The organism is Streptomyces sp. NPDC001231 (assembly GCF_042896885.1).
Taxonomy (GTDB): domain Bacteria; phylum Actinomycetota; class Actinomycetes; order Streptomycetales; family Streptomycetaceae; genus Streptomyces.
This window is the reverse complement of the sequence record NZ_JBIAXS010000014.1, coordinates 1-207,373: the sequence shown is the minus strand read 5'-3', so window position 1 is coordinate 207,373 and position 207,373 is coordinate 1. Positions and strand designations below refer to the sequence as shown.

General features: G+C 71.8%; 179 protein-coding genes, 4 tRNA genes, 2 pseudogenes and 1 riboswitch. Of the genes and pseudogenes, 77 read left to right on the top strand and 108 right to left on the bottom strand.

The genetic code is table 11. The annotated features are described in order from the left end of the window. Nucleotides 1-161: 161 nt before the first annotated feature. Nucleotides 162-611: a metallopeptidase family protein gene (locus ACFY3J_RS19290; protein WP_361412064.1), complete on the top strand. Its 450-nt coding sequence runs from the start codon at nt 162-164 to the stop codon at nt 609-611. Nucleotides 612-672: 61 nt separating this feature from the next. Here ACFY3J_RS19290 and ACFY3J_RS19285 read toward each other — a convergent pair whose 3' ends face one another. The 3 genes from ACFY3J_RS19285 to ACFY3J_RS19275 form a co-directional block, all read right to left on the bottom strand. After that, entirely contained in the window at nt 673-2,214 is a 1,542-nt protein-coding gene (locus tag ACFY3J_RS19285; RefSeq protein ID WP_384179159.1) for a DUF5719 family protein, read from the bottom strand. Continuing rightward, nucleotides 2,211-5,975 (bottom strand): glycosyltransferase, encoded by a 3,765-nt coding sequence (locus ACFY3J_RS19280; RefSeq protein WP_390841324.1) that lies wholly within the window; start codon nt 5,973-5,975, stop codon nt 2,211-2,213. The genes ACFY3J_RS19285 and ACFY3J_RS19280 overlap by 4 nt, the downstream gene beginning before the upstream one ends. Before the next feature lie 193 nt (nt 5,976-6,168). After that, nucleotides 6,169-6,432, bottom strand: coding sequence for a WhiB family transcriptional regulator (locus ACFY3J_RS19275; protein ID WP_003975777.1), 264 nt, complete (start codon nt 6,430-6,432; stop codon nt 6,169-6,171). A 657-nt stretch (nt 6,433-7,089) separates the two neighbouring features. Between ACFY3J_RS19275 and ACFY3J_RS19270 the strand changes: the two genes are divergently transcribed. The 4 genes from ACFY3J_RS19270 to ACFY3J_RS19255 all read left to right on the top strand — a co-directional run bounded on the left by ACFY3J_RS19270 (nt 7,090) and on the right by ACFY3J_RS19255 (nt 11,095). Beyond that, nucleotides 7,090-7,629, top strand: coding sequence for a cysteine dioxygenase (locus tag ACFY3J_RS19270; protein ID WP_390841323.1), 540 nt, complete (start codon nt 7,090-7,092; stop codon nt 7,627-7,629). Between the two features lie 100 nt (nt 7,630-7,729). Further along, on the top strand, nt 7,730-8,713 hold the full coding sequence (gene cofD / locus ACFY3J_RS19265; protein ID WP_390841322.1) for a 2-phospho-L-lactate transferase: 984 nt from the start codon (nt 7,730-7,732) through the stop codon (nt 8,711-8,713). Further along, on the top strand, nt 8,710-10,047 hold the full coding sequence (locus ACFY3J_RS19260) for a coenzyme F420-0:L-glutamate ligase (RefSeq protein WP_390841321.1): 1,338 nt from the start codon (nt 8,710-8,712) through the stop codon (nt 10,045-10,047). The genes cofD and ACFY3J_RS19260 overlap by 4 nt, the downstream gene beginning before the upstream one ends. Before the next feature lie 46 nt (nt 10,048-10,093). Then, nucleotides 10,094-11,095 carry a DNA-3-methyladenine glycosylase family protein gene (locus ACFY3J_RS19255; protein ID WP_384179149.1) on the top strand — a complete coding sequence of 334 codons (1,002 nt, stop codon included), beginning with the start codon at nt 10,094-10,096 and terminating at the stop codon, nt 11,093-11,095. Between the two features lie 106 nt (nt 11,096-11,201). Here the strand turns inward: ACFY3J_RS19255 and ACFY3J_RS19250 are convergent, their stop codons facing one another. Together ACFY3J_RS19250 and ACFY3J_RS19245 are read right to left on the bottom strand one after the other, a co-directional pair. Next, nucleotides 11,202-12,284 carry a sugar phosphate nucleotidyltransferase gene (locus ACFY3J_RS19250; RefSeq protein ID WP_384179147.1) on the bottom strand — a complete coding sequence of 361 codons (1,083 nt, stop codon included), beginning with the start codon at nt 12,282-12,284 and terminating at the stop codon, nt 11,202-11,204. Between the two features lie 47 nt (nt 12,285-12,331). Continuing rightward, nucleotides 12,332-13,666, bottom strand: coding sequence for a peptidoglycan recognition protein (locus tag ACFY3J_RS19245; RefSeq protein ID WP_384179145.1), 1,335 nt, complete (start codon nt 13,664-13,666; stop codon nt 12,332-12,334). A gap of 132 nt (nt 13,667-13,798) precedes the next feature. Here ACFY3J_RS19245 and ACFY3J_RS19240 point away from each other — a divergent pair, with 132 nt between their 5' ends. The 3 genes from ACFY3J_RS19240 (at nt 13,799) to ACFY3J_RS19230 (ending at nt 18,558) form a co-directional block, all read left to right on the top strand. Then, the gene (locus ACFY3J_RS19240; RefSeq protein WP_384179143.1) at nt 13,799-14,554 is read left to right on the top strand and encodes a TIGR03089 family protein; all 756 of its coding nucleotides are present in this window, start codon (nt 13,799-13,801) and stop codon (nt 14,552-14,554) included. Nucleotides 14,555-15,051: 497 nt separating this feature from the next. Beyond that, nucleotides 15,052-16,800 (top strand): LCP family protein, encoded by a 1,749-nt coding sequence (locus ACFY3J_RS19235; RefSeq protein WP_384179141.1) that lies wholly within the window; start codon nt 15,052-15,054, stop codon nt 16,798-16,800. Nucleotides 16,801-16,893: 93 nt separating this feature from the next. Continuing rightward, entirely contained in the window at nt 16,894-18,558 is a 1,665-nt protein-coding gene (locus ACFY3J_RS19230) for an LCP family protein (RefSeq protein ID WP_390841320.1), read from the top strand. A gap of 57 nt (nt 18,559-18,615) precedes the next feature. Here ACFY3J_RS19230 and ACFY3J_RS19225 read toward each other — a convergent pair whose 3' ends face one another. Then, complete coding sequence (locus ACFY3J_RS19225; RefSeq protein WP_390841319.1) at nt 18,616-19,644, bottom strand: glycosyltransferase family 2 protein; 1,029 nt, start codon at nt 19,642-19,644, stop codon at nt 18,616-18,618. Nucleotides 19,645-19,769: 125 nt separating this feature from the next. On the opposite strand from ACFY3J_RS19225, the gene ACFY3J_RS19220 reads away from it, so the two are divergent. Continuing rightward, complete coding sequence (locus ACFY3J_RS19220) at nt 19,770-21,251, top strand: LCP family protein (protein WP_390841318.1); 1,482 nt, start codon at nt 19,770-19,772, stop codon at nt 21,249-21,251. A 20-nt stretch (nt 21,252-21,271) separates the two neighbouring features. Here ACFY3J_RS19220 and ACFY3J_RS19215 read toward each other — a convergent pair whose 3' ends face one another. Further along, nucleotides 21,272-21,832 (bottom strand): acyl-CoA thioesterase, encoded by a 561-nt coding sequence (locus ACFY3J_RS19215; RefSeq protein WP_384179133.1) that lies wholly within the window; start codon nt 21,830-21,832, stop codon nt 21,272-21,274. A 119-nt stretch (nt 21,833-21,951) separates the two neighbouring features. Between ACFY3J_RS19215 and ACFY3J_RS19210 the strand changes: the two genes are divergently transcribed. Next, a complete protein-coding gene (locus tag ACFY3J_RS19210; RefSeq protein ID WP_390841317.1) occupies nt 21,952-23,262 on the top strand; it encodes an LCP family protein in 1,311 nt (436 codons plus the stop codon). 75 nt (nt 23,263-23,337) lie between these two features. Here the strand turns inward: ACFY3J_RS19210 and ACFY3J_RS19205 are convergent, their stop codons facing one another. Further along, the gene (locus ACFY3J_RS19205; protein ID WP_376400967.1) at nt 23,338-23,700 is read right to left on the bottom strand and encodes a four-helix bundle copper-binding protein; all 363 of its coding nucleotides are present in this window, start codon (nt 23,698-23,700) and stop codon (nt 23,338-23,340) included. 210 nt (nt 23,701-23,910) lie between these two features. Beyond that, complete coding sequence (locus ACFY3J_RS19200; protein ID WP_141360443.1) at nt 23,911-25,068, bottom strand: acyl-CoA dehydrogenase; 1,158 nt, start codon at nt 25,066-25,068, stop codon at nt 23,911-23,913. A gap of 171 nt (nt 25,069-25,239) precedes the next feature. Between ACFY3J_RS19200 and ACFY3J_RS19195 the strand changes: the two genes are divergently transcribed. Next, nucleotides 25,240-26,583, top strand: a complete 1,344-nt coding sequence (locus ACFY3J_RS19195) for a UDP-glucose dehydrogenase family protein (RefSeq protein WP_390841316.1) — start codon at nt 25,240-25,242, stop codon at nt 26,581-26,583. 144 nt (nt 26,584-26,727) lie between these two features. On the opposite strand, the gene ACFY3J_RS19190 is transcribed toward ACFY3J_RS19195, so the two are convergent. After that, on the bottom strand, nt 26,728-27,234 hold the full coding sequence (locus tag ACFY3J_RS19190; protein ID WP_384179126.1) for a CGNR zinc finger domain-containing protein: 507 nt from the start codon (nt 27,232-27,234) through the stop codon (nt 26,728-26,730). Nucleotides 27,235-27,352: 118 nt separating this feature from the next. Here ACFY3J_RS19190 and ACFY3J_RS19185 point away from each other — a divergent pair, with 118 nt between their 5' ends. Further along, on the top strand, nt 27,353-27,712 hold the full coding sequence (locus ACFY3J_RS19185) for a VOC family protein (RefSeq protein ID WP_384179124.1): 360 nt from the start codon (nt 27,353-27,355) through the stop codon (nt 27,710-27,712). A gap of 72 nt (nt 27,713-27,784) precedes the next feature. On the opposite strand, the gene ACFY3J_RS19180 is transcribed toward ACFY3J_RS19185, so the two are convergent. From ACFY3J_RS19180 to ACFY3J_RS19170, 3 genes are read right to left on the bottom strand one after another with little or no spacing between them, the layout of a single operon-like run. After that, nucleotides 27,785-28,963, bottom strand: a complete 1,179-nt coding sequence (locus ACFY3J_RS19180; protein WP_384179122.1) for a dipeptidase — start codon at nt 28,961-28,963, stop codon at nt 27,785-27,787. Nucleotides 28,964-28,968: 5 nt separating this feature from the next. Next, complete coding sequence (gene purE / locus ACFY3J_RS19175; RefSeq protein ID WP_141360438.1) at nt 28,969-29,496, bottom strand: 5-(carboxyamino)imidazole ribonucleotide mutase; 528 nt, start codon at nt 29,494-29,496, stop codon at nt 28,969-28,971. Next, the gene (locus ACFY3J_RS19170) at nt 29,493-30,644 is read right to left on the bottom strand and encodes a 5-(carboxyamino)imidazole ribonucleotide synthase (RefSeq protein ID WP_384179119.1); all 1,152 of its coding nucleotides are present in this window, start codon (nt 30,642-30,644) and stop codon (nt 29,493-29,495) included. The genes purE and ACFY3J_RS19170 overlap by 4 nt, the downstream gene beginning before the upstream one ends. A gap of 283 nt (nt 30,645-30,927) precedes the next feature. Here ACFY3J_RS19170 and ACFY3J_RS19165 point away from each other — a divergent pair, with 283 nt between their 5' ends. Continuing rightward, nucleotides 30,928-31,473, top strand: coding sequence for a GtrA family protein (locus ACFY3J_RS19165; RefSeq protein ID WP_384179204.1), 546 nt, complete (start codon nt 30,928-30,930; stop codon nt 31,471-31,473). Between the two features lie 22 nt (nt 31,474-31,495). Here ACFY3J_RS19165 and ACFY3J_RS19160 read toward each other — a convergent pair whose 3' ends face one another. Further along, on the bottom strand, nt 31,496-32,767 hold the full coding sequence (locus ACFY3J_RS19160) for an ATP-binding protein (RefSeq protein ID WP_384179117.1): 1,272 nt from the start codon (nt 32,765-32,767) through the stop codon (nt 31,496-31,498). Between the two features lie 35 nt (nt 32,768-32,802). Then, nucleotides 32,803-33,480 carry a response regulator transcription factor gene (locus ACFY3J_RS19155; protein ID WP_100571005.1) on the bottom strand — a complete coding sequence of 226 codons (678 nt, stop codon included), beginning with the start codon at nt 33,478-33,480 and terminating at the stop codon, nt 32,803-32,805. 536 nt (nt 33,481-34,016) lie between these two features. On the opposite strand from ACFY3J_RS19155, the gene ACFY3J_RS19150 reads away from it, so the two are divergent. Further along, complete coding sequence (locus ACFY3J_RS19150; protein WP_390841315.1) at nt 34,017-35,555, top strand: peptide MFS transporter; 1,539 nt, start codon at nt 34,017-34,019, stop codon at nt 35,553-35,555. A 136-nt stretch (nt 35,556-35,691) separates the two neighbouring features. Here ACFY3J_RS19150 and ACFY3J_RS19145 read toward each other — a convergent pair whose 3' ends face one another. Together ACFY3J_RS19145 and ACFY3J_RS19140 are read right to left on the bottom strand one after the other, a co-directional pair. Then, nucleotides 35,692-36,240 (bottom strand): ATP-binding protein, encoded by a 549-nt coding sequence (locus ACFY3J_RS19145; protein ID WP_384179112.1) that lies wholly within the window; start codon nt 36,238-36,240, stop codon nt 35,692-35,694. A 253-nt stretch (nt 36,241-36,493) separates the two neighbouring features. Continuing rightward, the gene (locus ACFY3J_RS19140) at nt 36,494-36,871 is read right to left on the bottom strand and encodes an STAS domain-containing protein (RefSeq protein ID WP_100571008.1); all 378 of its coding nucleotides are present in this window, start codon (nt 36,869-36,871) and stop codon (nt 36,494-36,496) included. Nucleotides 36,872-37,110: 239 nt separating this feature from the next. Here ACFY3J_RS19140 and ACFY3J_RS19135 point away from each other — a divergent pair, with 239 nt between their 5' ends. Beyond that, a complete protein-coding gene (locus ACFY3J_RS19135; protein ID WP_384179109.1) occupies nt 37,111-38,046 on the top strand; it encodes an RNA polymerase sigma factor SigF in 936 nt (311 codons plus the stop codon). Between the two features lie 269 nt (nt 38,047-38,315). Beyond that, on the top strand, nt 38,316-39,881 hold the full coding sequence (locus ACFY3J_RS19130) for a ricin-type beta-trefoil lectin domain protein (RefSeq protein ID WP_390841314.1): 1,566 nt from the start codon (nt 38,316-38,318) through the stop codon (nt 39,879-39,881). Between the two features lie 94 nt (nt 39,882-39,975). On the opposite strand, the gene hutI is transcribed toward ACFY3J_RS19130, so the two are convergent. From hutI to hutU, 4 genes are all read right to left on the bottom strand, one after another. Continuing rightward, nucleotides 39,976-41,148 (bottom strand): imidazolonepropionase, encoded by a 1,173-nt coding sequence (hutI, locus tag ACFY3J_RS19125; protein WP_384179105.1) that lies wholly within the window; start codon nt 41,146-41,148, stop codon nt 39,976-39,978. A 26-nt stretch (nt 41,149-41,174) separates the two neighbouring features. Then, entirely contained in the window at nt 41,175-42,563 is a 1,389-nt protein-coding gene (locus ACFY3J_RS19120; protein ID WP_384179103.1) for a formimidoylglutamate deiminase, read from the bottom strand. Next, on the bottom strand, nt 42,560-43,762 hold the full coding sequence (locus ACFY3J_RS19115; protein WP_390841332.1) for an allantoate amidohydrolase: 1,203 nt from the start codon (nt 43,760-43,762) through the stop codon (nt 42,560-42,562). Before ACFY3J_RS19115 ends, ACFY3J_RS19120 begins: the two co-directional genes overlap by 4 nt. Before the next feature lie 83 nt (nt 43,763-43,845). Next, nucleotides 43,846-45,510, bottom strand: coding sequence for a urocanate hydratase (hutU, locus tag ACFY3J_RS19110; RefSeq protein ID WP_225074841.1), 1,665 nt, complete (start codon nt 45,508-45,510; stop codon nt 43,846-43,848). A gap of 218 nt (nt 45,511-45,728) precedes the next feature. On the opposite strand from hutU, the gene ACFY3J_RS19105 reads away from it, so the two are divergent. The 5 genes from ACFY3J_RS19105 to ACFY3J_RS19085 all read left to right on the top strand — a co-directional run bounded on the left by ACFY3J_RS19105 (nt 45,729) and on the right by ACFY3J_RS19085 (nt 49,440). Continuing rightward, complete coding sequence (locus ACFY3J_RS19105; RefSeq protein ID WP_390841331.1) at nt 45,729-47,126, top strand: diaminopimelate decarboxylase; 1,398 nt, start codon at nt 45,729-45,731, stop codon at nt 47,124-47,126. A 167-nt stretch (nt 47,127-47,293) separates the two neighbouring features. Further along, the gene (locus ACFY3J_RS19100) at nt 47,294-47,686 is read left to right on the top strand and encodes a hypothetical protein (protein WP_384179099.1); all 393 of its coding nucleotides are present in this window, start codon (nt 47,294-47,296) and stop codon (nt 47,684-47,686) included. After that, on the top strand, nt 47,683-48,531 hold the full coding sequence (locus ACFY3J_RS19095) for a transcriptional regulator (protein ID WP_390841313.1): 849 nt from the start codon (nt 47,683-47,685) through the stop codon (nt 48,529-48,531). The genes ACFY3J_RS19100 and ACFY3J_RS19095 overlap by 4 nt, the downstream gene beginning before the upstream one ends. 13 nt (nt 48,532-48,544) lie before the next feature. Then, nucleotides 48,545-49,045: a roadblock/LC7 domain-containing protein gene (locus ACFY3J_RS19090; protein ID WP_390841312.1), complete on the top strand. Its 501-nt coding sequence runs from the start codon at nt 48,545-48,547 to the stop codon at nt 49,043-49,045. A 20-nt stretch (nt 49,046-49,065) separates the two neighbouring features. Then, nucleotides 49,066-49,440 (top strand): hypothetical protein, encoded by a 375-nt coding sequence (locus ACFY3J_RS19085; RefSeq protein ID WP_384179093.1) that lies wholly within the window; start codon nt 49,066-49,068, stop codon nt 49,438-49,440. Nucleotides 49,441-49,662: 222 nt separating this feature from the next. Here the strand turns inward: ACFY3J_RS19085 and ACFY3J_RS19080 are convergent, their stop codons facing one another. Then, nucleotides 49,663-50,265, bottom strand: a complete 603-nt coding sequence (locus ACFY3J_RS19080; protein WP_390841311.1) for a hypothetical protein — start codon at nt 50,263-50,265, stop codon at nt 49,663-49,665. A gap of 107 nt (nt 50,266-50,372) precedes the next feature. After that, complete coding sequence (locus tag ACFY3J_RS19075; RefSeq protein ID WP_376401022.1) at nt 50,373-51,215, bottom strand: MurR/RpiR family transcriptional regulator; 843 nt, start codon at nt 51,213-51,215, stop codon at nt 50,373-50,375. Between the two features lie 304 nt (nt 51,216-51,519). Here ACFY3J_RS19075 and ACFY3J_RS19070 point away from each other — a divergent pair, with 304 nt between their 5' ends. Beyond that, on the top strand, nt 51,520-51,948 hold the full coding sequence (locus ACFY3J_RS19070; RefSeq protein WP_384179198.1) for a hypothetical protein: 429 nt from the start codon (nt 51,520-51,522) through the stop codon (nt 51,946-51,948). A 418-nt stretch (nt 51,949-52,366) separates the two neighbouring features. On the opposite strand, the gene ACFY3J_RS19065 is transcribed toward ACFY3J_RS19070, so the two are convergent. Next, complete coding sequence (locus ACFY3J_RS19065) at nt 52,367-53,758, bottom strand: cystathionine beta-synthase (RefSeq protein WP_390841310.1); 1,392 nt, start codon at nt 53,756-53,758, stop codon at nt 52,367-52,369. A gap of 159 nt (nt 53,759-53,917) precedes the next feature. On the opposite strand from ACFY3J_RS19065, the gene ACFY3J_RS19060 reads away from it, so the two are divergent. The 3 genes from ACFY3J_RS19060 to ACFY3J_RS19050 all read left to right on the top strand — a co-directional run bounded on the left by ACFY3J_RS19060 (nt 53,918) and on the right by ACFY3J_RS19050 (nt 57,548). After that, complete coding sequence (locus ACFY3J_RS19060; protein ID WP_384179196.1) at nt 53,918-54,976, top strand: SGNH/GDSL hydrolase family protein; 1,059 nt, start codon at nt 53,918-53,920, stop codon at nt 54,974-54,976. A 219-nt stretch (nt 54,977-55,195) separates the two neighbouring features. Beyond that, on the top strand, nt 55,196-56,416 hold the full coding sequence (locus ACFY3J_RS19055) for an acetyl-CoA C-acetyltransferase (protein WP_390841309.1): 1,221 nt from the start codon (nt 55,196-55,198) through the stop codon (nt 56,414-56,416). A gap of 310 nt (nt 56,417-56,726) precedes the next feature. Beyond that, on the top strand, nt 56,727-57,548 hold the full coding sequence (locus tag ACFY3J_RS19050) for a hypothetical protein (protein ID WP_390841308.1): 822 nt from the start codon (nt 56,727-56,729) through the stop codon (nt 57,546-57,548). A gap of 75 nt (nt 57,549-57,623) precedes the next feature. Here ACFY3J_RS19050 and ACFY3J_RS19045 read toward each other — a convergent pair whose 3' ends face one another. After that, nucleotides 57,624-57,935: a hypothetical protein gene (locus tag ACFY3J_RS19045; protein ID WP_361411775.1), complete on the bottom strand. Its 312-nt coding sequence runs from the start codon at nt 57,933-57,935 to the stop codon at nt 57,624-57,626. A gap of 98 nt (nt 57,936-58,033) precedes the next feature. Here ACFY3J_RS19045 and ACFY3J_RS19040 point away from each other — a divergent pair, with 98 nt between their 5' ends. Further along, nucleotides 58,034-58,261: a DUF4287 domain-containing protein gene (locus tag ACFY3J_RS19040; RefSeq protein ID WP_141360416.1), complete on the top strand. Its 228-nt coding sequence runs from the start codon at nt 58,034-58,036 to the stop codon at nt 58,259-58,261. A 125-nt stretch (nt 58,262-58,386) separates the two neighbouring features. Here the strand turns inward: ACFY3J_RS19040 and ACFY3J_RS19035 are convergent, their stop codons facing one another. From ACFY3J_RS19035 to ACFY3J_RS19025, 3 genes are all read right to left on the bottom strand, one after another. Continuing rightward, nucleotides 58,387-59,298 (bottom strand): Bax inhibitor-1/YccA family protein, encoded by a 912-nt coding sequence (locus tag ACFY3J_RS19035; RefSeq protein WP_390841307.1) that lies wholly within the window; start codon nt 59,296-59,298, stop codon nt 58,387-58,389. A gap of 205 nt (nt 59,299-59,503) precedes the next feature. Further along, nucleotides 59,504-60,679: a 4-hydroxybenzoate 3-monooxygenase gene (locus ACFY3J_RS19030; RefSeq protein ID WP_390841306.1), complete on the bottom strand. Its 1,176-nt coding sequence runs from the start codon at nt 60,677-60,679 to the stop codon at nt 59,504-59,506. A 330-nt stretch (nt 60,680-61,009) separates the two neighbouring features. Further along, nucleotides 61,010-61,096, bottom strand: a tRNA-Leu gene (locus tag ACFY3J_RS19025). Nucleotides 61,097-61,519: 423 nt separating this feature from the next. Between ACFY3J_RS19025 and ACFY3J_RS19020 the strand changes: the two genes are divergently transcribed. Then, on the top strand, nt 61,520-62,320 hold the full coding sequence (locus ACFY3J_RS19020; RefSeq protein ID WP_384179076.1) for an ABC transporter ATP-binding protein: 801 nt from the start codon (nt 61,520-61,522) through the stop codon (nt 62,318-62,320). Nucleotides 62,321-62,385: 65 nt separating this feature from the next. Continuing rightward, on the top strand, nt 62,386-64,917 hold the full coding sequence (locus tag ACFY3J_RS19015; RefSeq protein ID WP_384179074.1) for an ABC transporter permease: 2,532 nt from the start codon (nt 62,386-62,388) through the stop codon (nt 64,915-64,917). A 285-nt stretch (nt 64,918-65,202) separates the two neighbouring features. Here the strand turns inward: ACFY3J_RS19015 and ACFY3J_RS19010 are convergent, their stop codons facing one another. From ACFY3J_RS19010 to ACFY3J_RS18955, 12 genes are all read right to left on the bottom strand, one after another. Further along, nucleotides 65,203-66,513 carry a class I SAM-dependent methyltransferase gene (locus ACFY3J_RS19010; protein WP_384179194.1) on the bottom strand — a complete coding sequence of 437 codons (1,311 nt, stop codon included), beginning with the start codon at nt 66,511-66,513 and terminating at the stop codon, nt 65,203-65,205. A 232-nt stretch (nt 66,514-66,745) separates the two neighbouring features. Further along, nucleotides 66,746-68,128, bottom strand: a complete 1,383-nt coding sequence (locus ACFY3J_RS19005) for an NAD(P)/FAD-dependent oxidoreductase (RefSeq protein ID WP_384179071.1) — start codon at nt 68,126-68,128, stop codon at nt 66,746-66,748. Between the two features lie 441 nt (nt 68,129-68,569). Next, nucleotides 68,570-69,511: an exopolyphosphatase gene (locus ACFY3J_RS19000; protein WP_376607139.1), complete on the bottom strand. Its 942-nt coding sequence runs from the start codon at nt 69,509-69,511 to the stop codon at nt 68,570-68,572. Beyond that, a complete protein-coding gene (locus tag ACFY3J_RS18995; protein ID WP_384179069.1) occupies nt 69,508-70,113 on the bottom strand; it encodes a DUF501 domain-containing protein in 606 nt (201 codons plus the stop codon). Before ACFY3J_RS18995 ends, ACFY3J_RS19000 begins: the two co-directional genes overlap by 4 nt. Nucleotides 70,114-70,138: 25 nt before the next feature. Next, nucleotides 70,139-70,615, bottom strand: a complete 477-nt coding sequence (locus ACFY3J_RS18990; protein ID WP_384179067.1) for a septum formation initiator family protein — start codon at nt 70,613-70,615, stop codon at nt 70,139-70,141. 145 nt (nt 70,616-70,760) lie between these two features. After that, entirely contained in the window at nt 70,761-72,047 is a 1,287-nt protein-coding gene (gene eno, locus ACFY3J_RS18985; protein ID WP_141360407.1) for a phosphopyruvate hydratase, read from the bottom strand. A gap of 246 nt (nt 72,048-72,293) precedes the next feature. After that, the gene (locus tag ACFY3J_RS18980; protein ID WP_390841305.1) at nt 72,294-73,031 is read right to left on the bottom strand and encodes a transglycosylase family protein; all 738 of its coding nucleotides are present in this window, start codon (nt 73,029-73,031) and stop codon (nt 72,294-72,296) included. A 4-nt stretch (nt 73,032-73,035) separates the two neighbouring features. Next, nucleotides 73,036-73,203, bottom strand: a riboswitch (cyclic di-AMP (ydaO/yuaA leader). Between the two features lie 181 nt (nt 73,204-73,384). Beyond that, entirely contained in the window at nt 73,385-74,425 is a 1,041-nt protein-coding gene (locus ACFY3J_RS18975; protein WP_390841304.1) for a transglycosylase family protein, read from the bottom strand. Between the two features lie 222 nt (nt 74,426-74,647). Further along, entirely contained in the window at nt 74,648-75,901 is a 1,254-nt protein-coding gene (locus ACFY3J_RS18970; RefSeq protein ID WP_384179061.1) for a cytochrome P450, read from the bottom strand. Nucleotides 75,902-76,017: 116 nt separating this feature from the next. After that, the gene (locus ACFY3J_RS18965) at nt 76,018-77,007 is read right to left on the bottom strand and encodes a nucleoside triphosphate pyrophosphohydrolase (RefSeq protein WP_384179059.1); all 990 of its coding nucleotides are present in this window, start codon (nt 77,005-77,007) and stop codon (nt 76,018-76,020) included. A gap of 112 nt (nt 77,008-77,119) precedes the next feature. Then, the gene (locus ACFY3J_RS18960) at nt 77,120-77,767 is read right to left on the bottom strand and encodes a SurA N-terminal domain-containing protein (RefSeq protein ID WP_384179057.1); all 648 of its coding nucleotides are present in this window, start codon (nt 77,765-77,767) and stop codon (nt 77,120-77,122) included. 223 nt (nt 77,768-77,990) lie between these two features. Beyond that, nucleotides 77,991-78,818: a glycoside hydrolase domain-containing protein gene (locus ACFY3J_RS18955; protein WP_141360401.1), complete on the bottom strand. Its 828-nt coding sequence runs from the start codon at nt 78,816-78,818 to the stop codon at nt 77,991-77,993. Nucleotides 78,819-79,148: 330 nt separating this feature from the next. Here ACFY3J_RS18955 and ACFY3J_RS18950 point away from each other — a divergent pair, with 330 nt between their 5' ends. Next, nucleotides 79,149-79,532, top strand: coding sequence for a hypothetical protein (locus ACFY3J_RS18950; protein WP_384179192.1), 384 nt, complete (start codon nt 79,149-79,151; stop codon nt 79,530-79,532). 81 nt (nt 79,533-79,613) lie between these two features. Here the strand turns inward: ACFY3J_RS18950 and ACFY3J_RS18945 are convergent, their stop codons facing one another. The 3 genes from ACFY3J_RS18945 to ACFY3J_RS18935 all read right to left on the bottom strand — a co-directional run bounded on the left by ACFY3J_RS18945 (nt 79,614) and on the right by ACFY3J_RS18935 (nt 84,391). After that, a complete protein-coding gene (locus tag ACFY3J_RS18945) occupies nt 79,614-81,158 on the bottom strand; it encodes a protein kinase (RefSeq protein ID WP_390841303.1) in 1,545 nt (514 codons plus the stop codon). Beyond that, nucleotides 81,155-81,955, bottom strand: coding sequence for a hypothetical protein (locus ACFY3J_RS18940; RefSeq protein WP_390841302.1), 801 nt, complete (start codon nt 81,953-81,955; stop codon nt 81,155-81,157). The genes ACFY3J_RS18945 and ACFY3J_RS18940 overlap by 4 nt, the downstream gene beginning before the upstream one ends. A 213-nt stretch (nt 81,956-82,168) precedes the next feature. Further along, complete coding sequence (locus tag ACFY3J_RS18935) at nt 82,169-84,391, bottom strand: N-6 DNA methylase (RefSeq protein WP_390841301.1); 2,223 nt, start codon at nt 84,389-84,391, stop codon at nt 82,169-82,171. Between the two features lie 190 nt (nt 84,392-84,581). Here ACFY3J_RS18935 and ACFY3J_RS18930 point away from each other — a divergent pair, with 190 nt between their 5' ends. Further along, a complete protein-coding gene (locus ACFY3J_RS18930; protein WP_384179048.1) occupies nt 84,582-85,049 on the top strand; it encodes a hypothetical protein in 468 nt (155 codons plus the stop codon). A 206-nt stretch (nt 85,050-85,255) separates the two neighbouring features. Beyond that, nucleotides 85,256-86,038, top strand: a complete 783-nt coding sequence (locus tag ACFY3J_RS18925) for a hypothetical protein (protein WP_390841300.1) — start codon at nt 85,256-85,258, stop codon at nt 86,036-86,038. 155 nt (nt 86,039-86,193) lie between these two features. On the opposite strand, the gene ACFY3J_RS18920 is transcribed toward ACFY3J_RS18925, so the two are convergent. The 4 genes from ACFY3J_RS18920 to ACFY3J_RS18905 all read right to left on the bottom strand — a co-directional run bounded on the left by ACFY3J_RS18920 (nt 86,194) and on the right by ACFY3J_RS18905 (nt 94,221). Then, on the bottom strand, nt 86,194-86,910 hold the full coding sequence (locus ACFY3J_RS18920; protein ID WP_384179044.1) for an HNH endonuclease family protein: 717 nt from the start codon (nt 86,908-86,910) through the stop codon (nt 86,194-86,196). A gap of 163 nt (nt 86,911-87,073) precedes the next feature. Continuing rightward, nucleotides 87,074-90,616 (bottom strand): transcription-repair coupling factor, encoded by a 3,543-nt coding sequence (gene mfd / locus ACFY3J_RS18915; protein ID WP_390841299.1) that lies wholly within the window; start codon nt 90,614-90,616, stop codon nt 87,074-87,076. A 240-nt stretch (nt 90,617-90,856) separates the two neighbouring features. After that, nucleotides 90,857-93,436: an ABC transporter permease gene (locus ACFY3J_RS18910; RefSeq protein WP_390841298.1), complete on the bottom strand. Its 2,580-nt coding sequence runs from the start codon at nt 93,434-93,436 to the stop codon at nt 90,857-90,859. Then, complete coding sequence (locus ACFY3J_RS18905; protein WP_225074806.1) at nt 93,433-94,221, bottom strand: ABC transporter ATP-binding protein; 789 nt, start codon at nt 94,219-94,221, stop codon at nt 93,433-93,435. The genes ACFY3J_RS18910 and ACFY3J_RS18905 overlap by 4 nt, the downstream gene beginning before the upstream one ends. 459 nt (nt 94,222-94,680) lie before the next feature. Between ACFY3J_RS18905 and ACFY3J_RS18900 the strand changes: the two genes are divergently transcribed. Next, entirely contained in the window at nt 94,681-96,174 is a 1,494-nt protein-coding gene (locus tag ACFY3J_RS18900; RefSeq protein WP_384179037.1) for an MFS transporter, read from the top strand. A gap of 19 nt (nt 96,175-96,193) precedes the next feature. Here ACFY3J_RS18900 and ACFY3J_RS18895 read toward each other — a convergent pair whose 3' ends face one another. From ACFY3J_RS18895 to ACFY3J_RS18885, 3 genes are all read right to left on the bottom strand, one after another. Further along, nucleotides 96,194-97,081 carry a cellulose-binding protein gene (locus ACFY3J_RS18895; RefSeq protein ID WP_384179035.1) on the bottom strand — a complete coding sequence of 296 codons (888 nt, stop codon included), beginning with the start codon at nt 97,079-97,081 and terminating at the stop codon, nt 96,194-96,196. Nucleotides 97,082-97,249: 168 nt separating this feature from the next. Further along, nucleotides 97,250-100,000: an SUKH-4 family immunity protein gene (locus ACFY3J_RS18890; protein WP_390841297.1), complete on the bottom strand. Its 2,751-nt coding sequence runs from the start codon at nt 99,998-100,000 to the stop codon at nt 97,250-97,252. A gap of 8 nt (nt 100,001-100,008) precedes the next feature. Next, nucleotides 100,009-101,028, bottom strand: coding sequence for an SMI1/KNR4 family protein (locus ACFY3J_RS18885; protein WP_384179031.1), 1,020 nt, complete (start codon nt 101,026-101,028; stop codon nt 100,009-100,011). 312 nt (nt 101,029-101,340) lie between these two features. On the opposite strand from ACFY3J_RS18885, the gene ACFY3J_RS18880 reads away from it, so the two are divergent. Next, complete coding sequence (locus tag ACFY3J_RS18880; protein ID WP_384179029.1) at nt 101,341-101,856, top strand: YwqJ-related putative deaminase; 516 nt, start codon at nt 101,341-101,343, stop codon at nt 101,854-101,856. Nucleotides 101,857-101,961: 105 nt separating this feature from the next. Continuing rightward, entirely contained in the window at nt 101,962-102,498 is a 537-nt protein-coding gene (locus tag ACFY3J_RS18875) for an SUKH-3 domain-containing protein (RefSeq protein ID WP_384179027.1), read from the top strand. Nucleotides 102,499-102,561: 63 nt separating this feature from the next. Here the strand turns inward: ACFY3J_RS18875 and ACFY3J_RS18870 are convergent, their stop codons facing one another. Then, complete coding sequence (locus ACFY3J_RS18870) at nt 102,562-103,941, bottom strand: sensor histidine kinase (protein ID WP_384179025.1); 1,380 nt, start codon at nt 103,939-103,941, stop codon at nt 102,562-102,564. Between the two features lie 237 nt (nt 103,942-104,178). Here ACFY3J_RS18870 and ACFY3J_RS18865 point away from each other — a divergent pair. The 6 genes from ACFY3J_RS18865 (at nt 104,179) to ACFY3J_RS18840 (ending at nt 108,924) form a co-directional block, all read left to right on the top strand. After that, a tRNA-Gln gene (locus ACFY3J_RS18865) sits at nt 104,179-104,251 on the top strand. Nucleotides 104,252-104,379: 128 nt separating this feature from the next. Continuing rightward, the gene (glmU, locus tag ACFY3J_RS18860; protein WP_390841296.1) at nt 104,380-105,828 is read left to right on the top strand and encodes a bifunctional UDP-N-acetylglucosamine diphosphorylase/glucosamine-1-phosphate N-acetyltransferase GlmU; all 1,449 of its coding nucleotides are present in this window, start codon (nt 104,380-104,382) and stop codon (nt 105,826-105,828) included. A gap of 84 nt (nt 105,829-105,912) precedes the next feature. Continuing rightward, nucleotides 105,913-106,887 carry a ribose-phosphate diphosphokinase gene (locus ACFY3J_RS18855; RefSeq protein ID WP_365422601.1) on the top strand — a complete coding sequence of 325 codons (975 nt, stop codon included), beginning with the start codon at nt 105,913-105,915 and terminating at the stop codon, nt 106,885-106,887. Nucleotides 106,888-107,075: 188 nt separating this feature from the next. Continuing rightward, a complete protein-coding gene (locus ACFY3J_RS18850) occupies nt 107,076-107,666 on the top strand; it encodes a 50S ribosomal protein L25/general stress protein Ctc (protein WP_384179020.1) in 591 nt (196 codons plus the stop codon). A gap of 102 nt (nt 107,667-107,768) precedes the next feature. Beyond that, nucleotides 107,769-108,365 (top strand): aminoacyl-tRNA hydrolase, encoded by a 597-nt coding sequence (gene pth, locus ACFY3J_RS18845; protein ID WP_384179018.1) that lies wholly within the window; start codon nt 107,769-107,771, stop codon nt 108,363-108,365. Between the two features lie 52 nt (nt 108,366-108,417). Continuing rightward, nucleotides 108,418-108,924: a hypothetical protein gene (locus tag ACFY3J_RS18840; protein ID WP_384179016.1), complete on the top strand. Its 507-nt coding sequence runs from the start codon at nt 108,418-108,420 to the stop codon at nt 108,922-108,924. A gap of 81 nt (nt 108,925-109,005) precedes the next feature. Here the strand turns inward: ACFY3J_RS18840 and ppc are convergent, their stop codons facing one another. Further along, the gene (gene ppc, locus ACFY3J_RS18835) at nt 109,006-111,747 is read right to left on the bottom strand and encodes a phosphoenolpyruvate carboxylase (RefSeq protein ID WP_390841295.1); all 2,742 of its coding nucleotides are present in this window, start codon (nt 111,745-111,747) and stop codon (nt 109,006-109,008) included. Between the two features lie 290 nt (nt 111,748-112,037). Here ppc and ACFY3J_RS18830 point away from each other — a divergent pair, with 290 nt between their 5' ends. Continuing rightward, nucleotides 112,038-113,045 (top strand): acyl-CoA desaturase, encoded by a 1,008-nt coding sequence (locus ACFY3J_RS18830; RefSeq protein ID WP_384179012.1) that lies wholly within the window; start codon nt 112,038-112,040, stop codon nt 113,043-113,045. Next, nucleotides 113,042-113,716 (top strand): TetR/AcrR family transcriptional regulator, encoded by a 675-nt coding sequence (locus ACFY3J_RS18825; protein WP_141360380.1) that lies wholly within the window; start codon nt 113,042-113,044, stop codon nt 113,714-113,716. The genes ACFY3J_RS18830 and ACFY3J_RS18825 overlap by 4 nt, the downstream gene beginning before the upstream one ends. Nucleotides 113,717-113,738: 22 nt before the next feature. Here ACFY3J_RS18825 and ACFY3J_RS18820 read toward each other — a convergent pair whose 3' ends face one another. Together ACFY3J_RS18820 and ACFY3J_RS18815 are read right to left on the bottom strand one after the other, a co-directional pair. Then, nucleotides 113,739-114,101, bottom strand: a complete 363-nt coding sequence (locus ACFY3J_RS18820) for a VOC family protein (RefSeq protein WP_384179010.1) — start codon at nt 114,099-114,101, stop codon at nt 113,739-113,741. A 3-nt stretch (nt 114,102-114,104) separates the two neighbouring features. Then, on the bottom strand, nt 114,105-114,923 hold the full coding sequence (locus ACFY3J_RS18815) for a trans-aconitate 2-methyltransferase (RefSeq protein ID WP_384179190.1): 819 nt from the start codon (nt 114,921-114,923) through the stop codon (nt 114,105-114,107). Between the two features lie 128 nt (nt 114,924-115,051). On the opposite strand from ACFY3J_RS18815, the gene tamR reads away from it, so the two are divergent. Beyond that, nucleotides 115,052-115,549, top strand: a complete 498-nt coding sequence (gene tamR, locus ACFY3J_RS18810) for a MarR family transcriptional regulator TamR (protein ID WP_141360378.1) — start codon at nt 115,052-115,054, stop codon at nt 115,547-115,549. Nucleotides 115,550-115,561: 12 nt separating this feature from the next. Here the strand turns inward: tamR and ACFY3J_RS18805 are convergent, their stop codons facing one another. Continuing rightward, the gene (locus tag ACFY3J_RS18805; protein WP_384179007.1) at nt 115,562-116,335 is read right to left on the bottom strand and encodes a LuxR C-terminal-related transcriptional regulator; all 774 of its coding nucleotides are present in this window, start codon (nt 116,333-116,335) and stop codon (nt 115,562-115,564) included. A gap of 274 nt (nt 116,336-116,609) precedes the next feature. Between ACFY3J_RS18805 and ACFY3J_RS18800 the strand changes: the two genes are divergently transcribed. Continuing rightward, complete coding sequence (locus ACFY3J_RS18800; RefSeq protein WP_225074786.1) at nt 116,610-117,053, top strand: N-acetyltransferase; 444 nt, start codon at nt 116,610-116,612, stop codon at nt 117,051-117,053. Between the two features lie 245 nt (nt 117,054-117,298). Here the strand turns inward: ACFY3J_RS18800 and galK are convergent, their stop codons facing one another. Genes galK through galT form a run of 3 tightly spaced genes read right to left on the bottom strand, consistent with a single transcriptional unit; the run spans nt 117,299 to nt 120,480 of the window. After that, entirely contained in the window at nt 117,299-118,453 is a 1,155-nt protein-coding gene (gene galK / locus ACFY3J_RS18795) for a galactokinase (protein ID WP_390841294.1), read from the bottom strand. After that, the gene (gene galE / locus ACFY3J_RS18790; protein WP_384179003.1) at nt 118,454-119,422 is read right to left on the bottom strand and encodes a UDP-glucose 4-epimerase GalE; all 969 of its coding nucleotides are present in this window, start codon (nt 119,420-119,422) and stop codon (nt 118,454-118,456) included. Further along, entirely contained in the window at nt 119,419-120,480 is a 1,062-nt protein-coding gene (galT, locus tag ACFY3J_RS18785) for a galactose-1-phosphate uridylyltransferase (protein ID WP_384179001.1), read from the bottom strand. Before galT ends, galE begins: the two co-directional genes overlap by 4 nt. A 238-nt stretch (nt 120,481-120,718) precedes the next feature. Between galT and ACFY3J_RS18780 the strand changes: the two are divergent. After that, nucleotides 120,719-121,021: pseudogene (locus tag ACFY3J_RS18780) on the top strand (Na+/galactose cotransporter); the annotation flags it as partial. Between the two features lie 49 nt (nt 121,022-121,070). Here the strand turns inward: ACFY3J_RS18780 and ACFY3J_RS18775 are convergent. From ACFY3J_RS18775 to ACFY3J_RS18760, 4 genes are all read right to left on the bottom strand, one after another. Continuing rightward, complete coding sequence (locus tag ACFY3J_RS18775; RefSeq protein ID WP_384178999.1) at nt 121,071-121,742, bottom strand: LuxR C-terminal-related transcriptional regulator; 672 nt, start codon at nt 121,740-121,742, stop codon at nt 121,071-121,073. Between the two features lie 263 nt (nt 121,743-122,005). Further along, complete coding sequence (locus ACFY3J_RS18770; protein WP_390841293.1) at nt 122,006-123,823, bottom strand: PQQ-binding-like beta-propeller repeat protein; 1,818 nt, start codon at nt 123,821-123,823, stop codon at nt 122,006-122,008. 102 nt (nt 123,824-123,925) lie between these two features. Further along, a complete protein-coding gene (locus tag ACFY3J_RS18765; protein WP_390841292.1) occupies nt 123,926-125,779 on the bottom strand; it encodes a PQQ-binding-like beta-propeller repeat protein in 1,854 nt (617 codons plus the stop codon). Between the two features lie 268 nt (nt 125,780-126,047). Then, nucleotides 126,048-127,862: an ABC-F family ATP-binding cassette domain-containing protein gene (locus ACFY3J_RS18760; protein WP_390841291.1), complete on the bottom strand. Its 1,815-nt coding sequence runs from the start codon at nt 127,860-127,862 to the stop codon at nt 126,048-126,050. A gap of 157 nt (nt 127,863-128,019) precedes the next feature. On the opposite strand from ACFY3J_RS18760, the gene ACFY3J_RS18755 reads away from it, so the two are divergent. Next, a complete protein-coding gene (locus tag ACFY3J_RS18755) occupies nt 128,020-128,610 on the top strand; it encodes a Uma2 family endonuclease (RefSeq protein ID WP_384178991.1) in 591 nt (196 codons plus the stop codon). Between the two features lie 12 nt (nt 128,611-128,622). On the opposite strand, the gene ACFY3J_RS18750 is transcribed toward ACFY3J_RS18755, so the two are convergent. The 6 genes from ACFY3J_RS18750 to rsmI form a co-directional block, all read right to left on the bottom strand. Further along, the gene (locus ACFY3J_RS18750; RefSeq protein WP_384178989.1) at nt 128,623-129,516 is read right to left on the bottom strand and encodes a 4-(cytidine 5'-diphospho)-2-C-methyl-D-erythritol kinase; all 894 of its coding nucleotides are present in this window, start codon (nt 129,514-129,516) and stop codon (nt 128,623-128,625) included. Continuing rightward, entirely contained in the window at nt 129,513-130,382 is an 870-nt protein-coding gene (gene rsmA / locus ACFY3J_RS18745; protein WP_141360365.1) for a 16S rRNA (adenine(1518)-N(6)/adenine(1519)-N(6))-dimethyltransferase RsmA, read from the bottom strand. Before rsmA ends, ACFY3J_RS18750 begins: the two co-directional genes overlap by 4 nt. 123 nt (nt 130,383-130,505) lie before the next feature. Continuing rightward, nucleotides 130,506-132,071 (bottom strand): ubiquitin-like domain-containing protein, encoded by a 1,566-nt coding sequence (locus tag ACFY3J_RS18740; protein ID WP_384178987.1) that lies wholly within the window; start codon nt 132,069-132,071, stop codon nt 130,506-130,508. Nucleotides 132,072-132,124: 53 nt separating this feature from the next. Further along, nucleotides 132,125-133,003 carry a TatD family hydrolase gene (locus tag ACFY3J_RS18735; RefSeq protein WP_390841290.1) on the bottom strand — a complete coding sequence of 293 codons (879 nt, stop codon included), beginning with the start codon at nt 133,001-133,003 and terminating at the stop codon, nt 132,125-132,127. A 59-nt stretch (nt 133,004-133,062) separates the two neighbouring features. Beyond that, nucleotides 133,063-133,515 (bottom strand): hypothetical protein, encoded by a 453-nt coding sequence (locus ACFY3J_RS18730; protein WP_390841289.1) that lies wholly within the window; start codon nt 133,513-133,515, stop codon nt 133,063-133,065. Between the two features lie 238 nt (nt 133,516-133,753). Continuing rightward, nucleotides 133,754-134,602, bottom strand: coding sequence for a 16S rRNA (cytidine(1402)-2'-O)-methyltransferase (gene rsmI / locus ACFY3J_RS18725; RefSeq protein WP_384178981.1), 849 nt, complete (start codon nt 134,600-134,602; stop codon nt 133,754-133,756). 97 nt (nt 134,603-134,699) lie between these two features. On the opposite strand from rsmI, the gene ACFY3J_RS18720 reads away from it, so the two are divergent. The 5 genes from ACFY3J_RS18720 to ACFY3J_RS18700 all read left to right on the top strand — a co-directional run bounded on the left by ACFY3J_RS18720 (nt 134,700) and on the right by ACFY3J_RS18700 (nt 142,308). Beyond that, a complete protein-coding gene (locus ACFY3J_RS18720) occupies nt 134,700-136,448 on the top strand; it encodes a dolichyl-phosphate-mannose--protein mannosyltransferase (RefSeq protein ID WP_390841288.1) in 1,749 nt (582 codons plus the stop codon). Between the two features lie 400 nt (nt 136,449-136,848). Further along, a complete protein-coding gene (locus ACFY3J_RS18715; protein WP_384178977.1) occupies nt 136,849-137,442 on the top strand; it encodes a DUF5819 family protein in 594 nt (197 codons plus the stop codon). After that, nucleotides 137,439-138,650: an HTTM domain-containing protein gene (locus ACFY3J_RS18710; RefSeq protein WP_390841287.1), complete on the top strand. Its 1,212-nt coding sequence runs from the start codon at nt 137,439-137,441 to the stop codon at nt 138,648-138,650. The genes ACFY3J_RS18715 and ACFY3J_RS18710 overlap by 4 nt, the downstream gene beginning before the upstream one ends. Before the next feature lie 226 nt (nt 138,651-138,876). After that, nucleotides 138,877-140,502, top strand: coding sequence for a penicillin-binding transpeptidase domain-containing protein (locus tag ACFY3J_RS18705; RefSeq protein WP_390841286.1), 1,626 nt, complete (start codon nt 138,877-138,879; stop codon nt 140,500-140,502). A gap of 135 nt (nt 140,503-140,637) precedes the next feature. Then, on the top strand, nt 140,638-142,308 hold the full coding sequence (locus tag ACFY3J_RS18700; RefSeq protein WP_384178971.1) for a penicillin-binding transpeptidase domain-containing protein: 1,671 nt from the start codon (nt 140,638-140,640) through the stop codon (nt 142,306-142,308). Nucleotides 142,309-142,408: 100 nt separating this feature from the next. Here ACFY3J_RS18700 and ACFY3J_RS18695 read toward each other — a convergent pair whose 3' ends face one another. Beyond that, nucleotides 142,409-142,768, bottom strand: coding sequence for an SsgA family sporulation/cell division regulator (locus ACFY3J_RS18695; RefSeq protein WP_384178970.1), 360 nt, complete (start codon nt 142,766-142,768; stop codon nt 142,409-142,411). Nucleotides 142,769-142,934: 166 nt separating this feature from the next. Between ACFY3J_RS18695 and ACFY3J_RS18690 the strand changes: the two genes are divergently transcribed. From ACFY3J_RS18690 to ACFY3J_RS18675, 4 genes are all read left to right on the top strand, one after another. Continuing rightward, a complete protein-coding gene (locus ACFY3J_RS18690; protein WP_390841285.1) occupies nt 142,935-143,990 on the top strand; it encodes an energy-coupling factor ABC transporter permease in 1,056 nt (351 codons plus the stop codon). Nucleotide 143,991: 1 nt separating this feature from the next. Then, the gene (cbiQ, locus tag ACFY3J_RS18685) at nt 143,992-144,753 is read left to right on the top strand and encodes a cobalt ECF transporter T component CbiQ (protein WP_384178966.1); all 762 of its coding nucleotides are present in this window, start codon (nt 143,992-143,994) and stop codon (nt 144,751-144,753) included. Then, complete coding sequence (locus tag ACFY3J_RS18680; protein ID WP_384178964.1) at nt 144,741-145,499, top strand: energy-coupling factor ABC transporter ATP-binding protein; 759 nt, start codon at nt 144,741-144,743, stop codon at nt 145,497-145,499. The genes cbiQ and ACFY3J_RS18680 overlap by 13 nt, the downstream gene beginning before the upstream one ends. A 133-nt stretch (nt 145,500-145,632) precedes the next feature. Then, nucleotides 145,633-146,802 carry a serine hydrolase domain-containing protein gene (locus ACFY3J_RS18675; protein ID WP_390841284.1) on the top strand — a complete coding sequence of 390 codons (1,170 nt, stop codon included), beginning with the start codon at nt 145,633-145,635 and terminating at the stop codon, nt 146,800-146,802. Nucleotides 146,803-146,815: 13 nt separating this feature from the next. Here the strand turns inward: ACFY3J_RS18675 and ACFY3J_RS18670 are convergent, their stop codons facing one another. The 3 genes from ACFY3J_RS18670 to ACFY3J_RS18660 form a co-directional block, all read right to left on the bottom strand. Then, on the bottom strand, nt 146,816-147,091 hold the full coding sequence (locus ACFY3J_RS18670; RefSeq protein ID WP_225074761.1) for a DUF1876 domain-containing protein: 276 nt from the start codon (nt 147,089-147,091) through the stop codon (nt 146,816-146,818). A gap of 5 nt (nt 147,092-147,096) precedes the next feature. Further along, nucleotides 147,097-147,303 carry a hypothetical protein gene (locus ACFY3J_RS18665; protein ID WP_390841283.1) on the bottom strand — a complete coding sequence of 69 codons (207 nt, stop codon included), beginning with the start codon at nt 147,301-147,303 and terminating at the stop codon, nt 147,097-147,099. 95 nt (nt 147,304-147,398) lie between these two features. Beyond that, nucleotides 147,399-148,253 carry an EamA family transporter gene (locus ACFY3J_RS18660; protein ID WP_384178960.1) on the bottom strand — a complete coding sequence of 285 codons (855 nt, stop codon included), beginning with the start codon at nt 148,251-148,253 and terminating at the stop codon, nt 147,399-147,401. A 128-nt stretch (nt 148,254-148,381) separates the two neighbouring features. On the opposite strand from ACFY3J_RS18660, the gene ACFY3J_RS18655 reads away from it, so the two are divergent. Beyond that, nucleotides 148,382-149,209 (top strand): MurR/RpiR family transcriptional regulator, encoded by an 828-nt coding sequence (locus ACFY3J_RS18655; RefSeq protein ID WP_384178958.1) that lies wholly within the window; start codon nt 148,382-148,384, stop codon nt 149,207-149,209. A 117-nt stretch (nt 149,210-149,326) separates the two neighbouring features. Here ACFY3J_RS18655 and ACFY3J_RS18650 read toward each other — a convergent pair whose 3' ends face one another. The 3 genes from ACFY3J_RS18650 to ACFY3J_RS18640 all read right to left on the bottom strand — a co-directional run bounded on the left by ACFY3J_RS18650 (nt 149,327) and on the right by ACFY3J_RS18640 (nt 152,931). Next, nucleotides 149,327-149,866 carry a YbaK/EbsC family protein gene (locus tag ACFY3J_RS18650; protein ID WP_390841282.1) on the bottom strand — a complete coding sequence of 180 codons (540 nt, stop codon included), beginning with the start codon at nt 149,864-149,866 and terminating at the stop codon, nt 149,327-149,329. Nucleotides 149,867-150,009: 143 nt separating this feature from the next. Next, nucleotides 150,010-152,226 (bottom strand): MMPL family transporter, encoded by a 2,217-nt coding sequence (locus ACFY3J_RS18645; RefSeq protein ID WP_390841281.1) that lies wholly within the window; start codon nt 152,224-152,226, stop codon nt 150,010-150,012. A 105-nt stretch (nt 152,227-152,331) separates the two neighbouring features. Continuing rightward, on the bottom strand, nt 152,332-152,931 hold the full coding sequence (locus ACFY3J_RS18640) for a TetR/AcrR family transcriptional regulator (protein ID WP_384178952.1): 600 nt from the start codon (nt 152,929-152,931) through the stop codon (nt 152,332-152,334). A 155-nt stretch (nt 152,932-153,086) separates the two neighbouring features. Here ACFY3J_RS18640 and ACFY3J_RS18635 point away from each other — a divergent pair, with 155 nt between their 5' ends. Further along, nucleotides 153,087-156,551, top strand: coding sequence for a S41 family peptidase (locus ACFY3J_RS18635; RefSeq protein ID WP_390841280.1), 3,465 nt, complete (start codon nt 153,087-153,089; stop codon nt 156,549-156,551). 244 nt (nt 156,552-156,795) lie between these two features. Here the strand turns inward: ACFY3J_RS18635 and ACFY3J_RS18630 are convergent, their stop codons facing one another. The 4 genes from ACFY3J_RS18630 to ACFY3J_RS18615 all read right to left on the bottom strand — a co-directional run bounded on the left by ACFY3J_RS18630 (nt 156,796) and on the right by ACFY3J_RS18615 (nt 160,629). Continuing rightward, a complete protein-coding gene (locus ACFY3J_RS18630) occupies nt 156,796-156,996 on the bottom strand; it encodes a hypothetical protein (protein WP_390841279.1) in 201 nt (66 codons plus the stop codon). Nucleotides 156,997-157,091: 95 nt separating this feature from the next. Further along, complete coding sequence (locus tag ACFY3J_RS18625; RefSeq protein ID WP_384178946.1) at nt 157,092-157,985, bottom strand: SDR family oxidoreductase; 894 nt, start codon at nt 157,983-157,985, stop codon at nt 157,092-157,094. Continuing rightward, on the bottom strand, nt 157,982-159,046 hold the full coding sequence (locus ACFY3J_RS18620) for an alpha/beta fold hydrolase (protein WP_390841330.1): 1,065 nt from the start codon (nt 159,044-159,046) through the stop codon (nt 157,982-157,984). The genes ACFY3J_RS18625 and ACFY3J_RS18620 overlap by 4 nt, the downstream gene beginning before the upstream one ends. Before the next feature lie 23 nt (nt 159,047-159,069). Then, nucleotides 159,070-160,629: a flavin-containing monooxygenase gene (locus ACFY3J_RS18615; protein ID WP_384178944.1), complete on the bottom strand. Its 1,560-nt coding sequence runs from the start codon at nt 160,627-160,629 to the stop codon at nt 159,070-159,072. A gap of 204 nt (nt 160,630-160,833) precedes the next feature. On the opposite strand from ACFY3J_RS18615, the gene ACFY3J_RS18610 reads away from it, so the two are divergent. After that, nucleotides 160,834-161,454, top strand: coding sequence for a MerR family transcriptional regulator (locus tag ACFY3J_RS18610; RefSeq protein WP_141366551.1), 621 nt, complete (start codon nt 160,834-160,836; stop codon nt 161,452-161,454). Nucleotides 161,455-161,460: 6 nt separating this feature from the next. Here the strand turns inward: ACFY3J_RS18610 and ACFY3J_RS18605 are convergent, their stop codons facing one another. Next, complete coding sequence (locus tag ACFY3J_RS18605) at nt 161,461-162,264, bottom strand: exodeoxyribonuclease III (RefSeq protein ID WP_384178942.1); 804 nt, start codon at nt 162,262-162,264, stop codon at nt 161,461-161,463. 81 nt (nt 162,265-162,345) lie between these two features. On the opposite strand from ACFY3J_RS18605, the gene ACFY3J_RS18600 reads away from it, so the two are divergent. Continuing rightward, entirely contained in the window at nt 162,346-162,828 is a 483-nt protein-coding gene (locus tag ACFY3J_RS18600) for a GNAT family N-acetyltransferase (protein WP_384178940.1), read from the top strand. Nucleotides 162,829-162,921: 93 nt separating this feature from the next. Here ACFY3J_RS18600 and ACFY3J_RS18595 read toward each other — a convergent pair. The 7 genes from ACFY3J_RS18595 to galU all read right to left on the bottom strand — a co-directional run bounded on the left by ACFY3J_RS18595 (nt 162,922) and on the right by galU (nt 168,517). Next, nucleotides 162,922-162,995 (bottom strand) — tRNA-Ala (locus tag ACFY3J_RS18595). A 75-nt stretch (nt 162,996-163,070) separates the two neighbouring features. Next, nucleotides 163,071-164,282 carry a gephyrin-like molybdotransferase receptor GlpR gene (gene glpR / locus ACFY3J_RS18590; RefSeq protein ID WP_384178938.1) on the bottom strand — a complete coding sequence of 404 codons (1,212 nt, stop codon included), beginning with the start codon at nt 164,280-164,282 and terminating at the stop codon, nt 163,071-163,073. A gap of 195 nt (nt 164,283-164,477) precedes the next feature. Beyond that, entirely contained in the window at nt 164,478-165,104 is a 627-nt protein-coding gene (locus ACFY3J_RS18585) for a GNAT family N-acetyltransferase (RefSeq protein ID WP_384178936.1), read from the bottom strand. A gap of 20 nt (nt 165,105-165,124) precedes the next feature. Continuing rightward, nucleotides 165,125-165,667 (bottom strand): molybdenum cofactor biosynthesis protein B, encoded by a 543-nt coding sequence (locus ACFY3J_RS18580; RefSeq protein WP_384178934.1) that lies wholly within the window; start codon nt 165,665-165,667, stop codon nt 165,125-165,127. After that, complete coding sequence (gene moaC / locus ACFY3J_RS18575) at nt 165,664-166,176, bottom strand: cyclic pyranopterin monophosphate synthase MoaC (RefSeq protein ID WP_141360336.1); 513 nt, start codon at nt 166,174-166,176, stop codon at nt 165,664-165,666. Before moaC ends, ACFY3J_RS18580 begins: the two co-directional genes overlap by 4 nt. Before the next feature lie 86 nt (nt 166,177-166,262). Then, nucleotides 166,263-167,585 (bottom strand): gephyrin-like molybdotransferase Glp, encoded by a 1,323-nt coding sequence (gene glp / locus ACFY3J_RS18570; protein WP_384178931.1) that lies wholly within the window; start codon nt 167,583-167,585, stop codon nt 166,263-166,265. 5 nt (nt 167,586-167,590) lie between these two features. Continuing rightward, nucleotides 167,591-168,517, bottom strand: coding sequence for a UTP--glucose-1-phosphate uridylyltransferase GalU (gene galU / locus ACFY3J_RS18565; protein ID WP_384178929.1), 927 nt, complete (start codon nt 168,515-168,517; stop codon nt 167,591-167,593). 61 nt (nt 168,518-168,578) lie between these two features. On the opposite strand from galU, the gene ACFY3J_RS18560 reads away from it, so the two are divergent. Further along, on the top strand, nt 168,579-169,235 hold the full coding sequence (locus tag ACFY3J_RS18560; protein ID WP_384178927.1) for a 5-formyltetrahydrofolate cyclo-ligase: 657 nt from the start codon (nt 168,579-168,581) through the stop codon (nt 169,233-169,235). A gap of 97 nt (nt 169,236-169,332) precedes the next feature. Here ACFY3J_RS18560 and ACFY3J_RS18555 read toward each other — a convergent pair whose 3' ends face one another. Beyond that, nucleotides 169,333-172,185 (bottom strand): penicillin acylase family protein, encoded by a 2,853-nt coding sequence (locus ACFY3J_RS18555; RefSeq protein WP_384178925.1) that lies wholly within the window; start codon nt 172,183-172,185, stop codon nt 169,333-169,335. 214 nt (nt 172,186-172,399) lie between these two features. On the opposite strand from ACFY3J_RS18555, the gene ACFY3J_RS18550 reads away from it, so the two are divergent. The 4 genes from ACFY3J_RS18550 (at nt 172,400) to ACFY3J_RS18535 (ending at nt 176,707) form a co-directional block, all read left to right on the top strand. Next, nucleotides 172,400-173,911 (top strand): potassium/proton antiporter, encoded by a 1,512-nt coding sequence (locus ACFY3J_RS18550; RefSeq protein ID WP_384179185.1) that lies wholly within the window; start codon nt 172,400-172,402, stop codon nt 173,909-173,911. Nucleotides 173,912-174,114: 203 nt separating this feature from the next. Continuing rightward, nucleotides 174,115-175,410 carry an MFS transporter gene (locus tag ACFY3J_RS18545; protein WP_390841278.1) on the top strand — a complete coding sequence of 432 codons (1,296 nt, stop codon included), beginning with the start codon at nt 174,115-174,117 and terminating at the stop codon, nt 175,408-175,410. 67 nt (nt 175,411-175,477) lie between these two features. Then, a complete protein-coding gene (locus ACFY3J_RS18540; RefSeq protein WP_390841277.1) occupies nt 175,478-175,798 on the top strand; it encodes an FmdB family zinc ribbon protein in 321 nt (106 codons plus the stop codon). Nucleotides 175,799-175,873: 75 nt separating this feature from the next. After that, entirely contained in the window at nt 175,874-176,707 is an 834-nt protein-coding gene (locus ACFY3J_RS18535) for an S-methyl-5'-thioadenosine phosphorylase (RefSeq protein WP_384178919.1), read from the top strand. Between the two features lie 85 nt (nt 176,708-176,792). On the opposite strand, the gene ACFY3J_RS18530 is transcribed toward ACFY3J_RS18535, so the two are convergent. Next, nucleotides 176,793-177,017: a hypothetical protein gene (locus ACFY3J_RS18530; RefSeq protein ID WP_390841276.1), complete on the bottom strand. Its 225-nt coding sequence runs from the start codon at nt 177,015-177,017 to the stop codon at nt 176,793-176,795. Nucleotides 177,018-177,066: 49 nt separating this feature from the next. Between ACFY3J_RS18530 and ACFY3J_RS18525 the strand changes: the two genes are divergently transcribed. Then, nucleotides 177,067-177,570: a hypothetical protein gene (locus tag ACFY3J_RS18525; RefSeq protein ID WP_384178915.1), complete on the top strand. Its 504-nt coding sequence runs from the start codon at nt 177,067-177,069 to the stop codon at nt 177,568-177,570. A gap of 63 nt (nt 177,571-177,633) precedes the next feature. Continuing rightward, a complete protein-coding gene (gene mscL, locus ACFY3J_RS18520) occupies nt 177,634-178,092 on the top strand; it encodes a large conductance mechanosensitive channel protein MscL (RefSeq protein WP_384178913.1) in 459 nt (152 codons plus the stop codon). A 28-nt stretch (nt 178,093-178,120) separates the two neighbouring features. On the opposite strand, the gene ACFY3J_RS18515 is transcribed toward mscL, so the two are convergent. Continuing rightward, a complete protein-coding gene (locus ACFY3J_RS18515; RefSeq protein WP_384178911.1) occupies nt 178,121-178,303 on the bottom strand; it encodes a hypothetical protein in 183 nt (60 codons plus the stop codon). A gap of 95 nt (nt 178,304-178,398) precedes the next feature. Between ACFY3J_RS18515 and ACFY3J_RS18510 the strand changes: the two genes are divergently transcribed. Together ACFY3J_RS18510 and ACFY3J_RS18505 are read left to right on the top strand one after the other, a co-directional pair. Then, nucleotides 178,399-179,427 (top strand): P1 family peptidase, encoded by a 1,029-nt coding sequence (locus ACFY3J_RS18510; RefSeq protein ID WP_384178909.1) that lies wholly within the window; start codon nt 178,399-178,401, stop codon nt 179,425-179,427. A 206-nt stretch (nt 179,428-179,633) separates the two neighbouring features. Further along, complete coding sequence (locus ACFY3J_RS18505) at nt 179,634-180,380, top strand: DUF6227 family protein (RefSeq protein ID WP_384178907.1); 747 nt, start codon at nt 179,634-179,636, stop codon at nt 180,378-180,380. 67 nt (nt 180,381-180,447) lie between these two features. On the opposite strand, the gene ACFY3J_RS18500 is transcribed toward ACFY3J_RS18505, so the two are convergent. The 5 genes from ACFY3J_RS18500 to ACFY3J_RS18480 all read right to left on the bottom strand — a co-directional run bounded on the left by ACFY3J_RS18500 (nt 180,448) and on the right by ACFY3J_RS18480 (nt 186,655). Then, on the bottom strand, nt 180,448-180,702 hold the full coding sequence (locus ACFY3J_RS18500) for a hypothetical protein (RefSeq protein WP_384178905.1): 255 nt from the start codon (nt 180,700-180,702) through the stop codon (nt 180,448-180,450). 113 nt (nt 180,703-180,815) lie between these two features. Further along, complete coding sequence (locus ACFY3J_RS18495) at nt 180,816-183,083, bottom strand: fructose-specific PTS transporter subunit EIIC (RefSeq protein WP_390841275.1); 2,268 nt, start codon at nt 183,081-183,083, stop codon at nt 180,816-180,818. A 136-nt stretch (nt 183,084-183,219) separates the two neighbouring features. Further along, nucleotides 183,220-184,167 (bottom strand): 1-phosphofructokinase, encoded by a 948-nt coding sequence (gene pfkB, locus ACFY3J_RS18490; RefSeq protein ID WP_390841274.1) that lies wholly within the window; start codon nt 184,165-184,167, stop codon nt 183,220-183,222. Continuing rightward, the gene (locus ACFY3J_RS18485) at nt 184,164-184,925 is read right to left on the bottom strand and encodes a DeoR/GlpR family DNA-binding transcription regulator (RefSeq protein ID WP_384178899.1); all 762 of its coding nucleotides are present in this window, start codon (nt 184,923-184,925) and stop codon (nt 184,164-184,166) included. The genes pfkB and ACFY3J_RS18485 overlap by 4 nt, the downstream gene beginning before the upstream one ends. Before the next feature lie 185 nt (nt 184,926-185,110). Next, entirely contained in the window at nt 185,111-186,655 is a 1,545-nt protein-coding gene (locus tag ACFY3J_RS18480) for an MFS transporter (protein ID WP_390841273.1), read from the bottom strand. 62 nt (nt 186,656-186,717) lie between these two features. Here ACFY3J_RS18480 and ACFY3J_RS18475 point away from each other — a divergent pair, with 62 nt between their 5' ends. Continuing rightward, nucleotides 186,718-187,716 carry a helix-turn-helix transcriptional regulator gene (locus tag ACFY3J_RS18475; RefSeq protein WP_384178895.1) on the top strand — a complete coding sequence of 333 codons (999 nt, stop codon included), beginning with the start codon at nt 186,718-186,720 and terminating at the stop codon, nt 187,714-187,716. Nucleotides 187,717-188,112: 396 nt separating this feature from the next. On the opposite strand, the gene ACFY3J_RS18470 is transcribed toward ACFY3J_RS18475, so the two are convergent. Together ACFY3J_RS18470 and ACFY3J_RS18465 are read right to left on the bottom strand one after the other, a co-directional pair. Further along, nucleotides 188,113-189,111: an RNA polymerase sigma factor RpoD/SigA gene (locus ACFY3J_RS18470; protein ID WP_384178893.1), complete on the bottom strand. Its 999-nt coding sequence runs from the start codon at nt 189,109-189,111 to the stop codon at nt 188,113-188,115. Between the two features lie 436 nt (nt 189,112-189,547). Continuing rightward, a complete protein-coding gene (locus ACFY3J_RS18465) occupies nt 189,548-190,339 on the bottom strand; it encodes a dioxygenase (protein WP_384178891.1) in 792 nt (263 codons plus the stop codon). 101 nt (nt 190,340-190,440) lie between these two features. Here ACFY3J_RS18465 and ACFY3J_RS18460 point away from each other — a divergent pair, with 101 nt between their 5' ends. After that, nucleotides 190,441-190,974, top strand: coding sequence for a MarR family winged helix-turn-helix transcriptional regulator (locus ACFY3J_RS18460; protein ID WP_384178889.1), 534 nt, complete (start codon nt 190,441-190,443; stop codon nt 190,972-190,974). Nucleotides 190,975-191,115: 141 nt separating this feature from the next. Here ACFY3J_RS18460 and ACFY3J_RS18455 read toward each other — a convergent pair whose 3' ends face one another. Together ACFY3J_RS18455 and ACFY3J_RS18450 are read right to left on the bottom strand one after the other, a co-directional pair. After that, on the bottom strand, nt 191,116-192,663 hold the full coding sequence (locus ACFY3J_RS18455; RefSeq protein WP_384178887.1) for an MFS transporter: 1,548 nt from the start codon (nt 192,661-192,663) through the stop codon (nt 191,116-191,118). Between the two features lie 245 nt (nt 192,664-192,908). Then, nucleotides 192,909-193,562 carry a TetR/AcrR family transcriptional regulator gene (locus tag ACFY3J_RS18450; protein ID WP_384178885.1) on the bottom strand — a complete coding sequence of 218 codons (654 nt, stop codon included), beginning with the start codon at nt 193,560-193,562 and terminating at the stop codon, nt 192,909-192,911. Between the two features lie 397 nt (nt 193,563-193,959). Between ACFY3J_RS18450 and ACFY3J_RS18445 the strand changes: the two genes are divergently transcribed. The 3 genes from ACFY3J_RS18445 to ACFY3J_RS18435 all read left to right on the top strand — a co-directional run bounded on the left by ACFY3J_RS18445 (nt 193,960) and on the right by ACFY3J_RS18435 (nt 197,226). Next, nucleotides 193,960-195,249 (top strand): M6 family metalloprotease domain-containing protein, encoded by a 1,290-nt coding sequence (locus ACFY3J_RS18445; RefSeq protein WP_390841272.1) that lies wholly within the window; start codon nt 193,960-193,962, stop codon nt 195,247-195,249. Between the two features lie 346 nt (nt 195,250-195,595). Further along, nucleotides 195,596-197,095, top strand: a complete 1,500-nt coding sequence (locus ACFY3J_RS18440; RefSeq protein ID WP_390841329.1) for an IclR family transcriptional regulator C-terminal domain-containing protein — start codon at nt 195,596-195,598, stop codon at nt 197,093-197,095. A gap of 55 nt (nt 197,096-197,150) precedes the next feature. Further along, nucleotides 197,151-197,226: transfer RNA gene (locus ACFY3J_RS18435), tRNA-Arg, on the top strand. 67 nt (nt 197,227-197,293) lie between these two features. On the opposite strand, the gene ACFY3J_RS18430 is transcribed toward ACFY3J_RS18435, so the two are convergent. From ACFY3J_RS18430 to ACFY3J_RS18415, 4 genes are all read right to left on the bottom strand, one after another. Next, nucleotides 197,294-198,442 carry a tyrosine-type recombinase/integrase gene (locus tag ACFY3J_RS18430; RefSeq protein WP_390841271.1) on the bottom strand — a complete coding sequence of 383 codons (1,149 nt, stop codon included), beginning with the start codon at nt 198,440-198,442 and terminating at the stop codon, nt 197,294-197,296. Continuing rightward, nucleotides 198,442-198,642 (bottom strand): helix-turn-helix domain-containing protein, encoded by a 201-nt coding sequence (locus ACFY3J_RS18425; RefSeq protein ID WP_390841270.1) that lies wholly within the window; start codon nt 198,640-198,642, stop codon nt 198,442-198,444. Before ACFY3J_RS18425 ends, ACFY3J_RS18430 begins: the two co-directional genes overlap by 1 nt. 426 nt (nt 198,643-199,068) lie before the next feature. Further along, nucleotides 199,069-200,541, bottom strand: coding sequence for an ATP-binding protein (locus tag ACFY3J_RS18420; RefSeq protein ID WP_390841269.1), 1,473 nt, complete (start codon nt 200,539-200,541; stop codon nt 199,069-199,071). A 2-nt stretch (nt 200,542-200,543) separates the two neighbouring features. Next, entirely contained in the window at nt 200,544-201,404 is an 861-nt protein-coding gene (locus tag ACFY3J_RS18415; RefSeq protein ID WP_390841268.1) for a bifunctional DNA primase/polymerase, read from the bottom strand. 207 nt (nt 201,405-201,611) lie between these two features. Between ACFY3J_RS18415 and ACFY3J_RS18410 the strand changes: the two genes are divergently transcribed. The 3 genes from ACFY3J_RS18410 to ACFY3J_RS18400 are packed head-to-tail and all read left to right on the top strand — an operon-like array spanning nt 201,612 to nt 202,617. Continuing rightward, nucleotides 201,612-201,959, top strand: a complete 348-nt coding sequence (locus ACFY3J_RS18410) for a hypothetical protein (RefSeq protein WP_390841267.1) — start codon at nt 201,612-201,614, stop codon at nt 201,957-201,959. Then, nucleotides 201,956-202,315 carry a hypothetical protein gene (locus ACFY3J_RS18405; protein ID WP_390841266.1) on the top strand — a complete coding sequence of 120 codons (360 nt, stop codon included), beginning with the start codon at nt 201,956-201,958 and terminating at the stop codon, nt 202,313-202,315. The genes ACFY3J_RS18410 and ACFY3J_RS18405 overlap by 4 nt, the downstream gene beginning before the upstream one ends. Further along, the gene (locus ACFY3J_RS18400) at nt 202,312-202,617 is read left to right on the top strand and encodes a hypothetical protein (RefSeq protein WP_390841265.1); all 306 of its coding nucleotides are present in this window, start codon (nt 202,312-202,314) and stop codon (nt 202,615-202,617) included. Before ACFY3J_RS18405 ends, ACFY3J_RS18400 begins: the two co-directional genes overlap by 4 nt. Here ACFY3J_RS18400 and ACFY3J_RS18395 read toward each other — a convergent pair. Both ACFY3J_RS18395 and ACFY3J_RS18390 read right to left on the bottom strand, forming a co-directional pair. Beyond that, nucleotides 202,614-203,081 (bottom strand): hypothetical protein, encoded by a 468-nt coding sequence (locus ACFY3J_RS18395; protein WP_390841264.1) that lies wholly within the window; start codon nt 203,079-203,081, stop codon nt 202,614-202,616. The genes ACFY3J_RS18400 and ACFY3J_RS18395 overlap by 4 nt on opposite strands. A gap of 204 nt (nt 203,082-203,285) precedes the next feature. Continuing rightward, nucleotides 203,286-205,403 carry an ATP-binding protein gene (locus tag ACFY3J_RS18390; RefSeq protein WP_390841263.1) on the bottom strand — a complete coding sequence of 706 codons (2,118 nt, stop codon included), beginning with the start codon at nt 205,401-205,403 and terminating at the stop codon, nt 203,286-203,288. 190 nt (nt 205,404-205,593) lie between these two features. Between ACFY3J_RS18390 and ACFY3J_RS18385 the strand changes: the two genes are divergently transcribed. Then, nucleotides 205,594-205,812 (top strand): hypothetical protein, encoded by a 219-nt coding sequence (locus tag ACFY3J_RS18385; protein ID WP_390841262.1) that lies wholly within the window; start codon nt 205,594-205,596, stop codon nt 205,810-205,812. 50 nt (nt 205,813-205,862) lie between these two features. Here ACFY3J_RS18385 and ACFY3J_RS18380 read toward each other — a convergent pair whose 3' ends face one another. The 3 genes and pseudogenes from ACFY3J_RS18380 to ACFY3J_RS18370 form a co-directional block, all read right to left on the bottom strand. Further along, nucleotides 205,863-206,180 carry a hypothetical protein gene (locus tag ACFY3J_RS18380; RefSeq protein ID WP_390841261.1) on the bottom strand — a complete coding sequence of 106 codons (318 nt, stop codon included), beginning with the start codon at nt 206,178-206,180 and terminating at the stop codon, nt 205,863-205,865. 1 nt (nt 206,181) lies between these two features. Further along, entirely contained in the window at nt 206,182-206,529 is a 348-nt protein-coding gene (locus ACFY3J_RS18375) for an RRQRL motif-containing zinc-binding protein (RefSeq protein WP_390841260.1), read from the bottom strand. Further along, nucleotides 206,529-207,281, bottom strand: a pseudogene (locus ACFY3J_RS18370) (conjugal transfer protein); the annotation flags it as partial. The gene ACFY3J_RS18375 and the pseudogene ACFY3J_RS18370, both read right to left, overlap by 1 nt. Between the last annotated feature and the right edge of the window lie 92 nt (nt 207,282-207,373).

The following is a 207,373-nucleotide window of genomic DNA, read 5'->3' as shown; positions in this document are numbered from 1 at the left end:
ACGGGGTCCGGCACGGGGTCCGGCACGGGGTCCGGCACGGGGTCCGGCACGGGGTCCGGCACGGGGTCCGGCACGGGGTCCGGCACGGGGTCCGGCACGGGGTCCGGGATGACGCGCGGGACCGGGCACCCGGGGACGCCGGGGACTACCCTTCACCAGTGATGGACAACCGTGTACCGCCCCGTGCCGCCGGCCCCGGGCCCCGCCGACGTGATCGCCACGGCCGGGGCATGCGCGGCCCGATCGCCCCGCCGCAGGTGCCGCTCGCCGCGAGCCGCGCCGAGGCGTTCGCGGATCTGGTGCAGGACTCCGTGGACCGGCTGGAGCGGCGCTGGCCGCAACTGGCCGACGTCGACTTCTTCGTGGTGGAGGTGCCGCGGCTGGACGGGCCGGGGCAGCCGTGGAGCGACGAGGCGGTGCCGCTCGGGGGCACGGTCGCGTCGCGTGAGGGGCGACGCGCACGCGTGGTCGTCTACCGGCGGCCGGTGGAGATCCGCACCAAGGGCCGCGACGAGCGCGCCGCCCTGGTGCACGAGATCGTCGTCGAGCAGGTGGCCGAGCTGCTGGGGCTGACCCCGGAGACGGTCGACCCCCGGTACGGCGAGGACTGACCGCCCCGGTACGGCGAGGACCGGCCCGGCCCGTCGCCGGGCCGCCCCCAGACCGCCAGGCTCACTTCTGCAGCACCGACAGGTCCTGCTCCGCGTGCGGCACCGACACCATCCCCCGGTCGTCCGGCAGCGTCTGGATCGTGAAGCCGGGGTTGCCCTCCCGCGACGCCGTGAGGGTGCGCGCCCCGTAGACCGGGCCGCCGGAGATCCGCTCCACCGTGAGCGCGTACGTCCCCTTCAGGCCGGACGGCACCGGCGGGGCGATGTCCTGGGTCGTGCCTTCCTTGATCGTGTAGGTCTTCGAGACGGCCGTGCCGCCCCCGCTGCCCGCCGACGCGGTGACCTTGACCTGTGCGGTGGCGGTGGGAGCCGTCAGCGACAGCGTCGAGCCCTTGGCACTGTTGTCGGGCGAGGTCGCCCGGGTCATGAACGGGCCGGCCGCCGGGATGAACGCCGTCTCCTGCCGGTCGCCCTTGCCCCTGAGCACCCGCAGCGCCGCGACCACGGGCACCGACCGCGAGGTCGGGGTCAGCACCAGAGACCCCGCCTCCTCGCGCGTGACCTCGCCGAGGTCGACGGCGGTCGTCATCCCGCCCTTGAGGTGAACCGTCTCGTGCCCGGCGGGCGTGATCAGCCCGGACGGGGAGGCGAGGCGCACCTTCAGGTCGGCGTCGGAGTCGGCGGGTGTGAAGGCGACCAGCCGTACGTCCGTGGCGTCCTTGGGGATGCCCGGGAGCACGAGGCTGCCCGCCGGGTCCGCGGACGCCGCCAGCCAGTCCCCGCCCAGACTGTTGTCGAGGGCCTGCACCGCCGCCCCGACCCGGCCGCTGCGCACGCTCACGTGCACCGTGAGGTCCTGCTGCGCCGAGTCGGTGAGCGTGGACAGCAGGAGCGGCTCGCTGGAGTGCGGCGCAACGGTGACGCCCTCGCCGGCGGGCGACTTCACGACGCCCTCCGCGCCGTAGAGCTCGATGTCGACGACGGCCGGGGAGTCGTCCGGGTTGGTCAGGTGGATGTAGTCGGACCGGGCGGCGGCCGTGCTCGCGCCGGGGAACCAGAACTGGGTGTCCGGTGCGGTGCAGGTCACGCCCAGCACCCCGCGGCCGGCGCCCGCGGCGACCTCGGTGGTCTGCTGCACCGTCCAGCCGGGCGCGAACTTGCCCTCGGCCGTGCCGATCAGCGCGGGCGCTTCGCCGCCCGAGGTGTCGCCGGTGACGGGTGTGCCGGGCTCCTTGGGTTCCAGGATCGACTTGGCGGTCTTGTTCTTCCCGCCGTCCTTGGTCTTGCCCGTGGAGCCGCCCTTGGCCGTGTCCTTCCCGTCCTTCCCGTCGCCCGTGTCCGACTGCTCGGTGGCGGGCATGAGCTGGGCCTTGCCCGTGCCCCCGGTGCCCGTGGTCACGGGGGTGAAGGACGTGTACGCGGTGTCGGCTATGTCGGAGGTGCTCGGCGTCGGGCACACCAGGGTCGTGCGCTCGACGGGCAGCTGCGCGGCCGCCGTGGCGGGGCCGGCGCCCGCGGCGTCCGGCGTGTCCAGCGCGGCGAATCCGGTGACGGCGGCGAGCGCGGTCACGCCGGCGATCAGGGACAGGGTCGTGCGGTTCACTGCTGGCTCCCGTCGGGGCGCTCGTTGCCGTTGCCGTGCGGGTGGTGCTGAGCCGGGTCGTACGGCTCCTCGTATCCCTGCTGGTACGTCTGGTCGTAGGGCGCCGCCGGGGTCTGGCCGCCGTAGCCGTACGGGTCGTACTGGCCGCCCTGGTACGGGTCGGCCTGGTACGCCTGGTCGTAGCCGCCCGCCGGGTACTGCTGCGGCTGGGCGCCCTGGTACTGGCCGTCGTCGTAGGCGCCGTACTCGGTCGGGGCTCCCGCGTAGGCGGTGGTGTCCCACTCGTCGTAGGACTGCTGATGCGGGACGGCGGCGGGCTCCTCGTCCGCGGCGGGAGGCGGCACGGTGCCCGGTTCCGCCGCGAACTCCTGGCGCCCGAACTCCTCCTGACCGAACCCCTCCTGACCGGCTTCGCCCTGTCCGGCCTCGTCTGCCTCGGCCTCGGCCTGGGCCCGCAGCCTGCGGGCCCGGCGGCCCTCCCCGGCGACGGCCTGGGCGGGAACGAGCTCCTCCTCCGGCAGGTCGTCGTCGACGTCGCGGCGCCGGCCGGGCAGCGCGAGCACGACGAGGAAGACGGCGAGGGCGCCCTGGGCCCACAGCCAGGCCGTGTGGGCGAACGGGTCCTCGAAGGTGACGTCCAGCTTGCCGCCGGAGGCGGGGAGCTGGAAGCCCTGGGCCCAGTCGTCGACGGTGGTGCGGGTGAGCGGCCTGCCGTCCAGGGTGGCCGTCCAGCCCGCGTCGGCGGAGTCGGCCAGTCGCAGCACGCGGCCCTCGGCCCCGGACGGGATCGTTGTGTGGATCTCGACGGGTCCGGCGGCGACGGGCTGGGCGGTGCCGGAGCCCGCGGCGGGCACGATGGCGGCGCGCGAGACCTCCTGGTTCACCCGCCACAGGGCGCTGCCGTCCTGCTGGCTGAGCCGGGTCAGGCCGGGCGTGGCGTCCAGGACGCGGCTGACGTCACGGGGCGCGCCCTTGTGGACCAGGACGTAGCGCACGGCGAAACCGCCGAGCTGGCCGGCCTGGTCGGCGCCGGAGCCGGCGACCAGGTTGGCGACGACCTTGTCCAGTTGCTTGTTCCCGCCGTTCACCGCGGCGAGTTCGGCGTCGCCCATGCGGGCGCCGGAGCCGCGTACGAGCATGTAGCCGACGTGCGCGGGCGAGTCGCTGTCGAGCACCAGGGTGCGGGCCTGGTCGCGGGTGCCGCTCTCCTCGGCGACGAACGCGGGCACCTGCACGGGGTCGCGCCGCTCCACCGGGCCGTCGGCGCCGCGGATCATCCAGCCGGCGGCGACGAGCAGGGGTCCGGCGGCCGAGGCGAAGGCGATCAGCGCGGCGACCGGCTGGCGCCAGCCGAAGCTCTGCTCGGCCACGCGCGCGCGTGCCCCGTCGGCGCCGAGCGCGGCGGCGGCGAGCAGGGCGAGGCCGTAGACGAGGGTGGCCGGGCCGGCCCAGGTGGAGCCGTTGGACAGCACGGCGAAGACGAGCGCCACCAGGGCGACCGCCCAGGCCGTCCAGATCGCGAACTGGCGCTCGGAGCGCAGCAGGGCGGCCAGCGCGGCCAGGACGATGCCGATGAGCATCAGCCCGTGCACCGTGCCGGGTCCGCCCGGGCCGGCGCCGAGCAGATCGAGAGCGGAGGCCGCCGAGGAGCCGTACTCCAGGCCGGCCTCGTGGAAGAAGCCGAACGGCAGCAGCGACAGCGACCAGGGCGCGAGGACCAGCAGCGGGGTGCCCAACTGCGCCAGGAAGCGCAGCCCGTGGGCCACGATGTCGTCGCGGCGCACGACCAGCACGCCGAGGCCGAGCAGGAGCGCGATGGGCCACACGATCGGCGTGAACGCGGTGGTGACGGTCAGCAGCAGCGCGTACGCCCAGGTGGCCCGCCAACTGCCGCGGCTGCCGGGGGCTTTGGCCAGGCCGGCGGCCGCGACTCCCGCACGGGCGATCAGCGGCAGCAGCACGGCCAGTACGGCGGTGCCGATGCGGCCGCCGGCCAGCGCGCCGGTGGTGGCCGGCAGGAAGGCGTAGGCGACGGCGCCCCAGGCGCGCAGCAGGCGGGAGGGAACCAGCGGGCGGGAGGCGAAGTACGCGGTGAATCCGGCCAGCGGTACCGAGCCGACCAGCAGGACGGTGACCGCGAGCCCGGTCGAGCCGAGCAGCAGGGAGGCGAGCGTCGCGACCATCGCCAGGTACGGAGGCGCGGACGGGGTGCCGCCCGCGCCCACCGGGTGCCAGGAGTCGAGGTAGCGCGACCACAGTTCGGAGGAGTCGGCGGGCGCGGGCAGCAGGGCGCCGCCCGCGAGCGCGCCGCCGCCGAGCAGACCGCGGCAGGCGGCCAGGGAGACGAACAGCAGCACCAGGAAGAGCACCGGGCCGGGTTTGCGGGCGATGCGCTTGAGACGGGCGAACTGCTCGATCTCCAGGAAGTCGGCGTCGTCGCCGCCGGGCCCGGACTCGATCGCGCCGCCGTGCCGGCCGGCCGAGGACGCCTCGGCGTCGGAGCCGCCCACGAGGTTGCCCGCGACCTGTTCCACCGTGACGCGGATGGTGGCGCCCGGCGGCGGGAGCAGCGCCCGCAGCTCCCCCTTGTCGATCTGCGGCTTGCCGCGTCTGCCGCGGCCCGCGATGATCCGCTCGGGCCGCAGCAGGACGCCCATCAGACCGCGGATCTCGTCGACGGCCTGCCCCGGCACCTTGCCGACGAGGTAGGCGACGGTCCGCAGCAGGGTGCCCAGGACCAGGCGCAGCAGCACCCAGGGCAGCGCTGCCGTGCTGGTGTTGACGAGCAGCGTGTAGACGGCGCCGGCCTTGTCGACCTTGTGCGGGGAGGCGGCGGTGCGGCCGACGCAGTCGACGGTGCGGCGCTCGCGGGAGGCCGCCTCGGCGTGCCGTACGACGGCTTCGGGGGCGACCAGGACACGGTGGCCGGCGGAGAGGGCACGCCAGCACAGGTCGACGTCGTCGCGCATCAGGGGGAGCCGGCGGTCGAACCCGCCCAGTTCCTCGAAGATGTCACGCCGGATCAGCATTCCGGCGGTGGACACCGACAGCACGGGCCTCACGTGGTCGTGCTGGCCCTGGTCCTGCTCGCGCCGGTCGAGGCCGGTCCAACGGCGTCCGGAGTTGGCGATGCTGACGCCCACTTCGAGGAGCTGCCTGCGGTCGTACCAGCCGCGCAGCTTGGGGCCGACCACCGCCACGTCGTCCCGGCCGAGTTCGTACTCGTTCTCCACGACGCGCAGCAGCTGGGCCAGGGCGTCGGGTTCGGGGGCGCAGTCGTCGTGCAGCAGCCACAGCCACTGCACCGGCTCCCCGTACGGCAGTTCGGGCAGGTCGTAGGTCTCGTCGCGCCAGGTGCGCGTGACGGGGTCCCAGCTGCTGGGGCGCTTGAGGTACGGCAGGTCGTCCGGGGTGAGGACCGGGGCGCTGTGGACGGCCTCCTCGACGGCCTGTCCGAAGCCGGTGCGCCGGGCGAGGTGCAGGACGCGGTCGGCGCCGAGGGCGTCGGTGACCACCTGGGCCGACTCGTCAGCGCTGCCGGTGTCGGCGGCCACGGCGTACTGCACGGGGCGCTCCTGGCCGAGCAGGCCGGCAAGCGCGTCGGGCAGCCAGCGCGCGCCGTCGTGGGAGACGAGCACGGCGGTGACGACGTGGCGCGGGTACTCCGGTGTGCCGGTCTGGTCGGACACCGTCGCGCGCGCGGGGTCGGGCACTGGGGCAGCGCCGTCGTAGTGGGCTGCCGTATGGCTGTGCACGGACATCGAGATACGGGCCCCGGTTCGGTGGACTTCGGTGGACGCCTGTGCCCGGTGGGGGCAGGGGGGCGTGTCGGACGAGCGACCACACTATCGGCTGGCCAACAAGGCGGCCCGCCGCCTGTGGATAACCCACCTGCGACGGGCCGTTCGTGACGTTTTCCGGGGGATGTGAGCGGAGCCTGCGGCGGTACGGCGGTCAGACGGCCGCCTTCTTCAGCCGGCGGCGCTCCCGCTCGGACAGGCCGCCCCAGATGCCGAAGCGCTCGTCGTTGGCGAGGGCGTACTCGAGGCACTCGGAGCGGACCTCGCAGGCGAGGCAGACCTTCTTGGCCTCGCGGGTGGAGCCGCCCTTCTCGGGGAAGAAGGACTCGGGGTCGGTCTGGGCGCACAGCGCGCGCTCCTGCCAGCCGAGTTCCTCGTCCGCGTCGTCGACCAGCAGTTGCTGCACCAGCTCGGTCATGTGCGCCCCTCGTCTGTCTTTCGCGTCCCCGTGATGCAGCCGTTATCTGTCCGGCTGAACGACACGAGTGAAATTACAAGTGTGCTGCTCCGGGCGAGTCAAGCCGAGATCTGCTATTGAGCCCCTTATTCACTCTGCGGAACCAAGGCCATACGGAAAGTGTTCAAATCGGCATAAACCCTGACACACGGCCGAGGCTCCGAAGGTCTCGCACCCCACGCGGAGCCCGCACAGGGAAGGACGCCCCGGACTTCGATCTCGTTCCGACACGCACACCGAAGCGACCTGGATCACGGTCTGATCACGGGATCGCAACGGGGCTTGCGCGCCCGGCATGAGCGCCATGTGTCCCGGTACCCACACGAGCAAACCTTTCGTCTGCGAGATGAACCGGATGAGGTGAAACATGTCCCACATTCCGGGCGCCAAGTTGACAGTGGGGGTGTGAGCCGCTTGCCTAGTGGGCATGCTCGCGAACTCGGCACTCACCACGACCCGCACCGCCGGGTCCCTCGGTGCTGCCCACGCTCGCTGCAGCTGTCGCTGTTGCGGCTGTTGAGCCCCCGCGCGTCACGCGTGCTCCAGCCGTCGTCCGGACCTTTTCGGCCGGGCCCCTGTTCCCTCTGACCTTCTTTCACCGAGGAACCTCCCACCCTCATGAACAGCGACAGTGACCTCCAGATCGCCGGCGACCTCCTCGACGTCCCGCACCTGCTCCAGGCCCCCCGCGAACACCCCTCCACCGTGGCCGAGTTCGTCGGCCTGGCCCGCTCCCTCGCCGCCGACCGCGCCCAGTGGGCGCACCTCGTCCGCTACGACGCGACGACCCGCTGGTACCACCGGCTGCGCACCGGCCCGGGCTACGAGGTGTGGCTGCTGTCCTGGGTGCCCGGACAGGGCAGCGGACTGCACGACCACGGCCCCTCCTCCGGCGTGCTCACGGTCCTGGACGGCGAGCTGACCGAGCGCACCGCGCGGGGCACGCGCGCGCTGGGCGCGGGCGCGCAGCGCGTGTTCGCACCCGGCTACGCGCACGAGGTCGTCAACGACACACTGGAGCCGGCGGTCAGCCTGCACGTGTACTTCCCCGGCCTGACCGAGATGCCCATGCACGCCCGGTCCTCGACCGCGGCGGCCCACACCGCCGCCCAGTGCGCGGGGGTCCTCCCCGGCCCGGCGGGCGCGGCCGGAGCCTGAGCCGCCGGCGAGGGACGTGTCCCTTGTCCACAGGCCGCTGTCCACAGGCCGCTGTCCACAGGCCGCAACGAGTCGGCCCGGCGGCTGACACACTGTGTCCATGCGGATTGTGGTTCTGGCAGGCGGCATCGGTGGTGCCCGGTTCCTGCGCGGCCTGAAGCGGGCCGTGCCGGACGCGGACGTCACGGTCATCGGCAACACCGGCGACGACATCCACCTCTTCGGGCTGAAGATCTGCCCGGACCTGGACACGGTGATGTACACGCTCGGCGGCGGCATCGACGAGGAGCAGGGCTGGGGCCGGACCGACGAGACCTTCCATCTCAAGGAGGAACTCGCGGCGTACGGCGTCGGACCGGACTGGTTCGGTCTGGGCGACCGCGACTTCGCCACGCACATCGTGCGCACTCAGATGATCGGCGCCGGGTATCCGCTCAGCGCGGTGACCGAGGCGCTGTGCGACCGGTGGAAGCCGGGGGTGCGGCTGATCCCGATGACCGACGACCGGGTGGAGACGCATGTCGCGGTCACGCTGCCCGACAGCGGCGCCGCCCCGGGCCCCGGCGAGCGCAAGGCCGTCCACTTCCAGGAGTACTGGGTGCGGCTGCGGGCCTCGGTACCGGCGGAAGCCGTGGTGCCGGTCGGCGCGGAACAGGCCAAGCCGGCGCCCGGCGTGCTGGAGGCGATCGCCCAGGCCGACGTGATCCTCTTCCCTCCCTCCAACCCCGTCGTCTCCATCGGCACCATCCTCGCGGTGCCCGGCATCCGGGAGGCCATCGCCGACACAGGGGTACCGGTGATCGGTCTGTCCCCCATCGTCGGGGACGCGCCCGTGCGCGGCATGGCCGACAAGGTCCTCGCCGCGGTCGGCGTGGAGTCCACGGCCGCGGCGGTGGCCGAGCACTACGGCTCGGGGCTGCTGGACGGCTGGCTCGTCGACACGGTCGACGAGGCCTCGGTCGAGCGGGTCGAGACCGCGGGCATCCGGTGCAGGGCGGTGCCGCTGATGATGACCGACGTCGACGCCGCCGCCCGGATGGCGGGCGAGGCGCTCGCGCTGGCCGAGGAGGTGCGCGGAGCATGAACGGCACGACGGAGGAGTCACCGGCCGCCGCCCCGGAGTTCCGGGTCTGGGCGGTGCCCGGGATCCCCGAGGTCGCGCAGGGGGACGAGCTGGCCAAGCTGATCGCCGGCGCGGAGCCCGGACTGGCCGACGGGGACGTGCTGCTCGTCACCTCGAAGATCGTCTCCAAGGCCGAGGGCCGGCTGGTCCGGGCGGCCGACCGGGAGGCCGCGATCGACGCCGAGACCGTACGGGTCGTGGCCCGGCGCGGAGCGCTGCGGATCGTGCAGAACCGGCAGGGGCACATCATGGCGGCCGCCGGAGTCGACGCGTCCAACACCCCTCCCGGCACGGTGCTGTTGCTCCCGGAGGATCCGGACGCGTCCGCGCGCGCGATCCGGGACGGGCTGCGCGACGCCCTCGGCGTCACCGTCGGAGTGCTCGTCACCGACACCTTCGGGCGGCCCTGGCGCGCGGGGCTCACCGACGTCGCCATCGGCGCCGCGGGCGTACGCGTGCTGGACGATCTGCGCGGCGGCGCGGACGCGCACGGCAACCCGCTGAACGCCACCGTCGTCGCCACCGCCGACGAACTCGCCGCCGCGGGCGACCTGGTCAAGGGCAAGGCCGCCGGGCTGCCGGTCGCCGTGGTGCGCGGGCTGCGGCATGTGGTGGTCGAGGAGAACGGTGAGGACGGGGGAGGAGCGCGGGTCATGGTGCGTGACGCGCGCGACGACATGTTCCGGCTGGGGACCTCCGAGGCCGTGCGGGAGGCGGTGACCCAGCGGCGTACCGTGCGGTCCTTCACCGACGAGCCCGTCGATCCCGGCGCGGTACGGCGGGCGGTGGCCGCGGCGGTGACCGCGCCCGCGCCGCACCACACCACGCCGTGGCGGTTCGTGCTCCTCGAGTCCGCGCAGTCGCGCGCCCGGCTGCTCGACGCGATGCGGGAGGCCTGGACCGCGGACCTGCGGCGGGACGGAAAGAGCGAGGAGTCGATCGCCCGGCGGATCCGGCGCGGGGACGTGCTGCGCAACGCGCCGTACCTCGTGGTGCCGTGCCTCGTCATGGACGGCTCGCACGAGTACGGCGACGAGCGGCGGGACGGCGCCGAGCGGGAGATGTTCGTGGTCGCCGCCGGGGCCGGGGTGCAGAACTTCCTGGTCGCGCTGGCCGGCGAGCGGCTCGGCTCGGCGTGGGTGTCCTCGACGATGTTCTGCCGGGACGTGGTGCGCGAGGTGCTGGGGCTGCCCGCGGACTGGGATCCGATGGGGGCGGTCGCCGTCGGGCATCCGGCGGAGCAGCCGAAGCCGCGGCCGGAGCGGGACGCGGGGGCGTTCGTCGTCTCCCTGTGACCGCATAGGCTCGTACGGCACCTCAAGGCAACCCTGGATCTCATTCGTGGCAGGACGATTCGCTCCGCGGCCCCCGCGTCCCACCGTGCGCGGTGGGCAGGCCGGCGCGCCCGCGGCCGTGCCCCGGCAGGCCGCCGCGCCGGGGCGGGTCCGCACCTGGGTGCCGGACGGGCCGCTGGACCTGGGGCTCGTGCTCGGACCGCTGCGGCGGGGGCAGGGCGATCCCACGTTCCGGGCGATGCCCGACGGTTCGGTGTGGCGCACCGGCCGCACACCGCTCGGGCCCGGGACGCTGCGCGTGTCCGCTCATGGCGGGACGGTGCGCGGTGAGGCGTGGGGACCGGGCGGCGAATGGCTGCTGGAGCAGCTGCCCCAGTTGCTCGGGGCCGCCGACGACCCGTCCGCGTTCGTACCGCGGCACCGGCTGCTCGCGCTGACCCGGCACCGGCGGCCGGGGTTGCGGCTGACCCGGACCGGCCTGGTGCTGGAGTCGCTGATCCCGTCGGTCCTGGAACAGAAGGTGACGACGGTCGAGGCGTACGCGGCCTGGCGGATGCTGGTGCGCACGTACGGGGAGCCGGCGCCCGGACCCGCCCCGGGACGTATGTACGTCATGCCGGCGCCGCGGACATGGGCGCTGATCCCGTCGTGGGAGTGGCACCGGGCCGGGGTCGACGACAAGCGGGCGTCGACCGTGCTGCGGGCGGTGCGGGTCGCCGCGCGGCTGGAGGAGGCGGCGCGGATGCCTCCGGAGCGGGCGCGGGAGCGGCTGGAGCTGGTGCCCGGCATCGGACCGTGGACGTCGGCGGAGACGGTGCAGCGCAGTCATGGCGCGGCGGACGCCGTGACGGTCGGCGATCTGCATCTGCCGGGCATCGTGGGGTGGGCGCTGGCCGGGGACCGGAACGCGGACGACGCGCAGATGCTGCGTCTGCTGGAGCCGTACGCCGGGCAGCGGCATCGGGCGGCCCGGCTGATCCTGCTGAGCGGGCGGGTGCCGCCCCGGCGGGCGCCGCGGATGCCGAAGGGCGACATCGGGCGCCTTTGAGCCGGGACTCCCGCCCGCGTCGACAGGCTCGCGCGGTGGGGTCGACGCGGGGCGGGCCGGCTCACCGCGCTCTCGGTTTCGTACCCGGTCCCGCCCACCCGGCCGGCTACTGGTCCGAGGAGAACCTCACGGACCCGGCCGGGATTCTCGCGTCGCACCACACTCTCGCGCCGTTTCTGAGCTCGTTGTCGGCGCCGACCACCGCGCCGTCGCCGATGACCGTGCCGTTGAGGACGGAGCGTGTGCCGACGCGGGCACGGCTGCCGATGAGGGAGTCGGTGACGACGGCACCGGGCTCGATGACGGCACCGGGCAGGATCGCGCTGCCGAACACCCGCGCGCCCTCGGCGACGAACGCGCCCTCGCCCACCACCGTGCCGCCGGTCAGCTTGGCGCCGGGGGCGACGACCGCCGTGGGCAGGATCAGGCGGTCGCCGCAGCGACCGGGTACGGCCGGGGAGGGCGCGCGGCCGAGGACCAGGTCCGCGGAGCCGCGCACGAAGGCGGCCGGGGTGCCCAGGTCCAGCCAGTAGGTGGAGTCGACCATGCCCTGCAAGTGGGCGCCCGCCGCGAGCAGTTCGGGGAACGTCTCCCGTTCCACCGACACCGGGCGGCCCTGCGGGATCGTGTCGATGAGCGAGCGCCGGAAGACGTACGCCCCCGCGTTGATCTGGTCGGTGACGATCTCCTCGGGGGTCTGCGGCTTCTCCAGGAAGGCCAGGACGCGGCCGGTTCCGTCGGTGGGGACCAGGCCGTAGGCGCGGGGGTCCGGCACCTTCGTCAGGTGCAGGGAGACGTCCGCGCCCGTGGTCTCGTGGGTGCGCACCAGGGCCTGGATGTCCAGCCCGGTCAGGATGTCGCCGTTGAAGATGAGCACCGGCTCGTCGGGGCCGGAGCGCAGGCGCGAGGCGACGTTGCGGATGGCGCCGCCCGTACCCAGGGGCTCCTCCTCCGTCACGTACTCCAGGTGGAGTCCGAGCGAGGAGCCGTCGCCGAAGTACGGCTCGAAGACCTCGGCCAGATAGGAGGTGGCGAGCACGACGTGCTCGACGCCCGCCGCTCTCGCCCGCGCCAGCTGGTGGGTGAGGAACGGCACTCCCGCCGCCCGCACCATCGGCTTCGGCGTGTGCACCGTGAGGGGGCGCAGCCGCGTGCCCTTGCCGCCGACCAGGAGGATCGCTTCTGTCACCTGTCGTCTCCGCTTCCTGTTCGTCCTCGGTCCGTCCTCGTCCGTCCTCAGCGGCCCTGGTAGCGCGCCGCGGCCGAGCGGGCCGTGGCGAGCTTGCCGTAGAGCTGCTGTCCCGGGCAGTCGGTGGCAAAGCCGTCCCGGTGGCCGGAGATCACGTTCAGGCGTACGCTCTTTCCTTTTTGGTAGAGGTTGCCACCGCCGGAGGTCAGATATGTCTTTCCGCGCGGATTCATCCCGTAGAGCCCGAGCTTCCACGCGGTCAGCCGTGCGACGGCCGTCACCGCGGCCGAGGAGGGCTTGGACGTGCCGTAGGTGCCGATGACGGCGATCCCCGCGCTGTTGCTGTTGAACCCCATGGTGTGGGCGCCCAGTACGGGCTTCGCCACACCGCCGGCCCGGCCCTCGTAGATGGTCCCGCACTTGTCGATCAGGAAGTTGTAGCCGACGTCGCGCCAGCCCATGCTCTTGACGTGGTAGCGGTAGATGGCGCGGATCACCGCCGGAGTCTGCGCGCAGCTGTAGTTGTTGCCGGAGGCGGTGTGGTGCACGAACGCCACCTTGACCTTCTTGCTGTAGACGAAGCCCCGCTCGCGCAGGGACTCGTCCGCGCCCCAGCCGCGGCGGGTGACGATACCCGGGCGCGGTCCGACGTGGGGCTGCGCGCGCCGGTCCGCCGTGGGCTCGCCGCCGGGCGGGGCGGGCAACTCGCGCCCGGTGTCCTCGCGATCGAGCGCGGGGAGCTCGACGGCGCCGACCGCGGAGCCCCGCGCCGCGGGCCGTGGGCCGGGGCCGGCGGTTCCGGGATCGACGAGTTCCAGGCGCAGGCCCGAGGGCAGCGGGACCGGCCGGGCGGCCGGGTCACGGCTCCCGGCATCGGCGCGGACGCGCACGTCGACGCCGTCGCAGTCGCCCACCCACAGCGGCGAGGTGGCGCCGCGCACGTGCCCGGAGGTGCGTTCGGCCGTGCCGGGGTCGGCGCCGTGGTCGGCGTTGTGGGTGTCGATGTCCTGCCAGCCGGACCAGACGCCGGTGGCGGCGGAGCGGGTGCGGATCCGGACGCTGCCGTGCAACTCGGTGTCCGGGTCGTCCCAGACGACGCCGACCAGGGAGAAGTGGCGGACGTCCGTGCGGCGCAGGCCCTGTTCGAGGGCGGCACCGTGGTTGGGGCCGGGGCCGGGGCCGGGGCCGGGGTCGCGGGTGAGCGGGGCGAGGGGCAGGGACCGGGTGCTGCCGGGGACGGCTGCCGACCCGGTCGCCGACGCCGGCTCCGCGCTCGCCCGACCTCCCGTCAGGCCGGGTGCGAGGGTGAGGGCAGCCGTGCACGTGACACCGATCGCGCACGCAAGGAATCCGTATCGACGCATGCCGCAGATCCTGGACATGGTCAGACAAACCTGTCCATCGGGGACTTGACGGTCCGTCGGCTGCCGTTGCGCCGAACCGGTGGCCCGGCACTCACCCGCACGTGGCCAACCACGCGGCGGGCAGGGCCGGCGCCGCGTACGCTTGCGCGGGTGAACGCCACCGAACGCACCCCTGCCGACCTGCTGCGTTCCGCGCTCGCCGCGGATCCCGGACGCCCGCTGGTGACCTTCTACGACGACGCCACCGGCGAACGCGTCGAATTGTCCGTGGCCACCTTCTCCAATTGGGTGGCCAAGACCGCGAACCTCCTCCAGGGGGACCTCGGCGCCGGACCCGGCGACCGGGTCGCGCTCATGCTGCCGGCGCACTGGCAGACGGCCGTGTGGCTGCTGGCGTGCGCGTCGGTGGGCGCGGTGGCGGACGTCGACGGGAATGCGGGCGTCGCCGATGTCGTGGTCAGCGGACCGGACACGCTGGACGCGGCCCGCGCGTGCTCCGGGGAGCGGGTGGCGCTGGCGCTGCGGCCGCTGGGCGGGCGGTTCCCGCAACCGCCGGAGGGTTTCCTGGACTACGCCGTCGAGGTGCCGGGGCAGGGCGACGTGTTCGCGCCCTTCGCGCCGGTGGACCCGGAGGAGCCGGCGCTGATCGTGGCCGGGGCCGAGTACACGGCGGCGGAAGTCGTGGAGCGGGCCCGCGGCGACGCCCCGGAGCTGAACCTGACCGGGCCGGCCTCCCGCCTGCTGTCGGCGCTGCCGTACGACACCTGGGAGGGCCTCAGCGCCGGCCTGTACGCGCCGCTCACCGCCGGCGCCTCGGTCGTCCTGTGCCGCAACCTCGACCGCCTGCCCGAGGACACCCTGGCGAAGCGCATCGAGTCCGAGCGGGTCACGGCCACGGCCAGATGACGCGACCGGGCTCCGAGCCCGGATCTCCGCGCAACACGCTCGCCCCGAATCCCGCGGAATGCGGGATTCGGGGCGAACGGCGCGAATTCGGCCGCCGCGGATTCGGATTCCGGACCCGAAAGGGATTCGTCTGCGCAGTCGTGCGACTACGGTGGGTATTTTCCGGGGGTTGTGCACGACGCGGCGCGCGCCCCGGCGATCCGCGGCTCGCACCCTGGCCCACGACGTCGTTCCGCGACGACACGGCCAACTTGGGGGCCCCTGCGGGTAAAGCCACGGCCAAAGGCGAACTTTTGTCCAAGGAAATGGGCGGATTGCCCCCTTGTAGGGAAGTGGAATTTGTCACCAGCGTCGCTCGATGTTGAATCTGCCGGATAGTGTGAGCGATCCGGTGCGACTGGCCGCGAGGTCTTCCTGGGGTCGCGCACTATGCGAAGCAGACCTGGCGCCAAGAGGGGCAAGGCGCCGCGTGGCCCCGACGGAGGATTCGGACAACCGTGGACGCGCAAGGCCGTGGGCGGGCGGACAATGTCGACCCCGCAGACCAGTGGGTGCTCAATCCGGACACCGGCGAATACGAACTGCAACTGACCCCTTCCGCTCCGCAGTCGGCGGTACCGGGTCCCCGTCGGCCCTCCTCCCGCAGAGCCGGAGGCACGGCGACCGGGCAGCGCCCGGCGGCGCCCGGACGGCAGCAGACCCGCGAGGCCGCCCCCTCCGAGACCGTGCCCACCCCGCGTCGGCGCCGGGCGGCGCCGCCGGAGGAGCCGCCCGGGCGGCGGGGACGCCGGCCGGAGAAGAAGTCGAAGACCAAGAAGGTCCTGATGTGGACCGGCGGCACCATGGCGCTCGTCCTGATCGGCGTCGGCACGGCCGGCTACCTGGTCCTCAAGCACCTCGAGGGCAACGTCACCACCACCGACGTGGGCAGCGCGGCCAAGAACGGCTTCAGCAAGGACGAAGCCTTCAACATACTCATCATCGGCACCGACAAGCGCACCGGCGCCGGCAACGAGGGCTACGGCGACAAGGGCAGCGTGGGCCACGCCGACACCAACGTCCTGCTGCACGTCGCCAAGGACCGTACGAACGCGACCGCGTTGAGCATCCCGCGCGACCTGATCGCGAACGTGCCGGACTGTCCGACCAAGCAGCCCGACGGCAGCACGAAGGTCGTCCCTGGAACGGCCGGCGTCCGCTTCAACACGAGCCTCGGCCAGGACGGCCGCGACCCGGGCTGCACCATGCGCACGGTCAAAGAGGTCACCGGCATTCAGCCCGACCACTTCATGATGGCCGACTTCAACGCGGTCAAGACGCTGACGACGGCGGTCGGCGGAGTCGACGTGTGCCTCAAGCACGCGGTGAAGGACAAGGACTCGCACCTGGACCTGCCCGCCGGCGAGTCCACCGTCGAGGGTGAACAGGCCCTGGCCTTCGTCCGTACCCGGCACGCCTGGGGCAACAAGGGCGACCTGGACCGCATCAAGGTGCAGCAGCAGTTCCTCAGCTCGCTGATGCGCAAGATGGCCTCCGGTGACACGCTCACCGACCCGACCAAGCTGTACAAGCTGGCGAACGCGGCCACCAAGGCCCTGACCGTCGACAAGGGCATCGGCAAGGGCACCACCCTCATGGAGGTGGCGCAGGAGTTGCAGAAGGTGCCGCCGAAGAACATCACCTTCCTGACCATGCCGGTGGTCGACAACCCGGCCGAAAAGGTCCACGCGACAGTCGTCGTCGACAAGAACACGGCCCCCCAGGTCTTCGACGCCATCAACAACGACGTCTCCTTCACCGAGGTGAAGAAAAAGAAGAAGGCCGACAAGAGCGCCGAGGCCGCCCGTCTCAAGGGCACCCAGTCCGAGGCCTCCGAGGTGCGGGTCCGGGTCTTCAACGGAGGGGCCGCCGGCGGTGCCGCCCAGGAGACCGTCAGCTGGCTGCAGACCTCCGTGGGCGTGCTCAAGTCGGAGAACGCGGCCAACGCACCCGAGGACATCGCCAAGACCACGCTCGAGTACGCGCCCGACCAGGCTCCGCAGGCCCGTAAGCTCGCCGCGCTCATGGGACTGTCCGGGGCCGCGCTGAAGCCGGGCAAGAGCTTCACCAACTCCCAGGGGATGCCCACGATGACGCTGACCCTGGGCAAGGACTTCAAGGGTGCCGGTGTGCCGCTCACGCCGCCGACGAAGGCCCCGGAGGTCGAAGGGAAGTCCACGGCGGACAAGGTCGAATGCGCAAGTTGAGCGCACAGCACCACCTTATGGGCCTGTCATGCGTCTAACCCGGCGCACGACAGGCCTGTTTCATGGCATGGCACCAGGGTGGGAGGACGGGGAGTGACGCAGAGCAGTCTGCGCGGGGAGGGGTCGGCGGTCGAGGAAGCGATACCTCCCGCGCCGCGCAAGGGCAACGCATCGGACGGCCGCGGCCGGCACGGCGGAGGAGGACGCGGCGGGAAGGAGCGCGATACCAAGGGCAGAGGCCCCGCGCGGCGCGTACTGCGCTGGTCGGCCATGGTGCTCGCGCTGGTCGTACTCGGCACGGCCGGCGCCGGATACCTCTACTACCAGCACCTGAACGGCAATATCCGCAAGGGCCAGCGCAGCAGCGGTGACTCCAAGGCGCAGAGGTCGAGGCCCAACTCGGCCGGCCAGACACCCATGAACATCCTGCTGATCGGCTCCGACAGCCGTAACTCCGACGCGAACGTCGCGCTGGGCGGCAGCCGTGACAACCGCGGCACCCCGCCGCGGGGCGATGTGCAGATGCTCATCCACCTGGCCGCGGACCGCAAGAGCGCCGCCGTGGTGAGCATCCCGCGGGACACCCGGGTCGACATCCCCAAGTGCACCGACCCCGGCACCGGCAAGGTCTATCCGCCCGTCAACGAGATCATCAACGAGTCGCTGGCCCGCGGCGGCGCCGGCTGCACGCTCGCCACCTGGGAGAGCCTCACCGGTGTGTACATCGACCACTGGATGACGATCGACTTCGCGGGCGTGGTGAAGATGGCGGACGCCATCGGCGGCGTAGAGGTCTGTGTGAAGCAGAACGTGTGGGACCGCCCCACGCCCCTGGCGCCCGGGGGCTCCGGCCTGAAGCTGACGGCGGGCAAGCACAAGGTCAAGGGCAAACAGGCCCTCCAGTGGCTGCGGACCCGGCACGCCTGGGGCAGCGACCTGCTGCGGGCCAGGGCCCAGCACATGTACATGAACTCGATGATCCGCACCCTGCGGAACCAGAACGTCTTCACCGACTCCGGCCGGCTGATGGGCCTCGCGGAGGCGGCCACGAAGTCGCTCCAGGTATCCGAGGAGATCGGCACCGTCGAGAAGCTGTACCACCTGGCCATGCAGCTCAAGACGGTCCCCACCGACCGCATCACCATGACGACGATGCCCAATGTCGCCGACCCGCAGAACGCCAACCACGTCGTCCCGGACGGCGCCGGCGCCACGAAGGTGTGGAAGATGCTCCGCGACGACGTGCCCTTCGACGACAAGGGCCCGGCGCCGGACGCGAAGAACGCGAAGAACGCGAAGAAGAGTACGGGCGAGAGCGCGGCGGACAGGACTCCCTCGGTCGCGGCCGACCGGCTGGGCGTCCTGGTGCAGAACGGCACCCGCACCGCCACACAGGCCCCGGTCGGCGGCCGGGCGCGCGAGATCGGCCAGGAACTGGCGGGCAAGGGCTTCACGCGGGCCACCGCCGACACCTCGGCGGCGCTGTCGGAGGAGGAGACGCTCGTGCGCTACCCGAGCGCGGACCTGGAGGGCGACGCGCAGAGCGTCGCCAAGGCCCTCGGGATTCCGCTGAGTTCGGTGCGGAAGTCGACCGACGTCTCCGGTGTCACCGTCGTCGTCGGCGCCGACTGGCGTACGGGGAGCACCTATCCGAAGGAGGCCACCCCGAAGGCCGGCGACCTGCCCGACAACTCCGACGCCATCAACGGCTCGGACGAGAGCCAGTGCATGGACGTGTACGCGCCCTACCGCTGGTAGCGCGAGCAGGGCCCCTCTCCAGCGGAGAGGGGCCCTGAGAACGCTCGGCGCGAACGCTCAGTCGGCGGCGGGAACCGCCGGCCTCCGGGCGGCGATGACCTTCCTGGCCAGCGACTTGGGACTGGTCAGGAAACCCCAGCCCCAGGACATGTGCATGGTGGCCAGGGCGACCGGGATGCGCAGCCGTGCCGCCAGGGGAAGGCCCTTGCCCGCGGGGACCGATCCGGCGGCGATCGCCGCCAGGTAGCCACCGGGGACCACCAGGGCCCACGGGGTCAGGGCCGCGCCCACCACGATCCCGGCCGCGATGGCGCACACCGCGGCCGGCGGGGCGAGGTAGCGCAGGTTGATGGAACCCTGGTGGTAGCGGGCGACGACGTGCCGCCAGCGGCCGTAGTCCTTGTACTGCCTGGCGAGGGCCTTGACGTTCGGGCGGGGCCGGTAGGACACCCGCAGCTCGGGCGAGAACCAGATCAGGCCGCCCGCCTCGCGGATGCGGAAGTTGAGCTCCCAGTCCTGGGCGCGGATGAACTCCTCGTTGTAGCCGCCCTGTTGCTCCAGGGCCGAGCGGCGGAAGACGCCCAGGTACACCGTTTCGGCCGGGCCGGCCTGGCCGCCGGTGTGGAAGGCGGCGTTGCCCACCCCGACCTTCGAGGTCATCGCGGCGGCGACGGCGTGCTCCCAGGCGTTCTCGCCCTCGGCGTGCATGATGCCGCCCACGTTCTGCGCCCCGGTCTCCTCCAGGAGCCGTACCGCGGTGGCTATGTAGTCCGGCGAGAGCATCCCGTGGCCGTCGACACGGACCACGATCGGATGGCGGGATGCCTTGATCGCGGCGTTGAGCGCGGCGGGGGTGCGGCCGGTGGGGTTCGGGACCGTGTGCACGCGCGGGTCCTCGGCAACGAGTTCGGCGGCGATCTCGTCCGTGCGGTCCGCGGACGGACCGAGGGCGATCACGACCTCCATCTCGCCGCCGTACTCCTGCGCGAGGATCGCTTCGACGGCTCCGCGCAGGTGCCGTTCCTCGTTGAGGACGGGCATGATCACAGAAACGGCGGGGAGCCGCACGTCGGGCTTGGCGTTCATCGGTGCTCACGTTACCGCGAACGGGGGACACCGGTGCGCGCCGTGGGGATCACTGCGCCGGTCAGCAGATCGTATGGCCCTACGGTGCTCACGGTGCCCACCCACGCCCATGCGGAGGTGTCCCCATGCCCCCCACGCCGTCCCGGCCCCGCCCGCGGCCACCGCGTGCCCCGCAGCGCCGTGCCGCACCGCCGCGGCCGGCCCGGGTCCCGTACGCGTCCGCACCGCGCCGGAGGCCGCGCTGGGCCATGCGGGCGGCGACCACGCTGTCGGTGGTGGTGCTCGCCTCCGCCGGGATCGGGCACGCGGTGGTCTCCAGCCTGGACGCGGACATCGCCCGGGTCGACCCCTTCAAGGACATGAAGAACCGCCCCCGGGCGGGCCACGGCATGAACGTCCTGCTGGTCGGCACCGACGGCAGGGACCGCATCAGCGAGCGGGAGCGGCGCCAGTACCGGCTGGGCGGCCAGGCCTGCCACTGCACCGACACGATGATGATCGTGCATGTGTCGCAGGACCGGCAGCGGGCCAGCGTGGTGAGCCTGCCCCGGGACTCCTACGCCGAGCTGCCCGGTCACGTCGACCAGAACACGGGCCGGCGGCACGGGCCGCACCCCGTCAAGCTCAACGCGGCGTACGCCGAGGGCGGCCCCCACCTGACCGTGCGCACGGTCGAGGACCTGACCCAACTGAAGATCGACCACTATCTCGAGGTGGACTTCACCACTTTCATGAGGACCGTGGACGTCCTCGGCGGGGTGCAGATCTGCACCTCCGAACCGATGAAGGACAGCTACTCCGGCCTGGACCTGGCGGCCGGCACGCACACGCTCTCCGGCGGCCAGGCACTCCAGTACGTCCGCTCGCGGCACGTCGACGGGGCCAGCGACCTCGGCCGGATGAAGCGCCAGCAGCGGTTCCTGGCCGCCCTGATCGAGCGGGCGACCTCCTCCCAGGTGCTGCTGAACCCCATGAAGTTCCGGAACGTGGCGTTGACCGTGCTGGGCTCGGTACGGGCGGACCAGGGTTTCCACACCGACGAGCTGCTGGACCTCGGGCGGGCGATGCGCAGCTTCTCCCCGTCGTCCTCGGAGTTCGCCACCGTCCCGATCGCGCAGCCGTCCTATCCCGTCAACGGCGTCGGCTCGACGGTGAAGTGGGACCGGGCCAAGGCCGACCGGCTCTTCCGGGCGCTGCGGGAGGACCGGCCGCTGACCGTGCGGCGGCCGCGGCAGGCGGACCCTTCGGTGACCGTGCAGGTCGCCCCGCAGCAGATCCGTGTCCAGGTGGAGAACGGCACCGGCGCGGCCGGGCTCGGCAAGCAGGTGGACCAGGCGCTGGCGGCGGCCGGGTTCCGTACGACGGGGGCGCCCGCGGACGCCAAGGAGCCCACCGTGCGGCGGACCGTCGTGCTCTACGACCCCCGGTGGGACCGGTCGGCGAACTCGCTCGCCGCGGCGCTGCCGGGCAGTGAGCTGCGGGCCGTGCCGGGGCAGGGGGCCATGCTCAAGGTGGTCGCGGGAAGCGACTACCGGCAGGTGCGCCAGGTGCGGGTGGAGCAGGGTGCCGCCGCGGTCGTGACGGGCGACGAGGTGCTGTGCGGCTGATGTAGTGAGGGCCTGCGGCGTCAGTCCTCGTAGCCCTCGGCCGCGCGCTTCTCGCGCAGTTCCCTGATGGCGCGGCGGCGGGCCAGGCGGTGGGTGCGGCGGATCTGGGCCTCCTGGTAGCGCCGCCGGTCCCGGTCGGTCTCGGGCAGGACGGGCGGCACGGCGCGCGGCTTGCCGTCGGCGTCCACGGCGGTGAAGACCAGGTACGCCGAGCCGACCTGAGTGGTCGGGGTGGACTCGTTCCAGCGTTCGGCGAGGACCCGCACGCCGACCTCCATGGAGGTCCGGCCGGTCCAGTTGACCTGGGCCTTCACATGGACGAGATCGCCGACCCGGACCGGTTCGAGGAACGCCATCTCGTCCATGGACGCCGTGACGGCGGGCCCGCCGCTGTGCCGGCCGGCCACCGCGCCCGCCGCGTCGTCGACCAGCTTCATGATCACACCGCCGTGCACCGTCCCCAGCAGGTTGGTGTCGTTGTGGGTCATGATGTGGCTCAGGGTGGTCCGGGACGCCGAGATCGGCTTGCCGGGGATGTCCGGAATCTCGGCGGATTCCGCGGTGGAGGCCTGCTCTGTCATGACCCCCACCTTATGCCGCGGCGGCATCCGGGAAATTTGTGTCAGCTTCGCAACAGCGGTGCCCCTATTTCCTGACGCCTCTTGTAAGGGACACGGCGGTGCCCTGCACACTGGGGCGCATGAATGATTGGCCCGAGGGGTGGTCCGGCGGCAACCGCGGACCCGGATACGGACGCGGCAGCGCCGGCGCGACGCCGGAAGGGGCGCGTGTGATGCGCCAGGTACGGCGCGGCGGCCCGGGGGCCCCCGGCGGGCAGGGCGGGTACCCGCCGCCCGGCGGCCCGGGCCCCTCGGCGCCGCCGTACGGCATTCCGCAGCAACCGTCGTACGTCGACGGCCGCGGATACGACGACCCCGGCGCCTACGACGGGTACGACAGCGGCTACAGCTCCGGCCACGTCTACGGCGGGCCGGGGGGACCGGGCGGGGGTGACCCGCGCGCCTACCGTCCCGCGCCGAACTGGCGGCGCCGCTTCAAGTGGTCCGTGATCACCCTGGTCACGCTGTTGGTGGTGACCTCGGTCGCGACCTACTTCTGGGCCGACTCCAAGCTCCGCCGCGAGGTCGACCTGTCCAAGGTCATCGACCGGCCGGAGACCGGCAAGGGCACGAACTACCTGATCGTCGGCTCCGACAGCCGTGAGGGCATGTCCTCGGAGCAGAAGAAGCAGCTGCACACCGGGTCCGCCGAGGGCAAGCGCACGGACTCGATGATGATCCTGCACGTCGGCGACAACGGCGACACGCTGATATCCCTGCCGCGCGACTCCAACGTCACGATCCCGCAGTTCCGCGGCTCGGAGTCCGGCAAGATCAAGGGCCCCCTCGGACCGAACAAGCTGAACGCGGCCTACGCCTTCGACGGCCCGGAGCTGCTGGTCCGCACCGTCGAGTACAACACCGGCCTGCACATCGACCACTACGTGGAGATCGGCTTCGCCGGCTTCGCGAACATCGTGGACGCGGTCGGCGGCGTGGAACTCACCATCGACAAGGGCTTCAAGGACAGGTACTCCGGCGCCGACTTCCAGGCGGGCAAGCAGAAGCTGGACGGCCAGCAGGCCCTGGCCTTCGTGCGCACCCGGCACGCGTTCGCCACCTCCGACCTGCAGCGCACGAAGAACCAGCAGAAGTTCCTCGCCGCGCTGTCCCACCAGGTGGCGACCCCCTCGACGATCCTGAACCCGTTCAGGCTCTACCCGACGATGGGTGCGGGCCTGGACTCCCTGATCGTCGACAAGGACATGAGCCTGTGGGACCTGGCCTCCATGTTCTGGGCGATGAAGAACGTCAACGGCGGCGACGGCACCTCCATGAACATGCCGATCTCCGGCTCCACGGGCGGCAACCTCGTCTGGGACAAGGCGAAGGTCAAGACGCTGGTCGACGAACTGAAGAACGACCAGAAGGTCACGGTCACGAGCGGCTGACCCGGACCCCCTGCCAGGAGGGCCCCGCGGTGCCGGCCGGCACCGCGGGGCTTTCGCCGTCCGGCCGGGCTCAGATCACATCCTGACGCCCGCCATCGCGCGGCACATCTCCGCACAGCGGCGACACGCCTCCGCGCAGCGCTTCATCATCTTGTCGTCGGGCATGGACATACACGCCTCGGCGCACATGTCGCATGCCTTGGCGCACATCGCGCACATCTCCGCGGCCATGGGCGAGCGGCGCATCATCATGTCCGCGCACATGCGGGTCATCTCGGAGCAGTCCATGAGCGCGCGCATGATCTGCATCTGCGCCTGGCCTCCCATCTGCATGCAGGAGCTCATGGCCTCCTCGCAGATGGTGTGGCACGACATGCAGGCCTGGACGCAGTCCTGCATCTCCTTGCTCATGGGGGTCATGGTTCCGGGCTGGGTCATGGCTCCTCCTGGGGGGGGACGAAGGGCACCGGGGCGGGGCCCTGCTCCCTTCCGTCGTACGCCCGCCCGGGTCCCCCCGCCATCCGGCCCGGACGTCGGACCGCCTACCGCCGTTCGGCTTACGGCCCGCGTCCTGCGGACCTCTCCCGGCGCATCGCGAACGGCCCCCGGCACAGTGCCGGAGGCCGTCGGACGCGCGCGAAGAGCTTGCTAGGGAAGGTTCCTGGCCATCACGATCCGCTGGACCTGGTTCGTGCCCTCGTAGATCTGCGTGATCTTGGCGTCGCGCATCATGCGCTCGACCGGGTAGTCGCGGGTGTAGCCGTAACCGCCGAGGAGCTGGACGGCGTCCGTGGTGACCTCCATGGCGACGTCCGAGGCGAAGCACTTGGCGGCGGCACCCTGGAAGGTGAGGTCGGAATCACCCCGCTCGGACTTGGCGGCGGCCGCGTAGGTGAGGTTGCGGGCGGCCTCGATCTTCATGGCCATGTCGGCGAGCATGAACTGGATGCCCTGGAAGTCGGCGATCGGCTTGCCGAACTGCTTGCGCTCCTTGACGTAGCCCTTGGCGTAGTCGAGGGCGCCCTGGGCGATGCCGAGGGCCTGGGCCGCGATGGTGATGCGGGTGTGGTCAAGGGTCTTCATCGCCGTGGCGAAGCCGGTGCCCTCGGCGCCGATCATGCGGTCGGCCGGGATCCGGACGTTGTCCAGGTAGACCTCGCGGGTCGGGGAGCCCTTGATGCCGAGCTTCTTCTCCGGGGCGCCGAAGGAGACCCCGGGGTCCGACTTCTCGACGACGAACGCCGAGATGCCCTTGCTGCGCTTGTCCGGGTCGGTGACGGCCATCACCGTGTAGAAGTCGGACACGCCCGCGTTGGTGATCCAGCGCTTGACGCCGTTGAGGACGTAAGTGTCGCCCTCGCGGACCGCCTTGGTCTTCATGCCGGCCGCGTCGGAGCCCGCGTCCGGCTCGGACAGGCAGTACGAGAACATCGCGTTGCCCTTGGCGAGCGGGGCCAGGTACCTCTTCTTCAGGTCCTCGGAGCCGGAGAGCATCACCGGCAGCGAGCCCAGCTTGTTCACGGCAGGGATGAGGGAGGAGGACGCGCACACGCGGGCCACCTCCTCGATCACGACGACCGTCGCGAGGGCGTCCGCGCCCGCGCCGCCGTACTCCTCGGGCACGTGCACGGCGTGCAGGTCGTTGGCGACCAGCGCCTCCAGGGCCTCCTGCGGGAAGCGGGCCTCCTCGTCCACCGCGGCGGCGTACGGCGCGATCTTCGCCTCGGCCAGCGAGCGGACGGCGTCACGGAGCATGTCGTGCTCCTCGGACGGGCGGTACAGGTCGAAGTCAGCCGATCCGGCCAAGGTCTCTCACGCTCCAACGCTAATTACCGTTAAGTAACCCAAATTTTAGGCGCCCGCCCACGCCAGTGATACGTGAGCTTGGCGACAGCGGAGACATTGCCCGGCGAGGGCCCCGCGCATGCCCCCGATATGCTCGGGCACCGCATCACCGTCGTCTCTCCTGGAGCACCCATGAGCCTCAAGATCACCGTGATCGGCACCGGCTATCTCGGCGCGACGCACGCCGCGGCCATGGCCGAGCTCGGTTTCGAGGTGCTGGGTCTGGACGTCGTCCCCGAGAAGATCGAGATGCTCCGGCGGGGCGAGGTCCCGATGTACGAGCCCGACCTGGAGGAGCTGCTGCGCCGGCACGTGGCCGGGATCGAGGGCTCGACCGGGCGGCTGCGCTTCACGACGGACTACGCGGAGGTGGCCGCGTTCGGCGACATCCACTTCGTCTGCGTGAACACCCCGCAGAAGCACGGCGAGTACGCCTGCGACATGAGTTACGTCGACTCCGCCGTCACCTCGCTCGCCCCGCACCTGAGCGGTCCCGCGCTCGTCGTCGGCAAGTCGACCGTGCCCGTGGGATCCGCCGACCGTCTGGCCCGCATGATCGCCGAGCTGGCGCCCGCGGGCGCGGACGTGGAGCTGGCCTGGAACCCGGAGTTCCTGCGCGAGGGCTTCGCCGTGCAGGACACGCTGCACCCGGACCGGATCGTGGTCGGCGTGCGCAGCGAGCGGGCGGAGAAGCTGCTGCGCGAGGTGTACGCCACACCGGTCGGCGAGGGTTCCCCGTTCGTGGTCACCGACTTCCCGACCGCGGAACTGGTGAAGACCTCCGCGAACTCCTTCCTGGCCACGAAGATCTCCTTCATCAACGCGATGGCCGAGGTCTGCGAGGCCGCCGGCGGCGATGTGGCCAAGCTGGCCGAGGCCATCGGGCACGACGACCGGATCGGCAGGAAGTTCCTGCGGGCCGGGATCGGCTTCGGCGGCGGCTGCCTGCCCAAGGACATCCGGGCCTTCATGGCGCGCGCCGGTGAGCTGGGCGCGGACCAGGCGCTGACCTTCCTGCGCGAGATCGACTCGATCAACATGCGCCAGCGCGGGCAGATGGTGGAGCTGGCCCGGCAGGCGCTGGGCGGCGGGCCCTTCCTCGGCAAGCGCGTCGCGGTGCTCGGCGCCACCTTCAAGCCGGACTCGGACGACGTACGGGACTCCCCCGCGCTCAACGTCGCCGGTCAGATACACCTCCAGGGCGGCCAGGTGACGGTCTACGACCCCAAGGGCATGGACAACGCCCGGCGGGTGTTCCCGACGCTCGGGTACGCCGACTCCGCGCTGGAGGCCGTGCGCGGCGCGGACGTCGTCCTGCACCTGACCGAGTGGCGGGAGTTCCGCGAGCTGGACCCGGCCGGGCTGGGCGAGGTCGCGGCCGCCCGGGTGGTCCTCGACGGGCGCAACGCGCTGGACCCGGAGCTGTGGCGGCGGGCCGGGTGGACGTACCGGGCGATGGGACGCCCGACCGCGTAGCCCCGCGCCGGCGGGCACACCCGGACATGCACAGACACACGCGGAAATGTGACGCCGGTTCGGCCGAGGCTCAGTCGGCCGAACCGGCGTCTGCACGCATTGTGCACCACCGGAGCGCGGCGTGAGCGGCGAACTCCTCGTGGATCACGTCTGCTTCGCCCGGTAGCGGCGCATCTTCGCGCGCGCCCCGCACACTTGCATCGAGCACCAGCGGCCACGGCCGGCCGGGCTGCGGTCGTAGTACGCCCAGTGGCACGTGACCGCCTCGCAGGCCTTCAGCCGGGCCCAGGTGCCCGCGACGAGGGCCTCGGCGACGGCGGCCGCGACCCGGGAGAGCAGGGGGCCGCCGTCGGCGGGGGCGAGCGTGGCGGAGCCGTCCCGGGCGTCGACGGCCACCAGCAGGGGCGCCCGCGCCAGCAGCTCGCCCAGCGGTGTCACCTTCCGGTGGGGCGGGTGACCGGCGTGGGCCAGCAGCGTGGCGCGCAGCGACTCGCGCAGCTCGCGCGCCTGCGGCAGTTCCGCCTCGGGGATCCCCAGGCGCGCCCGGCCCTCCGCCGTGGCGAGCGAGTCGGCGCCCGTCTCGATGTCCAGCGTGTTCACCAGGGACTCGACCAGCGCCAGGCCTCCGGGCGCGGACGATCTCTCACTCATGTCAGCGACGGTACCTCGCGAATCCGGTTGCGCTGTTACCCGCTATGCGCGAGCATGCAGTAACCGTTACCGGTTGCCCGCACCAATGGGTAACACCGTCCCCGACTGGGAGGAAGTCATGGCTCTCGCCAAACTGGGTGTCGTCGTCCTGGACTGTCCCGACCCGCACGCCCTCGCCGGCTTCTACGCCGAGGTGCTCGGCGGGACCGTGGAGGGCGAGGGCGACTGGGTGGACCTGAAGGTGCCGGGCGGGTCCGCGCTGGCGTTCCAGAGGGCGCCGGGGTACGTGCCGCCCAAGTGGCCGGCCGCGGACGCCTCGCAGCAGTCCCACCTGGACCTGGTGGTGGAGGACCTGGACACGGCGGAGAAGGGGGTACTGGCACTCGGCGCGCGGCCGCTGGACGCGACGGACCGGGCGCGCGGCTTCCGGGTCTACGCCGACCCCGCCGGGCACCCGTTCTGCCTGTGCGCCTGCTGAGAGGCGTCCGTCAGCCGTCCTACGCGCCGGACGGCAGGAGGTACACGGCCTCCCGCCGTCCGGTACTGGAACTCATCCGTCCAGTTCGGCGATCGTCGCGTTGGACGGCGTCCGGGTGGCCCGCAGGTCGCGGGCGACGTCCTCCGCGGCGCCCAGGACGCGGACCGCGTTCTGCCAGGTGAGCTTGGCCAGGTCGGTCCTGGACCAGCCGCGGTCCAGCAGTTCCGCGATCAGGTTCGGGTAGCCGGAGACGTCGCCCAGACCGTCGGGGGTGAAGGCCGTGCCGTCGTAGTCGCCTCCGATGCCCAGGTGGTCGATGCCGGCGACCTCGCGCATGTGGTCGAGGTGGTCGGCCACCGTCGCGACCGTGGCGACCGGGCGCGGGTTCGACTCCTCGAAGGCGCGGTGGACCTTCATCGCCTCGGCGGTGGTGTCGAGGTGGTGGAAACCGTGCGCGCGCATGTTCTCGTCGGCGGCGGACGTCCAGTCCACGGCCGCCTGGAGCACGAACTTCGGCACGAACGTCACCATCGCGATCCCGCCGTTGGCGGGCAGCCGCTCCAGCACGTCGTCCGGGATGTTGCGGGGGTGGTCGCACACGGCCCGCGCGGAGGAGTGCGAGAAGATCACCGGCGCGCTCGTGGTGTCGAGCGCGTCCCGCATGGTCGTCGCGGCCACGTGGGAGAGGTCGACCAGCATGCCGAGCCGGTTCATCTCCCGGACCACCTCGCGGCCGAAGGCCGACAGGCCGCCCACGCCCGGCTCGTCCGTCGCCGAGTCCGCCCAGGCCACGTTGTCGTTGTGGGTGAGCGTCATGTAGCGCACGCCGAGCGCGTACAGCCCGCGCAGCGTGCCGAGGGAGTCGGCGATGGAGTGTCCGCCCTCGGCGCCCATGAGGGACGCGATCCGGCCGTCCGCGCGCGCCGCCTCCATGTCGGCGGCGGTCAGGGCGGGGGCCAGATCGGCCGGGTGGCGGGCGAGCAGCTGCCGTACGCAGTCGATCTGCTCCAGCGTCGCCGGCACCGGGTCGGGCAGGTCCGCGCGGACGTAGACCGACCAGAACTGGGCGCCGACGCCGCCCTCGCGCAGGCGCGGCAGGTCGGTGTGCAGGTGGGCGTTCTGGGGGGTGGCGATGTCACGGGCGTCGAGGTCGTAGCGGACCTGCTCGCGCAGCGCCCAGGGCAGGTCGTTGTGGCCGTCGACGACCGGGAACTCGCGCAGCAGGTCCCGGGCTTCGTTCAGCGAGGACACCGGCGTCACTTCCCCGTGCCGAAGCCGAAGGCGCCGGAGTTCTCGACCTTGGCGCGCAGCCGCTTGCCCTTCTCGGTGGCCTGGTCGTTCAGCTCCTGCTGGAACTCCCGCATCCGGGCGAGCAGTTCCTCGTCGTGCGCGGCGAGGATCCGGGCGGCGAGCAGACCCGCGTTGCGGGCGCCGCCGACGGACACGGTCGCCACCGGGACCCCGGCGGGCATCTGCACGATCGAGAGCAGCGAGTCCATGCCGTCCAGGTACTTCAGCGGGACGGGCACGCCGATCACCGGCAGCGGGGTGACGGAGGCGAGCATGCCGGGCAGGTGGGCTGCCCCGCCCGCGCCCGCGATGATCGCCTTCAGTCCGCGGTCCGCCGCGCGCTCGCCGTACGCGATCATCTCGCGCGGCATGCGGTGCGCGGAGACGACGTCCACCTCGTAGGAGATCTCGAACTCGTCGAGCGCCTCGGCGGCGGCCTCCATGACGGGCCAGTCGGAGTCCGACCCCATGACGATGCCAACAACTGGGCTCATTCGGTGATGGTGCCTCTCAGGTAGCCGGCTGCGTGACGGGCGCGTTCCAGCACGTCGTCCAGGTCGTCGCCGTAGGTGTTGACGTGGCCGACCTTGCGGCCGGGCTTCACGTCCTTGCCGTACATGTGGATCTTGAGCTGGGGGTCACGGGCCATGCAGTGAAGGTACGCGGAGTACATGTCGGGGTAGTCGCCGCCGAGGACGTTCACCATGACGGTCCACTTGGCGCGCGGGCGGGGGTCGCCGAGCGGCAGGTCGAGGACCGCGCGGACGTGGTTGGCGAACTGGGAGGTGATGGCGCCGTCCATCGACCAGTGGCCGGAGTTGTGCGGGCGCATCGCCAGTTCGTTGACGAGGACACTGGAGGACCCGTCGTCATTGCGGGTCTCGAACAGCTCGACGGCGAGATGGCCGACGACATCGAGTTCCTTGGCGATGGTCAGCGCGAGCTGCTCGGCCTGGAGCGCGAGGCCCTCGTCCAGGTCGGGGGCCGGGGCTATCACGGTGTCGCAGACGCCGTTCACCTGCTGCGACTCCACGACCGGGTAGGCCACGGCCTGGCCGTGCGGGGAGCGTACGACGTTGGCGGCCAGCTCCCGGACGAAGTCGACCTTCTCCTCCGCGAGGACGGGCACGCCGGCACGGAAGGGCTCGGCGGCCTCCTCGGCGGAGTCGACCACCCACACGCCCTTGCCGTCGTAGCCGCCGCGGACGGTCTTGAGGACCACGGGGAAACCGTCGCCCTCGGCCGCGAACGCGGCCACGTCCCGCGGGTCGCTCACGATGCGGTGCCGCGGGCACGGCACACCGATCGCGTCGAGCTTCGCGCGCATCACGCCCTTGTCCTGGGCGTGCACGAGCGCATCGGGGCCGGGGCGTACGGGGATGCCGTCCGCCTCCAGGGCCCGCAGGTGCTCGGTGGGGACGTGCTCGTGATCGAAGGTGATCACGTCGCAGCCCCGCGCGAACGCGCGCAGCGTGTCCAGGTCGCGGTAGTCGCCGATGACGACGTCGCTCACCACCTGCGCCGCGGAGTCCTGAGGAGTGTCACTGAGGAGCTTGAACCTGATGCCCAACGGGATGCCCGCCTCGTGTGTCATACGAGCGAGCTGGCCACCGCCGACCATGCCGACTACGGGGAACGTCACGCTCCTAGGGTATCGGCCGCCGCGGCGCGGCCCGCTTCCGTGCCCGCCGGCGCCGTACCGGCGCCTCGCGGGGATCGTCACCCGCCGCACTGACGTACGAGCCCGACCGCGCCGATGTGCCCGTCGGCGCTCTTACCAGTCGCTTCGACGGCTCTTTCCCGCCTTTTCCCGGACTCTTTCCGACCCGTTCCCGAGCTGATGCCTTGTCCACAGGCGCGGGCGTGGAGCGCTGGTTAGCATGGCCGGGTTGACCGAGCCGACCGAGACGGGGGCCTGCACGACCATGGAACATGGTTCCTCGGGGCATCGACCGGCGCCCCCCGCGCCCCGCGGCGCGCTGCGCAGACGCGTGGACCAGCTGTGGCGCGAGGTCGTGAAGTTCGGCGCGGTGGGCGGAGCGGGGCTGCTGGTCAACCTGCTCGTGTTCAACCTGATGCGGCACGTGACCGGACTTCAGGTGGTGCGGGCCAGTGTCATCGCGACCGTCGTCGCCATCGTCTTCAACTACATCGGCTTCCGCTACTTCACGTACCGGGACCGCGACAAGAGCGGACGCACCCGGGAACTGACGCTGTTCCTGCTGTTCAGCGTGGTCGGCCTGGTGATCGAGAACGGCGTGCTGTACCTGGCGACGTACGGCTTCGGCTGGGACAGCCCGCTGCAGAGCAACGTCTTCAAGTTCCTCGGCATCGGCATCGCGACCCTGTTCCGCTTCTGGTCGTACCGCACCTGGGTCTTCCGCACCCTGCCGGCCCGGCAGACCGTGGCGGGCGCGGAGTCCTTCCTCCAGACCGAGTCGAAGCAGCCCCGGCCCGAGGTCTTCCGCTAGGGCCCGCCGGTCCTGTCGGCGGTCAGCGCACCGTCGGGTGGTCCTCCGACCGCTTCTTCGGCGGCGGGGTGCGGGACAGGAACAGGCCGAAAACGGGCGGCTGGGCCTGGAGCAGTTCCAGGCGGCCGCCGTCGGCCTCGGCGAGATCGCGGGCGACGGCGAGCCCGATGCCCGTGGAGTTGCGGCCGCTGATGGTGCGCTCGAAGATCCGGGCGCCCAGGTCGGCGGAGACGCCGGAGCCCTCGTCGGTGACCTCCACCACGGCCTGGTTACCGGTCACGCGGGTGCGCAGCGCGACCGTGCCGCCGCCATGCATGAGGGAGTTCTCGATCAGCGCGGCCAGCACCTGTGCGACGGCGCCCGGCGTGCCCACGGCCTGGAGGTGCCGCTTGCCGGAGCTGACGATCGCCCGGCCGACGCTGCGGTAGGCGGGGCGCCACTCGGCGATCTGCTGCTGGATGACCTCGTCGAGGTCGAAGGAGACGGCGGAGCCGGTACGGGGGTCGCGGGAGTTGGTCAGCAGGCGGTCCACCACGTCGGTCAGCCGCTCGACCTGGGCGAGCGCGACGTTGGCCTCCTCCTTCACCGTGTCCGGGTCGTCGGTGAGGGTGATCTCCTCCAGGCGCATGGACAGCGCGGTCAGCGGCGTACGCAGCTGGTGGGAGGCGTCGGCGGCGAGCCGCCGCTCGGCGGTCAGCATGCGGGCGATGCGCTCGGCCGATCCGTCGAGCACGTCCGCGACCCGGTCCAGTTCCGGAACGCCGTAGCGCTTGTGGCGGGGGCGCGGGTCGCCGGATCCGAGGCGCTCGGCGGTCTCGGCGAGGTCGGTCAGCGGGGAGGCGAGCCGGTTGGCCTGGCGGACGGCGAGCAGCACCGCGGCGACCACCGCGAGCAGCGCCACCAGGCCGATGATCAGCAGGGTGCGGCCGACCTCGCGGGTCACCGAGGAGCGGGGCTCCTCCACCCGGACGGTCTCGCCCTGCTCTCCCTTGGCCGTGGAGTGGATCACGTCGCCGGACGGTTTGGCCCCGACCTTGATGGGCTGCTGCCCGGGGATGCCGATCACGGCGTACTGGCCGTCGGCCATCTGGTTGCGCAGGACGTCGGCGTTGACCGTCGCCGCGCCGAGCAGCCTGCTGTCGACGATGCTGGCCAGCCGCAGCGCCTCGGAGTCGACCCGCTCCTGGGCGCTGCTGCTGATGGTGCGGGTCTCGACGATCACCAGGGAAAGGCCGAAGACGGCGATCACGACGAGCACCACGGCAAGCGTGGACTGGATCAGTCGGCGGCGCATGTCCTCCTACCTGACGAAAGTGCGGGGCGGCCGGCTCAGCTCTTCTCGAATCGGAAGCCCACGCCGCGCACGGTCGCGATGTACCGGGGGTTCGCCGCGTCGTCGCCGAGCTTCTTGCGCAGCCAGGAGATGTGCATGTCGAGGGTCTTGGTGGACGACCACCAGGTGGTGTCCCAGACCTCGCGCATCAGCTGGTCGCGGGTGACGACCCGGCCCGCGTCCCGCACGAGCACCCGGAGCAGGTCGAACTCCTTGGCGGTGAGCTGGAGCTCCTCGTCGCCCATCCACGCGCGGTGGGACTCGACGTCGATGCGCACGCCGTGCGTGGCGGGCGGCTGCTGCGGTTCGGCGGCGCCGCGCCGCAGCAGGGCACGGACACGGGCGAGCAGTTCGGCGAGCCGGAAGGGCTTGGTGACGTAGTCGTCGGCGCCCGCGTCGAGGCCGACGACGGTGTCCACCTCGTCGGCGCGCGCGGTCAGGATCAGAATGGGCACCGTGTGGCCGTCGGAGCGCAGCCGGCGGGCGACCTCCAGGCCGTCCATGCCGGGCAGCCCGAGGTCCAGCACGACCAGGTCGACACCGCCCTGCATTCCGGCGTCGAGCGCGGCGGGTCCGTCCTCACGCACCTCGACCTCGTAACCTTCCCTGCGCAGTGCGCGGGCCAGCGGCTCCGAGATGGACGCGTCGTCCTCGGCGAGCAGTACACGGGTCATGAGCCGATGGTAGTCCGCCGGCGCCGCCCGCTGGGGTGGTCCCGCGGTGTGATCGACACACGCGGTTCTTACCTTGTGGCCGGTCGGGTGCCGCCCGTGCGGATCCGCGGCAAGGACCGGTCGGCGCGGAATGCGATCCTTTGAGGCCTTGGTAATAGACCTTCGAAAGCCGGGCGAGGTTCCCGAGCGGCCTGTGATCCGTGTCTCAAGTCCTTCCATATCCGGCAGTGTCCTGCCGTATGGTGGCTTGAACGTCTGATGCACACAGGGGACCTTTGGCGATCGTCTTGACGCTGAAGGTCTCTTTTGTGAGCGGGTCGGCCCCAACCGGCCCGGGAAGAATGACCTAGGGCCGGGCCTCGTACGCGCGTCGACGCGGGCAGAGGTGTGGATCCCGGTGGCCGTCGTCCGCCGCTTCGTGATCCGGAGCGGGATCCCTCTGGGCGTGGGGTGGACCTCGGGCCTGCCGGTGCCGGCCACCCCCACCGGGCGCGTACCCGCCGAGGGCGGCGCGTCCCGATCAGCAAGGAACGACCATGGCGTCCAGCCTGACGAAGGACTCGGTCCATCCGGGCACCCCCGGTTCCGAGAAGACCTTCTTCGGCCACCCCCGCGGCCTGGCCACACTCTTCATGACCGAGATGTGGGAGCGCTTCAGCTTCTACGGTATGCGGGCCCTTCTCGTCGTGTACCTGCTCTCCGGCGGCCCCGACGCCAAGAAGGGGAGCATGAGCGGTGGGCTCGGCATGGATCTGGCCACCACCACCGCCATCTACTCCGTCTACCTGTCGATGGTGTACCTGCTCGCCATGCCCGGCGGGTGGCTGGGCGACCGTGTCTGGGGCCCCCGCAAGACGGTGGCGATCGCCGCGGTCACGATCATGGCGGGTCACGCGGTGCTGGCACTGCCCGGCGGCCAGGCGCCCTTCTTCGCCGGTCTCGCGCTGGTCGCGCTCGGCTCCGGCCTGCTGAAGGCCAACATCTCCACCATGGTCGGCCACCTCTACAAGGGTCCGGACGACCCGCGCCGCGACGGTGGCTTCACGATCTTCTACATGGGCATCAACATGGGTGCCTTCTTCGCGCCGCTGATCATCGGCACCGTCGGCCAGCAGGTCAGCTGGCACCTGGGCTTCGGCCTCGCCGCCGTGGGCATGGCGATCGGCCTCGCGGCCTTCCTCATCGGCACCCGGAACCTGAGCCCGCAGAGCAACGTCGTGCCCAAGCCGCTGGACGCCGCCGAGCGTGCCTCCTGGCTGCGCAAGGGCCTGACCTGGCTCGCCATCGCCGCCGTCTTCTACGGCATCGTCGGCTTCACCGGCCACTTCACCCTGAACTGGGCGATGATCCCGCTCACCGTCATCGGTCTGGTCATCCCGGCCGGCGTCCTGCTGCGCATCAAGCGCGACAAGGAACTGTCGGCCGTCGAGCAGTCCAGGATGACCGGCTACATCTGGTTCTTCGTCGCGGCCGCCGCCTTCTGGATGATCTACGACCAGGGCGGTTCCACGGTCCAGGCGTTCGGTGAGACCAAGACCTCCTCCTCGCTGCTGGGCTTCGACTTCCCGTCCTCCTGGTACCAGTCGCTGAACCCGGTGTTCATCATGGCCCTGGCCCCGGTCTTCGCCTGGTTCTGGCTGTGGCTGAGCCGCAAGGGCAAGGAGCCGAGCACCGTCGCGAAGTTCGCGGCCGCCCTGTTCTTCATCGGCGTCTCGTTCTTCTTCTTCCTGCTGCCGCTGGGCATGGCCAACGGTGACACCCTGGTCAGCCCGATGTGGCTGGTCGGCATCTACCTGATCCAGACCGTCGGCGAGCTGTGCCTCTCGCCGGTCGGCCTGTCGGTGACGACGAAGATGGCGCCGGCCAAGTACGCCAGCCAGATGATGGGCGTGTGGTTCCTCGCGGTCACCGCGGGCGACTCCATCACCAGCCTGCTGTCCAACCCCGCCGTGGCCGGGGTCGACCTCAGCGGCACGGGGGCGGTCGCCCTGGAGGCGGTCCTCGCCGCCCTCGCCGGTGTCGCGGTCTACATGTACCGCCGCAAGGTGCAGTCCCTGATGGGCGACGTCCACTGACGTCACCCTCCGATCGCCGAAAGGGCCGCCCCGTGAGGGGCGGCCCTTTCGTGTCGCGGTCTTCTCTGTGTCACGTTCCTGGTGCCGCGCTCCTGGTGTTGCGGTCGCCGTCGGGCCTTGCCGAGCGGCTCCGCGCTCAGGCGGGTGCCCCCAGCTCGGCCCACACTCTCTTGCCGGTGACGCCGGGGGCGCGGACGACGCCCCAGTCCAGGCACAGCCGCTGGACGATGAACATGCCGTGGCCGCCGGGGCGGCCGGCGCGGTGCGGGGTGCGCGGGGCGGGCTGGCCGGTGCCGCGGTCGGAGACCTCGATGCGGATCACCTTGTTGTCGCAGGTGATCTCCAGCTGGTCGGGGCCCTCGGCGTGCAGGCAGGCGTTGGTGACCAGTTCGGAGACGACGAGGAGTACGTCCTCCGCGGCGGCCCGCCGGTCGGCGGTCGCGGCGGGCAGCCAGCCCCACGCGTACAGCGCCTGGCGGGTGAAGTCGCGGGCGAGCGGCACGACGCCGCTCTCGCCGTCGAAGCTCAGCCTGCGGATCTGGCGACTCCCGGAGGGGGCCGCCGGCACGGCCGTCGCACCCCCTGTGGGTACCGCGCCCGTCGGCGCGTCCCCCTCGGACGCCCCGGAAGCGCCGCTGGGCTCCGGGCCGCGGTCGCCCGGCGAGTAAGACCGGGTGGTGCTCATCAGCGCTTCACCTCACCGATTCACCAGTTCACGATTCAAAAGTCACCAGTCACTTCACACGTACACGCTCGGTACGTCCGTACACACGCCGGAACCCCGGTCGCCGGCGCCCGCGAGGGCAACCGATCCACTCAGGATGTCTCCTGCCCGACCGATCGGGGGGAACACCCCCGTTTTCGGCCCGCCGCGCGTGCGCCCGGCATACGCCGGGCGCGGAATACGGAAGGGGCACGTCGACGAACCCGAGGCCGGCTCAGCCGGCCTCGTCGGCCAGGGCGTCCTCCAGGGAGTCGTGCACGGTGAAGACCGCATCCGCCCCTGTGATCTCGAACACGCGGGCCACCACCGGCAGCATCCCGGCCAGATGCACACCCCCTCCGGCCGCCTCCGCCTTCAGCCGCGCGCCCAGCAGCACGTTCAGCCCCGTGGAGTCGCAGAACTCCAGGCGCGAACAGTCCACCACCAGGCGCGAGCGCCCCTTGTCGAGGCACTCCTCGAGTGGTTCGCGCAGCAGGTCGGCCGTGTGGTGATCGAGCTCACCCGCCGGCGTCACGACGGCACTGGAGCCCTCTTGCCGCACCTCCACCAGAAGCCGGCCCGACTGTGCGCTGCCGACCGTCCCGCGGTCCATGCCGTCTCTCTCTCCCGGGGTCTTGGCTGCTGACTGACGCCCTCGAACACTACGCCTTCCCTCACCGCTCCGACAGCCGAACATCCGCACACAAACGGACATACCCCCACATAAGGAACTTGCGGCGGTGTTGGGAAAGCGGGTAGGGCTAGTAGAGACCCGCAACCGACACGGCCGGCTTTGGAGGCGCCGCACACCGCAGTGCACGAATTGGCTTCGGCAGCCATATGCCGAGAACGATGGAGGACATCATGTCACCCCGGCTCGACGCATCGCATACCCCGATGGCGACGTCGGCATCCCCAGCGGAGCACCTGGATCCCATCGAGTTCCACGACGTACGCGCCGAGCGGGCCGATCAGGCCGACGCACTGGCCGGACTCCCGGACATCCCCCCGTACGACGAAGTGGCCCCCGACGACGCCCGGGCCTTGTCCAAGGCCCTCTTCGAGCGACTGGAGTCCCTCGAGGAAGGCACCCACGCCTACTCGTACGTCCGCAACACGCTCGTCGAGCTCAACCTCGCGCTCGTCAAGTTCGCCGCCTCCCGCTTCCGCTCCCGCAGCGAGCCGATGGAGGACATCATCCAGGTCGGCACCATCGGGCTGATCAAGGCGATCGACCGGTTCGAACTGTCCCGGGGCGTGGAGTTCCCGACGTTCGCGATGCCCACCATCATCGGGGAGATCAAGCGCTTCTTCCGCGACACCTCGTGGTCCGTGCGCGTCCCGCGCCGGCTCCAGGAACTGCGCCTCGACCTCGCCAAGGCCGGTGACGAACTGGCCCAGCGGCTCGACCGCGCCCCGACGGTCGCCGAACTCGCCGAACACCTCGGCCTGTCCAACGACGAGGTGGTGGAAGGCATGGCCGCCTCGAACGCCTACACCGCGTCGTCACTGGACGCCCAGCCCGAGGACGACGACTCCGAGGGCGCCCTCGCGGACCGCATCGGCTACGAGGACCACGGGCTCGAAGGCATCGAGTACGTCGAGGCGTTGAAGCCGCTGATCGCCCAACTGCCCTCCCGCGACCGGAAGATCCTGTCCCTGCGGTTCGTGGCCAATATGACCCAGTCGGAGATCGGCGAGGAACTCGGCATCTCGCAGATGCACGTCTCCCGGCTGCTCTCCCGGACGCTCGGACAACTGCGCAAGGGCCTGACACTCGAAGAGTGACGGCGTGACGGGGTGACGAGGCGAAGGGGACGTTTCCGTCCGGTGCCGTCGGTGGCGCCGGGCGGACCACGCCCCCCCAGCGCCTCGGCACGTCCGGGGCGCGTGCGGGGCATATGCCGAGAAGCCCACCGTCGTGGCGACGTTGTCCCGGGAAACCTTGGGCAACCTCTTTCCCCCGGGGCCCGCTTCCCCCACTATGGGTCACCCCCATACCGGCCGGTACGTCCGGAGTCCGGCCATGCCACCGGGGGTGCGAGGAGGGCGGGTCAATGGCTCGGGCCGACGGGAGCGACGACGGCGTCGAGACCGGGGACACGGGCGGGGGACCGCACGCGGACGCCTCCGACACACGGCTCACCGAACTGCTGCGCGCCGACACCGCGACCGTCTGTCCGGCGCTGCGCGAACTGCGCGCCCGCCACCTACCCCGGGTCCTCGCCCACGCCCGGCACTGCACCGCCGGCGAGTCGGCCGCCCGTCAACTCGCGGCCCAGGCGTTCACCCTCGCCGCCCGCGAGGCGGCGCGCGGTGCGGAGCCGGGCGTCCCGATCCGGCTGCGCCTGCTGCTGCTCACCGCCCGGCTGACCGCCGCCTGGGCGCGCGACGAGCGGTCCGGCGGCGTGGACGCCGGGCTGCTGCTGGTCCTGAACACGGCCGGCCCCGAGGGTCCCGTACCACCCCTGCTCGCCGCCTTCCGGTCGCTGCCGACCCGCGTCCAGGGCCTGGTCTGGTACGGGATCGTGGAGCAGGAACCCGAGGAGCGGACCGCCGGGTTCCTCGGTCTCACCCGCCAGGACGTGGTGCACGGCACCCCGCAGGCGCTCAAGGCGTTGGCCCAGGCCTGTCTGAGGGCGCGTCTGGCCGCCTCGGACGACCCGCGCTGCGGCGACTTCCGCCGGCTCATCGAGGAGGCGGTACGGCCGGACCACCCCCGCGCGAGCCTGGACCTGCACGCCCACATGGCGCGCTGCGACCACTGCTCGGCGGCGTTCGAGGAGCAGTCCGCCCTGCGCGACCACCCACGCACCGCGGTGGCCGAGGGCCTGCTGCCCTGGGGTGGCGCCGCCTACGTCGCACGGCGTCCGGCCGATCCGCCTCCGGGAGCCCGGGCGCGGGCCGCCGCCCGGCCGCCCTCCCGCCGCTACGCGCTGGCCTCGGCGGCGCTCGGCGTGGCCCTCACGCCGTTGCTGCTGTTCCTGCTCACCTCGAACGACGGCACACCGCACCAGCGGGCCGCGGGCGCAGTGACCGTGCCCACGCCGCCGGTGCGGGTCACGGTGACGGCCACGGTGTCGGCGACCCCACCCGCGCCCTCCCCGTCCGCGACCTCCCGGCCGCCCTCCCGGCATCCGGCCCCCGAACCGACGCCGCGCCACTCCCGGACGGCGCGCCCGAAGCCGCCGCCCGGCCCGTCGCCCTCGCCGGTGCATCCGCCCGGCGCGGCCTACGCGCAGATGGTGAACGCCGCCTCGGGCCGCTGCCTGGACGTGGCCGGCGACTTCGACAACGGCACGGACGTCGTCACCGCCCCGTGCGGGACCGCGTCCAGCCAGCGCTGGCGGTTCGACGCCTCGCGCCAGGTGCTCCAGTCGGCGGCGGACCCCGATTTCTGCCTGGACAGCCGCGGCTCCGTGGACAACGGCGTCGGCATCTGGAGGTGCTCGTCGGTCGACGGCAGGAACGGCCGCAACCTGCGCTTCACCGTCGACCCGGACGGCGTGATCCGCCCGGACATCGCCACCGGGACCGCCCTCACCCCGCACCCGGACGGCTACCTCTCCCTCGACCCGCGCGGCGGAGGTACGGCGCAGAAGTGGCGGGCGGGCAGCGCCTGACCTGACCCGCGCGGGGACCAGGGCCGGGACCCGGACGGCCGGCGGGGCGCCTTCCGTCGGCCTCCTGCGGCTCGGTTCGCCGGACAGGCCCTGCTCAGACCTCGCGTACGCCGCGCCGCCAGACCTGGGTGACCAGCGGAACGCCCGGCCGGTAGGCCAGGTGGACGTGGCTGGGCGCGTCCAGGACCGCGAGGTCGGCGCGGGCGCCCGGGGACAGACGGCCGACATCCTCGCGGCGCAGAGCCCTCGCACCGCCCGCCGTGGCCGCCCAGACCGCCTCGTCCGGGGTCATGCCCATGTCCCGTACGGCGAGCGCGACGCAGAAGGGCACCGAGGAGGTGAACGACGAGCCGGGGTTGCAGTCGGTGGACAGGGCCACCGTGACACCCGCGTCGAGGAGGCGGCGGGCGTCGGGCCACTGGGCGCGGGTGGAGAACTCGGCGCCGGGCAGGAGCGTGGCGACCGTGTTCCCGTTCGCCAGCGCGTCCACGTCCGCGTCGGTCAGGTGGGTGCAGTGGTCGGCGCTGGCCGCGTCCAGTTCGACGGCGAGCTGGACGCCGGGGCCGTAGGTGAGCTGGTTGGCGTGGATGCGCGGGAGCAGGCCCTTGGCCTTGCCCGCGGTGAGGATCGCCCGGGCCTGGTCGCCGTCGAAGGCGCCCTTCTCGCAGAAGACGTCGATCCAGCGGGCGTGCGGGGCGCAGGCGTCCAGCATCTCCCCGGTGACCAGGGCGACGTACGCCGCCGGGTCCTCGGCGTAGTCCGGGGAGACGATGTGGGCGCCGAGGTAGGTGACCTCGTCGGTGTGCGCGGCGGCGATGCGCAGGGCGCGGGCCTCGTCGGCGACGGTGAGGCCGTAGCCGGACTTGGTCTCGAAGGTGGTCGTGCCCTGGCGCAGGGCCTCGGCGAGGTAGTGGGTGAGGTTGGCCTCCAGCTCCGCGTCGGTGGCGGCGCGGGTGGCGGCGACCGTGGTGCGGATGCCGCCCGCGCTGTAGGCCCGGCCGGACATGCGGGCGTTGAACTCCTCGGTGCGGTCGCCCGCGAAGACCAGGTGGGAGTGGGAGTCGACGAAGCCGGGGATCACCGCCCGGCCGCCGGCGTCGACCCGGTTGTCAGTGGCGGGTGCTTTGCTGGATTCACCGGTCCACGCGACGCGGTCGCCCTCGATGACGACGGCCGCGTCCCGGACCAGTCCGAGGGGGGATCCGTCACCGAGGGAGGGGTCGTTGGTGACCAGCGTGGCGATGTTGGTGATGGCGGTGCTGCTCATGGTGTCCTCAGGGGTGACGGGGGGATTCATCCGCGCAGTGCCTCGACGGCGCCTGCCAGCGCCGACGGCACGTCGGGTACGAGGGTGTGGGCGCCGTCCCGCACGATGTGCCGACCGGCCACGACCGTATGGCGTACGTCCGCGGCGGTCGCCGCGAATACGGCCGTCTCGGCGCCGAGCCTGGGCAGCGTCCCCGCTGTCCTGACCGAGTCCAGCGCGATCGTCGTGAAGTCGGCGAGGGCGCCGGGGGTGAGGCTGCCGGCGTCGGACCAGCCGAGGGCGGCGTGCCCGTCGGCGGTGGCGGCCCGCAGCAGGGCCGCGGCCGTCCAGTGGCCGCGGGTGCGGGTGCGCAGCCGCTCGTTCAGCTCCATCGCGCGGGCCTCTTCGAGCAGGTCGACGACGGCGTGGCTGTCGGAGCCCAGGGAGAGCGGGGAGCCGGCGCGCTGGAGGGCGGCGGCGGGCCCGATGCCGTCGGCCAGGTCCCGCTCGGTGGTCGGGCACATGCAGGTGCCGGTGCCGGATCCGCCGAGCAGGGCGATGTCCTCGTCGCTCAGGTGGGTGTTGTGCACGCCGGTCGTGCGCGGGCCGAGGACGCCGTGGTCGGCCAGCAGCCGGGCCGGGGAACAGCCGTGGGCGGCCTGGCAGGCGTCGTTCTCGGCGGTCTGCTCCGACAGGTGCACATGGAGCGGGGCCCGCCGCTCCTCGGCCCACCGCGCCACCGTCGCCAGTTCCCGCGCGGGCACGGCCCGTACGGAGTGCACGGCGGCACCGATCCGCGCGTGATCCCGTTCCTTGAGAACTGAGCAGCGTTCGGCCCAGGCCTCGGCCGTCCCGTCGGAGAAGCGGAGCTGGTGGGTGTCGGGCGGCTGACCGAATCCGGAGGACAGGTAGCAGGTGTCGAGGAGGGTGATGCGGATTCCGGCTTCGGCGGCGGCCTCGATCAGGGCCTCGCCCATCGCGTTCGGGTCGGCGTACCGAGCGCCTCCCGGAGCGTGGTGGACGTAGTGGAACTCGCCGACGGCGGTGATGCCGGCCAGCGCCATCTCGGCGTACACCGCGCGGGCCAGCGCGTGGTACGTCTCGGGGGTGAGCCGGTCGGCGGTGGAGTACATGACCTCGCGCCAGGTCCAGAACGTCCCGGAGCCGACCTGGACGGTGCCGCGCAGAGCCCGGTGGAAGGCGTGGCTGTGCGCGTTGGCGAGTCCCGGGATCGTGAGTCCCCGCAGCACCTCGGCTCCCGGCGGCGGGACGGGCACGCCGCTGCGGACGGCCGCGATGCGGCCGCCGCGCACGTCGAGCGCCACGCCCGGCTCGATGGGGGTCCCCCCTGCTCGAGCGCCGTCGAGAGCTGGGGGGAGGGTGCCGAGCCAGGCCTGCTCCAGCCAGTACGTCCGCGTCTGCTCGGTGGGGGTCACGTGCAGGCCAGCCCTTCCAGTACGTCGGCGAGCGCGCGCACCCCGGCCACGCAGTCGTCCTCGGCCGCGAACTCGGCCGGGGAGTGCGAGACACCGGTGGGGTTGCGCACGAACAGCATGGCGGTCGGGACGCTCCCGGACAGGATTCCGGCGTCGTGTCCGGCACCCGTGCCGAGCACCGGCACCTTAAGGTCGGTGTCCGTGCCCAGGAGGCGGGCGAGCTCGTCGCGCAGGGCGTGGTCGAACTCGACGACGGGCGTGAAGGACTCGCGGACCACGTCCAGGTCGACGCCGTGCGCCGCGGCGTACTCGCGGGCCGCCTTCTCGACGCCGGTGACCACGGTGTCCAGGGTCGCCTGGTCGGCGGCGCGGGAGTCGAGCCAGCCGCGCACCAGGGACGGGATCGCGTTGACGCCGTTCGGCTCGACGGCGATCTTGCCGAAGGTGGCGACGGCACCGGCGAGCGTCGCCTCGCGCCGGGCGGCGAGCACGGTCTCGGCGTACGACAGCATCGGGTCGCGCCGGTCGACGAGCCGGGTGGTGCCCGCGTGGTTGGCCTCGCCCCGGAAGTCGAACCGCCACCGCCCGTGCGGCCAGATGGCGCTGGCCACGCCGACGCGGTCGCCGGTCAGGTCGAGGGCGCGTCCCTGCTCGACGTGCAGTTCGACGAAGGCGCCGATGCGCGCGAGCCGCTCCGGGTCGGGGCCGATGGCGTCGGGGTCGTACCCGGCGGCCTCCATGGCCCGGGGCAGCGTGACCCCGTCGGCGTCGGTGAGCCGATGCGCCTGCTCGACGGTGAGCTGCCCGGCGGTCAGCCGCGAGCCGGTGCAGGCCAGCCCGAAGCGGGCGCCCTCCTCGTCGCCGAAGTTGACGACGGCCAGCGGCTTGGTGAACCGCGCGTTCCGGCCGCGCAGTTCGTCGAGGGCGGCGAAGGAGGACACGACGCCCAGGGGCCCGTCGAAGGCCCCACCGTCGGGCACGGAGTCGAGGTGCGACCCGGTGACCACGGCGTCCCCGGCCGCGGGGTCCCCGAGCCAGGCCCACTGGTTGCCGTTGCGGTCGACCTCGTAGGCCAGCCCGCGGTCCTCGGCCTGCCGCCGGAACCAGGCCCGGCACTCGGCGTCGGCCGCGGTCCAGGCGAATCGCCGGTAGCCGCCGGACTCGGGGTGGCGCCCGATGGGGAGCAGCTCCCGCCACATCGTGTGGAAGGAGTCGCCCACGGCGGGCGACGGGGTCCGCGTCGCGGCCGGGCGGACCTCGCTCGGGTCGGCCGGATGCCGCGTCACGCCTCCTCACCCTCGCGCATGGGCACGCGCACTCCGCGTTCGCCGGCCACCGACTCCGCGATGTCGTACCCGGCGTCCACGTGCCGGATCACGCCCATGCCGGGGTCGTTGGTGAGCACCCGCCGGATCTTCTCCCCGGCGAGCGCGGTGCCGTCGGCGACCGTCACCTGCCCGGCGTGGATGGACCGTCCCATGCCGACGCCGCCACCGTGGTGGATCGACACCCACGACGCGCCCGACGCCACGTTCACCATCGCGTTCAGCAGCGGCCAGTCGGCGATCGCGTCGGAGCCGTCGAGCATGGCCTCGGTCTCCCGGTACGGGGAGGCGACGGAGCCGCAGTCGAGGTGGTCGCGGCCGATCACGATCGGCGCCTGGAGCTCACCGCTCGCGACCATGTCGTTGAACCGCTCGCCCGCCTTGTCGCGCTCGCCGTAGCCGAGCCAGCAGATGCGCGCGGGCAGGCCCTGGAAGTGGACGCGCTCGCCGGCCATCTTGATCCAGCGCGCCAGGGACTCGTTCTCGGGGAACAGCTCCAGGATCGCCTTGTCGGTCTTGGCGATGTCGGACGCCTCACCCGACAGCGCGGCCCAGCGGAACGGGCCCTTGCCCTCGCAGAACAGCGGCCGGATGTAGGCGGGGACGAACCCGGGGAAGGCGAACGCCCGCTCGTACCCGGCGAGCTGGGCCTCGCCGCGGATCGAGTTGCCGTAGTCGAAGACCTCGGCGCCGGCGTCCATGAAGCCGACCATGGCCTCGACGTGCCGGGCCATGGCCTCGCGGGCCCGGGTGGTGAAGCCGGCCGGGTCCTTGGCGGCGGCGTCGGCCATGTCCTCGAAGTCGACGCCCAGCGGGAGGTAGGCCAGCGGGTCGTGGGCGGAGGTCTGGTCGGTGACGATGTCGATGGGCGCGCTCATCGCGAGCAGCTGCGGGACGAGCTCGGCCGCGTTGCCGAGGACGCCGATGGACAGGGCCTTGCGCTGGTCGCGGGCCTCCACGGCCAGCTGGAGGGCCTGCTCCAGGGAGTCGGCCTTCACGTCGAGGTAGCGGTGCTCGATACGCCGCTCGATGGCACGCGGGTCGCAGTCGATGCAGATGGCCACGCCGTCGTTCATGGTGACTGCGAGGGGCTGGGCGCCGCCCATGCCGCCGAGGCCGGCGGTCAGGGTGATCGTCCCGGCGAGCGTGCCGCCGAACTTCTTCGCGGCGACGGCGGCGAAGGTCTCGTAGGTGCCCTGGAGGATGCCCTGGGTGCCGATGTAGATCCAGGAGCCGGCGGTCATCTGGCCGTACATGGTCAGGCCGAGGGCCTCCAGGCGGCGGAACTCCTCCCAGTTGGCCCAGTCGCCGACGAGGTTGGAGTTGGCCAGCAGCACGCGCGGGGCCCACTCGTGGGTCTGCATGACACCGACCGGGCGGCCGGACTGGACGAGCATGGTCTCGTCGGCCTTGAGGGTCCGCAGCGTGCGGACCATGGCGTCGAAGGAGCGCCAGTCGCGGGCCGCCTTGCCGGTGCCGCCGTAGACGACGAGCTTGTCGGGGTGCTCGGCCACCTCGGGATCGAGGTTGTTCTGGAGCATCCGCAGGGCGGCTTCCTGCTGCCATCCCAGGGCGCTCAGTTCCGTACCGCGCGGTGCTCGTACGGGGCGGGGTCCTGACATGGTCTGCCTCCTGGTGGGTGCTCCCGGCGGATTGTTACTGCGGCTATTCACATCCTGGCGTGATGAATAGAGCTAGTCAATACATGTGCACGGGCCGGGCCGCACGACCGGCGGATGTTTGGCCCGCTCCAGGTCAGGAAGGCAGGACCTGAAGACACACCGACGGGACCGGGGGACGCGGCATGGACGACGGCATGAACGACGGCATGGACGACGGCATGGACGACGGCATGGACCAGAACCACGGCGACAGGATCGGCGAGGCGGACCGCGAGCGGGCGGTGCGACGGGACGAGGCGGTGCGGGCCGCGGTGGCGCAGGGGCTGCTCGGCCCCGGCTCCCCCATCGTGGGCCTGCTCGACGTCACCGGCATCCGGGAGTCCGCGGCGGCGCTCCGGGCGGCGTTCGAGGCGGTGCTGGCGCCGGGGACTCCGGTGCTGCACGCCTTCGCGGTCAAGGCGACCCCGCTCGTGCCCGTCCTGCGGCTGCTGCACGAGGAGGGCATCGGCGCCGAGGTGGCGAGCCCGGGGGAACTGGCGCTGGCACGGGCGGCCGGGATGCCGCCCGCCCGCACCGTCCTGGACTCACCCGCCAAGACGCCGGCCGAACTGCGCGAGGCACTGGAACTCGGTGTCGCCGTCAACGCGGACAACCCGCAGGAGCTGGCCCGCATCGACGCCCTCGTGGGCTCCGCCACCCCTCGCTCGCCGCTCGGGATACGGGTGAATCCGCAGGTCGGCGGAGGTTCCATCGAGGCACTGTCGACGGCCACGGCGACCTCGAAGTTCGGGGTGGCGCTACGCGACGAGGGCGCCCGCGAGTGGGTCGTGCGGGCGTATCTGGACCGCCCGTGGCTGACCCGGCTGCACGCCCACACCGGGTCCCAGGGCATCCCGCTCTCCCTGATGGCGCAGGGCGTGGCGCGGACGTACGAACTCGCCGAGGAGATCAACGCGCGCGCGGGGCGGCGGCAGATCGACACCCTCGACATCGGCGGCGGGCTGCCGGTGAACTTCGGCTCCGAGGCGACCGCGCCGACGTACGCGCGGTACGCGCGGCTGCTGCGCGAGGCGGTGCCGGGGCTGTGCGAGGGGCGGTACGGGCTGGTGACCGAGTTCGGGCGGTCGCTGCTGGCCAAGCAGGGCACGATGGTGGCCCGGGTGGAGTACACCAAGAGCGCCGGGGGGCGGCCGGTCGCCGTGACCCACGCGGGCGTGCAGGTCGCGACGCGCACGGTCTACGTGCCGGAGGCCTGGCCGCTGCGCCTGGCCGCGTACGACGCGAAGGGGCGGCCCAAGCCGGGACCCGAGGTGGTGCAGGACGTGGCCGGGCCCGCCTGCTTCGCGGGCGACCTGCTCGCCGAGGCCCGCGCGCTCGCCCCGCTCGAACCGGGCGACCACGTGGCGGCGCTGGACACCGGGGCCTACTACTTCGCCCACCACTACGCCTACAACTCCCTGCCCCGGCCCGGGGTTTACGGCTACGTCCCGGACGGCCACGGGGGTGCCGCCTTCGCGGTCGTGCGCGAGCCGCAGCCGGTCGAGGAGATCGTGGCCGAGTCAGGAGGGGCGCACGCGTCGGCGCTCACCACCCTGCGCGCACCCGAGCGCGCTTGAGGCGCGCCGAAGACACGGCGAGCCCCGCCTGAAACCCGGTTCAGTCGACCCACATTAGCCCCTCGGTCGCATGTTCCACCGGAAAATGCCGTAACCCTCACCACCGACGTACACCGTGCGTAGCGTCGGCATCACTCAGCCGAACCCCCGGTGGGAGAGGAACAACGGTGCCCGGAATCGACGAGTGCCTACTGGAAGCCATGCGGCTGCCCGGTGCCAGAGGCGCCGCGCTGGTCGACTGGACGAGCGGACTTGCCCTGGGCACCGTCGGGGAGTCCCCGGGCGGCGACCACGAGACCACCGCGGCGGAGGCCGCCGAACTGGCCCGGCTGGCCGCCGAGCACGGCGCCTTCGCCGCCGCCGAGGACCCCGACGGCGAGCGTCCCCCGGTGGAGGACCTGATCGTCAGCAACCGCGACAGCTACCACCTGCTGCGGTTCGTGGACACGTCCTTCGACAGCAGCGTGTTCCTGCACCTGTGGCTGACCCGCGCCGAGGGCAACCTCGCCCTGGCCCGCATACGCCTGGGCGAGATGGCCGAGCGGCTGGTGCTGGGATGACCGTGGTCGACACCCCGCCCCCACCCCAGCTGCCGGTGCGCAGCAAGCCGGCCGCCGACGACGCGGCCTGGGGCGGCCTCTCGCCGATGCTGACCCGGCTCGCCGCCGAGCACGCCACCGGCGTCCTGGTCCGCGAACACGGCACGCTCCACCTCGCCGAGGGCCGTGTGGTGCACGCCGAGAGCCCCCTGAGCCCCGGCCTGGACCTGCTGCTCACCGCCCACGGCACAGTGACGGCCGAGGCGTGGCGGGACGCGGTCACCCGCGCCGACGACCGGCACGGCGCCGCACGCCTGCTGCTGGACGGCGGCCATCTGGCCGAGGGCGCCCTGGAGCTGTGCCACCTGGGCGCGCTCCACGACGCCGCCTACTTCGCGCTCGCCCCGAGCAGCACCCCGGGCCGGTTCCGCTACGGCATCGCCCACCCGCTCGGCCCCGTCCTGCCGGTCCCGGTGGCCGCCCTGGAGCGCGAGATCCTGCGCCGCCGCGAGCTGCTGCACCGCGTCTGGCCCGACGCCGCGCCGGACAGCGCCCCGCTGGTGCGGACGCACGCCGCCGCGGCACCGAAGTTGACGCCCCGCCAGCGGAAGCTCCTGGAGCGGGTCGACGGCACCCACACGGCCACCGACCTGGCCCGGGAGCTGGGCCGGCAGGCGTTCCACACCCTGGTGGACGTACGGCGTCTGGCGGCCGCGGGGCTCGTCGCGCCGGTCGTCGCGCCACGGGACGCGCCCGTACCGGACGGCGCCGGACAGACCCCCGCGCTCGCCGACCGGCTGGCGTACACCACCGACCCCCACATCACGCTGCTGAAGAGGCTCAGGGATGCGCTGGAGGCCCTTTGAAAGGAGACACCGGATGGCAGCCGAGCCCGAGATCCTGGACGAGCTACGCCGGCTCAGAGCCCGGGTACCCCAGCTCACCGGCGCCCTCGCCGCCAGTGTCGACGGCCTCGTACTGGCCCACGACACCCCCGGCGTGGAGCCGGAGAGCGTGGCGGCACTCACCGCGACCGCGCTCGGCGTCGCCGTGCGCATGTCGGACGTGACCGGCCTGGGCGATCTGCGCGAACTGCTCGTGCGGGGCGTCCACGGCTATGTCGCGACCTACGCGGCGGGCCGCACCGCGGTGCTGACCCTGCTCGCCCAGGACCGCGTCAACGTCGGCCGCCTCCATCTGGAGGGCCGCCGTGCGGGCGCCCGCATCGGGGAACTGGTCGACGCCGAGGCGGCCGACGCTTCCGGCAGGACGCCCGCGAAAGCCGTGAAACCGGCCACCAGGACCGGCACCGCACGGACCAGAACCACCCGCGCGCCACGCACCACTGCCACCAACGCGCGTACCACCACTGACAGTTGACAGAACAAGGAGACCCGGCCATGGCCAACACCGAGACCTGCCTGAAGGAAGCGCTCGCCTCCATCGAGGGAGCGACAGGCGTCGCGCTCGTCGACTACACCAGCGGCATGGCGCTGGGCACGATGGGCGGCAGCAAGAGTTTCGACCTGAACGTCGCCGCCGCGGGCAACACGGATGTCGTACGGGCCAAGATGCGCACCATGGAGCACCTCGGCCTCAAGGCGCAGATCGAGGACATCCTGATCACCCTGAGCGACCAGTACCACCTGATCCGCCTGATCAGCGGGCGCGGCGGGAACGGCCTGTTCCTCTACCTCGTCCTCGACGCCAAGCGGGCCAACCTGGCGATGGCCCGCCACCAGCTGAAGAGGATCGAGGAAGACCTGGAGGTCTGACCCGGCCCGCCGGACAGGCCCCTGGACCTTTCCTAGTGCCCGACAGGCAACGTCTGCCCCGTCGCGACGCCCGGCACGCCCTCTCACCGCACCGGCCGAAAGCCCAAGTACGTCCAGTACGAGGACTTCCGGCCGGCACTCCCCAAGCTCTTCGAGCAGGGGGACCCCCAGAGCACGCACCGGACGCCGCTCCTTTACGGGCAAACGTTGCCTGCCGCGGCACTAGCCGAGCGCCGCGGTGCGGCGGCGTGCTCCGCCCGGGGCCGCGTCGCCCGCTGCGAGGCCGGTACCGCGGTAGCCCCGCACCGCCTTGCCCGCGGGATGCCCGCCCCGCTTGCCCAGCCAGTCGACGCGCACCCACAGCAGTGTGTCCTCGGCCCGCTCCAGCCGCCCGAGCCAGGCGGCCTTGAGCCACAGCCCCACACCGGCGCCGGCCAGCAGCAGGCCGCCGGCCGCGGGCAGGGCGAAGGAGCCGCCCAGCGCGGCCAGGAAGGCCGGGGCGAACCACCAGCGGTGCCCCCGGCGCCAGACGCGGACGCTCACCGCCCGGTCCTGGAGCACGTCGTGGCGTCCGGCCCGGGCGGCGCCCCGGGCAAGGGCCCGGTAACGCCGACGCCGGGCACAGCCCACGACGGCCGCCGTCACCAGGAACAGCGCGGCCCCCGCCAGGACCCCGATCCGGCGCCCGGTCAGCCCCGGCACCAGCACGCCGATCCCCGCCGCGAACACCCCGAGCCACCACAGCGGCGCGGCTCCGGCCCGCACCACGACGGCCACCCGGGCCAGGCCCTGACCTCCCCGACCTGTGCGACCAGCGCGCGCCATGCCCTGCCTCCTCGTCGTCCCCGCACCCTCGTTCGGGCGGGCAGGCTAACGAGCGTTGGTGAGACGAGTCTGAGAGCGCCCGGCCCCGGGCGTCACGCCACGAGGTGTCACTCCACGAACAGCCCTCGTGCCGCCGCCCTCTGGTCGAACTCCTCCAGGCGGGCCTGCGCGTCGGGCAGGTCGTCGCACATCGCCTCCAGGAGCACCCGGCCGAGCAGCATCGGCGCACACGCGGTGTCGAAGGCGAGGCCGGTACCGACGGCGGCGGGCAGCAGCAGGTCGGAGTGCTTGGCGACCGGCGCGAAGGCCGAGTCAGCGACCGTGACGACGGTCAGTCCCGCGTCCTTGGCGTAGGCGAGGGTGTCCACGACCTCGCGCGGATGGCGCGGCAGCGCGAAACACAGCAGCGCCGAGGCGCCCGCCCGTACGGCGCCGTCGATGCGGTCCTGGATCATCGTGCCGCCCTCGTCGAGCAGCCGTACGTCCGGGTGGACCTTGCCGGCGAAGTACGCGAAGCCGTAGGCCTGGGCGGCCGCGGCCCGCAGACCGAGGACCGGCAGCGGACGTGAGGCGGCGAGCACCTGTCCCGCCCTGCGCACCGGCCGTGGATCGGCCAGCGCCTGAGCGAGGTGCCTCAGGTTCTCGATCTCGGCCTCGACCGCCTGCTGGTACTCGTTGTACGAGGCCGGCTGGGCCGCCGGTTCGGCGGGCGCGACCTCGCGCAGGTGCCGGCGCAGCGCCGGGTAGCCGTCGAAGCCCAGGGCGACCGCGAAGCGCGTCACCGACGGCTGGCTGACCCCGGCCAGTTCGGCCAGCTCGACGCTGGACAGGAAGGGCACGTCGGCGGCCCGCCGCACCATGCTGTGCGCGATGCGCCGCTGGGTCGGTGTGAGCCGGTGCCCCTCGAAGAGCGCCTGCAGCCGCGCGGCAGGGCTGTCGGTCACGCTCATGACGTGCTCCCCCTCCAGATGTCGTCGACGCCCCGGGAGGGTATCTCCTCGACCAGTTTCTATTCAGACACCAAGAACTCTGCATGAAGCCATACAGTCAGGGCAAGGGATCGACCAAGTGTTATTAAACCCGTCCAGACCTACACGGAACGCGACAATCAGTCTGCTTAGTGTGAGCAGGCCCCGTCGGTGTCGCCGGCCGCAGCCCCGGCGACACCGACGGCGGACCGCCCCCGCTCCGACAGGGGGGCTAGCACCAGTGCGGCGGGCACCCCGGCTCCCTAGCCTGGTCCGTATGACCGGAATGGACGCGCGGGACACGGACTTGAAGAAGGACCTCAACGCCTCCCTGCAAGCCCGCAGGGAGCTGGGCGAGGAGTACGAGTCCGCGCTGGTCGACTCGTTCCTGGAGAAGGTCGACCAGCGCATCGACGGGGCCGTCGAACGCCGGATGCGCCGGCAGTTCGCCGAGCAGCAGATGACGGTGGCGCGGGGCTCCCGCTCGCCGAGGGCCACCGACTCCTGGGGCGAGCGCTTCGGCTTCGGCATCGTCTCGTTGGTGCTGGCCGTGCCGCTGTCCGCGATCGGCGGCGGCGTCGCGCACCTGCCCGGCCTCATCGTCGCCTGGTTCGGGATCGTGGGCGTCAACGCCGTCCAGGCCGCCCGCACCAACCCGGGCCTGTTCACCGGCCGCCGTCGCGACCGCGCCGAGGACGACACCTGGAAGGACTGAGCGGCCGCGCCGGCCCGGCAGGAGCCGGCGGCAGCGTCCCCGGCACGACCGCGCGCGGGGCAAGGCGTATGCGCGGGGACCGCCGCACCCCCGTGACCGGGGGGCGGGACGACGGCGGTCCCCGCGAGGGACGCGGGCCGGGTCAGGACCGGGCCTTCGCGTCCGTGGCGTCCATGGAGGTCCGGGAGCCGCTCCGGAGGTCCGCGACGCCGCACGGCGCCGGCCGGGGCGGACGGCCTCCCCGGCGCTCGGCGCCCGGGAGGCGATCCCCCGCCCCTTCCGACGTCCACCAATGTGCCGGACGCGTGTTAAGCGGGTGCTGCGTGCACGTGACACGCTCGTACCGTTTCCACGACTGCCTCTCAGCCGCGGGTCACCGCACGTTCCCCGCCGGCACGCCGACCGCGGCGGCGACGCGTCAGTGCTTTCCGCCCTTGGCCAGGAAGGAGAGCAGGTCCTGACGGCTGACGACGCCGGTCGGCTTGCCCTCCACCAGCACGATCGCCGCGTCCGCCGTGCCCAGCACCGACATCAGGTCGGCGACCGGCTCGCCGGAGCCGACCTGGGGCAGCGGGGCCGACATGTGCTTCTCCAGCGGGTCCTCCAGCGCGGCCCGCTTGGTGAACAGCGCGTCCAGCAGCTCCCGCTCGACCACCGAGCCGACCACCTCGGCCGCCATGACGTCCGGGTGACCGGCGCCCGGCTTCACGATCGGCATTTGGGAGACGCCGTACTCGCGCAGCACCTCGATGGCCTCGCCGACGGTCTCGTCCGGGTGCATGTGGACCAGGGAGGGGATGGAGCCGCCCGCCTTGTCGCTCAGCACGTCGCCGACACGGGCGCTCGGGCCCTCGTCGTCCAGGAAGCCGTAGTCGGCCATCCACTCGTCGTTGAAGATCTTCGACAGGTACCCTCGCCCGCTGTCCGGCAGCAGGACCACCACGACGTCGTCCGGGCCGAGCCGCTCGGCCACCCGCAGCGCCGCGACGACGGCCATGCCGCAGGAGCCGCCGACCAGCAGGCCCTCCTCCTTGGCGAGGCGGCGGGTCATCTGGAAGGAGTCCTTGTCGGAGACGGCGACGATCTCGTCGGCCACGCTCCGGTCGTAGGCGGTCGGCCAGAAGTCCTCACCGACGCCCTCGACGAGGTAGGGCCGCCCGGAGCCGCCGGAGTACACCGAGCCCTCCGGGTCGGCACCGATGACCTGGACCTTGCCGTCGCTGGCGTCCTTCAGGTAGCGGCCGGTGCCGGAGATGGTGCCGCCGGTGCCGACGCCGGCCACGAAGTGGGTGATCCGCCCCTCGGTCTGCTCCCACAGCTCGGGACCGGTGGAGTGGTAGTGCGACAGCGGGTTGTTCGGGTTCGAGTACTGGTCGGGCTTCCAGGCTCCGGGGGTCTCACGGACCAGCCGGTCGGAGACGTTGTAGTAGGAGTCGGGGTGCTCCGGCGCGACGGCCGTCGGGCACACGACCACTTCGGCGCCGTACGCGCGCAGCACGTTGATCTTGTCCGTGGAGACCTTGTCCGGGCACACGAAGATGCACTTGTAGCCCTTCTGCTGGGCCACGATGGCCAGTCCCACACCGGTGTTCCCACTGGTCGGCTCGACGATCGTGCCACCGGGCTTGAGCTCCCCGCTCTGCTCGGCCGCCTCGATCATGCGCAGGGCGATGCGGTCCTTCACGGAGCCGCCGGGGTTGAAGTACTCGACCTTCGCCAGGACGGTCGCCTTGATCCCCTCGGCGACGCTGTTGAGCCGCACCAGCGGGGTGTTGCCGACGAGGCTGATCATCGAGTCGTGGAATTGCACCGTTGTCTCCGGTTGCTGCAAAAGATGTGGTCGTAGTGTGCCGCCAGCCTAAGGCCAGGGGGGACCGTCCGGGGTGGGCGTTCACTCCCCGTCGAGATTGGACGACGGTCCGTACGGGGCAAGGAGTGGATGTACGGCTACGAGGAGGTGCCGGCGGGCATGACGAACATGTCGAGGGCGAGAGTGGCCCGGCGGATCGCGGCCGGTGCCGCGTACGGCGGCGGCGGCATCGGTCTGGTCGGTGCCGCGGCCGTCGGTCTGCTGCTGGCCGAGGTGCAGATGGCCAAGCGTCACGTGGGCAACGGCTCGGACAACCACGTGCCCGTCGCGGACGGACTGTACGGCCGTGCCTACGACACCCCCGGCGAGCCGCCGCTGAGCCTGGTGATGCTCGGCGACTCCACGGCCGCGGGACAGGGCGTGCACCGGGCCGGGCAGACGCCGGGCGCGCTGCTGGCGTCGGGCCTGGCGGCGGTGGCGGAACGTCCGGTGCGGATGCGCAACGTGGCGCAACCCGGTGCCCGGTCGGACGACCTGGACCGCCAGGTGGCGCTGGTGCTGGGCGACCCGGAGCGGGTGCCGGACATCTGCGTGATCATGGTCGGGGCGAACGACGTGACCAACCGGATGCCGCCGACGCGCTCGGTGCGCCACCTGTCGGCGGCGGTGCGGCGGCTGCGCACGGCGGGCGCCGAGGTCGTCGTGGGCACCTGCCCGGACCTCGGCACGATCGAGCCGGTCCAGCAGCCCCTGCGGTGGGTGGCCCGGCGGGCCTCGCGTCAGCTGGCGGCGGCGCAGACGATCGGGGCGGTGGAGCAGGGGGGCCGGACCGTGTCGCTGGGCGACCTGCTGGGTCCGGAGTTCGCGGCGAACCCGCGGGAGCTGTTCGGTCCGGACAACTACCACCCCTCCGCGGAGGGGTACGCGACGGCGGCGATGGCGGTGCTGCCGACGGTGTGTGCGGCGCTGGGCCTGTGGCCGGCGGAGGAGGAGCGTCCGGACGTGTCCCGGAGCGAGGGCTTCCTGCCGGTGGCACGGGCGGCGGCCGAGGCCGCGTCGCAGGCGGGCACGGAGGTCACGGCGGCACTGCCGACCGGTCCGCGCGGACCGTGGGCCCTGCTCAAGCGGCGCCGGCGGCGCCGGGTCCCGGAGCCCGATCCGGCCTCTTCCGGCCCGTCCGAGGACGCCCCTCAGTTCGAGGAGCTGGGGGGAGTCTGAGGGCGGCCCGAGAGCGAACCCGGCCGCGTGGGGGAAGCGAACAGGGAAAGCAAGCGCTTAGAAAATTGCGGTCAGGGTCACACCCCGGTTGGAGTGACCCCGGCCGTACGTACGGGTAACTTCCAAGCAGCCCGCCCGTCATCGACCACGCGGCCGCCCGGTCGCCCGACCACCGCCCTCCACGAGCGTTGCGCGCCGCCCTATCGACATGGAGTCGTGATGCCCGAAGCCGTCATCGTCTCGACTGCCCGCTCCCCCATCGGCCGCGCCTTCAAGGGCTCCCTCAAGGACCTGCGCCCCGACGACCTCACCGCCACGATCATCCAGGCGGCGCTCGCGAAGATCCCCGAGCTGGACCCCCGGGACATCGACGACCTGATGCTCGGCTGCGGCCTGCCCGGCGGCGAGCAGGGCAACAACCTCGGCCGGATCGTCGCCGTGCAGATGGGGATGGACCACCTGCCCGGCTGCACCATCACCCGCTACTGCTCCTCGTCGCTCCAGACCTCCCGGATGGCCCTGCACGCGATCAGGGCCGGCGAGGGCGACGTGTTCGTCTCGGCCGGCGTCGAGATGGTCTCCCGGTTCACCAAGGGCAACTCCGACAGCCTGCCGGACACGCACAACCCGCTGTTCGCCGAGGCGGAGGCCCGTACCGCGGCCAGGGCCGAGCAAGGCGGCTCGACCTGGCACGACCCGCGCGAGGACGGCCTGGTCCCGGACGCCTACATCGCGATGGGCCAGACCGCGGAGAACCTGGCCCGCCTCAAGGGCGTCACCCGCCAGGACATGGACGAGTTCGGCGTGCGTTCGCAGAACCTCGCCGAGGAGGCCATCAAGAACGGCTTCTGGGAGCGGGAGATCACCCCGGTGACGCTGCCCGACGGCACCGTGATCGGGAAGGACGACGGCCCGCGCCCCGGCGTGACCATGGAGGGCGTGGCCGGCCTCAAGCCCGTCTTCCGCCCGGACGGCCTGGTCACCGCCGGCAACTGCTGCCCGCTCAACGACGGCGCCGCCGCGGTCGTCATCATGTCCGACACCAAGGCCCGCGAGCTGGGCCTCACCCCGCTCGCCCGGATCGTCTCCACCGGCGTGTCCGCCCTGTCCCCGGAGATCATGGGCCTGGGTCCGGTCGAGGCGTCCCGGCAGGCCCTGAAGCGGGCCGGACTGACCGTCGGCGACATCGACCTGGTCGAGATCAACGAGGCCTTCGCCGCCCAGGTGATCCCCTCCTACCGCGACCTCGGCATCGACCTGGACAGGCTGAACGTCAACGGCGGCGCGATCGCGGTGGGCCACCCCTTCGGCATGACCGGCGCACGCATCATGGGCACACTCGTCAACTCCCTCCAGTTCCACGACAAGCAGTTCGGCCTGGAGACGATGTGCGTGGGCGGCGGCCAGGGCATGGCGATGGTCATCGAACGCCTCAGCTGACGCATCACTCCACAATGGCCATTTGAGAGACCGTCAGTGGCCGCTTTACCACCCGCTGTGACCGAATGGCCCGGAATCCAAGAAACCTCTTGGTTCCGGGCCATTTTGTGATCCAATCTCCCTCAGGATGTGACCTATCTCCCTCACTGGAGAGGTTTACGCAGGTCAGCGCTTTACCCCAGAGGGCCCCGGGGCCGCATCGGACCACAATTCTGTCCGTTTCGTGACATTACGCACTGACACTTGGATAGTCCGCCCTTCAAGCTGATGTAGGAAGTCGGGGGTCGACCTTGAACCCGGGAGTACGTCAGTGAGCGCCATGCCCATCGCCTTGCTGCTCACCACGGCCGCCACCGGCGCCGTGGGCGTCGCCGTTCTGCGCGCCTTGTGGGTGCTGCGCCGCCAGGTCGCGGCCCTGCACACGCAGCTCGCGGCGAACCACGCCGCCACCGCGCGCGCACTGGTGCCCGCAGCCCGCAGCCACGCGGACGCGGAGCAGATACGTGCCGCCGTGGTGCAGGCGCTCGCCGAGGAGCGGGAGCGTGAGCTGGCCGAGGCGCGCGCCTTCTGGGCCGCCCAGGAGGCCCGCGACGCCGCCGACGCGCCCTCCCTGCTCGGGCTCCCCGACAGCGAGCTGTTCCTGCCCCGGCAGTCCGACTTCACCGGCCTCGAGCACCTGGAGCCGGTGGCCGAGCCCGCCCCGGAGGCCGACGAGCTCTCCGGCAAGGACTGCGTCCAGGGCGGTACGTCCGGCGAGTCCCCGGAGCTGGCCGCGGCCCGCCGCCGGCACCCCTCGCACCCGGACTTCACCCCGCACCCGTCGCCCGTCGGGGGCGACCACGAACAGACGCTCGCCACGCTGGAGGACCTGGCCGAGTCCCGCGTGGAACTCGCCGACGTCCGCCCGGGCCCGCTGGGCACCCTCGACGTCTACGTCTTCGCCGACGGTACGACCCTGTGCATGACCCCGGGACACCGCGAGACCGCGGAACGCCTGGCCGACGCCCTGCGCGCGGGCGAGACCCCGGTGCTGCTCGGCGGTTCGGGCGTCTCCGGCGCCTACACGCTCACCTTCACCTGCGGTGCCGAGCAGGTGTACATCCTGGCGGACCGGGTCATCGCGTCGCTGTAGCGGGGGCCGCCGGCTCCCACTCACGTCAGCGCCCCGTCCGCCTCGGCCCCGCCCGCTCCGGACCAGGACCGCGGCTCAGACCCCGGCGCGCTTCAACGCCTCCTGCACCAGACGTACGGCCTCCTCGACCTCGTCCTCGCTCTTCAGTACGAGCGCCAGGTCGTGTCCGGCGACCGTGACCTGGTCCGCCGCCGCGAACATCCCCGCGTCGGGCATCTCCCGCGGCTCGCACCCGGGGCACTCGGCGAGCTGGGCCCGCCGGGCGAACTCCCTGGCCAGCGCCAGCGCCTCTGCTGCGCCCGCCCGTTGCAGCCGGCTCTGCGGCGCCGCCCTGAGGCGGTCGGCGAAGTGATCCACTGCCCGGGTCAGAGATGTCGTGTCAACCACGCCGCGAGACTACGCGCCGCGGCACGACTGTTGCCAATACGCGAACCCTCAGGCACGGTGACGTGAAGGACCGGCTTCGAATGCGTCCGGAGGCGCCGATGTCCCAAGTCTTCTCCGAAGAGACCCATCGCAATCTGCTCGCCCGCATCCCCCACTGCACCGGCCGTGATATCTCCGACTGGCTGCGCACCGTCGAAGAAGGCCCCGCGCTCCGCTTCGAGGAGAAGGTCAGCTGGCTCCGCCACGAGCACGACCTCGCGTACGGCCACGCCAAGGCGCTCATCCACGAGTACGACCTGAGGAGGGCCGCGCGCAAGCTGCTCTAGACCCTGGGCATGCAGCGCAGCGCCGGCGCCGCCGGACGGACACGGCGCCGGAACGCCGAAGGGCCCCGGGAAGACCCGGGGCCCTTGCGTTCGTCGCGTTCGTCCGGCGCGAGGTGCGCTGGGGACTAGTCGCTCTGGTTGAGGATCGCGATGAGACGCAGGAACTCCATGTAGATCCACACCAGCGTCAGCGTGAGGCCGAAGGCCGCGAGCCAGGCCTCCTCGCGCGGGGCGCCGTAGGCGATGCCGTCCTCGACCTGCTTGAAGTCCAGGGCCAGGAAGCAGGCGCCGAGGATGATGCCGATGACACCGAAGAGGATGCCGAGCGGACCGCTGCGGAAGCCGAGGCCGTCACCGCCGCCGAACACGGCGAACAGCATGTTGACCGCCATGAGGAGCAAGAAGCCGAGCGCCGCCGCCATCACGAAGCCGTAGAACCGGCGGGTGACGCGGATCCAGCCCGCCTTGTACGCCAGCAGGACGCCGACGAAGACGGCCATCGTGCCGAGCACGGCCTGCATGGCGGCGCCACTGGCGACGTGGGTGTCGACGATGTTGGAGACGACGCCGAGGAACACGCCCTCGACCGCGGCGTAGGTCAGGATCAGCGCGGGTGAGGCCTTGCGCTTGAACGACTGCACCAGGGCCAGGACCATGCCGATCACCATGGCGCCGACACCGATCCCGTAGGAACGGCTGATGTTGGCGCTGTCGACCGGCAGCAGCGCCCAGGCGAGCGCGGCCGTCACTACCAGGGTGCCGAGCGTGGACGCGGTGCGCAGGACGACGTCGTCCATCGTCATCCGGCCGGTGGTGGCCGGGGCCTGCGGCGGCGCGCCCTGCTGAAGGTCTTGCTGAGCGTAAGGGTTCTGCGCGTAGGGGTTGCCGCTCGGCTGGGCGTACGGGTTGCCCTGCGCGTACGGATTGGCCTGCGTGCCGACAGCGGGACCCCCGGCCTGCGGCGCGGCGTTGAAGCCCGCGTAGCCGTTGTCGCGGCTGAACCCCCGTCGCGAGAAGACCGGGTTTCTGCTCCTCATCTCACTCCTCCATGGCCGCACGGCGCGGCCTTGGCCTCAAGAGTAATGGAAAGGCAAAGGGCTGACCCCAGTACCTCGGAAGGATCTTTCCCTCGCCATGCTGCGGAACACGCTACGTCGCCGCATGATTCCCGGCCAGGGAGGGCCCCGTTCATGACCGACCCGGAACACGTCCGGAACCGGCCGGAGACCACCCGGATGTCCGTCAGCCGATCGGGAACCCGGTGTAGCTCTCGGCGAGGTCGGTCTCGGCGGCCCGGCAGGAGCCGATCCGGTCCAGCCGGGCCAGTTGCAGCCGCCCCTCGAAGGCGGTGGCGTCCGGGTCGCGGTGCAGCATCGTCGTCATGTCGTAGCTGAAGCGCTCGGCCTGCCAGACGCGCCTCAGGCAGGTCTCCGAGTAGGCGTCGAGGAGTTCGGCGGAGCCCGCCTCCTTCTCGTGGACGAGCGCCCGCGCGAAGGTGACGACGTCGCCGACGGCGAGGTTCAGACCCTTGGCCCCGGTCGGCGGCACGATGTGGGCGGCGTCCCCGGCCAGGAACAGGCGGCCGTGGCGCATGGGCTCGTGGACGTAGGAGCGCATCGGGGTCACCGACTTCTGGGTGATCGGGCCGCGGTGCAGGGCCCAGTCGTCGGCGGTCTCCAGCCGCCGTTCGAGCTCGTCCCAGATCTCCTCGTCGCTCCAGGCCTCGGCGTCGGTGTCCGCGGGCACCTGGAGATAGAGGCGGGAGACGGACGGGGAGCGCATGGACAGCAGGGCGAACCCCCGGTCGTGGCGGGCGTAGACCAGCTCGTCGTGCGAGGGGGCCACGTCGGCGAGGATGCCGAGCCAGCCGAAGGGGTACGTCCGCTCGAACACCCGGGAGAGCGAGTCGGGGACGGCCTTGCGGGCCACGCCCCAGAAGCCGTCGCACCCGACGACGTAGTCGCACTCGAGGACGTCCTCGCGCCCCTGGTGGCGGAACCGGACGGAGGGGCGGTCGCTCTCCGCCCCCTCCACGGCCAGCGCCTCCGCCTCGAACAGCAGCGGGCCGCCCTCCTCGAGGTGCAGGGCGATAAGGTCCTTGCAGACCTCGGTCTGGGCGTAGACCATCACCGACCGCCCACCGGTGAGCGCGGGGAAGTCGACGCGGTGCCGGCGCCGGTCGAAGCGCAGCTCGATCCCGTCGTGCCGCAGCCCCTCGCGGTCCATCCGCTCCCCCGCCCCGGCCGCGCGCAGCACGTCCACGGTGCCCTGCTCCAGGATCCCGGCCCGCTGCCGGTGCTCGACGTAGGCGCGGTCGCGGCTCTCCAGGACGACCGAGTCGATCCCGGCGTTGTGGAGCAGCCGGGCGAGGAGCAGGCCGGCCGGTCCGGCTCCAATGATGCCGACGGTGGTGCGCATCGGTCGTTCCCTTCGGATGGGCGTCGTCGCCTGGGTGGATGACGGGGTGGATGACTGAACGGACGGCAAAGACGTTCGCCTGGTGAAATTTCTTTCACTGTGATGTGCCCCTGAGTTTCCGTCCGGACCCACCCGATGTCAATGGTTGTCCGCGGCAATGGGGGTTCGCGTCGATGAGCGCCGGCGTCGACGGGGGTTCGCGCGCACAGAAGCGTGCTGCCGCGAGTGAGGTGAAGTGAGAGCGCGCGGGCCCTGGATGCGGGGAGACCTGCTCGGACCCGCCCTCCTGCCTCGAGGCACGACCCGTTGGCCGGACCGTGTGCGAGGTGGTGGTGCCCGGAGCCGGACTTGAACCGGCACGCCCGCGAAGGGGCAGCGAGGTTTAAGCTCGCCGTGTCTGCTTTCCACCATCCGGGCAGGCCATGGGCTCCGCGCTGCGGCTCCGACCCTATCGGGATGCCTTCCCCGAACAGCGGGCGGGTGGACTCATGTTGTCTTATTTTATTGGTAACTGAGGGAGCATCAGCGCTCGGGGGTGGCCATCGGCACTTGCCAACAGCCTTGCGGGCGAGCGCCGGACGCGCACGTGGAATGACGGAATTTCACCGTCCGAACCAGGGGGCTCCACCTGTTCTCGACGAACCGGCCCGGAGAACGCGTCTCGGGGAGGCCTCCTCCCCGGGTATCAGGGACGGTCCTCATCCCCAGGTATGACGTGCCCGGCCCCGGTCCGACCCCAGTCGGCCCCCGGAACGGGAACAGCGGCTGACTGCACGGGCCCGATCGGCGGCGACGATGGTCTACGTCCCGCGACCATCGTCCCGTCAGGAGCACCCACCCGTGACCACCTCCTCCATCGCCGGCCCGACCACCGCCGTGGCCGCGCGTGCCACGGATCTGTCGAAGATCTACGGACAGGGCGAGACCCAGGTGGTCGCCCTCGACCGGGTCTCCGTCGACTTCCGGCAGGCCGAGTTCACCGCGATCATGGGCCCTTCCGGGTCCGGCAAGTCCACGCTGATGCACTGCGTGGCGGGCCTGGACACGTTCTCCTCCGGTTCGGTGCGCATCGGCGACACCGAGCTGGGTTCGCTGAAGGACAAGCAGCTCACCAGGTTGCGCCGGGACAAGATCGGCTTCATCTTCCAGGCGTTCAACCTGCTGCCGACGCTCACGGCCCTGGAGAACATCACCCTTCCGATGGACATCGCCGGCCGCAAGCCGGACCGGCAGTGGCTCGACTCCGTGATCGCGATGGTCGGGCTCGCCGACCGGCTGGGCCACCGGCCCTCCCAGCTGTCCGGCGGTCAGCAGCAGCGCGTCGCCGTCGCCCGGGCGCTGGCCGCCAAGCCGGAGATCATCTTCGGCGACGAGCCCACCGGAAACCTCGACTCGCGCGCCGGGGCCGAGGTGCTGGGCTTCCTGCGCAACTCCGTGCGCGAGCTGGGCCAGACGGTGGTGATGGTGACCCACGACCCGGTGGCCGCGGCGTACGCGGACCGGGTGGTGTTCCTCGCGGACGGACGGATCGTGGACGAGGTGTACGAGCCCACGGCGGACGCGGTCCTCGACCTCATGCGGCGTCTTCCCGGGGGGAACCTCCGGACCCCCGAGTCCGGCGGCAAGAGCAGCGCCGGCTGACTTCCCGCCCGCCTCCCGCCCCCCCCCTCGCCGCCCCCTCGTACACCCTGGACTGAGACGAACCCATGTTCCGCACAGCCTTGCGCAACGTACTCGCGCACAAGGCCCGGCTCCTCATGACCGTGCTCGCCGTAATGCTCGGCGTCGCCTTCGTGTCGGGGACCCTGGTCTTCACCAACACCATCTCGAACGCGTTCCAGAAGAGTTCCGCCAAGGGCTTCGACCATGTCGACGTGGCCGTGCGGGCCAAGTTCCAGCAGAGCAAGGGCGACCAGGTCGGCCGGCGGCCCGAGCTGACCCAGGCGCTGCTGGACGAGAGCGCCCGCGTCCCCGGCGCCGGCTCCGCCATCGGCGTCGTGCACGGCTTCACCGCGATCGCCGACAAGGACGGCAAGCTGATCGGCGGCGGCTTCCAGTCGCAGGGCGGGAACTACTGGGGCTCGAACGACCCCCGCTACCCGCTGAAGTCCGGCACCGCCCCGCACGGCGAGGGCCAGGTCCTCATCGACTCCGAGACCGCCCGGCGCGCCGGGTACAAGGTCGGCGACACCATCCGCGTCTCCGTCGACGGCCCCGTCCTGACGCCCACCGTCAGCGGCGTCTTCACCACCGACGACGGCAACGTCGCCGCCGGCGGCAGCCTCGCCCTGTTCGACACGGCGACCGCCCAGAAGCTGTTCGGCAAGCCGGGCACGTACGACGAGATCGACGTGCGGGCGAAGGCCGGCACCAGCCAGGCGGCGCTGAAGGCGCAGCTGGACCGGGTGCTGCCGAAGGGGAAGACCGAGACGACCACCGCCAAGCAACTCGCCGACGACCAGGCGCGGATGATCTCGGACTCGATGAGCGGACTGCGTCAGGGCCTGCTGGTCTTCGCCGGCATCGCGCTGTTCGTCGGTACGTTCATCATCGCCAACACCTTCACCATGCTGGTCGCCCAGCGCACCAAGGAGCTGGCGCTGCTGCGCGCGGTCGGCGCCTCCCGTCGGCAGGTCACCCGGTCCGTGCTGATCGAGGCGTTCCTGGTGGGCGCGGTGGCCGCCGTGACCGGTCTGGTCGCGGGCATCGGCATCGGCGCCGGGCTGAAGTCCCTGCTGGGCTCGATGGGCGCCACCGTGCCCGACGGGCCGCTGGTCGTCACGCCCGGCACCGTGGCCGCCGCCCTCGCGGTCGGCGTCCTCGTGACCATGCTGGCCGCGTGGCTGCCCGGCCGCCGGGCCGCCAAGATCCCGCCGGTGGCGGCGATGAGCAGCCTGCACGCGCAGGCGACCACCAAGTCGCTGGTGCTGCGCAACACCATCGGTGCCCTGTTCTCGGCCGCCGGTGTCGCCGTGGTCCTGGTGGCCACCTCGATGGACGACATCGAGGCCGCCCAGGCGCCCATGGGTCTCGGCGCGGTGCTGCTGATCATCGGCGTGTTCATCCTGACCCCGCTGCTGTCCCGTCCGCTGATCGCCGCCGCGGCCCCCGTTCTGCGCGCCTTCGGCGTCTCCGGCAAGCTGGCCCGGCAGAACTCGGTGCGCAACCCGCGCCGTACGGCGGCCACCGCGTCCGCGCTGATGATCGGCCTGACCCTCATCACCGGCATGACGGTGATGGCGGGCAGCCTCCAGCACGCGATCGACAAGATGGCCTCGTCCGCGATCCGCGCCGACTACGTGGTGTCGATGGCGAACGGCAACTTCCTCTCCCCGGACGTCGACAGGAAGCTGCGCGCCGCCGAGGGCGTGACGGCCACCAGCCCGCTGCGCAACGCGCCCTCCCGCATCGACGGCCGGACCGAGTTCCTGACCGGGGTGAACGGGGAGGCGATCGGCAAGCTGACCGACCTCCGCGTCGACGACGGCTCCTTCACGGTCGGCGGCACGAAGGTCGTCGTGGACGCCAAGACCGCCAAGTCGCACGACTGGAAGGCCGGTTCGGTCTTCACCGCCGCCTTCGAGGACGGCAAGAAGCAGCGCCTGACCGTCGCCGGGGTCTACGAGGGCAACGAGATGATCCGCGGGATCATGCTCGACAACGCCACCCTCGCGCCGCACCAGCCCGACCCGACCGACATGCAGGTCATGGTCAAGACCGCCGACGGCGCGTCCGACGCGACCAAGGACCGACTGGTGAAGGCCCTCGGCTCCAACCCGGCGATCAAGGTCCAGGACAAGAAGGACATCTCCAACGGCATCGCGCAGATATTCACCCTGATGCTGAACCTGCTCTACGGCCTGCTCGCCATGGCGGTGATCGTCGCGGTCCTCGGCGTCATCAACACCCTGGCGATGTCGGTGTTCGAGCGCTCCCAGGAGATCGGCATGCTCCGCGCGATCGGCCTGGACCGCAAGGGCATCAAGCGGATGGTCCGCCTGGAGTCCCTGGTGATCTCCCTGTTCGGCGGCGTCCTCGGCATCGGGCTCGGCGTGTTCTTCGGCTGGGCGGCCGGTGAGCTGCTGGGCTCCAGTCTGTCGACGTACGAACTGGTCCTGCCCTGGTCGCGGCTGGCCGTCTTCCTGCTGCTCGCGGCGGCGGTCGGCGTGCTGGCGGCGCTGTGGCCGGCCCGGCGCGCGGCGCGGCTGAACATGCTCCAGGCCATCAAGTCCGAGTAGCGGCGCCTCCGTGCCGAAGGGGCCCCTTCCATGGCGGAAGGGGCCCCTTCGGCGTGTGCGCGCGTGCTGTGACCGGAAAGGTTTGCCGGGAAGCTCGCGGCGCCCGGTGCTGGGGGCACCTCCCACGCCGTTCAGGCAGTGGGGGAACATCGCAAGGCGGAGCATGACCCTCGTACTGGACGTACTCGGGTGATGCGACAACGCGGCTGGGGGTCCCCCCTGCTCGAAGAGCTTGGGGGAGCCGTGCCGGGCGTCGCGAGCCCGTGAACCTATCCGGTCGCAGCACTAGGCGGCGGGCGCGCCCCAGGTGCGGGCCCGCAGCGGCATCCCCGAGTCACCGGATCCGGGGGTCCGCACGGCCAGCACCTGGTTGACGCCGATGCGGTTGCGTTCGAAGGCGAGCGCGGAGGCCGCCATGTACAGGCGCCAGACGCGGGCGCGGCCGGGACTGGTCAGCCTCGTGGCCCGGACCCAGTCCGCCTCCAGGTTGGCCACCCAGCGGCGCAGGGTGAGCGCGTAGTGCTCGCGGATCGACTCCACGTCACGCACCTCGAAGCCGGCCCGCTCCAGCTGGGTGACGGTGGTGCCGACGGGTGCGAGCTCACCGTCCGGGAAGACGTACGCGTCGATGAACTCGTCCACGCGGTACGACGATTCGTCCCGCTGCGGGCGGCGGCCGATCTGGTGGTTGAGCAGCCGTCCGCCGGGCTTCAGCAGGGCGTGCAGCTCACGCGCGTACTCCAGGTAGCGGGCGGCGCCGACGTGTTCGGCCATGCCGATGGAGGAGATCGCGTCGTAGGGGCCGTCCCGCACGTCCCGGTAGTCCTGGACGCGGATCTCCACCCGGTCGGTGAGCCCCTCGTCGGCGACGCGCTTGCGGGCGTACGCCGCCTGTTCCTGGGACAGGGTGACGCCGACGACGCCCACGCCGTGCTCGCGGGCCGCGTGGACGGCCATGGACCCCCAGCCGCAGCCGACGTCGAGGAGCCGCTGACCGGGCTTCAGGTCCAGCTTGCGCGAGATCAGTTCGAGCTTGTCGTGCTGGGCCTGTTCGAGAGTGGCGAGGGGTTCGGGGGCCGGCCAGTAGGCGCAGGAGTACACCATGGAGGGGCCGAGGACGAGCTCGTAGAAGTCGTTGCCGACGTCGTAGTGGTGGCTGATGGCGCTCTTGTCGCTGCGCCGGGTGTGCAGGTGGCCGTGACGCCTGCGGGCCTCCTCGCGGGGCGGGGCGGGCGGCAGCGGCGGGCCGGCCAGCTTCACCAGCCCGCGGACGGCGGCGCGGGCCTGCGGGTCGCGCAGCGTCGCGGCGAGGCCGCGGGCGTCCTCGTCCCGCTCCCAGATCAGGCCCGAGAGCAGTTCCAGGGCGGCGTAGAAGTCGCCCTGGACGGTCAGGTCGCCGGCCACCCAGGCACGGGCCAGGCCCAGTTCGCCCGGCTTGAACAACAGCCGGCGCAGGGCCCGGCGATGGTGTACGACGAGCATCGGTGCGTCCGGCGGCCCCGCCTCTGAACCGTCCCAGGCGCGAATGCGCAGGGGAAGCGGGGACCCCAGCAGCTGTTCGAGGAGTCGTGTGAGCCGCAGCGCGGCATCGGGCATGGTGCACACCTCCATGACGACGAACGCCGGAATGTCATCCACCACGTAAACACCGGGACGCGCCGGGCGCAGTCCCGCAATGGAGTTACGACTGGGCAAACACCACCGTTCCACCGCAACGGCCCCGGGTCACGCCGGACGGAACGCCGAAGGACCTCCCGCACCACGGATGGCGGGAGGTCCTTCGGTTCGTTCGTCGGACCGGGGGGCCCGAAGACCTGGGGCCTGAAGGTCAGGAGGCCTTGGCCTTCTCCTCGGTCTTGCTCGCGGCGGGCACCGGCGCGGGCTTGGCGGCCTCGTAGAACTCCTCGCGGGGGTTCTCCATGGCACCGAGGGAGACGACCTCGCGCTTGAGGAACATGGCGAGGGTCCAGTCGGCGAAGATGCGGATCTTGCGGTTCCAGGTCGGCATGGCCATGCCGTGGTAGCCGCGGTGCATGTACCAGGCGAGGCGACCCTTGAGCTTGATCTTCATCTTGCCCATGACGATCATCGCGACGCCCTTGTGCAGGCCGAGACCCGCGACCGCGCCCTTGTTGGCGTGCTCGTAGTCCTTCTGCGGGAAGCCCCGCATCTGGGAGATCACGTTGTCGCCGAGGACCTTGGCCTGGCGCAGCGCGTGCTGGGCGTTCGGCGGGCACCAGGCGTTCTCGTTGCCCGCCTTGCGGCCTACGAGGTCCGGAACCTGGGCGTTGTCACCGGCGGCCCAGATGTAGTCGGTGCCGGTCACCTGGAGGGTCGGCTGGGCGTCCACGTGGCCGCGCGGGCCCAGCGGCAGACCGAAGCGGGACAGCGCCGGGTTGGGCTTGACGCCCGCGGTCCACACGATCGTGTTGGAGTCGACCTCGAGGCCGTTCTTGAGCACCACGTGGCCGTCGACGCAGGACTCCATGGAGGTGGAGAGGTAGACCTCCACACCGCGGCCCTCGAGGTGCTCCTTGCCGTACTGGCCGAGCTTCGGGCCGACCTCGGGGAGGATCTTGTCGGCGGCGTCGACGAGGACGAAGCGCATGTCCTCGCGGGACACGTTGTTGTAGTACTTGGCCGCGTCCCGGGCCATGTCCTCGACCTCACCGATGGTCTCGGCGCCGGCGAAGCCACCGCCGATGAAGACGAAGGTGAGGGCCTTGCGGCGGATCTCCTCGTCCGTGGTGGAGTCGGCCTTGTCGAGCTGCTCCAGGACGTGGTTGCGCAGGCCGATGGACTCCTCGATGCCCTTCATGCCGATGCCCTGCTCGGCCAGGCCCGGGATCGGGAAGGTGCGGGACACCGCGCCCATCGCGATGACGAGGTAGTCGAAGGGCAGCTCGTACGCCTCGCCGACCAGCGGGGCGATCGTGGCGACCTTCCGGTCCTGGTCGATGGTGGTGACCCGGCCGGTGAGGACCTCCGCCTTGGGCAGCACGCGTCGCAGCGGGACGACGACGTGCCGGGGGGAGATGCTGCCGGCTGCGGCTTCGGGGAGGAAGGGCTGGTAGGTCATGTACGAACGGGGGTCGACGACCGTGACGGTCGCCTCTCCGTAGCGCATCTTCTTGAGGATGCGCCGAGCTGCGTACAGGCCTACGTACCCACCGCCTACTACGAGGATCCTGGGACGCTCCGTGGTGCTCATGGCATCGAGTATCCACCTGCCTCGGGGGGGTCGCTCGTGCGCCCCTTCACAAGGTTGGGCGGGCCCTGTGCTAAACTCCGCGCCCCCCGCTCGCCAGGCCCTGGCGGCCACAGGTGGCCGCCGTCCGGTTCGGACCGTTGTCAAGGCCGCGTGAGCTGCTCCTCTGACCGAAAAAGGTCCCCCCCGGAGGAGCCCAGCGGCCCTTCCGGAACCGCCTCCCGACGCTCACCCGAGCACGGTTTTCTGCCTGCTGAGACCCCGAAAAGGCCGCCGGAGGCCCTTTCGGCCCTTGACAGGGCCGAATTCCTTGTGAAGAACTTCACGAAGTTTTCCTGGCGGAGCGTCACCGAGGGGTGTCCGGCGACCCCCCGGGTGCGCTCACACGGTATCCGGACTGCTCAGCCGGATGCTACCGACCAGTAGAACCAGGGGGAAACGAGCCTACGCCACGGACCACGCGATGCCGTCGAGGATGTCGTGTTCGCTGACGACGACCTCCCGCGCGCCGATGCGCTCCATGATCGCCAGCAGGACCAGGGCGCCCGCGCCGATGACGTCGACACGGCCCGGGTGCATGGAGGGGATCGCCGCGCGCTCGGCGTGCGTGGAGTGCAGGAGGCGTTCGCTGATCTCGCGGACGCGCTCGCGGGAGACGCGGGAGTGGTGGATGGCCGCCGAGTCGTACGCGGGCAGCTCCTGCGCGATCGCCGACACCGTCGTCACCGAGCCGGCCAGGCCCACCAGGGTGTGCGCCTCGCGCAGCGGGACCGTTTCCTCGGCGAGGTCGAGCGCGGCCTCGATGTCGGCCCGTATGGCGGCGATCTGCTCCTCGGTCGGCGGGTCCGTGACCACCCCGTCCCGCACCAGGTGACGCTCCGTCATACGGACGCAGCCCACGTCCACCGAGCGCGCCGCGCGGACGTGGTCGTCGCCCACGACGAACTCGGTCGAGCCGCCGCCGATGTCCACCACCAGGAAGGGCCGGGCGAGGTCCGCACGGCCCGTCAGCTCCTTCGTCGCACCGGTGAAGGAGAACTCCGCCTCCTGGTCACCGGAGATCACCTCGGGCTCGACGCCGAGGATGTCCATCACCCCGCGCACGAACTCGTCCCGGTTCTCGGCGTCCCGGGAGGCGGAGGTGGCCACGAAACGCAGCCGCTCGGCGCCGTGCTCCTTGATGGCCTCGGCGTACTCCCGGCAGGCCGCGAAGGTCCGCTCCAGCGCCTCGGGGGCGAGCCGGCCGGTGCGGTCCACGCCCTGGCCGAGCCGCACGATGGTCATGCGCCGGTCCAGCTCGAGAAGTTCACCCGTCGCCGGGTCGGCGTCCGCGACCAGCAGCCGGATGGAGTTCGTACCGCAGTCGACGGCGGCGACCCGGGTCATGCGCGGTCCTCCTCGGTCCCGACGGGCCCGGCGACGAACCCGCCGTCCTCGGAGGCCTCGGCCTGCCGCCCCTCGCCGGACGACGGCGCCGCGGGCGTCACGCACGGGCCCTTGCGCCACCACTCGGGCAGCATCGCGATCGCCTCGTCACCGAGCGGGTTCACGCCCGGCCCGGCGGCCAGCGAGTGGGCGACCAGGACGTGCAGGCACTTCACCCGGTCCGGCATGCCGCCCGCACTGGGGAAGCCCGTGAGCTTCTCGATCTCGTCCCGGCGCCGGATGTAGTCCTCGTGCGCGGCCCGGTACGCGGCCGCCAGCTCCGGGTCGGTGGCCAGCCGCTCCGTCATCTCCTTCATCACGCCGTCGGCCTCCAGCGTGCCGATGGCCGAGGCGGCGCGCGGGCACGTCAGGTAGTACAGCGTGGGGAAGGGCGTGCCGTCGGGCAGCCGCGGGGCCGTCTCCACGACGTCGGGCTGACCGCAGGGGCAGCGGTGCGCGATCGCGCGCAGCCCGCGCGGCGGCCGCCCGAGCTGTTGCTTGAAGGCCTCGACGTCCGCCTCGGTGGGTTCGGTGCGCTCGGTGGGCGGCGGTGGGGTTTCCATGCCTTGCGTATGTCTCTCTGTCAGTTCACTGGTCGGAGGCGTCGGACTTGTCGACCCCGTCCCAGACGTTGGCGTACCAGGGGCGGCGGGCCGTCCCCCGCTCGGCGCGGGACCGCTCGGCCGGGCCCGGGTCGACCACGACGTAGCCGGTCTCCCCGGGCTTCACGTAGTGCAGCCGCCGCCGGATCTGCTGCTCGGCATAGGCGTCGTCCTGCCAGCGTGCCTTGAGGTCGCGCAGTTGTTCCACCCGCTGCTGGGCCTGCCGCTTCTGCCGTTGCAGGTCGGCGATGTCGGCGCGCTGGGTGACGTACTGCCGCATCGGGTAGGCCAGGGCGACCACCATCGAGCAGAGCACCAGCACGAGCAGCGCCGCGCGGCCGGTGAGACGGGAACGGCGGGCCTGGCGGCGGGTCTGCGAACGGTAGACACGGGCCGCCGTCTGCTCACCGAGCAGCCTGAGCCTGGTCGTGGTGGAGAACCGGTCCCGGTCCTTGACGGCCATCGTCCCGCCTCCCGTTCGTGCCCGTGCACACACGTGCGTACGTCCCCGGACACGGTACGGGACCGGGTACGGGGACGTACGTGCGACTGGCGAAGCCTTACGCTTCGCGGCTCAGCCTCCGGGGCGGCTCGGCCCTCGAAGCGGCTCAGCCCTTGAAGCGCGGGAAGGCCGAGCGGCCGGCGTACACCGCGGCGTCGTCGAGGATCTCCTCGATGCGCAGCAGCTGGTTGTACTTGGCGACGCGCTCGGAGCGGGCCGGGGCGCCGGTCTTGATCTGGCCGCAGTTGGTGGCGACGGCCAGGTCGGCGATCGTGACGTCCTCGGTCTCGCCGGAGCGGTGGGACATCATGCACTTGAAGCCGCTGCGCTGGGCCAGCTCGACGGCGTCCAGGGTCTCGGTGAGAGAACCGATCTGGTTCACCTTCACGAGCAGCGCGTTGGCGGCGCCGTCCTCGATGCCGCGGGCGAGGCGCTCGGGGTTGGTGACGAACAGGTCGTCGCCGACGAGCTGGACCTTGTCGCCGAGCTTGTCGGTGATGACCTTCCAGCCGGCCCAGTCGTCCTCGAACAGCGGGTCCTCGATGGAGACGAGCGGGTAGGCGGCCACCAGCTCCTCGTAGTACTCGGTCATCTCCGCCGCCGAGCGCTCCTTGCCCTCGAAGACGTACTTGCCGTCCTTGTAGAACTCGGAGGCGGCGACGTCGAGCGCGAGGGCGATCTGCTCGCCGGGGGCGTAGCCGGCTTCCTTGATCGCCTCGAGGATGAGGTCGAGGGCCTCGCGGTTGGAGCCGAGGTTCGGGGCGAAGCCGCCCTCGTCGCCGAGGCCGGTGGACAGGCCCTTGCCCTTCAGGACCTTCTTCAGCGTGTGGTAGACCTCGGTGCCCCAGCGCAGGGCCTCGGAGAAGGACTCCGCGCCGATCGGGGCGATCATGAACTCCTGGATGTCCACGTTGGAGTCGGCGTGCGAGCCGCCGTTCAGGATGTTCATCATCGGCACCGGCAGCAGGTGCGCGTTCGGACCGCCCAGGTAGCGGAAGAGGGGGAGGTCCGAGGCCTCGGAGGCGGCGTGGGCGACGGCGAGGGAGACGCCGAGGATGGCGTTGGCGCCCAGCGAGCCCTTGTTGTCGGTGGCGTCCAGGTCGAACATGGCCTGGTCGATCAGGCGCTGCTCGGTGGCGTCGTAACCGACGAGCTCCGGGCCGATCTGCTCGATCACGGCGAGGACGGCCTTCTCGACGCCCTTGCCCTGGTAGCGGTTGGGGTCGCCGTCACGGAGCTCGATGGCCTCGAAGGCACCGGTGGAGGCGCCGGAGGGGACGGCGGCACGACCGGTGCTGCCGTCGTCGAGGCCGACCTCGACCTCGACCGTGGGGTTGCCTCGGGAGTCCAGGATTTCCCGGGCTACGACGACGTCGATGGACGGCACGAGCATCTCCTTCTGGGATGTGACGCTGGAAGTGCGGGGCGTGAGCCTTGCGACTAGAGCCTAACCGTCCCGGGGCGGCGACCGGCCGACCGACCGCCTCGTGGACAGAGTGACGGTACCCTTTGTTCCTGCTCGGAACAAAGGGGAGGGGAAGGTTCGGGAACGGCCGGGCGTCCGGGAGACGAAAAACCCGCCCCGGCGCGTAGGGGGGAACGCGCCGGGGCGGGGGCCCATGAAGGGCGGCACGGGCCCTTACTTCAGGTGGAGCTGCTGGCCCGGGTAGATGAGGTCGGCGTTGTCGACGATGTCCTTGTTCAGCTCGAACAGCTTCTTCCAGCCGCCCTGGACGCCGTGCTCGGCGGCGATGGAGCTGAGGGTGTCGCCGGAGAGCACCTTGTACTCGCCGTCGCCCTTCTCGACCTTCTTGCCGGTGGGCGTGGTGACGGTCTTGCCCGGAGCGGGACGCGTCGCGGAGCGGCTGGCGGCCCGCTGCTCGGTCGAGCGGGTGGTGGTGCTCTTGGCGGAGCTGCCGCTCGACGACGAGGAGGAAGACGACGACGAAGACGAGGACGAGGACGAAGACGAGGACGAGGACGAGGGGGCGCTGCCGGTGTAGGCGGCGCCGGACAGGCCCTTGCCGCAGACCGGCCAGGCGCCCTTGCCCTGGCCCGCGAGGACCTTCTCGGCGACGGCTATCTGCTGCGACTTGGAGGCCAGGTCGGCGCGCGACGCGTAGGCGGTGCCGCCGTACCCGGCCCAGGTGGAGTTGGTGAACTGGAGGCCGCCGTAGAAGCCGTTGCCGGTGTTGATGGACCAGTTGCCGCCGGACTCGCACTGGGCGACCGCGTCCCACTCGGAGGCGGTGGCGGCGGAGGCGTTGCCGACCGCCATCAGCGGGGCGGCGACCGCGGCACCGGCGACACCGGCGAGCGCGATGACACGGGTGGTCCTGGACGTACGACGGTGCTTGGCCTTGCTGGAGAACAGCATGGATGGATCCCCTCACCGACGCCTGCGAGGTGAGCTGTCGGGTTCGGGCCGGTTGAGTTGCCCGGCCGTGCCTCGTACACGAGGCACGGCTCCACCCCTAGCCGCTCCGGTCAACTGCCCGGCGCGGCACTTACCTTGGGTCCCCCGCTCCTGCCCACGGCGCTTGACGCGACGACTGTTCCCGTGCGGCCGCTGGCAGGATTCGGCGTTGCGGCAGCCGGGGCTCGCGGTGACGAGCGGTCATGACCGTAGGCACGCGCTCCGCCGAATTCCAAAGACGATCAGGGCTTCTGAGACTCATCCCACACTTCCCCGAATGGGACATTCGGTGCGAAGCGTGACGTGAACTTCCGCTACTTTTGGGGCGTTTCGGTAGGGACATTCAGGGTCTGACCGGCAGAGATGTGATTCGGGTCGGACCCGATCGCCCCCCTGTTCGCCGCATACAGCGCGTCCCATCCACCCGGGACGTCAAGGGAGTCGGCGATGGACTCGAGCGAGTCGCCGGCGCGGACGGTGTAGGAGTCGGCGACGACGGCGCGCGCGGAGCCGCCGCGGGAGGCGTGACGGCCGGAGGAGGCGGCCGCGTGACTGTCGGCCGGATCCTCGACGGCACTGCCGCCGCGGTGCCGCCCACCGCCGAGCGCGCCGGTGTCGACCAGGGCCGAAGTGCCGCCGATCTGCCACGAGTTGTCCGTATCACCCGGCTGCGGCGTGATCGAGGGCGAGGCGTCGGGCGACTGGGACCCGCCTGCCGCGACATCGGAGGACGTGTCGGACTCGGCCGGCTTGCCCTTCTCGGCGGGCGAGGACGGCGAAGGGGAGGACGTGGTGGGGGACGCGGCCGGCGAGCCGGAGGAATCGGTCGAACCGGGGTCGACGTCCGACGATCCGGACGGGTCACTCGACGACTCCTGCGACGAGTCGGACAGGCCGAGGTCGTCCGTGACGGACTTTCCGGAGGAGTTGGAGGTTCCGGACGAATCACCCACGCCGGTGTCGACCTTCGCCGCCCCGGACTTCTTGCTGAGCCCGGAGAGCAGCCCGCACGTCGGCCAGGCACCGGGGCCCTTGTCGGCGAGCAGCTTCTCGGCCACGGCTATCTGCTGGGACCGGCTGGCCTGGTCGGCGCTCGAGGCGTAGTCGAGGCCGCCGTACTTCTCCCAGTCGTCCTGCGTCAACTGGAGGCCGCCGTAGTAGCCGTTGCCGGTGTCGGCGCTCCAGGCGCCGCCACTCTCGCACTTGGCCACCTTGTCCCACGCGTTGCCGTCGGCCGCGCTGGCGCCGCCGGCGCCGATCAGCGGGATGGCGATGGCGGATCCGGTCACTCCGGCTGCGACGAGGAGGGCCGGAGCCTGACGGGGCCGACGGTGACGACCGTTCCCGGAGAGCATACGGAGACCTTTCGTGCGACAGCGGTGACCCGCGTGGCGACCGCAGACTCGGCGCCACGCTGATGGGTGAAAGTATCGGCTGTCGATCGCTTGTCACAAGTTCATGCCGCACAGATCACGTGAAGATCACACCGTTGAACATTGTCGTCTTCGTGTCCGTCAGTGGGTAGGCGTGGTGCGGCGGCAGGCGCCTTTTCCTGCCTTGTCCGGCTTCCCCGCGACTTACCGACCGGGTGTGAACCGCACCGGCAGCGTCCGCAGTCCGCGCATGATGAGCCCGCCGCGCCAGCGCAAGTCGGCCGGATCCGTGCCCAGTTGCAGGTCCGGGAGCCGGGTGAGGAGGGTGGCCAGCGCGGTCTGGCCCTCCAGGCGGGCGAGCGGTGCGCCGAGGCAGTAGTGGATGCCGTGTCCGTAGCCGAGGTGTTGATTGTCACGCCGCCCGAGATCGAGGACGTCGGGGCCGGCGAACCGCTCAGGGTCCCGGTCGGCGGCGGCGAGGACGACGAGGACCGGCTCGCCTGCGGCGATGTCCTGCCCGCCGATGGTGAGCGGCCGGGTGGCGTAGCGCCAGGTGGCCAGCTCCACCGGCCCGTCGTAGCGCAGGAGTTCCTCCACTCCCGTCTCCAGCAGGCCGCCGTCCCCCTCGGCGAGGGACCGCTGGAGCCGGTCCCGCTGTTCGGGGTGGGTGAGCAGGGCGTAGGTGCCGTTGCCGATGAGGTTGACGGTGGTCTCGAAACCGGCGAACAGGAGGATGAAGGCCATGGCTGCGGCCTCGTTCTCGGTGAGGTGCTCGCCGTGGTCGGAGGCGCGGATGAGCGCGGAGATGAGGTCCTCGCCGGGGGCGGGCTCGGCCGGGAGCGCCTCGCGCTTGCGGTGGATGAGGTCCGCGAGATAGCCACGCATCTTCTTCACCGAGCGGGCGACCCCGCCGCGCGGGCCCTTGCCGTGGCGGATCATCATGCCCGCCCAGTCCCGGAAGTCGTCCTGGTCCTCGCGGGGGACGCCGAGCAAGTCGCAGATGGCGTAGATGGGCAGCGGGAAGGCGAACTCGTGAATGAGGTCGGCGGTGCCACGCTCGGCGAACCCGTCGATGAGTCCGTCGGCCAGTTCCTGCACACGTGGGGCGAACTCGGCGACGCGGCGCGGGGTGAACGCCTTGCTGACCAGCCGGCGCAGCCGGGTGTGGTCCGGCGGGTCGATGTTCAGCAGGTGGGTCATCAGCTCGGCCTTGCGCTCGCCGGGGATGCCGGTCCTGCCCTTGGCGTGCGCGGACTCGGCGTGGTGCGCCGGGTTCTTGGACAGCCGCTGGTCGGCCAGGGCCTGCCTGGCGTCCGCGTACCGGGTGACCAGCCAGGCCTCCACTCCGCTGGGCAGCCGGGTCCTGTGCACGGGGGCGTGCTCGCGGAGCCAGGCGTAGGCCGGGTAGGGGTTGCTCGCGAACTCCCAGGTGAACAGGGCGGGTGGCTGGTCGTGCATACGGTTGACCCTAGCGTCGGAGGTTCGGTGCGAGGGCTTCCGCCCCTGCCGCCGCTATGGCACTCCCCGTCCCCGGCTGCGATGCCCCCGGCACCCTGCCGCCCCGCCCGCGCGCCTCAGGGCCTTCGGTCGCCTTCTGTTTCCACGATCGCGTCCCGGTACGCGCGCGCCGCCGCACGCAGTGCCGCCTCCGGGTCGACGCCCTCCGCCTCGGCGCGGGCGGCCAGCGCCAGCAGCTCGTATCCGAAGCCCTCCCTCGCCGGGAGGGGCACCTCCAGACCCGCCGTGCGGACCCGGGAGGCCAGCTTGGCGGCGAGGGCGAGGCCGGGCTGGCCGAGGGGGACGCCCTCGGTCACGGAGGTGCGCCGCTTCTCCTCCGCCTTGGTGCGCAGCCAGTGCTCCTTGACCTCCTCCGGGGTGGTGGCGGTCTCGTCGCCGAAGACATGCGGGTGGCGGTGGATCAGCTTGGCGACGATGGTGCCGGCCACGTCGTCGATGGAGAACGGCTCCTCGGGGTCCTCCTCGGCGATACGGGCGTGGAAGACCACCTGGAGCAGGACGTCGCCCAGTTCCTCGCGCAGCTCCTCGCGGTCGCCGTCCTCGATCGCCTCGACCAGCTCGTACGCCTCCTCGATGCCGTACTTGGCCAGACCCTTGTGGGTCTGCCGGGACGACCAGGGGCACTCGGCGCGGATGCGGTCCATGACCTGGACGAGGTCGAGCAGGCGGGCGCCGGGCAGGTCGTAGGAGGCGGGCAGCAGCTCCAGCTCCGGCATGTTCACACGGCCGGAGCCGGCCAGGCGGGCCAGTCCGTCGGTCAGGGCGGGTTCGCCCTCGCCGGTGGCCACGACGACGACCGTACGGCCGCCGGCGCCCGCGTCCACCAGCTCCTCGGCGCTCGGTGCCGCCTCGTCCACGGCTATGCCCGCCTCGCGCAGATACGGCAGCTGCGGATGGGCACCGTCCGCGCACAGCACCCGGTCGGCCGCCCGCAGCACCTGCCAGGCGGGCCAGGACAGCAGCCCGGGGGCGACCCGGTGACTGGTGGTGAGCAGGACGATCCGGCCCGAGGCCGCTGCGGAGGTGGTCGTGCTGGTGGTGTTCACGGTCCGAACGTAACGCACACCCGCGACGGCACCCCTGGTTGTCCACAGGCCGGGGGCCGTCCCCCCGGCCCGGTTGTCCGGTTGTCCACAGGTCCGGCCGTCCGGCGTCCGGTCAGGCCGACTGCTTCGCGTCCACCGCGGAGACGTCCCGCAGCCACGGCGTCCTGGCGTTCACGAGGGTGCTCTTCTCGACGTCCCACGTGCCGTAGCGCGGGTTGAGGTCGACCCGGAGTTCGGCGGAGGCCTCGGACAGCGCCTTCCAGAAGGCCGGCTGGCCGGCGTCGGTGTGCAGATGGGCCGCGAGCTTCTGCGCCTCCAGCTGGAGGCGGAGGTTGTCGTCGAGGCGCCGCGGCGGCACCCCGTACCGCTGGAGCCAGGTGTCCTCGAGCGCCTTGGCGCCGCCCGCCTGCTGCTCGAGACCGGTGCGCAGCTGCTGGATCTCGCGGCGGCTGACACGGAGGCCGGCGTTCTGGGCGGCGCGGTCCAGCACCCGGTCGAGCACCATCTGGTGCAGCGTGTCCCGGGTGAGGGTGCCGGTCGCGGCGACGGCCTGCTGGTACTGCGCCTCGTCGGCCACCGCGGCCCGCTGCGCGTCGCGCACCTCGCTCACCCGGCTCTGCAACTGCCCGAGGGTGATCCGCTGGCCTCCGATCACGGCCGCCGCGCCCGGACGCGCGTCGCTTCCACAGGCGGTGAGCAGGGGTGCCGCCGCGAGGATCGTGGCGGACAGGACGAGCGCGGTGCGACGGCGGCGGTGCAAGGAAACCTCCCGTTGTGGAGATTGTGCGGCGGTGCACAAAGTCTTGCGATGATCGATGGTAGGCAGCGGCCGGGCTCTGGCCAACCCATTCGACCAACGATTCACCACGACTTCGGGCACCGTCGCGCCCCGTCCCCTCGGACGGGCGGCGCGCCGTCACGCCACACCCGCCCGAGCGGACGCCGGCCGACGCGGAAGCCCGGCGTCACCGCCCGGTTCCGGTTCAGCCGGTGATGGCGACCGGAGCGTCCCACCAGTCGCGGTCGACGGTGATGGTGACGCCGCCGCGCGTCTCCTTGCTGTTGACCATGTACTGGTGGGCGCGGCTGTGGTCGGTGAACTGGTTGGAGCCCCAGGGCCAGTCGGTGGTGGTGGTCTCCTTGCCGTCCCAGAGGGCGTACCAGAGGTTGCCCGGCAGGTCGGTCTTGTTGGTCGCGGTGGCGATGGCCTTGGCGCTGGAGCTTGTGAAGCCGTAGTAGCCGGCGCGGTAGGTCTTGTCGCGCAGCACCTTGTCGAAGGCGCGGACGTAGGTGAGCACGGCGTCGTTGCACGCCTTGTCGGTGATGTCGTACGGCTCCATGTCGAGGTAGACCGGGCTGCCCGCCTTGATGCCGAGCGCCGCCGACTTGGCCACCGCGTCCTTGGCGTCGCTGGTGCCGAGGGAGGCGGCCGTGGCGGCGGTGAGCCGCTCGGGGTTGGCGCTCTTCTGGCAGGGCGGCTGGGCGCCGACGTACAGCGGGATGAGCTTCCAGCCCATGGAGCTGACCGACTTCACCCAGGAGGCGGTGAGGTTGGGCTGGGCGCAGCCGCGGTTCTTGCCGCCGATGTAGACGGCCGCGGCGCCGTAGTAGCCGGTGTTCCAGGCCTTCATGGCGCTCAGCGAGGGTGCCGAGCAGGTGTCGAAGGCACGGCCGGTGAAGGTCTTCTGGGCGGGCCAGGCGGTGGCCGCCATGGAGGTCTGGGCCGCGATCCCGGCGCCGGCGACGACGACGGCTCCCGCCGCCGCCCACGTGATGTACCTGCGCTTCTTCGACTGCCGGTGCTCGGCCATCCCCACCCCTGTTGTCGTGTACGTGCTGTGCGCGTGTGCGGAGGCACGCTAACCGACGGAAGGTCTCCGGCCTGAAATGTGATCGTCTCGCAGCGCACAAGAATCACTCAAGGCGCAGCAAAAAACATACGTGTCACCTGCGACGCGGAGGCTCACGCCCCGGATCGTCGCCCTGCGCGAGGCGTCCTGAGCCCGCGCGCTCCCCTGCGCCCCTCGCCCCTTCCCGCCGCCCTGGCCGTTGTCCACAAGCGGCCTTCACACCCCCCGCCGTGGCCTAATCTTGCCCTGCGACGACTCCGTCCCCGAGCGGCGGAGCGCTTGGGGGTGGAGATGGACAAGCGGCTGGAGGCCGGCTGGTTCCAGCGGATCGCCTGGTCCGTCCTGGTCTGGGGCTCGCTGGGCATGCTGGTGTGGGTGCCGTTCCTGTACGTGGCGATCCGCCGCGGACGCGGGTCGGACTGGGGCGCCTTCGCCGCGTTCGTCCTGTACGAGTGCACCGTGATGCCGGGGCTGTCCGTCGTGCCCGACGACAGCGACGCCGCCGCGGTGCTCGGCGGCGTGATCATCCTGTGCCTGCTGACGGCGACGTGGATGCTGCTGTTCGCCGTGTTCGACCGGCGGATGCCGCAAGCGGTGGCAGCGGCCGGGTACGGGGCGGCCCCTTCCTCGCCCACGGTGCCGCAGGGCACGTACGGCTACCCCTACGGGCGCTGAAGCGCACCCCGTACGGGCGTTGATCCGCATCCGCGTACGGACGTTGAGCCTCGGCCCCGTACGCGCGCCGAACCGCACCGGTCAGCCGTGCACCTGGCCCAGCCACTGCAAGGTGCGCTGGATCTCGGCCGGGAAGGGATGCACGGGTCCGTGCCGGCGTTCCGCGTCGTGCAGCAGGCGCAGCAGGGTGTCGTGGGCGGCGGTCCGGTCGCCGAGGGCAAGCAGCAGGTGCCCGATGCGGCGGCGGATCTCGAAGGGCAGGTCGGGGTCGGCGGCCGTGTACGGGTTCTCCGCGAACCGGTTCTCGAAGTAGGGCAGCAGGGCCCGGTACTCGGTGAGCGCCGCGGCCGGCTCGCCGAGCTGTTCGAGGCACTGCGCCGCGTCGTAGCGGAACCGGAGGGACTGCGGGTCGGCGGCGCCCGCCTCGGTGGCCCGTTCGTCGGCGAGGCGCCGCAGCTCGGGCAGGGCGCGCCGGTACTGGCCGTCGTCCATCAGCGTGGCCGCGTACTGCTTGCGCAGGGTGCGCACCACCGGTGAGTGCTCGCCGTGTTGGGCGGCGGCGGCCGGGAGGATCGCGCCGAGGATGTCGACGGCCTGCGTGATACGGCCCTCGCCGAGCAGCCGCTTGACCTCGTCGACGGCGGTGGCGACATCGTGGTGGCCGCCGGTCCCGGTGGTGGACGGTTCGGGGCGCGGCGCGGGGGTGACGGCGCGGTCGGGCCAGGGGGCGTGCGGGCGCAGGAAGGGGCGGGTGGGATCGAGGGGGCCGCCGGTGTGCGGCCCGCGCGGGGGCAGCAGCGGCAGCAGGTCCTCGTACACCGCCTGGGCACTGGCCGGGCGGTGCTGGGGGTCCTTGGCGAGCAGCCGCAGCAGCAGGGATTCGAGGGCGTCGGGGATCTCGGGGCGCAGCCGGCGCACGGGCACCGGCGGCTCGTGGAGGTGGCGGTGCAGCACGCCGACCGCGGTGGAGGCGGCGAACGGGACGTCCCCGCTGAGGAGTTCGTGCAGCACCACACCGAGCGCGTACAGGTCGGTGTACGGGCCGACGGCGCCGCCCATGGCCTGTTCGGGGGCCATGTAGGCGGGGCTGCCGATGGGTGAGCCGGTGCGCGTGAGGCGGGTGGTCTCGGCGTTGAGGACGGAGGCGACGCCGAGGTCGAGGACGGTGACGGTGCCGTCCGGCTTCACCATCACGTTCCGCGGTTTGAGGTCCCGGTGGACGATCGGTACGGCGTGCACGGCGGACAGCACGGCGCACAGCTGGGCGGCGACGGCGACCGCCCACTGCCAGGGGTACGGCTCGTGTTCGGCGAGGTGGTCGGCGAGGTCGGCGCCGTCGACGTACTGCATGACGAGGTAGAGGTTCTCGTCCTCGCTGCCCGCGTCGTGCACGGTGACCAGGCCGGGGTGGTCTACCTGCGCGGTGACGCGGCACTCGCGGACGAAGCGGCGGCGCAGTTCGGCGGCGTCGTGGCTGTGGGGTCCCGCGACCTTGTCGGGGCGCAGCAGCTTGACGGCGACCCGGCGGTCGAGCCTCTGGTCGTAGGCCGTCCAGACCTGGCCCATGCCGCCTTGTCCGATGAGCGTGGACAGTTCGTAGCGTCCGGCGACGACGCGTGCGGTCACCGGCCGTCCCCCGCGCCCCAGCTCGTGGTGAACCCGGCGTCCCCGGTGCCCGGGGCTCCGCCCGGTCCGGCCTGCCCGCCGTGGCCGGACCGCCCACCGGGGCCGGACTGCCCGCCCTGGCCGGGACCGTTGTCCTGGCCGCGCAGGAAGTCGCTCAACTCGTCCAGTTCGGCGCGGACCTGGTCGATCCGGGCGGGCGCGGGGCGCTGCGGCTGCTGGGGCACCGCGTGGGGAGCGGGAGCGGGCGCGGGCGCCGGGTTCGGCGCGGGTGGGAAGGAGGCGGCCCGCGGCGGGGAGTAAGGGCCCGGCTGCGGCGGGGAGTAGGGCGCGGGCCCCGGCCGGCCGTACGGGGCGGGCGGCGGACCGTAGCTCTGCGGGGCGGGGGACGGCGGGTAGCCGTACACGACGGTGGCGGCCGTGGCACTGGGGGCGACCCGGCCGGCCAGGAGGGCCTCCTGGTGACGGAGGTCCCGGTACAGGAAGTAGCCGACGCTGCCGAACGCGGACAGCAGGAGCAGCCCCACACCGACATCGCTGCGCCAGGTCTGCGGGTCGCCCTCCTCGCCGGTGCCGTCGACGCCGACGAACACGCACCCCACGAACAGGAGGACGAGCGACAGGGCGAACAGGACCCAGTCGCGCCGGGCACGGGTCATGCAGGCGACGCGCAGCATGGTGCCCCAGGCCAGGAAGCCGAGGCTCAGCACCGAGAGGGCCACGAACAGCACCCTGAGCCCGACCACCAGTGCGGTCGAGGGGCGCGGAGGCTGCGGCGGCGCGTAGCCGGGGCCGTGCATGACTGCTCCTAGTGCCGAGGCCCTGGCGGGGCGCCTGCGGGGACGTTGCGTACGGTGCGGAACCGGGGGTGTTCCGAGCGTGTTCCGAGAGTATCGGTCCGCCCGGACAACCGGCTTGGGATGTACCGAACCGTTGCCGTCCCCCGTCCCGCCGCCCCGTCCCGCCGCACCGCCCTGCCGCCCGCCCGCTCGGCCGGGCCGGCCGCCGGTCCGTCAGCCGCCCGGTGGGACCGTCCCGTCGGTCAGGCCGTCGTACATGCCCCGCACGAGTTGCTCGCCGAGGTGCCCGGCCACTCGCAGCGCGTCCTCGAAGGCTGCCAGTCCGCGGAACCGTTCGCCGTAGGTCCGCTGCTGCTCCAGCGGGATCCGGGGGAGTTGGAGCCTGCGCACGTCGAGCCGGGTCGCGGTGGACGCGTAGCTGCTGGCCTGGCGGTTGTTGGCGGTGCCACGCAGGAATCCGGCGAGGAACCACGGGTCGAGCGCGGCCGGGTCGGGGCGCAGCAGGGTGAGGTTGCGGCCGAGCGCGGCCCCGGCGGTGCGCTCGTCGACGACGCGGGCCACGCGTCCCCCGCCGAGGACGGGCACGACGACGTCGCCGGCTTCGGTGAGCACGATGTCCTCGGCCGGCTCCCCGTCGGGCAGCACCCCGGACGGCGCGGCGGCGGCGAGGACGTCGTGGTCGGTGAGGACGGGGACGCCCGCGCGGGCCGGACGGCCGGCGGCCGGGGTACGGGGGTGTGACGCCGCCGTGGGACCGGAGCTGCCGGAGGTGCGCAGGACCAGGGCGCCGGCGCGGGCGAGTTCGCCGACGCTGGTCATCGGCCAGCGCGCCGGTGGCTCCCCGGTGGCGGGCGGCGGCGGGGCGAGGGTGGCGGCGAGCCGCAGGGTGTCGCCCAGGCGTGCGCCGACGTCGGCCAGTCGCTCGGCTCCGCCGTCGGCCGGGAGCGGCAGGTGGCGGGCGGGGGCGAGGTCGACGTCGTCGTCGAGGAGGTCGATCACCGGTACGCAGCGGCTGAGCCCCGGCTGCTCGTCGGCCTTGCCGGTGCGGTCGAAGGGCCGCCAGGCGTCGAGGACGGCGGAGCGCACGTCATGCCAGTCGCCGCGGGCGCGCCCGTCGGCGGCGGCCGCCGTGTCCACGAGCAGCAGTTCGGGCGTCGAGGGCTGGGCTCCGGCGGTGGGGCGGCGCAGCACCCACAGGTGCAGCGGGATGTTGTACGGGGGCGCCGATCCGGCGGGCAGCGCGATCACGGCGCGCAGGGCGCCGCGGCGCAGCAGGTCGGCGCGGATGCGGCGGCCGGAGCGGCGGGACGCGGCGGCGGGCGGCATCAGCAGGACGGCGGTGCCGCCGTCGCGCAGGTGGGCGAGGGCGTGCTGGACCCAGGCCAGCTCGGACTCGGTGCGGGCGGGGAAGCCGTACTCCCAGCGCGGGTCGTAGGCGAGTTCGTCATGGCCCCAGTTGCGCTCGTTGAACGGGGGATGGCACAGCACCGCGTCCACGGCCAGGCCGGGGAAGGCGTCGGCGCGCAAGGTGTCGCCGACGCGCGCGTGCACCTCGGCGTCGGTGCTCAGGGCGAGCCGCAGCGCGGTGAGGGCGGCCAGGTCGGGGGCGGCGTCCTGCACGTACACGGCGGTCGGCGAGCCGAGCGCGCCGAGCAGGGCGCCGGTGCCGGCGGCGGGGTCGAGCACCGTACGGGGCCGGCCGGCGAGTTCGGCCATCAGGGCGGCGGGCCCGGCCGGAGTGAGCGTGTACTGGCGTGGGTTGGCGTCGAGTTGCCGTCCGAGCAGGAACTCGAAGGCGCGGCGGGTGCCGAGTTCGACGGCGAGTTCGCCGACGCCCCGCAGCAACGTTACGGAGGCGGCCAGTTCGGCGGGGCCGGGCGGGGCCAGGGCCGCGTGGCCGGTGTGGCCGGCGGGGGCCGCCACCGGACCGGAGCCTGGTGCGGCGGCGGAGGGAGCGCCGTCGGTGTTCACATCCGCCTGTGAACTGTGGTCGGCGTCGATGGAGGAGAGGGCGGCGCCCACGGTGTTCACAGCGGTCTGTGAACCGAACCGCCGGGTCAGGGCCTTGGCGAGCTTGGCGGGCAGCAGTTCCGCCATACGCGCGTCGGTCAGGCCGCTCAGCTGCAGCCATTCGGTGGGCCGGTCGCGGATCAGGAGCAGGGCGCAGCCCGCGTGGACCAGGGCCGTGACGGGGCCGGCGGGGTGCCCGGCGAGCTGCTGCCAGACCCGTTCGCGGAGCGGGACCTCGGCGAGTTTGCCCTGCTTGCGCAACCACTCCTCGACCTCGGCGAGCGCGAAGGCGGGGCTCGCCTCGGTGCCGCCGACGGGCCGGGGGAAGTCGGCGTGGCGGCGGCGCCAGTTGCTGACGGCGGCTCGGCCGACCCCCGCGAGGCGTGCGATTCCGGCGGCGGTCACCTCAGTGGCGTTGTCCTGCACCCGCGCGGCTCCCCTCGTGATGGCTCTGTGGCGTCGAGCATACCCAAGGACACCCGAAAGCCCCCTTCACGAGGTGAATCGAAGAAACGAGAATTGTCATGTTGACTCGGTTCACAAACCCTGCTCTGATTGACCCATCGGAACGAGCGGCCGCCGGATCGTCGGCCGCCATCCTCGGGAGGGATTTCTCATGGGCATGAAGACGAAGCTCGCGCTGAGTGCAGCCGTGGGTCTCGCGATCATCGGCGCGGTGTCGTGCAGCGCGGACACCGGCGACTCCAAGAGCGGCTCGTCCAGCTCGGCGGCGGCCGACGGGGCCAGCGGCGGCACCTCCGGCAAGGGCGGCGCCAAGGACAAGAAGTCCGATGCCGCCAAGGGCTCCCAGGCGGACCAGTTCAAGGCCTTCGTGAACAAGAACGGCACGGCGAAGGAGAAGGAGGCCGTCGCCCACGTCACCAAGGTCCAGGGCGCCGACGAGCAGAACGACATCCTCGACAGCGTCGACGTCCACACCGACTTCACCGGCGGCCTGATGGGCAAGGGAACGGGTCCCGCCAATCTGATCGCCTCCGCCTTCGCGGACTGGAAGCACAGCAAGAACGGCCTCGTCACGATCTACGACGCCGACGGCGAACTGCTCGGCAACGGCAACTTCTAGAGCCGGCGGACCAGGCCCGCGCCCCGCGCGGCGCCCCTTTCATCCCCTGCTTCCCCCTCCAGCACCGGGGCCCCGCACCCGGTGCCCCGCACCGCACCGGACCCCCGGTCCCCGGCGCTCCCCGCCGCACCACCGCCCCCTGCCCGTGCCATCACCACGGCACGGGCAGCCCCTCACCCACCTCACGACACCCTCAGGGGACCCCCATGCGTCACACCGCCGCCGCACTCTGCCTGACCGCCGTCACCGCCTCGCTCGCGCTCACCGCGTGCGGCTCCGAGAAGCCGGACGCGGCGGGCGGCGACGCCAAGGGCAAGGCACACCAATCCGCCGGCGCCACGGCCGAACGCGCCCCGTTCGCCGACCTGTCCGGGCAGGAGATCGTCGACAGGGCGCTCAAGGCCACCCGGAGCGCCACCTCCCTCACCCTGAAGGGCAGCGTCCCCGACGACGAGGGCACCATCGAACTGGACCTGGCCCTGGACCGCGAGGGGCACTGCGCCGGGACCCTGGGCATGTACGGCGAGGGCGAGGTCGGCCTCATCAGGACCGACGACACCGTCTACATGAAGTTCGACGAGGCGTACCTGCGCTCCGAGGGCAAGGGGCAGTCCAAGTCCGAGGTCGACGGTGTGGTGGACATGCTCGCCGACCGCTGGGTGAAGACCGGCGCCGACAGCGACGACGCCAAGGACGTGGCCGACTTCTGCGACCTCGACAAGCTGCTCGCCGACTTCGACGACACCCGCTCGGCGGCCCGCAAGGGCGAGGCGACGACCGTCGACGGCACCCCCGCGTTCACCCTCACCGAGGCCGAGGGCAAGGACCGCTACACCCTCTACGTCGCCACCGAGGGCAAGCCGTACCTGCTGCGGATCGAGAACACCACGGCGAAGCAGCCGGAGGACATCTCCTTCACGGACTACGGCAAGCCGGTCCCGGCGGTGCCGCCCGCCGACAAGGACGTCCTGGACCTCGACAAGCTCTGACGCCCGAACGGCGCCCCACCCGACCACCCCTCCGGCGATCCGTCACCCCTCTGGGGGGAGCGGGCACGGACCGCCGCCCCGGCCGGGGAGGAACACCCGCCTCCCCGGCCACAGGGCGTCACGTCACGGCGCGTGGCGGCGACGCCGACCGCTTCTCAGCGGGCCCGGAACCGCTCCGGTGCCTTCGTCGGGTTGCCGCCGGAGGGCAGCTTCTGGTCCGGGCAGGTGGACAGGACCTTCTTCATCGCGGTCTTCTCGGCCGCGGTGACCCACAGTTCGTACTTCTTCTTCACCGCGACCTGCGCGGCGACGTACGTGCACCGGTAGGCCTTGGCGGGCGGCAGCCACGTCGCCGCGTCGCCGTCGCCCTTGGAGCGGTTGGCGCTCGCGTCCACGGCTATCAGGTTGAGCGGGTCGTTGGCGAGCGCTATGCGCTTGCTCGCGTCCCAGTACGCGGCGCCCTTCTGCCAGGCGTCCGAGAGGGCGACGACATGGTCGATGTCGACCTGGCTGCGCCCACGCCGGTAGACGATCTCCTTGTCGGAGTACGGGTCCCGCTCCAGCACGCCGTACGACACCTTGCAGTCCCCGTCGGTGAACCGCACCTGCTTCAGGTCCCGTTTGAGGATGTCGTCGCGGGTGGGGCAGCCGTTGGAGTCGGTGTCCGCCCAGGCGGTGCCGAACTTCTCCCGGACGTAACCGGTCTTCGGCGACCGCCCCTTGACGGTCAGCGACTCGGCGGCGGCGAGCGCCTCGCCGCCGGTCTTCGCCGGCTCCGGTCCGCTCGCGCCGCCGTCCAGCTGCTCCGTGCATCCGGTCACGAACAGTGCCACGACGGCAGCCGCAACCGCCCCGCCCCTCAGACGCGTCACGCTGCGCCCCTCCCCTAACCTGCCTGGTCCCGCCCCTGGTTCGGGCGTCCTTCACCTGGTGCCCACCGTAGCGGGGAATACGCCCAGGCCACACGGGGGGTACTGGGGTCACGGGGGCGAACGCGCGGACCGCGCACCCTCCGCGACCCCGAAGACGCGCGGGCTACGACCCCAGGATGGACGCCAGGAACTCCCCTACCCAGCCCAGCAGTTCACGGCCGACCAGCGGCTTGCCGCCGACCTTCGCGGTCTTGGGGCGGGGTACGAGGACCTGGTGGACGGCCGGCTTGATCACCGAGCCCGGGTAGAGGCGCTTGACGCGCAGCTCCTGCGACTCGCGCAGATCCACCGGGGCGAAGCGGATGTTGTTGCCCTGGAGGACGATCTCGCCGACACCGCAGGCCCGGGCGAGCATGCGCAGCCCGGCCACCAGCAGCAGGTTCTCCACCGGCTCGGGCAACTTGCCGTAGCGGTCGGTGAGTTCCTCGCGGACGGCCTTGATGTCCTCCTCGGAGTTCGCGGAGGCGATGGACCGGTAGGCCTGGAGGCGCAGCCGCTCGCCGGGCGCGTAGTCGTGCGGGACGTGCGCGTCGACCGGCAGCTCGATCTTGACCTCCAGCGGTGGCTCCTCCTCGATCTCCCCCGTCTCCAGTTGCCGCCGGTAGTCCGCGACCGCCTCGCCCACCATCCGCACGTACAGGTCGAAGCCGACGCCCGCGATGTGCCCGGACTGCTCGCCGCCCAGCAGGTTTCCCGCGCCGCGGATCTCCAGGTCCTTCATCGCCACGTACATGCCGGCGCCCATCTCGGTGTGCTGCGCGATGGTCGCCAGACGCTCGTGGGCCGTCTCCGTCAGCGGCTTCTCCGGCGGGTACAGGAAGTAGGCGTAGCCGCGCTCGCGGCCGCGGCCCACCCGGCCGCGCAGCTGGTGCAGCTGGGACAGGCCGAAGTTGTCGCCGCGCTCCACGATCAGGGTGTTGGCGTTGGAGATGTCGATGCCGGACTCGACGATCGTCGTGGAGACCAGCACGTCGAACTTCTTCTCCCAGAAGTCGACGACGACCTGCTCCAGGGCCGCCTCCGACATCTGGCCGTGGGCGGTGGCGATGCGCGCCTCGGGGACGATCTCCCGCAGCCGGGCCGCGGCGCGGTCGATGGACTCCACCCGGTTGTGGATGTAGAAGACCTGGCCCTCGCGCAGCAGTTCACGGCGGATCGCCGCGCCGATCTGCCTCTCCTCGTACGGCCCGACGAACGTCAGCACCGGGTGCCGCTCCTCGGGCGGCGTGGTGATCGTCGACATCTCCCTGATGCCGGTCACCGCCATCTCCAGCGTGCGCGGGATCGGGGTCGCCGACATCGTCAGGACGTCGACGTTCGCGCGGAGCTTCTTCAGCTGCTCCTTGTGCTCGACGCCGAAGCGCTGCTCCTCGTCGACGATGACCAGGCCGAGGTCCTTGAACTTCGTCTCCGAGGAGAACAGGCGGTGGGTGCCGATGACGATGTCCACCGCGCCGTCCCCGAGGCCCTCCACGACCGTCTTCGCCTCGGTGTCGGTCTGGAAGCGGGAGAGCGCTCTGACGTTCACCGGGAACTGCGCGTACCGCTCGGAGAACGTGCCGAAGTGCTGCTGCACCAGCAGCGTCGTCGGGACCAGGACCGCGACCTGCTTGCCGTCCTGGACCGCCTTGAAGGCGGCGCGGACCGCGATCTCCGTCTTGCCGTAGCCGACGTCGCCGCAGATCAGGCGGTCCATCGGGACCGACTTCTCCATGTCCTCCTTGACCTCGGCGATCGTGGTCAGCTGGTCCGGGGTCTCCGCGTACGGGAAGGCGTCCTCCAGCTCGCGCTGCCACGGCGTGTCCGAGCCGAAGGCGTGCCCGGGCGCCGCCATCCGCGCGCTGTAGAGCTTGATCAGGTCGGCGGCGATCTCCTTGACCGCCTTCTTCGCCCGCGCCTTGGTCTTCGTCCAGTCGGCGCCGCCGAGCCGGTGCAGCGTGGGTGCCTCGCCGCCGACGTACTTGGTGATCTGCTCCAGCTGGTCGGTGGGGATGTACAGCCGGTCGCCGGGCTGGCCGCGCTTGGCCGGGGCGTACTCCACCACCAGGTACTCGCGGGTCGCGCCCTGCACCGTGCGCTGCACCATCTCGATGTAGCGGCCCACGCCGTGCTGCTCGTGGACGATGTAGTCACCCGTCTCCAGGGTCAGCGGGTCGACGGTCTTGCGCCGTCGCACGGGCATCCGCGCGCCGTCCCGGCCGGCCGTCTTCTGGCCGGTCAGGTCGGTCTCGGTGAGGACGGCCAGCTTCAGCGCGGCGTCGACGAAGCCGTGGTCGATGCCGCCGCAGGCCACGTGCACGACCGACGGGGAAATCTGCCCGAGGTCCACGTCGAGGCGGGCCGCGATGCCCTCCCCGCCCAGCACCTCGACGGTACGCGAGGCCGGGCCGTGGCCCTCGGTGACGAACACCGCGCGCCAGCCGTCCGCGAGCCAGCCCTTGGTGTCGGCGAGCGCCTTCGCGATGTCCCCGCGGTACGTCTCGGGTGCGTGCATGCCCAGCTTGAGCGTGTCCCCGTCTCCGTCGTACACCGTCTCGTCCGCGGCGAACGGCGACACCGACCACCACATCATGTCCAGCTCGCGCGCCCGGTCCCGGACGTCCGCGATCGACCACAGGGAGGCCGCGCCGAGGTCGATGGGCGCCTCGCCGCCGCCGGCCGAGGCCGCCCAGGACGCCTGGAGGAACTCGTGGGAGGTCGCCACCAGGTCCGCCGCGCGCGTGCGCACCCGCTCCGGGTCGCACACCACGGTCATGGCGCCCTTGGGCAGCACGTCGAGCAGCAGCTCCATGTCGTCGACGAGGACCGGCGCCAGCGACTCCATGCCCTCCACCGCGATGCCCTCGGCGATCCTGCCGAGCAGCTCGCCGAGCTCCGGATGCCGCTCGGCGAGTGCACGCGCCCGCGTGCGTACGTCCTCGGTGAGCAGCAGCTCACGGCAGGGCGGGGCCCACAGTCCGTGCTCGGCGACCTCCAGGGAGCGCTGGTCGGCGACCTTGAAGTACCGGATCTCCTCGACGTCGTCGCCCCAGAACTCGATGCGCAGGGGGTGTTCCTCGGTGGGCGGGAAGACGTCGAGGATGCCGCCGCGCACGGCGAACTCGCCACGCTTCTCCACCAGTTCCACGCGCGAGTACGCGGCGCCGGCGAGGTCGTCCACCACGTCGTTCAGGTCCGCGGTCTGCCCCGTTCGCAGGGACACCGGCACCAGGTCCCCCAGGCCCTTGACCTGCGGCTGGAGCACCGAGCGCACGGGTGCGACGACGACCGAGACCGGGCCGGTCTCCGGATCGCCGGGGTTCGGGTGGGCCAGGCGGCGCAGCACGGCCAGGCGGCGGCCCACGGTGTCGCTGCGCGGGCTGAGCCGCTCGTGCGGCAGCGTCTCCCAGGAGGGGTACTCCACGACGCCCTCCGCCGGCAGCAGCGAGCGCAGGGCCGCGACCAGGTCCTCGGCCTCGCGGCCGGTCGCCGTCACCGCGAGCACGGGACGGGCGGCCTCACGGGCCAGGGCGGCGACGGTGAAGGGGCGGGCGGCGGGGGGACCGACGAGGTCGACGTGCATGCGGTTGCCGTCCGCCGCCGCGGTGATCGCTTCCGCGAGGGCTGGGTCCTTGACGACGGCGTCGAGCAGACCGTGCAGGCTCATGGGGGGCTTTCCGTCCGAATCCGTCCGAGGGTGGGCAACGCGAAGATCCCGACTCGTGCGGCGGGCCGGGGATTCCTTCAGCGTACGCCGCCGGGCTGGCGGGCAGCGGGGGCTGTGGACAACCCCGGTCCCGCCCCCGCCGCCCCTTCCGGCACAAGCCCGGTGCCGGGAAGTCCCCCTGACTTCCCGGCACCGGGCTCCACCGTGACCCCCGTCCACGGGGGGGTCGCGTCGCGCTCGCTACTCCGTCGCGATCGCGTTCAGTACGTTCATCCGGCCCGCCCGGAAGGCCGGGATCAGGGCGGCGAACAGGCCCACGAAGGCCGAGCCGATGAAGACTCCGGCGATCGTGCCCCAGGGGATCTCCAGGACCTTCAGGCCCTCCAGGGCGAGGAGCTTCTGGGCGGTCGCGCCCCAGCCCATGCCCAGCCCCAGGCCCAGCAGCGCGCCGAACAGGGCGATCACCACGGACTCCAGGCGGATCATGCGGCGCAGCTGGCGGCGGGAGAGGCCGATCGCCCGCATCAGGCCGATCTCCCTCGTCCGCTCGACCACCGACAGCGCCAGGGTGTTCACCACACCCAGGACGGCGACGATGATCGCCAGGGCGAGCAGGCCGTAGACCATGTTGAGCAGCTGGCCGATCTGGTTCTGCAGCTCCTCCTTGTAGTCGGTCTGGTCGCGCACGGTGTACTGCGGGTAGTCGTGCAGCGCGGACTTGAGCGCCTGGTACGCGGCGGTCTCCTGCCCGTCCTTGGCGGTGGCGAAGAGCAGCAGGTCGAGCGGCATCCGGTCGGCGGGCACGTACTTCGCGACCGTGGCGATCGAGACGTACGACGCGCCGTTGTCGATCAGGCCGTCGTCGCTGGTGACGGCGCGGACCGTGAGCTCGGCCGTCGTGCCGCCCTTGAAACCGACCTCGATCGTGGAGCCGGGCTTGACGCCGTGCTTCTTGGCGAAGCCCTCGGGGACGGACATCGAGTCGGGCCGGTAGGCGTCGGCGAGCGTGCCCTCGACCGTCTTGGTGCGCAGGTCCTGGGCGTAGGTCGGATCGGCCGCGTTGATCATCTCGTTCTTGGAGGTACGGCCGTCCGGCGTGGTCAGGGAGACGTCCACGAGCTTGTACTCGGTGACCCGCTCCAGCCCCGGGGCGTCCTTCACGGCCTTCACCGCCTGCGGGGTGATGACCTCGCCGTTGTCGCTCTGGATGATGAAGTCCGTGCCGACGGTCTTGTCGAGCTGGTCGGTGGCGGAGGCGACCATCGAGGAGCCGACCACCGACAGGCAGGCCACCAGGGCCAGGCCGATCATCAGCGCGGCACCCGTGGCGCCGGTGCGGCGCGGGTTGCGCAGCGCGTTGCGCTCGGCCATCCGCCCGATCGGACCGAAGATCCGCAGCAGGACCACGCTGAGCACGCGGACCAGGCCGCCCACGAGCAGCGGGCCGACGACGACGAGGCCGATCAGGGTGAGCACCACGCCCAGACCCAGCCACGCCGAGCCCTGAGTGGCCTTGTCGGCGTCGGCCGCGGCGAACAGGCTCGCGGCGCCCACGCCGGTGAGGACCAGGCCGACGAGGGCCCGTACGGCCCCGGCCCTGCCGTCGGCCGGGGTCCCCGCGTCACGCAGGGCGGCCATCGGGGAGACCTTGCCGGCCCGCCGGGCGGGCAGGTAGGCGGCGAGGACGGTGACGACCACGCCGAGGACCAGGCCGATCACGGGGGTGGTCCAGGCGACCGTGAGGTCGTCGGTGGACAGGTGCATGCCCATCTGGCTCATGAGCTTCATCAGGCCGACCGCGATGCCGACGCCCGCCCCGACACCGAGCACGGAACCGACCACGCCCAGCAGCAGCGCCTCGACCAGCACGGACCGGTTGACCTGACGGCGGGAGGAGCCGATGGCGCGCATCAGGCCGATCTCGCGGGTGCGCTGGGCGACCAGCATCGAGAAGGTGTTGATGATCAGGAAGATGCCGACCAGGAAGGCGATTCCGGCGAAGCCGAGCATCCCGTACTTCATCACGTTCAGGAAGCTCTCGATGTCCTTCTGGTTGGCGTCGGCGACCTCCTTGGCGGTCTGCACCTTGTAGCCGGCGCCGAGCGCGGAGGCCACGTTCTTCTTCAGCTGCTCGTCGGTGACGCCCTTGGCGGCCGTCACGTTGACGTTCGTGTACACGTCGGCCCGGCCGACCAGGGTCTGCTGGGCGGTCCTGGTGTCCAGGTAGAAGATCGCCGCGCCGGGGTTGGTGACGGTGAAGGCGGCGATGCCGGACACGTGCGCGCGGTGGGTGCCGACCGCGGTGATCACACCGATCTCGTCGCCCAGTTTCAGGTGGTGCTTGTCGGCGGTGTCGGCGTCGACCATCACCTGGTCCGGGCCCTTGGGCGCCGCACCGGAGGTGATCTTCATGGTGCGGGAGTCGTTGTCGTTCCAGTTGCCGACGATGGTGGGCGCGCCGCTGCTGGGCGACAGCTTGTCCTTGTCGGCGTCGACGACGGTCACCGAGGTGGAGAACACCGTCCCCTCGGCGGCGCGCACGCCCTGGGCCCGGCGCACCTCGCCGAGCACGGAGGCCGGCATGACCGGCGGCTTGCCGGTGCGGGAGGTGGTCTCACCGGTGTCGGACGAGGTCTTGGCGCTCACCGTCACGTCCGAGGCGGTCGCCTGGAACAGCTTGTCGAACGTGGTGTTCATGGTGTCGGTGAACACGAGCGTGCCGCACACGAAGGCCACCGACAGCAGCACGGCGACGGCCGACAGTGCCATGCGTCCCTTGTGCGCGAAGAAGTTGCGCAGGGAGGTCTTCAGGACGGTCATGACGTACGTCCCCGGGCGTCGAAGTCCTTCATGCGGTCCAGGACCTGATCGGCCGTCGGCTGGTTCATCTCGTCGACGATCCGGCCGTCGGCGAGGTACAGCACGCGGTCGGCGTAGGAGGCGGCCACCGGGTCGTGCGTGACCATCACGATCGTCTGGCCGAGGTCGTCCACCGACCGGCGCAGGAAGCCCAGCACCTCGGCGCCCGCGCGGGAGTCCAGGTTGCCGGTCGGCTCGTCACCGAAGATGATCTCGGGCCGGGCGGCCAGGGCCCGGGCCACGGCGACGCGCTGCTGCTGGCCGCCGGAGAGCTGGTTGGGCCGGTGCTTGAGCCGTCCCGCGAGACCGACGGTCTCCACCACCTGCTCCAGCCACTTCCGGTCCGGCTTGCGGCCGGCGATGTCCATGGGCAGGGTGATGTTCTCGAGCGCGTTCAGCGTGGGCAGCAGGTTGAACGCCTGGAAGATGAAGCCGATCCGGTCCCGGCGCAGCTGTGTGAGCTTCTTGTCCTTCAGCCCGGTGATCTCGGTCTCGTCCAGGAAGATCTGGCCGCTCGTCACGGTGTCGAGGCCGGCGAGGCAGTGCATCAGCGTGGACTTGCCGGAGCCGGAGGGGCCCATGATCGCGGTGAACCGGCCGCGGGCGATGTCCACGTCGACGTGGTCGAGGGCGACGACACGGGTCTCCCCGGCCCCGTACGCCTTCACGACCTGCCGCGCCCGCGCGGCGACGGCCGTAGTCCCTCCAGTACCCCCGTGCCTGGGAATGGTCACAGCCGTTGTCACGTCAAGTCTCCTATGTCGGTCTGGTGGTGAAACACGTCTGGTGGCGAGTGGCGTCTGCTGGTGAATCGCGGTGGTGAGCCGCGTTCGACGGATCGAGTCGGTGCGTGTACGTCGTGCGCTGCGGTACGCCGTCGAGTCTGGTCGACGGGGGCTGTCCGGCGCGCTGGTGCTCAGCGCAGTCTTCTCCGGGGGAAAACCCCACCCCCGCCGCTCCGGCGTACCGCCCCCCGCGGCGTAAAGCCAGGTTAAGGACCGCCCCCGTCCCCGCTCGTCCTCCGTCGGTACGAACCCTCCCCGACCCCGGGTACGGAGCTTCCCCTAGGGGTCCTCCTCCCATGGGCGGACACGTTCTCAGGGTCGCCTCCGCCTCCCGGCCTCCTCAGCCTCCGCCCTCCCGCTACGTGAAGGTCAAGTGGGAAGCTGTCCGAGCCAGATGGATGCAGGGGGAAAGGATCCGGGGTGGGCAGCACCGAACCCGCGACACGGCAGGCCGCTCGACCCGGCGCGACCGACCGGCGGGGCGCGGTCGTCGCCGCGCTCATGCTGGCCATGGCACTGGCCGCCCTCGACTCGACGATCGTGTCGACGGCCGTGCCGCAGATCGTCGGGGACCTGGGCGGCTTCTCCGTGTTCTCGTGGCTGTTCTCTGGCTATCTGCTGGCCGTGACGGTGACTCTGCCCGTCTACGGCAAGCTGTCCGACACCTTCGGCCGCAAACCGGTGCTCGTCGCGGGCGCGGTCGTCTTCCTCGTCGGCTCCCTGCTGTGCGCCGGCGCCTGGAACATGGGCGCGCTGATCGCCTTCCGCGTCGTCCAGGGCCTGGGCGGCGGGGCGTTGCAGGGCACGGTCCAGACACTCGCCGCCGACCTGTACCCGCTGGAGCAGCGTCCGAAGATCCAGGCGAAGCTCTCCACGGTGTGGGCGGTGTCGGCGATCGCCGGACCGGCCCTGGGCGGCGTCCTGGCCGCCTACGCCGACTGGCGCTGGATCTTCCTGGTCAACCTTCCGATCGGCGCCGTCGCCCTGTGGCTGATCGTCCGCCACCTGCGCGAGCCGGAGCGGGAGCCGCGGTCGCGCCCGCGCGTCGACTGGGCGGGCGCGCTGGCGGTGTTCGCGTGCGCGGGCGTCCTGCTCACCGCGGTGGTGCAGGGCGGGGTGGCGTGGCCGTGGCTGTCGGCGCCGTCGCTCGCCCTGTTCGGTACGGGGCTGGCGCTGGCCGCCGCGGTGGTGGTGATCGAACGGCGAGCGGCGGAGCCGATCCTCCCTGGCTGGGTGTGGCGCCGCCGTACGATCGCCGCGGTGAATCTCGCCCTGGGCGCGCTGGGGCTGCTGATGGTCGCCCCGACGGTCTTCCTGCCCACGTACGCCCAGTCGGTGCTGGGCCTGGCGCCGGTGGCCGCCGGTTTCGTCCTGTCGGTCTGGACGCTGAGCTGGCCGGTGTCGGCCGCGCTCAGCCAGCACGTCTACCGGCGGATCGGCTTCCGCAACACCGCCATGCTCGGCATCGGCGCGGCGGCGCTGACCCTGTTCGCCTTCCCCTTCCTGCCCTACCCCGGCGCGGCCTGGCAGCCCGCCGCGCTGATGCTGGTGCTGGGCGCGGCCCTCGGCCTGTTCCAGCTCCCCCTCATCGTGGGCGTCCAGTCGACGGTGGGGTGGTCGGAGCGGGGCACCGCCACCGCCTCCATCCTCTTCTGCCGCCAGACCGGTCAGACGCTCGGCGCGTCCGTCTTCGGCGCGGTCGCCAACGGGGTGCTGGCCACCCGCCTCGGTGGCGCGAGCGACCTGGAGTCGGTGACGCGGGCGCTGAGTTCGGGCACGGCGCCGGAGGCCACACGCCGGGCCATCGCCGACGCGGTGCACGCGGTGTACGTGGGAGCGGGGTGCGCGGCGGCGCTGGCGTTCACGGTGCTGCTGGTACTGGCGCCGCGCCGCTTCCCGGTACTGAAGGACTGAGGCGGCCGGCCGCGGGGCGCTACTCGGCCCACGCTCCTTCCCTCAGCGCCGTGATGCTGTCCCGCACGGTGTCCATCTGGGCCCGTACGGCGTCCCACACCTCGCCGTGCTCCCGCAGAACCAGCTCGGTCTCGTGGGCGATCCGGTCCGCGCGCAGCCGCGCCCCGGCCAGCAGCTCCGCCGCCCGCGCGCGAGCCTCCTCCGGTTCCCGTCCGGCCTCCTCCCGCGCGTCGGCGAGAGCCCGCTCCGCCTCGGACAGCGCCCTCTCGGCGGCCGCCACCCGCTCGATGTGGTCCGCCTCCAGCGTTGCCTGACGCTCCGTCACCTCCTGCTCCGCGTCGACCAGCGCGTCCGCCTGTTCACGGGACTGCTCGGCGAGCATCCCGGACGTGCGCTGCCGCATCTCCCGCAGCGCCGCCAGCGCCTCGCCGCGGGACTCCTTCACCTCGCGCCGCACGGAGATCCGGACGTCGTCGGCCTCCGCCCGGGCCGCGAGCAGCCGCTGCCGGGCCCGTTCGTCGGCCTCGGCGCGTACGGCGTCGGCGTGCGCCCGCGCGTCCTGGAGCACACCGTCCGCGTGCGTCCGCGCCGTCTCCAGCAGTTCGTCCGCCTCCTGCCGCGCCCGCTCCCGGACCCTCCGCGCCTCCTCGAGTCCCAGCTCGTACAGCCGCCGGGCGCCCTCGCCCAGCGACTCGTAGGTCTGCTCGCCGAGTCGCGCGACCCTCTCCCGCAGGGCCGCGAGTTCCTCCTCCATGTTCCTGGCCAGGACGGTCAGCCTCGCGGCCCGCTCCCAGGCGGCGTCCCGGTCGTCGGAGAGGGCGTCCGCGAAGGCCTTCACCTGATCGGTGCGGTAGCCGCGTCCCCGTACGACCACGAAGCCGTGGAGCGACATCGGTTCGCTGCCCATCCTGGACCCCTCTCCCACCGTCGGTGATTTCGCGCACATCTTGAGGGATTGGGCGGAAATGTTCATAACGCGACACTCCGGGCGCAACCGGCAGCCGGCCTCGAACACAAAAGGGCCGGGCCCGGTCACACGACCGGGCCCGGCCCCTTGGTCCGAACGCTCACACGCTCACAGCAGCCCGTCCCACATCTGCTCCAGCAGCACCGACCACCAGCTCTCGGGCGAACCGAGCGCCGCCGGGTCGAGCGCGGCCAACTGCGCCTGGAAGTCGACGGTCCAGCGGCCCGCCTGCTCCTGGTTCAGACCGAACCGCAGCCGCCACATCCGGCCGAGCAGCGCCAGGCAGCGCGCGAACTCCGGCAGGCCGGTGTTCACGAACTGCGGCGCCACGGGCGCACCGCCCGGCCCCGCCTCCACGGGCACCGCCACGATGTTCGCCGTGCCGTACTGCACGCAGATCGCCTTGCCGAAGTCGCTGCCCATGACGAGGTAGGAACCCGCGTCCGAGGCCGGCTGCGCCCCGCGCTCGGCCGCCAGCTCCGCCAGCGTCGGCACCGGGCGGCCCGGCTGGGCCTGTGCCCAGAAGAACGGACCCATGTCCATGGGCAGACCCGCCACCACCAGCGTGTGCGCCACGACCGGCGGTACGCCCTGCCGGGAGACCGCCGCCTGCTCGAACCGGAAGACACCCGGCCCGAACGCCGCGGCGAGCTCCTGCGCGATCCCCTCCGGGGGAATCGGCGGCACCGGCTGCACCGGCGGAAGCGGCGCGCGGACCGGTCCGGGACGGGCCGGACCGTCTGCCACCTGGTGCAACTCACCCTGATGAGCGAGCAGTTGCTGCATGCCCTGCTGACGGCTCGCGTGGTCGGTGCCGTACGGGGCGATGGACGCGATGCGGGCCTGCGGCCACTGCTCACGGATCATCCGCGCGCAGTACGCGCCCGGCAGCTCGCAGGACTCCAGCTCCGTGTGCAGCTCCAGGACCCGGTCCGGCGGCACGTTCATGGCCCGCAGTTCGTGGAAGATCTGCCACTCCGGGTGCGGCGTGCCGGGCGCGGAGCGCCGGATCAGCTGCTGCTCGGAACCGTCGTGCGCGCGGTAGCGCAACACGGCCTGGTAGCCGGGCCCGACGGTCGGCTGCCCCTGCTGGGGGTAGCCGTAGGCCGGGGGATGCTGCCCCGGAACGGGCGGCTGACCGGGCATCACCTGACCAGGAACAGGCGGCTGACCAGGCATCACCTGACCGGGCACGCGCGGCCCGCCCGGCGGCGGCACCGCGCCCGGCGGCATGGGCGGCGGAGTGCCCGGAGGCATACCAGGCACACCAGGGCCGCCCGGGGCGCCGGGAGCGCCCGGTGGCGGCGGAGGCGTGTGGGGACCGCCCGAGGGGGGCGCGGCCAGCATCGTCTCCGCGTGGTGCACGACTCCCGGAGCGCCGGGGGCGCCGGGCATGCCCGGGGCACCCGGAGGCACACCGGGGGCACCCGGGGCGCCAGGGGGTGCCGGCGGCTGCGACGCGCCGGAGGCACCCGGCGGATTGGGCGCACCCGGAGCACCCGGCGGAGCCGGTGGGGGCGGGGTGCCCCCACCGCTGAGTCCGGGGTCGGCGAGCATCGTGGCGGCGTGGTGGACGCCGCCCGGGGGCGTACCGCCGGGCGTGCCCGGACCGGTGAGGCCCTCGGGCCCGTCGGGGCCGAGCGACGACACCATCTGGGTCGGCACGTAACCGCCCGCGGCGCCCGGAGGGGGAGGTGTGGACGGACCTCCCGGCCGCGCGCCCGGCGTGCCCGGAGCACCCGGCGGCGGAGGCGTGGTCGAACCGCCCCCACGGCGTGGCGGAGGCGCCGCCTTGCTGGTCGCGGCGTCGGCGATGTCACCGGCGTTGGACGCGAGCGGCCGCCCGTGACCGGCACCGCCCGGCGCCTGCGCACCCGGGGCCGGCGGCGGAGGCGGCGTACCCGGAGCCGCGGGACCACCCGGCCCACCCGGCGCCTGCGGATACCCGTACCCGGCACCACCCACCGGCCCGTACGGCGGCGGAGGCGTGCTGCCCTGCGGCACACCCGGCACCGGCGGCGGAGGCGGCGAACCCGGAGCCGCGGGGCCACCCGGCCCACCCGGCGCCTGCGGATACCCGTACCCCGCACCCAGGGCGGGCGAAGTACCCGGCGGGACCGGCCCGTTGGGCTCGTCGACCGCCGGTGCGAACGTCGTGCGCGGGAGCGCGCTGCCGCCCGCCATCAGCGCCGTCTTGGCGTCCGGCGGGGCGGCGGGCGGCGGGGTGTCGTCGTCGGAACCGCTCAGCGGCGGCGCGAACACGGTCGCCGGCAGCGGTACGGAACGGTCGTCCCCGGTGTCGGCGTTGGTGTCCGTACCCGCCCACGGGGTCGCCCCGGCCGGCGCACCCGGCGCACCCGCGCCCGCGGACGCGCCCAGCGGCACCCCGGCCTGCGTCTGAGGAAGCGGACCACTCCCGGCCGCCTGCGCCGACGCGGCGGCGGCCGCGCCGCCCCCCGTGCCCGATTCGCCGCGCCGGTCCGGGATGCCCATCCGGTCCGCCGCCTCCTGGAGCCACTCCGGCGGGCTCAGCAGGAAGGACGTCTGATTCAGGTCCACCCGCGCCGGGGGCGCCGGGGCCGCGTGGGCGGGCGGCTCGACCCGGCCGTACTCCTCCTCGTACCGGCGGACCACCTCGCCCACCGGCAGCGCGGGCCACAGCGTGGCCTCCCCGCTGTCCCGGGCGATCACCAGTCGCTGCGCGCCCCCGTCCAGGCGCGGACCGCCCTCACGGTCCTCGGCCCACACCACGAAGCCCAGCTCGAACTCCCGTACCCGCACCTCGCGGTGCTGGTACGCGGGCACATCCCCGTTGATCCACTCCTCGGCGCGCTCCTGCGCCTGCGCGAACGTCACCATCGCTCGACTCACTCCCCCACCGACGAGACGGCCACGGCACGGACGAAACCGCCGTCCACCATCAGGTTCGCCACCGTCTCCAGCTCCGGCGGCGAACCCGCCAGCCGGGACAGGAACGCGTCGAAGTCCTCACCGCACGGCAGCAGCAACCGCTGCACCCGCTCCGCCTGCGGCCAGGACGGATCCACGTCCCGTGCGTCGTCGTACGCGCAGAACCACACCGAACCGGCCCGCTCGCCCTTCACCTTCACCGCGAGCAGTCCGCCCTGGACGAAGCCGACGGCCAGGTATTCCTTGGTCAGATGGTCGCGCAGGCACTTGTTGACGTACACCAGGTCGTTGACCGCGGCTTCTTCGCGGACCGTGAAGAACGGCTGGTCGACCAGCAGTCCCAACTCCGCGTCCAGGGCCGTTCCGACGGGCGCGCAGCCGCCCGCCGCCTTCAGGAACGAGCGGTAGGCGCCCGGCAGTCGGTACCCGAGGTCCTCCTCGACCCCCTGCACCTGCTGCTCGGACACCGCGGCACCCGACTTCGGCAGCCGGAAGTGCGCCGGCCGCGTCTCCTGCAGCGGGCGGGTGCCCCGCTTGCCCTGGTCGACGTTCGCGGTCGCGATCCCGCCGTGGTGGCGCAGCAGCGCCTTCACGTCCACCGGGACCAGTTCCAGGCGCCGGGAGCCGGCCACGTGGTGCCACGTCCAGCCGTGCGGGGTCGCCACGTTCGGCACCGTGTCCCACAACTCGTGCCCCGACGCCGCCATCGCCGCGTTCGCGGACACGTAGTCCGTCAGCCGCAGTTCGTCGACCCCGAACCCCTGCGGCGGCTCCGCGATCTCCACCGCGGCCCGCGCGTACGGCGAGAAGTCGGGGAAACCGCGGTCGTCCACCCGCACCCCTCTCGGGTGACGTGCGGCCCGGACCGGATCCGGAAAGTGCACGACCTGCCCGGCATAGGCCGCGTTCGGCGGCACGGCCTGTCCCCCAGCCTGGCGGCCGGGTGGTACCCCAAGCCCGAGCCGACCTGTCGTCATGGCTGTTGCCCCCTGCGGCACTCTGTACGGCCCACGGCGACCGGCTCGCTGCTCCGCCCCGCCGAGGCCCGTATCCCTACTTCTCTCCAACGCGTCCACCGCGCGCGTCGCGGCGTGCCGACAGCCTATGCGGTACGACGTCACCGGTCACCGGGCCGCCACCCGTCGGCCCGGCCCCGCCGTGACCAGCCGTCACCCTCCAGTGACGCACTGCCCCGGACGGGGTGTGTCACACCGCCCCAGCTTCCGCAGCAGCCACGCCATTTGGCACTCTGTGAGTTTCCGGGGGATGCACGGGAGGGAAAATCGATCATGAACGCGACGCAGACGGGACCGCACACGAGCGCCTCCGGCGACCCCAGAGTCGGCTGGAGCAGCGCCGAGACACCGCACGCGCCCGCGCTCCGCCACCGCCGCGACGGCATTCTCCCGACCGTCGCCGCCGCCCTCTCCGTGCGCGGCGCCACCCTCACGGGCACCGCCGCCCGAGGCGAGGAGCCGCCTGCCCTGCACCCCCTCGTCCAGGACTTCCTCGACGCCCTCACCAGCGCCCAGCGCGACCGCTTCACCGGCCGCTGCGCCGAGACCATCCTGATCTCCCGGCACATCACCGCCGCCGACGCCGCCCGGAGCAAACGTGCCTCCCGCAAACCCATGAGCAACGGCGAGGCCCGCAAGAGCCTGAAACACGCCAAACTCACCACCCGGCGCATCCGCGAGGACGGCGACCCCCTGCACGGCGGCTTCGCCGGCCCCTGCCGGGCCTGCACCGCGCTCAGCGCCCACTTCGGCGTCCGCATCGTCGACCCCACCGCCGGCAAGAGCTGACCCGCCCGGCCACGAGACCCCCCGGCCGCGGCCACGCGAAACCCCCACGACCGCACCACCCGCCCGGCACCACCCGCCGCGGCACGATCCACGAACGAAGGGCAGATGCACGCCGACCGCGCCTCCTTCCCCAAACCCTCGGCTCCTCCCCATGGGCAGGGGGGAACCCCAGCTCGCTTCGCCGCGCCCGTCGACGCCGCGCTGCGCGCCGCCGGCTGGCAGCCGGGGCGGTGGGACATAAAGCAGGCCGAGGTGTGGGCCGACGCCCTGCGCGAGCACCTCTCGCCCGCCGGCCACCACCACTGCGTGTTCCCCGCCGCCGTCGAGGCCTGGGCGGAATTCGGCGGCCTGCGCGTCTCGCCCACCGGGCCCGGCCGCCGGATCGCTCCCGCCGCCCTCGACCTGGATCCGCTGCACGGCCTCCATATGGCCCGCACCCTCGGCGACCTCGGCCGCGCCCTGGACACCGAGGTCTGCCCGCTGGGCGCCGAGACCGAGAGCCGGTCCCTGCTCGCCATCGACACCGAGGGCCGTGTCTACGCCCTCGACCACACCGGCGACTGGTACCTCGGGCCCGACATCGACCAGGCCCTGTCGGCCCTCATCTCCGGCACGGAACCCGTACGGCTCACCACGGGCTGAACACCCGTACGGCTCGCCGGCTCGCTGGGGGCGGGACCCACCGCGCACCGGACGGAAGCGCCGCTACGACGCCGGGATCACCGCCGACACCCGGAAGCCTCCCGCGTCCGTCGGCCCCGACACGAAGACACCGCCCAGCGCGACGACCCGCTCCCGCATACCGAGCAGTCCGTTCCCGCCCGACGGCAGCCCCGCCGACGCCGACGCGGGCTCGGGCGGCGGCTCGTTCTCCACCTGCATCGCGATCTCCGCCGAGCGGTGCGCCAGCCGCACGTACGTCTTCGCCCCCGCCGCGTGCTTGTGGACGTTCGTCAGTGCCTCCTGCACCACGCGGTACGCCGTCTGCTCGACCTCCGCCGCGTACGGGCGGACCGTGCCCTGCACCGACAGGTCCACGGCCATCCCGGCGGCAGCCGACTGCCCGACCAGCTCGTCCAGCTCCGACAGGCACGGCCCCTCGGGCGTGCCGCCGGCGGCCCGGGAGGCCGCGGCCGCCGCGGCGGCCCCCACCGCGGCGAGCGGCACGGCGTCCGGCGCACCCTGCTCCGACGCCTCCGCCTCCGTCTGCGCCTGTGCCCGGCTCCGGGGCCGGGTCCGGGTCTGGGGTTGGCCCAGTGCGGGCCCCTCCGTGCTGCGCAGCACCCCGAGCATCTCCCGCAGCTCGGTCAGCGCCTGCCGCCCCATGTCCCCCACCAGGGCCGCGTTCTTCACCGCCTTCTCCGGATCCTTGCGGGCCACGGCCTGCAACGCGGCGGCATGGACCACCATCAGACTCACCCGGTGCGCGACCACGTCGTGCATCTCCCGCGCGATTCGGGTCCGCTCCTCGTTGCGGGCCCACTCGGCCCGCTCCTCCGCCCGCTCCGCGAGCAGCTGCAACTCCCGTTCGAGACTGTCCGCCCGCTCCCGCAGGCTCTCCATCAGCCGCCGCCGGGCCCCGACGTACAGGCCGAGAAGAAGGGGAGGGGCCGTCAGCCCGAGCGAGGTGGTCACCGCGGCGAACGGCACGAACCAGTTGCCGAGAGTCAGATCCCCGCGCGCCATGTCCTGGCGCACCCGCACGAACGTCACGATCATCGTCCCGACCAGGGACATCCCGGCCAACGCGGCGATCACCCTGCGTGGCAACTCGCACGAGGCCAGGGTGTAGAGCCCGACGATGCCCATCAGGAAGCCCATCTGGGCCGGCGTGATGGCGATCGCCACCAGCACCACGGCGATCGGCCACCGTCGCCGGATGAGCAGAACGGACCCCGCCAGCACCCCGAACACGATCCCCAGGGACGCCGGAATCCCCGCGTCCCGGGCGAACGGCACGCCCTCGGCCCCGCATTCCAGCGCGGACACCAGCGCCAGCCCCCCGTCGAGCGCGGCGCTGCGCCGGCGCGCCCACCACCACGGCCCGGTCGGGACCGCCTCGTGGTCTTCCCCCGTCGTGGTCATGGCTCCAGCCTACGGGCGCCGGCCGGGGCATTTCCGGTGAGTTCCGGGTACCGGACCCAAGCACACTCCGTAATCGAATAACAGCGAAACCGGCCGGTATCCCTCGAACTGCTGAACCATGCCGCGTTCGAGACCGGAAGCAGACATTCCATCCGGATCGCGGGCCCGTTCCGAGGACCGGCGGGGCGGAATCGTGGCCCGGACCCGGGCACGTCTCCGGTAAGGTCTGAAGCGCTGTCCCCCGTGGTGTAACTGGCAGCACACTGGTTTTTGGTACCAGCAGGACAAGGTTCGAATCCTTGCGGGGGAGCTGCGGCGCACACGGTCCCGGTCCGGGTCCCGCCCCCACGGGTCGGGACCCGCTCTCATATCTCCCCACAACCGCCCCGGTATCCTGCGGATGTCCACCCCCACCCATCCACAGCCGAAGGGCATCCCGTGAGCGCCATTCGCCCGGCAGCCGTCGTCGTTCTCGCAGCGGGTGAGGGCACCCGTATGAAGTCGGCCACACCGAAGGTCCTGCATGAGATCTGCGGCCGGTCACTGGTGGGCCATGTGCTCGCCGCCGCACGTGAGTTGAAGCCGGAGAACCTCGTCGTCGTGGTCGGGCACGCGCGGGAGCGGGTGACCGAGCACCTGGCCGAGGTCGACTCCGAGGTCCGCACCGCCGTGCAGGAGAAGCAGAAGGGCACCGGACACGCGGTCCGGATGGGCCTCGAGGAGCTCGGCGGGCCCGTCGAGGGAACCGTGATCGTCGTCTGCGGCGACACTCCCCTCCTCACCGGTGAGACCCTCCAGCGGCTCGCCACCACGCACCAGGAGGACGGCAACGCCGTCACCGTGCTCAGCGCGGAGGTGCCGGACGCCACCGGCTACGGCCGGATCGTCCGCGACGCCGGTACGGGCGCGGTGACCGCGATCGTCGAGCACAAGGACGCCACCGAGGCCCAGCGGGCGATCCGGGAGATCAACTCCGGGGTGTTCGCGTTCGACGGGCGGCTGCTCGCCGACGCGCTGGGCAAGGTCCGGACGAACAACAGCCAGCACGAGGAGTACCTCACCGACGTCCTCGGGATCCTGCGCGAGGCCGGGCACCGGGTCGGCGCCTGCGTGGCCGGCGACCACCGGGAGATCGCCGGGATCAACAACCGGGTGCAGCTGGCCGAGGCGCGGCGGACCCTCAACGACCGCCTCCTGACGAACGCGATGCTCTCGGGTGTCACGGTCGTCGACCCGGCGACCACCTGGATCGACGTGACGGTGACCTTCGAGCAGGACGTCGTCGTGCACCCGGGCACGCAGCTGCACGGGACGACCCGGCTCGGCGAGGGCTGTGAGGTGGGCCCCAACAGCCGGCTGACGGACACCCGGGTCGGAGCGGGAGCGCGAGTGGACAACACGGTGTCCGACGGCGCCGTGGTGGGCCCGCAGGCCTCCGTGGGGCCGTACGCGTACCTGCGGCCGGGCACCCGGCTCGGGGCCAAGTCCAAGGTGGGTACGTACGTCGAGACGAAGAACGCCTCGATCGGCGAGGGGACCAAGGTTCCCCACCTGTCGTACGTCGGCGACGCCACCATCGGCGAGTACACGAACATCGGCGCGGCGAGCGTGTTCGTGAACTACGACGGGGAGAGCAAGCACCACACGACGGTCGGCTCGCACTGCAAGACCGGTTCGGACAACATGTTTGTGGCTCCCGTCACGATCGGGGACGGCGCCTACACCGCCGCCGGGTCCGTGATCACGAAGAACGTACCGCCCGGTTCGCTGGCCGTGGCCCGTGGCCAGCAGCGGAATATCGAGGGTTGGGTGGCTCGCAAGCGCCCGGGAAGCGCGGCGGCGAAGGCGGCCGAGTCGGTATCCGGACAGCCGGAGGGCGAAGCCTGACCGGAAACCGGCACGCCGAAGACGGCGTACCGTGATAAGTGCAAGCCCCACCACGTTGCGAACACCCTCTGAGGAGACACTGCTGTGACCGGGATCAAGACGACCGGCGAGAAGAAGATGATGTTCTTCTCCGGCCGCGCCCACCCCGAGCTTGCCGAGGAAATCGCCCACGAGTTGGGCGTCGGGGTCGTCCCGACGAAGGCGTTCGACTTCGCGAACGGCGAGATCTACGTGCGTTATCAGGAGTCGGCCCGCGGCGCGGACTGCTTCCTGATCCAGAGCCACACTGCTCCGATCAACAAGTGGATCATGGAGCAGCTGATCATGATCGACGCGCTGAAGCGTGCGTCGGCCCGCTCCATCACGGTCATCGTGCCGTTCTACGGTTACGCGCGGCAGGACAAGAAGCACCGGGGACGTGAACCGATCTCGGCGCGTCTGATCGCGGACCTGATGAAGACCGCGGGTGCCGACCGCATCCTGACCGTGGATCTGCACACGGACCAGATCCAGGGCTTCTTCGACGGGCCGGTGGACCACCTGTTCGCGCTGCCGCTGCTGGCGGACTACGTGGGCAACAAGGTCGACCGTTCGAAGCTTACGGTGGTGTCCCCGGACGCCGGCCGGGTGCGGGTGGCGGACCGCTGGTGCGACCGGCTGGGCGCGCCGCTGGCGATCGTGCACAAGCGGCGTGACAAGGACGTGGCGAACCAGGTCACCGTCCACGAGGTCGTCGGTGATGTGAAGGGCCGCATCTGCGTCCTGGTGGACGACATGATCGACACCGGCGGCACGATCTGCGCCGCGGCGGACGCCCTGTTCGCGCACGGCGCGGAGGACGTGATCGTGACGGCGACGCACGGTGTGCTGTCGGGTCCCGCGGCGGACCGGCTGAAGAACTCCAAGGTGGGCGAGTTCGTGTTCACCAACACGCTGCCGACGCCGAACGAGCTGGAACTGGACAAGGTCACGGTGCTGTCCATCGCGCCGACGATCGCGCGCGCGGTGCGCGAGGTGTTCGAGGACGGTTCGGTCACGAGCCTGTTCGACGAGCAGTGAGCATCAGACCCTAGATCGTTTTGGGTCCGGCCTCCCGCTCCGAGTAGACTGCTTCAGTTGCTCGGCGAGGGAGGCCGTACTCGTTCTCGTGGTACGGCGATCCGTTATCGACGCGCTCTTCGTAGCAGGCCGTTCGTGGCCGGGTGACCCCGACCGTTTTCCGTGTACCTCTACGAGGAGTGAAGAGCATGTCCGAGGTGAAGCTCGCCGCCGAGACGCGCACCGAGTTCGGCAAGGGTGCCGCCCGCCGTATCCGCCGTGAGAACAAGGTTCCCGGTGTGCTGTACGAGCACGGCATGGTGCCGATCCACCTGACGCTGCCGGGTCACGAGCTGCTGATGGCGCTGCGTACGCCGAACGTCCTGATCTCGCTGGACATCGACGGCAAGAGCAACGAGCTGGCGATTCCGAAGGCCGTGCAGCGCGACCCGCTGAAGGGCCACCTGGTGCACGTGGACCTGCTGATGGTCAAGCGCGGCGAGCGCGTCGTCGTCGAGATCCCCGTCGTCGCCGAGGGCGAGCTGGCCCCGGGCGGCAACCTGCTGGAGCACGTCCTGTCGGCGCTGCCGGTGGAGGCCGAGGCCACGACCATCGCGGACCAGCTCACGGTCTCCGTTCAGGGTCTGGCGGCCGGTGCCGCGATCCACGCCAAGGACATCGCCCTGCCGAGCGGTGTGAAGCTGGCCGTGGACGAGGACACGGTGGTGCTGCAGGTCCTGGCCGCGCAGGCCGAGGAGGCCCCGGCGGGCGAGGAAGGCGAAGCGGCCGCGCAGGCCTGAGCCCGATCGTCGCCGTCTCGCCGGCCGCCGCTTCCCTCGGGGGCGGCGGCCGGCGCGTATGACGCGTATGACGCGTATGACGCGTATTGAGGAGACAAGGACGTGACGACCTCCGCGAACGCCCCCTGGCTGATCGTCGGCCTCGGCAATCCCGGACCGGAGTACGCCATGAACCGGCACAACGTCGGGTTCATGGTGGTGGATCTGCTGGCCGACCGGATCGGAGGCCGGTTCAAGCGGGCGGGCAAGGCTCAGGCGCAGGTGGTGGAGGGGCGGATCGGTCCTCCCGGGCCGGAGAGCCGCCGGGTGGTGCTGGTGAAGCCGATGTCGTTCATGAACCTGTCCGGCGGGCCGGTGAACGCGCTGCGCGACTTCTACAAGGTGCCGCTCGCGAACATCGTGGCGGTGCACGACGAACTGGACATCGACTACGGCGTGCTGCGGCTGAAGCTGGGCGGCGGCGACAACGGCCACAACGGGTTGAAGTCGATGACGAAGGCGATGGGCCCGGACTACCACCGGGTGCGGTTCGGGATCGGACGTCCGCCGGGCCGTATGCAGGTGGCGGACTTCGTGCTGAAGGACTTCTCCTCCGCCGAGCGCAAGGAGCTGGACTACTTCGTGGACCGGACGGCGGACTCGGTGGAGTGTCTGCTGGCGGAGGGGCTGGAGCGGGCGCAAAGCGCGTACAACTCCTGACTTGTCCTCCCACCGCGGCCCCTGGAGTTGACCGGTCGTAGCGACATGGCCAATGATCCCGGCCATGCCTGCCGCCACCAGCACCCGTTCCCGTCAGGCCTCCTACGCCGCGCTCCGGTTCGGGCGGGTCGCGGCCATGGGCACCGTCACGGCGCTGATCCTCATCGCGGGAGTGTGGGCGTCCTGGCGCACCGCGCCGTACGTGATGCTGACCAAGGGCCGTGAGCAGGGCACGATCGCGGTGGCGCGGTGCGACGGCGACACGTGCACCGGGCCGTACACACCGGTCTCGACGGGGTCGAAGGCCCGCGACCAGGTGCTGATCGACCACACCGTGGCGGTGCGCAAGGGACAGACCTACAGCGTCGTCGTGAAGCCGGGGACGGACGAGGTGGTCCGCTCGGGCCCGGCCGGGATCCTGTACGCGTGGGCCCCGCTGGGCGGTGCGCTGCTGCTGGCCTCGGTGGTCGTTGCGGGCGGGCTGCGGCGGACCCGGGCGGCGTGGGTGCTGGCGGGGTCGGGCGTCACGCTGCTGACGGCGGTCTTCGTGGCGTTGTGAGCCGCAGGGCATGAGGGTGCCCCCGGGTTCGTCCGATGACCGGTACGAACCCGGGGGCACCCTTGGCCGTTCCGGGGGTGGTCAGCCGGTGTTGCGCAGGCCGGCCGCCACGCCGTTGACCGTGAGCAGCAGAGCCCGGGAGAGCAGCGGGTCGGGTTCCTGACCGCCCGCCGCCGCGTCGCGCTGCCGCTTGAGCAGGGTGACCTGGAGGTAGGAGATCGGGTCGAGGTAGGCGTCGCGGATGGCGAAGGTCTGCCTGAGCACGGGCTGCGCGTCGAGGAGTTCGCTCTCACCGGTGACGCGCAGCACCTCGCGCACGGTGAGTTCGTGCTCGGCCCGGATGGTGTCGAAGATGTGCTTGAGCTCGTCGGGGACGAGGGTGTCGACGTAGTGCTGCGCGATGCGCAGGTCGGTCTTGGCGAGGGTCATCTCGACGTTGGAGATGAAGTTGCGGAAGAAGTGCCACTGCCCGTGCATCTCGTCGAGCACGGTGTCCCCCTCCAGCCGCAGGCCCGCCTCGCGCAGCGCCTTCAGCCCGGAGCCGACGCCGAACCAGCCGGGCACGATCTGCCGGGACTGGGTCCAGCCGAACACCCAGGGGATGGCGCGCAGTCCGTCGAGTCCGGCGCCGGAGTCGGGGCGGCGCGAGGGACGCGAGCCCAGGTGCAGGTCGGCGAGCTGGTCCACGGGGGTGGAGGCGAAGAAGTACGCCGGCAGGTCGGGGTCCTCGACGAGCCTGCGGTAGGCGGCGTGGGCGGCGTTGGACACCACGTCCATCGCGGCGTCCCAGCGGGCCAGTGCCTCCACCGACTGGCGCGGGGCGGTGTGCAGGGCGGAGGCCTGAAGGGTCGCCGCGACCGTCAGTTCCAGGTTCTCCCGGGCCAGGGAGGGGATGAGGTACTTGTCGGAGATGACCTCGCCCTGCTCGGTCACCTTGATCTCGCCCTCCAGGGTGCCCCAGGGCTGGGCGAGGATGGCGTCGTGGGTGGGGCCGCCGCCGCGGCCGACGGTGCCGCCTCGGCCGTGGAAGAGCCGCAGCCGTACGCCGTAGCGGTGGGCGACGTCGCGCAGGCGCCGCTGGGCGCGGTGGATCTCCCACTGGCTGGTGGTGATGCCGCCGAACTTGGAGGAGTCGGAGTACCCGAGCATGACCTCCTGCACATCGCCCCTGAGCGCGACCAGGCGCCGGTAGGACGGGTCGGAGAGCATGTCCTCCAGGATGGTGTCGGCGGCCCTGAGCTCGTCGGTGGTCTCCAGCAGCGGCACGATGCCGATCCTGGCCCAGCCGGCGTGCAGGTCGACGAGTCCGGCCTCGCGGGCCAGGACGGCGGCGGCGAAGACGTCGTCGGCGCCCTGGCACATGGAGATGATGTACGACTCGATGACCTCGGGCCCGAAGACGCTCAGGGCCCGCTTGACCGTCTCGAAGACGCCGAGGGTCTTGGCGCCGGCCGCGTCGACGGGGGCCGGGGTGGGGGCGAGCGGCCTCCTGGACCTCAGCTCCTTGGCGAGCAGCTTGGCACGGTACTCGCGGGGCATGTCGGCGTAGCGCCAGGACTCCTCGCCGAGCCGGTCGAAGAGCTGGCCGAGGGCGTGGTGGTGGGCGTCGGCGTGCTCGCGGACGTCCATGGTGGCCAGCTGGAGGCCGAAGGCGGCCAGGGTGCGGATGGTGCGGCCCAGGCGGCCGTCGGCGAACAGTCCGCCGCGGTTCTCGCGCAGGGAGTCCTGGATGATCCGCAGGTCGCGCAGGAGCTCGGAGGTGCCGAGGTAGTCGCGGCCGGTCTCGTGCGGGGTGCCGGTGGCCAGGCGCTGCTTGGTGTTGACGAGCTTCTGGCGGATGCAGGTCGCCTTGAGCCGGTAGGGCTCCTCGGCGTTGAGCCGCTTGTAGCGGGGGCTGATCTCCGGCAGGTTCTCCAGGTCGGCCCCGAGGGACTGGAGCAGCGCGTCGGTGGCGCCGGTGTAGCGGATCGAGTTGGACAGGAAGCCGCGCAGCTCGTCGATCATGTCGAGGGCGTCGTTGATGCCGTGCTCGTGCTGGAGGATCAGCACGTCCCAGGTGACCTCGGGGGTCACGTTGGGGTTGCCGTCGCGGTCGCCGCCGATCCAGGTGCCGAAGGTGAGGGGGCGGGTGTCGTCGGGCAGCCTGACGCCGACGCGCTCCAGTTCCGCGGTGAGGTCCTCCAGGACGTCGCCGACGGCGCCGGCGTGGAGTTCGTCGAGGTAGTAGATGGCGTTGCGGGACTCGTCGGCGGGCTCGGGGCGGACGACGCGGAGTTCGTCGGTCTGCCAGACGAGGTCGATGTTCTCCGCCAGCCGGGTGTCCAGACGGCGGCGGTCGGACTCGACGACCGGGGCCTCCAGGAGCGCGGCGATGCGCCGGAGCTTGTTGAGCACCGAGCGGCGGGCGGCCTCGGTGGGGTGGGCGGTGAACACCGGGCGAACGTTCAGGTGCCGGACGGTCTCGCGCAGGTGTTCGGGGTCGGCGTCCTTGAGACGGTCGGCGGTGCGGGCGAGCAGGCCGCCCTCGGCGGCACGCCGGGCGCGCAGTTCGCGTCCGCGGTGCACCTGTTCGGTGACGTTCGCCAGATGGAAGTAGGTGGAGAAGGCGCGGACCAGCTTGGCCGCGGTGTCGAGTTCGGTGCCGCGCAGCAGTTCGGCGGCGGCCTCACCGTCCTCTCGGGTGAGGCGGCGGACCTTCTCGACCAGGTCGAGGAGCTCGGGGCCTTCCTGGCGCACCAGGGCCTCCCCGAGGAGGTCACCCAGTCGGCGGATGTCCGCACGCAGCTCGGCGCTGGTCGTCGTCTGGTCGTCGGCACTGCTCACAGGTGCGGCTCCTTGCGGGTTGAAGCACGTCTGGGAGGGAACCCGGACGTGTGCCGCGCGGCGGCTGCCGCTTACGGGCCAGGTGTCCGGGAAGGAATTCTTCAGAGCGGACCGCGCTGTCCGACCGCCTCCAAGTCTAGGTGCCGTGGGGGACGCGCAGGCTAGGGGCTCTTGCCGCGACGCGACGCGCTGCCATACTTACGACGCCGTAGGTTACGGAACCGTAGGGAGCTGAACGGTTCCCTGACCCCGACAACCCGTCTCGACCCTCGACCCCACAGGGGACGCCCATGACCACAAGCTCCGATGTGATCGACGACGCCCCGAAGGCGACCGACACCTCTCTTCCCTCCGCCACCCTTGGAGGTGAGCAGAAGCGTTCGGTCGAACAGATCACGCTGCTGCTCTTCATCACCGTTCCGTTCCTCGCGCTGCTCGCGGCGGTGCCGCTCGCCTGGGGCTGGGGGGTGAGCTGGCTGGACCTCGGCCTGCTGGTCTTCTTCTACTTCCTCGGCTGTCACGGCATCACGATCGGTTTCCACCGGCATTTCACGCATGGCTCGTTCAAGGCGAAGCGGCCCCTGAGGATCGCGCTGGCGATCGCGGGGTCGATGGCGGTCGAGGGGCCCCTGGTCCGCTGGGTCGCCGACCACCGCAGGCACCACAAGTTCTCCGACCACGAGGGTGATCCGCACTCCCCGTGGCGGTACGGCGAGACGGTTCCGGCGCTGCTGAAGGGCCTGTGGTGGGCCCATGTCGGCTGGATGTTCGACGAGGAGCAGACACCGCAGGACAAGTACGCCCCGGACCTGATCAAGGACCGGACCATGCGGACGATCTCCCGTCAGTTCATTCTGTGGACGGCGGTGTCGCTGCTGCTCCCGGCGCTGATCGGCGGCCTGGTCACGATGTCGTGGTGGGGCGCGTTCACCGCGTTCTTCTGGGGCTCGCTGGTCCGGGTGGCGCTGCTGCACCACGTGACCTGGTCGATCAACTCCATCTGCCACGCGGTCGGCAAGCGCCCGTTCAAGTCGCGGGACCGCTCGGGCAACGTGTGGTGGCTGGCGATCCTGTCCTGCGGCGAGTCCTGGCACAACCTGCACCATGCCGACCCGACCTCGGCCCGGCACGGGGTGGAGCGCGGCCAGCTGGACTCCTCGGCCCGGATCATCCGCTGGTTCGAGCGGTTCGGCTGGGCCCATGACGTGCGCTGGCCGTCACGCTCGCGTATCGATTCCCGCCGCAACGACGGGGAGGGCGACTCCCGGCGCCGGAGGAAGACCGCCGAGGCGGCATGATTGACGGCGTGGCGACCGACTCCAGCACCCCCAGCAATGACAAGCCGCGGCGCACGCGCCGTACCCGGATGACCGGTGCCGAGCGCCGCCAGCAACTGCTGGAGATCGGTCGCACGCTGTTCGCGGCGAAGGGCTTCGAGGGCACCTCGGTGGAGGAGATCGCGGCCAAGGCCGGGGTGTCCAAGCCGGTGGTGTACGAGCACTTCGGCGGCAAGGAGGGCCTGTACGCCGTCGTGGTGGACCGCGAGATGCGGCGGCTGCTGGACATGGTCACCGGCTCGCTGACGGCGGGCCACCCCCGCGAACTGTGCGAGCAGGCGGCGTTCGCGCTGCTGGACTACATCGAGGAGTACACGGACGGCTTCCGCATCCTGGTCCGCGACTCCCCCATCCCCCAGTCGACGGGTTCCTTCGCCTCCCTGATCTCCGACATCGCCACCCAGGTGGAGGACATCCTGGGCCGCGAGTTCAAGTCCCGCGGCTTCGACCCGAAGCTGGCCCCGCTGTACGCCCAGGCGCTGGTCGGCATGGTCGCCCTGACCGGCCAGTGGTGGCTGGACGTCCGCCGCCCGAAGAAGGCGGAGGTCGCCGCCCACCTGGTGAACCTGGCCTGGCACGGGCTGGACGGGCTGGAGCCGCGGCCCCGGCTGATCGGGCACCGCAAGTCCTAGTGCCTGTCGGGGCACCAGGTCCTCAGGCGAGCGGCTCCAGGAACTCCAGGCGGTTGCCGACGGGGTCCTCGGAGTAGAAGCGCCTGTGGCCCGGCAGGCCGTCGTCCCAGACGACCTTCGCGCCGTGCGCCGCGAGCCGGGCGGCGAAGGCCTCGACGGCCGTCACCCGGAGCCCCGGGTGGGCCTTCCTCGCGGGGCGGAAGTCCCGCTCGATGCCCAGGTGGAGCTGGACGGCCCCGGCCTGGAACCAGCAGCCGCCGCGCGCGGCCAGAGCCGGCGGCTTCGGGACCTCGGTCATGCCGAGGACACCGGCGTAGTACGCCCGCAGGTCGTCCTCGGAGCCGGGCGGGGCGGCGAGCTGGACGTGGTCGACGGCGGCAAGCATGCCTCACGCCTCCTTGGTGGCGACCGCGAAGATGCGGCGGAACGGGAACGGGGTGCCGTGCGGTCCGGCCGGGTAGGCCTCCCGCAGGGCGGCGCGGTACTCGGTCAGGAACTCCTCGCGGGCCGCCGGGTCGTCGGCGAGGGCGCTGAGGACGGGCCGCAGGCCGGTCCCCTTCACCCAGTCCAGGACCGGGTCCTCACCGGTCAGCAGGTGGATGTACGTGGTCTCCCAGACGTCGGCGGCGCAGCCGAGGCCGGTCAGCCGCTCCAGATAGGCCTCGGGGGCGAGCACCGCGTCCTCGTGGCGCAGGACATCCGCGAGCCGGTCACGCCGGCGGGCGGAGCCGGCGAGCTCGCGCATGAGCCGGTGGCTGGGGGCGGAGAAGTTGCCGGGGACCTGGAAGGCGAAGGTGCCCCCGGGGCGCAGCCCCGCCACCCAGTCGGCGAAGCGGTCCGGGTGTCCGGGCACCCACTGGAGCGTGGCGTTGCTGACGATCAGGTCGTGCGGCTCGCCGGGGGTCCAGGTGCGGGCGTCGGCGGGAGTGAAGTCGAGGCGGCCGCCGCCGGGGGTGGGGCCCTGGTGGTCGACCACGGCCTTGTCGAGCATCGCCGGGGAGTTGTCGTAGCCGGTGATGTGCGCGGTGGGCCAGCGGTCGGCGAGCAGGGCGGTGACATTGCCGGGGCCGCAGCCGAGGTCGGCGATGCGGAGCCGGTCGCCGGGCAGGGCGGGGACGCGGGCGAGGAGGTCGGCGAAGGGGCGGGCGCGATGGCCGGCGTGGCGCAGGTACTGGGCGGGGTCCCAGGCGGGGTTGTGGACGGACATGGCGGCCTCCTGGAGGTGCGGGGAGTCGTCGGCGGCTGCGGTCACCACTCTCCCCCGGAAATTATCTCGACGTCAAGAGACTTGACGCCAAGAGACTTCATGTCGACACAACCACTACACTGATCGCCATGGAGGACGAGGTCGATCGGCTGGTCGCAGCATGGCGCCGGGAGCGCCCGGACCTCGACGTGGAACCGCTGGAGGTGCTCAGCCGGGTGAGCAGGCTGGCCAGGCACCTGGACCGCGCACGTCGGCTCGCCTTCTCCGAGCACAGCCTGGAGCCCTGGGAGTTCGACGTCCTGACCGCGCTCAGGCGCGCGGGCTCGCCCTACCAGCTCTCCCCCGGGCAGCTGCTGACCCAGACGCTGGTCACCTCGGGCACGATGACGAACCGCATCGACCGGCTGGCCAAGAAGGGCCTGGTGGAGCGACTCCCCGACCCCAGCGACCGGCGCGGGGTACTGGTCCGCCTGACGGACGAGGGCCGGGACCGCGCCGACCGGTCCCTGGCCGGACTCCTGGACCAGGAGCGCGCGCTGCTGGCCGAGCTGTCGACCGCGCAGCGCGCCGAACTGGCCGGCCTGCTACGCCAGTTGACCGCCCCGTTCGACAACATCCCCGGCTGAGGGGGCGCCGGGTCAGGCGCTGCTGCTTTCCTCCACCCCGATCCGCCCGGCGGGCCCCAGGTCGGCCGGCCCCACCCCGGCCCGGCGGGCCAGCGCCACGGCGGCCAGCGTGGAGTGCACGCCGAGCTTGCCCAGGACGTTCTGCATATGGGTGCGCACGGTGTGCGGGGACAGGTACAGCCGCTCGGCGACGGCCTTGCGGCCCAGCCCCGCGACCATGCAGCGCAGCACCTCCCGCTCGCGCGGGGTCAGCGACTCCACCAGGCGCTCGCTCTCGCTGCGGTGCTTGCGGGCGGCGGTCAGCTCCCGCAGCACACCGGTGAGCAGGGCGGGCGGCAGATGGGTCTCGTCGCGCAGGACTCCGCGGATGACGGTGAGCAGCCGGGACAGCGAGCAGTCCTTGGCGACCCAGCCGCAGGCACCGGCCTGGAGGGCGAGCGCGGCGCGGCGCGGGTCGTCCTTCTCGGCGAGTACGACGGTCCGCACCCCCGGCTGGGCCCCCCGCACCCCCGCGACCAGGGATATCCCGTCCACCAGTCCGTCCTCGTCACCCTCCCGCACCGGGACGGCGGGCCGGGCCCCGGGGACGGTGCCGCCGAGGTCGGCGTCCACGAGCACGACGTCGAAGCGGCGGCCGTCGGCGGCCGCCCGCTCCAGGCAGCGCAGTGCCGCCGGACCGGAGCCGGCCGCGGACACCTCGACGTCGGGCTCGGCGGCCAGGGCGGCGGCGAGCGACTCGGCGAAGATGCGGTGGTCGTCGACGACCAGGACTCGGACACGAACCACTGAAAACCCCCTTCCCCACGCTCCTGGTCAGAGCAGGGGAGTCTCCCATCGCCGGAGAACGCCGAGCGGCACGGACCCGATGCCCGGAGCCGAGCACGGTCGTACGGCTCTCGCCGTACTGGACCGCCACCCCGCCTCCGGTGTCCTGCCCGAGCCCTCTCGCCCCCTGACCAGTACCGGCCCCCACCGGTGCCGCTCATCAGAGTACGGCCGGCGGCCGGGAGGGGAAGGCAATTCGCAGAACTGACCGGCCGACGCGTTTAGGGTGTGCCGCATGTTTCGTATTGAGGCAGAAGTCGACAAAGCGCGGCACGATCTGCTCCGCTCCCGCCTCCGCGACACGAACACGGCGGCCTCCCCGCTCATCGACGCCCTGCGCAGAACCCCCGCCGTCCGAGAAGTCCCCATCCACCTCTGGGCGTTGGACGACTCCGGCGATCTGGCGGGCGGACTGGTGGGCCACACCTGGGCGACCTGGCTGCATGTGACCCACCTCTGGGTGGACGACCCCCACCGCGGCACGGGCCTCGGCTCCCGCCTGCTGACCCGCGCCGAACGCATCGCCCACCGCGAACGCGCCTGCGTCGCCGCCCGGCTGGAGACCTGGGACTTCCAGGCCCCGGACTTCTACCGCAGGCACGACTACAAGGTGGTCTGCGCGATCCCCGACTACCCGCCGGGGATCACCGAATACACCATGATCAAGCGCCTGCCCTGAGCCAACCGGCTCCCGGCGCCGGGCTCAACTGCCGCTGAGCACCGTCCGGATCGCACCCGCACTCGCTGCGACAGCGCACAGGACAACAGACGCGTCGGCACCCCGGCATCGCGTCCAGCGGACCTGTGGAGCGGCGGCCTCGGGCTTGCTTGCCCGAACGCCGCCGGCGTACGGCCCGGCCCGTCGCGGGACCATGCTCCCGTCCCCGGCCGTTCACTGTTCTTCCAGCCGTCGGAGGTCGGGCGTCAGGCCAGTCGGCGGGCCCCCGCCGAGGGAACCGCCTCGAAGACGCGCGGGGTCCGGTGGCCCGCGTCGGTGAAGGACTGCTCGATCGCCTGGGTGAGGGTGGGGACGTCGGAGGACTCGGTCAGGACGATCGCCGAGCCGCCGAAGCCGCCGCCGGTCATCCGGGCGCCGAGGGCGCCGGAGGCGAGGGCCGTGTCGACGACCAGGTCCAACTCCGGGCAGGAGACGCGGAAGTCGTCACGCAGGGAAGCATGGCCCTCGGTCAGGATCGGGCCGATCGACCTGATGTCGCCCGACTCCAGCAGGGACACCACCCGTCCCGCCCGCTCGTCCTCGGTGACGACGTGCCGGACCAGCCGGGCCACCTCCTCCTCGCCGGCCAGGCCGGCCAGCGCCACGTCCAGGCCGTCGTGGGGGATGTCGCGCAGGGCGTCCACGCCCAGCAGGGCCGCGCCCTTCTCGCAGCCCGCGCGGCGCCTGCCGTACTCGCCGCCGCTGTGGGCGTGCTGTACCCGGGTGTCGACGACCAGCAGGCACAGGCCCTCGGAAGCCAGGTCGAAGGGGATCTGACGCTGTGACAGGTCGCGGGTGTCCAGGAACAGGGCGTGGCCCGACTCGCAGCAGGCCGAGGCGGTCTGGTCCATGATGCCGGTGGGGGCGCCGACGTAGACGTTCTCGGCGCGCTGGCACAGGCGGGCCAGTTGCCAGCCCTTCAGGCCCAGGGCGTAGAGGTCGTTCAGGGCCAGGGCGACCACGACCTCCAGGGCCGCGGAGGAGGACAGGCCGGCGCCTGTGGGGACCGTCGACGCCAGGTGGACGTCCGCGCCGGTCACCTCGTGGCCCGCCTCGCGCAGGGCCCAGACCACGCCCGCCGGGTAGCCGGTCCAGTTCCGGTCGGACTCCGGGGCCAGGTCGTCGACCCGCAGTTCCACCGGCGCTCCCGGCACATCGGCCGAGTGCAGCCGCAGGACGCCGTCGTCGCGGCGCGCGACCGCGGCGGTCGTGACGTGCGGCAGCGCGAAGGGCATCACGAAGCCGTCGTTGTAGTCGGTGTGCTCACCGATCAGGTTGACGCGGCCCGGCGCCGCCCAGACCCCCTCCGGCTCGGCGTCGTACAGCTCGGTGAAGCCTTCCCGGACCTCAAGTGCCCCCACTTATCGCTCCCTTGCGATGTGCTGCGCGAACTCCCAGGCATCCGCGACGATACCCGCGAGATCCGTGCGGGACGGGTTCCAGCCGAGCTTTTCTCGGGCGGCCGCCGCCGAGGCGACCAGGACCGCCGGGTCGCCGGCCCGGCGCGGGGCCACGACCTCCGGGACGGGGTGGCCGGTGACCCGCCGGACGGTCTCGACGACCTCGCGGACGGAGAAGCCGTTGCCGTTGCCGAGGTTGCACACCAGGTGCTCGCCGGGCCGGGCGGCGTCCAGGGCCAGCAGATGGGCATCGGCGAGGTCGGCCACGTGGATGTAGTCGCGCACGCAGGTGCCGTCCGGGGTCGGGTAGTCGTCGCCGTAGACGGAGATCGCCTCCCGCCTGCCCCGGGCGACCTGGAGGACCAGCGGGATCAGGTGCGACTCGGGGTCGTGGCGTTCGCCGTACGCGCCGTGCGCGCCGGCCACGTTGAAGTAGCGCAGCGAGACCGCGCCCAGGCCGTGGGCCGCCGCCTCGCCGGCGATCATGTGGTCGACGGCGAGCTTGGAGGCGCCGTAGGGGTTGGTGGGCCGGGTCGGGGCCGTCTCGACGATCGGGACCCGCTCCGGTTCGCCGTAGGTCGCCGCCGTGGAGGAGAAGACCAGCGTGCGTACGCCGGCCTCGCGCATCGCGGTGAGCAGGGCCATCGTGCCGCCGACGTTGTTCTCCCAGTACTTCTCCGGCTTCACCACCGACTCGCCCACCTGGGAGAAGGCGGCGAAGTGCAGCACCGCGGCGAAGGAGGGGTCCAGCCACTTGGCGGCGTCCCGGATGTCGCCCTCGACGAAGGAGGCGCCCGCGGGCACGCCCTCACGGAAGCCGGTGGACAGGTTGTCGAGCACGACGACCTCGTGACCGGCCTCCAGCAGGTGCTGGGCGACCACGCTGCCGACGTAGCCCGCGCCACCCGTCACCAGGTACTTCCCGCTCATGAACCCACTACCTCCCGCAGCCGCTCGGCCGCACGCTCCGGCGGCACGTCGTTGATGAACACGTTCATGCCGGACTCGGAGCCCGCGAGGAACTTCAGCTTGCCGGAAGTGCGGCGGATGGTGAAAAGCTCGAGGTGGAGCGCGAAGTCGTCGCGCGTGACACCGTCGGACCCGGCCGGCATGCCGAACGGGGCCTGGTGCCAGGCGGCGATGTACGGCGTCGGCGGGGCGCCCTCGCCGAAGAGCCGGTCGAAGCGCCGCAACAGGTCCAGATAGATCCCGGGGAACTCCGCGCGCGCCGCCTCGTCGAGTCCGAGCAGGTCGGGGACCCGGCGCCGGGGGTACAGGTGGACCTCGTAGGGCCAGTGCGCCGCGTACGGGACGAAGGCCACCCAGTGGTCGCCCTCGACGACGACCCGCTCGCCGGCCAGTTCCCGCTCCAGGACCGCGTCGAAGAGGTTCTCCCCGCCGGTCGCCTCCCGGTGGGCCGCCAGTGAGCGCAGCATCAGCGCGGTGCGCGGGGTGGTGAAGGGGTAGGCGTAGATCTGGCCGTGCGGGTGCCCCAGCGTCACGCCGATCTCGGATCCGCGGTTCTCGAAGCAGAACACCTGCTCCACGGAGGGAAGTTGGGACAGCTCCGCGGTGCGGTCCGTCCACGCGTCCAGGACCAGCCGGGCCTGCCGCTCGCTCAGGCCGGCGAACGAGGCGTCGTGGTCGGAGGTGAAGCAGACGACCTCGCAGCGGCCGAGGTCGCCGGTCAGCGAGGGAAAGCGGTTCTCGAAGACCACCACGTCGTAGGAGGAGTCGGGGATCTCGCTCAGGCGGTCGCCCGTGGAGGGGCACAGGGGGCACTCGTCGGCCGGCGGGTGGTAGGTGCGGCCCTGGCGGTGGGAGGCGACGGCGACCGCGTCGCCGAGCAGTACGTCCCGGCGCACCTCCGAGGTGGTGACCGTCGGCTCCAGCGGGCGCCGGTCCACCGCGTCGCGCACGGTGTCGTCCCGCAGGTCGTAGTAGATGAGCTCACGACCGTCGGCCAGCCGGGTCGAGGTCTTCTTCACTGCCGGAACTCCCTACTGGTCCCCGGGCCGCCGGTCCGCGAGCCCACACCCCATCGGCATCCGACCACCCCAACACAATCAAACATAACACGCCACAACCCACCACCCCCGTTCAGATCACGATCGAACAAAGCCCATCAACAAAACTGTTCAATTACTGAACGCGGAGGCGTGGGTTCCCGCTGGACCAGTTCGCGCGACGAAGTGAGTTCACACGCAAACCCCCACATCCCCACCCGTGCACCTGGCGGCAGGACTACGACTCCCCACGAACGGGCTCGACCACGCGATCCTCGCGATCTACTTCGCCGTGGTCCTCGGCATCGGCTTCGCCGCCCGCCGCTCGGTGAGGACCAGCCTCGACTTCTTCCTCTCCGGACGCTCCCTGCCCGCCTGGATCACCGGCCTCGCGTTCATCTCCGCCAACCTGGCCGTCACCGAGATCCTCGGCATGACGGCCAACAGCGCCCAGTACGGCGCGTACACCGTGCACTGGTACTGGATCGGCGCCATCCCGGCCATGGTCTTCCTGGGCCTGGTGACGCGGGCGTCCCCTCGTCCGGTGCGGGGGAGCCGGGACCGGGCCGGAGTTACAGCAGCGGGCCCGCGCGGTCCAGCAGGCCGGTGCGGGCGGCCAGGGCCGCCGCCTCCAGCCGCGAGCCCACCCCGAGCTTCATCAGGACCCGTTGGACGTGGGTCCGCGCCGTGCTGGGGGCGATGCCCATGCCGGCCGCGATCAGGCGGGTGTCCTCGCCCTCGGCGACCCGGACCAGGACCTCCACCTCGCGCGGGGTGAGCATCCGCAGAAGACGCTGTCCCTCGTCGTCCGGTGGGGCGGCGGGGTTCAGCAACTCGCCGAAGGCGCCCTGGAGGAGCTGGGGGGCGACGGCGGCCTCGCCCGCCCTCGCCTTGATGATCGCCCGCTCGACGCCCTCGATGCGCTCGTCATGGCGTACGTACCCCGAGGCCCCCGCCGCGAAGGCGGCCGCGATGCCGCGCGGGGACGGAACCGGGCCGAGCACGACCACCACGACCTGCGGACGCTCCCGCTTGATCTTCACCACCGGGTCGAAGATGCCGGGCTCGGCCGGTGTCGCCGTGCCCAGCAGGCACACCTCCGGAGCGCGGCTGATCACCAGGTCCGCCGCGCCCGCGGCCGGCGCCGCGGCGGCGAGCACGCGGTGTCCGCGCAGCTTCAGTGCCGAGGCCAGCGCCTCGGCCAGTAGCCGGTGGTCGTCGACCACCATGAGCCGCACTCCCATCGAGCCCCCCAGTCCCCCCAAGGATGTCCACAGCCCCGGGCGGCGGCCCCCCCGGCACGCCCGCCCGTCATGCCCCCGGAAGCTACACGCTTGTTCGACGTCGCGCTGCCCCTACCGGCGAGAAGTACCCCCGGATCGGCGGACTTTTCGCATTCCTCACATTCGAAACTCATTTCGAGGGTCATGCGAGGGCGTCGAGTGGTACGCGCACGGCCCCGCCCCCGGTCGGGGACGGGGCCGTCTCGTTCCGGCCGTGCGGTGGATCAGCCGCCCGCTCCGAAGGCCAGCGCCAGGTAGTCCTTGCCGAGGGACGAGGACGACGCCTTGCGGGCGTAGATCGACGACATGTAGAGGTGGCCCTGGGAGTAGAGGAACTCCGCGCGGTCCGGGGACATGGAGGTCTCCGCGTCGCGCACGTCCCGCGAGGCCGGGTTCTCCAGCAGCTTGGTCTGCTTGAAGCTGCCGCCGTCGATGCTGACGATCTGGCCGCCCTTGTCGTAGGGCGGTCTCTTGTACGCGATGACGTCGGCGCCGTCCATGCGCAGCGGGTAGATGTGGTAGCCGTCGCCCGCGTCGGCGCGCTGGCCGGTCTGCTTGCCGGTGCCGAGGTCGAACGCGACGACCTCGTTGGTCTTGCGGAACTCTTCGCTGCCGTCGTGGTCCTCGGTGGGCACGTACAGCCGGTCGTTGCCGACCGCGAGGCCCCGGCAGTCCTCGACCCTGCTGATGCCGTCGCAGCGGGCCGCGTAGGTGTCGCCGGGCGCCGAGATGTGGGCGCGCAGCTTGCCGGTCCCGTTGTCGATGGAGAAGAAGTCCGAGATGCCGCTGCCGTCGCCCGCGCTCTGGCCGACGTCGGCGGCCACGACGAGCGGATCGGTCGAGACGATCGCGGCGTACTCGATGCCCTGCGACATCTTGTACTCCGAGATCACCTTGCCGGACTTCGGGTCGATCGTCTGGATGTGCAGCTGACGCTGCCCGTACTGGCCGCACTTGCGCACCGCGACCAGCTTCGCGCCGCCGCCGTACCCGGCGTCGTAGCAGGTGTCGGCCGCCTTCGGGACCCACAGGGCCTTGCCGTCCGCGATGTCGAAGGCGGCGCCGCCGCTGGTGCCGCCCACGGCGACCGTGCCGCCGCTGACGGTGACGTTGTCGAGCCTGACGAGCTGGTCACCGGACTTGACGGTCTGCGTCCACAGCTTCTTGCCGGCGTCGAGGTCGATCGCCGCGACCTGGCTGCAGCCGTGCGTGGGCTTGTCCTTGGTCGGCATGGCCGGCTCGTAGACGATCGCCGTCCTGCCGTCCGAAGTGGCGTGCTTGCTGGCCTCGCACACCGGGCCGGGCAGCTCGATCGTCCACAGCTTGGTGCCCTTGTCCCGGTCGTAGCCGACGACCTCTGCGACGCCGCTCTTGACGTACGCCTTGTCCGTGAGCCAGGAGCCGGTGGTGGTGACCAGGTCACTCACCTCGGGCATCGGCACCTGGTAGAGGACCTTGGCGGCCGGGTCGGACGGCGCCTTCTCCGTGCCTCCGGAGGCGGACTTCCCGTCGTCTTCCCCGCCACCGGTGCCGCCGCTGGAACTGGCGGTGTCCTGCTTGCCGCCGTCGGACCTGTTCGAGTACCAGATGCCGGTGCCGATGATCAGCGCGATCACGACGACCGTCGAGACGATCATCACCACCTGGGCATTGATCTTCCGGCCGCCCCCCGGCGCTCCGGCCTGCGGCTGCGTCGGCACGGTCGGCGGCGAGCCGGGATAGCCGTACCCGGGCTGCTGGGCGCCGTACGGGTTCGGCTGCGCGGTGGGGGACTGGGCGTAGGGGTTCGGCTGCAGGCCCGGGTAGCCGTAGCCGGACTGGGGCTGCGGCGGTCCGGCCGGGGGCGGCGACGTCTGCGGGGCACCCTGTGGCGCCTGCGGGTAGCCGTAACCCGGCGCCGGCTGGGGGGACTTGGCGAAGTCCGAACCGCCGGCGGGCGGCGTCTGCGGAGGCTGTGCGGGCTGCTGCGGCTGCTGGCCCTGCGGCGGGCCGAAGCCGCCGGGCTGCGGCGGCTGGTTGGGCGGCGGGGGCGGCTGGGTCATTGCGGGTGCACCTCGGGGGAAGCGGAGGGGACGGGACGACGGGGAAGCCGGGTGGCCAGAACGGCGTGCGGCGCCGACCGCGCGTGGCGCGGCCGGCCGGGCTCACTTGCCGTAGGCGAGCATCAGCTTCTCCTTCGTGTCGGCCTTTCCGCGCAGCCGGGTGGTGGAGAGGTAGAAGCGTCCGTCGACCCAGTCGACGGCCCGCGAGTAGAAGCCGTTCTCGATCGACGCGGTGCCCTCCGGGTTCTGGAGCAGCTTGACCGGAGTGTGGGCCGAGCCCGCCGTCGCCACGGACACGATCTGGCCGCCCGCGTCGTACGACGGCTCGACGTACACGATGAGCTGCCCGTTCTCCACCTTGAGCGGCATCATCGAGGTGTCCGTCGGGGACTTCACGCGCCACTTCTCCTTGCCGGTGGCGAGGTTGAGGGCGACGATCTCGTTGGCGCCGGTGGTGACGTCGGTGGGCAGGTAGAGGGTGTCGGCGTCGGAGGCGACGGCCTGGCAGCCCTGGAGGTTGCGGGCGAGGATGGCCCAGCCGCACTGGGCGTTGAAGTTCGACTTGGTGTCCACCTGGGAACGGATGGCGCCGCCGCTCAGCGTCGAGATGTTCCAGTGCTTCTTGTCCTTGTCCACCGAGTACACGACCACCGGGTCGACGGAGTAGACACGCTCGACCGACCAGTCCTTGGGGATCTTCTTGGTCCACCTGACCGCGCCGGTCGCGGGGTCGAGCTCCTGCACCTCGTCGTGCTCGTTCGAACCGCCGGCCCCGCAGGACGCCACGGAGATCAGCCGGGCACCGCCCGCGAAGGCGCCGGGGAAGCAGGCCTGGCCGTAGCGCCGCTTGTCGAAGAGCTTCTTGCCGCTGCCGACGTCGTACGCCGTGCCCGACTGCGAGCGGCCCACCATCAGCGTCTTGCCGGCCACGGTCATCTCGATGGTGAGCGTGCTGTCGAACAGCTCGCCGTCCTCGACCTTGACGGTCCAGCCCTTCGCGCCGGTGTTCAGGTCGATCTGCTGGAGCTGGTTGCACTTGGCGCGGTCGCTGCTGCCGCTCATGTAGGCCACGACCACCTTGTCGTCGGCCGTCTTCTGCGGTGTCACCGCGCAGATCTTCTCCGGGAACGTGATCGGTTCCCAGGTGGGCCTGCCGTCACCGACGTCGTAGGCGAAGACCTGCTTGTACGCCGCCTTCACCGCCGTCTTGCCGGTGATCCACATACCGGGGGCCTCGGCGCCGCCACCGGGCGCGGCGGGCGCCTCCTTGTACCAGAGCACCCTGGCCTCGCCGGACTTGCGGCCCGCGTTGAGGTCCTCCGCCTCCCCCTTGCCGTCGCCGCTGCCGTCACCGGGGTTGACCGGGGCGTCGGAGGCGGCGGACTTCGAGGGCTTCGCGTCGCCGCTCGCGTCGGCGACCGGCTTCTTGCCGCCGTCGTCGCCGTTGACGGCCCAGACGGTGACACCGGCGACGAGCACGGCGGCCACCGCGGCGCCGATGATGGCCGCGGTCCTGCCCTTGAACGGGCTGCCGGAGCCGCCGGGGGGCGGGGTGCCGGGCGCGCCCCCGAAGTGCGGCTGCTGCGGGTAGCCGTAGCCGGGCTGCTGCCCGTACGGCCCCGGCTGCCCGTACGGGCCGGGTGCGGCGGGCGCGCCGTAGGGGCCGGGCTGGGCGTAGGGCCCGGGCTGCTGCGGGTGGCCGTAGCCGGGCTGGGGCTGCGGCGGTCCGGCGGGCGGGGGCGGCGGGGTCTGCGGCGGCTGGGCCGGGGGCGGGGGCGTGGCCTGGCGCGGGTCCTGGGGGGCACCGAAACCGCCCTGCGCCGACGGGTCCTGGGGAGCTCCGAAACCGCCCTGCGCCGGTGGGGTCTGCGGCGGCCCGAAGCCGCCGGGCTGCGGCGGCTGGTCCTGCGGTGCTCCGAAGCCGCCCTGGGGCGGCTGGCTGGGCGGCTGAGACATCAGCGCGCTTCCCCCTCAATCACTGCTTTTTAGCCACGCCCTGAGGTGCTCGAAGAACCCAGAGCCGCCCGGGAAAGTCCCCGGACGGCTCATTCCTATCACTCGCAACCTGCCCGCCACCGGCCCGCGTCGGCCCCTGTTCCCAAGGGAGGACCGGCCCGTGACGCGCCCGTTATGCGTGGCGGGCCCGGGGAACTTCCCTCCAGAAAACCGCCACTCCGCGTTCACACGGCGCGTGCGCCCGCACCCGACCGAGCCGCCCGCAGCGCTAGGCGTCCTCGGCGAGTTCGAGCCAGCGCATCTCCAGTTCCTCCCGCTCCCCCGCCAACGCGCGCAGCTCGGTGTCGAGTTCGGCGACCTTCGCGAAGTCGGTGGCGTGCTCGGCGATCCGCGTGTGCAGCGTGGACTCCTTCTCGGAGATCCGGTCCAACTGCCGCTCGATCTTCTGCAGTTCCTTCTTCGCGGCGCGCAGCTCGGCGGCGCTCCGCTCGGGCGCGGCCTGCTCGGCGGCGGCCGACGGGACCGGGGCGGCGGCCGCGGCCTGCTGCTCCATCCGCTGCCGCCGTTCCAGGTACTCGTCGATGCCGCGCGGCAGCATCCGCAGCGCGCCGTCGCCGAGGAGCGCGTACACCGTGTCGGTGGTGCGCTCGACGAAGAAGCGGTCGTGGGAGATGACGATCATCGAGCCGGGCCAGCCGTCGAGGACGTCCTCGAGCTGGGTGAGGGTCTCGATGTCGAGGTCGTTGGTGGGCTCGTCGAGGAAGAGCACGTTGGGCTCGTCCATGAGCAGGCGCAGCAGTTGCAGCCGCCGCCGCTCACCGCCGGACAGGTCGCCCACCGGCGTCCACTGCTTCTCCTTGCCGAAGCCGAACGTCTCGCACAGCTGCCCGGCGGTCATCTCCCGCCCCTTGCCGAGGTCGACGCGCTCGCGCACCTGCTGCACGGCCTCGAGGACCCGCCAGTCCGGGTCGAGTTCGGCGACCTCCTGGGAGAGGTAGGCGAGCTTGACGGTCTTCCCGACGGCGATCCGCCCGCCGACGGGCTGCGCCTCGCCCTCGGTGCGGGCGGCGTCCGCCATGGCCCGCAGCAAGGAGGTCTTCCCGGCGCCGTTGACGCCGACGAGACCGATCCGGTCGCCCGGTCCGAGGTGCCAGGTGACGTGCTTGAGCAGCACCTTGGGGCCGGCCTGCACCGTGACGTCCTCGAGGTCGAGGACGGTCCTGCCCAGCCGGGAGGAGGCGAACTTCATCAGCTCGCTGCTGTCCCGCGGCGGCGGCACGTCCTTGATCAGCTCGTTGGCGGCCTCCACGCGGAAGCGCGGCTTGGAGGTGCGGGCGGGGGCGCCGCGCCGCAGCCAGGCCAGTTCCTTGCGGATCAGGTTCTGCCGCTTGGCCTCCTCGGAGGCGGCGATGCGCTCGCGTTCGGCGCGGGCGAAGACGTAGTCGGAGTAGCCGCCCTCGTACTCGTACACCGCCCCGCGCTGCACGTCCCACATGCGGGTGCAGACCTGGTCGAGGAACCACCGGTCGTGGGTGACGCACACCAGCGCGGAGCGGCGCTCGCGCAGGTGCCGGGCCAGCCAGGAGATGCCCTCGACGTCGAGGTGGTTGGTGGGCTCGTCCAGGACGAGCAGGTCCTGCTCCTCGATGAGCAGCTTGGCCAGCGCGATCCGCCGCCGCTCGCCGCCGGACAGCGGCCCGATGACGGTGTCGAGGCCCTTGGGGAAGCCCGGCAGGTCGAGCCCGCCGAACAGTCCGGTCAGGACGTCCCTGACCTTGGCGTTGCCCGCCCACTCGTGGTCGGCCATGTCCCCGATGACCTCGTGGCGGACGGTGGCCTCCGGGTCGAGGGAGTCGTGCTGCGTGAGCACCCCGAGCCGCAGTCCGCCGGAGTGCGTGACCCGTCCGGTGTCGGCTCCCTCCAGCCTGGCCAGCATCCGGATCAGCGTGGTCTTGCCGTCACCGTTGCGCCCGACGACCCCGATCCGGTCCCCTTCGGACACACCGAGCGAGACACCGTCGAGCAGGGCGCGCGTGCCGTACACCTTGCTGACGTTCTCGACATTGACCAGGTTGACGGCCATTTCACTCCTGTGCGCGGGGGTCGGTCAGCCTTCTAGCGTAGGGCCTTGGAGGAAAGTGCTGGAACGTCGCGCTGCCGTCACTCTTTGTGATGACATGATCGGAATACGGCCGCTACGGTGGAGAAGCAGACAGCAGGTCCCGTCCATGGGAGGAACTATGACTGCCGATTCCGTGAAGCAGCACAGCCACTGGCCGCTGCCGCCTCAGGACGGCTACACCGTGGACGACCTGTTCACACTGCCCGGTCTCCCGCCACACACCGAGTTGATCGACGGGAGCTTGGTCTTCGCGAGTCCCCAGCGGGAATTCCACACCATCGTCATGGATCTGCTGGTGAACGGGCTACGAAACACCGCACCGGAGGATTTGCGGGTGCGGCGCGAGATGACCGTGGTGCTGGACAAGCGCAATGCGCCCGAACCCGACATCAGCGTGCTCCGCGCCGCAGCGGTGGGACCGGACAAAACCCGGTACCAGGCCGAGGACGTGGTTCTCGCTGTCGAAGTCGTCTCTCCGGACTCTGAATCCCGCGACCGCACAACCAAGCCTCAGAAGTATGCGTCCGCCGGAATCCCGAACTTCTGGCGCGTCGAACGCGGCGGCCACGGGGGCGGACCGGTTATCCACGTCTACGAACTCGACCCCCTCACCAAGGCGTACGTGCACATGGGGATGCACCGGGACCAGATCAAGTTGACCGAGCCCTACGACATCAACATCGATCTGACGGGTTTCGAGCGAATCTGAGACTTCGGTGTCTTAGACCACTGTCGCCCCGGCCGTCGGCGACTCGGCGGCCCGGGCGGCTCGGCAGGTCCCCGACGCGAGCAGGGCCTGAGCCACCGCAGTCGCCGCCTCCGCATCGGCTGCCAGGAACGCCGTCGTCGGCCCCGACCCCGACACCAGGCCCGCCAGGGCCCCCGCCTCGCGGCCGGCCGCGAGGGTGTCCGCCAGCGACGGGCGCAGGGAGAGCGCGGCGGGCTGGAGGTCGTTGGAGAGCGCGGCGGCGAGGGCGGCGGTGTCCCCCTTCTCCAACGCGGCCAGCAGGTCCTCGGAGGCGGTCGGCTCCGGGATCCGGACGCCCTCGTTCAGCCGGTCGAACTCGCGGAACACCGCCGGTGTGGACAGCCCCCCGTCGGCCATCGCGAACACCCAGTGGAAAGTCCCGCCGACCTCCAGCGGGCGCAGCTTCTCCCCGCGCCCGGTGCCCAGCGCCGCCCCACCGACCAGGCTGAACGGCACGTCGCTGCCCAACTCGGCGCAGATGTCGAGGAGTTCGTCGCGGGAGGCATTGGTGCCCCACAGTGCGTCACACGCCAACAGCGCACCCGCGCCGTCCGCGCTGCCGCCCGCCATGCCCCCGGCGACCGGGATGTCCTTGGCGATGTGGATGTGCACGTCGGGGCTGCGGCCGTGGCGTTCGGCGAGGACGAGCGCGGCGCGGGCGGCGAGGTTCGTACGGTTCAGGGGTACCTGACCGGCGTCGTGGCCCGCGCAGGTCACGCGCAGCTCGTCGGCCTCGGTGACCGTGACCTCGTCGTAGAGACCGACCGCGAGGAAGACGTTCGCCAGGTCGTGGAAGCCGTCGGGACGGGCGGCGCCGACCGCGAGCTGGACGTTGACCTTGGCCGGGACGCGCACGGTGACGCTCACTTACCGGTCTCCTTGTGCTCGGCGATCCGTGCGAACTCCTCCACCGTCAGCGATTCGCCCCGCGCCTGCGGGGAGACCCCGGCGGCGACCAGGGCCGCCTCCGCCGCCGCGGCCGACCCGGCCCACCCGGCGAGCGCGGCCCGCAGGGTCTTGCGGCGCTGCGCGAAGGCCGCGTCGACGACGGCGAAGACCTCGCGCTTGGTGGCGGTGGTCGCGACCGGTTCCGTGCGCCGGACCAGGGACACCAGTCCGCTGTCGACGTTCGGCGCGGGCCAGAAGACATTGCGGCCGATGGCCCCGGCCCGCTTGACCTCGGCGTACCAGTTCGCCTTCACGGACGGCACGCCGTACACCTTCGAGCCGGGCGCCGCGGCGAGCCGGTCGGCGACCTCCGCCTGCACCATCACGAGGGTGCGCTCGATGCTCGGGAAGGTGTCGAGCATGTGCAGCAGGACGGGCACGGCCACGTTGTAGGGGAGGTTCGCGACCAGGGCGGTGGGCGCGGGGCCCGGCAGCTCGGTGACGTGCATCGCGTCGGAGTGGACCAGCGCGAAACGCCCGGCGCGCTCCGGCATGCGGGCGGCGACGGTCGCGGGCAGCGCGGCGGCGAGTACGTCGTCGATCTCGACGGCGGTGACCCGGTCGGCGGCCTCCAGCAGGGCGAGGGTGAGGGAGCCGAGCCCCGGGCCGACCTCGACGACCACGTCCTCGGGGTGGACGTCGGCGGTGCGGACGATGCGGCGGACGGTGTTCGCGTCGATCACGAAGTTCTGGCCGCGTTGTTTGGTGGGGCGTACGCCGAGTGCTGCCGCCAGTTCGCGGATGTCGGCGGGGCCCAGGAGGGCGTCGGGGGCGGGGCTGCTCACGGCACAAGGGTACGGGGGCGCGCGTGGCGTGATTGCCACGGCCGCCCGGAGCCGGGTCCGGCCCGCCGCCGCCCGAAGCGGAGGCCGGCGCGCGGGGGACGGCCCGCCCCCGCCCGCGCCCGCCTACCCCCGCAGCCGGTCGCCGCAGTGGGGCCAGGGGCTCGCCCCCCGGCTCACGTACAGCTTCTTCGCGCGGTAGGTCTGCTCCTCCGCCGGCGCGTCCTGGGGGCGGCCCCGGCCGCCGAGGCGGTGCCAGGTGCCTTCGTCGAACTGGTACAGGCCGCCGTACGTGCCCGAGGGGTCCACGGCGTCCGCCCGGCCGCCGGACTCGCACTGCGCCAGCCCCCGCCAGTCCAGGTGGTCGGCGCCCCGTACCGACCGCGGGTGGGCCTTGGTGCCGACCTTCACGATCTGCGTCCGCGGCGCGCGCACCACCTCCGAATCCACGCGCCACGGCCGCTGCCGCACGCCGTTGACCGTGCGCACGGAGGACTCGACCCTGCGCACTCCCGGCTGTCCGGCCCGCTCGACGACCTCCGTCCCCTTGAGCAGGGTCGGGTCGGCTGTGCGCCGCACGGCGAACGGGATGAGCTCCTCGCGCGCCTCCCGGCTCCCGGTGATCCGCAGCACGGTGACCGTCTGCCCGTCGTGGGGGAAGCTGCCCGGCGCCACGGAGATGGTGTCCTGGCCCCGCAGGGTGATCCCGGCCTGCTCCACCACGTCCCGCACGGTCGCCGCGTTGGTACGGACGGTGCGGGCGCGGCCGTCCGCCATGACGGTCACCGAACGCTCGGTGCGCACGTCGAGCGCGAGTCCGGCACGTCCGATGGGCTTCGAGCGCGCGGCCGACAGATACGCCCCCTCCGCGCGCACGCCCAGCTCCCTGAGCGCCTCCTCGACCGTGCGCGCCGTCGTCCACACCTCGCGGCGGTGTCCGTCGAGCGTCAGCCGGACCGGCCGCCCGTGGCGGACGGTGATCTCGTCGCCGCTGGTGAGCGCGGCCTCGGGGGCGGGCAGCACCACGTCGTGCGGCCCGAGCCGCACACCCTCGTCGGCCAGCAGTCCGGAGACGTCGTCGGCGAAGGTGTGCAGGCTGCGCTCGCTGCCGTCGACGCTGAGCTCGATCGCCTTGTCCTCCGCGACGAACGCGGTGGTCCCGCCCGCCAGGAACGCGACGACCAGCGCGCGGGGCAGCAGCCGGCGCACGCACGCCTCCGGCCGCTGCGTGTACCGCGCCCTGCGCCGTCGCGCACCCCGGTGCGTGCCACTCCCCGCGCCGCCCGCCCTACCGCTTTCGGCCTGGCGGGTCTGGCGGGGCAGTACCGGCTGGGTGGGCTCGTGGGCGGCGGACCGGCGGAGGGCCTCGTAGGCGGGCCCGTACATGTCCGCGTACGGCGAGCCGTGGGGCCCGTACGGCAGCGTCTGCGCGGTGTGCACGTCGTGGTGGAGGACGGTGTGCTCGTACTGCTCGTACTGCTCGTGCGAGCTGTACTGCGGGTACGGGCTGCCGTACTGCTGGTACGGGCTGCCGTACTGCCGGTACGCGTTGTCCTGCTGGCACGGGTTGTTGTACTGCTCGTACGCGCCGCCGTACCGCTCGTACGGCTTGTACGGCCCGTAGGACTCATACGTCTCGCAGGTCTCGTATGCGCCGTACGTCTCGTACGCCTCGTACCGCAGATTGCTCACGCGGCCAGAACCTAGCGGAGCGCCCGTCACTCTCCAAAGCGCTCCGGATGCGCTCAGTAGCCGAAAGCGCGGGCCGTGTTGACCGCCAGTGCCGTCGCCAGGGCGTCCTCGTCGATGCCGCGCACAGCGGCCATCGCGCGCACCGTGACCGGAACGAGGTACGGGGCGTTGGGCCGTCCGCGGTACGGCGCCGGAGTCAGGAAGGGCGCGTCGGTCTCCACCAGGACCAGCTCCAGCGGGGCGACGGCGAGGGCGTCCCGCAGGTTCTGGGCGTTCTTGAAGGTGACGTTGCCGGCGAAGGACATGTAGTACCCGGCGCCGGCGCACACCTCGGCCATCTCCGCGTCGCCCGAGTAGCAGTGGAACACCGTCCGCTCGGGGGCGCCCTCCTCCTTGAGGACGCGCAGGACGTCGGCGTGCGCGTCCCGGTCGTGGATGACGAGGGCCTTGCCGTGCCGCTTGGCGATCTCGATATGGGCGCGGAAGGACCGCTCCTGCGCCGCCTTGCCCTCGGGGCCGGTGCGGAAGTAGTCGAGCCCGGTCTCCCCGACGCCCTTGACCTGGGGCAGCGCCGCCAACCGGTCGATCTCTGCCAGAGCCTCGTCGAGCCCGGTGTCCCCGCCCGGCTCGCGCGCGCCCTGCCGCGACCAGCCGTCGGGGTCGCCGTGGACGATGCGCGGAGCCTCGTTCGGGTGCAGGGCGACCGTCGCGTGGACGCTGTCGTACGCCGCGGCCGTCTCGGCGGCCCACCGCGAGCCGTCGAGGTCGCAGCCGACCTGGACGACCGTCGTCACGCCCACCGACGCGGCCTTGGCCAGGCCTTCCTCGACCGTGCCGGACTGCATGTCGAGGTGGGTGTGGGAGTCGGCGACCGGTATCCGGAGCGGCTCCGGAAGCGGGGGCGCCGCGTTCTTGTCGGCGTTCGAAGGCATGCCCCGATCCTACGGAAGGGGCGGGTCCTCATCGTCCACCGCTCGTCGTCCGGCGGCGCTCAGCCCGCCTTGCGGTGGAAGGGGTGCAGCAGGTCCGACAGATGCCAGTGGTGGTCGCCGTGGCCGGTGCGGGTGTCCCGCGCGCGGTCCGCCGCCTCCTCCCCCGGCGGGGACGTCTCGACCCGGCTCGCCACGGGTGGCGCCGGATGGTGCCCGCGTTCCTCGTGCCGGTACAGATGGCTCTGCGCGGACGACACCCGGCCGGCCATCATGATCCGGACGACGTGCCCGTCGCAGTTCTGGCAGCGCGGCCGGCTCAGCGGGGACGGCACGACGCGGCTGTCCGCCACGTACCGCACACACTCGTTGCCGTCGCCGTCCGTGTAGTGCTCTATCTCGTACGACTGCTCCCATCCGTGCCCGCACCTCATGCAGGCGAAGGAGTAGGACTCGTTGACGACGGCCGTGGCCGTACCGCGGTGGCCGTACCGCCGCCCTGTGATGTCGCTCACGCCAGCTCCTCGTGTCCGCTGGACAAAGGGGACGCTTACCGTCCCGTCGTTCAGTGAACTCCTCCGTCGTCGGCGACGCACAAGGTCTGGGGAGTGTTGGAGGCGTTTTGGGCCCCGCTTGCCAAAGCGTCCCTCCGGCGGCCGAAGTCCCTTTGCCTTCCCGGACGGCTCTTTGCCACCCCATGGGGCGGCCGCTCATGAGAGATGCGCCCTGCTCAGAGCGGGTGTGAGCGAGGTCTCACGCCCCCGCGCGCTTGGCGGCGACCACCGCGTCGAACACCTCCCGCTTGGGCACCCCGGCCTCGGCCGCGACCGCCGCGATGGCCTCCTTGCGGCGTTCCCCGGCCTCCTCGCGCACCCGCACCCGCCGCACCAGTTCCTCGGGGCCGAGCTCCTCGGGCCCCTTCTCGGGCGCCCCCTCGACCACGACGGTGATCTCGCCGCGCACGCCCTCGGCGGCCCACGCGGCCAGTTCCCCGAGCCCGCCGCGCCGCACCTCCTCGTAGGTCTTGGTCAGCTCCCGGCACACGGCGGCCCGCCGCTCGGCGCCGAACACCTCGGCCATCGCCGCGAGCGTGTCGTCGAGCCGGTGCGGGGCCTCGAAGTAGACCAGCGTGCGCCGCTCGTCCGCGACCTCCCGCAGCCGGGTCAGCCGCTCGCCCGCCTTGCGCGGCAGGAATCCCTCGAAACAGAACCGGTCGACGGGCAGCCCGGACAGCGCGAGCGCGGTGAGCACGGCGGACGGGCCCGGTACGGCCGTCACCCGGACGTCCCGCTCCACGGCGGCCGCGACCAGCCGGTAGCCCGGGTCGGAGACGGACGGCATGCCCGCGTCCGTCACCAGCAGCACACGCGCCCCGCCGAGCAGTTCCTCGACCAGTTCCGGGGTGCGGGCGGACTCGTTGCCCTCGAAGTACGACACGACGCGCCCCCTGGGGGTGACGCCGAGCGCCTGGGTGAGCCGGCGCAGCCGCCGGGTGTCCTCGGCGGCGACCACGTCCGCGCCGGCCAGTTCCTCCGCGAGCCGGGGCGGCGCGTCCTGGACGTCGCCGATGGGAGTGCCCGCCAAAACAAGGGTTCCAGTCACGCACCCCATCCTCTCAAGTGCCGCCGCGGGCGGACGCGTCCCGGCCGGTACCAGCCATGCGCGGGACTCACACGGAACGGTTCCCTACGATGGCGCGGTGACCAGTACCGCGTCCCACACGGACACCCGGCAGGGCCCGGCCCCGCACGACCAGCGGCCGACGTGGCAGCAGCGCCTGCGCCGCTTCGGCCACTCCGCGGGGCCCGCGAGCGGCGGCAGTGGCGTCGTCGACCGTCTGGTGCCGCCGTATGCGCGGCCCGGGGAGCGCCTGTGGGCGGCCCTCGGCATCCCGCGGACCCTCGCCGACCGGATCGTCCGCTGGTCGGGCTGGGGCGGCCCGTTGCTGGTCACGCTGGTTGCGGGCGTGCTGCGGTTCTGGAACCTGGGCAGCCCCAAGGCGGTGATATTCGACGAGACGTACTACGCCAAGGACGCGTGGGCGCTCGTCCACCGCGGCTTCGAGGTCAACTGGGACAAGAACGCCAACGACCTGATCCTCAAGACCGGCGGGCACATCCCGATCCCCTCGGACGCGGCCTATGTCGTGCACCCGCCGGTCGGCAAGTACGTGATCGGCCTCGGCGAGCTGCTCTTCGGGTTCAACCCGTTCGGCTGGCGCTTCATGACGGCCCTGCTCGGCACGCTGTCGGTGCTGATGCTGTGCCGGATCGGCCGGCGGCTGTTCCGCTCCACCTTCCTCGGCTGCCTGGCGGGCGCGCTGATGGCGGTGGACGGCCTGCACTTCGTGATGAGCCGGACCGCGCTGCTGGACGGCGTGCTGATGTTCTTCGTGCTGGCCGCCTTCGGCTGCCTGCTGATCGACCGCGACCGGGCCCGGGAGAAACTCGCCGCCGCGCTCCCGGCCGACGCCGACGGTCGGGTGCGGCCCGACGCGCACACGGCCGAGACGGCCCGCCTCGGCCTGCGCCCATGGCGCTGGGCGGCGGGCCTCATGCTGGGCCTGGCGTTCGGCACCAAGTGGAACGGCCTGTACATCCTGGCCGCGTTCTGCGTGATGGCCGTGCTGTGGGACGTGGGCGCCCGCAAGGTGGCCGGCGCCTGGCACCCGTACACGGCCGTGCTGAAGCGGGACACCGGCATCACGTTCCTGGCCACGGTCCCGGTCGCGATCGCCGTCTACCTGATCTCCTGGATCGGCTGGATCCGCTCCCCCGCCGACGGCAGCGGCGGCTACTTCCGCGACTGGGCCACGACCGACGGCAAGGGCGGCTACTTCACCTTCCTGCCGGACTGGCTGCGCAGCCTGTGGCACTACGAGCACGAGGTCTACAAGTTCCACGTCGGCCTGTCCTCGCCGCACAACTACCAGTCCAACCCGTGGAGCTGGATCGTCGACGGCCGCCCGGTGTCGTACTTCTACGAGTCGCCCTCCCCCGGCACGGCGGGCTGTCCCACGGACGCCGCCGGCAAGTGCGCCCGCGAGGTCCTCGCCATCGGCACGCCGATGCTGTGGTGGGCGGCCTGCGCCGCGCTGGTGTACGTCCTGTGGCGCTGGTTCTTCCGCCGCGACTGGCGCGCGGGCGCCATCGCCTGCGGCGCCGCCGCCGGCTACCTGCCCTGGTTCCTGTACCAGGAGCGCACGATCTTCTTCTTCTACGCCATCATCTTCCTCCCCTTCCTGTGCCTGGCGGTGGCGATGCTGATCGGCGCGCTCGTGGGCCCGCCCGGCTCCTCGGAGACCCGCCGCGTCGCGGGCGCCACCGGCGCGGGCGTCCTGTTCCTGCTGATCGCCTGGAACTTCGTCTACTTCTGGCCCCTGTACACCGGCACGTCGATCCCGATCGACTCCTGGCGGTCGCGGATGTGGTTGGACACCTGGGTCTAGCTCGGCAGACACACCACGTGGTGCCGAGCGTCACAGGGGCCACGAGGTGAATTCGAGTGGCGGCAGCCTGATCTGAGCGGCCGTGGTCGGCGTGTCACCCCACTACGGCGCTCATGTCGGCCGGGTAGGCCATCTCTCGAAATTCGCGGGGACACCGGTAGCGGCGGCCTGCCCGTCCCCGGTCGACACTCTGGCGAACGCGAGGGAACATAAAGGGACGAGGCACTTCCAGCCTCCAGTCTGTCGCCGCGATGACGCGGCGATCGGAGTTCTAGGTGACGCGCCCCCGTCCAGGGCAACGCGCAGGGCGGCGCGCAAGGCAACGTCCAGCACGTGCAGGCGGCGCGCAATGGATCATGTCGACAGGGCAAGCCGAAAGCGCGGTCTCTCATCTGTATCGGTGAGCATCATCGCGCTCGCGGTGGTGGGTGTCGTGGCCGCTGCCGCCGTGCACTTGGCAATGCTCTTCCTCAACAGCGCCCCCTTGAACTCCTTCTCCCAGCAACACGCCGCGGACATCGACAGATATGTCGTCCCCGAGTTCGCGCAGCAGTGGCAGCTTTACGCCCCCAATCCGCAATCGGTGAATACCCACGTACAGGCTCGCGCGAAAGTGCAGACGCCCAGCGGAAGCCTCACTGATACCGGCTGGGTGGACCTGACCGCGATGGATGACGAGAGGATCGTGCACAATCCTCTCCCCAGCCAGGCGCACCAGAACGAGCTTCATCACGCCTGGTCCAACTACGTCGACTCGCTCGACAACGAGGGACGACCAGTTGGTCTGTACGGGAAGTTGATGCAGCAGTACCTGCTGCGCATCGTCGCCCATCGTCTGGGACCACAGGTCAATGGCGGCACCGTGCAATTCATCCAGCTGCGCTCGGCCAACACGCCGGTGGGGCAGCCCCCGTGGAGTCTTCAGCACATCGACACGAAGACCAGCTATGTGGTTCAACCGTGGTGGACCGTCAAGGCGGAGGACTTCAAGTGACCACACACTCGCGGGCCACGTCCGGTCGCGCACACGAACCGTCCTCATCCGCCCGGCTGTCGCGCGGCATCGACGCCGCTGTCAGGCGAGGTCTCGCGCGTATCACCAGCGATGTCATCGCGCCGTACCAGTCGGCCGTCATTCGAATCGGCTTCTCACTTACCTGGCTCGCCCTGCTGCTGCGCGAGTGGGTGCACCGTAACGAGCTCTACGGGGCGGACAGCCCTTGGAGCTGGACCATGGCCCGTGAATGGAATACGACAAACCAGGCGTTCACCGTACTCATGTGGCATGACAGCCGATTGTGGTTCGAGATCGTCTACGTGGCGGCCATCGCCGCGTCGGTGATGCTGCTCCTCGGGTGGCGGACCCGCACCGCCTCGCTGCTCTTCATGATGGGTGTGCTGGCACTCCAGAACCGTAACCCCTTCGAGGGGGACGGCGGCGCAGACGTCATCCACGTCATGGCGATCTATCTGGTATTCACCCGCTGCGGCCGGGTCTGGTCGTTGGACGCGCGGCGTGCCGCGCACGGTCGCGACGGCGGCCGGGACGTGGTCGGGATCGTGATGTGGGCTTTCTTCACCGTCGCGCTCACCCTGGTCACCGGGCTGGGCAAGCCGGATACCGGCTGGGCGCTGCTGCTCTGGGGCTTCGCCTTCGCGCAGCCGGCATGGTGGCTGGTGCGACGCTACGGCCCCGGAGAGCCCCGCACCGTCATGGAAATGGTCGGCAACGTGGTGCACGCGGGTGCGATGTTCGTGATCGCGGCCCAGGTGTGCCTGATTTATGCGGTTTCCGGCTGGTACAAGGTCCAAGGCTCCTTCTGGCAGGACGGAACGGCGCTCTACTACGTGCTGCACCTCGACGACGTCACCCCGTGGCCCGCTGTGTCCCACGCCATCGCCAATAGCAGTCTGATCGTCCTGCTGTTGACCTACGGCACGGTGATCGTCGAAGTCGCCTTCGCCTTCACCCTTTTCAACAGCCGCGTGAGAACCGTAATGGTTGGGATCATGATGTCCATGCACGCGGGCATCGGGATCCTGCTCGGCCTGCCTTTCTTCGCGTTGGCGATGATCACGGCCGACGCGCTCTTCCTCCCAACTGCACTGCTGCGTCGGGCAGGCGACCGCGTGGCGCGCCCGGTCTCACGGAGGCGAGCCGTGGCGCCGACACCGCAGGTGCCCTTCGGAGCGAAGTACTGACTGACGGAAACGAGCATCATCCCAGCGCGGGAGGCAGGCGAACGGCGGCCGCCGTACACGGGGGCGTCGATCCCCGTCGATTCCTGGCGTTCACGGATGTGGCCGGCCACCTGGGTCTGAGTCAGCCGGCTGATCACTGTTCGGACACCATCCGAAAACAGCCCTCACAGTTGCCCCGGCGGCCACTTACAGTGCGGTGGGGCCGCAACGGGGAGGGAGCGCTTCCATGCGCAAGGGGGTCAAGGCCGCCGTCGTCGGCGGGGTGTTCGCCGCGATGATCGGCGGGGCGGGATACGGGACGTACAACTTCGTGTCCGCGCTGAACGGAAACACGGTCGCAGCCAGCGGGCCGGCGCCCGCCAGGACCGGGCCACCGAGCCGGGACGAGGTGAAGGAGACCTCGGCGAAGTTCCTCGCGGCCTGGGAGAAGAACGAGGCGGCGGAGGCCGCGTCGTACACGGACTTCCCCGAGGCGGCCGAGGAGTTGCTCACGGCCTACGGACGCGACGCGCACATCACCGATGTGAAGATCACGCCCGGGACCGCCTCCGGGACCACCGTGCCCTTCTCGGTCAAGGCCACCGTGTCGTACGACGGGAAGTCCAGGCCGCTGGCCTACGACAGCCGGCTGACCGTCGTGCGGGGCGTGTCCACCCACCAGCCGCTGGTCGACTGGCAGCCCTCGGTCGTACACCCCGACCTGGTCAAGGGCGACACGCTCGTCACCGGGGAGTCGGCGTCCGCGCCGATCGAGGCCGTCGACCGTGACGGCGCCGTGCTGACCAAGGACAAGTACCCCTCGCTCGGGCCGATCCTGGACGAGCTGCGGGCCAAGTACGGCGACAAGGCGGGCGGCGAGCCGTCGGTCGAGCTGAGCATCCGGCACGAGGTCTCCGGCGCCGCCGAGACCCCGCTGATCACCCTCGCCAAGGGCCGGCCGGGCAAGCTGCGGACCACCCTCAGCGCGAGTGCGCAGGCGGCGGCCGAGCAGGCCGTGCAGCGGTACGCCGAGTCGTCCGTGGTCGCCGTGAAGCCGTCCACCGGCGAGGTGCTCGCGGTCGCCAACCACCGGGCCGACGGCTTCAACGCGGCCTTCCTCGGCCGGCTCGCGCCCGGCTCCACCATGAAGATCATCAGCGCGGCCACCCTGATCGACAACGGGATCACGAGGGCCGCCGGCCCCGCGCCCTGCCCGAACGAGGCGGTGTGGCAGAGCCAGACGTTCCACAACCTCAAGAACATGCAGCCCGACGAGCACGCCACCCTCTCGGACAGCTTCGCCCGGTCCTGCAACACGGCGTTCGTGAAGTACGCGGACGAGGTCCAGGTGGACTCCCTGACCAGGGAGGCCGAGGAGCGCTTCGGGCTCGGCCGGGACAACTGGAAGGTCGGCATACCGTCCTTCGACGGCTCCGTCCCCGCCTCCGGCGGCCCGGACACCGCCGCCAACCTGATCGGGCAGGGCCAGGTGCAGATGAGCCCGCTGAACATGGCGTCGGTGACGGCTACCGCGATGACCGGCACCTTCCGCCAGCCCGTCATCGTGTCCGCGAAGCTCGACGGCCGCCCGCTGGCCCAGGCCCGGGGCCTGTCGGCCGACACGGTCGCCCAGTTGCGGCAGATGATGAACCGCACCGCCACCAGCGGCACCGCGGCCCCCGCGATGTCCGGGCTCGGCGGCAGCATCGGCGCGAAGACCGGCTCCGCCGAGGTCGACGGCCAGGACAGGTCCAACAGCTGGTTCACCGGCTACCACAACGACATGGCGGCCGCCGCCATGACCCAGGAGGGCGGCCACGGCGGCGACGCGGCGGGCCCGATCGTGGCAGCCGTCCTGCGCACGGCGGGCTGACGCCCGCTCCACGCTGGACCGGGCCCCCACCCCCCGGACGCATCCGTGAGAGAGGCCCTAGGGTGGGGCTCATTGAGGATCGTGGGGGCGATGGGGCAGCGGGGGCCCCGGGGGACTGGCGGAGGACGGAAGGCAGTGGGCAAGAGAAGGCGCGTCGCCGAGCGACGGAAGACTACTCCGGCCGTGGTCGGCGGGGTGATCGCCGTGGTCGTCGTCGGGGCGGGCATCGGCGTCTACGCGCTGTACGGGGGCGGCGGGGAGGCCGACGACCGGACGCAGTCGGCGGGCCACGGCGAGCTGAAGAAGAACACCGGCCCGCTGTCGGCGACCGAGGTGCGGACCGCGGCCGAGGGGTTCCTGGCGGCCTGGCAGCAGGGCAAGCCCGCCGAGGCGGCCGCCGCGACCAGCGACACCGCGGCGGCCACCGCCCTGCTGACCGGCTACGCCAAGGACGCGCATCTGAAGGACGTCACCCTGACCGCGGGCACCGCCGCGGGCGGCAAGGTGCCGTTCTCCGTGAAGGCCACGGTGTCGTACAAGGGCCTGACCAAGCCCCTGGCCTACGACAGCGCGCTGACCGTCGTCCGGGGCGCCGCGGACGGCAAGCCGGTCGTGGACTGGCACTCCTCCGTCGTCCACCCCGAGCTGAAGGACGGCGACACCCTCGTCACGGGCGAGTCCGGCACCCCGCCGGTCAAGGCCCTGGACCGGGACGGCGACGAGATGACGACCGCCGAGTACCCGTCGCTGGGTCCGGTCCTGGACGGGCTGCGCGAGAAGTACGGCGCGACGGCCGGCGGCAGCGCGGGCGTGGAGCTGCGCGTGATCCGCGGCAAGGCGTCGAAGAAGGCGGAGCTGTCCGACAAGACGCTCGTCGAGCTGAGCAAGGGCACGCCGGGCACGGTGAAGACGACGCTGAGCCCGTCCCTCCAGGCTGCGGCCGAGAAGGAGGTGTCCAGGACCGAGCGGGCCTCGGTGGTCCTGATGCGTCCGTCGACCGGCGAGATCCTCGCGGTGGCGAACTCCAACCACGGCTTCAACACCGCCTTCCAGGGTTCCCTCGCCCCCGGCTCCACGATGAAGGTCATCACCTCGTCGCTGCTCTTCGAGAAGAAGCTGGCCTCGGTGAACAAGCCTCACCCCTGCCCGAAGTTCTTCACCTACGGCGGCTGGAAGTTCCAGAACGACAAGAAGTTCGAGATCAAGGGCGGCACCTTCAAGGCGAGCTTCGCCCGCTCCTGCAACACGGCCTTCATCAGCCAGGCGCCGAAGCTCAAGAACTCCGACCTGACCCAGCAGGCCCAGCAGGTCTTCGGCCTGGCTCTGGACAACTGGGCGATCGGAGTGCCGTCCTTCGACGGCGCGGTCCCGGTGCAGTCGGCGGCCCCGATGGGCGCCTCGCTCATCGGGCAGGGTGGGGTCCGTATGAACCCGCTGAACATGGCGTCGGTGGCCTCGACGGTCAAGGCGGGCGTCTTCCACCAGCCGTACCTGGTCTCCCCGTCCGTCGACAACCGCAAGCTGGCCACGGCCTCCCGGACGATGTCCTCCTCCACCCTGTCCCAGCTGCGCGAGGTGATGCAGTACACCGCCGCGTACGGCACGGCCGCCGAGGCCATGGCCGGACTCGGCCCGGACTACGGCGCGAAGACGGGCTCCGCCGAGGTCGACAACCAGAAGAAGGCCAACGGCTGGTTCACCGCCTACCGCGGCGACCTCGCGGCCGCGGGTGTCGTCCAGGCGGGCGGCCACGGCGGCGACACGGCCGGTCCGATAGTGGCGTCGCTGCTGAAGGCGGGGAGCTGACGGCGGCCGGGCGCAGGAGCTGACGACGGCCACGCACACCACCGGCGGCCGTCGTCACCGGCCGACCCGCGTCTCCGGCGGCCGGTGTCACCCGCGGGCGTCACCCGTGGGCGACCACCGCCGGTGACGCCGCCGCCAGGTAGGTCCGCCGCAGGAACCTGAGCAGTGTCTTCGTCTCGAGCTGCACCACCGAGACACCGCGCGCGGAGTGGAACTCGATCACGGTCTGCACCCGGCCGCAGGGCCACACCCGCACGTCACCACTGCCGGCCGGGGCGCGCAGCCCCTGTTCGAGCAGTGACCGGGGGAAGGTCCACTGGTGCGAGCCGGGCAGGTCCACCCGCACGGCACGCGGGTCCTGAAGGGGGTCGTAGCGCAGGACGACCGGGACGGCCCCGACGTCCTCGGGGACGTCGTCCGTGAGGATGTGGGCTCGCGCATGCTGTTCGACTACCGACATCGGACGACCCCTAACGCTGTGTGACCTGTGCGAGGGCTGAACATCCGCTTCCCCTCCAATGTCGCATATTTCCGGGATTCCGCTTCTCGAACATTCGGGAAACGGCACACATCCACGAGGCACTCGCTCTTGCAAGGGGTTCGCAACAAGCCTCTATCATCGAACGGTGCATGTGCCTGACGGATTCATCAACGCCCCCACCTCCCTGGCCACCGGAGTCGTCGCCGCCGGCGCCGTCGCCGTGAGCCTGCGCGGTGCGCGCCGGGAACTCGACGAACGGACCGCGCCGCTGGCCGGTCTCGTCGCGGCGTTCATCTTCGCCGTGCAGATGCTGAACTTCCCCGTCGCGGCCGGCACCAGCGGCCACCTCCTCGGCGGGGCGCTGGCCGCGATACTCGTGGGCCCCTTCACCGGGGTCCTGTGCGTCAGTGTCGTCCTGCTCATGCAGGGCATCCTCTTCGCCGACGGCGGCCTGACCGCGCTCGGCGTCAACATCACCGACATGGCGATCGTCACGACGGTGGTGGCCTACGCCGTCTTCCGCGGACTGGTGAAGGTGCTCCCGCGGCGCCGCCGCTCGGTCACCGTGGCCTCCTTCGCCGCCGCGCTCGCCTCCGTGCCGGCCGCCGCCGTCGCCTTCACGCTGATCTACGCGGTCGGCGGCACCACCGACGTGGCGATCGGCAAGGTCGCCACCGCCATGATCGGCGTGCACGTCCTCATCGGCATCGGCGAGGCCGCGATCACCGCGCTGACCGTGGGCGCCGTCATCGCCGTGCGCCCGGACCTGGTGTACGGCGCACGCGGCCTGGAGCAGCGCCTGAAGCTGCGGGTGAACGGCGAGCTCGTCGACGCCCCCGCGGCCGAGCCGGCGCCCGTGCCCGCCGCCGCCCGGTCCCACCGCAAGCTGTGGATCACCGGCCTGGTCACCTCCCTCGTCCTCGCCGGGTTCGTCAGCTTCTACGCCTCGGCCAACCCGGACGGTCTGGAGAAGGTCGCCCACGACCAGGGCATCGACAAGAAGGAGGAGCCGCACGCCTCCGCCGACTCCCCGCTCGCCGACTACGGCGTGAAGGACATCGCCGACGCCCGGCTGTCCGGCGGGCTCGCGGGCGTGATCGGCGTCGGGGCGACCGTCGTCGCGGGCAGCACGGTCTTCTGGGTGGTCCGCAGGCGGCGTACGGCAGCCGAGCCGTCAACCCCCTCCTCCCAGGCCGCCTGACATGGGGGCGGGTCACGCGCACCGGCTGTACCGGCACGGGCACTCCCCCGTGCACGCGCTGCCGCCGCACACCAAACTGGCCGCGGCCTTCGCCTTCGTCGTGGTCGTGGTGTCGACCCCGCGGGAGGCGATGTGGGCGTTCGCCGTGTACGCCGTCCTGCTCGCCGTCGTCGCCTCCGTGGCCCGCGTGCCCGCCGGCTTCCTGCTCAAGCGGCTGCTGATCGAGGTCCCGTTCGTCGCGTTCGCGGTGCTCATGCCGTTCGTGGCCCAGGGCGAGCGGGTGGACGTCCTCGGGATGTCGCTGAGCGTGAACGGGCTGTGGGGCGCCTGGAACGTGCTCGCCAAGGGCACCCTCGGCGTCGCCGCGTCCGTGCTGCTGGCGAGCACGACGGAACTGCGCGAACTGCTGCTGGGCCTGCAACGCCTGAAGCTGCCGCCGCTGCTGGTGCAGATCGCGTCCTTCATGATCCGTTACGGCGACGTCATCACCGACGAGATGCGGCGGATGCGGATCGCCCGCGAGTCACGCGGGTTCGAGGCGCGCGGGATCCGGCACTGGGGCGTGCTCGCCAAGTCCGCGGGCGCGCTGTTCATCCGCTCCTACGAGCGCGGGGAGCGGGTGCACCTGGCCATGGTGAGCCGGGGCTACGCCGGTTCGATGCCGGTCATCGACGAGGTGACCGCGTCCCGGGCGCAGTGGTCGTACGCCCTGGCCCTCCCTTGTGCCGCGCTCGCCGTCTGTCTGCTGGGATGGATCCTGTGACAGCTTCTCTGGAGGTCTCCGGCCTCGCCTTCGCCTACCCCGACGGCCACCAGGCCCTGTTCGGTGTCGACTTCGGCATCGGACGCGGCGAGCGGGTCGCCCTGCTCGGCCCCAACGGCGCCGGGAAGACCACCCTCGTGCTGCATCTGAACGGCATCCTGAGCGGGGGCACCGGGACCGTGACGGTCGCCGGGCTGCCGGTCGGCAGGAAGCACATGGCCGAGATCCGGCAGAAGGTCGGCATCGTCTTCCAGGACCCGGACGACCAGTTGTTCATGCCGACCGTGCGGGAGGACGTGGCCTTCGGGCCCGCGGCGGCCGGGCTCAAGGGGCCGGAGCTGGAGGCGCGGGTCACCACGGCCCTGGAGCGGGTCGGCATGCGGGACTTCGCCGACCGCCCGCCGCACCACCTCTCCTTCGGCCAGCGCCGCCGGGTCGCGGTGGCGACCGTCCTCGCCATGGAGCCGGAGATCCTGGTCCTGGACGAGCCCTCGTCCAACCTGGACCCCGCCTCGCGCCGTGAACTGGCCGACATCCTGCGCTCGTTGGACGTGACGGTGCTCATGGTCACCCACGACCTGCCGTACGCGCTGGAGTTGTGCCCGCGTTCGCTCGTCCTGAGCGACGGCGTGATCGTGGCGGACGGACCGACCGGCGAACTGCTCGCCGACGACGCGCTGATGCGCGCCCACCGCCTGGAGCTGCCCTTCGGCTTCGACCCGCGGTCCGTGACGATGGGCGCCTGACGCGTCGGGACGGACAGACGAGCGGGCAGCGTCGACGTAACGATCGTGCCAAGCCGACCGGCCGCAGGAATCGCAGGCCGGGGCCGCTGGTTGCACCCACTGTCGCAGGCGAAGAGCGGAAGGAGTGGCGGACGTGGACGTGCACGGCACAGTGGCCGAGGGCTTCGAGCCGGTCGGGGAGGCGTTCGCGGCGAACTTCGCGCTCCGCGGCGAGCGGGGCGCGGCGGTGGCCGTGTACCGGGACGGGCACAGGGTCGTGGACCTGTGGGCGGGGACGCGGGACGTCGACGGTACGGCGGACTCGGCGCCCTGGGAGCGGGGCACCGCGCAGATCGTGCGCTCGGCGACCAAGGGCGTCGCCGCCGCCGTACTCCTGCTGCTCCACCAGCGCGGGGAGCTGGACCTGGACGCGCCGGTGGGAACGTACTGGCCCGAGTTCAAGGCGGCGGGCAAGGAGCGGACCCGGGTCCGCGACCTGCTCGCCCACCGTGCGGGCGTCCCCGTTCTCGACCGGCCGCTGACACCGGAGCAGGCCGCCGATCCGGTGCTGGGCGCCGAGGCGGTCGCCGCGCAGGAACCGGTCTGGGAGCCGGGCACGGACCACGGCTACCACGCGCAGACGTACAGCTGGCTGACCGGCGAGCTGGTGCGGCGGGTCACGGGCCGGACGATCGGCGAGTGGATCGCGCGCGAGGTGGCCGGCCCGGTGGGGGCCGACCTGTGGGTGGGGCTGCCGGCGGGCGAGGCCGGGCGCGTGGGCCGGGTGGGCCAGGTGGAGCCGCCGCGTTCCGCGTCGGGTCTGCGCACCCGCCCCAAGCGGTCCGTGGCCGAGGCGTACGCCGACCCGGAGTCGCTGACCCGGCGGGCGTTCGCGGCGATCACCCCGCTGCCGGACGAGAACGACCCCGCCTACCGCGCCGCGGTCCTGCCCGCGTCCAACGGCATCGCCACGGCCGACGGTCTGGCCCGCTTCTACGCGGCGCTGGTCGGCGAGGTGGACGGCGGGACCCGCCTGTTCACCTTGCAGACCATGGAGCTGGCCCGCACGGAGCACTCCGCCGGGCCCGACCGCGTGCTGGTGGCCCCCACACGCTTCGGCCTCGGCCACATGCTGCACAGCCCGGCGTCCCCGCTGCTCGGCCCCGGCTCCTTCGGCCACCCCGGCCGCGGTGGCGCCCTGGCCTTCGCCGACCCGGACTCGGCCATCGCCTTCGCCTACGTCACCAACGGCTTCCACCTCAATGTGACGGCGGACCCCAGGGCCCAGGCCCTGGTCCACGCGCTGCGCACGTCCCTGACGTAGCGCTCCCCATGGGTCAGACGTGGATGGGCTGCGACGTGCGGCCCGACGCCTGGTCGATCTCGCCGTGTGCCTTGGTCAGGAGCTGCATGGCGAGTTCGTTCAGGGCCCTCGCGCCGGCGATCTCCTCGCCGACCCGCGGCTGATCGGAGTCGGTGTGGTGGCGGCTGGCCCTGCCGTGGGCCCGGACCTCGCTGCCGTCGGGCAAGCGGACCAGCGCCGCCGCCCGGGTGTGCTGCCCGTCCTCCTGGAACTCAAGCTCGATGTGCCATCCCACAACGGTCTTCATCATGACGGTCACCTCCGGAACACCTGCTTCCAGGGTGCTCCTCGGCGGCCGCCCGCGCACCCAAGGAGCCCGCGCCAGCCGGTGTGCAGCATCAGTCCGATGCCGACGACCAGCAGCCCGGCAGCCGCGACGCGCGGCGCCCCGAAACGCTCCTTGAAGAACACGGCGCCGATCGCGGCGCCCACGATGATCGAGACCACAGCCGGTGCGGTCAAGGAGTGCAGATCTCGCAGATTCCCAGCTCCCGAGGCCCTGCCCCAGCTCCCCATGCGGCTTCTCAGCGCACAGCCAGGCTCGTCGGCCCGGACGTTCAAGCATGCGCGAGTTGGAGCACGGCGATGCCAGCCACCACGGTGACGCTCGCGGCCAGCCGTCGGCCGCCCAGTCGCTCACGGAAGACCACGGCACCGAGCAGCGCGGCGATGACAATGCTGGTCTCGCGGAGTGCGGCGATGGACGCCAGGTCGCCGTGAGCCTGCGCCCATACCACCAGTCCGTACGCGGTCAGTGAGAGCAACCCACCGGTCAGTCCGCGCATGGGGGCGCCGCGCAGCCGGGATGACAGTCCCCGCCCGCCCAGCACGAGGGCGCCTGCGCAGAAGAGCACGCCCTGCAGCAGGAAACTCCAGGCTATGTAGCCGAAGACGCTGTCCGAGCGCCGTACGCCCGTGCCGTCGACGATTGTGTATGAGGCGATCATGATGCCGGTGCCGAGGGCAGCCGCCAGTGCCGGCAACTGGGCGCGGTCCGGCAAGCCGTCCGCCAGAGCGAGGGCAACCAGCCCGGCGGAAATGATCAGGACGCCGGTGAGTTCGGGCGCTGACAGCTCCTGGCCGAGAACGGTCACCGAGAGGACGGCGACCAGCATGGGTGCGACGCCGCGCGCCACCGGGTACATCTGGCCGAAGTCACCGAGTCTGTACGCCTGGAGCAGCAGCGTCTGATAGGTGACCTGGAGCACGGCCGACGCCGCGATGAATGGCCAGGCGGCAGAGCCGGGGAGCGGGGTGAAACAGACCCAGATCGCGCCGACGCCGACGAAGGCGAGGTTGATCAGCGTGAAGCCCGCGAGCTTGTTCGGCATCGCGTGCGCCAGTGCGTTCCACACGGCGTGCAGCACCGCTGCGGCCAGCACCACTACGGGCACGGCAGTGCCTGCTTGCATGAACACATCCATGAGCGTCGACCGTTCCAGAAGCTGAAGCGGTAGGGAATTGAATTCCGCACTATGCTACTCACATGGAACAAGATTCCCCGATCGGGAGTGCTTCTGGGGCCGCACGGGCCGTTGACGTGCAGAATCTCGCTGCCCACGTACGCGCCCGGCTGCCGCAACTGCGCGACGCGGAGGCCAGAGTCGCTCAGGTCCTGCTCGATCAGGGACCCGAACTGGTCCGGCTGAGCGTCAGTGACGTCGCCGCGATGGCGCACACGGCGCCCTCCTCCGTGATCCGCGCCTGTCAGCGGCTGGGCTTCCGCGGCTATCAGGAGGTGAAGATCACGGCGGCCAGGGAAGCGCCCCGGCCCACCACACCGGAAGGCGCCGATCCCACCTCCCGCGCGTTGGCCGACACCGTGCAAGCGGCACGCGAGGCCCTGGACGGGCTGTCCGCGACCGTCTCCCCCGACCACCTGCGCACCGCCGCCGAGGCGCTGCACCGCGCGAGCCGGATCCTGGTCGTCGGCGCGGGCCTGTCCGCCGCCGTGGCCACCGACGCGGCCTACCGCCTCAGAGCCCTGGGTTGCGCCGTCGACGCCCCCACCGACCCGCTCACCGCCGAGGTGGCCGCCTCGCTGCTTCCGGCGGACGCCGTCTGCCTGGCCGTCAGCCACACCGGCGCCACCCGCACCACCGTGGACGCCGCCCGACGGGCCCACGCGCGCGGAGCCACCGTCATCTCGCTCACCAGCTACGCCCGTTCACCGCTGACCGAGACCAGCCAGTGCACGCTGCTTGCCGGCGGCCAGGACCTCACCCTCGGCCTCGAAGCCGTCGCAGGCCGCCTCGCTCATCTCGTCGTGGTTGACGCACTGGCCCTCACCCTCCTGGCCCTGCGCGGTTCGGACGCCCAACAGGCCCTGGCCCGCTCCACAGAGGTCACCGCGGCTCACGCGTACTGACCTTGCGAATCCGCCGCGCTCATGCACCGGTGAGAGCTGCTTGTGCCGACGTCCGTGCCGACGTGCTCCAGGCGTGCGTGACCGCGGCGAGCAGGACGGCCGCGGTCACCGCCGGCGTCACGAGGTGCGCTCGCGCACGTCCACGAGGACGCCCCCGGCCTGGGCGACCAGCGCCCCGGGTGCCATGGGGAAGACGGTGTACGGGGTTCCGGCGGCCGCCCAGATGACGTCGTGGTCCAGCAGGGACCGGTCGGCGAGCACGCGGGTCCGGGTCCGGTGCCCGAAGGGGGGTACGCCGCCGATGGCGTACCCGGTCGCCTCGCGCACGACGTCCGCCTTGGCCCGCGTGACCTTCTCGGCGCCCAGCTCCTCCCGGACACGCTCGACATCCACCCGCGAGGCACCGTCCATGAGCACCAGCACCGGCTCCCCTTCCCCAAGCTCTCGACTGCGCTCGAGCAGGGGGGACCCCCAGGCCGTGAAGATCAGCGACTTGCAGATCTGGCTCAGCTCGCAGCCGACGGCCGCCGCGGCCTCGGCGGCGGTCCTGGTCGCCTCGGGAAACCTGCGAACCTCGGGGATCAGCTCGTCGAGCCCCAGCTCGCGCAGGGCGTCGGCGAAACGGGGGTGGGCTCCTGACTCGGATGTCGTCGTCATGGAACGGCAGGCTAGCTGCCGGTCACAGACATCACGAAAGATTTCCCACGTGATGGACGAGGCTGCCGAGACGGCAGAGGCCGGTGAGGGTGCGCCGTCCCCACGGCACCCTCACCGGCCGGTCCCTCCGGCGAGCTACGAGCTCACACCTGTACGAGTTCCCGCCGCTCGTCCGGATCGGCGTGCCGCGGCTGCTCGGTGCGCAGGGCCGTGCCCTCCACGTCCACGTCGGGCAGGGCGCGCTCAAGCCAGCCGGGCAGCCACCAGGCCCGCCGGCCCAGCAGGGCCAGTACGGCGGGCACGATCGCCATGCGCACGATGAACGCGTCGAAGAACACCGCGATCGCCAGCCCGAAGCCGATCATCTTGACCATCGACTCGCTGGAGCCGATGAAGCCGGAGAAGACGGCGATCATGATGACCGCGGCGGCCGTCACCACCCGTGCGCCGTGCCGGAACCCGGTCACCACGGCCTGGCCCGGCTTCTCCCCGTGGACGTACGCCTCGCGCATCCGGGTGACGAGGAACACCTCGTAGTCCATCGCGAGGCCGAAGACGACGCCCACCATGAAGATCGGCATCATCGACATCACCGGGCCGGTCTCCTCCACGTTCATCAGGCCCGACAGCCAGCCCCACTGGAAGACCGCGACCACCGCGCCGAGCGCCGCCAGCACCGACAGCAGGAAGCCGAGCGCCGCCTTGAGCGGGACCAGGACCGAGCGGAAGACCACGATCAGCAGCAGGAAGGCCAGGCCGACGACCAGCGCCAGATACGGCAGCAGCGCGTCGTTGAGCTTCTGCGAGACGTCGATGTTCATCGCCGTGGAGCCGGTGACCAGGACTTTCGCGTCGGTCTTCGCCTCGATGTCGCCGCCAGCTCCACGGATGGCGTGCACCAGGTCCTCGGTGGCGGTGGAGGACGGCTTGGAGTCGGGGACGACGGTCACGGTCGCGGTGTCGCCGGCCTCGTTGGGCTGCGCCTCCGTCACCGTCACGACGTTCTTGAGGCCCCTGATCTCGTCCGTGACCTTGGTGAAGGAACCCTTGGGGTCGGCGCTGTCCTTGGCGTCGACCACGACCATCAGCGGACCGTTGAAGCCGGGTCCGAAGCCCTCCGAGAGCAGGTCGTAGGCGCGGCGCTGAGTGGTGGAGACGGGCTGGGAGCCGTCGTCCGGCAGGCCCAGTTCGAGGGAGGCGGCCGGGATCGCGGCGGCGCCCAGGCCGAGCACGCCGAGCAGCAGCACGGCGACCGGGCGGCGGACGACGAAGCTCGCCCAGCGGGTGCCCATGTTGGGCCGGCCGGGCTGCCGCTCGGGGCGCCCGCGGCGGAGCAGACCGCTCGTCGCGCCGGCCGGCTTGACCTTGCGGCCCGCGTAGCCCAGCAGGGCCGGGATCATCGTCAGCGCGATGAGGACGGCGATGACGACCGTGCCGGCCGCGGCCAGGCCCATCTTCGTCAGCATCGGGATGTTGACCACGGACAGGCCCACCAGGGCGATCACGACCGTCAGCCCGGCGAAGACCACCGCGGAGCCCGCCGTGCCGACGGCCCGTCCGGCCGCCTCCTCGCGCTCGTGGCCCTCGGCGAGTTCGGTCCGGTAGCGGGAGACGATGAACAGGGCGTAGTCGATGCCGACCGCGAGGCCGATCATCGTGGCCAGGATGGAGGTGGTGGAGCCCAGGTCCAGGGTGTGGGCGAGGGCGGCGATCGTCGAGACTCCGATGCCGACGCCGACGAGCGCGGTCAGCAGCGGCAGTCCGGCCGCGAGGAGCGAGCCGAAGGTGATGACGAGGACGACGGCCGCGACCGCGATGCCGACGACCTCGCTCGCGCCGGTCTGCGGCACGGTCTGGAGGGCGTCGCCGCCGATCTCCACGGTCAGCCCGGCGTCCCGCGCGTGCTGCGCGGCCTCGTTCAGGGCGGTGCGGGAGGAGTCCTCCAGCTCCATGCCGGAGACCTTGTACCGCACCGACGCGTAGGCGATCGTGCCGTCCTGGCTGACGGCCCTTCCGGTGTAGGGGTCGGCGACGGAGGCGACCTCGGAGCCGCGGGACAGGTCCTCGACCGTCTTCTCGACGGTCGCCTTGTTCCCGGCGTCCGTCATCTTCTCGCCGCTCGGCGCCTTGAACACCACGCGGGCGGTGGCCCCGTCGGCGCTCGCCCCCGGGAAGCGCTGTTCCAGCAGGTCGAAGGCCTTCTGCGCCTCGGTGCCCGGGATGGAGAAGGAGGTGTTTCCGGCCGCCGGCGCGGAGACGGCGCCGACGCCCGCCAGGGTCAGCAGTGCCAGCCAGATCAGGGCGACGAAGTGCCGTCGCCGGAAGGCGAGGCGGCCGAGTCTGTAGAGGAACGTGGCCACGTTGACGTACTCCCGGTCATGTCGTGGAGGTTGGTTGTGGGCAGGGGTGATCAGCCCGACGACGTGAGCGGTGACGTCAGAGGGTGGGCTTGCTGGGGAGAGGTGTCAGGAGGTCGGTACGCCGAGGGCGGGGAGGACCACGGCGTCGATGTACGAACGCAGGAAGGCCTGGGTCGGCGGCTGGGCCTCGATGAGCGCCCGGACGACGAAGCCGCCGGCCAGCATGTGCACCACGAAGTCCAGCGCCGGGCAGTCCGCCCGGATCTCGCCCCGGTCGACGGCGCGTTGCAGCAGTGCGCGGAACTCGGCCATCTCCGGTTCGATGAGCTGCTCCCGGAAGGCCTCTCTGAGGTCCGGGTTGGTGTGCATCGCCATGGCCAGGGCCCGCATCAGGGCGGAGTTCTGCTCCATGACGCAGTCGTCCTCGCGGGCGACGAGGGCGTGCAGGTCGGTGCGGAGCGTTCCGGTGTCGATCGCGTCGAGCCGCACCGGCTTGCCGTGCCGCATGGCCCCTACGACGAGCTCGGCCTTCCCGCCCCACTGGCGGTAGAGGGTGGCCTTGCTGGACCGGGTGCGGGCGGCGACGGCGTCCATGGTGAGGGAGTCGTAGCCGACCTCGCGGAGCAGGTCGAGCACCGCGGCGTACAGCTCCGCCTCACGCTCGGGCGTGAGGCGGCTGCGGCGCCCGGTCGCGACCTCGGCCATGTCTGCCGCCTTCCCGCTTGGAACGACACCGTTTCGTACACGAAGAATGTAGCGCACCCCCCGAACGAAACGAAACCGTTTCGTACGTGTGCTGGGTCACGACTGTCGGTTCCGCATAAGTTGCTGCGGCCCATACCCGGGCAAAGCATGGGAAGGTGAGTTATCTGCGCCTGCCGCACCTCAGCGGCGACCTGCTGTGCTTCGTGGCCGAGGACGACCTCTGGCTGGCGCCGCTCGACGGAGCGGGCCGTGCCTGGCGCCTCACGGTGGACCGCACGAAGGTCGGCCCTCCCCGCTTCTCGCCCGACGGGCGGCACATCGCGTACACGAGCTGGCGCAGTCTGGTGCCCGAGATCCACCTGGTCGCGGTGGACGGAGGGCCGGCCCGGCAGCTGACCTACTGGGGCAGCACCGACACCCGGGTGTGCGGATGGGCACCGCCCGACGAACACGGCCGCACCGACATCCTCGCCGTCACCTCCCACGGCGAGCCGTTCTCCTACTTCACCTGGGCCTACAAGGTCGGCACCGACGGCTCCCCCGGCCGCAAGCTGCCCTGGGGGCCGGTCTCCGACCTCCAGGTCGCCGACGTGGAAGGCGGCCACAAGACCCTGCTGCTGACCGGGACGCCGCCGCACGAACCGGCCTCCTGGAAGCGGTACCGGGGCGGTGCGACGGGCCGGCTGTGGCTGCACGGGCAGCGGCTGCTCTCCGGCATCGGCGGGCATCTGGCCTGCCCGATGTTCGTCGGCGGCCGGATCGCCTTCCTCTCCGACCACGAGGGCGTCGGCAACCTCTACTCCTGCGCCCCCGACGGCTCCGACCTGCGCCGGCACACGGACCACGACGCCTTCTACGCCCGGCACGCCTCCAGCGACGGCACGCGGGTGGTGTACCAGTGCGCGGGCGACCTGTGGATCGTGGACGACCTGTCCGCGGGCTCGGTCCCGCGCCGGCTGGAGGTGCGGCCGAGCGGGCCGCAGGCGGGTCGCCGCCGCTACCAGGTGCCGGCCGCCCAGCACGTCGACGGCATCTCCGTCGACGAGACGGGCCGGGCCAGCGCGGTCGTCGTACGCGGCTCCCTGCACTGGCTGACCCACCGCGACGGCCCCGCCCGCACTCTCATCGACACGCCCGGCGTACGCATCCGGCTGCCGGAGATGCTCGGCGGGACCGGCCAGGTCGCCTACGTCACCGACGCGGACGGCGAGGACGCCGTCGAGATCACCCACCTCCCCCGGGCCAGCGGCACCCGCCCGCTGCGCCGGCTCGCCTCCGGCCGCCTCGGCCGTGTCCTGGAGATGGCCTCCGACCCCGCCGGCGAACGCCTGGCCCTCGCCTCCCACGACGGCCGCCTGCTGCTGCTCGACGTGAGCGACGTGAGCGACGTGAGCGAGGGGGAGGCGGCGGAGGGGACGGAGGCGGTCGCGGGCGCCTCGCCGAACGGGGAGACCTCCGCCGGCCCGGATACCGCCGAGGGTCCCGCGGACGCCCGCGCGCCCACCGCGACCGGTGCGGCCGGTGCGGCCGGTGCGGCCGGTGCGGCCGGTGCGCCGGAGGGTCCCGCCGCCACGGCCGCGGACACCGACGCGACGGACGGATCGGCCGACCGTCTCACCGAGTTGGTGCGGTCCGTGAACGGGCCTGTAAGGGACCTGGCGTTCTCGCCCGACGGGGCGTGGCTGACCTGGTCGCACCCCGGGGTCGGGCGTTCGCTGCGGCAGATCAGGATGGCGCGGATCCAGGACCGGCTGATCGTCGACGTCACCAACGGCCGCTTCGAGGACGAGAACCCGGTGTTCACCCGGGACGGCCGGTATCTGGCCTTCCTGTCCTGGCGCGGCTTCGACCCGGTGTACGACGTGCACACCGGCGACCTGTCCTTCCCGCTCGGCTGCAAGCCGTACCTCGTTCCCTTGTCCTCCGCGACCCCGTCCCCCTTCGCGCTGAACCCCGAGGGACGGCCGGCGGCCGGCGGTCTGGACCCCGTCGAGGACGAGGAGACCGGCGAGTCCGGGGCGGTGACCGTGGAGGTCGAGGGCCTGGCGAACCGGGTCACTCCGTTCCCGGTCATCGCCTCCAAGTACTCGGCGCTGCACCCGGTCGCCGGCGGCGGCCTGGTCTGGCTGCGCTGGCCGATCTCCGGCGCCCTGGGCGAGACGTTCGTCAACCCGGACGACACCACCGGCCGGCCGACGCTGGAGCACTTCAACATCAGTAAGGCCAAGAAGTACGAACTCGTCGGCCATTTGGACTGGTTCGCGGTGAGCGGCGACGGCACGCGGCTGGTCGTCGTCGACGAGAGCGAGCTGCGCGCGGTGCCGTCCACGGAGATCGGCGACAGCGACACGACGACCTGGATCGATCTGCGCAGGATCCTGCACGTGGTCGACCCGGCCGCCGAGTGGCGCCAGTCGTACGAGGAGGCGGGCCGGCTGATCCGCGCCTACTTCTGGGAGCCGGACATGTGCGGCCTCGACTGGGACGCGGTGCTCGCGCAGTACCGCCCGCTGGTCGAACGCGTCGCGTCCCCGGACGAGTTCGCCGACCTGCTGCGCGAGGTCCTCGGCGAACTGGGCACCTCCCACGCCTACGTCTCCCCCGCCCGCCGCAACGAGGGCCCCGCGCACTACCAGCGCCTTCAGGGGCTGCTCGGCGCCAACCTGACGTGCCGTGACGGCCGTTGGGTCGTCCGGCGGATCCTGCCCGGCGACTCCTCCGACTCCAAGGCACGCTCCCCGCTGGCCGGCACGGGCATCCGCGAGGGCGCGGTGCTCACCCACGTCGACGGGCGTCCGGTGGATCCGGTGACGGGCCCCTACCCGCTGCTCGCGGGGACGGGCGGCACGACGGTGGAGCTGACGTTCTCCCCCGCGGAGGGGCACGGACCGCCGCGCCGGGTCGCCGTCGTGCCGCTGGTCGACGAGCGCCCGCTGCGCTATCAGGACTGGGTGGCCAAACGCCGGGCCGTGGTACGGGAGTTGAGCGGCGGCCGATGCGGCTACCTGCACATCCCCGACATGGGCGGCTCCGGCTGGGCGCAGTTCAACCGGGACCTGCGCATGGAGGTGTCCCGGCCCGCGCTGATCGTCGACGTCCGCGGCAACGCGGGCGGCCACATCAGCGAGTTGGTCATCGAGAAGCTGACCCGCACCATCCTCGGCTGGGACCTGACCCGCAACGCCCAGCCGGTGTCGTACACCTCCGACGCGCCCCGCGGGCCCGTCGTGGCCCTCGCCGACGAGGCGACCTCGTCCGACGGCGACATGATCACGGCCGCCTTCAAACTGCTCAAGCTGGGGCCCGTGGTCGGCCAGCGCACCTGGGGCGGGGTGGTCGGTATGACCGGCCGGCACCGCCTCGGCGACGGCACGGTGATCACGGTGCCGATGAACGCGGCCTGGTTCGACGCCTACGGCTGGTCCGTCGAGAACCACGGCGTCACCCCCGACGTGGAGAGCCTGCGCACCCCCCTGGACTGGGCCGAGGGCCGCCATGTCGAGATGGACGACGCGATCGAACTGGCCCTGGAACTCCTGGCCGCCAACCCGGCGGCGATCCCGCCGGACTACCGCGACGTGCCCGACCGTTCGCGGCCGAATCTGCCTCCGCGCCGCTGAGCGCGGGTACTTGAGCGACCGGACCCACGCTTTTGGCATCACGCGCTCGGACTTGAGCGACCGGCCCCACGCTGTCCGTCTCACGCGGCCGGACTTGCACCCTGCCGAGCAGCCGGACTTGCGCACCGCCGAGCGGCCCGTTCCTGCCACCCCGGTACGGACATGGGGTGCCCCGGCATCCGGGACACCCCACACCGTCACGGCCGAGGCCGAGCGCAGCAACAACGCTGACTACAGGCCCTGGTTAGCGGTCGTAGTCCTGGTTGAGGCGGTCTTCCATCTCGTCCGGCGTGTCGTGGGTGTCGTGACGCCCACGCTCGCGCGGCTGGGACGGGCGCTGCCCGGCCTTCTCGCGGCCCTCGCCGGGGCGCTCGCCGGGACGCTGGCGGCCCTGCTGCTGCCGCTGCTGCTCGGACGGGTTCTGGTACTTGTCCTTCATACCCATGCTGTTCACTCCCGTGTGGGTGAGTGGGATCCCCAAGTGGGCTAGGGGATCGGCCTCGACCAGATTCACACGGGCGGTGACCCTGCGCATGTCGATCAGTGACGTTGCGTAGTGGGTGCGGATCGGTGCCGCTCGTCGGCCGCGCCACCCGCTCCGACCAGCCCGGTCCGCACCCCCGACAGCCGGTCCGCGAAGCGCCGTACCTCGCGCTGCCCCACGGTGCCCACGACACCCGGCAGCCACCCGCGCACGCCCTGCATCCCGCGCAGCCACCACTGCCCGTACACATGGGCGGCGCGCCGCTCGATCCCGGCCACGATCCGGTCCACCGCCGGCCCCAGCGGATAGGTCCGGCCGGCCGGCCACGGCAGCCGCTGCCTCAACTCCCGCATGACGGCGTCCTGATCGGCCCCGCGCACCATGTCGGTGTCGGTCCACGACAGGTAGGCGACGCCCACCCGCACGCCCCGGTGGCCGACTTCGGCCCGCAGGCTGTGCGCGTACGCCTCCACACCGGACTTGGAGGCGCAGTACGCCGTCATCATCGGCGCCGGGGTGATGGCGGCGAGCGAGGCGATCTGGAGCAGGTAGCCGCGGCTCGCGGTGAGCGCCGGCAGGAACGCCCGCCCGGTGACCGCCGATCCGATGAGGTTGACCTCGATCACCCGCCGCCAGGAGTCGGGATCGGAGTCGGCGAACGGACCGCCGCTCGCCACACCCGCGTTGGCGACCACGATGTCGACCCTGCCGAACCGCTCCTCGACCTCCGCCGCGACCCGGGCCATCGCCTCGTGGTCGGTGACGTCGGCATGCCAGTGGGCGCTCTCGCCGTGCAGCCGCTTGCCGACTTGTTCGAGCAGGTCCGGCTCCAGGCCGACCAGCGCGATCTTCGCGCCCCGCGCGGACAGTTTGCGGGCGAGCAGCTCGCCGACGCCCCGCGCGGCCCCCGTGACGACCGCGACCTGCCCCTCCAGGCTCACCCTGCTCATGCGCCCTCCCTGGTCCCCGTGTCGTCGTGCTGCTCGTGTGCCCTTCCACGGCCGGTGACTTGGCCGAGGACGTGACCGGTGGCCTGGTCGGGTACGTGACCGGTGGCCTGACTGGGCACATGGCCGGGTACATGGCCGGTCAGCCGACCGGGTACGTGACCGGTGACGAGTTCCCGGATCTTCCCGGTGACCAGCCCGGGTGCCTCCACCGGCGTCATGTGACCGAGCCCCGGAAACTCGGTCAGGCCCAGGCAGTCGGGCAGCGCGGCGGCCAGCGCCCGCGCGTGCCCCGGCGGGGTCAGCCGGTCGGCCGTGCCCGCGACGACCGCCACCGGCACCGTCAACTGCCGTACGTGGTCGTCGAGATCGAGCCGGTCCAGCACCTGCGACCAGGCATGGCGCACCCGGCGCGGACAGGCGTGCACGATCCGTGCGCACGCCTCGACCATGTGCGGCGCCGAACCGGGGCCCATCGTGGCGTACTTGAGGATCCGCCGGGCGAGCGGAGTGACCGGCCCGAGCGGCGTCCGGGAGCCCAGGACGCGCCGGGTCAGCCAGGTGCGCGGCAGGCCGGCCCGGATCGGTATGACGCTCGACCGGGCGACCAGTCGTGAACTGCCCGTGCTGCACAGCAGAACGGCCGCCGCGTGCTCCTGGAAGCCGGGCCGGCGGGCCGCGGCCATCACCGTCATCCCGCCCATCGAGTGGCCCGCGATCACCGCCTTCTCACCGGGCGCGAGCGTCGCCGCGAGCACGGCTTCGAGGTCGTCGGCGAGCACGTCGGTGCCGTATCTCCGGCTCGCCGGGCTGCGTCCGTGGCCGCGCTGGTCGTAGGCGATGACGCGGTGGTCGGCGGCCAAATCCCGGATCTGCGCGGCCCAGAAGGCGGTGGAGCAGGTCCAGCCGTGGGCGAGGACGACGGCCGGGGCAGCGGGGTCGTCCACCGGCCCGTGCACCTCGACGTGCAGCCGGGCCCCGTCGGCGGAGACGGCGGTGAGTTCACGGGCCGGGACGGGAGGGGCGTACGGATCCGGGGCAGCGTGGTCTTCCGGGCGGCCCACGGCCGACCGGCGGGCGGGACGGCTCACGCGTCCACCTCCACGGGCCGCCGCGCGGGGGCCCGACCGGCCGCGCCCTGGGACCCGGGTGCCCGGAGGACCTGGTACTCCGCGAGATCCACCCGCCGTGTGGCCTGCCGGAACTCGGTGGTCGTACCGGGCCAGACGGTGGTGTTGCGGCCGTTGGCGTCCAGGTACCAGCTGGTGCAGCCGCCGGTGTTCCACACCGTGCGCTTCATGCGCTCCTGCACCTTGCGGTTCCACGCGTTCACGGCGCTGGGCCGGGCGTCGAGGGCGGCCCGGCCGCCGAGGACGCGCAGTTGGCGCAGGTAGTCGGCCAGGTAGTTCAGCTGGGACTCGATCACCAGGATCATCGAGGAGTTCCCGAGGCCGGTGTTGGGGCCGATGATCGTCATCCAGTTCGGGAAGCCGGCCGCGGACGCCCCGCGCAGCGCGGCCATGCCGTCCTTCCAGCTCTCGGCGAGCGTACGGCCGTCCACGCCCACGACCCGCTCGGCGATCGGCATGTCGGTGACGTGGAAGCCGGTGCCGAAGACGATCACGTCCACCTCGGCCTCGGTGCCGTCGGCGGCGACGACGGTCGATCCGCGGACCTCGCTCAGTCCGCTGGCGACGACGTCCACGTTGTCCCGCGCGAGTGCCGGATAGTACGTGCTGGACAGCAGTATCCGCTTGCAGCCGATGCGGTAGTCGGGGGTGAGCTTGGCCCGCAGCTCCGGGTCCTTGATGGCGCGGGACATGTTGAGCTCGGCCAGCCGCTCCACGAAACCGAGTTGGCCCGGATGCCTGGTGAACGCCTGGACCTGCAACTCCCGGATGCCCCAGAGCAGTCCGCGGCGCAGTTGCGCGGTCAGCGGCAGCGCGCGGTGCATCCGCCGTTCGGCGCCGCTGATCTCGCGGTCGACGCGGGGCATCACCCACGGCGGGGTGCGCTGGAAGAGGGTGAGCCGGGCGACCTCGGGCTGGATGGACGGCACGATCTGGATCGCGGAGGCTCCGGTGCCGACCACGGCGACCCGCTTGCCCGCGAGGTCGTGGTCGTGGTCCCAGCGGGCGGAGTGGAAGACCTTGCCGGGGAAGGAGTCGAGCCCCGGTATGTCCGGGACCTTCGGTTCGGACAGCGGCCCGGTCGCACTGACCACGACGTCGGCCGACAGGTTCCCGCTCGTGGTCTCGATGTCCCAGCGCAGCTTCTCGGCGTCCCAGGTCGTCCTCGTGACCTCGGAGTGGAAGCGCAGGTGCGGGCGGAGGCCGAAGACGTCCGTGACGTGTTCCAGGTAGGCGCGGATGTGCTCCTGCCCGGAGAAGGTGCGCGGCCAGTCGGGGTTGGGCGCGAACGAGAACGAGTACAGGTGCGAGGGCACGTCGCAGGCGCATCCCGGGTAGCTGTTGTCACGCCAGGTGCCGCCGACGCTGCCGGCCCGCTCCAGCACGACGAAGTCGGTGATCCCCTCCCGGCGCAGCCGCACTGCGGCGCCCAGTCCGCCGAAGCCGGACCCGATCACCGCCACCCGCACATGCCGGTCCTCGTGCCCGTGCCCATGCTCGTGTTCGTGCTCGGCCATTGAGCGCCCCTCCCATGACTCGCGTACAGCGACCCGCGTGCAGCCTTCAGCAACTCTGCCAGTGAACACTGGCGCAATGGGGAGAGTAGAGGAGGTCCGTACCGATCGGTAGGGGGCGGCAGAGGAAAAGTTACCGCCGGTACAACATAGGCTGCTCCCGTGGCAGGAGAAGGTGGAGCACGCGGCGGCCGACGCGAGTACCGCATGGAGGAGCTGGCCCGGCTGGCCGGTATCACCGTGCGCACCCTGCGCTTCTACCGCGAGCGCAAACTGATCCCGCCACCGCGCCGCGAGGGCCGTATCGCCTGGTACGACGACCACCACCTGGCCCGCCTGCGCACGATCTCGGCACTGCTGGAACGCGGTCACACGCTGAGCGGCATCGCCGAACTGGCCGAGGCCTTCGAGCACGGCCGCGACGTCGGCGATCTGCTGGGTCTCGGGGCCCCCACCGAGGAGACCCCGGTCCGCCTGACCCCCGAGGAACTCGCCGACCACTTCGCGGGCGAGGTCACCGCCGAGAACCTGGCCGCCGCCATGGAACTCGGCTACCTGGGCACCGACGGCGACGAGATCGTCCACATCAGCCGCCGTCTGCTGGACGTGTCCGCCGCCCTGGTCCGCGAGGGCATCCCGCTCGCCGAAGTCCTCGAAGCCGGCCGCCGCGTCCGCGAACACGCCGACGCCCTCGCCGAACTCTTCACCGCCCTGATCCTGCGTCACGGCCCCGAGGACGACCTGAAGCGGCTGCGGCCGCTGGCCAAGAGTGTGGTGGAGGCGGAAGTGTCGATGGCCCTGGACCGGCGGCTGCGCAAACAGCCGTAGCGGCGACTAGAGGTCGTACACGACCGTCACCGGGGCGTGGTCCGACCAGCGCTCGGCGTGCGTGGCCGCCCGCTCTACGTACCCCTTGACGGCCTTGGCCGCGAGCCCGGGCGTGGCCACGTGCAGGTCGATCCGCCATCCCGTGTCGTTGTCGAAGGCCCGCCCCCGGTAGGACCACCAGGTGTACGGCCCCTCGCCGTCCGGGTGCAGTTCGCGCACGACGTCGGCGTACCCGCCGGCCTCGGGGGCGAAGACCGTGCTCAGCCACTCCCGTTCCTCCGGGAGGAAGCCGGAGTTCTTGGTGTTGCCGCGCCAGTTCTTGAGGTCGGCCTGCCGGTGGGCGATGTTCCAGTCGCCGCAGACGAGCACCTCGCGGCCGTCGGCGGCGGCCCGCTCACGCAACTCCTTGAGATGGGCGAGGAACTCGTCCATGAACCGGACCTTCTCGTCCTGCCGCTCGGTGCCGACCTCGCCGGAGGGCAGGTAGAGGCTGGCGACCGTGACGCCGGGCAGGTCGGCCTCGACGTAGCGCCCGCTGCCGTCGAACTCGGCCGATCCGAACCCGACCCGGACCCGGTCGGGTTCGCGGCGGGTGTAGAGGGAGACGCCGGCGCGGCCCTTGGCGGCGGCCGGCGCGTGCACGACGTGCCAGCCGTCCGGCGTGCGGACGTGCTCCGGCAACTGGTGCGGCTCGGCACGCACCTCCTGGAGGCACAACACGTCGGCCCCGGTCCCCGCGAGCCACTCCACGAAGCCCTTCTTGGCGGCGGCGCGCAGTCCATTCACATTGACGGAGGTCACAGTCAGCACCCGGGCACCCTACCGGCACACTGGACGAGGTCTTCCTGGAGGCCACCTGCCCCGACACCCGCATCGACAGACGGTTCCCACATGAACATCCGCCCCGTGCCCTTCGACCACCCCGACGCCGTCAAGCTGAACGACGAGGTACAGGCCGAGTACCACGTCCGCTACGGCGACGGCGGCGACGCCACCCCCCTCGACCCGGCCGACTTCCGGCCGCCGAACGGCGTGTACCTGATCGCCTACGACGAGGACGGCACCCCCGTCGCCACGGGCGGCTGGCGCAGCCAGGACAAGAACGCCGAGGGCAACGAGGACGGCGACGCCGAACTCAAGCGGATGTACGTGATCGAGTCGATGCGCGGCCGTGGTCTGGCCCGCCGCATCCTCAATGTCCTGGAGGACGACGCCCGCGCCGCCGGACGCGTCCGCATGGTCCTGGAAACCGGCGACCAACAACCGGAGGCCGTCTCCCTGTACACCTCCAGCGGCTACGAACCGTGCACGAAGTTCGGCTACTACCGCGAGTACGAATCGAGTATCTGCCTGGCGAAGGCGCTGCGGCCCTGACACGAGGTCCCTCCCGCCACGGCCCGCCGGGAGGGGCCTCCTCGTGACACGTCAAAGCCCCGGTCGGTTTCCCGACCGGGGCTTTGAGCTGCGTGGACCTGAGGGGATTTGAACCCCTGGCCCCCTCGATGCGAACGAGGTGCGCTACCGGACTGCGCCACAGGCCCTTGCAACGAGTGAAACTCTAGCATCCTCGCCCGGGTGGTTGGTAATCCGTTCCCTGGCTGGTCAGGGGCCGGGGATCACTCGTTGGCCGCGCGGGGGCGGCCGCCGTCCTCGTACTGGTCGAAGAGCGGGGTGCGGCCGCGCTCACGGGAGCGGCGGGCCGAGGCGGCGCGGCGGGCGTCGGTGCGGCCGTCGTCGGCGGACTTGTCCTCGGCGTGGGGCGGAGGCTCGGGCGCGGCCGGGGCCGCCGCCTCCTGCTCCGGCACCGCGGCGGAGGACCGCGCCGAACTCCAGGCGTCCGGAGCGCCGAGGTCCACGTCGGAGGTGGCCCGCGGGGCGACCGGGGCGGTGACGTAGGTGGGCAGCGGCACCGGCACCGGGTCCCAGCTGTCCCCCTGGCCGGGGCGGCGCTGGCGCTCGCGCTGCTGGTCGAGCCACTCGGCGTGGTCGGTCTGCTCGACCAGGGCGCGCCGGTCTGCGGCGAGGGAGGAGAGGCCCGGGTCCGTCTCCGGTTCCGGCCCAGCCTCCGGTTCGTCCGCGGCGGGGTCCAGGGGCGTGCGCCGACGCGGCTGGCGGCGGCTCTCACGCAGCCGCTGCGCGGCGACCTCGGCGCGGCGGCGGTCCATCTGGTAGGCGAAGCGGCGCCGCTCCTGGGAGCGCAGGTACGCGATGTACGCGCTGAGCATCACGGCGGGCACTCCGGGCGCCCACAGGAAGGTGAGCCCGCCGACCGCGGCGACGATCGCGCCGAGGGTGAAGGCGAGGAAGAGGAGGACGGTGGTGCGCCTGCGGCGCGCGAGGACCTTCGAGCGCCGGGCACGCGCCGCGGACACCTCCGCGCGGGGCGTGCGCCGGGCCGCAGGGACCCGCGGACGCGCGGACGCGTCGGCGGGCGGGGCCGCCGCCGGGGACGCGGCCCGGGCGGCCGGTTTCCCGGTCCGGTCGCGCTCGTCGTGGCCGCGGACCGGCTCCCGTTCCTCCCGCGCCGGCGGCTGCTGCCGCTCCGGCGACCGGTCCGGGGGCATGGCGAAGGCCCGGACGTCCACCGAGTCGGTGACGGCGTCCGGCTCCCCGTCGGCGGGCTCCCCCTCCTCGGCGGAGCGCGCCCTGAGGTCCTTGGCGTACCGGCGCTCCATCCCCGCCCGTCCGGACAGGAACCGGATGGCGGTGCTGAAGCGTTCCGTCGGACGGGCCTCGTTCAGCTCGTCCTGCCTACGGAGCCACATCGGCACCAAGTAGGCGGCCCAGGCCCCGACGATGACTGCGTAGATGAGGCCGCTGCTGCTCACGCCTCACACGGTAGAGGGGTTTGCATGAGGCCATCTGCCAATTGCGCCGGTGTGTCGCACGATCTGGCTGATATTTCGAACTTTTTTTGCGATCGATGTGATCAGCAGGACGTCAAGGACGCGAATTCAATGCCACCGGGACGATCGCGAGTGGGTCCGGTTCGGATCGCGGGCCGATCAATTTCGAACATTCATTCAATTTCCGGGTGGGGCGGGATTCTCCTTCGGCACCCGCGGGGCCCGGGTCCGGCGCCAGCGGTTCAGCAGGCCCTCGGGCACCTCTTCCGCGGTGAGAGCGAACACCATGTGGTCGCGCCACGCGCCGTCGATGTGGAGATAACGGGGCCGCAGACCCTCCTCGCGGAATCCGAGTTTCTCCACCACCCGCCGGCTCGGCCCGTTCTCGGGCCGAATGCAGACCTCGATGCGGTGCAGTCCGACGGTGCGGAAACAGTGGTCCACGACCATCGCCACGGCCGTCGGCATCACCCCGCGGCCGGCCACCGACTCGTCGACCCAGTAGCCGACGTGGCCCGAGCACATCGAGCCCCAGGTGATCCCGGCGACGGTCAACTGCCCCACCAGCCGCCCCTGGTACTCGATGACGAACGGCAGCATCCGGCCCGCGTGCGCCTCGGACCTGAGGTGGCGCACCATCTGCCGGTAGGTCGGCCGGTGCGTGATGGGCCCGCCGGGTGTGGGCGGCGGAATCGTCGCCTCCCAGGGCCTGAGCCAGTCCCGGTTGCGCCGGTTCACCTCGCGCCAGGCCCGCTGGTCGCGCAGCTTTATCGGCCGGAGGACGACATCGCCCTCCGCGAGCACGACGGGCCAGGATGGGCTGTTCAGCTCGCACCCCCACTGCCGGCACCGGGTCTGACGTGGTCGCCGCCGCGCAGCTGGTCGACGGCGTGCGTCAACAGGGTTTCCAGGACGGCCAGCCCGTCCTTCACCCCGCCCGTGGAGCCCGGCAGGTTGACGATCAGCGTCCCTCCGGCCACTCCCGCCAGCCCCCGGGACAGCGCCGCGGTCGGCACCTTCCGCATGCCGAACGCCCGGATGGCCTCCGCGATTCCCGGCACCTCGGTCTCGATCACCCGGCGGGTCGCCTCGGGCGTGCGGTCGGTGGGCGAGACGCCCGTGCCGCCGGTGGTGACGACGGCGTCGTAACCGGCCTCGACGGCGGCGCGCAGCGCGGCCTCCACCGGGTCTCCGTCCGGTACGACCTGCGGCCCGTCGACGGCGAAGCCGAGGCGCCGGAGGCCGTCGGCGACCAGCGGACCGCCCGTGTCCTCGTAGACCCCGGCGGCGGCCCGGTTGGAGGCCGTGACCACCAGAGCGCTGTACGGCGCGAGCAGTGCGCCTCCGGCCGATGCGTCCGATGTCATGCCCGGCTCCAGTCGCCCGACTTGCCGCCCGTCTTCTCCTCCACGCGCACGTCCGTGATGACCGCTCCCTTGTCGACCGCCTTGACCATGTCGATCACGGTGAGCGCGGCGACGGACACCGCGGTGAGCGCCTCCATCTCGACGCCTGTGCGGTCCGTGGTCCGCACCGTGGCCTCGATCTCCACGGCGTCGTCCGCGACCGACAGTTCCAGTCTCACACCCGACACCGACAGCGGGTGGCACAGCGGGATGAGGTCCGGGGTGCGCTTGGCGCCCATGATCCCGGCGATCCGCGCGGTGGCGAGGGCGTCGCCCTTGGGCACCCCCTCGCCGCGCAGCAGCTCGACCACGCGGGGCGAGACGAGGACGCGACCGCTGGCGCGGGCGGTGCGCGCGGTCACGTCCTTGCCGGAGACGTCGACCATGCGGGCGGCGCCCGCGTCGTCGATGTGCGTCAGCCGGTCCGGCGCTGGAGGTCCGGGGGTCTCCCCCCGGGAAGGCACAGTCATGATCGTGTGGGGCTCCCGGTCCGGGCCCGTCGCCGTGCGGCGCACGGGCCTGTTGTGCGCGACACGGTACCGCCACCCCGGACGGCTCAGCCGAGCAGGACCACCTCGACCTCGGCACCGGGCTCGACGGACTCGGCGTCCTCGGGGACGACGATGAGCGCGTCGGCCAGCGCGAGGGCGGCGATCAGATGGGATCCGGCGCCCCCCACGGGCCTGACCTCACCGTCGGCGTACACCCCGCGCAGGAACTGCCTGCGTCCCTTCGGCGAACTCAGCGCCCGGTCCGCGGCCAGCGTCGCGCGCACGGTCGGCCGGTGGACGTCCTGAAGGCCCATCAGGGTACGGATGGCGGGGCGGGCGAACAGCTCGAAGGAGACGTACGACGACACCGGGTTGCCGGGCAGGGCCAGCAGCGGGACGTGGTCGGCGCCGACGGTCCCGAAGCCCTGCGGCTTTCCGGGCTGCATGGCGAGCCTGCGGAACTCCACGCCGCCGCCCGGCTCGTCCTCGTCGCCGACGTCGGACAGCGCCTCCTTGACCACGTCGTACGCCCCCACGCTCACCCCGCCGGTGGTGACCAGCAGGTCGGCGCGGACGAGCTGGTCCTCGATGGTGGACCGCAGGGTGTCGGCGTCGTCGGCGACGGCACCCACCCGGTAGGCGATGGCGCCCGCGTCCCGGGCGGCCGCGGTCAGGGCGAAGCTGTTGGAGTCGTAGATCTGGCCGTCGCCGAGCTGCTCGTCGGGCTGGACGAGTTCGCTGCCGGTGGACATCACCACCACGCGCGGGCGCGGGCGCACCAGGACCGTGCCGCGGCCGATCGCGGCGAGCAGTGCGATCTGCGGCGGCCCGAGGACCGTGCCGGCCCGCAGGGCGCGCTCGCCCGCCTCCACGTCGCTGCCCTTCGCGCGCACGTGCGCGCGCGCCTCGGCCGGCCGGTACACGCGTACGTGCCCGTCGGCGCCCTCGGGGGCGAGGCTGCGGGCGCGCATCGTGCTCACCGGGCCCTCGCCGAGCCCCCCGTCGGTCCACTCGACGGGGACGACCGCCTCGGCGCCGGGCGGCAGCGGGGCACCGGTCATGATCCGCGCCGCCTGTCCCGGTCCCACCCGGAGCAGGCCGGCCGCGCCCGCCGCGACGTCCCCGACGACCTCCAGGACGGCCGGGAACTCCTCGCTCGCACCCGAGACGTCCGTGACCCGTACCGCGTAGCCGTCCATGGAGCTGTTGTCGAACGGCGGCAGCGAGAGCGGCACCGTGACGTCGTCGACCAGGACACAGCCCTGGGCGTCGAGCAGTTGCAGCTCGATGGGTTCCAGGGGGCGGACGGTGGTGAGGATGTCCTCCAGGTGCTCGTCCACCGACCACAGGTGGTCCGGGCCGGCGGTGCGGGGCTCGGCGCTGCTCAACGTCGTTACATCTCCTCGGCTACGTACCGCTGAAGCCAGGCCCTGAAGTCCGGGCCCAGGTCCTCACGTTCGCACGCGAGTCTGACAATGGCACGCAGATAGTCGCCACGGTCCCCGGTGTCGTAGCGGCGGCCCTTGAAGACGACGCCGTGCACCGGGCCGCCGGCCCGCTGCTCGTCGGTGGTCGCCGACGCGTGCGCCTCGGCCAGGTGCTGAAGGGCGTCGGTGAGCTGGATCTCACCGCCGCGGCCGGGCTCGGTCTTGCGGAGTATGCCGAAGATGTGCGGGTCGAGGACGTAACGGCCGATGACCGCGTAGTTGGAGGGGGCCTGCGCCGCGTCCGGCTTCTCGACCAGGCCGGTCACCTGGACGACGTCGCCGTCCTCGGTGGCCTCCACGGCCGCGCAGCCGTAGAGGTGGATCTGCTCGGGCGTGACCTCCATGAGGGCGATCACACTGCCGCCGTAGGTCTCCTGCACCTCGATCATCCGCTGGAGCAGCGGGTCGCGCGGGTCGATCAGGTCGTCGCCGAGCAGGACGGCGAAGGGCTCGCTGCCCACGTGCGGGGCCGCGCACAGCACCGCATGACCCAGGCCCCTGGGGTCGCCCTGGCGGACGTAGTGGATCGACGCGAGGTCACTGGACTCCTGCACCTTGGCGAGCCGCTCGCCGTCGCCCTTCTTCTCCAGGGCCGACTCCAGCTCGTAGTTGCGGTCGAAGTGGTCCTCCAGCGGCCGCTTGTTCCGGCCGGTCACCATGAGGACGTCGTCGAGGCCCGCGGAGACGGCCTCCTCGACCACGTACTGGATCGCCGGCTTGTCGACGACCGGCAGCATCTCCTTGGGAGTGGCCTTGGTGGCCGGCAGGAACCGGGTACCAAGACCTGCCGCGGGAATGACAGCCTTGCTGATCCTGGGGTGCGCCTGTGTCATGGCCGCAACCTTATCCGCTGCCTTTGCGCGGAATCTGCCTCTCCGGTTAATTGACTCTCATATGAGCAGATATACCGGCTTAAGGAAGGGTACGGAAGGATCAGTGAGCGACACCGGACACGGCGCCGAGCCTGCCAAGCGCACCTTGCGGCGAGAAATCCTCACGGTGAGGAAGACATTGACCGTGGATGAAGTGCGGGAGGCGGCGCACGCGCTGGCGGAGCGCGCCCTGGAGCTGCCCGAGCTGACGCGGGCGCGCACGATCGCCGCGTACGTCTCCGTGGGCACCGAACCGGGAACCCCTCCGCTCCTCGACGCGCTGCGCGCGCGGGGCGCGCGCGTGCTGCTGCCCGCGCTGCTGCCCGACAACGACCTGGACTGGGGCGCGTACACCGGCGAGGGCTCCCTCGCGCGCGTGCAGCACGGCGGGAGGATGGCGCTGTTCGAGCCGGCCGGGGAGCGTCTCGGCCCGGACGCCGTGGCGACCGCCGACGTGGTCCTGCTGCCCGGCCTCGCCGTCGACGCGCGCGGGATGCGCCTGGGGCGCGGCGGAGGGTCCTACGACCGCGTCCTGGCCCGTCTGGAGGCGGCGCGGGCGCACCCCGCCCTCGTGGTCCTGCTGTACGACACGGAAGTCGTCGAGCACGTCCCCGAGGAGCCCCACGACCGCCCGGTGCAGGCCGTGGTGACACCTTCGGCGGTACGCCGCTTCACCTGACGCGCACGGCTTCCGGCACGGCCGGCACTGCTCGGGTACGGCGAAGGCCCTCCACGCGCGCGTGGAGGGCCTTCGCCGCCGTTGTGGCCTCAGCGGCTCACGGCTTGAGCACCAGCGTGTCGCTCGTGCTCTTGTCGACCGCGTTCGGCGAGAAGGACCACGAGAGCAGCTCGCCCTTGGCCCACTTGTCCGTCTGGTCGGTGTAGTGGGCGCTGAAGGCGTGCCCGGAGGCGCCGGTGAGGTTGATCCACTTGGACTTGTCGAGGTCGTCGAGGTTGACCACCATCCGCATGGACGGCACCCACACCACGCCGTAGCCGCCGGCGGCGTTCCAGCCGGAGGCGTTGACCGCGGCCTCGCCGCCGCTCAGCTTCCAGGGCCCGCGGTTGAGGACGTACTTCAGGACGCCGGGTCCCTCGGTGCCCAGGGTCTGGTTCTTCAGGAACAGGCGGTGCAGCCGGCCCCAGCTCCAGGTGTCGATGTCCTTGCCGAGCTTGGCGGTCAGCTCCCAGCGGGCGTCGATCATGGCGCGCTCGAACAGCTCGTCGCGGTTGTCCGCCTTGGGCCGGGTGCCCGACGCCGGGGTCTTCCACCAGTCGCTGTCCGGGCTCTCGACGAGCCCCCGGACCACCTCGAACCAGCGGTCGCCGCCGTCCGGCTGCGCCTGGTCGGCGTCGCGCTGACCGCACTCGCGGACCTTCTGGTTCTCGTCGGCCGGGCCCGTGTTGCCGGCCGGCTCCACCCACAGGCACTGGCCCTTGACCCGCAGCTCCTTGGGGAGCTTGTTGCCGAAGGCCAGCTTGAGGATGTTGCGCCAGACGGCGTTGAAGTACGCGGCGGCGGCCGAGTCGGCGTCCTGCGTGCGGTCCCAGCCCTCCAGCAGCTTCTGCGCCTCGCGGACGTCCTTGTCGCCGATGTCGATGTTCAGCAGCTTGGGCACCAGCAGCTTGGCGATCGCGCTGCTGTTGTCCATCTGCATCTGACGCATGTCGTCGGTGGAGATCTTGCCGCCGCCGTCGATCTTCTGCTGGATCAGGTCGGTGATCCGCCGGCTGCGGGTGCCGTAGCCCCAGTCCGTGGTGAGCGTGTACGGGTAGGACTTCGGGTCGACGACGGCCTGGTTGGCGGTGACGATGTAGCCGCGCTTGGGGTTGTACTCGTAGGGCAGTTCCTGCGGCTTGATGTAGCCGGTCCAGTCGTAGCCGGAGTCCCAGCCCGGCGACGGGACGGAGCCGTCGTCGTTCTTCGCGCGCGTGGGGATGCGGCCGGGCAGCGTGTAGCCGATGTTGCCCTTGGTGTCGGCGTAGATCAGGTTCTGCGAGGGCACGTCGAACAGCTCCGCGGCCGACCGGAAGGAGTCCCAGTCCTTCGCGCTGTTCATGGCGAAGACGGCGTCCATGCTGGTACCCGGCTCCAGCGCGGTCCACTTCAGGGCGATCGCGTAACCGTCGCCCCGGTCGGGCGCCGCGGTGGTGACCGTCGCCTTCTTGCCGACCGCCATCAGTTCGTCGGAGCGGTCGGACAGCAGGGGCATTCCGTCGCTGGTCTCGCGCACGACGATCGTCTTGGACGTGCCGCCGGCGACCTTGATGGTCTCCTCGCGGGTCCGGAACGGCACCGTCTTGTTGTCGCGCAGGTAGCCGTCGCCGCTGAGCTTCTCCAGGTAAAGGTCGGTGACGTCGACACCGGAGTTGGTCATGCCCCAGGCGATGTCCTGGTTGTGGCCGATGATCACACCGGGCATGCCCGCGAAGGTGTAGCCGGTGACGTCGTACGGGCACGCCTTGGAGAGTTCGCGGCAGTGCAGGCCCATCTGGTACCAGACCGAGGGCAGCGAGGCCGACAGGTGCGGGTCGTTGGCGAGCAGCGGCTTGCCGGTGATCGTGTACCGCCCGGAGACGACCCAGGAGTTGGAGCCGATGCCGTTGCCGTTGACGCCGACGGCCGTCGGAAGGCCGTCCAGGACGTCGTGGAGGCCCATCAGCTGGCTCTGCACACCGGAGGTGCCGCTCGCGTCCGTCGCGGTGCCGGTGCCGCCGCCCGCGCCCGTCGAGTCGGCCGTACCGGTGCCGGTGCCGATTCCGGTCGAGGTGCCGGTGCCGGTCGAGGTGCCGGTGCCGGTGCCGGTCGAGGTGCCGCCGCTCGTGTCCGTCGTGCCGCCGCTCGCTTCGAACGCCTGGGTGAGCGCGTTGTACTGGCCCTCGCTGACGATCGGCTTGTTCCGGCTGTACGGGTAGTCCGGGTAGAGGTCCTTGATCTGCTTCGGGCCGAGGCGGCTGGTCATCAGCGCCCGGTCGATCTCGTCCTGCATGTTGCCGCGCAGGTCCCAGGCCATCGCCTTCAGCCAGGCGACCGAGTCGACCGGAGTCCACTGCCCGGGCTTGTAGTCGTTGGCGAGGCCCAGGGCCGCGTACTCCAGGGAGATGTCCTTGGCTTCCCGGCCCTTGAGGTAGGCGTTGACTCCCTGGGAGTACGCCTGGAGGTACTTCTTGGTGGAGGCCGACAGCGTCTTGTCGTACTCCTGCCGGGCGACCCGGTCCCAGCCCAGAGTGCGCAGGAACTCGTCGTTCTTGATCTGCCCCTTGCCGAACATCTCCGACAGGCGCCCGGACGTCATGTGCCGGCGCACGTCCATCTCGTAGAACCGGTCCTGCGCCTGCACGAAGCCCTGCGCCATGAACAGGTCCTCCGAACTGGAGGCGTAGATCTGCGGAATGCCGTTTCCGTCCCGTTTGACGTCGACGGGTCCCGACAGGCCCTGCAGCGTGATGGTGCCCTTGGTCTGCGGGAAGGAGGCGCGCACGGTACTGACGGACCAGTAGGCGCCGTAGGCGGTGCCTCCGATGAGAGCCAGGACCAGGACAAGCGCGACCAAGCGGGCTTTTCGCCCCTTCTTCCTGCCGGACTTGCCGGCCTTGTCACCCGTTGAGGCGGTGGTGTTCGGGGGCATCGCTGTCCTTGCTGTCCTAACGCGAGCGGCAGGTCGGGCTGTGACTTCGAATGAGCGCTGGAGCAACCATAGGCGCAGGGCCCGGTAGCACTTGACGCGGAGTCGGGTCCAGCGGCGGCGAGACGTCTCCATCTCGTCACGGGACGCGTCAAGAAAGCGTCAAGAGTTAGGTAAGGTAACGAAGTAAACCGGGAACTCGCGGAAGGAACCGCTGCTGACTGTTCACCACCTCAACCAGCTCCTGCTCGCCTGCTCGGTCGTCCTGCTCGTCGCGGTCGCCGCGGTTCGGATCTCCTCGCGCAGCGGGCTCCCCAGCCTGCTCGTCTACCTGGGGATAGGCGTCGTCATGGGCTCGGACGGCCTCGGCGGCATCCACTTCACCAACGCCGAACTGACCCAGGTCATCGGCTACGCGGCCCTCGTCGTGATCCTCGCCGAGGGCGGTCTCGGCACGAAGTGGAAAGAGATCAAGCCGGTCCTTCCGGCCGCCGCCACCCTGGCAGTGGTCGGCGTCGCCGTGAGTGTCGGCGTCACAGCGGCCGCCGCCCACTACCTCGCCGGCCTGGGGTGGAGTCAGGCGCTCATCATCGGCGCGGTGGTGTCCTCCACGGACGCGGCGGCCGTCTTCTCGGTGCTGCGCAAGATCCCCCTTCCCGCGCGCGTGACGGGCACGCTGGAGGCCGAGTCCGGCTTCAACGACGCCCCGGTGGTCATCCTGGTCGTCGCCTTCTCCACCGCGGGACCGATCGAGCACTGGTACGTCCTGGTGGGCGAGATAGCCCTGGAGCTGGCCATCGGCGCGGTCATCGGCCTGGCGGTCGGCTGGCTCGGTTCCTGGGGCCTGCGGCATGTGGCCCTGCCCGCCTCCGGCCTCTACCCGATCGCCGTCATGGCGATCGCGGTCACGGCGTACGCCGCCGGCGCGCTGGCCCACGGCAGCGGCTTCCTCGCCGTCTACCTCGCGTCGATGGTGCTCGGCAACGCCAAGCTGCCGCACTGGCCCGCCACCCGCGGCTTCGCCGAAGGGCTCGGCTGGATCGCCCAGATCGGCATGTTCGTCATGCTCGGTCTGCTGGTCACCCCGCACGAGCTGCTCGACGACGTCTGGCCCGCCCTCGTCATCGGCCTGGTGCTGACCATGGTCGCGCGCCCGCTGGGCGTGGTGGCCAGCCTGCTGCCGTTCCGGGTGCCGTGGCAGGAGCAGGCCCTGATGTCCTGGGCCGGACTGCGTGGCGCCGTGCCCGTCATCCTGGCGACGATCCCCATGGTGAACGGGGTCGACGCCACCCACCGCATCTTCAACATCGTCTTCGTCCTGGTCGTCGTCTACACCCTCGTACAGGGGCCGACCCTGCCCTGGCTCGCCCGCAAGCTGCGGCTGGGCTCCGGCGAGGAGGCCGCCGACCTCGGAATCGAGTCGGCACCCCTGGAACGGCTGCGCGGCCACCTGCTGTCCGTCGCCATCCCCGCCGGGTCCCGGATGCACGGCGTCGAGATCAACGAGCTGCGGCTGCCGTCCGGGTCCGCGGTCACCCTGGTGGTCCGCGAGGGCAAGTCGTTCGTACCGCTGCCGACCACCACCCTGCGGCGCGGCGACGAACTCCTCGTGGTCGCCACCGACCCGGTCCGGGAGGCGGCCGAACAGCGCCTGCGCGCGGTCGGCCGGGGCGGCAAGCTGGCCGGATGGCTGGGCGCCGACGGAGCGGGGGCGGGCAGCCGAGGCTGAAGGGGGGACCCCGCGCCCCTGTACGATGAGGGCGCACCCTGATCGAACCAACTCTGCCTGACGCAGAGCTGGCGCGACCGTATGGCGGCCGGGTAGTCCCCCGCAGTGGGCGCCGGTATCTACCGCAGTCCGCGCAAGAGGACAGCTCTCGGCGCGCCCGCACGCCCGGGCCCGCGCTACCAGGCGGCAGAAAGGCACGGGCCGTGGGATCCACGGTCACCAGCTCCGAACCGGCGCCGACCGCGACGGCATCCTCCCGCCCTGGATACGGGCAGCTGCTGCGCACCCGCGGCGCCTGGACGTTCCTGCTCCCCGGTTTCGCCGCGCGCCAGCCGTTCGCGATGCTCACCATCTCCATCGTGCTGCTGGTGCAGCACACCACCGGCTCCTACGGCGCGGCCGGCGCCACCGCGGCCGTCACCGGCGTCTCCATGGCGCTGTTCGCGCCCTACAGCGGACGCCTCGCCGACCGCTACGGACAGCGTGTGGTACTGGTCCCCGGCGTTCTGGCGCACACCCTCGCGGGGCTGACGCTGACCGTGCTCGCCCTGGCGCACGCCCCCCTGTGGGCGCTGTTCGCGGCGGCCGTGCCGACCGGCGCCTCGGTGCCGCAGGTCGGCCCGATGGTGCGCGCCCGCTGGGGCGTCACGCTCAAGGACTCGCCGCTGATGACCACCGCGGCCGCCTTCGAGTCCGTCACCGACGAGCTGACGTTCGTCGTCGGCCCCCTCCTGGCCACCGCGTTGTGCACGACTGTCGCCCCGGCCGCCGGACTGGTCACGGAGGCCGCGCTGACCCTGGTCGGCGGTCTGCTGTTCGCCGCGCAGAAGCGCACCCAGCCGCCCGTCACCGGCGATGGGCACGCGCGCGTGGAGCACACCTCCGCCCTGCGCGTCCCCGGGGTGCGGGTGCTGATCGCGACCTTCCTCGGCATCGGCTCGGTCTTCGGCGGCATGCAGGTCTCACTGGCCGCGTTCACCGAGTCGATCGGCGAGCCCGGACTCAACGGCGTGCTGTACGGAACCTTCGCCGCGGGCAACATGCTCTCCGGCGTCGTCTGCGGCGCGATCGCCTGGAAGGCCGCCCCGCAGCACCGTCTCCTCGTCGGCTACACCGCCCTGGCGCTGGCCGCGTCCGCGCTGTGGACCGCGCACTCGGTGCCGCTCCTGGCTGCGCTCGGCCTCCTGGTCGGCATGTGCATCGCACCCGCCCTGATCACCGGCTACACCCTGGTGGAGAGCCTGGTCCCGGCCGGCGCCCGCACCGAGGCCTTCACCTGGCTCACGGGCGCGGTCGCGCTCGGCCAGGCGGCGGCGGTCACCGTCGCCGGGCAGCTGGAGGACCGCCTGTGGGGCGGCGCCGGCTTCCTGGTGCCGATGACCGGCACGGTGCTCGCCCTTCTCGCCCTGATCGCCCTCAGGTCGCGGCTCGCGGCCCGGTCGCAGGGCCGCACGGTCGCACGTGGCGTCGGTCACCGCGCTCACGTCACAGTGGACTGATCCTCGGGAATACGTCACTATGGACCGTCGTTAGCACTCATCGAGTGAGAGTGCCAGGAGGAAGACAGTGCCCACCTATCAGTACCAGTGCACCGAGTGCGGCGAGGGCCTCGAGGCGGTGCAGAAGTTCACCGACGACGCGCTCACCGAGTGCCCCGGTTGCGGTGGCCGCCTGAAGAAGGTGTTCTCCGCGGTCGGCATTGTCTTCAAGGGATCCGGCTTCTACCGCAACGACAGCCGCGGCTCCTCGTCGAGCAGCAGCCCGGCGTCGTCGTCGAAGTCGTCGAGCCCGTCTTCTTCGGGTTCCTCGTCCTCCTCGTCCGGGTCGTCCTCCTCGTCGGGGTCGTCCTCGACGTCCACGAGCTCGGCCGGCAGCTCCGCCGCCTGACGTCTTCCTTCCGGGACCCCGCCGTCGTGGGACGGTGGGGTCCTCGGCGTGTGCGCGGGCGCTAGTGTGCTGGTCATGGCGAACGCAGAGATCGGTGTCATCGGCGGTTCCGGCTTCTACTCGTTCCTCGACGACGTGACCGAGGTCCGGGTGGACACGCCGTACGGGGCACCCAGCGACTCCCTCTTCCTCGGTGAGGTCGCCGGCCGGCGGGTCGCCTTCCTGCCCCGGCACGGCCGGGGCCACCATCTCCCGCCGCACCGCATCAACTACCGGGCCAACCTGTGGGCGCTGCGCTCCATGGGCGTGCGCCAGGTGCTCGGGCCCTGCGCGGTGGGCGGGCTGCGCCCCGAGTACGGGCCGGGCACGCTGCTCGTGCCCGACCAGTTCGTCGACCGTACGAAGTCCCGCGCGCAGACCTACTTCGACGGGCTGCCGCGGCCCGACGGCACGGTGCCGAACGTCGTGCACGTCTCGGTGGCCGACCCCTACTGCCCGGTGGGCCGGACGGCCGCGCTGAAGGCGGCGCGCGGGCGGGACTGGGACGCGGTGGACGGCGGCACCCTCGTCGTGGTGGAGGGGCCCCGCTTCTCGACCCGGGCCGAGTCGTTGTGGCACCAGGCGCAGGGCTGGTCGGTGGTGGGCATGACCGGCCACCCCGAGGCGGCGCTCGCCCGTGAACTGGAGCTCTGCTACACCTCGCTGACGCTGGTCACCGACCTGGATGCGGGCGCGGAGACCGGCGAGGGCGTCTCGCACGAGGAGGTGCTGCGGGTGTTCGGGGCCAACGTGGAACGGCTGCGGGGCGTTCTGTTCGACGCGGTGGCCGCGCTGCCCACGACCGAGCAGCGGGACTGTCCGTGCGCCGGTGCGTTGGGCGGGATGGACCCGGGGTTCGCGCTGCCGTAACGGGGCGGAATTGCTCCTTCGGGCGAGGGAGTTGTCCACAACCGGCGGGTAGCACACGGGCTCCGGCGGGCGGCGGCGCGATGCCTCATCGTGGGCGTGGCAAGCCGAAATCCCCGTCGCTGGTGGTGGTCCGCATGTCCCTGCCGTCTCCGTCCTCTCCGTCTCCGTCCTGGCCGTTGCCGTCTTCACCGGTGCCGTCTCCTCCGGTGCCGCCCTCTCCCTTGCCCCCCTCGTCCCTGCCTTCCTCGCCGCTGCCCTGCCCTTTGCCAGGCCCCTCTGCTTCCTCGGCTGCTTCCTCGGCGCCGCTCACGCGTTCCTCTCCGTACGCGACCGGTACGGAAGCCCCGGCCACGTGTGAGGTGCCGCACTTCGCGCCGGTTCGTGTGCGCGGCGGGCGGTACGGGCTGCGTCGGCTCGTACGGCACCGGGGGCGCGCGGTGGCGGCCGGGCTCGCCGTGACCGCGGCCGCGCTCGTGGCGGCGGGCCCGCGGGATGCCCCGGACCCGCCTCGCGGCGGACCGAACCGTGGACAGCCGGCTCCGGCCGACGGAGCCGGTCAGGCCGCCGAGCGCCGCGGCGCGGACGAGGTGCGCACGGTGATCGCGCCCGTGCGCATCGCGGACGCGGCCACGGTCCGGCTGCTGCGCCCCGGCGACCGGGTCGACGTGATCGCCGCTGAGGACCCGGCCACGGGCGGGCAGGCCCGGGTGGTCGCACACGGGGCCCGGGTGGCCAAGGTCCCGGAGCCCGTGGACGACGCGGCCGGGGGCGGGGCGCTGGTCGCGCTGTCGGTACCGCGCTCCACTGCGGCGGGGCTGGCCGGGGCGAGCGCGACGGCCAGGCTGGCGGTGACCCTGTGGTGAGCCGTAGGTTGCGGAGCTGTTTGTTCCGCACGTCGCAGTTGCATGTCCAAGGAGGGGCCCCAGGTGAGCGACAAGAAGGACCCGAGTGTCTGGCAGGGCTTCAAAGCCTTCCTGATGCGCGGGAACGTCGTCGATCTGGCAGTAGCGGTGGTCGTCGGCGCCGCCTTCACCAACATCGTCAACGCGGTGGTGAAGGGTGTGATCAGTCCGGTCATCGGAGCGATCGGCACCAAGAACCTCGACCATTACGACTCGTGCCTGAGCGCCACCTGCAAGGGCGATCAGGGCATCCAGATCATGTGGGGTTCGGTCCTCGGGGCCGCTCTCCAGTTCCTGATCACCGCCGCGGTGGTCTACTTCCTGATGCTCCTCCCCATGGCGAAGTTCCTGGCCCGCCAGGAGGCGCGGAAGAAGGCCAGGGAGGTTACCGAGGAGGTCGTGGAGATGACCGAGCTGGAGGTGCTCAAGGAGATCCGCGACGAGCTGGTCGCCCGGCGCCGCTCCGGATACGGCGAGCGGTAGCGTCCGCGGTCCGGCGGGCCCGCGCGCCTCAGAGGTGGTGGGGAGGCTTCTCGTCCAGGAAGCGCTTGAGGTCGGCGGCGGCGTCGCCTTCCGTGCGCTCGCCCCACCCGCGGTCGGTGTCGTCCGTGGACTGCTGATTCAGCGGGTCGTCGAAGATCAGCGCGGTCTTCGGGTCACGGGGTTCGGGGGCGGGTTCGGGGGCGGTACTCATGCCTCAAGGGTACGGTCCGCGGCAGGCGGCGTGACGTTGCACGCCGTTCCTCCGAAGAGGCCCGTGACTGCGCCTCGCCCGGGAGACTGGCTCCCATGACAGTGGACGCTCTGACGGACGTCGAAGGCGTGCGGGTGGGACATGCGACGCGCACGGGCGGCGGTTGGCTCACCGGCACGACGGTCGTGCTCGCGCCGGAGGGCGGCGCCGTCGCCGCCGTGGAGGTGCGCGGCGGCGGCCCCGGAACCAAGGAGACCGACGCCCTCGATCCGCGCAACCTGGTGCGGACGGTGGAGGCGGTCGTCCTGACCGGCGGCAGCGCCTACGGGCTGGACGCCGCCTCGGGGGTGATGGCCTGGCTGGAGGAGCGGGGGCGCGGGGTCAGGGTCGGCCCGGACCCTTCGCACGTCGTACCGGTCGTACCCGCCGCCTGCGTGTTCGACCTGGGCCGCGGCGGTGACTTCCGGGCCCGGCCGGACGCGGCCACCGGGCGCGCCGCGGTCGAGGCCGCGGCGGCGAGCGAGGCCGGCGGGCGCGTGCCAGAGGGGTGCGTGGGCGCCGGGACCGGAGCGGCCGTGGGACCGCTCAAGGGAGGAGTCGGCACGGCGAGCACGGTGCTCGACTCAGGCATCACGGTGGCCGCGCTCGCGGTGGCCAACGCGGTGGGGTCGGCGGTCGATCCGGAAACGGGGGTGCTGTACGGGGAGTTGTTCCAGGGACCGGTGCACTACCCCGACGCGCGGGTGCACGAGGCCGCGCGGCGGCGCCTCGCCGAGGCCGCCGCGAGGAACGCGCCACCCCCGCTGAACACCACCCTGGCGGTGGTCGCCACCGACGCGGACCTGACCAAGGCGCAGGCGCAGAAGCTGGCCGGCACGGCGCACGACGGCATCGCGCGCGCCGTACGTCCGGTGCACCTGCTCAACGACGGCGACACGGTGTTCGCGCTGGCCACCGGGGCGCGTCCGCTCGACCCCGGCTGCCCGCTCGCCCTGAACGAGATCCTCGCGGCGGGCGCGGACCAGGTGACCCGCGCGATCGTCCGCGCGGTACGGGCGGCCGAGGCGGTGACCGGACCGGGCGGGGACTGGCCGGCCTACGAGGAGCTGTACGGCGCCCGTTGACCTCCGGCACCGCCCTCTGGCCGACCCCTGCTTCACAACACCCTGTTGACCAGCGGATTTTGACGGAACGACGGCTCACACGGGAACTTCTCGCGCGGGCCGGCCGTTTTCCCCGTGGACGTTTTCTCGGTTCGCGGACATGATGCTCGACCGAGGGGCTACGGTATGCACCCACAAGGTGACATGCAGCAACGCCGGGAGAAACCTTGAGCGTTCCGTACGAGACGACTGCGTACGAGCCACGCGAGTCGCCCGGGTCTCCGGAGGAGCACCTCGCGCGACTGCTCGGCCGCGCCCTGAACTCCTTCGAATTACCCGACGAGACCATACGGCGGCTCGACTGCGCCCTGGCCTACGACGGTTCGCTGCACTCGGCGCACCACAGCGCCGGACTGCACCGGGAGACCTACCGGCACACCTGGCTGCTCGCCGACGGCTCGGCGCTCACCCTCTGGGAGCTGGTGCACAACACCGCGCCGGGCAGCGAGGTGCAGCACGAGGTGTACGACGACGAGGAGGAGTTGAGCACCGCCACGGCACGGCTGCCGCTCCCGTCGGACGCGCCGGAGTTCGAGCTGCCGGTACTGGTCCAGCTCTCGCCGCCGCCCCAGGCACGGCACGCGTACGCGTCCGACGACTCCGCCGACCACGCACGCCGTCTGCTGCGGCGCGCGGAGAACGCCGACCGGCCGGGCGCGGATGTCGCGTCCCTGCTGGCGACGGCGTCCGGTCACCGGATCACCCAGGCCTTCGGCCGCCCCTGCCGCGCGGGCCGCGCCGGGCTGTGCTTCTCGCTCTACGAGCACGCGTTCCTGCTGGACGACGGCGTGGAGATCTCGCTCTGGGAGGTCGAGCACACGGCGACCCCGGACGGTCGCCACATGTGCGAGGTGTACGTGACGGAGGACGCGGCCCGCGGCGCGATGGAACGGCGCGCGGCTCAGATGTCCTAGACCTCGTCGGCCGGTGCCGATGGGTACGGCGTGGAAGCGACCGCCGCCCGCTCTGCCGGAGTGAGCCTCAGCGGCCGTTGCCGAGCCGACGTACCAGGCCCGCGAAGGCGTCCTTCTCCTCCGGGGTCAGTTCCACGAACTCCCGGCCGGGTCCCGCCCCGCGCTGGAGCGGGAGGCCCGACAGCCTCGGGGTGGACTGCTGTCGAGCGGTCTCGAGGCGGATGCCGCGCCGGATGCGGGCGAGGCCGATCAGGCAGGCGACGGTCAGTGCGGCGGGGACGGCCACACCTATCCACATCAGGGTCGAGACATGCTGAGGCATGTGCTCAGTAGACACCACGGTCCGGGACTTTGGCCCCGGACCGTGACGTATCTCGCAGGTGCCGTGAACAACTCACAGCACACCAAAGGGACAAGGGGACAGGAGGGGACTGTTCAGGCCGCCACCGGCTGCTTCCGGTCGGCGGGCTCGGCCGGCGCGCCCTCGCCTGCCTCGACGGCCGTCACGCCCTGCACCGGCTTGCGCAGGGTCTTCAGGGCGACCACCAGGGCGGTGGTCACGCACACGCCCGCCGCGATGGCGATCAGGTAGAGGAACGGGTTGCCGATCAGCGGGACCACGAAGATGCCGCCGTGCGGAGCACGGAGCGTGGCACCGAAGACCATCGACAGGGCACCGGTGAGCGCGCCGCCGACCATCGACGACGGGATGACGCGCAGCGGGTCGGCCGCCGCGAACGGGATGGCCCCCTCGGAGATGAAGGAGGCGCCCAGGACCCAGGCGGCCTTGCCGTTCTCCCGCTCGGTGTGGGTGAACAGCTTGCCGCGCACGGTCGTGGCCAGGGCCATCGCCAGCGGCGGGACCATGCCGGCCGCCATCACCGCGGCCATGATCTTCATCGCGGAGTCGCTGGGGTCGGAGACCGCGATACCGGCGGTGGCGAAGGTGTAGGCGACCTTGTTGACCGGACCGCCGAGGTCGAAGCACATCATCAGGCCGAGCAGTGCGCCGAGCAGGACGGCGTTGGTGCCGGTCAGTCCGTTCAGCCAGTCGGTCATGCCCTTCTGCGCGGTGGCGATGGGCTTGCCGATGACCACGAACATCAGGAACCCGACGACCGCCGAGGAGATCAGCGGAATCACCACCACCGGCATGATGCCGCGCAATGCCGCCGGAATGCGCACCTTCTGGATCGCCATCACCACACCACCGGCGATCAGACCGGCCGCCAGACCGCCGAGGAATCCGGCGTTGATGGTGAGTGCGATCGAGCCGCCGACGAAGCCGGGGACGAGTCCGGGGCGGTCCGCCATGCCGTAGGCGATGTAGCCGGCCAGCACCGGGACGAGGAAGGCGAAGGCCACACCGCCGATCTGGAACAGCAGGGCGGCCCAGCTGTCGGCCTGGGTCCAGACGAAGTGGTCCATCACCGACGGCGCCTTGTTGATCTTGTAGCCGCCGATCGCGAACCCGAGGGCGATCAGCAGACCACCCGCGGCGACGAAGGGAACCATGTAACTGACGCCGGACATGAGCCACTTGCGCAGCTTCGTGCCGTAGCCCTCGCCCGTTTCGCCGGCCCGCTCGACCGGCGTGCCGCCCGGCGCGGGCGCCGCGCTCACCTCACCGCGCGCGGCCTTGCCGCGGACCTCGGTGATCAGTTCGCCGGGCCGGTTGATACCCGCCTTCACTCCGACGTCGACGACCGGCTTCCCGGCGAAGCGGTCCTTGTCGCGTACGGGGACGTCGTGGGCGAAGATCACGCCGTCCGCCGCCGCGATCACCGCCGGGTCGAGCCGGGTGAAGCCCGCCGAACCCTGGGTCTCGACGACGACCTCGACGCCCGCCTCACGGCCGGCGTTCTCCAGCGACTCGGCCGCCATGTAGGTGTGCGCGATACCGGTGGGGCACGAGGTGACGGCGACGATCCGGAACGGACGCTCGCCCTCGCTGCTCGCGTCCTCGCCGCTCGCCCCCGTGGCGCTCGCATCCGTGGCGCTCGCATCCGTGGCGCTCGCCCCCGTGGCGCTCGCATCCGTGGCGCTCGCGTCCGTGGCGCTCGCGTCCGTGGCGCTCGCGTCCGGCGCCGGGGCCGTGCCGCCCGCCACGGCGCCGGAGGAGGCCGCCCCCGGCGTCGCGGCGGTGTCTTCGGGAGCGTCCTGCGCCTCGGTGGAGGCGCCTTCGGCGGTCGCGGCGATGCCCTCGGCCCCCTCGGTGTCCGCGACGGTGCCCTCGGCCCCTGCCGTGGCCTCGCCCGGAGTCTCGTCCCCGCGGATGAGCGCGGCGGCGGCCGCCGCGTTGTCCACCGATCGCAGCGCGGAGGTGAACTCGCTGTTCATCAGCTGCCGGGCCAGCGACGACAGGATCTTCAGGTGGGCGTCGTCGGCGCCGGACGGGGCCGCGATCAGGAAGATCAGGTCGGCGGGGCCGTCCGCCGCGCCGAAGTCGATCCCGGCCGCGCTGCGCCCGAAGGCGAGCGTCGGCTCGACGACGTGCTCGCTGCGGCAGTGCGGGATACCGATGCCACCGTCGAGGCCGGTCGGCATCTGCGCCTCGCGGGCGGCCACATCGGCGAGGAAGCCATCCAGGTCGGTCACCCGGCCCAGGGCGACCATCCGTTCGGCGAGGGAGCGCGCCGCCGCTTGCTTGGTGTCGGCGGACAGGTCGAGGTCGACCAGGTCCGCGGTGATCATGTCGCTCATCGCGGGCTCCTTAGCGCGCGTATCGCCCGGTCAGTGGGGTGGGCGGGGGTGGGGACGGGGGCAGTGCGGGGAGAGTCGGAAGCGGTACGGGTCGGCGGAGGCGTCGTACGGCACCGGGTGCGGGGGGTGCGGGGGGTCATGTCACCGGCTCCTTCAGCGCGCGGTCCACCGGCACGTCCGCCGTGACCGTCACCGCCGCCGGGTCCAGGTCGGCGGGTGTCGGCATCAGGCTGCCCGGCAGCTGGACGGCGGCCGCGCCGTGCGCGACGGCGAGGGCCAGGGCCTCCGGGCCGGTACCGCCGGCGATCAGGAACCCGGCGAGGGAGGAGTCGCCGGCGCCGACGTTGCTGCGGACGGCGTCCACGCGCGCGCTGCCGAACCAGGCGCCCGCCCCGTCCACGAGCAACTGCCCGTCGGCGCCCAGGCTCGCGAGCACGGTGCGCGCGCCGAGCCCGCGCAGCTCCTCGGCCGCCTTCACCGCGTCGCCGACCGTCGCCAGGGAGCGCCCGACGGCCTCGGCGAGCTCCGCCGCGTTGGGCTTGACCACATCGGGGCCCTCGCACAGCGCCGCCAGCAGGGCGGGCCCGGAGGTGTCCAGCGCGATGCGCACACCGGCCGCGTGCGCCCGCGCGACCAGATCGGCGTACCAGGACGGCGCGAGTCCGCGCGGCAGGCTGCCGCAGCAAGCGATCCAGTCCGCGCCGCGCGACTGCCGCCGGACGGTCTCCAGCAACGATTCCTGTTCCTCGGCGGAGAGTTCCGGACCCGGCGCGTTGATCTTCGTCAGGACGCCGTCGGCCTCCGCGAGCGCGATGTTCGAGCGGGTGGCCCCGGCGACCGGCACCGGTGCGACGTCGATGCCCTGCGCGTCGAGCAGATCCGCGACGAGGGCACCCGGGGCGCCGCCCAGGGGCAGGACGGCGACCGTGCGCCGGCCGGCGGCCGCGACGGCGCGCGAGACGTTCACGCCCTTGCCGCCCGGGTCCATGCGCTCGCCGGTGGCCCGGACGACCTGGCCGCGTTCGAGCGAGGGGACCTCGTAGGTGCGGTCCAGGGAGGGGTTGGGGGTGACGGTGACGATCATGCGCGTACTACTTCCGTGCCGCCGCGCTCGATGGCGGCCGCGTCCTCGGGACTCAATCCGCTGTCGGTGATCAGCAGGTCCACGTCGTTCAGGCCGCCGAAGCGGGCGAAGTGCTCCTGGCCGTGCTTGGCGGAGTCGGCGAGCAGCACCACACGGCGGGCGGCGGCGATCGCCGCGCGCTTCACCGCGGCCTCGGCGAGGTCGGGGGTGGTCAGACCGTGTTCGGCGGAGAAGCCGTTGGCGGCGACGAACAGCACGTCGGCGCGGATCTCGCCGTAGGCCCGCAGTGCCCAGGCGTCCACGGCGGCGCGGGTGCGGTTGCGCACCCGCCCTCCCACGAGGTGGAGCTGGAGACCGGGGTGGTCCGCGAGGCGGGCGGCGATCGGCAGGGAGTGCGTGACGACGGTGAGCGAGGCCTCCAGGGGCAGGGCGGCGGCCACACGGGCCACCGTCGTACCGGCGTCGAGGATCAGCGTGCCCCCGGCCGGCAGTTCGGCCAGGGCCGCCTTGGCGATGCGGTCCTTCTCGTCGGCGGCGGTGGACTCTCGCTCGGTGAGATCGGGCTCGAAGTCGAGACGGCCGGCCGGGATGGCGCCGCCGTGCACCCTGCGCAGCAGGCCCGCGCGGTCGAGGGCCTTCAGGTCGCGGCGGATCGTCTCCGCCGTCACCTGGAACTCCTCGGCGAGCGACACGACGTCCACACGGCCGCCGTCCCGGGCGAGCCGGAGGATCTCCTGCTGCCGCTCCGGTGCGTACATGTCCGTTCGCCTCCGACTGATGCCCGAACTTGTGGTTTCTCCCGGAGGCTACGCCTGAATGTCCAGGAAGTAAACAGGTTCGGGCATCAGACCGGGCATGAACGGACTTCCGGTTGTGTCCGGGTACGCCGATGGGGCCCGGCACCGCTCGGGTGCCGGGCCCCATTGGCCCTCTTTCGCGCAGGTCAGCCCACCAGCTCGCCCGACCGCGGCGTCACCACGGCCGGCTCCCCGGCCTCCTCCGCCCCGGCCTCCTCGGCGTCCTCCGCCTGCCGGCCCGGTCGCTTGGGCAGGGCCGACATCAGCACGAAGATGACGCCCAGCACCGCCGCCACCCACACCAGCGCGTGCTGGAAGGCGTTGACGAAGGCCGGGCCCACCTCGGCCGGGGCCAGGCGGTCGCCGATGACCCCGAAGAACACCACCGACACCAGGCCGAGTCCCAGCGCGTTGCCCATCTGCTGCACGGTGTTGATCAGCCCGGACGCCGAACCCGCGTGCTCACGCGGGACCTCCGAGAGCACCGCGTCGGTCAGCGGCGCCACGATCAGGCCCATGCCCACGCCCATCACGACCAGCGGGAGCGCCATCTGCCAGGGGGCGATGTGCAGGCCGTACCGCTCGGACTCCCAGATGTAGAGCAGGACACCGGCCGCCATCACCAGCGCACCGGCCTGGAGCACCTTGCGGCCGAAGCGCGGGACCAGCTTCTGCACCGACATCCCGGCCGCGGTGGACACGGCGATCGAGAACGGTACGCCCGTCAGGCCCGCCCGCAGCGGGCTCCAGCCCAGGCCGACCTGCATGTACAGCGTCCAGACCAGGAAGAACACGCCCAGCGCGACACCGAAGACGGTCTGCACCGCGATGCCCGCGGCGAAGCTCTTCACCCGGAACAACGACAGTTCGATGAGCGGCGAGCCGTCCCGCGCCGCCTTGCTCCGCTCGTAGGCCACCAGCGCCGCGAAGACCACCAGCGCGCCCGTCATCGAGACGTACCCCCACAGCGGCCAGCCCAGCTCGCGGCCCCGGGTCAGCGGGTAGAGCAGCATCAGCAGGCCCAGGGTGACCAGGGCGACCCCGACGAGGTCCAGCTTCAGGGCCCGAGGGGCCTTGGACTCGCTGATGAAACGGTTGCCGAGGACGAGGGCCAGGACGCCGACGGGCAGGTTGATCAGGAAGATCGGCCGCCATTCCAGCCCGAACAGGTTCCACTCGGTGAGCAACGCGCCGAGCAGCGGGCCGGAGACCGCGCCCAGGCCGACGATCGCGCCGAACAGGCCGAAGACCTTGCCGCGTTCGTGCGCCGGGAAGGTGGCGTGCACGATCGAGAGCACCTGCGGGACCATCATCGCGGCCATGGCGCCTTGCAGGAGACGGGCGGCGACCAGCATGTCGGGGTTCGCGGCGAAGCCGCACAGCGCGGAGGCGAGGGTGAAGCCGCCGATGCCGAGGAGGAACAGCCGCTTGCGGCCGTGGATGTCGCCGAGCCGGCCGCCGGTGATCAGACCGGCCGCGAAGGCGAGGGCGTACCCGGCGGTGATCCACTGGATCTGGCTGAAGGACGCGCCGGCGTCCTGCTGGATGGACGGAATCGCGATGTTGACGATCGTGACGTCCACGAGGTCCATGAAGGCCGCGGTCATCACGATCGCCAGCGCGAACCAGCGACGGCGGTCGGCGGTCGAGACCGGGTCCGGGCTGTCGGCAAGGGTTTCGGTGGAGGACATGACGCCAAACTAGGCAGGCATTAGGTCAGGTCGTGTCCTACTTCTGCGGCATTCTCGGATTCATGACGACGGACACTCCGGCCCGGCTCCTCCAGTTGCTCTCCCTCCTCCAGACGCCCCGGGAGTGGCCCGGCGGTGAACTCGCCGACCGGCTCGGGGTGTCCCGGCGCACGGTCCGGCGGGACATCGACCGGCTGCGTGAGCTCGGCTATCCGGTGCAGGCGACCAAGGGGGCCGACGGCGGCTACCGGCTGGTCGCGGGGAAGGCCATGCCGCCCCTCGTCCTCGACGACGAGGAGGCGGTGGCGATCGCGGTCGGGCTGCGCGCGGGGGCCGGGCACGCGATCGAGGGCGTCGACGAGGCGTCGGTACGGGCGCTGGCGAAGCTGGAACAGGTGCTGCCGACCCGGCTGCGGCACCGCGTCTCCACACTTCAGGCCGCGACGACTCCACTGACCAGCGGCGACGGGGCGAGCGTCGCGACGGAGACGCTCACGGTCATGGCCTCCGCGGTGGCGGGGTACGAGCGGCTGCGGTTCGCCTACCGGGCCGGCGACGGGGCCGTGTCGCGGCGGCTGACGGAGCCGTACCGGCTGGTGTCGACCGGCCGGCGCTGGTACCTCGTGGCGTACGACCTGGATCGCGCGGACTGGCGGACGTTCCGCGTCGACCGGGTGAGCGAGCCCTTCGCCACCGGTGCGCGGTTCGCTCCGCGGGAGCTGCCGACCGGGAGCGCGGCCGAGTACCTCCGGCAGTCGATGTACCGCAGGCAGGAGACCTACACGTTCACGGTGACCTTCGCCGATCCGGCCGAGGTGGTCGCGGCGCGGCTGCCCGGGTGGCTCGGCGCACCGGAGCCGCTCGACACGGGCGGCTGCCGGCTGCGGGCCACGGTCGGCGACCGGGTGGAGTGGCTCGCGGTGCGGCTGGCGATGCTGGGTTGCGAGTTCACGGTGAAGGAGCCCGATGAACTCGTGCAGTGCGTACGGCGGTTGGGGGCACGGCTGACGCGGGCCGGCGGGGGCGGCGGTCTCTCTCCGGCTCGTGCCCCGGGCGACTGAAGTGGAGCCGGGCTCCGGCGCCTCGGGGGGAGAGGCGCCGGAGCCCGGCTCTGGGAAAGTCCCGGCGCCGGGGGGAGTGCGTCGGGACTTGGCTCTGGACGTCAGTGCGTTCCGCCGAAGCGGCCTGGAGCCGGTCCGGTCCGAAACCCGTCCGGCGGTCGAACTCCTGGACTCTGAAGGGTTGTTCCCGTGCCCCCGCCGCTTGAAGCGGCGGTACACGGCCATGTTTGCGCGGCCTTTCGCCCCCGGGCGTACGCGGTCGCCCGGTGCACCGGCAGCCTCACGCGCCCGGTCTGCCCGGTCTCACCACGCCCCGGCCGGGGCGGACGTCCTCCGGGACGGGCATCCGTGCGCGCCCCTGGACGTTCCCCTGGCCGGATCCCGTTCGGAACGGCCTCACGCCGCCGCGTCGAACCCGGTGTCGCGGGCCAGCTTCTTCAGCTCCAGCAACGCGTGCTTCTCGATCTGGCGGATGCGTTCACGCGTCAGGCCGTGCTCCTTGCCGACCTCGGTGAGCGTACGCTCGCGGCCGTCCTCTATGCCGTACCGCATCTTGATGATCGAGGCCGTGCGCTGGTCGAGGCGGCCGATGAGGTCGTCGAGCCCCTCGCTGCGCAGCAGCGTCATGACCGACTGCTCGGGCGACACCGCGGAGGTGTCCTCCAGGAGGTCACCGAACTGGGTCTCGCCCTCGTCGTCCACCGACATGTTCAGCGAGACCGGGTCACGGGCCCAGTCGAGGACGTCCGAGACGCGCTCGGGCGTCGAGCCGAGCTCCTCGGCGATCTCCGCGGGCTCCGGGTCGCGGCCGTGCTCCCGGTTGAACTCGCGCTGGACGCGGCGGATGCGGCCCAGTTCCTCCACGAGGTGGACGGGCAGCCGGATGGTGCGCGACTGGTCCGCTATCGAGCGCGTGATCGCCTGGCGGATCCACCAGGTGGCGTACGTCGAGAACTTGAAGCCCTTGCGGTAGTCGAACTTCTCCACCGCGCGCACCAGGCCGGCGTTGCCCTCCTGGATCAGGTCCAGCAGGGGCAGGCCACTGCGCGGGTAGCGCCGGGCGACCGCCACGACCAGGCGCAGGTTGGAGCGGATGAAGACGTCCTTCGCCCGCTCCCCCTGGGCGATCAGGGCCCGGAGCTCCTCGTCGGTGGCGTCCGTCTTCGTCTCCTCGTGCCGGTCGAGGATCTGCCGCGCGAACACACCCGCTTCGATGATCTGGGACAGCTCGACCTCCTTGGCGGCGTCGAGCAGCGGTGTACGCGCGATCTCGTCGAGATACATGCCGACCAGGTCGCGATCGGCGATCTCGCCGCCATGGGCGCGAACACTGCTTGCCGCGTCGGCCGTCTCGCCGGTGGCGGACTTACGACGGGCGACGGCACGGGTTGCCATGCGTGCTCCCTTGCGATGGTGGGTCAGCGGGCGGTCCTTCAGATGCTCGGCACCTACTTCGGAACTCTCCTCGGGTGCCCGGCATCCGATGGAAACAACGACTGGAATCCGGACAGAATTCCCAACCCGCCCCCCAATTTTCTGATCATGCAGTACCCTGTTTCGCCGCAGCCGCCGAACGTCGCCGCTGACGGTTACGGAACCGCAGGTCAGAGCGGCACCGAGGGCCTCCCGGGCCCTTCACGGACCCCGCCGTTCGCCCCGCGTGTGAGACTCCGCTCACACCAATGGCGCCACTTCGGGAAGAGCGTCCCCTTCGACCGCCTTCCACCCTGATTGACGAATCGCACCGGCGGAAGGTTGCCGCAAACCCGGACTCTCGGGAAATTCCAAGACTCTCCACACCCTCGTCTTACGCAGCGGGGGCGCACATGTCTCAGCCGAACTGCACCGACCGCTTGGCCAGGCCCATCCAGAAGCCGTCGATCACGGACTTCTGCGTGCCCAGCTCACCGCCCGCCTCCGCCGCACCCATGGTCACGAACAGCGGGGCGAAGTGCTCGGTGCGGGGGTGGGCGTACCGGCCGGCCGGGGCCTTGTCGAGGAAGTCCAGCAGGGCGTCCCAGTCGCGGGTCTCCAGGGCGCGCCTGCCCCAGTCGTCGAACTCCGCGGACCAGCTCGGCACCCCGCCCCCGGTGTGCCGCAGGGCGGCCAGGTTGTGGGTGAAGAAGCCGGAGCCGACGATCAGCACACCCTCGTCGCGCAGCGGCGCCAGCCTGCGGCCGATGTCCATGAGCCTGACCGGGTCCAGGGTCGGCATGGAGACCTGGAGCACGGGGATGTCGGCCTCGGGGAACATCTCGACGAGCGGTACGTAGGCGCCGTGGTCGAGGCCGCGGTCCGGGACGTCCTGCACGGGCGTTCCGGGCGCGCGCAGCAACTTCCGCACGCTCTCGGCGAGTTCGGGTGCGCCGGGGGCTTCGTACCGCACCCGGTAGTAGTGCTCGGGGAAGCCCCAGAAGTCGTAGACCAACGGGACCGTCTCGATGGCGCCGAGGGCCAGCGGGGCCTCCTCCCAGTGCGCGGAGACGACGAGGATCGCCTTCGGGCGGGGCAGCTCGGCGGACCAGGCGGCGAGCTGGCCGGGCCAGACCGGGTCGTCCGCGAGCGGCGGGGCACCGTGGCTGAGGTAGAGGGCGGGCATGCGCTCACGGGCGGCGGCGGACATGGTGGCGACTCCCTGCGACTCGATGCTTGAAAGCTAAAGCTCTGTCTACACATTACGCCCGGTTTGTTTAACCTTCAAGGAGTAGCTCGTACAGTGGACGTATGAACACGGCACCCGCTTCCGCCCCCGCGCCCGCCCCCGCCGAGGCCGATGCCCACCGCTGGCTCACCGCCGAGGAGCAGCGCGTCTGGCGTTCCTACCGGCACGCCACCACCTTGCTCGAGGACCACCTCGACCGCCAGCTCCAGCGCGACGCGGGCATGCCGCACATCTACTACGGCCTCCTCGTCAAGCTCGGCGAGGCCCCGCAGCACCGGCTGCGGATGACCGAGCTGGCCATGGACGCCAAGATCACCCGCTCCCGCCTCTCCCACGCGATCGCCCGCCTGGAGAAGAACGGCTGGGTGCGCCGCGAGGACTGCCCCTCCGACAAGCGGGGACAGTTCGCCGTCCTGACCGAACAGGGCCTTCAGGTGCTGCGCCGCACCGCGCCGGGCCATGTGACCGCCGTACGCCAGGCACTGTTCGACCGTCTCACCCCGGAACAGCAGCAGTCCCTCGGCGAGATCATGCAGATCGTCGCCGAGGGACTCCAGCCGAACGAAGCGGGTGCGGACCTGCCCTGGCTCCGCTGAGGTACGTACGGCCCGGGGGCTGAGGTACGTAAGGCCCGCGGGCTGAAGTACGTACGGCCTCGGGGCAGCTGAAGTGCGTACCGCCCGGTGGGCGCCTCAACAGGGTCCGAGCGGGCGCCTCAGTGGGTGATTCAGTGGCGATCAGTGGGCGATGACCGGCACCGCCACCTCGTCCTCGGCCCCCGCGCCGGAACCGGACCCGGTCACCTTGGTACCGCCCGGACGCCCCGCGTCGACGAGGATCAGGGCGATCACGGCGGCCACGACCAGGATGCCGACGGCGAACCAGATGGCGCTGGTGTAGCCGTTCACCATGGCCTGCAACTGCACCAGCTGCCGCTGGGGCCTGGTGGCGGCACCCGCGATGTGGTCCTGGATGTACGAGGTCGTGGCCGAGGCCGCGATCGTGTTCAGCAGGGCCGTACCGATGGCGCCACCCACCTGCTGCGAGGTGTTGACCATCGCGGAGGCGACGCCCGCGTCCCGCGGCTGGACACCCTGCGTGGCCAGGGACATCGCCGGCATGAACGCCGTACCCATGCCGAGGCCCAGCAGCAGCATCGCGGGCAGCAGCAGTGCGGCGTAGGAGGAACCGAGCTCCAGCTGGGTCAGCAGCAGCATGCCTATGGCGGCGACCAGGAAGCCGGGGCCCATCAGCAGCCGCGGTGCCACGCGGGTCATCAGGCGGGTGCCGATCTGGGTGGAGCCGGTGATCATGCCCGCGACCATCGGGAGGAAGGCGAATCCGGTCCGCACCGGCGTGTACCCCCGCACGACCTGGAGGTAGTACGTGAGGAAGAGGAACAGGCCGAACATCCCGATGACCGCGAGGCCCAGCGACAGGTAGATCCCGCCGCGGTTGCGGTCGGTGACCACGCGCAGCGGCAGCAGCGGGGCCTTCACCCGCGACTCGACCAGCGCGAAGGCCACCAGCAGGACGGCGGACGCGACGAACATCGAGACGGTCAGGGTGTCGCTCCAGCCCTCGGACTCGGCGCGGGTGAAGCCGTACACCAGGGCGACCAGGCCGAGGGTGGACAGCACCACGCCCGGGACGTCGAGCGGGGAGCGGTTGCGGCCGCCGGCCGGCTCACGGATGACGAAGTAGGCGCCGGCCGCGGCGACGACGGCGAACGGGATGTTCACGAAGAACGTCCAGCGCCAGTCCAGGTACTCGGTGAGGAATCCGCCCAGGATCAGGCCGACGGCGCCACCGCCACCGGCGATCGCCCCGTAGATGCCGAACGCCTTGGCGCGCTCCTTGGCGTCGGTGAACGTCACCGCGAGCAGGGAGAGCGCGGCGGGCGCGAGCAGTGCGCCGAAGACACCCTGCAGTGCGCGGGCGCCGAACATCATCGCGCCGGTCGTGGCCGCGCCGCCGAGTGCGGAGGCCACCGCGAAGCCGGTCAGACCGGTCACGAAGGCGCGCTTGCGGCCCCACAGGTCGGCGATCCGGCCGCCGAAGAGCAGCAGCCCGCCGAAGGCGAGGGCGTAGGCCGTGACGACCCACTGCCGGTTGCCGTCGGAGATGCCCAGGTCCTGCTGGGCGGAGGGGAGGGCGATGTTCACGATGGTCGCGTCCAGCACGACCATCAGCTGGGCGAGCGCGATGAAGACGAGCGCCTTCCAGCGGCCCGGGTCGCCGGACGTGTCCGGGACGCCGGAAGCCTTTGCGGCTGTTTCAGACATGGGGGTACCCACTTCGGAACTTCGTGACGGAAAAGGACGGGAAAGTGCGAGAAAGAGCAGGAAAGGACGGGAGAAGGCGAGGAAAGACGAGGAAAGACGGAAAAAGCGGTGTCGGAAGACCGCAGCCGACCGTCACGGCCGGCCCGGGGCTCGGTTTCGGATGATGAGTTCGGTTGGCGGGGCGACGGCCGGCCGTCACGCGCTGACGGCCGGCATACGGTTCCGGGCCGATCGCTCCCGGCTGGTCAGGCCCGGCGGAGGTCCTCCAGGGTCGCGGTCGCACCCGGCAGGGCGGATCGGGCCGGGGCCCGCAGCCCGTCCAGGAACAGTTGCAGATGGCGGTGCACGAAGCGGTCGATGCTGCCGCAGCCGGCGCCGGCCGGCGGCCGGGAGAGCTGGGCCACGGCGACCATCACATCGCCGACGCCCACGTCCGGGCGCAGTTGCCCGGCCTCCTTGGCACGGTCCATGACCTCCTCGATGAGGTGCTCGACCCTTGTGCGGGCGGCTTCCATGTCGGGGTGGTGCTGGTCGAAGGTGCTGGAGATCATCGGGCACAGAGCGCTGATCCGCTCGTCGGCGGAGGCGTGCACGAAGTGCTCCAGGGCGTCGAAGGCGTCGCCCGTCTCGGCGAGCGCCCGCTCGGCCGCCCGCGCCGTACGGTCCATGACGGAGCAGACGACCTCGCGCACGAGGGCGTCGCGGTCGGGGAAGTTGCGGTACAGCGTGGCGTTGCCGACGCCGGCCCGGCGGGCGATCTCGTCGAGCGGCACCTCGGGGCCGTGCTCGACGAACATCTCGCGGGCGGCCGTGACGATCCGCTCCCGGTTGCGCAGGGCGTCGGCGCGAGGCCGGGTCGCCTTGCGCAGCTCGGGGTTCGCGGTCGTCGCGGCCTTCACGTCGTACTCCTCAAGTCGGTCGGTCGGTCAGTCGGGCGAGCGGCCGGCCAGTCGGCCCGTCGGTCAGTCGGGCGGTCAATCGGCCAATCGGTCAGCCGGCCCACCGGTCGGACGGTCGGCCCGGGTCGGCGAGTCGGGCGGCGGGGCGATCCGGGGAGCGAGTCCCCGTTTCGCTCGGACACATGACCAAACGGGGAAGAGGTCCCCGGTTATTTCCCGACCGCCGCGAGTTTTTCCGTGACCTGAGTCACATCCACCTGGAGGCACGCATTCCCACGACCGGGCGGCCCGTCCCACGACCGGACCGCTCCAGCGAGCGCCGAACGCCCCAGCGACACAGGGTGATCCCAAGGGTGCAGCCGGGAACCGGTGGCTGCCCGGCGCGAAAGGTGAACGCATGCAGGTGCAGCCGCCCCGCCGCCGTAAAGGCCCGATACCCAAGCGCCGTGCGGTCGCCCTGGGCTCCGTCACGGCGCTGATCCTCGCGGTCGGCACCTCTGCGGGTACCGGGCACCTCACGGAGGGCGGCACGGCGACCGGAACCGGAACGGCTGCGCTCTCCCCCGCCCTGGTCCCCTGCATGATCAGCGGAGCCTCTTCCGTCCAGATGTCGGAGGGCGTGCCCACCACCGGCGGCTATGCCCGCTCCCTCGGCACCGTCCACGCCCTGACCCTGATGATCGACTTCTCCGACGCGCCCGGCGAGGACGATGCGCTCGACCGCTTCCACGAGTTCTTCCCACAGACCCAGGAGTGGTTCCGCACCGCCTCCTACGGCCGCCTCGACTACCGCGCGGAGACCCCGATCACCCGGTGGCTGCGCATGCCGAAACCGTTCAAGGACTACGGCCTGGAGCGCGGCGCCCCGTTCGACCCGGGCTACCGCCAACTGATCAAGGACATAGTCAAGGCCGCCGGACCGACGGTGAACTTCCGGGACTACGACCTGATCAACATCCTCATGACCCCGAACGCGGGCCCCTCCGCACTGGACACGGTCCTCTCGGTGACCTTCGCCGGCAACTCGGACGCGCCCGTCGCCAACGGCGTCGCCATAGCCAACGTCTCCTTCATCTACTCCCGCCAGGACGACGGCTCCGGCTCGTACGAGAACACCGGCTTCCGCGTCCTGCCCCACGAGAACGGCCACGTCTTCGGGCTGCCCGACCTCTACACCCAGGAAGGCGGGACGGCGGTCGGCCACTGGGACATCATGAGCGAGGACTGGGGCGCCAACAACGACCTGCTCGGCTGGCACAAGTGGAAGCTGGGCTGGCTGGACGCCTCCCAGGTGAGCTGCGCGTCCAAGAAGGGGTCCGCCGAGTACACCCTCACCCCGCTGGGCCGGGCGGGCGGCCACAAACTGGTCTTCGTCCCTCTCGACGGACGGACCGGCTACGCCCTCGAACTGCGCACCCGCGCGGGCAACGACGAGGAGGTGTGCCGGCCGGGCATCCTGGTCTACAAGGTCGACGCCGAAGTCGACACCGGGCAGGGCCCGATCAAGGTCCACGACGCCCACCCCAACTCCGGCGGCTGCACCCGCAGCCCCAACGTCGAGGCGGAACTCTCCGACGCGCCCTTCGCGCCGGGCGAGTCCTTCAAGGACCCCAAGGCACACCTCCACGTCGACGTGATCTCGGCCGACCGCGCGGGGAACTACCGGGTGCGGGTCACTCGGCAGTGACGCGTGGCCCCCTGCGGAAGCGCACGGGCACCGAGGCGGTGGGTGAGATGGAGGGAGAACGGGGGGGTGGGGGTGAGACGGGGTGAGACGGGGTGAGTGACGCGGACGAACTCGCGAACGGACTACCGTAGGCCTGCTGCGACCGCCGCCGTACCGGAGAGCCGAACCGATGCCCGCGAACACCACGACGGATCCGGAGGCCCACGGGGCCGCCGGCGCCGACGCCCGCACCGGGCACTCCACCCCCACGGCAAGCGCGCACCCGGCCGCACCCGCCGCCGCACCTGCCGCACCTGCCGCACCCGCCGCCGTACCTGCGGCCCCCGCCGAGGCGGTCACCCCGCTGATGCGGGGCGTAGCGGTGCTGCGGCAGCTGACGCTGGCCGGGGGCGTGCTGAGCCCCAGCGCCCTGGAGCGCGCGACGGGCCTCGCCCGCTCGACGGTGGACCGCATCACGGCGACGCTCTCCCGGATGGGATACGTCCGCCTCGACGGCAGGGACGTCGTCCTCACCCCTCGCATGATGGAACTGGGCAACGCCTACCTGGCCGCCCTGCGCCTGCCGGCCCTGCTCGGCGCACGCGCCGACGCGCTCGCCGACGAACTGGACGAGTCGGTGTCCCTGGCGGTCGGCGACCGGGACGGCATCCGCTTCATCCACCAGGCGACCCGCCGCCGCGCGATGTCCCTGAGCTTCCGCATCGGCGACCTGCTCCCGGCCGAACGCACCGCGCCGGGCGCGCTGTTCGCCACGGAGTGGACGGACGAGGACTGGTGCCGCTGGCACGAGCGCCGCTCGGCCGACCCGGAGGACCGCAACTTCCCGGCGGTACCGCCACGTTCCCCGGGGCCGGACGACTTCGAGGAACGAACCGCTCAAGCCGGCCGGGAGGACTGGTCGTTGGACGACCAGCTGATCGAACCGGGCCTGGTCGCGGTCTCCGTGCCGGTACGGGACCCCGCCGACGGCCGGATCGCGTGCGTGGCGAGCGTGGTGAGCCACACCAGCCGCCACTCGGCACGTGACCTGCGCACGACGCTGCTGCCCCGGCTGCGGGACACGGTCGCGGCCATGGAACGGGACCTGCGCGAGGCCGCACCCCCGGCGCCCGCCCCGCCACCGTCGGGCCTGGCGACCTGGACGGCCGCCTCGAAACAGGAACTGGGCCGCGACTTCGTCGAATCCCTGGCCCGCGGACTGACGGTCCTGACGGCCTTCGACGAGGGCCGGACCGCCCTGACCCTGACGGAGGTGGCCAAGGCCACGGGCCTGGCCAGGGCGACGGCGCGCAGGGCGCTGATCACCTACGAGCACCTGGGCCTGGTGAGCCAGTCCCGGGACACCCGTACGTTCACCCTCACCCCCCGGGTCCTGTCCCTGGGCTTCCCGCCCCTCTCCCGTGCCTCCCTGTCCGGGATCGCCCAGCCGCACCTGGAGGACCTGGCGGCCCACGTGCACGAGACGACGTCACTCGCCGTGCTGACGCCGTCCGGCGAGGAGATCCAGTACACGGCGCGTGCCACCACGAGCCGCATCATGAGCGTCGACATCACGGTGGGCGCCCGCCTCCCGGCCCGCGCGACGTCCCTGGGCCGAGCCCTCCTGGCAGGCCACGGCTACGCCCTGGTCGACGAGGAACTGGAACAGGGCGTGCGCTCGATCGCCGTCCCCGTCCGCGACCGCGCGGGCAGAGCGGTCGCCGCGATGAACATCGCCCTGCACGCGGCCCGCCACAGCCGCGAGGAGTGCGTCGAGGACCTCCTCCCCGCCCTGCTCCGAACCGCCCACCACCTGGAAGAAGACCTCCACGTGGCCTCCCGTTTCACCCGTGTCGCCCTGACCTGACTCCCCACCGCCCCAATCCGGTACGCTGACGCCTGTGGCCCACACGCCACGATCCGCCTTCGTAGCTCAGGGGATAGAGCACCGCTCTCCTAAAGCGGGTGTCGCAGGTTCGAATCCTGCCGGGGGCACCAGGGAAAACGGCCCGGACCGATCATGGTCCGGGCTGTTTTGACGGCACCATTTGACGGCAGTTGCTTCTCAGGCGGCCGGTCGGCGGCGCCTGAGCAGGCGGTCCATGTGGCTGATCGCCTCCCGCTGGGTGTCGTGCACGACGTGTGTGTACACGTCCATCGTGATGCTGATCTGGCTGTGTCCGAGGATCTCCATGATGACGCGCGGCGCGACGCCGGCCGCCGTCAGCAGCGTGGCGCAACCGTGCCGGGCATCGTGCAGCCGGACCACCCGCAGCCCGGCCTCGGAGGCCACCCTCGTGAACGACCGGTAGACGTTCCGAGGCTCCACCGGCCGACCGTTCCTCGTGGCGAACACGTAACTCTGCTCTGCCCAGACGACTCCGGTCCGCGCGAACACTTCCCGCTGCCGTAGCCGGTGCCAGCGAAGCGGCGCGATGCACAACGCGGGCATCGGGACCACCCGCTTACGGCGGCTCTTGGGGTCGTCGTCGTACAGCGTGCCGCGCCGGCGCTGCGTCTGCTGACGCACGTGCAGTACCCGGTTGTCCAAGTCGATGTCCGACCAGCGCAGCCCTACCAACTCCCCACGCCGCAAGCCCATGGCAATGGCCAGGACGAACGCGGCGTACAGCGGGTCTCGCCGTGCAGCCTCGAGGAAGGCCAGCGTCTCCTCCAGGGACCAGGGACTAATTTCACGCTGCTTCACCCGGGGTGGCTCCACAAGCGATGCGACGTTGCGCGTGATGAGTTCCTCGCGCACAGCTGCCGTGAGTGCGGTGCGGAGCACACGGTGCGCTTCTTTGGCGGTGGCGGCCGTGTGGGTGTTCTGCATGCGGGTGATGAACCGGCGTACGTCGGCGACGCTCAATGACTCCAGCCGCTTGGTTCCGAGCAGGGGCACGAGGTAGAGCCGCACATGCGTCTCGTACTTGTCGTACGTGCTGAGCTTCCGGCGCGGCTCGACGTAGTGCGCGAGCCAGTACGGCAGCCACTCGGAGAGCTTGGCGGACCGGGTGGGGGTCGGGATGCCCTGGCGGTCCCGTCGCACCAGTTCTTGGCGTTTGGTGTCGCACTCCTGCCACGTGGCGCCGTAGACCGTCTTGCGCTTGCGGGTGCCGTCGGGCTGCGGGACGTAGACGCGCGCCTCGTAGCGGCCATCCTTGCGTTGCCAGATGCTCCCTGCGCCGTTGGGGTTCCTCTTTCGGGGTGCCATTAGGCCGCGTTCTCCTCAAGTCGGTGGTGCATGTAGTTGCGGACCGCGTCCACCGGGATGCGGCGGGCGCGGCCGGATGTGTAGCTCGGGAGCTGCTTGGAACGGATGAGGTCGTAGACCTTGCTGCGGCTGAGCCGAAGCGCGGTCATGACCTCCGGGACAGTGAGCGCTTGAGGCTCGGTGGGAACGGGGGTGAGCACGTCGGAACCTCCGGGCGCGGGGCTGTCTGTCCGAGGTGGGGATTTCTGCGTCACCCGCGTCATCTGCGTCATTCAGGCGTTTGACCTGCGGCTTTCGGGTGACGCAGAGGATCGGGGGTTCGGTCATCGGTGACGCAGGCTGTCCGTCATCGGTGACGCAGGTGACGCGGGGTGACGCACGCTTCGCCGTCCTGCGTCACCGCTGTATGCGCAGGTCACGGGGCGTTTTCCGGCCCTTGGTGACGCAGGTGACGCAGCGTTTTCTACTTAGGAAAAAGGAGGTGGTGTCTGTGGTGGTGCAGTGCGGCTCAGAGCGTGAGGAAGGAGCCGCTGCGCGGCGCGTCCGGTGCAGGGCGGCGCTGCCGCCGAACAGCAAGAGGAGCACGCGCGGCGGTGGTGCTCCTCTTGCTTGTAGGGCAGTGCCGGTCAGAGCGTCTGCTGCTCGTGCGAAGGCGCGGAGGATGCGCGGGTCATCTCGATGTAGCGGCCCTCCTTGGTGCGGCCCGAGTCGATGAGGACGCCCCGGGCGGCGAGGGTGGGTTGTAGGCGCTTGAGACGGTCGGAGAGGACCTTGCCGGTGGTGGGCCAGCCCTTGGGCAGGGGGCGGAGGTCCTCGCCGGTGTAGAGGCGGGTGAGGCAGTGCAGCCACTCCGTGGACGTCATCCGCTGTCCCGCGCCCGGTTCGATGTCTGCGGCGTGCCGGAGAACGGTCTGCGCCAGCAGGTCGCCCTCGATCACGTCGTCGTTGAGGTCGTCCAGGCTGGCCCGGTAGGCGGTGAGTGCTCCGAAACCGGTGGCCGCGTCGAGCTGCGCGCACAGGTGCGCGAAGTCCGCCATGCGCAGATCGGTGGGCGTCTCCGCTTCAACCGCGCGAACCTTGACCGTGAGGTCCAGGAGAGAGCCGAGGACGATGGGCAGAACCTCCGCGTACTCCGTCCACAGTTCCGCCTCGGTGCGCCGGACGCGGGGCCGCTCCAGTCGCAGCGGCAGGAGCCGTTCTGCGAGGTCGGGCCGGATGACTCCCACGTCGATGCCGGTCAGGAGCAGGGGGCGGCGGTAGCGGGCGCGGACCACGTCCCCGTCGGTGTAGAGAGCGCGTTTGACGTTCTCGGCGCCGGTGACGATGCAGCACATCGCGTCGGACAGGTCCGGGGTCATGTGAGAGAGATTGTCCAGGGCGGTGACCCAGCCAGCCGCCACCGCCGCGATCAGGTTCTCCTCGTCCTTCGGTGCCCGGCGCAGGTCGCCGGTCATGCCTTCGATGATCCTGACGAGCATGCGTCCGCCGGTGGACTTGCCGGCGCCCTGGGGGCCGGTGAGGAAGGGGGCGGGGACGGGCACGGACGGTCCGAGGCAGCCGACCAACCAGGCGATGGCCAGGCACTCGGTCTCCGCGGTGGCGAAGTTGCACAGCCTCAGCAGGAGGTCGATGCCCTTGCCGTCGGTGTCCTTGACGGGCAGGGGGAGTTCGCCGGTGAGCTGGGTGCGCCGCCAGCACACCTCCCGCGGGTCGGGGATGGCGATGTCCCAGCCGGTGGGGTGGATACGGACGGACTGCCCGTCGCTGCGGCCCAGGTCCAGCCAGGTCGCCCCGTCGAACCCCGGGGCGACGCGGATGTGGACGGGCTGCACGTCCTCGGTCAGCGCGAGCGCTTCGATCAAGTCCAACGCCTCCTTGAGCGCGGTCCCGTTGAACACGCCCAGCCCGTCCCTGAACAGCCCGACCATGAGTTCCTGCCGGTGGCTGCCCGAAGTGCCCTGCGAGCGGATCGGACGCGCCACGGGGTGGCCGTTCCTCTGGGCGAACACGGTTCCGTCGGCGGTGCGGAAGTACTGGAAGTGCGCCTGCGCGTAGTCGGCGATGACCTCGCGGGCCGGGGTCTTCTCGTCGTCAGACATGGCTACAGTCCCAACCGTGTACGGGCGTTGGCCCACGCGTCGGTGCAGTGACGGGGCGATTCGCCCTTGGCCTGCGCGGCGGCGAACAGCCGCGCGATGTGGGTGCCGGTGAGGCAGCCGCACCGGCCGTGGGTGGACAGCACGGCGAGGAACGTGCGGTAGACGGTGGTGTGGATCGCGCCGCAGGCTTCGGTGATGCGCTGCTCGGCCATGGTGATGCCACGGTCCAGGTAGGCGGGCGTGCGGTGACGGCACTCCTCGTCCCCGGCCCGTGCGGGCACGGTGATGGCCTGCGGCGCCGGTCGGACCGTGGAGGGTTCCTTCACGGCCAGCGCGCGCACGGCGTCCGGCAGATCGGACATGGTGCCGGTTCCGGGACCGAGCCACCGCGCGTAAGCCATCGTGGACTTGATGTCGACGCCCTCACGAACGGCGTTCATGGACCGCATGGCGCCTCGGTAGATCCAGTGTTCTCCGCGCGTGGTGGCCACGGTCTGGGTGGACGGCAGGGTTCGGCCTGCCCAGGCGACTGCGGCCGGGGTGTCGAGGTCGACGACGGTGAGGTCGGCGCCGCCGGGGTGGTAGGCCACCGCCGCCGCTTCCCGCCACGCCCGCGCCCACGTTGACGAGTTGATGGCGTGCGGGTCGGTGGTGGCGGCGGCCCAGCCGTGGCAGGGCGCCGGGCAGGCGCAGGGGCCGGGGGTCTTCATGTTCGGCCGGCCACCGCACGCGTTGTCGGCGCAGCGGCGGCAGTTGCCGAACGGCACCTTCCCAGCTCGTAACGGCAGCACGGGCACGCCGGAGGCTGCCAGGGAGAGAGCGGTATGCAGGTGCTCTCCCCGAATGTCGGTCGGTTGGGTCATGCTGGGAGACCTCCAACAGGTCTGTTGTGGATTGGTTGGACAAGGGCGGCCCCGTTTCATTGGCGTGAGTGGGGGCCGCCCTTGGCGTTGCTGGGACTATCCGGCCGATCAGGAGCGTCGTGGGCACGGAAGCGCGTGGACGCGGGGTGCGCCGGGTGTCATGCTCACGGCAGCGTCCGGCGCGGGTCCGACGCGCAGGGAGGGACCATGGAGCTCTATCTCGCCGTACCTCTTGTTCTGGTGGCGTTGCTCGTTGCCGCCATGGGCGTGGCGGCGGTTACCCGTGGCTGGGTGCCCCCCTGGAACCGGCGTCAAGTTCGCCGCGTTCGCCTCTACGGCCGGGGTCAGTTGATCCTTGCTGTCGCCCTGTGCTTGCAGGCATTCAGGCTGGTGACCAGCAATCCCGCCATCCGGTCGTTGGGGGCCCTGTTCGGCAGCGGGCTTCTGCTGGCCGGCATCTTCGTGACAAGGGCGAGCTTTCGCGCGGGTGGTAATCGACAGGGCAGCGGCACGGTGTCGTCGGGCGTGGGTCCGGCGCGCAGGGAGAGACCATGAAGGTCTACATGGCCGTACCAGGTGTTCTGATCGCGTTGCTCTTCGCCGCCTCCGGCGTAGCGGGGATTGCGCGTGGCTGGGTGCCCCCCAGGCTCCCCACGAACCGGCGGCCGGTCCACCGCCCTCGCCTCTATGGCTGGGGCCAGTTGGTATATGCCTTCGGCATGTTCTGGTATGTGGTGTTCTGGCTGGTGCTCACTGACCCCGGCATTCGGCCGTGGGGGGCCCTGTTCAGCGGTGCGCTTGGGCTGACCGGCATCACCCTGATGATGATGGGCCAGTACAGGGGTCGTAATCGGCAGGGCGGCGGCACGGTGTCGTCGGGCGTGGGTTCGGCGCGCAGGGAGGGACCATGAGGCTCTATCTCGTCATACCTTCTGTTCTGGTGGCGTCGCTCTTCGTGGCCTCGGGTGTAGCGGCGATTACCCGTGGTTGGGTGCCCCCCTGGAACCGGCGTTCGGTCCGCCGCGTTCGCGTCTACGGCTGGGGGCAGTTGGTGGTTGCCTTCGCCCTGTGCCTGCAGGGGGTCTTGGTGCTGGTGAGCAGCGACACCGACATCCGGCTCCTGTCCTTCGGCCCGCTTATGCTGACCGGCATCATCGTGATGATGGTGGGCCAGTACACGGGTCGTAATCGGCAGGGCAGCGGCACGCGCTAGCCGTGGAAGTGGTTGCGCTTGATCACGGCCCGGCGGATGTTCACGGTGGTGCCGCCCTTACGGCCGCTGGCGGTGAACACCTGGACGGCGATCCAGCCGCCGAAGATGACGGCGGCGAGGATGATGAGCTGGGTGATGAGCGCGGTCAGTGCGGCGATGAACGTGGTGAGCAGCAGCAGGCCGCCGCAGATGGCGAGGAATCCGACGCCTCCGAGGGCGACGTTCACCGCGGCGCGGGAGACGGCCGGCTTCGCGGCGACCGGTTCGGGCTTGGCCGGCTCGATGGCGTAGCCGGTGACGACCCGCCCGTCGGGCAGGACCACGCTCGCCACCGCCGGGACGTGGCCCGGCTGGACGGGGACGAGGGGCGCCGCGATCGGGACGGCGGCCGGCGGTATGGGGGTGGGGTGGTGGACTTCCACGGCCCGTACGGCGGGGGCGTGGCCGGTGGTGTCGGGGTACATGCGGAATCCCTTCCGGTGCTGGGTGAGGGAGGCGGAACCACCCCCTTGTGGGGTGGCTGTGGAGGGGTGTTTCAGGGGTCTGACCTGCGTGCCTCCCTGACTCCCTGAACGATCATTTGTGCTGGTCAGGGCCAGGGAGGCGAGTCAGGGAGGCGTTCAGGGAGTTCTCCCTGCCTCCCTGACCCGGACGGGGTTGCCTCCCTGTCATTCGGAGGCGGAAGCGGAACCGTCCTCGCCCCGGTTGGCGAGGGCGCGGGCGACGCGGTCGCGGCCGACGACCATGCGGCCGTCGGACTTGTACGGCTCCGCGCCGGCGTCCTCCAGCACGCGCTTGAGGTCGCCGGGCGTCCACCGGCCGTAGGCGTCGGCGTTGAGCGCGGACAACCGCTTGAGCACGTCCGCGGTGAGCACGCGCGGCGCGTCCCCGAGCACGGCGAAGATGTCGGCGAGCGGGTCGCGTTCCTCGCCCCGCTCGATGACGCGCAGGGTGGTCACCCCGTCCCGCAGTGCCTTGGCCCGCGCCGCGATCTCGGTCGCGGTGTCGGTGTCGATGTAGTGGGTGCGGACGGTGATGGACGCCTGGCCGGCCGGGATGGCGATGCCGTCGGAGGCGACGACGACCGTGCCCTTGTCCAGACCGGGGCGCAGCAGGTTCGGGGCGGCGCCGCCGTCGACGGCCTTGTCTCCCAGCGCCATGCGGGCCTGCGACTCCGTCCCGAGGGCGAGGGAGGCGCGGGTATGGGCACCCTCGCGCACGAGCTTGGGAAGGTTCTGGTCGGTGGGGTCCTGCGTGCCCTGCCACAGCAGCACGTTCACCGCACGGCCCTGGTTGTGAATCTTCCTCGCGGCAGTGAAGTACCGGCTCGTGGCCTTGCTGCCGCCGTACGGGCGCTTGTCCTCATCCTTGGCCGGGCACATGAACGCCACCTGCGCTTCGTCCACCAGCAGGATCAGCGGCGGCAAGTTGGCGCCGTCGGGCGCCTGCAAGCGGCGCTCCATCTCCGCCACGCCGCCTTCGAGCATCTCGGTGGCCTCGATGACGTGGTCATCGGTCGGGCCCTGGATCAGGACCGAGGCCAGGCCGATGAACATGGCCCAGTCGCCAGCACCCTTCAGGTCCGCGATGCGGAACTCGACCGTGCGGTCCAGGGCGAGCCACAGGGCGAGCGCCCGCAGGGCGGCGGTCTTGCCCTGGTTGGACAGGCCCGTGATAAGCAGGTGCCGCTGATACAGGCTCAGCGCGGCAGCGTCCCCGCGCAGGTCCTGTCCCCAGGGGGCGCGGCCCTTGGTGTAGTCGGCGGTCAGGGTGTCGTCTGTGGCCAGCGGGGACGGGCCGATCGGCTCGTCCAGCGCCCCCGAGTCGGCGATCCACAGCCGCACGGTGCGGGCGGCTTCCGGGAGGGTGCTGAACACCTCGTGCTCGTGTCGGGTCAGGTTCTCCGCGAGCTTGCGGCGCCGGTTCTGCACCTCGTTCGTGGACACTCCGGAGGGGAGGGTGACGTCGACTTCGACGCCGCATCCGGCGATGCGGATGGGTCCGAGCATGGAGGCGCCGGCGTCGCCCATCTCCTTGATGGCGTTGCGCAGTGCAGGGACGCCGAGGTCGCGCAGGGCCTTGACCACGATAGACGGGGTGATGGGTTCCCCTGCCGTGTCGCGGACGGTTGCGGGGAGTGCCCATTGGGGTGCGGCTTGCTGGCGGCTGCCGACGGCCCACAGGGCGAGCAGGGCGAGGAACGGGCCGATCGAGATGAGCGGCCCCCACACCACCTGAACGATCGTGATCAGCAGGCGGATGAACTCCACTACCGCCATCAGCGGGGTGACGACGTCGGTGGCGTCCTTGTTGGCGATGGCGAGAACGACTCCGAGGGCGACCAGGGAGCCGATGCCCATGCCGGTGCCGACCAGCACGCCCTTGGCCGCGTCCATCGGCGAGTGGAGCAGGTCCATGCGGCGGCGGTGCCGGGCCTCGCGGAAGCGCTGCCCGCGCTCCTCCCACTCGGCTGCGGCCTCGTAGTTCCCGGCCGCCTCCGCCGCGCGCAGCATGCGCTCATAGCGGGCGGCGGTCCGGCCGTCCCACGTGCGACGGGCCACGATCCGGGCGCCCCCGAACGCGTAGAGGCCGTGTCGGGCGGCGCCGCGCGCGGCGGCCCTGGTCGTCTCGTGTGTGACCACCGTGCGGATGGCGCGGCCCGATCGGACCCACAGCGGCACGACCGGGGCGGCCGGCTGCTCGGGGACGACGGTCAGGGCCGGGCGGGTGTCGACGGAGGCGGGCGGGTCGGTGTGCTTGTGCAGGTGAACGACGTTGCCGCTCATGAGGGAAACGCTCCTGACTGCCCCGGGCCGGGGCGAAGCTGAAGGGGAGGCGGCGGGCCGGCCGAGCATGGCGCGGCGTTCATTGAGGTAGCGGACCCGTAGTCAAGATCGGGTGCAGCTGACAGGATCTGGCCATCGAGCGCTGGGAGACGCACAGATGAACCATCGGGATCGCGAGATAGCGCGAGCTGTGGCGCGCTACCTGGCGCAGTGGTTGTCCGGCGTCGTTGCCGTCGGTGCCTTGGCGCTGTTGGGCGTGATCGGGGTGATGAGCGGTCCTGAGGACTTCGTGTTCCACCTCAAGGAAGGCAGACTTTCGCCTCTCGTCATGATCTTCACTGGATCGGTGTTGGCGTGGCTATGGCTCCTTGTGGCAGGAGCGCGATCACGACGACATGACGAGTGGTGAACGCTGGATCTCTGTGGTCAGCAAGGTGATCGCGTTCGTTTACATATAAGTCACCACCATCCGGAGGACTTCTTGGCGGACTTGGCGGCGGCGGCCTCGGTGACGATGCGCTGCCGCTCGGTCTGCAAGGCGGTGATCTCCGCGATCAGCCGGCTCTCAGCGCTGCTCCACGCGGACTCAAGGCGGCGGTCGGCACGATCGGTGCCACGGCCGCGCAGGACCCCGTAGGAGCCGCCGGCCATGGCCGCGAGGATCGCGCGCCGTTCGCGGCTGTCCAGCGGCCACATCTCCCGCTCGCGGACCGCCTCCAACTTGCGGTTGGTCTTCTGGATCTCGCGGTCCAGGCGGCGGGTGTCGGGCTTGCCCATGTCAGGTACTCCTCGGGGATGCAGAGTGGTCGGGGTAGGCGCAGGGAACGCACGTGCCGAGCGAGCCGGGGATGACGTATCCGGCGTCGCGTCGGCACTCGGGGCAGGTGCGGCGGGCGGCGTTGGCCTTGGCCAGCGCCGCCCGCTTCGCGTCCGTCATGGGCCGCACCGGCTTGGCCAGGTCGACCCGGTAGAGGTAGGCGACCAGCGGTCCACGGCGGCGGCGCGGCCGTTCGAGCTGAGCGGCCACGCCCTGACCGCCGGGCCGCAGACCGCGGGCCCGGAGTTGGCGGCGGGTGGCGTAGCCGTCCGGGGCGAGACGCCACCGGAACACCGGCAGCGCGCCCATCAGATGGCCGGTGTGGTGGCCCGCTCGGCGAGCAGGGCGTCACGTAGCTTGCGGGCGTTGGCCGGTGAGGTGCGGATCGCGCGGCGGATGCCCTCGGCGGTCACCTTCGCGTCCGGCAGGGCGGCCGTGGCCGTGCGTGCCTCGGCGAGCAACTGATCCGGGGTGCGCCTCGGTCGGGGCGATCGGGCGGCCTCGGGAAGCCGACCGGTCGCCCGGCGCGGCGGGGTCGATTCCGCCGGAACCGACCGCCGCACCGCCCGCTCGATCGGGCCGGGGATGGCGGGCATCGGCTTCAGCGGGGGAATCGACTTGCCCAGGTCGACCGCGACGGGATCCGGCACGGTCAGCCGGGTCAACTGCACGACCGGCTGAGGGGTCGATTCGAGCAGGTCAGCCATAGACCGTTTCCTTGCGGTCTCAGTCGATTCCTCCATATTCGTGACCGGTGCGTGATCGGGGGTGGTGGTGCCGAACATCGACGCGAGCGCGGCATCCGCGCCGGCGGTAACGCGGTCGCGCTGGACGTCCAGCAGCCTCGATCCCAGCGCCACATCCCCCACGCCGACTTTGCGGGCCAGGCGCCATGACTTGCGCTCGGACCACTTCTTGACCCGGTCGCTCGGATGGTGAGTGGCACGGGCCCGGTGGTAGGCCAGCGCCTGCACCAGATCGGCCGTACGGCGCTCGTTGTCCGCGTCGCGGCCGTCGAGGTGGACCACGATCCGCCGGGCCAGGAACGCCATACCCTCAGCTTGAAATTAAACCTTCGGTGATCGTTCGGGGATCGAGTGGTTCACCCACATGGGAATCTGCCGGACATGACGACGACCTCCCTTTCACGCTG

Excerpts from the sequence above, each read along its gene's own strand:
- ACFY3J_RS19290 (WP_361412064.1), top strand. The coding sequence starts at position 162 with ATGGACAACCGTGTACCGCCCCGTGCCGCCGGCCCCGGGCCCCGCCGA.
- ACFY3J_RS19280 (WP_390841324.1), bottom strand. The coding sequence starts at position 5,975 with ATGTCCGTGCACAGCCATACGGCAGCCCACTACGACGGCGCTGCCCCA.
- ACFY3J_RS19275 (WP_003975777.1), bottom strand. The coding sequence starts at position 6,432 with ATGACCGAGCTGGTGCAGCAACTGCTGGTCGACGACGCGGACGAGGAA.
- ACFY3J_RS19270 (WP_390841323.1), top strand. The coding sequence starts at position 7,090 with ATGAACAGCGACAGTGACCTCCAGATCGCCGGCGACCTCCTCGACGTC.
- cofD (WP_390841322.1), top strand. The coding sequence starts at position 7,730 with ATGCGGATTGTGGTTCTGGCAGGCGGCATCGGTGGTGCCCGGTTCCTG.
- ACFY3J_RS19260 (WP_390841321.1), top strand. The coding sequence starts at position 8,710 with ATGAACGGCACGACGGAGGAGTCACCGGCCGCCGCCCCGGAGTTCCGG.
- ACFY3J_RS19245 (WP_384179145.1), bottom strand. The coding sequence starts at position 13,666 with ATGTCCAGGATCTGCGGCATGCGTCGATACGGATTCCTTGCGTGCGCG.
- ACFY3J_RS19225 (WP_390841319.1), bottom strand. The coding sequence starts at position 19,644 with ATGAACGCCAAGCCCGACGTGCGGCTCCCCGCCGTTTCTGTGATCATG.
- ACFY3J_RS19220 (WP_390841318.1), top strand. The coding sequence starts at position 19,770 with ATGCCCCCCACGCCGTCCCGGCCCCGCCCGCGGCCACCGCGTGCCCCG.
- ACFY3J_RS19215 (WP_384179133.1), bottom strand. The coding sequence starts at position 21,832 with ATGACAGAGCAGGCCTCCACCGCGGAATCCGCCGAGATTCCGGACATC.
- ACFY3J_RS19210 (WP_390841317.1), top strand. The coding sequence starts at position 21,952 with ATGAATGATTGGCCCGAGGGGTGGTCCGGCGGCAACCGCGGACCCGGA.
- ACFY3J_RS19205 (WP_376400967.1), bottom strand. The coding sequence starts at position 23,700 with ATGACCCAGCCCGGAACCATGACCCCCATGAGCAAGGAGATGCAGGAC.
- ACFY3J_RS19195 (WP_390841316.1), top strand. The coding sequence starts at position 25,240 with ATGAGCCTCAAGATCACCGTGATCGGCACCGGCTATCTCGGCGCGACG.
- ACFY3J_RS19190 (WP_384179126.1), bottom strand. The coding sequence starts at position 27,234 with ATGAGTGAGAGATCGTCCGCGCCCGGAGGCCTGGCGCTGGTCGAGTCC.
- ACFY3J_RS19185 (WP_384179124.1), top strand. The coding sequence starts at position 27,353 with ATGGCTCTCGCCAAACTGGGTGTCGTCGTCCTGGACTGTCCCGACCCG.
- purE (WP_141360438.1), bottom strand. The coding sequence starts at position 29,496 with ATGAGCCCAGTTGTTGGCATCGTCATGGGGTCGGACTCCGACTGGCCC.
- ACFY3J_RS19165 (WP_384179204.1), top strand. The coding sequence starts at position 30,928 with ATGGAACATGGTTCCTCGGGGCATCGACCGGCGCCCCCCGCGCCCCGC.
- ACFY3J_RS19160 (WP_384179117.1), bottom strand. The coding sequence starts at position 32,767 with ATGCGCCGCCGACTGATCCAGTCCACGCTTGCCGTGGTGCTCGTCGTG.
- ACFY3J_RS19155 (WP_100571005.1), bottom strand. The coding sequence starts at position 33,480 with ATGACCCGTGTACTGCTCGCCGAGGACGACGCGTCCATCTCGGAGCCG.
- ACFY3J_RS19150 (WP_390841315.1), top strand. The coding sequence starts at position 34,017 with ATGGCGTCCAGCCTGACGAAGGACTCGGTCCATCCGGGCACCCCCGGT.
- ACFY3J_RS19145 (WP_384179112.1), bottom strand. The coding sequence starts at position 36,240 with ATGAGCACCACCCGGTCTTACTCGCCGGGCGACCGCGGCCCGGAGCCC.
- ACFY3J_RS19140 (WP_100571008.1), bottom strand. The coding sequence starts at position 36,871 with ATGGACCGCGGGACGGTCGGCAGCGCACAGTCGGGCCGGCTTCTGGTG.
- ACFY3J_RS19135 (WP_384179109.1), top strand. The coding sequence starts at position 37,111 with ATGGAGGACATCATGTCACCCCGGCTCGACGCATCGCATACCCCGATG.
- ACFY3J_RS19130 (WP_390841314.1), top strand. The coding sequence starts at position 38,316 with ATGGCTCGGGCCGACGGGAGCGACGACGGCGTCGAGACCGGGGACACG.
- hutI (WP_384179105.1), bottom strand. The coding sequence starts at position 41,148 with ATGAGCAGCACCGCCATCACCAACATCGCCACGCTGGTCACCAACGAC.
- ACFY3J_RS19115 (WP_390841332.1), bottom strand. The coding sequence starts at position 43,762 with ATGTGGCGGGAGCTGCTCCCCATCGGGCGCCACCCCGAGTCCGGCGGC.
- hutU (WP_225074841.1), bottom strand. The coding sequence starts at position 45,510 with ATGTCAGGACCCCGCCCCGTACGAGCACCGCGCGGTACGGAACTGAGC.
- ACFY3J_RS19105 (WP_390841331.1), top strand. The coding sequence starts at position 45,729 with ATGGACGACGGCATGGACCAGAACCACGGCGACAGGATCGGCGAGGCG.
- ACFY3J_RS19095 (WP_390841313.1), top strand. The coding sequence starts at position 47,683 with ATGACCGTGGTCGACACCCCGCCCCCACCCCAGCTGCCGGTGCGCAGC.
- ACFY3J_RS19090 (WP_390841312.1), top strand. The coding sequence starts at position 48,545 with ATGGCAGCCGAGCCCGAGATCCTGGACGAGCTACGCCGGCTCAGAGCC.
- ACFY3J_RS19085 (WP_384179093.1), top strand. The coding sequence starts at position 49,066 with ATGGCCAACACCGAGACCTGCCTGAAGGAAGCGCTCGCCTCCATCGAG.
- ACFY3J_RS19080 (WP_390841311.1), bottom strand. The coding sequence starts at position 50,265 with ATGGCGCGCGCTGGTCGCACAGGTCGGGGAGGTCAGGGCCTGGCCCGG.
- ACFY3J_RS19075 (WP_376401022.1), bottom strand. The coding sequence starts at position 51,215 with ATGAGCGTGACCGACAGCCCTGCCGCGCGGCTGCAGGCGCTCTTCGAG.
- ACFY3J_RS19070 (WP_384179198.1), top strand. The coding sequence starts at position 51,520 with ATGGACGCGCGGGACACGGACTTGAAGAAGGACCTCAACGCCTCCCTG.
- ACFY3J_RS19060 (WP_384179196.1), top strand. The coding sequence starts at position 53,918 with ATGACGAACATGTCGAGGGCGAGAGTGGCCCGGCGGATCGCGGCCGGT.
- ACFY3J_RS19055 (WP_390841309.1), top strand. The coding sequence starts at position 55,196 with ATGCCCGAAGCCGTCATCGTCTCGACTGCCCGCTCCCCCATCGGCCGC.
- ACFY3J_RS19040 (WP_141360416.1), top strand. The coding sequence starts at position 58,034 with ATGTCCCAAGTCTTCTCCGAAGAGACCCATCGCAATCTGCTCGCCCGC.
- ACFY3J_RS19035 (WP_390841307.1), bottom strand. The coding sequence starts at position 59,298 with ATGAGGAGCAGAAACCCGGTCTTCTCGCGACGGGGGTTCAGCCGCGAC.
- ACFY3J_RS19030 (WP_390841306.1), bottom strand. The coding sequence starts at position 60,679 with ATGCGCACCACCGTCGGCATCATTGGAGCCGGACCGGCCGGCCTGCTC.
- ACFY3J_RS19015 (WP_384179074.1), top strand. The coding sequence starts at position 62,386 with ATGTTCCGCACAGCCTTGCGCAACGTACTCGCGCACAAGGCCCGGCTC.
- ACFY3J_RS19010 (WP_384179194.1), bottom strand. The coding sequence starts at position 66,513 with ATGCCCGATGCCGCGCTGCGGCTCACACGACTCCTCGAACAGCTGCTG.
- ACFY3J_RS19005 (WP_384179071.1), bottom strand. The coding sequence starts at position 68,128 with ATGAGCACCACGGAGCGTCCCAGGATCCTCGTAGTAGGCGGTGGGTAC.
- ACFY3J_RS19000 (WP_376607139.1), bottom strand. The coding sequence starts at position 69,511 with ATGACCCGGGTCGCCGCCGTCGACTGCGGTACGAACTCCATCCGGCTG.
- ACFY3J_RS18995 (WP_384179069.1), bottom strand. The coding sequence starts at position 70,113 with ATGGAAACCCCACCGCCGCCCACCGAGCGCACCGAACCCACCGAGGCG.
- ACFY3J_RS18990 (WP_384179067.1), bottom strand. The coding sequence starts at position 70,615 with ATGGCCGTCAAGGACCGGGACCGGTTCTCCACCACGACCAGGCTCAGG.
- eno (WP_141360407.1), bottom strand. The coding sequence starts at position 72,047 with ATGCTCGTGCCGTCCATCGACGTCGTCGTAGCCCGGGAAATCCTGGAC.
- ACFY3J_RS18980 (WP_390841305.1), bottom strand. The coding sequence starts at position 73,031 with ATGCTGTTCTCCAGCAAGGCCAAGCACCGTCGTACGTCCAGGACCACC.
- ACFY3J_RS18975 (WP_390841304.1), bottom strand. The coding sequence starts at position 74,425 with ATGCTCTCCGGGAACGGTCGTCACCGTCGGCCCCGTCAGGCTCCGGCC.
- ACFY3J_RS18970 (WP_384179061.1), bottom strand. The coding sequence starts at position 75,901 with ATGCACGACCAGCCACCCGCCCTGTTCACCTGGGAGTTCGCGAGCAAC.
- ACFY3J_RS18955 (WP_141360401.1), bottom strand. The coding sequence starts at position 78,818 with ATGGCCGAGCACCGGCAGTCGAAGAAGCGCAGGTACATCACGTGGGCG.
- ACFY3J_RS18950 (WP_384179192.1), top strand. The coding sequence starts at position 79,149 with ATGGACAAGCGGCTGGAGGCCGGCTGGTTCCAGCGGATCGCCTGGTCC.
- ACFY3J_RS18940 (WP_390841302.1), bottom strand. The coding sequence starts at position 81,955 with ATGCACGGCCCCGGCTACGCGCCGCCGCAGCCTCCGCGCCCCTCGACC.
- ACFY3J_RS18930 (WP_384179048.1), top strand. The coding sequence starts at position 84,582 with ATGGGCATGAAGACGAAGCTCGCGCTGAGTGCAGCCGTGGGTCTCGCG.
- ACFY3J_RS18925 (WP_390841300.1), top strand. The coding sequence starts at position 85,256 with ATGCGTCACACCGCCGCCGCACTCTGCCTGACCGCCGTCACCGCCTCG.
- mfd (WP_390841299.1), bottom strand. The coding sequence starts at position 90,616 with ATGAGCCTGCACGGTCTGCTCGACGCCGTCGTCAAGGACCCAGCCCTC.
- ACFY3J_RS18910 (WP_390841298.1), bottom strand. The coding sequence starts at position 93,436 with ATGACCGTCCTGAAGACCTCCCTGCGCAACTTCTTCGCGCACAAGGGA.
- ACFY3J_RS18895 (WP_384179035.1), bottom strand. The coding sequence starts at position 97,081 with ATGGGCAGCGAACCGATGTCGCTCCACGGCTTCGTGGTCGTACGGGGA.
- ACFY3J_RS18890 (WP_390841297.1), bottom strand. The coding sequence starts at position 100,000 with ATGGTGACGTTCGCGCAGGCGCAGGAGCGCGCCGAGGAGTGGATCAAC.
- ACFY3J_RS18885 (WP_384179031.1), bottom strand. The coding sequence starts at position 101,028 with ATGACGACAGGTCGGCTCGGGCTTGGGGTACCACCCGGCCGCCAGGCT.
- ACFY3J_RS18880 (WP_384179029.1), top strand. The coding sequence starts at position 101,341 with ATGAACGCGACGCAGACGGGACCGCACACGAGCGCCTCCGGCGACCCC.
- ACFY3J_RS18875 (WP_384179027.1), top strand. The coding sequence starts at position 101,962 with ATGCACGCCGACCGCGCCTCCTTCCCCAAACCCTCGGCTCCTCCCCAT.
- ACFY3J_RS18870 (WP_384179025.1), bottom strand. The coding sequence starts at position 103,941 with ATGACCACGACGGGGGAAGACCACGAGGCGGTCCCGACCGGGCCGTGG.
- ACFY3J_RS18850 (WP_384179020.1), top strand. The coding sequence starts at position 107,076 with ATGTCCGAGGTGAAGCTCGCCGCCGAGACGCGCACCGAGTTCGGCAAG.
- ACFY3J_RS18840 (WP_384179016.1), top strand. The coding sequence starts at position 108,418 with ATGATCCCGGCCATGCCTGCCGCCACCAGCACCCGTTCCCGTCAGGCC.
- ACFY3J_RS18830 (WP_384179012.1), top strand. The coding sequence starts at position 112,038 with ATGACCACAAGCTCCGATGTGATCGACGACGCCCCGAAGGCGACCGAC.
- ACFY3J_RS18825 (WP_141360380.1), top strand. The coding sequence starts at position 113,042 with ATGATTGACGGCGTGGCGACCGACTCCAGCACCCCCAGCAATGACAAG.
- ACFY3J_RS18820 (WP_384179010.1), bottom strand. The coding sequence starts at position 114,101 with ATGCTTGCCGCCGTCGACCACGTCCAGCTCGCCGCCCCGCCCGGCTCC.
- ACFY3J_RS18815 (WP_384179190.1), bottom strand. The coding sequence starts at position 114,923 with ATGTCCGTCCACAACCCCGCCTGGGACCCCGCCCAGTACCTGCGCCAC.
- tamR (WP_141360378.1), top strand. The coding sequence starts at position 115,052 with ATGGAGGACGAGGTCGATCGGCTGGTCGCAGCATGGCGCCGGGAGCGC.
- ACFY3J_RS18800 (WP_225074786.1), top strand. The coding sequence starts at position 116,610 with ATGTTTCGTATTGAGGCAGAAGTCGACAAAGCGCGGCACGATCTGCTC.
- galE (WP_384179003.1), bottom strand. The coding sequence starts at position 119,422 with ATGAGCGGGAAGTACCTGGTGACGGGTGGCGCGGGCTACGTCGGCAGC.
- ACFY3J_RS18775 (WP_384178999.1), bottom strand. The coding sequence starts at position 121,742 with ATGGGAGTGCGGCTCATGGTGGTCGACGACCACCGGCTACTGGCCGAG.
- ACFY3J_RS18770 (WP_390841293.1), bottom strand. The coding sequence starts at position 123,823 with ATGACCCAGCCGCCCCCGCCGCCCAACCAGCCGCCGCAGCCCGGCGGC.
- ACFY3J_RS18765 (WP_390841292.1), bottom strand. The coding sequence starts at position 125,779 with ATGTCTCAGCCGCCCAGCCAGCCGCCCCAGGGCGGCTTCGGAGCACCG.
- ACFY3J_RS18760 (WP_390841291.1), bottom strand. The coding sequence starts at position 127,862 with ATGGCCGTCAACCTGGTCAATGTCGAGAACGTCAGCAAGGTGTACGGC.
- ACFY3J_RS18755 (WP_384178991.1), top strand. The coding sequence starts at position 128,020 with ATGACTGCCGATTCCGTGAAGCAGCACAGCCACTGGCCGCTGCCGCCT.
- ACFY3J_RS18735 (WP_390841290.1), bottom strand. The coding sequence starts at position 133,003 with ATGCCTTCGAACGCCGACAAGAACGCGGCGCCCCCGCTTCCGGAGCCG.
- ACFY3J_RS18705 (WP_390841286.1), top strand. The coding sequence starts at position 138,877 with ATGCGCAAGGGGGTCAAGGCCGCCGTCGTCGGCGGGGTGTTCGCCGCG.
- ACFY3J_RS18695 (WP_384178970.1), bottom strand. The coding sequence starts at position 142,768 with ATGTCGGTAGTCGAACAGCATGCGCGAGCCCACATCCTCACGGACGAC.
- cbiQ (WP_384178966.1), top strand. The coding sequence starts at position 143,992 with ATGGGGGCGGGTCACGCGCACCGGCTGTACCGGCACGGGCACTCCCCC.
- ACFY3J_RS18680 (WP_384178964.1), top strand. The coding sequence starts at position 144,741 with ATGGATCCTGTGACAGCTTCTCTGGAGGTCTCCGGCCTCGCCTTCGCC.
- ACFY3J_RS18670 (WP_225074761.1), bottom strand. The coding sequence starts at position 147,091 with ATGATGAAGACCGTTGTGGGATGGCACATCGAGCTTGAGTTCCAGGAG.
- ACFY3J_RS18660 (WP_384178960.1), bottom strand. The coding sequence starts at position 148,253 with ATGCAAGCAGGCACTGCCGTGCCCGTAGTGGTGCTGGCCGCAGCGGTG.
- ACFY3J_RS18650 (WP_390841282.1), bottom strand. The coding sequence starts at position 149,866 with ATGACGACGACATCCGAGTCAGGAGCCCACCCCCGTTTCGCCGACGCC.
- ACFY3J_RS18640 (WP_384178952.1), bottom strand. The coding sequence starts at position 152,931 with ATGGCCGAGGTCGCGACCGGGCGCCGCAGCCGCCTCACGCCCGAGCGT.
- ACFY3J_RS18630 (WP_390841279.1), bottom strand. The coding sequence starts at position 156,996 with ATGGGTATGAAGGACAAGTACCAGAACCCGTCCGAGCAGCAGCGGCAG.
- ACFY3J_RS18625 (WP_384178946.1), bottom strand. The coding sequence starts at position 157,985 with ATGAGCAGGGTGAGCCTGGAGGGGCAGGTCGCGGTCGTCACGGGGGCC.
- ACFY3J_RS18615 (WP_384178944.1), bottom strand. The coding sequence starts at position 160,629 with ATGGCCGAGCACGAACACGAGCATGGGCACGGGCACGAGGACCGGCAT.
- ACFY3J_RS18610 (WP_141366551.1), top strand. The coding sequence starts at position 160,834 with ATGGAGGAGCTGGCCCGGCTGGCCGGTATCACCGTGCGCACCCTGCGC.
- ACFY3J_RS18600 (WP_384178940.1), top strand. The coding sequence starts at position 162,346 with ATGAACATCCGCCCCGTGCCCTTCGACCACCCCGACGCCGTCAAGCTG.
- ACFY3J_RS18580 (WP_384178934.1), bottom strand. The coding sequence starts at position 165,667 with ATGACATCGGACGCATCGGCCGGAGGCGCACTGCTCGCGCCGTACAGC.
- moaC (WP_141360336.1), bottom strand. The coding sequence starts at position 166,176 with ATGACTGTGCCTTCCCGGGGGGAGACCCCCGGACCTCCAGCGCCGGAC.
- galU (WP_384178929.1), bottom strand. The coding sequence starts at position 168,517 with ATGACACAGGCGCACCCCAGGATCAGCAAGGCTGTCATTCCCGCGGCA.
- ACFY3J_RS18560 (WP_384178927.1), top strand. The coding sequence starts at position 168,579 with ATGAGCAGATATACCGGCTTAAGGAAGGGTACGGAAGGATCAGTGAGC.
- ACFY3J_RS18555 (WP_384178925.1), bottom strand. The coding sequence starts at position 172,185 with ATGCCCCCGAACACCACCGCCTCAACGGGTGACAAGGCCGGCAAGTCC.
- ACFY3J_RS18535 (WP_384178919.1), top strand. The coding sequence starts at position 175,874 with ATGGCGAACGCAGAGATCGGTGTCATCGGCGGTTCCGGCTTCTACTCG.
- ACFY3J_RS18515 (WP_384178911.1), bottom strand. The coding sequence starts at position 178,303 with ATGAGTACCGCCCCCGAACCCGCCCCCGAACCCCGTGACCCGAAGACC.
- ACFY3J_RS18510 (WP_384178909.1), top strand. The coding sequence starts at position 178,399 with ATGACAGTGGACGCTCTGACGGACGTCGAAGGCGTGCGGGTGGGACAT.
- ACFY3J_RS18500 (WP_384178905.1), bottom strand. The coding sequence starts at position 180,702 with ATGCCTCAGCATGTCTCGACCCTGATGTGGATAGGTGTGGCCGTCCCC.
- ACFY3J_RS18495 (WP_390841275.1), bottom strand. The coding sequence starts at position 183,083 with ATGAGCGACATGATCACCGCGGACCTGGTCGACCTCGACCTGTCCGCC.
- pfkB (WP_390841274.1), bottom strand. The coding sequence starts at position 184,167 with ATGATCGTCACCGTCACCCCCAACCCCTCCCTGGACCGCACCTACGAG.
- ACFY3J_RS18485 (WP_384178899.1), bottom strand. The coding sequence starts at position 184,925 with ATGTACGCACCGGAGCGGCAGCAGGAGATCCTCCGGCTCGCCCGGGAC.
- ACFY3J_RS18480 (WP_390841273.1), bottom strand. The coding sequence starts at position 186,655 with ATGTCCTCCACCGAAACCCTTGCCGACAGCCCGGACCCGGTCTCGACC.
- ACFY3J_RS18475 (WP_384178895.1), top strand. The coding sequence starts at position 186,718 with ATGACGACGGACACTCCGGCCCGGCTCCTCCAGTTGCTCTCCCTCCTC.
- ACFY3J_RS18470 (WP_384178893.1), bottom strand. The coding sequence starts at position 189,111 with ATGGCAACCCGTGCCGTCGCCCGTCGTAAGTCCGCCACCGGCGAGACG.
- ACFY3J_RS18465 (WP_384178891.1), bottom strand. The coding sequence starts at position 190,339 with ATGTCCGCCGCCGCCCGTGAGCGCATGCCCGCCCTCTACCTCAGCCAC.
- ACFY3J_RS18460 (WP_384178889.1), top strand. The coding sequence starts at position 190,441 with ATGAACACGGCACCCGCTTCCGCCCCCGCGCCCGCCCCCGCCGAGGCC.
- ACFY3J_RS18455 (WP_384178887.1), bottom strand. The coding sequence starts at position 192,663 with ATGTCTGAAACAGCCGCAAAGGCTTCCGGCGTCCCGGACACGTCCGGC.
- ACFY3J_RS18445 (WP_390841272.1), top strand. The coding sequence starts at position 193,960 with ATGCAGGTGCAGCCGCCCCGCCGCCGTAAAGGCCCGATACCCAAGCGC.
- ACFY3J_RS18440 (WP_390841329.1), top strand. The coding sequence starts at position 195,596 with ATGCGGGGCGTAGCGGTGCTGCGGCAGCTGACGCTGGCCGGGGGCGTG.
- ACFY3J_RS18430 (WP_390841271.1), bottom strand. The coding sequence starts at position 198,442 with ATGGCACCCCGAAAGAGGAACCCCAACGGCGCAGGGAGCATCTGGCAA.
- ACFY3J_RS18420 (WP_390841269.1), bottom strand. The coding sequence starts at position 200,541 with ATGTCTGACGACGAGAAGACCCCGGCCCGCGAGGTCATCGCCGACTAC.
- ACFY3J_RS18415 (WP_390841268.1), bottom strand. The coding sequence starts at position 201,404 with ATGACCCAACCGACCGACATTCGGGGAGAGCACCTGCATACCGCTCTC.
- ACFY3J_RS18410 (WP_390841267.1), top strand. The coding sequence starts at position 201,612 with ATGGAGCTCTATCTCGCCGTACCTCTTGTTCTGGTGGCGTTGCTCGTT.
- ACFY3J_RS18405 (WP_390841266.1), top strand. The coding sequence starts at position 201,956 with ATGAAGGTCTACATGGCCGTACCAGGTGTTCTGATCGCGTTGCTCTTC.
- ACFY3J_RS18400 (WP_390841265.1), top strand. The coding sequence starts at position 202,312 with ATGAGGCTCTATCTCGTCATACCTTCTGTTCTGGTGGCGTCGCTCTTC.
- ACFY3J_RS18395 (WP_390841264.1), bottom strand. The coding sequence starts at position 203,081 with ATGTACCCCGACACCACCGGCCACGCCCCCGCCGTACGGGCCGTGGAA.
- ACFY3J_RS18390 (WP_390841263.1), bottom strand. The coding sequence starts at position 205,403 with ATGAGCGGCAACGTCGTTCACCTGCACAAGCACACCGACCCGCCCGCC.
- ACFY3J_RS18380 (WP_390841261.1), bottom strand. The coding sequence starts at position 206,180 with ATGGGCAAGCCCGACACCCGCCGCCTGGACCGCGAGATCCAGAAGACC.
- ACFY3J_RS18375 (WP_390841260.1), bottom strand. The coding sequence starts at position 206,529 with ATGGGCGCGCTGCCGGTGTTCCGGTGGCGTCTCGCCCCGGACGGCTAC.